At 70.6% G+C, this 230,686-nt stretch carries 166 protein-coding genes and 2 pseudogenes (2 of these 168 cut by a window edge); 77 read left to right on the forward strand and 91 right to left on the reverse strand.

What is annotated here, in order from left to right; all coding sequences use genetic code 11:
- The 3 genes from ACSRUE_RS20780 to ACSRUE_RS20790 form a co-directional block, all read right to left on the reverse strand.
- Nucleotides 1-251, reverse strand: the start of a protein-coding gene (locus ACSRUE_RS20780) for a CARDB domain-containing protein (RefSeq protein ID WP_441292497.1). 3,031 nt of this gene lie to the left of the window's left edge; only the first 251 of its 3,282 coding nucleotides appear in the window; it begins with the start codon at nt 249-251; its stop codon lies beyond the left edge, outside the window.
- Nucleotides 252-542: 291 nt separating this feature from the next.
- The gene (locus ACSRUE_RS20785; RefSeq protein ID WP_441292498.1) at nt 543-1,373 is read right to left on the reverse strand and encodes an ABC transporter ATP-binding protein; all 831 of its coding nucleotides are present in this window, start codon (nt 1,371-1,373) and stop codon (nt 543-545) included.
- A 109-nt stretch (nt 1,374-1,482) separates the two neighbouring features.
- Nucleotides 1,483-3,267, reverse strand: a complete 1,785-nt coding sequence (locus ACSRUE_RS20790; protein WP_441292499.1) for an SUMF1/EgtB/PvdO family nonheme iron enzyme — start codon at nt 3,265-3,267, stop codon at nt 1,483-1,485.
- A 102-nt stretch (nt 3,268-3,369) separates the two neighbouring features.
- Here ACSRUE_RS20790 and ACSRUE_RS20795 point away from each other — a divergent pair, with 102 nt between their 5' ends.
- The 18 genes and pseudogenes from ACSRUE_RS20795 to ACSRUE_RS20880 all read left to right on the forward strand — a co-directional run bounded on the left by ACSRUE_RS20795 (nt 3,370) and on the right by ACSRUE_RS20880 (nt 23,590).
- Nucleotides 3,370-4,155 carry an aldo/keto reductase gene (locus tag ACSRUE_RS20795; protein WP_441292500.1) on the forward strand — a complete coding sequence of 262 codons (786 nt, stop codon included), beginning with the start codon at nt 3,370-3,372 and terminating at the stop codon, nt 4,153-4,155.
- 13 nt (nt 4,156-4,168) lie between these two features.
- Entirely contained in the window at nt 4,169-5,143 is a 975-nt protein-coding gene (locus ACSRUE_RS20800) for a D-2-hydroxyacid dehydrogenase (RefSeq protein WP_441292501.1), read from the forward strand.
- A gap of 599 nt (nt 5,144-5,742) precedes the next feature.
- Nucleotides 5,743-6,150 (forward strand): hypothetical protein, encoded by a 408-nt coding sequence (locus ACSRUE_RS20805; protein ID WP_441292502.1) that lies wholly within the window; start codon nt 5,743-5,745, stop codon nt 6,148-6,150.
- A gap of 80 nt (nt 6,151-6,230) precedes the next feature.
- On the forward strand, nt 6,231-7,235 hold the full coding sequence (locus ACSRUE_RS20810) for a hypothetical protein (protein WP_441292503.1): 1,005 nt from the start codon (nt 6,231-6,233) through the stop codon (nt 7,233-7,235).
- Nucleotides 7,236-7,244: 9 nt separating this feature from the next.
- Nucleotides 7,245-9,227, forward strand: coding sequence for a tetratricopeptide repeat protein (locus ACSRUE_RS20815; protein ID WP_441292504.1), 1,983 nt, complete (start codon nt 7,245-7,247; stop codon nt 9,225-9,227).
- Nucleotides 9,224-10,255 (forward strand): sialate O-acetylesterase, encoded by a 1,032-nt coding sequence (locus ACSRUE_RS20820; protein WP_437765940.1) that lies wholly within the window; start codon nt 9,224-9,226, stop codon nt 10,253-10,255. Before ACSRUE_RS20815 ends, ACSRUE_RS20820 begins: the two co-directional genes overlap by 4 nt.
- Before the next feature lie 9 nt (nt 10,256-10,264).
- Nucleotides 10,265-11,722 carry an MBOAT family O-acyltransferase gene (locus ACSRUE_RS20825; RefSeq protein ID WP_441292505.1) on the forward strand — a complete coding sequence of 486 codons (1,458 nt, stop codon included), beginning with the start codon at nt 10,265-10,267 and terminating at the stop codon, nt 11,720-11,722.
- 9 nt (nt 11,723-11,731) lie between these two features.
- Nucleotides 11,732-13,039, forward strand: coding sequence for an alginate O-acetyltransferase AlgX-related protein (locus ACSRUE_RS20830; RefSeq protein ID WP_441292506.1), 1,308 nt, complete (start codon nt 11,732-11,734; stop codon nt 13,037-13,039).
- 1 nt (nt 13,040) lies between these two features.
- Nucleotides 13,041-14,000 (forward strand): NAD-dependent epimerase/dehydratase family protein, encoded by a 960-nt coding sequence (locus ACSRUE_RS20835; RefSeq protein ID WP_441292507.1) that lies wholly within the window; start codon nt 13,041-13,043, stop codon nt 13,998-14,000.
- Nucleotides 14,001-15,044: a TolB family protein gene (locus ACSRUE_RS20840; RefSeq protein WP_441292508.1), complete on the forward strand. Its 1,044-nt coding sequence runs from the start codon at nt 14,001-14,003 to the stop codon at nt 15,042-15,044.
- A complete protein-coding gene (locus ACSRUE_RS20845; RefSeq protein ID WP_441292509.1) occupies nt 15,041-16,120 on the forward strand; it encodes an NAD-dependent epimerase/dehydratase family protein in 1,080 nt (359 codons plus the stop codon). Before ACSRUE_RS20840 ends, ACSRUE_RS20845 begins: the two co-directional genes overlap by 4 nt.
- On the forward strand, nt 16,117-16,836 hold the full coding sequence (locus tag ACSRUE_RS20850; protein WP_441292510.1) for a glycosyltransferase family 2 protein: 720 nt from the start codon (nt 16,117-16,119) through the stop codon (nt 16,834-16,836). The genes ACSRUE_RS20845 and ACSRUE_RS20850 overlap by 4 nt, the downstream gene beginning before the upstream one ends.
- Nucleotides 16,823-18,868 carry an alginate O-acetyltransferase AlgX-related protein gene (locus ACSRUE_RS20855; protein ID WP_441292511.1) on the forward strand — a complete coding sequence of 682 codons (2,046 nt, stop codon included), beginning with the start codon at nt 16,823-16,825 and terminating at the stop codon, nt 18,866-18,868. The genes ACSRUE_RS20850 and ACSRUE_RS20855 overlap by 14 nt, the downstream gene beginning before the upstream one ends.
- Complete coding sequence (locus ACSRUE_RS20860) at nt 18,865-19,719, forward strand: transglutaminase family protein (RefSeq protein ID WP_441292512.1); 855 nt, start codon at nt 18,865-18,867, stop codon at nt 19,717-19,719. The genes ACSRUE_RS20855 and ACSRUE_RS20860 overlap by 4 nt, the downstream gene beginning before the upstream one ends.
- A gap of 237 nt (nt 19,720-19,956) precedes the next feature.
- Nucleotides 19,957-20,043: pseudogene (locus tag ACSRUE_RS20865) on the forward strand (EGF domain-containing protein); the annotation flags it as partial.
- A 6-nt stretch (nt 20,044-20,049) separates the two neighbouring features.
- Nucleotides 20,050-20,925, forward strand: a complete 876-nt coding sequence (locus tag ACSRUE_RS20870) for an FG-GAP-like repeat-containing protein (protein ID WP_441292513.1) — start codon at nt 20,050-20,052, stop codon at nt 20,923-20,925.
- Nucleotides 20,926-21,263: 338 nt separating this feature from the next.
- Nucleotides 21,264-23,102, forward strand: coding sequence for an FG-GAP-like repeat-containing protein (locus ACSRUE_RS20875; protein ID WP_441292514.1), 1,839 nt, complete (start codon nt 21,264-21,266; stop codon nt 23,100-23,102).
- Nucleotides 23,103-23,236: 134 nt separating this feature from the next.
- Entirely contained in the window at nt 23,237-23,590 is a 354-nt protein-coding gene (locus tag ACSRUE_RS20880; RefSeq protein WP_441292515.1) for a hypothetical protein, read from the forward strand.
- A 317-nt stretch (nt 23,591-23,907) separates the two neighbouring features.
- Here ACSRUE_RS20880 and ACSRUE_RS20885 read toward each other — a convergent pair whose 3' ends face one another.
- Together ACSRUE_RS20885 and ACSRUE_RS20890 are read right to left on the reverse strand one after the other, a co-directional pair.
- Nucleotides 23,908-24,630: a hypothetical protein gene (locus ACSRUE_RS20885; protein ID WP_441292516.1), complete on the reverse strand. Its 723-nt coding sequence runs from the start codon at nt 24,628-24,630 to the stop codon at nt 23,908-23,910.
- A 172-nt stretch (nt 24,631-24,802) separates the two neighbouring features.
- Nucleotides 24,803-26,011: a sigma-70 family RNA polymerase sigma factor gene (locus ACSRUE_RS20890; RefSeq protein ID WP_441292517.1), complete on the reverse strand. Its 1,209-nt coding sequence runs from the start codon at nt 26,009-26,011 to the stop codon at nt 24,803-24,805.
- A 397-nt stretch (nt 26,012-26,408) separates the two neighbouring features.
- Between ACSRUE_RS20890 and ACSRUE_RS20895 the strand changes: the two genes are divergently transcribed.
- The 4 genes from ACSRUE_RS20895 to ACSRUE_RS20910 all read left to right on the forward strand — a co-directional run bounded on the left by ACSRUE_RS20895 (nt 26,409) and on the right by ACSRUE_RS20910 (nt 31,395).
- Nucleotides 26,409-27,359 carry a hypothetical protein gene (locus tag ACSRUE_RS20895; protein WP_441292518.1) on the forward strand — a complete coding sequence of 317 codons (951 nt, stop codon included), beginning with the start codon at nt 26,409-26,411 and terminating at the stop codon, nt 27,357-27,359.
- 31 nt (nt 27,360-27,390) lie between these two features.
- Nucleotides 27,391-28,512: a hypothetical protein gene (locus ACSRUE_RS20900; protein WP_441292519.1), complete on the forward strand. Its 1,122-nt coding sequence runs from the start codon at nt 27,391-27,393 to the stop codon at nt 28,510-28,512.
- A 511-nt stretch (nt 28,513-29,023) separates the two neighbouring features.
- On the forward strand, nt 29,024-29,743 hold the full coding sequence (locus ACSRUE_RS20905; protein ID WP_437765954.1) for a hypothetical protein: 720 nt from the start codon (nt 29,024-29,026) through the stop codon (nt 29,741-29,743).
- Between the two features lie 530 nt (nt 29,744-30,273).
- Nucleotides 30,274-31,395: a DUF6544 family protein gene (locus tag ACSRUE_RS20910; RefSeq protein WP_441292520.1), complete on the forward strand. Its 1,122-nt coding sequence runs from the start codon at nt 30,274-30,276 to the stop codon at nt 31,393-31,395.
- A gap of 38 nt (nt 31,396-31,433) precedes the next feature.
- On the opposite strand, the gene ACSRUE_RS20915 is transcribed toward ACSRUE_RS20910, so the two are convergent.
- From ACSRUE_RS20915 to ACSRUE_RS20935, 5 genes are all read right to left on the reverse strand, one after another.
- Nucleotides 31,434-32,474, reverse strand: a complete 1,041-nt coding sequence (locus ACSRUE_RS20915) for a hypothetical protein (RefSeq protein WP_441292521.1) — start codon at nt 32,472-32,474, stop codon at nt 31,434-31,436.
- A gap of 277 nt (nt 32,475-32,751) precedes the next feature.
- Nucleotides 32,752-34,713, reverse strand: coding sequence for a hypothetical protein (locus ACSRUE_RS20920; protein ID WP_441292522.1), 1,962 nt, complete (start codon nt 34,711-34,713; stop codon nt 32,752-32,754).
- Between the two features lie 167 nt (nt 34,714-34,880).
- Nucleotides 34,881-37,694, reverse strand: a complete 2,814-nt coding sequence (locus ACSRUE_RS20925) for a cation-translocating P-type ATPase (protein ID WP_441292523.1) — start codon at nt 37,692-37,694, stop codon at nt 34,881-34,883.
- A gap of 13 nt (nt 37,695-37,707) precedes the next feature.
- Complete coding sequence (locus ACSRUE_RS20930) at nt 37,708-38,544, reverse strand: PspA/IM30 family protein (protein WP_441292524.1); 837 nt, start codon at nt 38,542-38,544, stop codon at nt 37,708-37,710.
- Nucleotides 38,545-38,597: 53 nt separating this feature from the next.
- Nucleotides 38,598-38,987 carry a hypothetical protein gene (locus ACSRUE_RS20935; RefSeq protein WP_437765960.1) on the reverse strand — a complete coding sequence of 130 codons (390 nt, stop codon included), beginning with the start codon at nt 38,985-38,987 and terminating at the stop codon, nt 38,598-38,600.
- Between the two features lie 340 nt (nt 38,988-39,327).
- Here ACSRUE_RS20935 and ACSRUE_RS20940 point away from each other — a divergent pair, with 340 nt between their 5' ends.
- Entirely contained in the window at nt 39,328-40,872 is a 1,545-nt protein-coding gene (locus ACSRUE_RS20940) for a serine/threonine-protein kinase (RefSeq protein WP_441292525.1), read from the forward strand.
- 1 nt (nt 40,873) lies between these two features.
- Entirely contained in the window at nt 40,874-42,259 is a 1,386-nt protein-coding gene (locus ACSRUE_RS20945) for a sigma 54-interacting transcriptional regulator (protein WP_441292526.1), read from the forward strand.
- Nucleotides 42,260-42,289: 30 nt separating this feature from the next.
- Here ACSRUE_RS20945 and ACSRUE_RS20950 read toward each other — a convergent pair whose 3' ends face one another.
- Nucleotides 42,290-44,092, reverse strand: coding sequence for a monovalent cation:proton antiporter-2 (CPA2) family protein (locus tag ACSRUE_RS20950; protein ID WP_441292527.1), 1,803 nt, complete (start codon nt 44,090-44,092; stop codon nt 42,290-42,292).
- 44 nt (nt 44,093-44,136) lie between these two features.
- On the opposite strand from ACSRUE_RS20950, the gene ACSRUE_RS20955 reads away from it, so the two are divergent.
- The 3 genes from ACSRUE_RS20955 (at nt 44,137) to ACSRUE_RS20965 (ending at nt 49,355) form a co-directional block, all read left to right on the forward strand.
- A complete protein-coding gene (locus tag ACSRUE_RS20955; protein ID WP_441292528.1) occupies nt 44,137-45,540 on the forward strand; it encodes a B12-binding domain-containing radical SAM protein in 1,404 nt (467 codons plus the stop codon).
- 265 nt (nt 45,541-45,805) lie between these two features.
- On the forward strand, nt 45,806-47,311 hold the full coding sequence (locus ACSRUE_RS20960) for a hypothetical protein (protein ID WP_441292529.1): 1,506 nt from the start codon (nt 45,806-45,808) through the stop codon (nt 47,309-47,311).
- Nucleotides 47,312-47,792: 481 nt separating this feature from the next.
- Complete coding sequence (locus ACSRUE_RS20965; RefSeq protein ID WP_441292530.1) at nt 47,793-49,355, forward strand: hypothetical protein; 1,563 nt, start codon at nt 47,793-47,795, stop codon at nt 49,353-49,355.
- Between the two features lie 33 nt (nt 49,356-49,388).
- On the opposite strand, the gene ACSRUE_RS20970 is transcribed toward ACSRUE_RS20965, so the two are convergent.
- Nucleotides 49,389-49,910 (reverse strand): hypothetical protein, encoded by a 522-nt coding sequence (locus ACSRUE_RS20970; RefSeq protein ID WP_441292531.1) that lies wholly within the window; start codon nt 49,908-49,910, stop codon nt 49,389-49,391.
- A 472-nt stretch (nt 49,911-50,382) separates the two neighbouring features.
- Between ACSRUE_RS20970 and ACSRUE_RS20975 the strand changes: the two genes are divergently transcribed.
- Together ACSRUE_RS20975 and ACSRUE_RS20980 are read left to right on the forward strand one after the other, a co-directional pair.
- Nucleotides 50,383-55,236, forward strand: a complete 4,854-nt coding sequence (locus ACSRUE_RS20975; RefSeq protein ID WP_441292532.1) for a hypothetical protein — start codon at nt 50,383-50,385, stop codon at nt 55,234-55,236.
- Between the two features lie 448 nt (nt 55,237-55,684).
- Entirely contained in the window at nt 55,685-56,839 is a 1,155-nt protein-coding gene (locus ACSRUE_RS20980) for a protein kinase domain-containing protein (protein ID WP_441292533.1), read from the forward strand.
- A 150-nt stretch (nt 56,840-56,989) separates the two neighbouring features.
- Here the strand turns inward: ACSRUE_RS20980 and ACSRUE_RS20985 are convergent, their stop codons facing one another.
- Entirely contained in the window at nt 56,990-58,207 is a 1,218-nt protein-coding gene (locus ACSRUE_RS20985) for a glycosyltransferase (protein WP_441292534.1), read from the reverse strand.
- An 832-nt stretch (nt 58,208-59,039) separates the two neighbouring features.
- Complete coding sequence (locus tag ACSRUE_RS20990) at nt 59,040-61,205, reverse strand: collagen-like protein (protein WP_441292535.1); 2,166 nt, start codon at nt 61,203-61,205, stop codon at nt 59,040-59,042.
- A gap of 1,055 nt (nt 61,206-62,260) precedes the next feature.
- On the opposite strand from ACSRUE_RS20990, the gene ACSRUE_RS20995 reads away from it, so the two are divergent.
- A complete protein-coding gene (locus ACSRUE_RS20995; protein ID WP_441292536.1) occupies nt 62,261-62,791 on the forward strand; it encodes a GNAT family N-acetyltransferase in 531 nt (176 codons plus the stop codon).
- 537 nt (nt 62,792-63,328) lie between these two features.
- Here the strand turns inward: ACSRUE_RS20995 and ACSRUE_RS21000 are convergent.
- The 7 genes from ACSRUE_RS21000 to ACSRUE_RS21030 form a co-directional block, all read right to left on the reverse strand.
- Nucleotides 63,329-64,063 carry a DUF7873 family protein gene (locus ACSRUE_RS21000; protein WP_437765973.1) on the reverse strand — a complete coding sequence of 245 codons (735 nt, stop codon included), beginning with the start codon at nt 64,061-64,063 and terminating at the stop codon, nt 63,329-63,331.
- A 107-nt stretch (nt 64,064-64,170) separates the two neighbouring features.
- On the reverse strand, nt 64,171-70,227 hold the full coding sequence (locus tag ACSRUE_RS21005) for an AAA family ATPase (RefSeq protein ID WP_441292537.1): 6,057 nt from the start codon (nt 70,225-70,227) through the stop codon (nt 64,171-64,173).
- 166 nt (nt 70,228-70,393) lie between these two features.
- Entirely contained in the window at nt 70,394-76,420 is a 6,027-nt protein-coding gene (locus ACSRUE_RS21010) for an AAA family ATPase (RefSeq protein ID WP_441292538.1), read from the reverse strand.
- A gap of 232 nt (nt 76,421-76,652) precedes the next feature.
- Nucleotides 76,653-77,255 carry a hypothetical protein gene (locus tag ACSRUE_RS21015; RefSeq protein WP_441292539.1) on the reverse strand — a complete coding sequence of 201 codons (603 nt, stop codon included), beginning with the start codon at nt 77,253-77,255 and terminating at the stop codon, nt 76,653-76,655.
- 70 nt (nt 77,256-77,325) lie between these two features.
- On the reverse strand, nt 77,326-78,402 hold the full coding sequence (locus tag ACSRUE_RS21020; protein WP_441292540.1) for a hypothetical protein: 1,077 nt from the start codon (nt 78,400-78,402) through the stop codon (nt 77,326-77,328).
- The gene (locus tag ACSRUE_RS21025; protein WP_441292541.1) at nt 78,399-80,006 is read right to left on the reverse strand and encodes a FecR domain-containing protein; all 1,608 of its coding nucleotides are present in this window, start codon (nt 80,004-80,006) and stop codon (nt 78,399-78,401) included. Before ACSRUE_RS21025 ends, ACSRUE_RS21020 begins: the two co-directional genes overlap by 4 nt.
- Nucleotides 79,982-80,629: an RNA polymerase sigma factor gene (locus ACSRUE_RS21030; protein WP_012238084.1), complete on the reverse strand. Its 648-nt coding sequence runs from the start codon at nt 80,627-80,629 to the stop codon at nt 79,982-79,984. The genes ACSRUE_RS21025 and ACSRUE_RS21030 overlap by 25 nt, the downstream gene beginning before the upstream one ends.
- A 239-nt stretch (nt 80,630-80,868) precedes the next feature.
- Between ACSRUE_RS21030 and ACSRUE_RS21035 the strand changes: the two genes are divergently transcribed.
- Complete coding sequence (locus ACSRUE_RS21035) at nt 80,869-83,112, forward strand: DUF3160 domain-containing protein (RefSeq protein ID WP_441292542.1); 2,244 nt, start codon at nt 80,869-80,871, stop codon at nt 83,110-83,112.
- 192 nt (nt 83,113-83,304) lie between these two features.
- Here the strand turns inward: ACSRUE_RS21035 and ACSRUE_RS21040 are convergent, their stop codons facing one another.
- From ACSRUE_RS21040 to ACSRUE_RS21095, 12 genes are all read right to left on the reverse strand, one after another.
- Nucleotides 83,305-83,661: a hypothetical protein gene (locus ACSRUE_RS21040; RefSeq protein ID WP_437765980.1), complete on the reverse strand. Its 357-nt coding sequence runs from the start codon at nt 83,659-83,661 to the stop codon at nt 83,305-83,307.
- A gap of 316 nt (nt 83,662-83,977) precedes the next feature.
- Nucleotides 83,978-84,904, reverse strand: coding sequence for a hypothetical protein (locus tag ACSRUE_RS21045; RefSeq protein WP_441292543.1), 927 nt, complete (start codon nt 84,902-84,904; stop codon nt 83,978-83,980).
- A gap of 156 nt (nt 84,905-85,060) precedes the next feature.
- A complete protein-coding gene (locus ACSRUE_RS21050; protein WP_441292544.1) occupies nt 85,061-85,873 on the reverse strand; it encodes a hypothetical protein in 813 nt (270 codons plus the stop codon).
- On the reverse strand, nt 85,870-86,442 hold the full coding sequence (locus ACSRUE_RS21055) for an RNA polymerase sigma factor (protein ID WP_441292545.1): 573 nt from the start codon (nt 86,440-86,442) through the stop codon (nt 85,870-85,872). The genes ACSRUE_RS21050 and ACSRUE_RS21055 overlap by 4 nt, the downstream gene beginning before the upstream one ends.
- 100 nt (nt 86,443-86,542) lie before the next feature.
- Complete coding sequence (locus tag ACSRUE_RS21060) at nt 86,543-87,592, reverse strand: hypothetical protein (protein WP_441292546.1); 1,050 nt, start codon at nt 87,590-87,592, stop codon at nt 86,543-86,545.
- Between the two features lie 138 nt (nt 87,593-87,730).
- The gene (locus ACSRUE_RS21065) at nt 87,731-93,769 is read right to left on the reverse strand and encodes an AAA family ATPase (protein WP_441292547.1); all 6,039 of its coding nucleotides are present in this window, start codon (nt 93,767-93,769) and stop codon (nt 87,731-87,733) included.
- A gap of 128 nt (nt 93,770-93,897) precedes the next feature.
- Nucleotides 93,898-99,930 (reverse strand): AAA family ATPase, encoded by a 6,033-nt coding sequence (locus ACSRUE_RS21070; RefSeq protein WP_441292548.1) that lies wholly within the window; start codon nt 99,928-99,930, stop codon nt 93,898-93,900.
- Between the two features lie 127 nt (nt 99,931-100,057).
- Entirely contained in the window at nt 100,058-106,102 is a 6,045-nt protein-coding gene (locus ACSRUE_RS21075) for an AAA family ATPase (RefSeq protein WP_441292549.1), read from the reverse strand.
- 133 nt (nt 106,103-106,235) lie between these two features.
- Nucleotides 106,236-107,321, reverse strand: a complete 1,086-nt coding sequence (locus ACSRUE_RS21080; protein ID WP_441293110.1) for a DmpA family aminopeptidase — start codon at nt 107,319-107,321, stop codon at nt 106,236-106,238.
- A gap of 341 nt (nt 107,322-107,662) precedes the next feature.
- Entirely contained in the window at nt 107,663-108,649 is a 987-nt protein-coding gene (locus tag ACSRUE_RS21085; protein ID WP_437765989.1) for an HTTM domain-containing protein, read from the reverse strand.
- A gap of 4 nt (nt 108,650-108,653) precedes the next feature.
- Nucleotides 108,654-109,442, reverse strand: a complete 789-nt coding sequence (locus tag ACSRUE_RS21090) for a DUF5819 family protein (protein WP_441292550.1) — start codon at nt 109,440-109,442, stop codon at nt 108,654-108,656.
- A 235-nt stretch (nt 109,443-109,677) separates the two neighbouring features.
- On the reverse strand, nt 109,678-110,076 hold the full coding sequence (locus tag ACSRUE_RS21095) for a hypothetical protein (RefSeq protein WP_441292551.1): 399 nt from the start codon (nt 110,074-110,076) through the stop codon (nt 109,678-109,680).
- Nucleotides 110,077-110,652: 576 nt separating this feature from the next.
- Here ACSRUE_RS21095 and ACSRUE_RS21100 point away from each other — a divergent pair.
- Nucleotides 110,653-110,946, forward strand: coding sequence for a hypothetical protein (locus ACSRUE_RS21100; protein WP_441292552.1), 294 nt, complete (start codon nt 110,653-110,655; stop codon nt 110,944-110,946).
- Between the two features lie 177 nt (nt 110,947-111,123).
- Here the strand turns inward: ACSRUE_RS21100 and ACSRUE_RS21105 are convergent, their stop codons facing one another.
- Both ACSRUE_RS21105 and ACSRUE_RS21110 read right to left on the reverse strand, forming a co-directional pair.
- A complete protein-coding gene (locus tag ACSRUE_RS21105; protein WP_441292553.1) occupies nt 111,124-111,603 on the reverse strand; it encodes a YbhB/YbcL family Raf kinase inhibitor-like protein in 480 nt (159 codons plus the stop codon).
- A 50-nt stretch (nt 111,604-111,653) separates the two neighbouring features.
- Nucleotides 111,654-112,997 (reverse strand): erythromycin esterase family protein, encoded by a 1,344-nt coding sequence (locus tag ACSRUE_RS21110; protein WP_441292554.1) that lies wholly within the window; start codon nt 112,995-112,997, stop codon nt 111,654-111,656.
- A 1,520-nt stretch (nt 112,998-114,517) separates the two neighbouring features.
- Here ACSRUE_RS21110 and ACSRUE_RS21115 point away from each other — a divergent pair.
- Nucleotides 114,518-115,606: a glucuronyl esterase domain-containing protein gene (locus ACSRUE_RS21115; RefSeq protein WP_441292555.1), complete on the forward strand. Its 1,089-nt coding sequence runs from the start codon at nt 114,518-114,520 to the stop codon at nt 115,604-115,606.
- 143 nt (nt 115,607-115,749) lie between these two features.
- Here the strand turns inward: ACSRUE_RS21115 and ACSRUE_RS21120 are convergent, their stop codons facing one another.
- The 5 genes from ACSRUE_RS21120 to ACSRUE_RS21140 form a co-directional block, all read right to left on the reverse strand.
- Nucleotides 115,750-116,127: a hypothetical protein gene (locus tag ACSRUE_RS21120; protein WP_441292556.1), complete on the reverse strand. Its 378-nt coding sequence runs from the start codon at nt 116,125-116,127 to the stop codon at nt 115,750-115,752.
- A 165-nt stretch (nt 116,128-116,292) separates the two neighbouring features.
- Complete coding sequence (locus tag ACSRUE_RS21125; protein WP_441292557.1) at nt 116,293-117,375, reverse strand: FG-GAP repeat domain-containing protein; 1,083 nt, start codon at nt 117,373-117,375, stop codon at nt 116,293-116,295.
- A 124-nt stretch (nt 117,376-117,499) separates the two neighbouring features.
- Complete coding sequence (locus ACSRUE_RS21130; RefSeq protein ID WP_441292558.1) at nt 117,500-117,889, reverse strand: hypothetical protein; 390 nt, start codon at nt 117,887-117,889, stop codon at nt 117,500-117,502.
- 41 nt (nt 117,890-117,930) lie between these two features.
- On the reverse strand, nt 117,931-118,149 hold the full coding sequence (locus ACSRUE_RS21135; protein WP_441292559.1) for a hypothetical protein: 219 nt from the start codon (nt 118,147-118,149) through the stop codon (nt 117,931-117,933).
- Nucleotides 118,150-118,386: 237 nt separating this feature from the next.
- Nucleotides 118,387-118,650, reverse strand: a complete 264-nt coding sequence (locus ACSRUE_RS21140; protein ID WP_441292560.1) for a hypothetical protein — start codon at nt 118,648-118,650, stop codon at nt 118,387-118,389.
- A 188-nt stretch (nt 118,651-118,838) separates the two neighbouring features.
- Between ACSRUE_RS21140 and ACSRUE_RS21145 the strand changes: the two genes are divergently transcribed.
- From ACSRUE_RS21145 to ACSRUE_RS21160, 4 genes are all read left to right on the forward strand, one after another.
- The gene (locus tag ACSRUE_RS21145; RefSeq protein WP_441292561.1) at nt 118,839-119,654 is read left to right on the forward strand and encodes a hypothetical protein; all 816 of its coding nucleotides are present in this window, start codon (nt 118,839-118,841) and stop codon (nt 119,652-119,654) included.
- Nucleotides 119,655-119,697: 43 nt separating this feature from the next.
- Complete coding sequence (locus ACSRUE_RS21150) at nt 119,698-120,855, forward strand: sensor histidine kinase (RefSeq protein ID WP_441292562.1); 1,158 nt, start codon at nt 119,698-119,700, stop codon at nt 120,853-120,855.
- Nucleotides 120,852-121,508, forward strand: coding sequence for a response regulator (locus tag ACSRUE_RS21155; RefSeq protein ID WP_441292563.1), 657 nt, complete (start codon nt 120,852-120,854; stop codon nt 121,506-121,508). The genes ACSRUE_RS21150 and ACSRUE_RS21155 overlap by 4 nt, the downstream gene beginning before the upstream one ends.
- 130 nt (nt 121,509-121,638) lie before the next feature.
- Nucleotides 121,639-122,367: a DUF2306 domain-containing protein gene (locus ACSRUE_RS21160; RefSeq protein ID WP_441292564.1), complete on the forward strand. Its 729-nt coding sequence runs from the start codon at nt 121,639-121,641 to the stop codon at nt 122,365-122,367.
- Here ACSRUE_RS21160 and xylA read toward each other — a convergent pair.
- On the reverse strand, nt 122,348-123,679 hold the full coding sequence (gene xylA / locus ACSRUE_RS21165; protein WP_441292565.1) for a xylose isomerase: 1,332 nt from the start codon (nt 123,677-123,679) through the stop codon (nt 122,348-122,350). The genes ACSRUE_RS21160 and xylA overlap by 20 nt on opposite strands.
- 1,004 nt (nt 123,680-124,683) lie before the next feature.
- Here xylA and ACSRUE_RS21170 point away from each other — a divergent pair.
- Nucleotides 124,684-126,285: a hypothetical protein gene (locus ACSRUE_RS21170; protein WP_441292566.1), complete on the forward strand. Its 1,602-nt coding sequence runs from the start codon at nt 124,684-124,686 to the stop codon at nt 126,283-126,285.
- Between the two features lie 187 nt (nt 126,286-126,472).
- The gene (locus ACSRUE_RS21175; RefSeq protein WP_441292567.1) at nt 126,473-128,893 is read left to right on the forward strand and encodes a substrate-binding domain-containing protein; all 2,421 of its coding nucleotides are present in this window, start codon (nt 126,473-126,475) and stop codon (nt 128,891-128,893) included.
- Nucleotides 128,894-128,932: 39 nt separating this feature from the next.
- Here the strand turns inward: ACSRUE_RS21175 and ACSRUE_RS21180 are convergent, their stop codons facing one another.
- Nucleotides 128,933-129,376 carry a DoxX family protein gene (locus tag ACSRUE_RS21180; RefSeq protein ID WP_441292568.1) on the reverse strand — a complete coding sequence of 148 codons (444 nt, stop codon included), beginning with the start codon at nt 129,374-129,376 and terminating at the stop codon, nt 128,933-128,935.
- Between the two features lie 171 nt (nt 129,377-129,547).
- Here ACSRUE_RS21180 and ACSRUE_RS21185 point away from each other — a divergent pair, with 171 nt between their 5' ends.
- From ACSRUE_RS21185 to ACSRUE_RS21210, 6 genes are all read left to right on the forward strand, one after another.
- Entirely contained in the window at nt 129,548-130,486 is a 939-nt protein-coding gene (locus tag ACSRUE_RS21185; protein WP_441292569.1) for a LysR family transcriptional regulator, read from the forward strand.
- A gap of 312 nt (nt 130,487-130,798) precedes the next feature.
- On the forward strand, nt 130,799-131,047 hold the full coding sequence (locus ACSRUE_RS21190; protein ID WP_441292570.1) for a hypothetical protein: 249 nt from the start codon (nt 130,799-130,801) through the stop codon (nt 131,045-131,047).
- 707 nt (nt 131,048-131,754) lie between these two features.
- Complete coding sequence (locus ACSRUE_RS21195; protein ID WP_441292571.1) at nt 131,755-132,531, forward strand: hypothetical protein; 777 nt, start codon at nt 131,755-131,757, stop codon at nt 132,529-132,531.
- A gap of 83 nt (nt 132,532-132,614) precedes the next feature.
- Nucleotides 132,615-134,309, forward strand: a complete 1,695-nt coding sequence (locus ACSRUE_RS21200) for a DUF1592 domain-containing protein (RefSeq protein ID WP_441292572.1) — start codon at nt 132,615-132,617, stop codon at nt 134,307-134,309.
- 148 nt (nt 134,310-134,457) lie between these two features.
- Nucleotides 134,458-135,930, forward strand: a complete 1,473-nt coding sequence (locus ACSRUE_RS21205; protein WP_441292573.1) for a protein adenylyltransferase SelO — start codon at nt 134,458-134,460, stop codon at nt 135,928-135,930.
- Between the two features lie 210 nt (nt 135,931-136,140).
- On the forward strand, nt 136,141-137,070 hold the full coding sequence (locus ACSRUE_RS21210) for a YkgJ family cysteine cluster protein (protein ID WP_441292574.1): 930 nt from the start codon (nt 136,141-136,143) through the stop codon (nt 137,068-137,070).
- Nucleotides 137,071-137,475: 405 nt separating this feature from the next.
- On the opposite strand, the gene ACSRUE_RS21215 is transcribed toward ACSRUE_RS21210, so the two are convergent.
- Entirely contained in the window at nt 137,476-138,684 is a 1,209-nt protein-coding gene (locus ACSRUE_RS21215) for a hypothetical protein (RefSeq protein WP_441292575.1), read from the reverse strand.
- Nucleotides 138,685-139,168: 484 nt separating this feature from the next.
- Here ACSRUE_RS21215 and ACSRUE_RS21220 point away from each other — a divergent pair, with 484 nt between their 5' ends.
- Together ACSRUE_RS21220 and ACSRUE_RS21225 are read left to right on the forward strand one after the other, a co-directional pair.
- Complete coding sequence (locus tag ACSRUE_RS21220; protein WP_441292576.1) at nt 139,169-139,975, forward strand: helix-turn-helix domain-containing protein; 807 nt, start codon at nt 139,169-139,171, stop codon at nt 139,973-139,975.
- 211 nt (nt 139,976-140,186) lie between these two features.
- Nucleotides 140,187-140,540 carry a DUF1428 domain-containing protein gene (locus ACSRUE_RS21225; protein WP_441292577.1) on the forward strand — a complete coding sequence of 118 codons (354 nt, stop codon included), beginning with the start codon at nt 140,187-140,189 and terminating at the stop codon, nt 140,538-140,540.
- A 54-nt stretch (nt 140,541-140,594) separates the two neighbouring features.
- Here ACSRUE_RS21225 and ACSRUE_RS21230 read toward each other — a convergent pair whose 3' ends face one another.
- Nucleotides 140,595-141,131 carry a hypothetical protein gene (locus tag ACSRUE_RS21230; RefSeq protein WP_441292578.1) on the reverse strand — a complete coding sequence of 179 codons (537 nt, stop codon included), beginning with the start codon at nt 141,129-141,131 and terminating at the stop codon, nt 140,595-140,597.
- A complete protein-coding gene (locus ACSRUE_RS21235; protein ID WP_441292579.1) occupies nt 141,128-141,559 on the reverse strand; it encodes a hypothetical protein in 432 nt (143 codons plus the stop codon). The genes ACSRUE_RS21230 and ACSRUE_RS21235 overlap by 4 nt, the downstream gene beginning before the upstream one ends.
- A gap of 19 nt (nt 141,560-141,578) precedes the next feature.
- Here ACSRUE_RS21235 and ACSRUE_RS21240 point away from each other — a divergent pair, with 19 nt between their 5' ends.
- On the forward strand, nt 141,579-141,941 hold the full coding sequence (locus tag ACSRUE_RS21240; RefSeq protein WP_437943070.1) for a hypothetical protein: 363 nt from the start codon (nt 141,579-141,581) through the stop codon (nt 141,939-141,941).
- 18 nt (nt 141,942-141,959) lie between these two features.
- Here ACSRUE_RS21240 and ACSRUE_RS21245 read toward each other — a convergent pair whose 3' ends face one another.
- The 4 genes from ACSRUE_RS21245 to ACSRUE_RS21260 all read right to left on the reverse strand — a co-directional run bounded on the left by ACSRUE_RS21245 (nt 141,960) and on the right by ACSRUE_RS21260 (nt 148,148).
- Entirely contained in the window at nt 141,960-142,358 is a 399-nt protein-coding gene (locus tag ACSRUE_RS21245; protein ID WP_437766015.1) for a hypothetical protein, read from the reverse strand.
- A gap of 170 nt (nt 142,359-142,528) precedes the next feature.
- The gene (locus ACSRUE_RS21250) at nt 142,529-145,090 is read right to left on the reverse strand and encodes a helicase HerA-like domain-containing protein (protein WP_441292580.1); all 2,562 of its coding nucleotides are present in this window, start codon (nt 145,088-145,090) and stop codon (nt 142,529-142,531) included.
- Entirely contained in the window at nt 145,087-147,282 is a 2,196-nt protein-coding gene (locus tag ACSRUE_RS21255) for a hypothetical protein (protein ID WP_441292581.1), read from the reverse strand. Before ACSRUE_RS21255 ends, ACSRUE_RS21250 begins: the two co-directional genes overlap by 4 nt.
- Nucleotides 147,279-148,148, reverse strand: coding sequence for a hypothetical protein (locus ACSRUE_RS21260; RefSeq protein WP_441292582.1), 870 nt, complete (start codon nt 148,146-148,148; stop codon nt 147,279-147,281). Before ACSRUE_RS21260 ends, ACSRUE_RS21255 begins: the two co-directional genes overlap by 4 nt.
- Nucleotides 148,149-148,170: 22 nt before the next feature.
- Between ACSRUE_RS21260 and ACSRUE_RS21265 the strand changes: the two genes are divergently transcribed.
- Both ACSRUE_RS21265 and ACSRUE_RS21270 read left to right on the forward strand, forming a co-directional pair.
- Complete coding sequence (locus ACSRUE_RS21265) at nt 148,171-148,440, forward strand: hypothetical protein (protein ID WP_437766019.1); 270 nt, start codon at nt 148,171-148,173, stop codon at nt 148,438-148,440.
- 91 nt (nt 148,441-148,531) lie between these two features.
- On the forward strand, nt 148,532-150,082 hold the full coding sequence (locus ACSRUE_RS21270) for an outer membrane protein assembly factor BamB family protein (RefSeq protein WP_441292583.1): 1,551 nt from the start codon (nt 148,532-148,534) through the stop codon (nt 150,080-150,082).
- Nucleotides 150,083-150,094: 12 nt separating this feature from the next.
- Here ACSRUE_RS21270 and ACSRUE_RS21275 read toward each other — a convergent pair whose 3' ends face one another.
- From ACSRUE_RS21275 to ACSRUE_RS21305, 7 genes are all read right to left on the reverse strand, one after another.
- Nucleotides 150,095-151,183, reverse strand: coding sequence for an oxidoreductase (locus ACSRUE_RS21275; protein ID WP_441292584.1), 1,089 nt, complete (start codon nt 151,181-151,183; stop codon nt 150,095-150,097).
- A 195-nt stretch (nt 151,184-151,378) separates the two neighbouring features.
- Nucleotides 151,379-151,930 (reverse strand): tyrosine-protein phosphatase, encoded by a 552-nt coding sequence (locus ACSRUE_RS21280; protein ID WP_441292585.1) that lies wholly within the window; start codon nt 151,928-151,930, stop codon nt 151,379-151,381.
- Between the two features lie 18 nt (nt 151,931-151,948).
- The gene (gene xseB, locus ACSRUE_RS21285; RefSeq protein WP_441292586.1) at nt 151,949-152,260 is read right to left on the reverse strand and encodes an exodeoxyribonuclease VII small subunit; all 312 of its coding nucleotides are present in this window, start codon (nt 152,258-152,260) and stop codon (nt 151,949-151,951) included.
- A 4-nt stretch (nt 152,261-152,264) separates the two neighbouring features.
- On the reverse strand, nt 152,265-153,908 hold the full coding sequence (gene xseA, locus ACSRUE_RS21290) for an exodeoxyribonuclease VII large subunit (RefSeq protein ID WP_441292587.1): 1,644 nt from the start codon (nt 153,906-153,908) through the stop codon (nt 152,265-152,267).
- A 213-nt stretch (nt 153,909-154,121) separates the two neighbouring features.
- Complete coding sequence (locus ACSRUE_RS21295) at nt 154,122-154,745, reverse strand: glutathione S-transferase family protein (RefSeq protein ID WP_441292588.1); 624 nt, start codon at nt 154,743-154,745, stop codon at nt 154,122-154,124.
- Nucleotides 154,746-154,951: 206 nt separating this feature from the next.
- On the reverse strand, nt 154,952-156,316 hold the full coding sequence (locus ACSRUE_RS21300) for an MATE family efflux transporter (protein WP_441292589.1): 1,365 nt from the start codon (nt 156,314-156,316) through the stop codon (nt 154,952-154,954).
- A gap of 6 nt (nt 156,317-156,322) precedes the next feature.
- Nucleotides 156,323-157,300 carry a phosphotransferase family protein gene (locus ACSRUE_RS21305; RefSeq protein ID WP_441292590.1) on the reverse strand — a complete coding sequence of 326 codons (978 nt, stop codon included), beginning with the start codon at nt 157,298-157,300 and terminating at the stop codon, nt 156,323-156,325.
- Between the two features lie 206 nt (nt 157,301-157,506).
- Here ACSRUE_RS21305 and lepB point away from each other — a divergent pair, with 206 nt between their 5' ends.
- Nucleotides 157,507-157,941: a signal peptidase I gene (gene lepB / locus ACSRUE_RS21310; protein WP_441292591.1), complete on the forward strand. Its 435-nt coding sequence runs from the start codon at nt 157,507-157,509 to the stop codon at nt 157,939-157,941.
- A 106-nt stretch (nt 157,942-158,047) separates the two neighbouring features.
- On the opposite strand, the gene ACSRUE_RS21315 is transcribed toward lepB, so the two are convergent.
- Both ACSRUE_RS21315 and ACSRUE_RS21320 read right to left on the reverse strand, forming a co-directional pair.
- Nucleotides 158,048-158,629 (reverse strand): hypothetical protein, encoded by a 582-nt coding sequence (locus ACSRUE_RS21315; protein WP_441292592.1) that lies wholly within the window; start codon nt 158,627-158,629, stop codon nt 158,048-158,050.
- Nucleotides 158,630-158,656: 27 nt separating this feature from the next.
- Nucleotides 158,657-160,585 (reverse strand): DUF4041 domain-containing protein, encoded by a 1,929-nt coding sequence (locus ACSRUE_RS21320; RefSeq protein ID WP_441292593.1) that lies wholly within the window; start codon nt 160,583-160,585, stop codon nt 158,657-158,659.
- Nucleotides 160,586-160,678: 93 nt separating this feature from the next.
- On the opposite strand from ACSRUE_RS21320, the gene ACSRUE_RS21325 reads away from it, so the two are divergent.
- On the forward strand, nt 160,679-160,876 hold the full coding sequence (locus ACSRUE_RS21325) for a hypothetical protein (RefSeq protein WP_441292594.1): 198 nt from the start codon (nt 160,679-160,681) through the stop codon (nt 160,874-160,876).
- A 493-nt stretch (nt 160,877-161,369) separates the two neighbouring features.
- Nucleotides 161,370-161,684, forward strand: a complete 315-nt coding sequence (locus ACSRUE_RS21330; RefSeq protein WP_441292595.1) for a hypothetical protein — start codon at nt 161,370-161,372, stop codon at nt 161,682-161,684.
- A 1,130-nt stretch (nt 161,685-162,814) separates the two neighbouring features.
- Here ACSRUE_RS21330 and ACSRUE_RS21335 read toward each other — a convergent pair.
- Together ACSRUE_RS21335 and ACSRUE_RS21340 are read right to left on the reverse strand one after the other, a co-directional pair.
- A complete protein-coding gene (locus ACSRUE_RS21335) occupies nt 162,815-163,408 on the reverse strand; it encodes a hypothetical protein (protein WP_441292596.1) in 594 nt (197 codons plus the stop codon).
- 176 nt (nt 163,409-163,584) lie between these two features.
- Nucleotides 163,585-163,965 carry a hypothetical protein gene (locus ACSRUE_RS21340; protein ID WP_441292597.1) on the reverse strand — a complete coding sequence of 127 codons (381 nt, stop codon included), beginning with the start codon at nt 163,963-163,965 and terminating at the stop codon, nt 163,585-163,587.
- On the opposite strand from ACSRUE_RS21340, the gene ACSRUE_RS21345 reads away from it, so the two are divergent.
- The gene (locus ACSRUE_RS21345) at nt 163,955-164,101 is read left to right on the forward strand and encodes a hypothetical protein (RefSeq protein WP_441292598.1); all 147 of its coding nucleotides are present in this window, start codon (nt 163,955-163,957) and stop codon (nt 164,099-164,101) included. The two genes, ACSRUE_RS21340 and ACSRUE_RS21345, sit on opposite strands and share 11 nt — an antisense overlap.
- Before the next feature lie 203 nt (nt 164,102-164,304).
- On the opposite strand, the gene ACSRUE_RS21350 is transcribed toward ACSRUE_RS21345, so the two are convergent.
- Both ACSRUE_RS21350 and ACSRUE_RS21355 read right to left on the reverse strand, forming a co-directional pair.
- A complete protein-coding gene (locus tag ACSRUE_RS21350; protein ID WP_441292599.1) occupies nt 164,305-165,354 on the reverse strand; it encodes an iron-containing alcohol dehydrogenase family protein in 1,050 nt (349 codons plus the stop codon).
- A gap of 325 nt (nt 165,355-165,679) precedes the next feature.
- Entirely contained in the window at nt 165,680-166,225 is a 546-nt protein-coding gene (locus ACSRUE_RS21355) for a hypothetical protein (protein ID WP_441292600.1), read from the reverse strand.
- A 143-nt stretch (nt 166,226-166,368) separates the two neighbouring features.
- On the opposite strand from ACSRUE_RS21355, the gene ACSRUE_RS21360 reads away from it, so the two are divergent.
- Nucleotides 166,369-166,596, forward strand: coding sequence for a hypothetical protein (locus ACSRUE_RS21360; RefSeq protein WP_441292601.1), 228 nt, complete (start codon nt 166,369-166,371; stop codon nt 166,594-166,596).
- Between the two features lie 168 nt (nt 166,597-166,764).
- Here the strand turns inward: ACSRUE_RS21360 and msrB are convergent, their stop codons facing one another.
- Nucleotides 166,765-167,163 (reverse strand): peptide-methionine (R)-S-oxide reductase MsrB, encoded by a 399-nt coding sequence (gene msrB / locus ACSRUE_RS21365; RefSeq protein ID WP_441293111.1) that lies wholly within the window; start codon nt 167,161-167,163, stop codon nt 166,765-166,767.
- Nucleotides 167,164-167,450: 287 nt separating this feature from the next.
- Nucleotides 167,451-168,236, reverse strand: coding sequence for a hypothetical protein (locus tag ACSRUE_RS21370; protein WP_441292602.1), 786 nt, complete (start codon nt 168,234-168,236; stop codon nt 167,451-167,453).
- Between the two features lie 622 nt (nt 168,237-168,858).
- Here ACSRUE_RS21370 and ACSRUE_RS21375 point away from each other — a divergent pair.
- A complete protein-coding gene (locus ACSRUE_RS21375) occupies nt 168,859-169,386 on the forward strand; it encodes a hypothetical protein (RefSeq protein WP_441292603.1) in 528 nt (175 codons plus the stop codon).
- 50 nt (nt 169,387-169,436) lie between these two features.
- Here the strand turns inward: ACSRUE_RS21375 and ACSRUE_RS21380 are convergent, their stop codons facing one another.
- From ACSRUE_RS21380 to ACSRUE_RS21430, 11 genes are all read right to left on the reverse strand, one after another.
- Nucleotides 169,437-169,775, reverse strand: coding sequence for a hypothetical protein (locus tag ACSRUE_RS21380; RefSeq protein WP_441292604.1), 339 nt, complete (start codon nt 169,773-169,775; stop codon nt 169,437-169,439).
- Between the two features lie 266 nt (nt 169,776-170,041).
- Nucleotides 170,042-170,263 carry a hypothetical protein gene (locus ACSRUE_RS21385; protein ID WP_441292605.1) on the reverse strand — a complete coding sequence of 74 codons (222 nt, stop codon included), beginning with the start codon at nt 170,261-170,263 and terminating at the stop codon, nt 170,042-170,044.
- 36 nt (nt 170,264-170,299) lie between these two features.
- On the reverse strand, nt 170,300-170,983 hold the full coding sequence (locus ACSRUE_RS21390; protein ID WP_441292606.1) for a hypothetical protein: 684 nt from the start codon (nt 170,981-170,983) through the stop codon (nt 170,300-170,302).
- A gap of 183 nt (nt 170,984-171,166) precedes the next feature.
- A complete protein-coding gene (locus tag ACSRUE_RS21395; RefSeq protein ID WP_441292607.1) occupies nt 171,167-171,574 on the reverse strand; it encodes a VOC family protein in 408 nt (135 codons plus the stop codon).
- Between the two features lie 167 nt (nt 171,575-171,741).
- Nucleotides 171,742-172,158, reverse strand: a complete 417-nt coding sequence (locus ACSRUE_RS21400) for a DUF6210 family protein (RefSeq protein WP_441292608.1) — start codon at nt 172,156-172,158, stop codon at nt 171,742-171,744.
- Between the two features lie 283 nt (nt 172,159-172,441).
- Nucleotides 172,442-173,872, reverse strand: coding sequence for an SPFH domain-containing protein (locus tag ACSRUE_RS21405; RefSeq protein ID WP_441292609.1), 1,431 nt, complete (start codon nt 173,870-173,872; stop codon nt 172,442-172,444).
- Nucleotides 173,873-174,315: 443 nt separating this feature from the next.
- A complete protein-coding gene (locus ACSRUE_RS21410) occupies nt 174,316-174,855 on the reverse strand; it encodes a carboxymuconolactone decarboxylase family protein (RefSeq protein WP_441292610.1) in 540 nt (179 codons plus the stop codon).
- A gap of 75 nt (nt 174,856-174,930) precedes the next feature.
- Complete coding sequence (locus ACSRUE_RS21415) at nt 174,931-175,395, reverse strand: MarR family winged helix-turn-helix transcriptional regulator (RefSeq protein ID WP_441292611.1); 465 nt, start codon at nt 175,393-175,395, stop codon at nt 174,931-174,933.
- A gap of 87 nt (nt 175,396-175,482) precedes the next feature.
- Complete coding sequence (locus ACSRUE_RS21420; RefSeq protein ID WP_441292612.1) at nt 175,483-176,811, reverse strand: hypothetical protein; 1,329 nt, start codon at nt 176,809-176,811, stop codon at nt 175,483-175,485.
- 55 nt (nt 176,812-176,866) lie between these two features.
- Entirely contained in the window at nt 176,867-177,607 is a 741-nt protein-coding gene (locus ACSRUE_RS21425) for a HEAT repeat domain-containing protein (protein ID WP_441292613.1), read from the reverse strand.
- A gap of 82 nt (nt 177,608-177,689) precedes the next feature.
- Nucleotides 177,690-178,091, reverse strand: a complete 402-nt coding sequence (locus ACSRUE_RS21430) for a type II toxin-antitoxin system PemK/MazF family toxin (protein ID WP_441292614.1) — start codon at nt 178,089-178,091, stop codon at nt 177,690-177,692.
- Between the two features lie 297 nt (nt 178,092-178,388).
- Between ACSRUE_RS21430 and ACSRUE_RS21435 the strand changes: the two genes are divergently transcribed.
- The 3 genes from ACSRUE_RS21435 to ACSRUE_RS21445 all read left to right on the forward strand — a co-directional run bounded on the left by ACSRUE_RS21435 (nt 178,389) and on the right by ACSRUE_RS21445 (nt 182,580).
- Nucleotides 178,389-179,804 carry a serpin family protein gene (locus tag ACSRUE_RS21435; RefSeq protein WP_441292615.1) on the forward strand — a complete coding sequence of 472 codons (1,416 nt, stop codon included), beginning with the start codon at nt 178,389-178,391 and terminating at the stop codon, nt 179,802-179,804.
- A gap of 291 nt (nt 179,805-180,095) precedes the next feature.
- Nucleotides 180,096-181,454, forward strand: coding sequence for a serpin family protein (locus ACSRUE_RS21440; protein ID WP_441292616.1), 1,359 nt, complete (start codon nt 180,096-180,098; stop codon nt 181,452-181,454).
- Nucleotides 181,455-181,665: 211 nt separating this feature from the next.
- Nucleotides 181,666-182,580 (forward strand): hypothetical protein, encoded by a 915-nt coding sequence (locus ACSRUE_RS21445; RefSeq protein ID WP_437766042.1) that lies wholly within the window; start codon nt 181,666-181,668, stop codon nt 182,578-182,580.
- Between the two features lie 107 nt (nt 182,581-182,687).
- Here ACSRUE_RS21445 and ACSRUE_RS21450 read toward each other — a convergent pair whose 3' ends face one another.
- Nucleotides 182,688-184,205: a xylulokinase gene (locus ACSRUE_RS21450; RefSeq protein WP_441292617.1), complete on the reverse strand. Its 1,518-nt coding sequence runs from the start codon at nt 184,203-184,205 to the stop codon at nt 182,688-182,690.
- A gap of 136 nt (nt 184,206-184,341) precedes the next feature.
- Here ACSRUE_RS21450 and ACSRUE_RS21455 point away from each other — a divergent pair, with 136 nt between their 5' ends.
- On the forward strand, nt 184,342-185,376 hold the full coding sequence (locus ACSRUE_RS21455; RefSeq protein ID WP_441292618.1) for a zinc-dependent alcohol dehydrogenase: 1,035 nt from the start codon (nt 184,342-184,344) through the stop codon (nt 185,374-185,376).
- A 162-nt stretch (nt 185,377-185,538) separates the two neighbouring features.
- The gene (locus ACSRUE_RS21460; protein WP_441292619.1) at nt 185,539-186,297 is read left to right on the forward strand and encodes an SDR family oxidoreductase; all 759 of its coding nucleotides are present in this window, start codon (nt 185,539-185,541) and stop codon (nt 186,295-186,297) included.
- Nucleotides 186,298-186,352: 55 nt separating this feature from the next.
- On the opposite strand, the gene ACSRUE_RS21465 is transcribed toward ACSRUE_RS21460, so the two are convergent.
- Both ACSRUE_RS21465 and ACSRUE_RS21470 read right to left on the reverse strand, forming a co-directional pair.
- Nucleotides 186,353-186,622 carry a hypothetical protein gene (locus ACSRUE_RS21465; RefSeq protein ID WP_437766046.1) on the reverse strand — a complete coding sequence of 90 codons (270 nt, stop codon included), beginning with the start codon at nt 186,620-186,622 and terminating at the stop codon, nt 186,353-186,355.
- A 542-nt stretch (nt 186,623-187,164) separates the two neighbouring features.
- Nucleotides 187,165-192,195 (reverse strand): CARDB domain-containing protein, encoded by a 5,031-nt coding sequence (locus ACSRUE_RS21470; protein WP_441292620.1) that lies wholly within the window; start codon nt 192,193-192,195, stop codon nt 187,165-187,167.
- Between the two features lie 217 nt (nt 192,196-192,412).
- Here ACSRUE_RS21470 and ACSRUE_RS21475 point away from each other — a divergent pair, with 217 nt between their 5' ends.
- The gene (locus tag ACSRUE_RS21475) at nt 192,413-193,240 is read left to right on the forward strand and encodes an SDR family oxidoreductase (RefSeq protein WP_441292621.1); all 828 of its coding nucleotides are present in this window, start codon (nt 192,413-192,415) and stop codon (nt 193,238-193,240) included.
- 56 nt (nt 193,241-193,296) lie between these two features.
- On the forward strand, nt 193,297-194,517 hold the full coding sequence (locus ACSRUE_RS21480) for a lanthionine synthetase C family protein (RefSeq protein WP_441292622.1): 1,221 nt from the start codon (nt 193,297-193,299) through the stop codon (nt 194,515-194,517).
- Between the two features lie 225 nt (nt 194,518-194,742).
- On the opposite strand, the gene ACSRUE_RS21485 is transcribed toward ACSRUE_RS21480, so the two are convergent.
- The gene (locus tag ACSRUE_RS21485; RefSeq protein WP_441292623.1) at nt 194,743-195,060 is read right to left on the reverse strand and encodes a hypothetical protein; all 318 of its coding nucleotides are present in this window, start codon (nt 195,058-195,060) and stop codon (nt 194,743-194,745) included.
- A 674-nt stretch (nt 195,061-195,734) separates the two neighbouring features.
- Between ACSRUE_RS21485 and ACSRUE_RS21490 the strand changes: the two genes are divergently transcribed.
- Nucleotides 195,735-198,740, forward strand: a complete 3,006-nt coding sequence (locus ACSRUE_RS21490) for a PEP/pyruvate-binding domain-containing protein (RefSeq protein ID WP_441292624.1) — start codon at nt 195,735-195,737, stop codon at nt 198,738-198,740.
- Between the two features lie 169 nt (nt 198,741-198,909).
- Here ACSRUE_RS21490 and ACSRUE_RS21495 read toward each other — a convergent pair whose 3' ends face one another.
- Entirely contained in the window at nt 198,910-199,680 is a 771-nt protein-coding gene (locus tag ACSRUE_RS21495; RefSeq protein ID WP_441292625.1) for a hypothetical protein, read from the reverse strand.
- Between the two features lie 404 nt (nt 199,681-200,084).
- Between ACSRUE_RS21495 and ACSRUE_RS21500 the strand changes: the two genes are divergently transcribed.
- Nucleotides 200,085-201,125, forward strand: coding sequence for a Gfo/Idh/MocA family protein (locus ACSRUE_RS21500; protein WP_441292626.1), 1,041 nt, complete (start codon nt 200,085-200,087; stop codon nt 201,123-201,125).
- A 7-nt stretch (nt 201,126-201,132) separates the two neighbouring features.
- On the opposite strand, the gene ACSRUE_RS21505 is transcribed toward ACSRUE_RS21500, so the two are convergent.
- The 3 genes from ACSRUE_RS21505 to ACSRUE_RS21515 form a co-directional block, all read right to left on the reverse strand.
- A complete protein-coding gene (locus ACSRUE_RS21505; protein ID WP_441292627.1) occupies nt 201,133-204,666 on the reverse strand; it encodes an AgmX/PglI C-terminal domain-containing protein in 3,534 nt (1,177 codons plus the stop codon).
- 110 nt (nt 204,667-204,776) lie between these two features.
- On the reverse strand, nt 204,777-206,372 hold the full coding sequence (locus ACSRUE_RS21510; protein WP_441292628.1) for a carboxypeptidase regulatory-like domain-containing protein: 1,596 nt from the start codon (nt 206,370-206,372) through the stop codon (nt 204,777-204,779).
- A 232-nt stretch (nt 206,373-206,604) separates the two neighbouring features.
- A complete protein-coding gene (locus tag ACSRUE_RS21515; protein ID WP_437791504.1) occupies nt 206,605-207,111 on the reverse strand; it encodes a hypothetical protein in 507 nt (168 codons plus the stop codon).
- 1,271 nt (nt 207,112-208,382) lie between these two features.
- Here ACSRUE_RS21515 and ACSRUE_RS21520 point away from each other — a divergent pair.
- From ACSRUE_RS21520 to ACSRUE_RS21530, 3 genes are all read left to right on the forward strand, one after another.
- Nucleotides 208,383-208,667 carry a hypothetical protein gene (locus ACSRUE_RS21520; RefSeq protein ID WP_441292629.1) on the forward strand — a complete coding sequence of 95 codons (285 nt, stop codon included), beginning with the start codon at nt 208,383-208,385 and terminating at the stop codon, nt 208,665-208,667.
- Between the two features lie 146 nt (nt 208,668-208,813).
- Nucleotides 208,814-209,050 carry a hypothetical protein gene (locus ACSRUE_RS21525; protein ID WP_441292630.1) on the forward strand — a complete coding sequence of 79 codons (237 nt, stop codon included), beginning with the start codon at nt 208,814-208,816 and terminating at the stop codon, nt 209,048-209,050.
- 51 nt (nt 209,051-209,101) lie between these two features.
- A complete protein-coding gene (locus ACSRUE_RS21530) occupies nt 209,102-210,190 on the forward strand; it encodes a Kelch repeat-containing protein (protein ID WP_441292631.1) in 1,089 nt (362 codons plus the stop codon).
- A 207-nt stretch (nt 210,191-210,397) separates the two neighbouring features.
- Here the strand turns inward: ACSRUE_RS21530 and ACSRUE_RS21535 are convergent.
- Nucleotides 210,398-210,550: pseudogene (locus ACSRUE_RS21535) on the reverse strand (hypothetical protein); the annotation flags it as partial.
- Between the two features lie 292 nt (nt 210,551-210,842).
- Here ACSRUE_RS21535 and ACSRUE_RS21540 point away from each other — a divergent pair.
- The gene (locus tag ACSRUE_RS21540) at nt 210,843-211,622 is read left to right on the forward strand and encodes a hypothetical protein (RefSeq protein ID WP_441292632.1); all 780 of its coding nucleotides are present in this window, start codon (nt 210,843-210,845) and stop codon (nt 211,620-211,622) included.
- Nucleotides 211,623-211,703: 81 nt separating this feature from the next.
- Here ACSRUE_RS21540 and ACSRUE_RS21545 read toward each other — a convergent pair whose 3' ends face one another.
- Entirely contained in the window at nt 211,704-213,614 is a 1,911-nt protein-coding gene (locus ACSRUE_RS21545; RefSeq protein ID WP_441292633.1) for a DUF4215 domain-containing protein, read from the reverse strand.
- A 269-nt stretch (nt 213,615-213,883) separates the two neighbouring features.
- Here ACSRUE_RS21545 and ACSRUE_RS21550 point away from each other — a divergent pair, with 269 nt between their 5' ends.
- The 3 genes from ACSRUE_RS21550 (at nt 213,884) to ACSRUE_RS21560 (ending at nt 218,291) form a co-directional block, all read left to right on the forward strand.
- Nucleotides 213,884-214,678, forward strand: a complete 795-nt coding sequence (locus ACSRUE_RS21550; RefSeq protein ID WP_441292634.1) for a TVP38/TMEM64 family protein — start codon at nt 213,884-213,886, stop codon at nt 214,676-214,678.
- Between the two features lie 584 nt (nt 214,679-215,262).
- Nucleotides 215,263-216,996 (forward strand): glycoside hydrolase family 5 protein, encoded by a 1,734-nt coding sequence (locus ACSRUE_RS21555; protein ID WP_441292635.1) that lies wholly within the window; start codon nt 215,263-215,265, stop codon nt 216,994-216,996.
- A 287-nt stretch (nt 216,997-217,283) separates the two neighbouring features.
- Nucleotides 217,284-218,291, forward strand: a complete 1,008-nt coding sequence (locus ACSRUE_RS21560) for a hypothetical protein (protein ID WP_441292636.1) — start codon at nt 217,284-217,286, stop codon at nt 218,289-218,291.
- A gap of 156 nt (nt 218,292-218,447) precedes the next feature.
- On the opposite strand, the gene ACSRUE_RS21565 is transcribed toward ACSRUE_RS21560, so the two are convergent.
- From ACSRUE_RS21565 to ACSRUE_RS21585, 5 genes are all read right to left on the reverse strand, one after another.
- Nucleotides 218,448-219,482, reverse strand: coding sequence for an aspartate-semialdehyde dehydrogenase (locus ACSRUE_RS21565; RefSeq protein WP_441292637.1), 1,035 nt, complete (start codon nt 219,480-219,482; stop codon nt 218,448-218,450).
- A gap of 155 nt (nt 219,483-219,637) precedes the next feature.
- Complete coding sequence (gene glgC, locus ACSRUE_RS21570) at nt 219,638-220,900, reverse strand: glucose-1-phosphate adenylyltransferase (protein WP_441292638.1); 1,263 nt, start codon at nt 220,898-220,900, stop codon at nt 219,638-219,640.
- Nucleotides 220,901-220,996: 96 nt separating this feature from the next.
- Complete coding sequence (locus ACSRUE_RS21575) at nt 220,997-222,679, reverse strand: serine hydrolase domain-containing protein (protein WP_441292639.1); 1,683 nt, start codon at nt 222,677-222,679, stop codon at nt 220,997-220,999.
- A 202-nt stretch (nt 222,680-222,881) separates the two neighbouring features.
- Entirely contained in the window at nt 222,882-223,709 is an 828-nt protein-coding gene (locus tag ACSRUE_RS21580) for a TIGR02452 family protein (protein WP_441292640.1), read from the reverse strand.
- Between the two features lie 122 nt (nt 223,710-223,831).
- A complete protein-coding gene (locus ACSRUE_RS21585; RefSeq protein WP_441292641.1) occupies nt 223,832-223,990 on the reverse strand; it encodes a hypothetical protein in 159 nt (52 codons plus the stop codon).
- 261 nt (nt 223,991-224,251) lie between these two features.
- Here ACSRUE_RS21585 and ACSRUE_RS21590 point away from each other — a divergent pair, with 261 nt between their 5' ends.
- The 3 genes from ACSRUE_RS21590 (at nt 224,252) to yddG (ending at nt 227,096) form a co-directional block, all read left to right on the forward strand.
- The gene (locus tag ACSRUE_RS21590; protein WP_441292642.1) at nt 224,252-225,103 is read left to right on the forward strand and encodes a matrixin family metalloprotease; all 852 of its coding nucleotides are present in this window, start codon (nt 224,252-224,254) and stop codon (nt 225,101-225,103) included.
- Between the two features lie 132 nt (nt 225,104-225,235).
- Complete coding sequence (locus ACSRUE_RS21595) at nt 225,236-226,027, forward strand: helix-turn-helix domain-containing protein (protein ID WP_441292643.1); 792 nt, start codon at nt 225,236-225,238, stop codon at nt 226,025-226,027.
- A gap of 181 nt (nt 226,028-226,208) precedes the next feature.
- Nucleotides 226,209-227,096 (forward strand): aromatic amino acid exporter YddG, encoded by an 888-nt coding sequence (gene yddG / locus ACSRUE_RS21600; protein ID WP_441293112.1) that lies wholly within the window; start codon nt 226,209-226,211, stop codon nt 227,094-227,096.
- Between the two features lie 44 nt (nt 227,097-227,140).
- Here yddG and ACSRUE_RS21605 read toward each other — a convergent pair whose 3' ends face one another.
- Complete coding sequence (locus tag ACSRUE_RS21605) at nt 227,141-228,547, reverse strand: serine/threonine protein kinase (RefSeq protein WP_441292644.1); 1,407 nt, start codon at nt 228,545-228,547, stop codon at nt 227,141-227,143.
- Nucleotides 228,548-228,716: 169 nt separating this feature from the next.
- Between ACSRUE_RS21605 and ACSRUE_RS21610 the strand changes: the two genes are divergently transcribed.
- Nucleotides 228,717-229,613: a hypothetical protein gene (locus ACSRUE_RS21610; RefSeq protein ID WP_441292645.1), complete on the forward strand. Its 897-nt coding sequence runs from the start codon at nt 228,717-228,719 to the stop codon at nt 229,611-229,613.
- 8 nt (nt 229,614-229,621) lie between these two features.
- Nucleotides 229,622-230,686: the beginning of a protein kinase domain-containing protein gene (locus ACSRUE_RS21615; RefSeq protein ID WP_441292646.1), read on the forward strand. It continues 2,952 nt past the right edge of the window; 1,065 of the gene's 4,017 nt are visible here — the first part of the coding sequence; the start codon lies at nt 229,622-229,624; its stop codon lies off the right edge, out of view.

Consider the following 230,686-nt stretch of genomic DNA (forward strand, 5'->3'; position numbering starts at 1 on the left):
TCCTCCTCCTCGCAGTGCTGGTCCTCCCGGCAGTTCACGTCCTCACAGCCGCTCTCGCCGCCTGCGCCGCCCGACGCGGCCATCGACCCGACGAACCCGCCGCCATCGCCCGAGCTGCTGCTCGTGCCGCCGTTGCCCCCGCCGCCATCGCCGGGTGGCAGGGCGACATCCGGATCACCGCCGCAGGCCGCTGCAGCGAGCAAGAACCAAGGAAGGGCGCGGGGAAGCAACCGCCGGGGGCACGTGGGCATGAGGCGATTGTACGAGCGCGCTGTCAGCATGGAAGCGCGTTCGCGCGCAGGATCGTGCGGCGAGTGGGAGCTCTGCCCACGATGGGCGTCGCGCGCGGCGGCGAGCAGCGGCAAGCGGGGAGAGGAGGAGCGGGCCACGCGAGCCGTGGGGACGGCCGCGGTGAGGGCCGAGAGCTCCGGCGCACGGAGGGTAGCGGAGGTGACCTGGGTGCGCGTGCCGATCGCGCGGCGACAGCGCGAGTGCCGTGCAGCGCAGGAGTCCAACAGCGCGCTCGTTCCGCCCGCGGAGCCTCACGCCCCGCCGCGCTCCAGCGCCTCTTGCAGCGCGCGAACCTCGCGCGCGAACGCGGGCTCGGTGCGCAGCGCGGCCGTCCGCTGATCCGGCAGCGAAAGCGTGCGGTCGGCGACGACGCGCGCCGGCCGCGGGGACAGGACGACGGCGCGCTCGGCGAGGTAGGCGGCCTCGGTGATCGAGTGGGTCACGAAGAGCACCGTCATGCCGAGCTCGGCCCAGAGCGCGCGGAGCTCGTCGTCGAGCCGGCTCCTCGTGAGCTCGTCGAGCGCGGCGAACGGCTCGTCGAGCAGGAGCAGCCGCGGGCGCGTGACCAGCGCGCGGGCGAGCGATACGCGCATGCGCATGCCGCCGGAGAGCTCGGCCGGGTACCGCGCGCCCGCGTCGGCGAGGCCGACCTGGACGAGCGCCGCCCGCGCCGCCGCGCGGCGCTCGTCGAGCGGCGCGCCGGCGAGCTCGAGCGGCAGGGCGGCGTTCTCGAGGACGCTCCGCCAGGGCAGGAGGTGGGCGTCCTGGAAGACGTACGCGAGGGGGGCGCGCGCGCCGCTTGCGCCCGGCGCCTCCTCGGCCTCCACGACGGCCGCGCCGGCGTCGGCGCGGTCCAGCCCGGCGACGAGCCGCAGCAGGGTGGATTTGCCGCACCCGGAGGGCCCGAGCAGCGCGACGAACGCGCCAGGCGCGATGTCGAGATCGATGCCGTCGATCGCGATCACGCCGGGGGCGCCGTCCCGCGGCGCGCGGCCCGCGCCGTCCAGCACCGGGAAGACGCGCCGGACGCCGGTCAGCCGCACGCGGACGCCGCCGCTCGCTCTGGCCCTGTTCGTCTGCATCTGCGCCCGGCGTTCTATCCGCGCCGCCGCCGGTTGACCAGGCGCTCGTGCGCCGCGCGCCCGCGCCGAGCAGCCGCACGCGCGCCGAGCGGCCGCCGCGCCCGGACCCTCAGCTCGACGACGCCGTTCGCACGCAGCGGAAGCCGCCGCCGGCGAAGCGGTAGTGCGCCTCGAAGCTCGTGCGCGCCCAGGTGCGCAGCGACTGCGCGCCGTACATCCACGAGCCGCCGCGCATCACGAGCAGCGGCCGATCCGAGGGCCGCGTGTTGCGCGGGTTGTGGGAGGGGCCGTCCGCGTAGAAGTGCGGATCGTCGTAGTCCTCGCACCACTCCCACACGTTGCCGGCGAGGTCGAGGATGCCATACGGCGAGGCGCCCCCCGGCAGCGAGCCGACGGGCACCGTCCCGCCCTCGCGGTTGTCGTAGTTCGCGCGCGTGGGCCCGGGCTCGGCGCGCCCCCACGGGTATTTGCGGCCGTCGGCGCCGCGCGCGGCCTTCTCCCACTCGGCCTCGGTCGGCAGGCGCTTGCCGGCCCAGTTGGCGTAGGCCCGCGCGTCGTCCCACGACACGTACACCACGGGGTGCTCCTCGAGGCCCGCGGGGATCTCGCCGCGCCTGAAATGGGCGAGGAGCCGGCTCGCGTCGTCGTCGTCGGGGCGGTACCCGGTCACGTCGAGGAACGCCTTGAACTGGCGGTTCGTGACCGGCGTGCGATCCATGTAGAACGCGTCGACATGGACCTTCCTGCGCTGCTGCCCGCTCAGGAACGGCCCGCCGGGGACGAGGATCATCTGCTCGCCGGTCTTCTCGCGGACCGTCGGCGCGAGCTCGCGCCCGTCGGACGAGGGCCGCGACGGGGCGGGCGAGAACTCCGAGAGCGCCTCGTCGAGCCGCGCCCGGAACTCCGCGCACGACGCCGGCCTCCCCGCCGGGTCCTTCGAGAGCGCGTCGAGCACGAGCCGGTCGAGGGCCGGCGGGAGGTCGGGGCGCAGCGACGAGGGGGGCGCCGGCGCGTCGGCGACGTGGGCCATCATCACGGCGAAATGGTTGGGGCTGTCGAACGGCACCTGCCCTGTCGTCAGCTTGTAGAGCGTCACGCCGAGCGAGTAGATGTCCGAGCGCCGATCCGCCGCGTGGGGGCTCTTCACCTGCTCGGGCGACATGTAACAGCACGTCCCGAGGAACGCGCCGCTCAGCGTGTACGTCGTCCCCTCCAGGATCTTGGCGATGCCGAAGTCGACGATCTTGGGGGAGAGGCCGTCTTTCCCGGTCGTGACGAGGATGTTGTCGGGCTTGAGATCGCGGTGGATGATGCCCATGCGGTGCCCCTCGTCCATCGCGTCGAGGACGCCGCCGAACAGCGCGCGGATCTCCTGGAACGGGATGCGCCCGCGCCACCGCTCGAGGTGCCGCACCAGCGTCGACCCGTCGACGTACTCCATGACGATCGCGAGCAGGTGATCGCGCTCGACGAAATCGTAGACGGCGACCACGTTCTCGTGGCTCCAGGAGCGGAGCACCCGCGCTTCCCGCGCGAACCGCCGCCGGATCTCCGGGTTGCCGCAGAGGTTCGAGTGCAGGCATTTGACGGCCACGACGCGCTCGCGCGCCCGGTCGTAAGCGCGGTAGACGACGCCCATGCCGCCCTCGCCGAGCGTCGACTCGATGCGATAGACGCTGATCTCCGTCCCGGGCAGGAGCCGCACCGGCGGCAGCGGCAGGGAGGCCGGCGGCAGCCCGACGGCGCCGGGCTGCGTCGCGGGGAACGCCGTCGCGGCGAGGGCGGGGCTCGGATCCGGCGCGGTGACGAGCCGGCCGCACGAGGGGCAGAAGCGGGCGTTCTCCGGGAGCGGAGCGCTGCAGCCGGCGCACCGGGGAGGGGAGTCCTGGCCCATCGGTGGCCCAGGAGTCTCGCACACGTCGGGGCGATCGTGGGCGGCGAATGTGGGGCGCGCGGGAGCCGGTGACATCGACAGAGGTGAGGTAAGATCCGCCCCATGGACGACTGGCTCCACCGCGCGCCGACCGCCTTTCGCGGCAAGCGCATCTTCCGGCTCGGCCTCGCGGCGACCTACGGCATCGACGAGGGCGGGGTGCGCGCGGCGATGGACCGGGGGGTCAATCTCTTCCTCTGGACGATGCGCTCGGGCGGGCTCGGCAACCCGCTGCGCGAGGCGCTGCGGGGGCGCCGCGACAGCGTGGCGGTGGTCGGCTTCGCGCAGCCCGGCTGGTTCGGCTGGGGCGTGCGCAGGGGCGCCGAGAAGCTGCTCCGGGAGCTCGGGACCGACCACCTCGATGTCTACCTGCTCGGCTGGCTCGGCGTCGGGTCTGCCTGGACGAGCGCGACCGAGCGCGAGCTCGTTCACCTGCGCGAGAGCGGCAAGGTGCGGGCGCTCGGGGTGAGCATCCACGACCGCCCGCGGGCAGGCGGCCTGGCCGGGTCGTCGCCGCTCGACCTGCTCATGATCCGCTACAACGCCGCGCATCCCGGCGCGGAGCGTGACATCTTCCCGCACGTGCGCGACGCGAAGCCGAGCATCCTCGCCTACACGGCGACGGCGTGGCGCCGGCTGCTGAAGCGGCCGAAGGGCTGGGATCGCCCGGCGATGACGGCGGGCGACTGCTACCGATTTCAGCTCTCCAGCCCGCACGTGGATCTCGCGCTGACGGGGCCGAAGAGCCGGGCCGAGGTGGAGGCGAACCTCGACGCGCTCGCGAAGGGTCCGCTCACCGCCGACGAGGAGGCGTGGATGCGGGAGTTCGGGCGCGCCGTGCACGGGTGAGGGGGAGGTGTCGGTGGATCGGCTGATCATCGCGAGCACCGTTGTTCTACCGGCGGAGGCGGCGCGCTCGCTCTCGGAGGGCGTCGCTCCGCACGCGCTCGAGCTGGCCGCGACGCGCTCCGCGAAGAACCTCGCCGTCGTCGGGTCGGATCCGCTCGTCCTGGGCGCCGAGGTCGTCTTTGGCCAGCCGCACCCGGACGACGTGTGCGCGGCCCCGCGGCTCCGCTGGGTGCACCTCAGCACCGCGGGGTACGCCCGCTACGACGTGGCGGCCGTGCGCGCCGCGCTCGCCGCCCGCGGCGCCGCCCTGACGACGAGCAGCGGCGTTTACGCCGATCCCTGCGCGGAGCACGCGCTCGCGTTCCTGCTCTCGGCCTCGCGGCGGCTGCCGGAGTGCCTCGAGAACCAGCTCGGCCCGCGCGGCTGGCCCGACGCCTCCGTGCGGTCGAGGAGCGCGCTCCTGCGCGGCCGGCGGGTGCTCCTCCTCGGCTTCGGCGCCATCGGCCGCCGCCTCGCCGCGCTGCTCGCGCCGTTCGAGGTGGAGCTCTGCGTCCTGCGCGCCCGCCCCCGCGGCGACGAGCCTTTCCGCGTGGTCGCGCGGGAGGAGCTGGGCGACGCCTTCGCCTGGGCGGATCACGTGGTCTCGAGCCTGCCCGAGGCCGAGGGCACGCGGCGGCTGGTCTCGGCCGCGCTGCTCGCGCGGATGCGGCCGGACGCGTGGTTCTTCAACGTTGGCCGGGGCGCCACGGTGGACCAGGCCGCGCTGCTCGAGGCGCTCGAGGCGCGCCGCATCGCGGGCGCGTACCTCGACGTGACGGATCCCGAGCCGCTGCCGCCGGATCACCCGCTCTGGCGCGCTCCGGGCTGCGTCATCACGCCGCACACGGCCGGCGGGCGGCGCGAGGAGCCGATGGCGCAGGTGGAGCATTTCCTGGCGAACCTGCGTCGGTTCGAGCGGGGGGAGCCGCTCGTGGACAGGGTGATCTGAGGTGGCGGCGCGCGCCGGGCAGTGGGCGGCGCGTCACTCCAGCTGGATCTGAAGCCGAGGCAACGGGTCTCTGCTCGTCCCGCGTGAGTCGGATGTTCGCCGCTTGCTCTCCTCTGATGAACAGCTCGGCGAGATTAACATCCTTCTGGCGATCCATCTGGATGATCCGGAATCGACCGGAGAGGTCGGGAAGCGCCTTGGTGAACGAGCTGCAGAGCGGGTTGATCAGCCCGGGATGTTGTCGCGATGCGCCACGCGGCGTCGCCGAGAGCCTTATGCCGCAGGACTGTGCTCTTCCAGTACGGCGGTCCCCGGTCGGGTGAGCGACCAGCAACGTCGGTCGGCTCGCCGAGCGCGGAGAGGAGGCGGGCGATGCTGATTGGCTCGGTCACCATGGCGGCTCTCGCGCACCCCGCCGTGAATCACCAGCGGTAGTGCTGCCCTCACGGTGGAAAGATGCCGACAGCCTGGAGCGATCTCCGGCGTGGGTCGCTTGATTTCGAGGAACGGCCTTTGCCTTGTTGCAGGACCGACGTTTCTCGCCCTACTCTGCGACGATGATTCGTACAAGCCGACGCCACTTTGGTCGCCAAGCGTTCATGAGCATGCTGCTGCTCGCAATAGCCGGTGTCGAGCGGAGCGCCCGGGCGGACGCGGTAGAACCCCTGGAATTGACGGCAAAGCTCGTTGAAATTCCCTCCAAGATGCCCCCCGATGACCTGTACGATTACGCCTACGTGATGCGCTACCAGGTCCAGGGCGGGGCGCTCGACAAGCAGTTCATCCTTGTCGCGCACTACAAGCCGCTCGTGCCGCGCTCCAAGATCAAGGACAAAATGAAGGAGCAGGTCGGCGGAAAGCTGCGCAGCTTCAATCAGGGCGATGTCCACAAGATGAAAGTGAGGGCTGATCTGAAAGCCATCTGGAAAGGTGCACTCGTAGACGAATATGCCGCCACGGATCGCGGGAGCGTTCGCTACTGGTGCCTCCAAGTCGACCCGGCTTGACCTTGCGCTCGGGAGAGACTCGATTGAACTTCAGACGACTACGTGCCCCGAGCGCCTGGCTGGTAACATGTGGTTTGGCCGTGGTCGCCAGCTTTCCGTTCGTTGCGGCCGAGCGCGCGGCTCGGCAAAACGATGTGCGAGTGGCCCGCCTGGAGGCGACCCTCGGCGAGCGAGGCGACGCGCTCGCCGAGCTCGGACCAGCGCTGTCTTTACGAGTTTCACGGCTGGAAGGCCTGCTCTCGAGCTGGGAGACGATCGGCGGTTGCGGAGCCGGTAGCTCCACGGGTGCGGGGGGCGGCATCAAGTGGATCGGCCACAGCGTGACCGGGGGGCTATTTGAGCTGCAGACACTCGGCACGTACACGCATCTGCCCGACGGCTACAACCTCAGCCTCAGTCCTCAAGTCTCGCGTAATCTGAGCGAGAAATGGAATGTGGGGCTCGTGGTTCCGCTGCTCTACAAGTACTACCGCGACTACTACGGCCTGCCCGTGGACGTCTCGAACTCCGGCGTGGGTGACGTCGCGGGGTTCGTCACGCGGCGCTTCGGCGAGATCAACTCCACCAGCCTGACGTTGCAGCTCGGTGTCCCGACCGGCGTGCACGACGCCCAGTACAAGAAAGACTATCTCACGCAGGAAAAGCAGCTTGGCCTCGGCAAGGTGAGCGGCAGCATGACGCTCGACCATACGATCGACAAGACGTGGGGGCTGATCGTGCTGGGCGGCTCGTTCGGCTACCGCGGCGGGGAGAACGAGCTGGGCAACTACCGCGCACCGGCGGCCGCGCTCTACGGCTACTCGGGCTATTTCTGGGGGCCGTTGGTGCCGTCGCTCGGCCTGTCGCTGTCGCATTTCTTCGGTGCGGATCGCGACCGTGGGCTCGACCAGGAGGTGCAGCTGTGGGCAGTCACCGGCACGCTGGCCGTGGAGTGGTCGAACGCCTGGCTGGCGATCCTGGGGGGCGTGTCGCTGCCGCTCGGCTGGGACAAGCGCGGAGTCGTCGACGGCGCCGAGAGCAGCAGCCAGGGCGTGGGCCTGCAGCCGTGGACGGCAGGCATCGGCTTCACCGTCTCACCGTTCTGAGACGTGGTCATGTTGCCCGTCGCCGCCCTGCTCCGCCATCGCACGCCGCTGGTCGCGGCGTTGCTCGGCCTGGGTGCGGCCTCGACGGGGCTCGCGCCTTCGGCCGACGGTGACATCTGGTGGCACCTCGCGGCAGGTCGCGAAATGGTCGCTCGGCGTGGGCTCCTGTTCACCGATCCCTTCTCGGTCAGCGCGCAAGGGCGTGACTGGGTCGACGTGCACTGGCTCTTTCAGCTCGCGGTGTACGCGGTGCACCAGGCGGTCGGCCTCGTCGGGCTTGTCCTGGTCAAGTGCGCGCTGATCGGCCTGGGCGCGGGCTTCCTCTACTTCGCGCTCGAGGCGCGGCGCGGCTCCTGGGCGAGGGGGCTCCTCGTGCCGTCGCTGGTCGGCGCGCTTCTGGCGGCTCGCTCGCTCTTGCTCGTCCGGCCCGTGATAGGCACGCTCGTCCTGCTCGCGTTCTTCTTGTTCGCGCTCGAGCGCTATCGGCGCGACGGCCGGGTCCGGCACCTGCTGCTATTGCCCCTGGCGCAGCTGGTCTGGGCGAATTTCCAGGGCCTTTCGGCGCTTGGCCCCGCGGTGATCGCGGCGTACGCGGTGGCGGCGCTCGGCTGGGCGAGCTTTGGCCAGACGCGCGCGTGGCCATTTGCGCGCGAACACGCCGGTGCGCCGGCGCCGTGGGCGCGGGTACAGCGGCTGTTCGCGACGCTGGCGGGGTGTCTGCTGGCGACGTGTCTCACGCCGTTTGGCTTGCGCGGCGCAGCGTTACCGGCGCTGCTGCTCGGGCGCTTGTTGCCCGGCGAGCACCAGGTCTTCGCCCACGACGTGGCGGAGAACCTGCCGCCCTTCGAGCTCGAACGCCTGTCCGACGGCGAGTTCTGGCACTTCAAATGGTGTTTGGCCCTGCTCGCTCTGTCCGTGCTCCTGGCCGGGCGCCGCTTGAGGCTGAGCCATGCGCTGCTGCTGCTCGGCTTCGCGGGGCTGGCCTTGATGAGCAACCGCAACGTGCTCCTGCTGTACTGGGTCGGGGCGCCGATCTTCGCGGTCAACCTGGCCCCGGCGCTCCGGCGGCTTTGCGTCTCGAGCTTTCGCCGCGCGGGCGTGCGCGTGGCGGTGGGCCTCAACGCGGCGCTCCTGGGCGCGCTGCTGCTCGTCTCGGCGTCGGCGGCGGCGCGCGAGCCGCCGCTGGCGGAGCCGAGCCCGTTCCGGGTGCCGGCCGAAAGCGCTGTGCGCCTCGACGCGCTGCCCGGGGGCGACGTCTTCGCGGCCGATCATTACGGAGGCTACCTGATCTGGCGGCTCTATCCGCGGTTTCGGCCCTACATTGACACTCGGCTCGTGTTGCGCACCGCCGACGAGTTCGCCGAGTACCTGAGGCTGGCGGACGAGCCAGAGCGCTTCGAAGCTTTTCAGGCGCGTCACTCCTTCGCCTACGTGGTCTTGCCGGTGATGTTCCCCGAGCGCTACCAGCGCTTGATTGGCCACCTGTACGCGAGCGCCGATTGGAAGCTGCTCTACACGGACGGCTCGGAGGTGCTGTTTGCTCGCCGCGACCTCACGCCCGGCGTCGCGGAGCAGCCGTTCCGTGAAGCCAGCGAGACGGACCGCACCTTGGTCCAGCTGGGGCAGCGCTTCGCGGACTCCCCGAAGGTGCACGCCGCGGCACGCCTGAGCCTGGCCACGTTGCACGGCGTGCTCGGTCAGCTCGAGCAAGCGCAGCGTACGCTCGCGAGCCTCGACACGCCGCAGGCCCGAGCCCTCGAGGCGCGTCTTCGCTTTGCAGCGGGTGAGCTCGATGCCGCCGAGCGGCTCGCCCGGCAGAGCCTGGTTTCCCAGCACGACGACGTCGGGAGCCTGAATCTCATGGCGTTGATCGCCCTGCGAAGGGGCGAATCGGCGCAAGGCCTGGGCTTTCTACGGCGTGCCTTGCGCGTCCGGCCCTTCGACCCCGAAGCGACGCGGATTCTGGTGAACTTGGAGGAGAGTCGACGATGAAAACACTTCTCAACGTGGGCCTGTCCAGGTCTCGGTGGGCGCTCGTTTCCTTGTTCGCGCTGGTCGGCGGGCTCGCCTGCGGGGTCGTCGAGCACCCGCACGACACGCAGGCCGTCGGGACGGGTGACGACTTCGGGCCTCCGAGCGGCGCTGGAGGGGCGACCACCACGGGTGGAGCTTCGGTTGGCGGTGCCATGACCGCGGCGAGCGGGAGCGGTGGCGGCGGGAGCAGCGACGCGGGGTCCGGCGGTGGGCCGGCGCCTTCGGGCGTGACCATCAACCTCGGAGGCGTTGACGTCCCGAGGGAGCGCGCGATCGCCTTCATTCACATCGGCCACTCCAACATGGCCGGTCGCGCCACGAGGCCCCAGAGCTCACGCCCGTTCCATTTCACGGAGACCCATCCGCACGCCTTCATGTACCACCCCGGCTCGGCGCCGGAGCTCGCGATCGAGCCGAAGACCGCGGGTGACACCGCCGCCGGCGGGCCGGGTACGGCGCTGGTCAAGGAAGCCGCGATGCTCGCGCCCGACAACTATTTCATCTCGCTCGGGTTCGGGTGGCCCTCGGCCTACTGCTCCCAGTTCGTTCCGGGCGGCCTCTACTACGACCAGCTGATCGCCGCGCCGAAGGCCATCAAAGGGCGGGTGACCTTTGGCGGTATCTTCATCTACCTCGGGATCACCGAGCGACACGGCTCTGCCGCCGATCGCTCCGGCTTCCCCGAATGCATCAATACTCTCGTGACCGCCATTCGCAACGACGTCGGCGAGCCCACGCTGCCTGCGTTGATGAACGACTACGAGGTGGAGAGCTCGGGCGAGTTCGTGGTCGGCGGCGCCGTGGCGAACGCCATCCGTCCCGAGATCGAAAGGTGCCCGAGCGTGGTGTCGAACTTCGCGCTCGTCTCGGCCGAGGGCGTGGGCATGCAAGACGACCATCACTTCAATCTGGACGGCCATCGCACGTGGGTGCAACGAGCGCTCGCGACGATGAAGGACAAGGGCTGGCGCCCGTGGGCCCCGTGAGCCGCTGAGATGGTCTTTTCCAGCCATATCTTCCTGTTCTACTTCTTGCCGCTGGTACTGGCCGCGTACTACGCCCTGCCGGGCCGGGGCCGCACGGCCCTCATCGCCGTGTCGAGCTACGTATTTTACGGCTGGGCGAACCCGAGCTGGGCCGTGATCATGTTCTTCGGCTCGAGCGTCGACTACGTGTGCGGCCTCTTGCTCCTGAAGATGTCACGGCTGCCCGACGTCGACGGCTTACCGCCCGTGATTGGTCCCGAGGTCGTGCGGACCCGCCAGATGAAGCTGGTGCTGGCGACGTCCATCGTCACCAACCTCGGGCTGCTCGCGGCGTTCAAATACACGGGCTTCGTCGCCGAGAACATCAACGCGCTCGGCGCGCTCTTCGGCAGCTCGACGCAGATCGTGCCAGTCTTGCACGTCGTCTTGCCGGTGGGCATCTCCTTTTACACGTTCAAGGCGATGAGCTACGCCATCGACGTGTACCGCGGTGACGCCCGACCGATGCGGCGCTTCACCGACTACATGTGTTTCGAGGCGTTCTTCCCCGACTTGGTGGCGGGCCCCATCATCCGTTATGCGGCGATCGAGGAACAGATGCGCGTGCGCCAGCACACGCTCGAGAAGTTCGCGCGCGGCGTCGCGTTCTTCTCGCTGGGGATGGGCAAGAAGATCCTGCTGGCCAACCCGATGGGGCACATCGCCGACACGGCGTTCGCCGGTGGCGCCAAGCACTTCTACGACGCGTGGTTCGGGCTGGTCGCTTACGCGTTCCAGATTTACTTCGATTTCTCCGGCTACTCGGACATGGCCGTGGGCCTGGCGCTGATGCTCGGCTTCGTGCTGATCCAGAACTTCGACTCACCCTACAAGTCGCGCAGCATCACGGAGTTCTGGCGGCGCTGGCATATCAGCCTGTCCACGTGGCTGCGCGACTATCTGTACATCCCGCTCGGTGGCAACCGCAAAGGCCCCCTGCGCACGTACGCCAACTTGATGGTTGTCATGTTGCTCGGCGGGCTCTGGCACGGCGCCAGCTGGAACTTCGTGATCTGGGGCGGCATTCACGGCGGCATGCTCGCGGTCGAGCGCAGGCTCGGTAATGCTCATCCGCTGCGCCGCCTGCCGCCTGCTGTCGGCGTCGCCTTCACCTTCCTGATCGTGTGCTTGTCGTGGGTGTTCTTCCGCGCCAAGACGCTCGAGCAGGCGGTGACCTACCTGGGCTTGCTGTTCGGGCTCGCCGCCGTTTCGCCGGCGGCGGACGTCGTGGCGGGCGCGCTCCACCCGCGGTACTACGTGGGGCTATTCGCTCTGGCCGCGGTCGTGATCTTCGGCATGCCCAACAGCTGGGAGCTCACGAGGCGCCTGTCCTTGCCCCGTACCGCCTTCGTGGCGGCCACGATGGTGCTCGCGACGTTGATGATGTGGACTCAGACCATCAACCCGTTTCTGTACTTTCAGTTCTGAGGCCGCGCGATGCAAAGTACCCTGCCTCCCTCGTCCTCCGCCGTCGAACACCGTGGCGGTCCGACCGACCCCACAGGCGACGAGCAGCTGCGCCGCGGTATCATCGCGACCGACGTGAGTCGCGGCGCGGCCTGGCTGCTCACGCTGCTGTTTCTGGGGGCGATCTACGCTGTTCCGCTCGCGCAGGCTTACCTCGAGAAGCGCGAGGATGAGGAATCGCCTCTCGCGGATCTGGTGCGCCGCCCACCGACGGCCGAGAACCTGCGTCAGATCGAGAAGGGCATCGAGGATGCTTCGTACGCCAAGTCCTGGGTCCAGCCCCGCGTGCAGCTGCTGCTCACCCGTCTAGCTCGTGTGGGCAACAAGCTCGCGGTCGTCGGACACGGCGGCTGGCTCTATTACACGCCCGGTGTGCAGCACGTCGGCGGGCCCGGGTTCTTGGAGCCCGGGGTGCTGCGGGGCCGCGCCAGGGAAGCCCTCGACGCAGGCCAGGAGCCCATCCACCCGGATCCGCGACCCGCCATCTTCGCGTTCCAGCAAGCGCTCGCGCAACGCGGGATTCGCCTCGTGCTCCTGCCGATGCCGGACAAGGCTGGGATCGAGCCGGGTCCACTTCTCGGGCGTGATGGGCGCGTCGAAATGGCGCAGAACGTCGACTACGACCGCTTCCTGAGCGAGCTTCGAGCCGCCGGCGTGGCCGTGCTCGACGCGCGCCGCAGCGTGCCTGAGCCCCGTACCGAGCCGCTCTTCCTGGCTCAAGATACGCATTTTACGCCCGGCTACATGGAGCGCATCGCCGGCGACCTCGGCCAGCTCGTGATCGGGCTTGGGGTATTGCCAGAGCTGGCAGAGAAGCCCGTGCTGCGCGGTGTTCCGCAGCCGGCTTCGCGCGTCGGTGATCTGGTCGACATGCTCAAGCTGCCCGACGATCAGAGCCTGTTCGAAGCGGAGAGCGTGGTCGTGCGCCAGGTGCAGGACGCGGCCGGCACGCCCTGGGAGCCTGACGAGAGCGCCGACGTGCTCCTGCTCGGCGACAGCTTCACCAACATCTTCACGCTCGAGGGAATGGGCTGGGGCAACGCGTCCGGCCTGGCCCCGCACCTGGCCCTGGCGCTTGGTCGCCCCATCGACGTGATCGCGCAGAACGACGCCGGTGCCTTCGCCACGCGCCAAGCGCTCGCGCGCGAGCTGAACGCCGGCCAGGATCGCCTGGCGGGCAAGCGCGTGGTGGTCTGGGAGTTCGCTGCGCGCGAGCTGTCGGTCGGAGATTGGATTCCGCTGGATTTCCCGACTCCCAAGCCTGCGGGGGCTCCGTAGGATGCCGACAGCCCTGGTTACCGGCGCCGCCGGCGTGATGGGCGCCCGCTTGACGGCGCGGCTGCGCAAGGCGGGCTGGCAAGTGCGAGCGCTCGTGCTGCCCGGTGATCCGTTGCGAGCCCGCATGGATGCGCTGGGCTGCGACGTGCGCGAAGGCGAACTCAGGGATCCGAACACATTGGCCGGCGTGTGTCGCGGCGTCGACCTCGTCTACCACTTGGCAGCCATCATCATTACCCACGACCCCACGATGTTTCAGCGCGTCAACCGCGACGGCACGGCGCACCTCGTTGCGGAGGCGCGAAGAGCGGGGGTGCCGCACTTCGTGTACGTCTCGTCGGCCTCCGTCGTTTACCCCCGTCGCACGCGCTATGCCGAGTCCAAGCTCGAGGCCGAGCGTCTCGTCCAGGGCTCAGGGCTCACCTACACGATCGTGCGGCCCACGCTGGTTTACGAGCAGGGCGGCGGTCAGGAGCTCCTGATGTTCCTCGACTACTTGCGGCGGTTTCCGGTGGTGCCGTTCATCGGCGCCGGGGGCGCGCTCAAGAGGCCCGTTTGGGCCGAGGATGTCGTCGACGGCCTCGTGCGGCTCGCCAATGCGCCGATCGCGCACGGCAAGACCTACAACTTCAGCGGCGCGGAGGTGATCTCGATGCGCGAACTCGCGGAGCTGCTGCTGCTTCATCACGATCGGCCTCGGCCGTTCTTGCACCTGCCGGTGTGGGCGTGCCGGGCGCTGGCGGCCGTGCTCCCCGTGTTCATGAAGCGGCCCCCGCTCACCTCGAGCGCGATAGCCGGCATCGTCAACGACGCCGATCTCGACCCGACCGAAGCCATGAACGACCTCGGCTACGCGCCGCTCGGCGTGCGCGCCGGGTTGCGTCGCTGTTTCCCTTCACCCGCCGTCGAGGCGGCCACCCTCGCACCCCGCGCGAGTGAAGCTCGAGAAAGGACAAATTAGATGAGCCTGCGTTTCCCACTGCGGCAAATTGGTACTCTGTGCTGCTCGGCTGTGCTCGGATGCTCGGCCTTTTCGGGCGAGCCCCCGAAGGGCGCCGACGAAGCCCCGCCCGCGGAGGACGTCGCGCTGATGCGCGAGGTCGGCGAGAAGGCCAGCGGCACCATCGTCTGGTCGAGCTCCCGCGTGGGCAATCACGACCTGTTCACGATGAAGACCGACGGCTCGGACGTCAAGCAGATCACCAAGGGCGACGAGGTCGACTGGTTCCCGAGGTTCTCTCCGAGCGGCGAGCAGATCCTGTTCTGCCGCAGCAAACAAGGCTGGGTGAGCGAACGCGACGCCAACACCAGCGACAAATGGGACATCTACACGGTCAAGCCGGACGGCTCCGAGCCGAAGAAGGTCGTCGAGAGCGCGAGCTGGGGTAGCTGGATTTCGGAGGATGAGATCCTGTTCGTGCGCGGCACGAAGGTCTTTCGCAGCAAGGTCGGCAGCGGCGAAGAGACGCAGTTGATGGACAGCGAGGGCGTATCCGATCTGGACGGCGCCTTGCTGCAGCAGCCGGAGCTCTCGAGTGACGGCAAGTACCTCGCCATCACGCTGCGCGGCTCGAAGCGCGAAACCGGCATCTGGAACATCGCCAAGAAGGCCTGGACCCAGACCGGGCTGGGCTGCCAGGTGAACTGGACGCCGGATCAGACGGCCATCTACTGGGTTCACCCGACCGGGAACGGCGATAGCCGGGTGCTGCGCATGCCGATCGATGACGGCGCGCCGCCGAAGGACGTCGACCTCGACAAGCTCCAGTTCATGGACTTGCCGGGTCGCCGCTCGCACGAGTACTTCCCGCAGCTGTCGCGCGACGGCAAATGGATGGTCTGGGGCATCACCCAGCGCGGTCACGACCACGACACCGCCGACTACGAGATTTACCTGTGGGAGGTGGGAACGCCGCCCGAGAAGGCCGCGCGCCTCACCTTCAACTCGGCCAATGATCGCTGGCCCGACGTCTTCATTCCGTCCGCCGGGAGCGGCTCACCGTGAGGGAAACGCGCATCGCCGTGGTCGGCGCGGGCGGCTTCATCGGCTCGCACCTGGTGCCGGCTTTGCTTGAACGCTTTGCCTGCCAGGTCGACGCCGTCGACGTGGATTTGACCAAGCTCGAGTGCTGGGACCCGCGCGTACGGCGCATCGAGGCGCGCGTCGAGGCGCCGGGCCTCGTCGAGGACGTGACCGAGCGCTGTCAGGTCGTGATCTCGCTCACGGCGCTTTGCAACCCAGCCCAGTACTCGACCATCCCGCTGGAGGTCATCGACGCCAGCTTCACGCACCTGTTGCCGCTCGTGAAGCGCTGCGCGGAGCGCGCCGTGCGCTTGATTCATTTCTCGACCGCCGAGGTTTACGGGCGCACCGCGCTGGACGCGCAGGGGCTGCCGACCGCGCGCATGCACGAGGACGACTCGTGCTTCTTGCTCGGCCCGGTGGGGCGCGAGCGCTGGACGTACTCGTGCGCCAAGCAGCTGCTCGAGCGGGTGATCTGGGCGCACGGTCAGCACGGCGCGTTGCCGTTCACGATCATTCGGCCCTTCAACACCATCGGCGCGCGCATGGACTTCCTGCCCGGCATCGACGGGGAGGGGACACCCCGCGTGCTGGCCTGCTTCATGAGCGCGCTGCTGCGAGGGGAGCCTTTGCCGCTCGTGGGCGGCGGCGCGCAACGGCGGGCGTTCATGGACGTGAGCGACATGGTCGAAGCCGTGTGCCGCGTGCTCGAGCGGCCGAAGCAAAGTAGAGGTCAGATCTTCAACATCGGTAACCCGGACAATGACGTCAGTATCGCGGAGCTCGCTCGGCTGCTAGCGGACGCTTTCGCTGAGCGGTTGCCCGAGCGCGCGCCTGCCCAGTTTCGCGCGGTGTCGGCCGCCGAGTTCTATGGCCCCGGCTACGACGACACGCAGGAACGCATCCCCGACGTTCAGAAGGCGCAGCGACTGCTCGGTTGGAAGCCCCAGCGACGCCTGGCCACCTCCTTGCCGCCGATCGTGCACGACTACGTCGAGCGCTACGGCGTTCGCGTCGCGGCGGCATCCTCGCTCTCCCAGCTCGCGAGCTCCGCATGAAGGTGACGGTCGTCATCCCTGCGTACAACGCTGCCCGGCACATCGAGTCGGTGCTGGAGCGCGTCGGCGGCCTGGCCTCGTCGGGGCCCACCCACGTGGTGGTCGTCGACGATGGCAGTCGCGACGACACGGCCCGTCGGGTCGAGCGCTACAGCTCGTCGGCGTTTCGCCTCAGCTTGCTCCGGCGGCGCAGCAACGGCGGTTACGGTGCGGCGATGAAAGACGGTCTGGCCAAGGCTCGCGCCGATGCGCCGGAGCTGGTCGCCTGTATCCACGCCGACGGTCAGTATGCGCCCGAGGCCTTGCCTGGGCTGATCGGGGAGCTTTCGCGTCGCGGGCTCGATCTGCTGCAGGGCTCGCGCATCGCTGCGGGCACGGCCTTGCAGGGGGGTATGCCCCTCTACAAGTACATCGGCAATGCGCTGCTGAACCGCATCGAGAACCGGACGCTGTCGCTCTCGATGACTGACTACCACAGCGGCTACCTTCTCTATGGGCCGCGCGCGCTGGCGCTGCCGTTTCACGACTTGTCTGACAGCTTCGATTTCGATCTGGAGGTCATCGCCTCGGCGCGGGCACGTGGGCTTTCGGTCGGCGAGGCGCCGGTGCCCACGCACTACGGGGACGAGGTCTCGCACCTGAACCCGCTGACGTACGGGCTCCGGGTGCTTCGAGTGATGTGGAACTATCGTCGAGGTCGCTATGACGCAGCGTAAGCGCGCACTCGGGGTTTGGGGCTTGCTCGCCGCCGCATCGGCGGTTGGCATCGTCGCTTGTCACGCCGGGTCTACGAAATTTCCCTGGGGTGATGCGAGGGCGGGCACGCGCGTCGAACACGCTCACGTCCATACGCTGAACGAAGGCTATGCGCGAACGCGCTCGCAGGTCTGGGTGCGTGAGGTGGCACGCCCGACGCGCGCCGCGCTGGACTACGCCGCGTATCACAGCAACTTCATGATCGCCGACCCGGAGCCAGAGACGCCCATGTCGGCGGCGGGCACGCCCGATACCTCGCACGCGTTCGCGGGGCAGCTCGACCAGGGAAGCCTGACGAGCGATCTCGCGAAGACGCCGCTCTCGCCGGTCGAGCAGCGGCAAGCGCTGGCCTTCGCGCCGCTGTCGGAGTTCTTGCAAGCGCGCAAGGTCGCGGGGGCCGAAGCGCTGGCCGAGGTTGGCTCAGCCGTGCGCAGCGAGCGGTGGGGCCTGCAGTTGCCGCCCGGCACCTCCGGCCAGCTCCTGAGCGAGGTGTTCGTTCATCAGGCCGCGTCGGGCGCGATGGAGCTGTGGGCCAAGGTGGAGTTTCAGCCTTGGTTCAAGCCTTTTGCGGGCTCCGCCGATCAGGACGGGGACGGCTTTCCCGAGCTCTATGGCCGAGTGGCGCCTGGCGTCGTCACTCCCGCGCTTGTGGCTGCGATTCAGAAGGACTACGTGGATCCAGTGCTGTCGCCGAGCGAGGTGAAGGCCTGGGCGAACCAGCTCTCGTCGTACTGGTACCCGTCCTTCAACACCGATCTCATGCCGGTGGGACCGAGCTTTCCGGACGCGCAGACCGAGCCCTACATCAAGCAAGAGCTGGGCGGGCGCGCCTTTCCGGCGCCGACCATCGTGCTGCGCGGCAAGCCGCAAGGCAAAGCCACGTACAACGTCTTTCTGGTGCGTGGCGAAGGCGCGGAGCCCGCGGCCGCTGCGCCCGCGAAGCCGGCGCTTCGGCTGAGCAAGACACGTCCGTCGCCGAATCCCGCGCCGGGGCTCGAGACGGTGCAGCGCGAGCTGGCCCAGGCGGGCGGCTCATGGCCGACGTGGATGGCCAAGCTCAGGCCGACCCATGACGCCCTGAAGAAGCGGCTGAAAGGCATGCCGCCGAAGGTCAAGGCGCTGGCTGGGCGAGATGGCTTTCTGTTCTACCGCAACGACCTCGAATACGTCAGCGGTGGTGATCTCGAGCAGCAACGCAAGGGAAAGAACCCGCTACCGGTGATCCTCGAGTTCAAGAAGCTGCTCGACGAGCAAGGGGTCGACTTCTTGTTCGTGCCGGTCCCGACGAAGCTCGAGGTGTATCCGGAGAAGCTGGACCCCGCTTTCACGGCGCTCTCGGGTCAGGTCATCAATCCGGCTTTCCGCAAGCTGATCGAAAGGCTCAGCAAGGAAGGCGTGGAGATCGTCGACCTGCTGCCGGCATTCCTGCAGGCAAAGGGCACGAGCGCAGCGGAGCCGTTTCTGTTCCAGCGCCAGGACACGCACTGGACGGACCGTGGGCTGCGCTTGGCCGCAGACCTCTTGGCCGCCCGCGTGAAGAAGTACCCCTGGTACGCCGAGCTCGCCAAGCAGAAGCGCGCTTACGACCTGCGCGAAACCAGCTTCACCCGTTTCGGCGATCTGCATTCGCGACTGCCGGAAGCTGAGCAGAAAAAATACGCGCCCGAGACGCTCGTGGCGCACCGGGTCGTCGCCGACGGCAAGCCGTACGACGACGACCCGGATAGCCCGGTCGTGCTCCTGGGCGACAGTTTCACCGCCGTCTATGAGCTGACGGACGCCGAGCACGCCGGCGTCTCGGCGCACCTCGCGCGTGGCATCGCGTATCCGCTCGACTTGGTCATGAGCTACGGCGGCGGCCCCAACGTCCGGCAAAAGTTACTGCGCCGCAGCGTCGAGGCGCTCGGCACGAAGAAGCTGGTCATCTGGATGATGACGGCGCGTGATCTCTACAACTACTGGGAAGACTGGGAGCCGCTGAAGAAGCCATGAAGCGCCGCTCGCTCCTGCTCTTGCTCGTGGGCAGCGGCTGCTCACGCGTTCCGCGTCGAGAGCTTGCGTTCGGCCGCGCCCTGATCGGCCTGGCCCGTGACGCCGCGTTTGTCGACGAGGGCCAGGTGACCTGGAGCCTGACGGAGCTTTCGCGTCTCGTCGACGAGGCGGAGAGCGCGCTCGCTTCGTCGCCCCAGCGCTCACCTGCTACGGTGTTGAGTGAGCTCTTGTTCGGTCGTTGGAGCTTCGTGCGCGAGGTGGCCGACACGAATCTGGCCTTCGTGTGCCTGCCCGGCGTGCTGGAGCGCCGCCGCGGAAGCTGCGTTGGCCTTGGTACCTTGTTTCTCGCGCTGGCTGACGCGCTCGGCTGTTCGGCGTCCGGGGTGATGATGCCTGGGCACTTCTACGTGCGGGTGCAGGAGCAGGGCGGCGCGCGCAACGTGGAGCTACTGCGCGCCGGTGAGGCGATGCCGGACGCGTGGTACGGCCAGCGTTTTCCGGTACCGGGCGGCTCGGCGCGCGAATACGCGCGTCCACTCAGCCAATCCGAGGTGCTGGGCGTCGTCGAATACAACGTCGGCAACGAACGGCGCCGGCAGCTACGGCTGACCGAAGCGCGAGCAGCCTTCATCCGCGCCACCGGCTTCTTTCCGGAGCTGTCCGAGGCCCACGCCAGCCTTGGCGCCGTCGAACAGCTGCTCGGTAATCTCGAGAGCGCGGAGGCAAGCTACCGTCGCGCTTGCAACGCCAATCCGCACTTGCCAGGCATCGAGCAGAACCTTTCGCTCTTGGCAGCGGAGCGCACGACCGCGACGACTCCGCGGGCGTGCCCGCTGCCGCCGAGCTACTGATTGGCGAGGGAATCTCGCCAGGGCGTGTCGGCAAAGCTGCTCGCGCCCCGAATCGTCGCTCGCCCTCCCTCGAGCTCCTCAAGGGTAGCCGCTCCGCAGACCACGTCTTTTCGCTGGCCAGATTCGGTTGCACGCTACATGACGTCAGATGAGAGCTGTGCCCTAGCGTATTCCGGGCCGACGTGACGGCCGATTCCGAGCGCACGTGACGGCTCGTTCCGAAGGGACGAGTGCGCCCTGGGCACCGACAGCTGCGGCGCGAACGCCGCGTGCACCAACACGGCGGGCTCGTTCACCTGCGCCTGCGACGCGGGCTACTCAGGCGACGGCGTGACGTGCACGGACGTCGACGAGTGCGCCGCCGCTACGGCCAACTGCGACGTGAACGCGACGTGCACCAACACGGCGGGCTCGTTCACCTGCGCCTGCAACGTGGGCTACTCCGGCGACGGCGCCACGTGCACGGAGATCGACGAGTGCGCGTCCAACCCGTGCCAGAACGACGGGACCTGCACCGACGGCCTTAACAGCTACACCTGTGAGTGCTTGCCCACCTACGAGGGGACCCCCCCCGGCGGCGGCAGCTTCGGCGCGCCCACGCTCATCTCCATCGCGGGCACCGGGGGCGTGCAGTCGAGCATCGCCTGCCGCGATCTGAACGGCGACGGCTCGTCCGATCTCGTGGTGACGAGCTCCGGCTCCGCACGCCTGTCGATCCTCCTCAACCAGGGCAACGGCTCGTTCGCCGCGCCGGTCGCCTACACCAACGCCGTCAATGGCCAGACGGCGGGCATCGCCTTCGGTGACGCCGACGGCGACGGCAAGCTCGACATCCTCTCGAACGGCGCGGCCGGCCGGTACCTCTTCTTCTTCAGAGGGAACGGCGACGGCACGTTCGCGAGCGGCGTTCAGTCCACCGCCGCGCCGACCACGAGCGCCAACTCGGCGCTGGGGGTCGTGGCCAGTGATTTCAACGGCGATGGCAAGCTCGACGCCTACATCCTGGTCACCACGTCATCGGGCGGCGTCCGCCCGATGACCGGCAACGGCAACGGGACCTTCGTCGCTGGCCCGGTCGTCCCGACCGGCACCTCGCCCGGGCCCAACGCCATCGCCGCCGCGGACCTGGATGCCGATGGATACGACGATCTCATCCTGACCAACAGGGGATCCGGCACCCTCACCGTGATCCCCAACGGACTCTGACCCGCCTTTTCGCCCTTTTTGGGTTTACGTGGCTCGCCTGGTTGGAGCATCCTACGTGAGCTGAAAACTCTCCATCGACGGAGGATCGTACGCAGTCGTTTCGCACGATGAGGGGCGCGCTCTGCAGCTGAGGCATTCAGGCAGCAGCAGTAGCAGGAGCAGCGGAGCGCGCCTGGACCCGGGGGGCTGCTCGTGCTTGATGCCGTGATGTGCGCGGTACCGGGCAAACGGGCCCGATGAGGTGGTGTACGCTGATTTTCGCGCGAGCTCAGCGCGGGATCCGGTGGCTCGCGCGGCACCCCCCCCCCGGGGCTTCAACAACAAACAGAGGACAAACCATGAGCTATCGCAAGAGCTCTCTTTTCAGCTGTCTGGCGATCCCGGCATTCTCCAGCCTGCTGTTCGCGAGCTGCACCAGCGCCGGCCCCTCCGTGGCCGACGGCGATGACAACGAGGACGCGGGCGGCCAGGGCTGCCTGGCCGTGAACGCGCCATGCGACCCCACGGTGCCGTGCTGCGACGGCCTCACCTGCCAGAGCGGCACATGCACCGATGTGAACGAGTGCGCCCTGGGCACCGACAGCTGCGACGCGAACGCTACATGCATCGATGCGTCGGGCTCCTTCACCTGCGCTTGCGACGCAGGGTACTCCGGCGACGGCGTGACCTGCACCAACATCGACGAGTGCGCCGAGAGCCCATGCCAGAACGGCGGGACCTGCATCGACGGCATCAACAGCTACACCTGCGCGTGCTTGCCCGGCTTCACCGGCGACAACTGCGAGACCGCCATCGACGAGTGCGCCGAAAGCCCGTGCCAGAACGGCGGGACCTGCGTCGACGGCCTTAACAGCTACACCTGTGAGTGCTTGCCCACCTACGAGGGGACCCGCTGCGAGGTGTGCGAAGGCAGCCTCGCGGACTGCAACGGGCTCACGTCCGACGGCTGCGAGGTGAACCTCCAGAGCGACGCCTCCCACTGCAACGCCTGCAACAGCGCGTGCACGGCGGGTCAAATCTGCTCGAACGGTGGCTGCCAGGATCCGCCCTCCGCCCAGGTCCCCGGCACACCGATCGACGTTTCCGCGCCCCACAACCCGCTGGCTCCCGCGGTCGCCGATGTGAATAACGACGGTGAGCTCGACATCCTGGTGGCCAACGCCGAATCCGGGTCGTCGACGACCCCCTCCGGGTCGCTCTCCGTGTTTCACGGCAACGGCGACGCGACCGTCCAGCCGGAGCTCTACGCCACGGGCGCCCCGCTCTCCAGCAACGCGGTCGTGGCGGTGGACGTGGACGGCGACGGGTGGCTCGACGCCGTCACCGTCGACGGCCAGACCAACCTGCCCACCAGCAACGGGAGCATCAGCGTCTACCGAAACCGTGGCCCGAGCGCGCCCGGAACCTTCGGCGCGCCGACGAGCTTCACCACCGGAACCCCGGGCTCCGTCCACCTCTGCGCCGCGGACTTCGATCTCGACGGGGTGGCCGACATCGCCACCACCAGCGTGGCCCTGAGTCAGGTGAGCGTGATCATGGGCACCGGCGGGGGCAGCTTCGGCGCGCCCACGCTCATCTCCATCGCGAGCACCGGGGGCGTGCAGTCGAGCATCGCCTGCCGCGATCTGAACGGCGACGGCTCCTCCGATCTCGTGGTGACGAGCCCCGGCTCCGCGCGCCTGTCGATCCTCCTCAACCAGGGCAACGGCTCGTTCGCCGCGCCGGTCGCCTACACCAACGCCGTCAACGGCCAGACGGCGGGCATCGCCTTCGGTGACGCCGACGGCGACGGCAAGCTCGACATCCTCTCGAACGGCGCGGCCGGCCGGTACCTCTTCTTCTTCAGAGGGAACGGCGACGGCACTGTCGCGAGCGGCGTTGCGTCCACCGCGTCGTCCAGCGCGATCGCCAACTCGGCGCTGGGGGTCGTGGCCAGTGATTTCAACGGTGACGGCAAGCTCGACGCCTACATCCTGGTCACCACGTCCTCGGGCGGCGTCCGCCCGATGACCGGCAACGGCAACGGGACCTTCACCGCGGGCCCGGTCGTCCCGACCGGCACCTCGCCCGGCCCCAACGCCATCGCCGTCGCGGACCTGGATGCCGATGGGTACGACGATCTCATCCTGACCAACACGGGATCCGGCACCCTCACCGTGATCCCCAACGGACTCTGACCCGCCTTCTCGCCCTCACGCTGCGTGCCGTCCGGGAAGTCTACTGACGAGACCGGCCGGACTGGCACGCAGCGCTCCCCGAAGCTCGACGGAGCGACTCACTGTCTCCCCCCTCCCGCAGGCACGTGATCGGGGTGGCGCCGGGATCGAGCGGGTCGACGCCCGCGGCGGAGATCTTGCCCTGGCAGCTCGCCGTGAACGTCTCCCTGTCAGGAGCGAACACAAGGACATCGTCGACGGCGGCGATCCCGGAGAACGCGGGCGCTGCGCCGGTCAGATCGAAGTTGATAGCCTGGAGCGCGCTCGACCGCGCCGTCGACCTGGTCCGCCTCGGCCGCTTCGTCGACGCCCGCGTCGCCGCCTGCGAGCTCGCCGCCATCCTGCCCGCAGCCGGGCGGGATCCCCGGGCCGTTGTCAGCCGACTGACAGCGGACCAGAGCCTGGTCGACGACCTCGTGGAGGCGCTCGCGCTCGCAGGGCTCGGTTGAGGGGGAGACGGCGGCGGAGGAGCGCTGCGACCGCATGCGCCGGTGCGGCGCGCCCTTGCCGAGGCCTTCGCTTGCCTCGAGATCGCGTTCCCTGGCGCGCAGTCACTTGCTTCAAGGCTTGAAACGCCCGACTCGGTCGTCGAGCTGGCGATTTCAAGCCTTGAAACGGCTCACTCGGCCGCGGAGTCGGCCGTCTCAAGCCTTGAAGCGGCCCGCTGGGCCCGCCGAGTCGACCGTCTCAAGCCTTGAAACGGCCAACTCGGCGACCGAGTCGCCCGCTGCAAGGCTTGCATCAAGCCTTGCAGCGGGCCGCGGGCTCACGCGTCCGGCGAGGCCCCCGGCTGGGCGGACGGCGCGGCCGGCTGGCCGGGGGGAATGGCGTCGCTGACGCCGGTCGTGCGGTGGACCTCGGCGAGATCGTCGAAGATGAGCGGCAGGAGCTCGGGCTTGCCCAGGTGGGCGAGCAGCCCGCGCACGAGGCTCTTGTTCGCGTTGTAGACACCCAGCCAGGCCTCGCGCGCGGTCGACACCTCGGGGCCGAGCTCGACGCGCTCGACGCGCATGGCGCGCTGCTGCCGCTCGAGGATCCCGAGCTTCTCGTGCACCTCCCTGAGCTCGGTCAGCCATACGTCCGCGCCCCGGACCTTCTCGCGCTGCCTCTCGAGCTCGTCGGCGATGTGCCCGACGGCGGCGGTGAGCTTGGTGATCCGCCGGCGCGCGAGGACGCTCGGCATCTCGCCGCGGAAGAACAGCCTTGGATCGACCGGCCTCCCCTTGAGCGAGTCGAGGTACGAACCGAACCGCACGATCACGTCGCGCGCCTCGTCGAGCACCTCGGCGCTGTCGAGCTCCGGCGCCGGCTTGGGCTGGCGATCGAGGAGCTCGGACATCGCCTGATCGGCGAGGAGCTGCTTGCCCATCGCGAACTCGACCATGCCGTCGAGGGCAGCGACCTTGCCCATCAGGACCGCGGCCATCTGCTCGCGCGCGAACTTGCCGTAAATCTTCGTCTCGAAAGGATCGATATAGGGGTCTGCCACAGGCGCCTCCTTGGGTTGAGCGAAACGCGCTGATGCTGGCAGGCGGCGAGGGGGCATGGCAATGGCTCATGGCCTCATCGGGGCGGAATGGCACGAATCGGACGCTCTGCGGGGCCGACTGCGCCGGGGCGCGGGCTGCTGCTCCCTGTCTCCCTGTCTCCCTGTCTCCCTGTCAATTGCGGCGCGGCTTTGCCTGCAGCCGTCGCATGAGCTCCTCGCGGTCTCTCGCGTAAGCGCCTCGCGGGAAGTCGCGCCGGTGTCGCTCGAGCAGGAGCCGCACGGCGTCGTGGCGACCGGCGGCGAGCGCCGCGAAGGCCTGCCGGATCAGCCGGGCCTCGGACGAGGGCAACTGGATGCCTTCGCCCCGGCGAGGGCCGGGCGGGTATCGCGGCCTCGGCGGGTCGCGGCGCGCGGTCGTGAGGGCGCCGCTCACCTCGCCTTGGGCCCGCTCCTCCGAGGGCACCTCCGGGCCCGCGGGGACGGCGCTGTCGCGCTGAGCGGGCCATGCGGCCTGCGGGGAGCGAAGCGCGACCGCATGGGCGCTCGGCTGAGCGGGCCATGCGGCCTGCGGGGAGCGAAGCGCGACCGCATGGGCGCTCGGCGGCGGGATCTCGCCGCGCCCGCCGGGGGCCAGCAGGGCGAGCGCGCCCGCCACGACGCCGGCCGCGGTGCTGGCCGTCGATCGGCGGACGGCATGTGTGGGTGCCAGCGACGTGTTCCACGAGCTCGCCGCGGGGCGGGCCACGCCGTGAGACGGCGCGCGCCGGAAGGCGCGGCGAGCCCGGTCGAGCAGCCGCCGCAGCCGGCCTCCCTGGAGCGGCCCCGAGGAGGCGCGCGCTTCGGTCGCGCCGAACGCGAAGGCGAGCGGCGCAATCAGGGCGCCGCGGCCGCGCCTCCGCGCTTGCCAGCGCCGCGCGGCGGCGTCGAGGCTCAGCCGCGCGAGCCGGAGGTCGTTCCACACGGTATTGCGCGGCATCGCGAGCTCCTCGGCGATGTCCTGGACCGCCTCCTCCTGGAGGTCGTGCGCGACGAGGATCGCGCGGCGCCGCGGGGGGACCTCCTGGAGCAGATCCGCGAGGATGTCGCTCTGTTCCGCCTCGATGAGCCGTGTCTCGGAATCCGGCGCTCGGCTGGAGAGGCCTTCCAGCGCCTCCTCCGGCCACAGCTCTTCGTGCCGGCGATGGGCGCGATTGCGCTCGTTGGAAGTCAGGTTGAACGCGATCCGCAGGAGCCAGGTGCGCACGGTGGCGATGCGGGGATCGTACCGGGGCAGCGACCGCGAGGCGCCGTGGAAGATCTCCTGGACCAGGTCGTCCCGATCCGCGCCGTGGAAGCCCTGGCGCTCCACGTAGCGTCGGACCGTCTCCAGATGCTCGGCCATGATCGCCTCGATGGTGAGCGGTGCTTCCTTGGCGGTGCTGTCGGTTTTGCGAGATGATTTCCCCATGCCTGCGTAGTTACCTGGCGAGCTCGTTCGACATTTGAAAATCGGCATGTCGGGCTGAGCCGAGGCAGGCCTGTGGCGTGAGCGCTCGGCGCGCCGCGCAGCAGGGCGAGCATTCTCGCGGCGCGACCCGAATTGCCTGACGGTCGAGTCGATTCCGTCACTTTCTCCGGACCAAGGCGGCTTGACCGAAAAGAGAGTCGACGCGTAGTATGCCGCGGAGATGGCGTCCACAGGACGGTTGCTTCTCGCGGTGGTCGCCGCAGCTGTCGTGTGGAGTCGCGCGGCGGTGGCCGCCGGGGAGGAGCCTTCTGCTGGACCGTCCGGAGCGGCCATGATGCGCTCCGAGGCCGAGGAGGCGTTCGCGCGGGGCGAGAAGGCGCGGCGCGCGGGGCGGTGGCAGGACGCGGAGGCGGCGTACCGCGCGGCGTGGAAGGCGGATCCGCGGCCGGAGTTCGCGGGGGAGCTCGGGCTTTCGGAGCTCGCGCTGGGGCGGCCCCGGGACGCGGCGGAGCACCTGCGGGAGTCGCTGGTGTATCCGGAGACGCTCCAGCCGGCGGCGCAGCGGCGCTTCCGGGCGGGGCTCGAGAAGGCGGAGCGCGAGGTCTCGTTCGCGACCGTCGCGGTGAGCCGGCCCGAGGCCGAGGTGTTCATCGACGGCCAGTCGATCGGCCGTGGACAGGGGATGTACTTCGTCTATCTCGATCCGGGGCGGCACGAGGCGCGTGGCACGCTCGAGGGGTATGTCGATGACGTCTATCCGTTCGAGGCGGAGCGGGGGAGGGAGTCGATGGTCGGCCTTCACCTGGAGCCCAAGCCCCCGCCGCCGGCTGCGCCCCCGCCGGTTGCATCTGCGTCGATTGTGGCGCCGGTCGCGCCTGCGCCGGCCGCGACGCCCGGGGGGCCGTCGGCGGGAACGGTGTTCCGCGTCGGCGGGATCGCGCTCGCGTCGGCCGGGATTGCGCTGGGCACGGGCTTCGTCGTGGCAGCGGCGGTGCGCGACGGGGACGCGGAGGCGCAGGCCGCCCAGATCCGCGAGCGCAACGGGGCGGCGGCGTGCTTGTCCAAGGCATACGCCGAGCCGTGCGGTGTGCTGCGCGAGATGATCGACGCGCGCGACACCCTGAAGGCCGCCGCATGGGGGAGCTTCATCGGCGCCGGCGTCGCCGGCGCGGTCGCGCTCTCGTCGCTCCTGTGGGCGCCGGAGCCGGGAAAGCGCGCCGTGCGCGCGGCGCCGTTCGCGGCTGCGCATGGCGGGGGCGTGATCTTCTCCGGCAGCTGGTGAGGCTGCGCCGGAGCCGGAAGGAGCGGTGCTGATGCGGAGCGTGCGGCAGAGAGGGCTGGCAGGGCTTTGGCTCCTCTGCTTCGGAGGGGTGGCGGTGGTCAGCGGGTGCGGCGGCGCCGGGGCGTACGACTGCGCGGAGGCGGTCGCGTGCGAGATCCGGAACGACGACGGCACCAGCAACGGGTACTGCTGGGGGCAGTGCGTCCACGCGCCGCCGGACTCCTTCGGCGCGCCGGAGCTCGTCTGGACGGGGCCCGAGGTGCTCGCGCCGGCGTCGTGCGCCGAGCTCGTGCGGATCGTCCCGGGGACCGGCGAGCGGATCCCGCTCACCGACGCCACGCGGACGCTCTTCGCGCGGGCCATGCCGGAGCCGGCGCACGGCTGCCCCGCCTGCGCGTGCACGGCGCCGGCGTGCGCGCTCCCGCAGACCGTGACGGCGAGGTCGATCGAGGCGTGCGGCGACGGCAGCATGGGGACGCAGACGTCGTTCCTTCTGCCGGCAGGCTGGGACGGATCGTGCATGTCGCCCGGCACGGTGACGGCGGAGCAGCTCGGCTCGCTCTCGATCGGCCCGGCGATCTGGGAGCCGTGCACGCCGATCGTGGCCGACGAGCCTCCGCAGCCTCTCGCGGGAGGCGTGGCCGAGGTCGTCGTCGGGTGCAGCGGTGTGGTGGAGGACGAGCTGTGTCCGGGAAAGGGGGAGCTCTGCATGCTCGAGCAGCAGCCGGCCCATCTGCCCGACGGCTGGCGTCACTGCATCGTCGGGGATGGGGATCTGGGCTGCCATCAGCCCGAGGGAGGAGCGGACCCTCGGAAGATCTTCTCGGACAGGGTGGGGGTGTTCTATGTGAACCTGGTGACCGCGCCCGCGTGCTCGCCGTGCACCTGCGAGGCGCCGGCGACGAGCCGGTGCGAGGCGCTCGTGGTCGCCTGGGAGGATGCCGCTTGCAGCGACATCCTCCTCGGCGTCGATGTGAACGAGCGTGGGATCTGCCTGGTTCCTGAGCCGACCTCCAGCTTGGCCAGCGTGAGCGCAACGTGGCTCTCGAACGAGCCCGGGACGTGCACGCCGACGCGCGGTAAACCCGACGACAAGATGGACGGCAGGGCCAAGACGGTCTGCTGTCTGCCGAAGGCGCTGGAGGCGCCGTGACGGCCTGGTCGAGAACACCGGCGAGCGGCGGGCGCACCGCCCGCGGCAGGAGCCAACCGAAGGTTCAGGGGGTAGGGGCTCCTCGGGAGCGCGTGGGGAAGGCGGTGAGGTCGTGATGAGGTGGAACAGAAGGTGGTGGCTCCTGCGCGCGTTGATCACGCTGCCGCTGGGGGGCCTGGGCGGCGCGCTGGTCGCGGGCGGCTGCGGCAGCGCGGAGCCGCCGTGCGGCTTGCCGTGGAATCCCTGCCTCATCACCAACGAGGACGGCACGAGCAACGGCGTCTGCGCCGGGAAGTGCGTGATACAACCGATGGACAGCTTTCACAAGCCGATGCTCCTGTGGATCGGAGACGCTGACGACCCCGAGCCGGCGTGCGAGGACCTCACCGGCCTCGACCTCCAGAGCCGCGATACGGTGCAAATCGCCTCGAGGACGTCCTTCCGGTTCCGGACGGTGCTGCCGGGCGACGAGCCCTGTCCCAAGTGCATTTGTAGCGTTCCGTACTGCTCCATGCCGGAGATCGTTGCGGCGCACTCGGATGCGTCGTGCGAGAACACCCCTGCGGAGACGCTCAGGCCGTTCAATCCGCCGTGGAACTGGCAAGGCGAATGCACGTCTCCGGGGACCGTGCCGGCAGAGGCGTTCAGCGCGATCTGGATCGCGCCGGGGCCGGATGGCTCGTGCACGCCCTCCACCGTGGGCGAGCCCTCTCCACCGAAGAGCCCTGCGAAGATCGCGGTCGCGTGCAGTGGCGTCGTGACGAGCAACCGGTGTCCGGAGATCGGCGACGTGTGCATGGTCGACCAGCAAGAGACCAACGTGCCCCCCGGGTGGCGGTACTGCATGATCTCGCAGTACGAGGGGCCTCACGAATGCTATCCGCCCGCCGGTCCCGGGGAGCGGCCCAGGTTCTCGGACAAGCTCACCTTCTATGATCGAGACCTTGAGCAGAGCTGCGAGCCGTGCGTCTGCGTGCCCAGCCGCACGCCGAGGAAGTGCGTCGCGCGGGTGAGCGCCTACTCGGATCGCGCGTGCAGCGAGGGCGCGCTCCTCGGGACGACGCCGGTGACGGCCGGCGGGGCGGATCGCTGCCTGCGTCCCGAGGTGGAGGGTGCGGCCCTCGGCAGCATCCGCGCCGAATGGGAGGTCAACGAGCTGGGGCTCTGCGAGCCAGCCGGCGGCGAGCCGTACCCGACCACCGTCTGCTGCCTGCCGGAGCCCGCCGGATGACGTAGCCGTGAACGGCGACGGCCACGCGGACGCGGTCCTCTTCAATCCCACCAGGCTGAACGCCTAACTCTACTGCGGGAAGTTACTCCGGATCAGCAGAAAAACCGCCAAGCCGCCAAGGACGCCAAGGGGAGAGGGGGAAGGGGGCCGTCCCGGCATCTCCCCCTATTCCCCGGTTTTCTTGGCGCCCTTGGCGGCTTGGCGGTTCGCTTCCCCGGCCGACTTCCCGCAGTAGAGCTGACGCCTCGATTGGGAGCTTCGTCAGCAGCGTCCGCAACACCTCGTCGAAGTCGAGCCCAACAGGTGCAGCAGCGACGGCGGACGGGGCGCGCAAGATCTGCGTGGACGACGGCCGGGCTGCGCTTCTCGGCGCTCGGTTCCGCGCGAATCGACCGCGCCCTCGGCGTAGCTCCCGGTTTGGCACGCGGGCTGCAAATGCAAATGAAAAAGAGCACGTGAGAGACGGAGTCGGCTGCAGGCGACCAATCGACGGCTGGGCGCAGCAGGCGACTCCGAGAAAGAGACACGTCATGCGGCTCGGATTGGCCCTCCTGATCGCGCTCCACGGCGCGATTCACCTCATCGGATACCGCGAGTGGTCGAAGCTCGCTGCCGCCGGTCAGCCGAGCGATCACACGCTCGTGCCCCTCTCTCCCACGGGCGCTCGGATCTTCGCCCTGCTCTGGCTCGTGGCGCTTCTCGTGCTGCTCGCGGCGGCAGCGCTCTGCGTCCTGCGGCGCGACGCGTGGTGGGCGCTGGCGCTCTTCGGCGTGCTCCTGTCCCAGGGCCTCATCATCCTCGCGTGGCCCCAGGCGAAGTTCGGGACCCTCGTCAACGTGCTCGTCCTCTTGCCTATCGTGTCCGCAGCCGCACACGCACGCTTCCGCCATGAGGTCGATTCGGAGGTCCAGGCGCTGCTCGCGCGTCCCGCGGAGCCGTACGCTTCCAGCGTCGACCCCTCCGAGATCGAGCGCCTGCCCACGCCGGTGCGCACGTGGCTCGAGGCCTCGGGCGTCGTCGGCCGGGAAAGGGCTCAGACGGTCCGGCTGAAACAGCGCGGCGAGCTCCGCACCAGCCCTGACGCCGCCTGGATGTCCGTGGAGGCCGAGCAGTACTTCTCCGTCGACGAACCAGCGTTCGTCTGGAAGGTCACGACGAAGATGATGGGCATTCTCCCGATCGAGGGCCGCGACAAGTACGCCTCCGGCAAGGGCCAGATGCTCATCAAGGCGGCGTCGCTCGTCAACATCGTCGACGCGGCCGACGAGAAGATCGACCAGGGCGCCATGCTGCGCTTTCTGGGCGAGATCGTCTGGTTCCCGTCAGCGGCGCTGAGCCCCTACATCGCGTGGGAGTCGATCGACGCGACGAGCGCGAAGGCGACGATGCGCCACGCGGGGAAGGTGGCATCGGCGGTGTTCACGTTCGATCAGCAGGGGCGCATGATTGGGCTGCAAGCGGAGCGCTATCTCGGCGGCGGCGCCGACGCGAAGCTCACGCCTTGGTCCGTTTCGTGCTCGGAGTGGGGCACGTTCCGGGGCATCCGGATCCCGAGCCGAGGGGAGGTCCTGTGGAAGCTCGAGAGCGGGAATTTCAGCTACTACCGCTGGGAGATCCTCGACGTGGAACACAACCCCGCAGGGCCGTACTGACGGGGAGAGCGGCTCCCGCACGGAGCCCCTGCGCCTCGCTAGAGCGGGCGGCCGATCCGGGCGCGGATCTGCGCCCGGACATCCTCTGGAAGCGAACGCAGGTAGTCGTCGGGCAGCAGCCGCAACGTCTCGTCAGGCACGAGGAGGAGCCGCTCCTCGGGGGTGAGCCCTGCGACGCGTTGCTCGGGCGGAAGGCCGGCGAGCCGCTGCTCGGGCGGCATCCCGGCGAGCCGCTGCTCGGGCGGCATCCCGGCGAGCCGCTGCTCGGGCGGCATCCCGGCGAGCCGCTGCTCGGGCGGCATCCCGGCAAGCCGCTGCTCGGGGGTCAGCCCCGCGGCCCGCTGCTCGGGGGTCAGCCCCGCGGCCCGCTGCTCGGGCGGCAGCGCCGCCAGCAGCTCGTCCACCGGCAGCGCCGGCAGAAGCGTCTCGATCGGCAGCTTCTTCAGCAGCGTCCGCAGCACCTCGTCAAAGCCTTCCAGCTCGCGCATCGCCATCGCGATCTCCTCCGCACCGACCTGCTCGGCCAGCCAACGGCGCGCCTCGACCGTCCGCGCCGTGCCGTGACCGAGCAAGTGTAGCAGATCGTCGCCCTCGGCCTCGGCCACCGTGGCGAGCTCGACCACGTACAGCGCGAACGCCGCTCCCTGGAGCTGCCAGTAGCCGCCGGCGAGGTCGAGCCAGACCAGCCCGAGCGCCGCGACATCGGCGTCGAGCGAGCGCGTACGCGACGGCAGCAGCAACACGCCGGCCAGGTCGCGGCGCGGTCCGAGCCGCTTCCCAGCGCCCGCGTAGTGCAGCGACAGGTAGCCCCAGAGCCGGTCGAGGTCACGGCTGCGGTAGGTGCGCCGGACGCTCTTGAACTCGACGATCGTCTCCCTGGGCAAGAGCGACCAGAGCCTCCGCAACGTGCCCGCCGGCTCGCGGACCTCGCCCGGCGCGTCGTTGCGCAGCAGGAGGTAATCGGCCCGGGGCGGCTCCGTCGACAAGGGCACCTCGCTTTGGATCTGAAAATGGCGCGGGCGGCGCTGGCGCAGCAGCGCGGCGAGCAGCACGTGCCACGCGGTCCGGGTCGAGCCCATAGCGCCCTGTACTGGCAACTCCGGTGCAGGACAAGAGAACATGAGCACGAGGCGTCTCAAGGTCCTTGTCTCATCGCTTTACGAGGACAGGTACCCTTTCATCACGCTTTCTTCCGGAGCAGGCGAATCGCGGCGAAATCGAGGCAGCACGCCGCCCCGCATACAGCGGGCTCGGCGTGTGCGCCCGTCCCTCGCCGAGCGGCGTCATTCCGGGGTGACCACCTCCAGCAGGTGCCCCAGCCCCTGCGCGCGGAGCGTCTCGGCCTGGAGCCGCTGCCTACTTGGCGAAAGTCGACCCGTTCCAGACGTACCGCGCCGGCTGCGCGCCCCCCCACGGCAGCAGCAGCGGCTCGAAGCCGCCGACAGGCGCCTTGTCCTGGTTGAAGGGGTACGTCTGCTCCGTCCACTCGACGGCCCGCCCCGGGGCGAGCTCGATCCCCATCTTGTCGCCCACGCGCACGAACTTGAGCTCGCCGGCGATCTTCTTGTCGCCGATGCTGCGCGCCACCTCGGCCGCGAAGATCCGCTGGATGCTCTCGCCCTCGACCCGGAAAATCTGCACGACGTCGCGGTCCACTGTCCCGCCGCCCGCCTCCTTGGGCGCCGCCGCACGGACGGTGCCGTGGACGATGATCTCCGCCTTGCCGTCGCCGGTGAGATCGAGCGCGCGCACCGAGCGGATGTCGGCCGGAGACGCGAACTGCGCGAGCGTCATGAACGCGTACCCCGCGCCGCCCCGGAACCCCTTGCCGAACACCACGATGTCGCGGTCGTGCAGGAGCACCCGCTCGGGCTCCTTGCCGCCGGCCACGTCGGCGCCGAGGTCGAACCGCGGCTTGCTCGACGAGGCGCTCCGGTCGCGCCGGTAGAGGGCGTACACCTTGTCGAGCATCTCGGCAGGCGAGAGGCCGGCCGGCTTCGGCGCAGCCCGCGCCTCCTCGGCCCTCGCCGGCGCCGGGCGCGGCCCCACGGCGCCCGCCTGCCGCTGCTCGCTCGCCTTGGTGAACACCCCGCCGGTCAGCTTGTAGAGCTGCGACTTGATCGACCCCCACGGCAACAGCAGCGGGTCGTACGTCGTCTCGACGCCCTCCGCGTAGTTGCTCGCGTCGTACCGGGTCGCCTTGCCCGGCTCCACGCGGATCGCCATCTTGTCGCCGTCCGCCACGAAGTCGACGTCGTTGACGACCGAGCCCTTGTCCGTCGCGATCGCGATCTCGTGCTGGAAGATCGGCCGCGGCGTGTCGCCGGCGCCGAACTGGAGCACGTGGATCACCTCGCGGTACTTCGTGCTGCTGCCGGAGCGCTTCCGCAGGATGAGCTCGGCCTGGCCGTCGCCCGTCAGGTCGCGCGCCGTGAGCGACGGCACCATCCCGTCCTTGGCGTCGACCCCGAGGTCCTCGAAGTAATACTGCGCGCCCTTCCGGAACCCGGGGCCGAGGACGATCAGGAACCGCTCGTGGACGAGCACCCGCTCCCGCATCCCGTCGCCGGCCACGTCGGCGACGAGGTCGTAGCTCGCGCGGCCGTGGATGCCCTTGCTCCGGAGGAGGCCGTCGGTGAGCGCGAGCTCCGGCTCGGTCGCGAGCGGCGACAGCGACCCGTACGCCTCCGAGGCGGCGCTGCCGACGACGGCGTCGACCCCTCCGCCGTCGTCGTCGTGGACGAAGAGCCCCGCCCGCAGCCCGACCCGGGTCGTCGCCGCCTCCGGGAACGCCGTCCAGGGGATGCTCGCCTCCAGGGTGTACCCGCCGCTCCGGGGGGCCTCGATGACCCTCGCCCCGGCCACCGCCTTGCCGCCCGGGACCTTGACGCTGCCCGCGGTCTTGCCTGGCTGTCCCGGGTAGAGCGCGACCGCCTGGACCTTTCCGCCCGGGAACCCGATCACGACCTTCACGTGATCGGCGCCGCCTCGCAGCGCGTCGTCGGTCACGTCGGCCGCCACGTAGATCCGCGCGTCGTCGTAGGCGATGGCCACCTGCGCGGCCAGATCGGCCTTGCTGGGCTTGCCCTTGATCTTGAGGCCGAGGGAGGTGAACGCCACCGGCCACTCCTTCGGGATCCCGTCGAGCTTGAGCCATTTCGACTCGACGAGCGGCGCCGCGATCGGCGTGCCGGCGGCGAGGGCAGGGGAGGGGGCGGCGGCGGTCAGCGCCGCCAGCGCGACCGGCGCGAGCGCGGCGAGGCGGGAGCCGGAGGCATGAGCCCCCGGCGCACGGAGGTGATGTGATTTACGTCTCATAAGCTCGGGTTTGGACGCCTCTCCGCGCCCGCTTGTTCTTACCACGAGCACTTTCTTTCCGGATCGGTCCGCGTCGCCGACCCGAGGCGGCTCCCTGGACGCCGCGAGGTGGCCGTCCGACGTGGCAGGCGAGGGGGCTCGGCGGTGCCGAGGCCCTCACCCGGCGGTCATGCGTGGGGCTTGGGGGCGGGCGTGAGGCCGGCGCCTTCGGGGCGGATCCGGCGGTACACGAGCTTTGCGATCTCGACGGCCGGGACGATGAGCGCCGAGAGGACGAGCAGGAGCATCCACTCGTTCGACGACATCGCGTACGTGCGGAAGACCGGGCGCAGCGCGGGCACGAGCAGCGCGATCAGGTGGATCGCCGCGCTCGCCGCGACCGCCAGGAGGAGCGGGAGGCTGATGAGCGGCTTCGACGCGAAGAGCGAGATGACCGGGCTACGGCAGCTCCAGGCGTGGAAGAGCGGCGACAGCGCCAGCAGCGAGAAGGCGACGGCGCGCGTGCGCAGCAGCGCCTCCTCGGTCTGGTCCGACGTCGCGTAGAGGGCGACGGCGGCGAGCCCCATGATCGCGCCGACGTACAGGATCCCGAGGTAGTCGCGCTTGATGAGCAGGCCCTCGTCGCGCGGCCGCGGCGCCTCCGACATGAGCTGCGGATCCGGCGGATCGATGCCCAGCGCGAGCGCGGGCAGGCCGTTCGTGACGAGGTTGATCCAGAGGATCATGAGCGGCGTCAGCGGCGGCCACTTGCCGAAGAACGAGACGACGAACACGGCCACGAGCAGGCCCATGTTCGACGAGAGGAGGAAGAAGATGAACTTCTGGATGTTGCGGTAGATGGCGCGCCCCTCGCGCACCGCCTCGACGATGGTCGCGAAGTTGTCGTCCGCCAGCACGAGGTCCGCCGCCTGCCGCGCCACGTCGGTGCCCCCGCGCCCCATCGCCACGCCGATGTGCGCCTCCCGGAGCGCGGGCGCGTCGTTCACGCCGTCGCCCGTCATCGCCACGATGTGGCCGTGCGCCTTGAACGCCCGCACGAGCCGGAGCTTCTGCTCCGCCGTCGTCCGGGCGAAGACGCGCAGGTGCATGATCCGCCGCCCGAGCTCCTCGTCGCTCATCGCCGCGAGCTCCGCGCCGCTGAGCGCCTCGTCGCCCTCGTCCCAGAGCCCGATCTCCTTGGCGATCGCCGTCGCGGTGAGCCGGTGGTCGCCGGTGATCATGACGGCGCGGATGCCGGCGCGACGGCACTCGGCCACCGCCTCCTTCACCCCCTGCCGCGGCGGGTCCATCATCCCGACCAGGCCGAGGAACGTGAGCTCGCGCTCGATGTCGTCCCCGTCGCGGCTGACCCGCACCCGGCGGCAGATCGCGAGCACGCGCAGCGCGGCAGCGCTCATGCGATCGGCCTCGGCGACGATCGCAGCGCGGTCGTCCTCGGACAGCGCGCGCACGCCCTTGTCGTCGGCGAACTTCACGCAGAGCGGCAGGAGCACGTCGACGCTCCCCTTCACGTGCGCGATCTCGCGGCCGCGCTCGTCCCGCGTGATCACCGTCATCCGCTTGCGGTCGCTGTCGAACGGCAGCTCGTGCACGAACGCGTGCGAAGGCGCCACCGACTCGCGCGAGTAGTTGCCCTTCGCGGCCAGCGTCAGCAGCGCCCCCTCGGTCGGATCGCCGACGATGTTCCAGCGGCCCGTCGCGCGATCCTCGTCGAGCGACGCGTTGTTGCAGAGCGCGACCGTCGCGAACAGGTACGTGAGGGGCGCCGAGTGCTCCACGACCTCCGCGCCGCCCTCGTCCCGCAGCGCGCCCGCCGGGTTGTACCCCTCGCCGGTCACCGTGTAGCGGCGGCCGCCCGCGTACACGTTGCGCACCGTCATCTCGTTCTGGGTGAGCGTGCCCGTCTTGTCCGACGCGATGATCGTCGCGGCGCCGAGCGTCTCGACCGCGGGCAGCTTGCGCACGATCGCCCCGCGCCGCGCCATGCGCTGCATCCCCAGCGCGAGCGTGATCGTCGTGATCGCGGGCAGCCCCTCGGGGATGGCGGCCACGGCGAGGCTCACGCCCTCGAGCAGGAGCTCGTGCCACGGCCGTCCGCCCCGGATGAACCCCCAGCCGAGCAGCACCGCGGAGAGCGCGAGGCACACCCGCAGGATCACCGAGCCGAAGCGATCGAGCCGCTCCTCGAGGGGCGTCTTCTGCTCGCCGACCGAGCGGATCATCTCGCCGATCCGGCCGAGCTCGGTGCTCACGCCGGTCGCGGTCACCACCGCGCGCCCCTTGCCGCGCACGACGCTCGTGCCCGTGAAGACCATCGTGACGCGGTCGCCGAGCGGCGCGTCGCGCGCGACCGGGGCGAGCGCGTCCTTGACCGCGGCCGCGCTCTCGCCCGTCAGCGCCGCCTCCTCGGTCGCGAAGCTGATCGTCTGCACGAGCCGCGCGTCGGCCGGGATCGAGTCGCCCGCCTCGAGCTCGAGGATGTCGCCGGGCGCGACGTCCTCGGCCGCGATGATCACGGTCTTGCCGCCGCGGCGCACGCGCGCGTTCGGCGCGCTGAGCTTCTGGAGGGCCTCCAGGGCCGCCTCCGCGCGCCGCTCCTGGTAGTAGCCGAGGAAGGCGTTCAGGATCACGATGAGCAGGATCGCGATCGCGTCGCCGAACCGGTGGAGGAAGCTCTCGTCCTGGTCGGCCGTGAAGCCGACGACCACGGCGATCGTCGCCGCGGCGAGGAGCGTGAGCACGAGCGGGTTCGCGAACTGCTCGAGGATGCGGACGAGCGCGCTCTTCTTCTTCGTCTCGGGCAGGCGGTTCTTGCCGTGCTCCGCGAGGCGCTGCTGCGCCTCGGCGTCGGAGAGCCCGCCGGACGAGCTGACCCCGACGCGATCGAGGAAGGCGCCGACCTCTTCGGCGTGGACTGGGAGGGGAGCGGCGGGAGAGGCGTTCGGTCCTGCCGGGCGGAGCGCCGTGGCGGCTTGGCTCATGGGCAGGCGTGCTCTAGCGCTTCATCCTGGCTTGTTCACGTTGTTCTTCGGCCTCGAGCTCCGCGAGCGCCGCCGCGAGCTCGTCCTGCTCGGCCTGGGGCGCGGCGGCCGGCGCGCCGCCCGCGCCGGCCACGCGCACCTGCGGCGGCGGCGCCGCGGCGGGCGGCGGCTCGGGCGGGAGCACGCCCATCTTCCGCTTGAGCGCGAGCAGCTCGTCGTCCGCGCCCGCCGTCGCCTCGAGCTGCCCGAACTTGTGCGCCAGCGTGTCGCCCGTGTACTGCTCGGCGATCTCCCCGGCGGCCTCGGCCTCGGCCTCGATCTGGTCGATCTTGTTCGACATCCGGTCGAACGTCTCGAAGGCGGAGGCGTTGTTCAGGCCGCTCATCGTCTCCTGGATGGCCTTCTGCGCCTCGGCCCGCTTCTTCCGGGCGATGAGCACGTTCTTCTTGCGCTTCGCCTCCTCGATCTTGTTGTTCAGGAGGCGCAGCGCCGTCTTCAGCTGGTCGACGGCCTGCTTCTGCTTCTGCCACTGGTCCTTGTAGGAGGTGGCGAGCTGGTCGTGCTCCTTCTTGCGGTTCAGCGCCTCCTTGGCCAGCGCGTCGTCGCCCGCCTTGATCGCGAGCATCGCCCTGCGCTCCCACTCCGCGGCGTGGGCGGCCTCCTGCTCGGCTTGCTTGGCCAGCCGCTTCTCGTCGGCGATCGAGACGGCGACCTGCTTCTTCGCCTCGATCAGCTGGTTTGCCATGTCGATGACGACCTGGTTCAGCATCTTCTCGGGGTCCTCCGAGCGGCTGATGAGGTCGTTCAGGTTCGACTTGATGAGGGTCGCAAGGCGCGCGAAAATTCCCATAGATCAGCTCCAACTCTCGGGGTGCGCAGGGTCGAAAGGCGCGGCGGGTCTGCTCAGCTGAGCGCGAGATCGTGCAGCACGGAGATGTGGCGGGCGAGCGCGAGATCAATGTCGCTCAGGATCGCCTCGAGCTCGTTCATGTCGAGGTTCTCGAGCTCCAGCGCCGCCGACAGGACGACGGTGCCCGCCTCGATCCCGTACGAAGCGTGCATCAGATCCGTCGCGTTGTACTCGAGCAGGCGGCGGAAGAGCCTGGTCTGGTGTGCGTCGTCCCCGGGGACAGGGCCGATCGTGACCCGCACCGCCACGATCGGCGGGTCGATGCGGATCGCGATCGGCGGCGCGTCCGGGCCCCCCGAGACGAGGTAGGTTCCGGCGTCGTTCTCGAACCGGCGATCGAGCTGCAGGAGGTAGGTTTCGACATCCTCGGCGGTACGCGGCATGGCGCGGCGAGCCTACAGAATCATGTCGCGTCGGGCTAGTGCTGCGTCCCTCGGATTCTTCCCGGGATTCCGCGCGCCGTGGGCTGCGGCCCACGGCCACGACCATCGAGGGCGCGCGGCTCGCCGTGGTCCACCGAACCAGGGCGCGCCCTCCGTTGGGTTCGTGCTCCGAGCGCGCCGGCGCGCTGTCGCGCTGTCGCGCTGTGAGCCCGCAGCACGCGCCGCGAGCGGCGCTCCGTGATCGGTTCCGGTCGCTCCGGGAATCACGCGGTTTCCCCGGACGCTCGCATTTTTCTCACCCGTTCGAGAGGCGCGGTGGTACGGTCCCGATCCAGGTTACGTGGCGATCCACCCGGGCGACGTCGTTGCTGGCTACCGTGTCTCCCGCCTGCTCGGGCGGGGCGGCATGGGCGAAGTCTGGGCAGCGACACGGGAATCGGACAATCACCAGGTCGCCATCAAGGTCCTGCTCGCGCGCGCCGCGATGAAGCCCGATCTCGTGCGGCGCTTCGACCGCGAGGCGAAGATCGCCTCGGCCATCCAGAGCCCGTACGTCTGCCAGCTGCTCGAGGTCGGCCAGACGGACGAGGGCGAGCACCTGCTCGTGTTCGAGCAGCTCGACGGCGAGTCGCTGGCGGATCGGCTGAAGCGCGAGCAGTACCTGCCGTTCAGCGAGGTCGGCCCGATCATCGATGACGTGCTCCAGGGGCTCGTGGCGGCGCACGCCGCGGGCGTCATCCACCGCGATCTGAAGCCGGGCAACATCTACCTCGAGCACCTCGGCCTGCCGGACCGGCGCGAGCGCGCGAAGATCCTCGATTTCGGCATCTCGAAGCTCGCGCGGCGCGAGAAGGAAGAGCCGACGCTCACCGCCTTCGACGCGACGCTGGGATCGTTCGCGTACATGGCGCCGGAGCAGGTGCGGGGCGCCGCGCGGGCCGACGAGCGGGCCGACATCTACGCGGTCGGCGCGGTGGCCTTCCGGTCCCTGTCCGGGCGGCTGCCGTTCGAGGGGGCGAACGCCGCGGTGCTCGTCGCGATGAAGCTCGACCGCCCGGCGCCTTCGCTCGCCGAGGCGACCGGCGAGAAATGGCCGGTGGGCATCGAGCGCTTCCTCGAGCGGGCGCTCGACCGCCGGCGCGAGGGGCGCTTCGGCTCCGCGGCAGAGGCGCTGTCGAGCTGGCGGGCCATCCAGCCGGCGAACATCACGCGCGCGACGCGCCGCACGCAGCGGAGCAGGTATCCCTCCGAGCTGCCCGACCCGTTCCTGGAAGACAACCCGACGGTCGTCGACGGCCCGCCGACGATGACGGAGAACGGCGGCTTCAGCGACGGCGGCCACAGCTCGCCGCCCCCTGCTTCGCTCGCCCCTCCCAGGGCCAGCACCGTGCCCCCGCCGCCGCCGAGCCGGGCCGGGAGCACCGTGCCGCCGCCGCCGCCGAGCCGGGCCGCTGCGCCGCCGGCGCCGCCGAGCAGGACGGGCGTGGGCGCGCCGCCGGCGCCGCCGAGCAGGGCGGGCGCGGGCGCGCCGCCGGCGCCGCCGAGCAGGGCGGGCGCGGGCGCGCCGCCACCACCGCCGAGCAGGGCGGGCGCGGGTGCGCCGCCGGCGCCGCCGAGCAGGGCGGGCGCGGGCGCGCCGCCACCACCGCCGAGCAGAGCGGGCGCGCCGCCGGCGCCGCCGAGCAGGGCCGCTGCGCCGCCGCCACCGCCGAGCAGAGCGGGCGCGCCGCCGGCGCCGCCGAGCAGGGCGGGCGCGGGCGCGCCGCCACCACCGCCGAGCAGGGCGGGCGCGGGCGCGCCGCCGGCGCCGCCGAGCAGGGGCGGGGGCCCAGAGATTCCCCGGCCGGAGGGTCCGCCTTCGCGCCGCAAGACAGAGAGGCACTGAGTTGCTCGACGCGACGGTAGGCACGAAGAACCGGGTCGAGGTGCGCGGCGGGCGCATCCGCCTCACGAAATCATCGGCCGCGCGCGGCGGCGGATGGATCGAGATCGGCACCGATCCCGTCATCGTGGGCCGCAACGCGGCCTGCCAGCTGGTGCTCGACGACGCCAAGGTCAGCGCGGTGCACGCCGAGTTCGTCGCCACGGAGCAGGGCGTCCGCGTGCGCGATCTCGACAGCCGGAACGGGACCTTCGTCGGCGGCGTGCGGGTCGGCGACATCTACCTGCTCACGAGCACGAAGCTGCGGCTCGGCGAGACCGAGATCCAGTTCGAGCCCCTGCGGCCCGAGCGCATCACGGTCTCGGCGATCCCGTCGTTCGGCCCGCTCGTGGCGAGCAGCCCCGGGATGCGGGCCATCTTCGAGCGCCTCTCCAAGATGGCGCCGACCGACCTCACGGTGCTCATCACGGGCGAGACCGGCACGGGCAAGGAGCTCGTCGCGCAGGCGCTGCACCTGGCGAGCGCCCGCTCGAAGAAGCCGTTCGTGGTCGTGGACTGCGGCTCGATCCCGCCGACCCTGGCCGAGGCGACGCTGTTCGGCCACGAGCGCGGCGCGTTCACGGGCGCGGTCGACAAGCGCCTCTCGCCGTTCATCGAGGCGGACGGCGGCACGATCTTCCTCGACGAGCTCGGCGAGCTGCCGCTCGAGGTGCAGCCGAAGCTCCTCCGCGCGCTCGCCGAGCGCCGCATCAAGAGCGTCGGCGGGTCGAGCTACCGCGAGGTCGACGTGCGCGTGCTCGCGGCGACGCGCCGCGACCTCGTGCGGGCCGTGAACGGCGGCAACTTCCGGAGCGACCTCTACTTCCGCGTCGCGCAGATCAAGATCGAGCTGCCGGCGCTCCGGCAGCGCGTGGAGGACATCCCCGTGCTCGTCCGCCGGATGCTGAAGGATCTCGGCGACGAGAGCGCCTACGAGCGCGTCTCGAACATGACGCTCGAGCGGCTGATGCGGCACGACTGGCCGGGAAACGTCCGCGAGCTGCGGAACGCGGTCGCCGTCGCGTTCGCGCTCGCCGCCGAGGGCGAGGAGATCGACATCGCGGCGCACCTCGGCGCCCTCACCGAGACGCCGATGCACCCGAGCTCCTCGCCGTCGATCCCCCCGGGCGGCGGCGCGGCCAGCAGCTCGTTCGCGTCGATGAAGGGCCGCCAGTTCCAGGAGGCGAAGCGCGACGTCCTCGCGCGGTTCGAGCGCGACTACTTCGCCGCCCTGTCCGAGGACGCGAAGGGCAACGTGAGCGAGATGGCGCGGCGCGCGGGCATGGAGCGGGCGCACGTGCGGGCTTACCTCCGCCGCCACGGCATCGGCGCGAAGCAAGAGCAGGAGTGAGCGAGCCGGCGGCGACTCGCGCGCTCCGCGTCACACCGCCGCGGCCTCGTCGTCCCTGCCGGGCGGCGCGATCTCGTCGGACTCGAACAGCCCTTCGAGCTCCTGCGCCGCCTGCTTCGCCGCCTCGATGAGCTTGACCTCGTCGTTGTGCACCGCGTGCCCGCGGAGGAGCACCCTCTCGTCGTGGGCCCTGAACCGCTCGATGGTCGCGCGGGCGTCCCGCTCCCGCATCCCGAGGCCCTCGAGCACGCGCGCCGCCACCTCGAGCGACGACAGGAACGTCTCCCGCGCCAGCACCGTCACGCCGATATCCATCAGCTGATACGCGTGCTGGCGGTTCCTGGCGCGCGCGTAGATGAGGAGGTCCGGGAAGTGCCGCTTCACCACCTCCGCCGTCTTCACCGACGACGCGACGTCGTCGATCGCCAGCACGAAGATCTTCGCCTTGTCGGCGCGCGCCGCGCGGAGCAGCTCGAGCCGGGAGGCGTCCCCGTAATAGATCTTGTTGCCGTACCTGCGGACGAAGTCGACCTGCGTCGGGCTCGCGTCGAGCGCGGTGAAGGGGATCTTCCTCGTGCGGAGGACGCGAGAGACGATCTGGCCGAAGCGGCCGTATCCGGCGATGATGACCCTCGGGTCGTCGTCGTCGATCGCGTCGAACTCGCGCTCTGGCCGGCCCCCCTGCCATCGCTTGACGAGCGCGTCGCCGAGCGCGATGACGAGCGGCGTGAGCGCCATGGACAGGGTGACCACGACGACCAGGAGGTCGGCGAGGAGCCTGTCCATGAGGCCCTGTCCCGCGGCCAGCCCGAAGAGGACGAAGGCGAACTCGCCCCCCTGCGGGAGCGTGAGCGCGAGGTCGCGCGCGGAGCCCTTCGCGTGCCCGGTCGCCCTGCCCAGGACGAGCAGGACGGCGGCCTTGAGCGTCATCACGCCGAGGACGAGCCCGAGGACGAGCAGCGGCCGCTCGATGACGAGGCCGATGTTCGCCGACATCCCGACGGCGATGAAGAAGAGCCCCATGAGCAGGCCCTTGAACGGCTCGATGTCCGCCTCGAGCTCGTGGCGGTACTCCGAGTCGGCGAGCAGCACGCCCGCCAGGAAGGCGCCGAGCGACATGGAGAGGCCGACCTGCACCATGAGGAGCGCCGTGCCGAGCACGACGAGCAGGGCCGCCGCGGTGAAGACCTCGTGGGCGTGGGTGGCGGCGATGGCCCGGAAGACGGGGCGCACGAGGTAGCGGCCGCCGACGACGACCGCGAGCAGCACGGCCACGACCTTGAGCGACGAGGCGACGGCGCTCCCCTCGGCGGGGGCCGCGCCGGCGGGGCCGAGCAGGTGGAGCCCCGCGAGCAGCGGGATGACGGCGAGGTCCTGGAAGAGCAGGATGGCGAACGCGGAGCGGCCGTGCTGCGACTGCATCTGGCCCTTCTCGGCCAGGATCTGCAGGACGAACGCCGTCGACGAGAGCGAGAGCCCGACGCCCGCGATGGCCGCCGTGTCGGCGCGCAGGCCGAGCGCGGCGCCGATGAGCGCGATGAGCGCGCCCGTGACGGCGACCTGCGCGCCGCCGAGGCCGAACACGGCGCGGCGGAGCACCCAGAGCCGCGACGGCTTGAGCTCGAGGCCGATGAGGAAGAGGAGCAGCACCACGCCGAGCTCCGAGAAGTGGAGGGTGTCCTCGACGTTGGCGATGATCCGCAGCCCCGACGGGCCGAGCAGCGCGCCCGCGACGAGGTAGCCGAGCACCGCGCCGAGGCCGATCCGCTTGAACAGCGGCACGGCGATCACGGCCGCGCCGAGAAAGACTGCGGCGTCCGAGAGCAAGCTCATTCGTCGTGGGTCTCCTTGGGGCTCCGTGATAAGCACGATCCGCCATGCAGATCGAGCTCATCGCCACGGCAAGCGAGGATTCCGCGTACCTGCCCCGGGTGGGGCTCGGCACGCTCGCGGCGCTCACGCCCCCCGAAGATGAGATCATCTATACCGATGACGTCGTGCAGCCCTTCGATCTCCAGCGCGACGTCAAGGACGTCGACCTCGTCGGGATCAGCGTCGACAGCAAGACCGCCCGCCGCAGCTACGATATCGCCGCCGCTTACCGCAGGCGCGGCGTGAAGGTGGTGCTCGGTGGCATCCACCCGACGGCCTGCCCCGACGAGGCCCTGCAGCACGCGGACGCCGTCGTGGTCGGCGAGGCGGAGGACGCCTGGCCCGCCCTGCTCGCGGACGTGAAGCGCGGCGAGCTCAAGCCGTTCTACCGCCCGGAGCTGCCGAGCCTCGCGGGCAGGCCCCCGCCGCGGCGCGACCTGTTCACCTCCAAGAAGTACATCCCGTTCCAGGTCGTCCAGACGATGCGCGGCTGCCCGTATCCGTGCGAGTTCTGCAGCGTGTCGACGGCGAACGGCACCACGATGCGGTTCCGCCCGACCGACGAGGTGCTGAGCGAGCTCCGGTCGCTCGGCAAGCTCATCATGTTCGCGGACGACAACGTGATGATCCACCGGGCGTACTCGAAGGAGCTCTTCACCCGGATGATCCCGCTGAAGAAGCACTGGATAGGCCAGTGCTCGCTCGCCGCGGTCAAGCGCCTCGAGAACGTGAAGCTCATGGCCGAGAGCGGGTGCAAGGCGCTCTTCATCGGCTTCGAGAGCATCGACGACGAGACGGTGAAGTTCACCGGAAAGCGGCAGAACCGTCCCTCCCAGTACAAGGAGACGATGGCGATGCTCCACGATCACGGCATCTCGGTCTGGGGGAGCTTCGTCTTCGGGTTCGATACGGACGATCCCGAGGTGTTCGATCGCACCGTGGAGTTCGGCGTCGACATGAAGCTGACGATGGCGCTGTATGCCATCCTCACCCCGTACCCCGCGACGCAGCTGTACCGCCGCCTCAAGGCGGAGGGGCGCCTCACGGACGAGCGCTGGTGGCTGCGCCGCGACCACGACGCCGGCTCGCCCTATTTCGTCCCCAAGCAGATGTCGCGGGAGCGGCTCCGGGAGGGGTGGGTGTCCGCGTGGACGAAATTCTACTCGCCGTCCTCGATATGGCGCAGGTTCACCCTCACGCGGCAGTCGAGCTGGATCCAGCTGGCGGGCTTCTTTCCGCTGAATTTCATGCAGCACACGCTGGCGCACCGCAAGATCGCGGGCGGCGAGCAGCGCTTCCGCTCCGGCGTGCACATCGAGGAGGCGGCCGCTTCGTCCGTGGTGCAGCCGCAGCCGGAGCCGCAGCCTGCGAGGGCCAAGGGCGCTCGGCAGCTCCCGATCATCGGATAGGCGATCCCCTGGCGCCAGCTTCACGCCCTGTGCGTGCGTGGGCGCCGTCCTGCACCCGCAGCGCATCGGTGGATGTGGACAATCGACCGCTCGCGGATGGACGGCGGCGCGCGGTGAGAGAGCGACGTTCTTCATGTCGCGCTTGCAGTGCGATTGTCGCTTGCTGATTTTGCTACACTCGCGTGAGCTCCTGGAATGCCGGGGTGTCGAGCGGGGCGTGAGCCCGCTTTGTCGCGGCATCGAGGGTCCCTCAAGCGGAGGTGTCATGGGTCGATGTCGGTTCTCCTTCTCGCTCCTCATCGTGGTTGGCGCCGCCGTGTCCAGCGCTGGCTTCGCGGCCAGCTGCAGCGCGACGGGCTCGTCCAACGTGCTCGACTCGAGCGGAGCTGACGAACCAGGCGTGGGGGCGGGCGGCACGACCGGCGGAGTCGACGGGCAGGGTGGGTTCCTCGACATCGATGGAGGGCAGGAGCCGTACAGCGATGTGCCGGTGAACGCTTGTGGGAGCGCGTGCGGCGACAGGGAGCTATGTACCGGCGCGACCCTCGGCCTGGACGACGACTGCGATGGTTCGATCGACGAGACGTGCGCCTGCATCCCCGGTCAGGCGCACTCCTGCTTCCGCGGCGATCCGTCGTTCCGGAACAGCGAGGGCTGCTTTCCTGGCACCCAGCTCTGCGACGAGACTGGCACCTGGGGCCCGTGCGTCGGCGGCGTGCACGCCGACGAGAACTGCCACATGGGTGGCGGCGCTCCGTGCCGCCCGATGCAGGCGTCGCCCTTCGCCGATGTCAACCTCAAGGCGGGCACCAGCGCCTTCAGCGCGGATGCGGTCGCGGGCTCCGAGGTGTGGACGGTGGACTGCCCCGATGGCGTCGACCCGTGCCCCGGAGTGAGCGGCTCGGACCCAGCGGACGATTTCAAGCCGCTGCAGTCGGGGGAGTACACTGTCACGTACACGAAGCGCGTCCCGAGCGGCGATACCCGGAGCTGCCAGTACCCGCTCTTCGTCAGCGCGGGCGGGCTGCGCGTCGAGCTCGAGTGGGAGCACGACGTCGGCGACGTCGATCTCGATCTCCACCTCCACAAGCCGAGCAACACGCAACCCTGGAGCATGTCGGGCTCGGCGGTGGACTGCGGCTTTTACAACTGCACCATCGAGCACTTCTCGTCAAAGGCCTCGGATATCCGCTGGTTCTTGAACAGCGCGAGGCTGCCGGACCCCGTGAACTGGTACCTCGATCCGGTGCCGGGCAACAACGGCTGCTTCAACGCCCCTCGGGGCGTGGGGAAACTATGGGAGGCGAACGGTCTTGGCTGCCACAACCCGCGGCTCGACCTCGACAACTGGAGGTGCGACCCCATCGTGACGGACCCCAACGACCCAGACTTCTGCGCGCCGGAGAACATCAACCTCGACTATCCGCCGAAGGGTCAGTGGATGCGCATCGGCGTGTATTACTTCGGTCAGGGGAGCGTGAAGCACGATATCCACCCCCGGATCAAGATCTTCTGCGACAGCGCGCTCGGGGCCGATCTGGGGCACACGGGGTTCTACAGCCCAGAGCGGCGTGTCGCGTTCAAGCCCACGGACGGACACACCTTGTTCTGGCTCGTCGCCGACGTGCTCTTCCCCGAGCCGGACGAGTGCGGCCAGGCGGCCTGCGTCGTGCGGCCGCTCTATGAGAGCGCCAGCGCGAAGACGCCGCTGCTCACCACGCGGGACGACGTCGAGGCGAGCTTCGGTCCCGCCTACCCGACGCTGCCGTGACCCCGAAGGGCGCGCGCCGGCGCGAGCGCGCGAGCTCTGCCGGCGCCGTCTCGCCCCGTGCGCAGAGGTCGTGAGGCGCAACGCCACACCGGCCAGCACGGCGAGCATCGTGGTGATCTGTCTGAGGATGATTTCTCTGGCTCCTCGGGTGAGTTGGTGGTTCGCCTGACGACGCATCCGGCGAGAGCGCGTCTCGCCGGCTGAAGGCGGCTCATTGTGGCCATCGCCGGCCGGCGTCCGTGCTAGGGAGTCCTCCTCCAGCGACTCACCCTGCTGAGTCTGCATGGCAGGTGTCCTTGTTACTCGATGAGGGTCGAGGCTTCGTGATCCGCCGTCCCGAGCCGCGCTTTCGCGCGCGCTGGGGAAACCGGTATCCGCTTTGCATCACGCCGTAGTGCCTGGTGCGCGGCGCGCTTCGCCGTCGCGCGGAGCGGGCGCAGGCCGCCGCGACACCGCGTCTAGGTCTCCAAGTGGAGGTATCATGTCTCGTCTTCGTGTCTCCTCCGTGCTCCCCGTCGTGATCGCGATCGCGGCGTCGGGCGCCGGTTTCGCGGCCGGCTGCAGCGCCGAGGGCAAGCGGCTCACGTTCGATCCGACGACGGGCGGCGGCGCGCACGCCGACGAGGCGGGCAGCGCCGCCGGGGCGGGCGGCGCCGGCGCGGCGACCGCCCAGCCCGGCGGCTCGGAAGGTTACGGCGGCTTCCTTGGCGACCCCGGCGAAGGGACGCACGAGGGCTTGCCGGTGACGGTCAACCCGTGCGGGAGCGCCTGCGGTCCGACGGAGCTGTGCGGCGTGGATGAGCTCGGCGTGGATCACGCCGGGCTGGATGACGACTGCAACGGGATGATCGACGAGAATTGCGGGTGCATCGCCGGGCAGGCGCACTCCTGCTTTCGCGGCGATCCGTCGTTCCGGCGCAGCCCGGGGTGCTTCCCCGGGACCCAGATCTGCGACGAGACGGGCACGTGGGGCCCCTGCGTCGGCGGCGTGCACGCGGACCAGGACTGCCACCGGAACGACGTGGCGGGCTGCCACCCGCTCCAGGCGGCGCCGTTCGCCACCGTCGATCTGAAGGAGGGCACCGGCTCGTTCAGCGAGGACGCGCGTCCGGGCTCCGAGGTGTGGACGGTGACGTGCCCGCCGGGCGTGAGCCCGTGCCCCGCGGTGGGCGGGCAGGGGCCGGCGGACGATTTCAAGCCGCTCCAGTCGGGCGAGTACACGGTCACGTACACGAAGAGCCTGGCGAGCGGAGAGACCGCGACCTGCGTTTACCCGCTGTTCGTCGGCGCCCGCGGCCTCCGCGTCGAGCTCGAGTGGGAGCACGAGCCGGCCAGCGTGGACATGGACCTCTACCTCCACAAGCCGGACAGCATGCAGCCCTGGACGGTCGGCGGCTCCAGCGCCGTGTGTGGCTACGGAAATTGTACGCTCGACAGCCTCTCTGGCGGCTCGGCCATCACGTGGTTCAGCGACACGGCGACGCCCCCCGAGCCGGTGAACTGGTACCTGGATCCGGAGGAGACCAACAACAGCTGCTTCTACGCGCCTCGCGGGGTGGGGGACGACTGGCGCGACCACGGCCGGGGGTGCCATAGCCCGCGGCTCGATCTCGACAACATCTCCTGCGCCCACCGCACCACGGACCCGGACGACCCGACCTTCTGCGCGCCCGAGAACATCAACGTCGATTTCCCGCCCAAGGCCAGCTGGATGCGCATCGCCGTGCACTACTTCGGCGGCAGCGTGTCGTTCGACGTGCACCCGCGGATCAAGATCTACTGCAACGGCGAGCTCGGGGCCGACCTCGGGCCCACCGGTTTCTACGACCCCGAGGTGCCCGTCGCCTTCGTTCCGGAGGACTCAGGCGACAGGTTCTGGCTCGTCGCCGACGTGATCTTCCCCGAAGCGGGGGAGTGCGGAGGCGATACGTGCGTCGTCAGGCCGCTCTACCGGGACGAGACCGTGAAGACGCCGTACCTCTCGACGGTCCGCGACGTCCGCAACGACTTCGGTCCGGCCTACCCCAGCCTGCCGAGCCCCTGACGGCGCGGCGCTGGCCGGCGGCGGGCGCGCCCCTCACGCCTCGACGCCGGCCCGCCGGAGGAAGGCGAGCGCGGGGCCGAGCGCGTAGGCGGGCGCCTTGCCCAGGCGCAGCTGCTCCCCGGTCGACAGGTGGAGGAGCAGCCAGCGCGGCGCGAGGCCCGGCTCGTCGACGTCCGCGTCCGAGGCGGGCGGGGTCGAGACGCCGACGATCGCCTGGATCGGCAGGATCCGCCGGAAGCCACGGCCGTCCTGGATGAGCTCGTCCCGCTCGAAGTCGAGGCGGAACAGCCCGTGGAGCCGGCGGCGCCGGCGGACGGCGAGCAGCGCGGCGGCGGCTCCGGCGGTCCACATCCCCGCGATGAAGAGGATGGGAAAGGGGGCCGCGCGCGCCGCCACGATGCCCGCCACGACGAGCGAGGCGACGAGCGCGAACGCGGCGACGCGACGGACGGCGAGGTCGAGGCCGTCGCCACGGCACTCGCAGACGAGCACGGCGGGGCCTTGCGCCAGGATGGTGCCGTCGGTGTTCGAGAGCAGGACGTCTCCGTCAGGCACGGTGTTCCTCCCGATCGGGTGAGGTGGTCGAATACCGCAGCCTCGCGAGCGAGGCGAGGGGGCGGCGGGAGAGAAGCGCGCGCCGAGCCTCCGGGGCCCACGGCGGACGACTGGAACAGCCGAGCCGCTGGCCGCTTGGAACAGGCCATTTCCGTCCCAGCCCGGAGAGGCTCGGCGAACGGGGGCAGCGGCCGTCAATCGGCCGTCAATCGCCTAACGCCCGGCGGTGCAGCGCGGCCGCGCGGTGAGCGGGGCGCGAGGCGGAAAAGGCATTGAATGCCCGTGGATTGGCCAGGAATGGCGAGGGTGTGGCGCGCGTGGTACGTGGTATGCCGCGGTGCCGGCGAGGGCGAGCAGGCGCGCCCCTCGCGCGACCGGGGCGGTCGTCGCGGCGACTCGGGCCGAGGTTCTCATGGGGGCATGCGCGCTCGGGACCGAGCTGCCAGAGGAGGACTCTGCGATGAGGTGGATTGTGAGACAGGCATTGCTCGCGGCAGCGGTGTGCTCGATCGCGGGCTGCGCCGAGGAGCGGCCGGCCATCAGCCAGGTTCAGGCGAACGCGCTGGCCAAATCGTTCTTCGTCGGCGCCGATCTGCAGAGCAGGGAGGACGATCCCGAGTTCTGGGCGCGGACCACGGTGGTCGACGTGGGCTACGGCGCCTCGCAGGACGGGCTCTTCTCCTCCTCGTACGCTCAGGCCGACGTCGCGCGCATCAAGTGGATCATCCAGGAAGACCTCCTGCTCGGGCGCCTCACCTACGAGCGCGTGAACGACAGCGACGGCAAGGGCGCCGGCGCCGCCACGGACGATGGCGTCGTGGTCGTCGCCTACAAGATCCTCTCGCACTTCGACGTCCAGCGCGATTACAACCGGGCGACGGGCGAAGAGAGCAACGTCGTCGTCGAAAACACGACCGATCGTCCGTGGTATGAGCGCGAGTACATGCGGGTCGACTGGTCGAAGAACCTGAACGTCGACTCCTACGACTTCGACACGCTGTCGCTCATCGGCGTCTACGGCGGCGTGCAGTACGAGCCGCTCTCCTACTACGTCAGCGACCCGAGCCACCCCGACGCGCCCCATTTCGAGCCCGAGGAGGGGTATTTCGACGTCACCAACAAGGCCTTCGCGGTGCCTCAGCTCGTCGATCTCAGCCACCTCGGCTGGGGCATCGACAGCTTCCCGGCCTGCATGCTCGACACGGACTTCGCGGGCGGCACCGCGCCGGTCGGATCGTGCAACCCCGTCGAGATCACCCTCCGGCAGTCATTCCGGCGCGTCGTCGATCGGGACTACGAGCCGGCCGAGTGGGACGGCTACCGGTTCCGGGCGTTCGGCGCCTTCGTGCGAGAGCGCTTCGGCTACGCCCGCAACTACGGCATGAGCGACGCCAAGTGGCACCGCCTGATCTCCCGTTACAACATCTGGGAACGCAGCCACTACTACGACGATCCGGAGCGCATGACGGGCGAGATCCCGTGCTTCACGCCCGAGACCACCCCCGCCGGCGCAGATCCGCACCGCGACCAGGACCGGAACGGGACCGAGGACGAGTGCGAGGCCGTCACCGGGGCGTTGATGGCCCGGGATGGAGGGATGGAGGCGGTGGGGCCCGGCTCGCGGTGCGATACCTTCAAGCAACGGTGCACCCTGCCCTACCAGCGGCGCGAGGCCGTGCCGCAGGCGTGGTACGTGACCTCGGACAGCAACCCCGACTATTTCGTCGCCACGGACATGGCGGCCCACGAGTGGGACGTCGCCCTGCGCAGCGCCGTCGTCACCGCCAAGTACGCCGAGTGCGTCCGCACGCAAGGGGACGCGGCGCGCTGCGGCGAGGCGTTCCCTGTCTACGACGGGCAGATGGACGATGACGCCGACGCCATCGCGCTCTCGCGCGAGGTCGACGCGTGCCGGCGCGGCGCGGCGCGCGACGGGCAGCCCTGCGAGGCCCTCGCCGACGAGATCGGCGCGCGGCGCGGGACCTCGAGGGGCGTCATCGCGCTCGCGAAGATGCCCGAGATGATCGTGCTCTGTCACAGCCCCGTCGAGGCGGCCGACCCCGAGGCGTGCGGCGGTCCGCGGCTCCCGGCGGGCGTGACCGCCCGGATGTGCAGCGACGAGCGCCGCAAGCAAGCAGGGCGGGACCCGGCGCTGATGAAGGCGTGCCGCGAGGCGCTGAACGCGCGGATCGGCGACCTGCGCTATCACCAGATCAACAACTTCGAGGCGCCGCAATCGCCCTCCGCCTGGGGCATCTACAGCGACTCGGAGGACCCGCTCACCGGCGAGAAGGTCGCGGCGAGCATCAATGTCTGGACGCACGTCAGCGACATCTGGAGCCAGGGCGTCGTGGACACGGCCCGCTACATCAAGGGAGAGCTCAAGACCGAAGACGTGACCGACGGCGATTACGTCCGGGACTGGGCGCAGGCGAGCGAGGGCGCCTCGAGGGGCGGCGCGCTGCCGCGGCTGACGCGGGAGGAGCTGGCGCGGCGGATCGCCCGGTCCGCCGGGGTGGACGAGGCGGCCGTCTCCGAGGGCACCGGCCAGATGGCGCAGAACCCAGCGCTGCGCGAGAGCCTCCGGCGGCTCTCGAAGGAGGTGCGCGGCATCGCGGCCGACGCCACGGCGCCCGACAGCATGCGCGGCGTCTACGAGGCGCGCCGCAGGGCCGCGGCGGGCTCGGAGCTCGAGGCCGAGCTCACGACGAAGGCGATCCAGCAGCTCACCGGCGTCGAGGGGCTGCCGCTCACGGACGAGGTGATGCGCCTCGCGTCGCCGCTCCGAGGGGCGAACCCGAGCGTGCGGCGCGAGCTCGCGAACCTGAAGGAGATCGCGCTCGCCGAGCGCGGCGCGTGCGTGATGCACGAGGCGCCGGCGCCGCTCGCGACCGCCGACCTGGCGGACCTCCTCGAGGAGAAATTCGCGAGCAAGCACGGGCGGTTCGGCGAGGGGGACGCCGCGCAGAAGGCCCGGCGCGCCGAGGCGATGCGGCGCTACCTCGCGCAGCGGGCGCACACCTCGGTGATCCTCCACGAGATGGGCCACTCCGTCGGGCTGCGGCACAATTTCGTGAGCTCCTCCGACGCCTGGGGCTACCGGCCGCAGTACTGGCAGCTCCGCACGAGCAATGGACGGGTGAAGACGCGGTGCGAGACGCTCTCGGAGGACGGCGAGGCCTGCGTCGGGCCGAGGTATTACGACCCCGTCACCGAGAACGAGCGGAAGAACCTGATCTGGATGTTCATGCAGTCGTCGACGATGGATTATGCCGGCGAGCCCACGCAGGACCTCATCGGGCTCGGCGCCTACGATTTCGCCGCGGCCCGCCTGTTCTACGGCGATGCGGTCGCCGTGCACGCCGACCCGAGCTACAAGGCGACCACCCCGCGCGGCAAGGGCGTGCTCGCGAAGATCGACGATTTCGGCGGCATCCTCGGCATCCAGCCCGAGTACGACGACGAGGACATCCATTACTCCGAGCTGCAGAGCAAGTACGAGCTGATCGCGCCGCGCAGCTGCGTCGAGGTCGACCCGAGCGCGTACGTGCCCTCGGACTGGGACGAGGAGCTGGACGGCGTCTGGCACCCCTTGCTCGACGGCCAGCTCGTGTCGATCGGCGGCAAGACCACGCGGTGCCGGCAGCAGAAGGTCGATTATGTCCCCTGGCGCGCGCTGGAGACGCCGAAGGACGTGAAGGGACCGTCGGTGGACCCGGCGGGGCGGACCCGCCTGCCGTACGGCTTCGCGACCGACCGGTGGGCCGACCTCGGCAACCTGAGCGTGTACCGGCACGACAACGGCGCGGACGCCTACGAGCTCTTCAATTTCTTCGTCACGCAGCAGGAGGTGAACCACATCTTCGACAACTACCGCCGCGGCCGGCAGGCCTTCAGCGTGCGCGCGGCGTCGGAGCGGACCCTGAACCGCTACAACGCGAAGATGCGCGACGGCGCGAAGGGCCTCGGGCTCATCATGAACATCTACCGCGAGTTCGCGCTGGACCGCGGCTACGATTTCGACACGTTCTGGGTCCAGGCCGCGAACAGCCTCTTCAAGGAGAACACCCTCGCGGCCGGGATCGCGTTCGATCACTTCTCGCTCCAGATGGCGCGCCCGCAGCCGGGGGAGCACTTCCTGCCGGACGGGGACAACGTCCTCCGGTCATCGAGCGACGTGTTCGGCGATCCCGGGGAACCGCTGGTGGTCGTCCCGAACGGCGCGACAGGCTATTTCGGTGACATCGCCGTCGGGGGCAAGCCGCTCGAGAACGCGCTCGCGGCGGACAAGGGCGAGTACGACTCGTCGTACACGATGAACGCCGGGGCCTATTACGACAAGGCGTGGGTGTCGATGCTGATGACCGAGTCGGTCGACAACTTCATCAGCGACTCGCGGCACGACTTCCTCGACGCGCGCTACCGGGCGGTCTCGCTCGCCGACGTCTTCCCGGAAGGGTACCGCCGCTGGCTCGCCAACAACCTCACGGGCGACGACGCCCTCAAGGGCGTGCGCGTCGAGGCGGACCAGCGCGGCCGGCCGGTCCGGGACGCGAGCGGGTATCCGGCCGGCGCGCTCGGCTGGACCTCGTGGTGGGCCGAGAGCGGGCCGGAGAGCTGCTTCCCCGCGGCCGGGAGCATCGTCTGCAGCTCCTATGGCGCGCCCGACAGCGCGCCGTGGAACCCGCGGGCCCCGGCCAAGGTCGCCATCCTCGATCCGCAGATCGGATGGGAGCAGCAGAAGTTCCTCATCGCGTGGACCCTGCTCTACCTGCCCGAGAACCAGAAGCAGAAGTGGCTGGACATGATGCACGTCTGGGAGGCCGGGGCAGACACCGATCCCGGCTTCCCGGACCGGATCGAGCTCCACCACCCGTCCGGGAAGGTGTTCGTGGCGAAGGCCTACGGGACCGAGACCGTCTTTGGCAAGGTCGTGCAGAAGGGCATCGGCGCGCGCGTCCTGGAGTACGGCAATGAGCTCCTGGCGAAGGCGTATGTCACCGAGCCGGGGCCCGACCTCGACGGCGACGGCAAGGCGGACTGGCACAAGGTGAAGCCGAACCCGGAGACCGGGCAGCCGATCGTGCGGTGGGATCCGACGATCGCCGCCATCGCGGACGACGGCGAGGTCCTGCGGGAAGGCGTGGACGGCTGCAAGGCGGACGCCGACGCGGACGACGACGATTTCAGCGATTTCTACGAGTGCACGTGCTCCTCGAACCGCGCTTGCGGCGCGCTCGAGAGCTACCTGTCGGTGCCCGCCTTCATCCGGCAAGCGCTGGCGGCGTTCAAGCTGGGCGATCCGACGATGAAGGGCCTCCACTGAGCCCACGCCCCCGCGCGCGGGCCCCCTGTTCGCCGGTCTTCTTGGCGCCCCTGTCGGCTTGGCGGTTCGCTTCCCCGGCCGACTTCCCGCAGTGGAGCCAGCGACGCCACGAGGGTCGGGGCATCTTGCCGCATGGGGCGATTCGCCCCACGTGGTCGCGCGTTCACCGCGGCGCTCCAGGTGCGCCGGCGTGGCTCGGGTTTTGCTGAACTTTTCCATGAAATGACGTGCTGCTGGATACCGCCCGCCCCATGCGGCTCCTGTGTCGGTGACGCAGGACCGCCGGGCGGGTCGCGGTGTCGACGAGCTGCAACCCGGGCCTGCCGTCGTGGCGCGCGGATTCGATCGTAGCGCCGCCGCCGGGACACGGGAAACGCAGAGCAGAGTGGCTCTCCTGCGCCGCGAGCGCCGGGAGAGCCGCTGGCTCGAGGTACGGAGAGGACCAGCGATGGAGTTCGAGAATGTCACGCACGCCCGGAGCGCGCAGGCGCGGGTGGGAACGTCGCTCAACGGCGTGTGGCGGCTGGACGCGCTGATCGGCCTCGGCGGGACGGCGGCCGTCTATGCCGCGACGCACCGGAGGGGCCAGCGGGTCGCGATCAAGCTGCTGCACCCCGAGCGGGCGAGCGATCGGGGCGATCGCGCGCGGTTCCTCCGCGAGAAGGCCATCGCGCAGACCCTCGATCACCCGGGGGTCGCCGCGGTGATCGCGGACGACGTGACCCAGGATGGAGCGCCGTTCCTCGTGATGGAGCTCCTCGAGGGGGAGAGCCTCCTCCAGCGCTGGAAGGCGCAGAGGGGCCCGCTCCCGCCGGCCGAGGTCCTCTCCGTGAGCGAGCAGATCCTGGAGGTGATCGAGGCCGCGCACGCGAGGGGCGTCGTTCACCGGGATCTGAAGCCTGACAACATCTTCCTCACGCGAGAGCGCGGGGTGAAGATCCTCGATTTCGGCATCGCGCGCCTGCGGGCCCCCTCGGGGCAAACCTCCCTCGTGGGGCTCCGCGCGATGGGCACGCCGGCGTACATGCCGCCCGAGCAGGCCCGCGCGCGCTGGGATCTCGTCGATGCGCGGACGGACCTCTGGGCGCTGGGCGCGACGATGTTCTCGCTGCTGACGGACCGATACGTCCAGGAGGCGCCGACCGTCAACGAGCTCTTCTTCCTGAGGATGACCTGCCCGATTCCGTCGCTCGCGCGGATCGCGCCGTCGATGCTTCCGGCCGTGGTGCGGGTGGTGGACCGCGCGCTCGAGTTCGCGCAGGCGGATCGCTGGCCGGATGCGCGCTCGATGCTCGCCGCTGTGCGCGAGGCGCACGCCGCGCTCGCGCTCGCGCCGCCCCGTAGCACGCTGGTGCCGCCGCCCCGTAGCACGCTGGTGCCGCCGCCCCGTAGCACGCTGGTGCCGCCGCCCCGTAGCACGCTGGTGCCGCCGCCCCGTAGCACGCTCGCGCCGGCGGCGGGCCTGCGCGACCTCGGCGCGCTGGACGAGCGGCCGCCTTCGGGTCGTCCCCAGGCGCGGCTTTCCCGGGCGGCGGCGCTCTCGTCGCCGCCGTCGCTCGCGACGAACGCGCGCGCGCGCTCGACGATCCCTCGCGTGCCGTGAAGCGCGCCGGAGGCAGCGACGGCCTGCCCCCGGCGGCGGGCGACGCGCTTGCCGCGTCGTTTGCGTTTCGCCCCGGGTGTGTGGATCGTGGGGCGAGCCTGCGAGCGGCTCGCCGGGTGATGCGGGCGAGCCTGCGAGCGGCTCGCCGGGTTATGCGTTCAGGCCCGCGAGCAGCTCGCTCGGCCGAAGCACGCCTCGCCGCTCCGACTCGCGCCGGGCGAGGAGGGTCTCGTAGATATCCATGTAGCTCGCCATCATGCGTTCGGCCGAGTAGCGCCGCAGCGCGAGCTTCCTTCCGCGCTTGCCCATCGCCGCGGACAGCATGGGATCCCCCTTGAGCGCGGCGAGCTTGGCGGCGAGCGCGCCCTCGTCGTCCGACGGCACGAGGAAGCCCGTCTCCCCGTCGGCGATCAGGGCAGGGATGCCGCCCACGGCGGTCGAGACCACCGGCAACCCCGTCGCCATGGCCTCCACCATGGAGAGCGGCAGGCCCTCGGACTTCGACGACAGGACGAAGACGTCGCTCGCGGCGAGCAGCCCGGGCACGTCGTGCCGTTCGCCTGCGAAGACGACGCGGTCGCTGATGCCGAGCTCTTCGGCGAGGGCGCGCAGCGAGGCGGCTTCCGGCCCGTCTCCGACCAGGAGGAGGCGCGCGCTGTCCGAGTCGCCCGACAGGATCCCGGCGGCCGCACGGAGCAGGAGCGCGTGGTTCTTGACCTGCGACAGGCGGCCGACCGCCCCGGCGACCCACGCGTCCCGGGGGATCCCGAGCTCGGCCCGGATGCGGTGCCGGGCCGCGGCGTCCGGCCTGAAGCGGGAGAGGTCGATTCCGTTCAAGATCACATGAAGCTTCGAGCTCGGCACCTCTTTGTGCTTCAGCATGAAGTCGGCCGTGGACTGCGACACGGCCACGTGCGCGTCGGCGAGCCTGGCGGCCATGTGCCGCAGCCACGCCCTGCGCCCCTGATCGAACATGGCGCCGTGCAGCGTGTGGCACACAGGCACACGGTGCAGCCGGCCAGCGGCCGTGGCGTAGATGAGCGGCAGCTGATTGTGCGAGTGCACGATCGAGACACCGTGCTTGGCGAAGAACGCCGCGAGCTTCCCGGGGAGCTTGAGGTCGAAGCCGGAGCGCTTCGGCATCATGTGCACCGCGACGTCGCGCTCCCGGAGCTGCGCCGCGCGCGGCCCGTCGGGGTTCGTCTCGATGCCCACGACCATCACCTCATGCCCCGCGGCGCGCTGCAGCCCGGCCAGATCCACCACGACCTGCTCGGCGCCGCCCACCTGGAAGGAGTTCAGTACGTGTGCGATCACGAGACGGTTGTGGCGTGCTCCGGTCATCGTCGCATGCTCGGTGGTCTTCATATCGTAATCTATGCTCATGGTTCCCCTCTGGGGTGCGCTTCGGGCACATGTGGTCCGACCTGAGAGAAACCCCTCCTTCGTGTCCGCGTCCCCGGGGGGGCAAATTACCACAGCATCTACGAAGCGAGGAGATTTCTCTGTGTGTCTCCTCGATATGCCGGGTACCGCTGGATTGACGTGAGGGGATGTCTTCATCGGCCCGTCCGCTGACTACGTGGAATCGCGCCTGTGGCAGATGGCAACAGCTGTGACAAAGAGCGTCGCGGCTTCACGTGCGTGCCAGGGCGGCTCTCCCTGATCCAGGACAGCAGCGATGCCACGCCGACATTCCGGCAGAAATGCCGGAAAACGCGCATTTTTTTCGGAACGTGGAAGAGTCCGATGTTCACGCAGGCCACGGGCGAGGAATTCATGCGAAAAGCGTGCAAGCCGCCTCACGCATGCCGGCGGGGCATCAGCACCCCCGATGCCGCGATGCGGATGGATGTGATCTTCTGTGGGTGAGTGTGCTGGCGATGGTGTCCCTGGTGAACGCGGGCCGCTGATCCGGCGGTGTAAGGGGTTCAGGGGAGGGCTGCGACTGGGCCCGGCGGCGTCGCGGGTCGTGCTCCGGGGGGGAGCACGGGCGGACCGCGGTGGTCTGTGCAGGCGGGGCGACAGGTGGGGGGCTGTGCGGCGATGGCACGGTGTGCCGCGGTGCGGCGTGTGGGGAGCACCGTGAGGTGCGGAGCCAGCTGTCCCCCGCCCTCGCGGTCACGGTGGACGGGCGGGGGACAGCTGCTCGAGAGATGGGCTCGTGCTCATGCGAGCATGGCCCGCCGGTCTTTCGGGATCAGCGCTCGGACAGCTCGGCGCACACGGCGAAGGTGGTCAGCGACACCGTCTGCGCCTTCTTGCCGAAGCCGCTCTCGAAGACGGCGGTCGATGTCCAGCCCGCGCGGCCTTCGGTGGGGTCGAACGGCGAGTTCTCGACCACCCTGCTCGTCGCCTGGGCGCCGCCGGAGATCGAGAATCCGCCGCTGATCACGACCTCACCCGCGTTGCAGAGCGCCTTGACGTTGACGAACGCGCTCGTGGGCGACGCCTCGCGCGTCACGGAGACCACGTGGATCTTCACGAGTCCAGGCGCTCCGGTCGGCCCCTGGGGGCCACGGTCGCCCCTGGGTCCAGCGGGGCCCTGAAGACCGCGCGCGCCGTCGATGCCCTTGAGGCCCTGGAGACCGACGATCCCCGCGGGGCCCGCGGGGCCGCGCTCGCCGCGCTCGCCCTTGGGCCCGGCCGGCCCCTGGGGACCCGCCTCGCCCTTGGGTCCAGCGGGGCCCTGCGGGCCGCGCGCGCCGTCGGCGCCCTTGAGGCCGTGAGAGCCGTCGACGCCCTTGAGGCCCTGGAGGCCCTGGAGGCCCTGAGGACCGACGAGCCCTGCGGGGCCGCGCTCGCCGCGCTCGCCCTTGGGCCCGGCCGGCCCCTGGGGACCCGCCTCGCCCTTGGGTCCAGCGGGGCCCTGCGGGCCGCGCGCGCCGTCAGCGCCCTTGAGGCCGTGAGTGCCGTCAACGCCCTTGAGGCCCTGGAGGCCCTGGAGGCCCTGGAGGCCCTGAGGACCGACGAGCCCTGCGGGGCCGCGCTCGCCGCGCTCGCCCTTGGGCCCGGCCGGCCCCTGGGGACCCGCCTCGCCCTTGGGTCCAGCGGGGCCCTGCGGGCCGCGCGCGCCGTCAGCGCCCTTGAGGCCGTGAGAGCCGTCGACGCCCTTGAGGCCCTGGAGGCCCTGGAGGCCCTGAGGACCGACGAGCCCTGCGGGGCCGCGCTCGCCCTTGGGCCCGGCCGGCCCCTGGGGACCCGCCTCGCCCTTGGGTCCAGCGGGGCCCTGCGGGCCGCGCGCGCCGTCAGCGCCCTTGAGGCCGTGAGCGCCGTCGGCGCCCTTGAGGCCCTGGAGGCCCTGAGGACCGACATGCCCTGCGATGCCCTGGGGGCCGGGCTCGCCACGCTCGCCCTTGGGCCCCGCCGGCCCCTGCGGACCGCGCGCGCCGTCAGCGCCCTTGAGGCCCTGAGGACCCATCTCGCCCTTGGGCCCTACCGGCCCCTGCGGGCCGCGCGCGCCGTCAGCGCCCTTGAGGCCCTGAGGACCCATCTCGCCCTTGGGCCCTACCGGCCCCTGAGGACCCATCTCGCCCTTGGGTCCTACCGACCCCTGCGGACCACGCGCGCCGTCAGCGCCCTTGAGGCCCTGAGGACCGATGAGCCCCACGGGTCCCTGAGGACCCATCTCGCCCTTGGGCCCCTGCGGACCACGCGCGCCATCGATGCCCTTGAGGCCCTGAGGACCGATGAGCCCCACGGGTCCCTGAGGACCCATCTCGCCCTTGGGCCCCTGCGGACCACGCGCGCCATCGATGCCCTTGAGGCCCTGAGGACCGATGAGCCCCACGGATCCCTGAGGACCCATCTCGCCCTTGGGCCCCGCCGGCCCCTGCGGACCACGCGCGCCATCGATGCCCTTGAGGCCCTGAGGACCGATGAGCCCCACGGATCCCTGAGGACCCATCTCGCCCTTGGGACCCATGGGCCCCGCGGGTCCCTGAGGACCCCGCGCGCCGTCGGCGCCCTTGAGGCCCTGGAGGCCCTGGGGACCCTGCGGACCCCGCGCGCCGTCGACGCCCTTGAAGCCCTGGAGGCCCTGGGGACCGATGAGCCCCGCGGTGCCTGCCGGCCCCTGCGCTCCGGGCTCGCCGCGCTCGCCCTTGGGCCCCTGAAGACCCTGAGGGCCGCGCTCGCCCTTGGGCCCCTGAAGACCCTGAGGGCCGCGCTCGCCCTGCGGCCCAGCGGGCCCCCGCTGCCCCATGGGCCCCTGGGGACCGCGCTCCCCCTTCTGATACTGCTGATACTGCTGTCCGACGAACCCCTTGTGCTTGCCGGGCATGTGGTGCCCGACCTCGTCGGACGCCCCGGCCTCCGCCTTGACGTCTCGAGAATCGCCGGCCCAGCTCGCGCCTGCGCTGGCCATCAATCCGGCAAACCCGGCGAGGATTCCAGCAGAAACCGCACTCGCTCGATACTTTCGCATGTGACTCCGCCTTTCTATCGATTCCGAGCTTCAACGCGCTCGATCCCGCAGACAGCCGCGTTCAGATGAGGTGGAGCCCAGCAGGCGAATGAATCGGGCGAAGGCCGACTCCGGGGCGGATCTCCGCCCGTGCCCCGCACCGACTTCTCGATGAGAGTCCCACCAATTGCCGGCACGAAAAGTCAGGGCGATTCGTCGATGCGGCACCCGACAGGCCACGCCACGGCGCGGGCGCGGCCAGGTGCAGCCAGCGCTCGAAGGCTCCAGTCGCCAACCCGCTGTGTCTGGAGCGATCCTAAGTTAATGGGGGCGGTTCACCAAGCCCCCGAGGAGGGGTTGACAGCCGCGACCCCTGTCGAGCAATCGGCGTTCATTCGCGCTCGCGCCGGGGGAGCGCCGCGCCCGCATGCGAAGCCGGCGTATTTGCAGGCATCGAGCGCTGAGCAGGGCGAACGCGTGGAAAGACAGCAGCTCGCGCATGGGAGCACGCAATGGCGCGAAGGGAGCACCAACGCGAGAATCAGGAGACGGCCGCGGACGGGACAGGAAATGGCGAACACGGCGCGCTGCGAGTCGGCGCTCGGCGCGCCTCCGGTGGGCCGGCGCGGCGAGCACGCGGCGCGCTCGTCAAGCCGCGGCAGCACGGCTTCGCTGGAACATCCGGTGCCGATTCAAAAGCGTCCGACATGGCCTCAGGAGCGCCCGACATGGCCTCAGGAGCGTCCGACATGGCCTCAGGAGCGTCCGACATGGCCTCAGGAGCGTCCGACATGGCCTCAGGAGCGCACGATACGCTGTCGAGCGCGATCCTCTCCAGCGACCGGACAGGCTCCACCGGCGGCCGGCGGCCACCGTGACGCGCCGACACGCGCCGCATCACCCGAGGGTGGCGCACGCACCTCGGCTCGCCGCCGGTGCGCGCCAGAACGATGCGCGCCGGCGCCCCGTGACGCGCGAACGCTGCGCCGCCGCGGCGGACCGGGTAGAATCGCCGGGTGCCCGGCCTCGACACCGACGACGACGCTCTCCTCCTGACGGAGCGCCTGCGCCTCCGCCCCCACCGGCGGTCGGACGTCCCGTTCATGATGGAGCTGAACTCGGATCCCGAAGTGGTCCGCTACACCGGCGATACCGCGTTCGCGTGCGAGGACGAAGCGCGCGCGGTCGTCGCGCGGCTCGCGCGCCAGTTCGAGGACTTCCGCATGGGCCGGTTCATCGTCTCGGACCGGAAGACGGGGGAAAAGCTAGGCTGGTGCGGCCTCAGGTGGCACGACGACCTCGGGGTCGCGGACCTCGGGTACCGCTTCTTCCGCGAGCACTGGGGCAGAGGCTACGCCACGGAGGCGGCCGCCGCGTGCATCCGGTACGCGGTCGAGGAGCTCCGGCTCTCACACCTCGTCGCGCACGCGATGCTCGAGAACGTCGCGTCGGTCAGGGTGCTGGAGAAGCTAGGATTCCGCCGGACGGGGCCGACCGTGTTCAAGGGGCTCGTGGCCGAAGAGTTCGAGCTCCTCTTGAAGGCCTGAGCCGCCGGCGCTCTCCCCCGACCCGAAGGCCCCTGAAATAGGTGAGACCCGGGACTGTGGCCTAGTCCCGGGCCTCGGTTTGCCGCCATCTGCGCACACCCACACGTTTAAGGTCGAAGGTCAGTCCTTACACCGCCGTGTTCTGCCATTGAACTACCGGCCATCATGGACCGCGCGCCGGGGCGGGAGCGCCCCGGCGCCGCGCGAGGAGAGGCGACGCCTCACCGCGGCGCGGGCTGGCCAGGCTGGAATTGAACCAGCATCCGACGATTCAAGCCTCCTCCCGTTCGATTGGGTGATCGGCGGCGAATGCTCGAGCCTGGAGTGAGAGCTTGAGACCATTGAACGGGCCGGCGCTGCCTCTTCCGAGCTGGGCTACCCCGCCGCGAGAGAAAATGAGGTGGCGGGGGCAGGATTCGAACCTGCGCTTGGGCGCCGAGCCCATCAAGCTGAGCTTGAGCTTCAACTTGCACTCCGCGGCCACGATATCGCTCCGGCGGCCTCGGCGCAAGCGCGGCCGGGGCAGGGCGGCGCGCGTCAGGCGCCGAACAGGAAACCGAGGACGGCGGCGCCGACCTTCTGCTCCTCGACCGTCTGGTTGTTCGCCTCCTCGCGGGCGAACTTGACCGCCTTTTGCAGCTTCTCCACGCGATCGAGCAGCTCGTTGATGCGCCGCGCCGGCAGCGCGCCCGAGAACTTGACCGTCTTCCAGTAACCGACGACCACGTCCTCGTGATAGACCTCCACCTGCGCCGGGTGTTTGTCCGTCGCCTCGGCCTTGACGTGGTTGCGCGGGATCTTCTTGGTCCGCGCCGTCTGGACCGGCTCCGTCGCCCAGGAGTCCGCGGAGGGATCGAACGTCCAGCTCTCCGACGCGTCGAGCACCGGCAGCTTCTTGATGAAGGTGTTCATGTCGACGAGCTGCTTCTCCAGGAAGAGCAGGTAAGTCACGGGCGCCCCCGTGAGGAGCACCTTGCCGTCGACGACCACGTCCGCGCGGGCCTTGCAGTTCGCATAGTCCTTGGTGGCCGTGACGTCGAAGAGCTCGCCCAGGATGTCGGCGGTGCTCCGGATGATGTCCTCGGCCTTCGCCTGCACCCTCGTCGCCTCGGGCGGGAGCTGCTCGCCCTCCTCGTCCTTCGACCGGTAGGTGCGCGAGATCCCGGAGAGCAACGCCGGCTTCTGCAGCGCGTGGTGCGCCTCGGTGAGGCGCTGGTGGGAGCGGGCCTTGACGCCCTTCTCGATGGCGATGATCTGGTTCAAGCGAGGCATGGCGGTCTCCTAGGAGGACCACCCTATCAGAGGAGCAAAGCACCTGTCAGCGCCGTCGCGTGAGCCCGCAATGGGCCCGGGGAGCGCTGTCGTGAGCGCGTGAGCGCCTAGGCCGACGGGAGCAGGGCCCCTTCTCCTTGGCCTGCGCCCTCGGCCGCCGTCTCCGCCTCGGCCGGGCGCAGGGGGAGCTCGACGATGAACGCGGCGCCCGCGCCCGGCGCGCTCTCGACGCGGATGGTGCCGCCGTGGGAGGTGACGATCCACCGGACGATGTAGAGGCCGAGGCCGAGGCCGCCGAAGCTGCGGGCGGAGACGGCGCGCTCGAAGCGCTCGAAGATCCTGGCCTGGTCGGTCTCCGTGATGCCGATGCCGTGGTCGCGGACGACGAGCAACGCGCGGCCTTCCAGGCCGCGCACGACGACGTGAACGGGGGCCCCCGCGCCGTACTTGATCGCGTTGGACAGGAGGTTGATGAGGACCTGCTCCACGCGAGAAGCGTCCCAGTTGCCCACCACGGGCCCTTCCAGCTCGAGCCGGGTGCGGCAGCAGGCGTCGTCGAGCTGCTGGTGCATCCGCTCGACGACCTCGCGCGTCAGGGCCGCCAGATCGACGGGCGCGCGCGCGAGGGTGAGCCGGCCGGCGTTGAGGCGGGTGGCGTCGAGCAGCTCGTTGACCAGGTGGGCGAGGCGCGCGATCTGGCGGCTCAGGACCTGGAGCGCGGCGTCGATGCGCTCGGGAGCGACCTCGGCGCGCTGGAAGCGGGGCAGGAGCCGGGCGAGGAGGTGGGCCTGCATCTTGAGCGAGGTGAGCGGGGTCTTGAGCTCGTGCGAGGCGACGAGGAGGAACTCGTTCCGGCGCTCGATCGCCTCCTGGGCCTCGGCGAACAGGCGGCTGTTGTCGAGGGCGAGCGCGGCGCGGCTCGCCAGCTCCTGGGCCAGCCCCAGGTCGGCGGGGCCGTAGCGGCGCCGGGGAGCGGTCGCCAGCAGGGTCATGACGCCGAAGCACCGGTCGCGCGCGAGGAGCGGAGCCCGGAGGAAGGAGTGAACGCCGAGCGGCTCGAGGAGGGGCGCGGCGCGGACGTCGCCCACCTCGGGGCGTTGCAGCGACGCCGCCGAGAGCGGCTGCAGCGCGTCGAGCACCGCCCCCGCGAGCTCGGCGGGCACACCCGCGGCGATCGTGTGTCCCGGGGCGCCGCGCGCGAGGTCCACGTCGATGACGCACCGGTCGGCCAGCTCGGGCACGGCGAGCTGCGCGACGCTGTCGAGGGTGGCGCCGTAGCCGAGGGCCATGAGCTTGCGGCTCGCGTCGGCGAGGAAGCGCTCGGCGAGCTCGGCCCGCCTGCGCTGGGTGATGTCGGTGGAGATGCCGCAGAGCACGCCGGGCATGACCCGCTCGCCGAGCGGGAACTTGACCGACAGGAACGTGTGCGGCCCGTCGTCCAGCAAGAGCTCCTCCTCGCACTGCAGCGGCTCGCCCGCGTCGAGCACCTTCCTGTCGTTGTCACGGAGCAGCTCGGAGGTCGAAGCAGGAAAGATCTCGGCGTCGGTCTTTCCGCGGATCCCATGGAGCGACAGCCCGACGGCGCTCTCCGCGTGGCAGTTGGCGAGCAGATACCGGCCGTCGCGATCCTTGAGGTAGATGGCTGCAGCGGAGTTGTCGACGATGGCCTGGAGCGTCTTCTGGTTGGCCTGGAGCTCGCGCTCCGCCCGGCGCCGCTCGGCGTTCTCCTGCTCGATATCGGTATAGAGCATGGCGTTCTCGAGCGAGATGGCCGATTGCGAGGCGAGCAGCTCGAGCACGGTGAGCCGCCCGGGCGTGAACGCCCCGGTGATGAGCCTGTTCTCCAGGTAGAGCAGGCCGAGCAGCCGCGTTTGCCGCACGATCGGCAGGCACAGCACCGAGCCCGCCCCCCTCTGCCGGAAATAGTCGTCCTCCGAGAACGGGTGTCGCCCGGCGGCGTCGTCGAGCAGCACGCGCTCGTGGCTCCGGCGAACGTAGTTGAGGACCGACCGCGGCAGCGCGGTCGCCGCCGCTTCGCCCGCGTCGAGCAGCCGCGCCGCGCTGCCGGACGTCGAGCGCGACGTCGAGATCGCCGCCGCGATCGACAGGCGATCCTCCCGGACCAGGAGCACGGCGCCCTCTCCGGCGCCCGCGTGCTCGACCACGACGCGCAGCAGCATCTCCAGAAGGCGCGGGAGCTTGAGCTCGCCGGAGATGCTCTGAGAGGCGGTGACGACCGACAGGACGTCGAACTGCTCGGCCCGGACGGCGAAGGTGACGGTGGGCGCGATCGGCTTGCGCGGGGCGAGGTACGGGTAGCGCTGGTCGAGCTGCTCGACCTTGGCGTGGGCGCCCCAGCGGAAGTAGGCGGCGCGGGCGTTCTGGAGGTGGGCGTCGGCGGCGGTGGCGAGGCCGCACGCGCGGTAGAACCCCGCGGCGAGCTCGCAGGCGATGGCCTCGTGCTGGACGAAGCCGTTCTCGCGCGCCGAGGAGATGGCTTGCTCGTAGAGCCGCATCGCCTCCGGTTCCTGCCCGCGGAGCCGGGCGAGCTCGGCGCGGACCAGGGCGTGCTTGTGGAGGAAGTTCTCGGGGCAGCTCCTGGCCCACGCGCCGAGCTGCCGCTCGCACTCGAGCAGCTCCTCGCTGGGTTCCCCCCGCGGGGCGGGCCGCGCCTCATGCGCCTCGCCGGAGAGGGCCGCGAGCGAGAGCGCGAGGTAATAAAAGCTCTCGGCGATGATGACGTTCGACTCGACCTTGTAGGGGTGCTCGGCGCGCCCGCGGGTCACCGCGGCGAACGCCGCTCCGGGAGGGCCGATCAGGAAGCGCGCCTGCGCCTTCAAGTTGTAATGGATGGCGCGGACGAGCGGAGGATTCCCTTCCTCGATCGACGCCTCGAAGGCCGGCAGATCCAGCTCCGAGCCGTCCACCGCCGAGAGGCGCGCCGGCCTCCCGCGCAGCGCCTGGATCATGGCGTAGATGCTGAAGAGGACGCAGTAGGGTAACGCGTAACCGGCCCTGCGCACGAAGCCGAGGCGCTCTTCGACCGCGCGGAGCACGTCCTCCAGCGGCTCCCCGGAGAGCAGCGGGAACATCTCGGCCCACATGCAGTTGTAGCAGGCGTCGTTCAGGTTGCCGGACTCGACCGCGGCGCTGAAGCCGGCGCGTATGTACGGATACGTCTCTCGGTAATGGCGCGTCCAGAAGACGATGTGCTGTCCAAACATGGTGAGCACCACCGATTTCGTGGTGAGGAGGCCGCTCCTCTGCGCCAGGTCGTGGCCGAGCTTGCCGAACAGATATCCTTCCTGATATCGCCCGTACCTCGGGCCGATCACCCTCGCGAAGAAGGTGTACGCGTTGGAGGAGCTGTCGGCGTTGCCGTGGCGCAGGCTGAGCTGGACCATGCGCAGGACGATGAGGTAGTGCAGGTTCGCGTCCATGAAGAACGCGGGGAGGGACACCCCGTTCAGCACGCCCATCGCGCTCTGGATCTCCGGATGCGTCATGGGGGGCAGGTGGATCATGTCCGCGATCGCGCGATCGCCCAGGTCCCGCCAGACGTGCTCGGTCTCCTCGTCGACCTGTGCGTCGCTGGGGCAGCGCGGAAGCGCGATGTCGCAGGCGCGGAGCCACCCGAGCCCGATCTCCACCGCGCGAGCGTGTCGCCCGCGGGTGACGTTCAGCGCGACGGCGAGCTCGACGGCGGCGGCCGTCTCGGCCCTGGTCCTCGCGCGCTCCATGAGCTCTTCGAGGAGCCGCTCGGCCTCGTCGAAGCCGCCGGTGATGTACGCGACGTGCGCGCGCTCGAAGGTCAGCTCGTAGGTCAGCTCGTGCCGCGTCTCCCAGCGGCTCGGCGCGAGCAGGGAGAGGCCCGCGGCGAGGAGCGCGGCGGCGGACTGGAAGGCCGCGGCGGCCTTGGCCTTCCTGCCGGCGCGGAGGTTGAGCGCGGCGAGCTCGTCGCGCTCCACCTCGGAGCGGAGGAGCGCGGCGCCGCGGTTGAGGTGGCCGACGACGTCGAAGAGCGACTCCTCGCGCTCGCCCGGGCGCCGGCCCTTCAGGAGCAGCTGGCCGATCCGGAGGTGCACCTCGGCGAGCTGCTCGGCCGGGATGAGCGAATACGCGGCCTGCTGCACCCGGTCATGGAGGAAGCGGTAGCCAGCGTCCCGCCGGAGGAGCAGCCCCTCCCGCACGGCCTCCTCGAGCGCGCCGCGGAGCGCTTCCGCCGACCTCCGCGCGACGATCGCGAGGGTGTCGAGGTCCAGGCCGCTGCCGAGGCAGGCGGCGAGCTTGAGCGCGTCCCGCGCCGGGATGGAGAGCCGCTTGAGCTTGCCCACCATCAGCTCGACGACGTTGTCGGTGAACCCCTTGTCGTGGATGGCGGCGATGTCCCAGCGCCATACGCGCTGCTCGGCGTCGAACGTGATGAGGCCTTCCTGGTGCAGCTCGAAGAGGAACTGGAGGACGAAGAACGGGTTGCCGCCGGTCTTCTCGTAGACGAGCCGCGAGAGCGGCTCGACCTCCTCGGCTGGGGCGTGGACCGCCTCGGCGACGAGCGCCTCGACGTGGGCGGCGGAGAGCGGCGCGAGGACGAGCTCGGAGACGGCGGCGCCGCGCTTCCGCACCTCGGCCAGGGTGAGCCGGAGCGGGTGCGCGGGGCCGACCTCGTTGTCGCGGTAGGCGCCGATCAGCAGGAGGTGCTCGGACCCGGCGTAGGTGGCGAGCTGCTCGAGCAAGAGGAGGCTGGCCGCGTCGGCCCATTGCAGGTCGTCGAGGAAGAGGGCGACGGGGTGCTCGTTCCGGGCGCACGCCGCGACGAGGCGCTGGAGCGCCGCGTGCATCCGGCCCTGCGCCTCGGTGGGCGGGAGCTCGGGCACGGGCGGCTGGGGGCCGAGGAGGAGCGTGAGCTCGGGGAGCACGCCGGCGAGCAGACCGCCATCCTGGCCGAGGGCCTCGCGGAGGCGCTCCCGCCAGCGCTCGAGCTGCTCCTCGCTCGCGCTCAGGATCTCCTGCAAGAGCGCCCGGAACGCTTGAAGGAGAGGGAGATACGGGACGCCGCGCTTCAGCTGCTCGAACTTGCCGGAGAGGAAGAAGCCGCGCTCGCGCACGACGGGCCTGTGCAGCTCGGCGACGAGCGAGGACTTGCCGATGCCCGAGTAACCCGACACGAGCGCGAGCTCGGGCCGGCCCTTCGCGACGACGCGCTCGAACGCGGCGAGCAGCGCCTCGATCTCGCGCTCGCGGCCGTAGAGCCGCTGCGGGACCCGGAACCGGTCGGAGAGGTCGCGCTGGCCGAGCGGGAACGGCTCGATGGCGCCGGTCGCCCGCAGCTGGGAAAAGCACCGATCGAGGTCGTGGCGCAGGCCGAGCGCGCTCTGGTAGCGCTCCTCGGCGGCCTTGGAGAGCAGCTTGAGCACGACCGCCGACAGGAGCGGGGGAATCGAGGGGACGAGCGCCTGCGGCGGCTGCGGCGCCTGGGCGATGTGGCAATGCACCCACGCGACGGGATCGCTGGCCTGGAACGGCAGGGCGCCCGTCAGCATCTGGTAAAACGTGACGCCGAGGGAGTAGAGGTCGGTCCGCTCGTCGATCCAGCGGTTCATCCGGCCTGTCTGCTCCGGCGCCATGTAGGCGAGCGTGCCCTCGATGAGCCTGTCGCGGGCGAAATCCTGGGACTCCCGGGGCAGCAGGCAGGCGATGCCGAGGTCGGTGATCTTCACCTCGCCGGTGTCGGGGTTGCAGAGCAGGTTCTGGGGCTTGATGTCCTTGTGGATGATGCGGTGGCGGTGCAGCTCGGCCAGCGCGTCGGTCAGGCGGAGGGCGAGGGGGAAGAAGCGCTCGATCGACATCCCGCGCATCGGGCGCATGGGCCCGTCGCCATCGAGCAGCTGGTCGAGCGAGCGGCCGCCGAAGTCCTCCAGGACCAGCGCCACCTGATCGCCGAACACCTCAATCGCGCGGGCCTTGACCACGGCCGTCGTGTCGAGCGCACTGGCGAGCTCGTGCTCGTGGTGCAGCCGGCCGAGGGCGCGCGGGCTCGCGTGGTCGCGCCGCAGGACCTTGAGCACCACCGGCCGGCCGTCCTCCGCGCGCCGCGCTCGGTAGAGGATCGTCTCTGCACCTTGGTGCAAGACGCCCACCACGAGGTAACGCGGACTTTCTGGCATAGGCAAGATCGTCGGCAGCCGGAGCGGCCTCCGAGGCGTCGGCGTCTGGCCTGATGGTGCCAAAAGCGCCGTGCTTCGTCACGGGAAATGGCGGCATGCCCTCGCGCCGGCTCGCCTGCAGTGCGCATGCGCCGGCCGCCCCGGGAGCCGCCGGTGAACGTCGATTCTATGTCGGTGAGAGGAAGGTGCCCTGGCCATCTGTCTCGTCCTCCGCCGCACGCAAAGGGAGCTCGACGATGAACGTGGCGCCCGCGCCCGGCGCGCTCTCGACGCGGATGGTGCCGCCGTGGGAGGTGACGATCCACCGGACGATGTAGAGGCCGAGGCCGAGGCCGCCGAAGTTGCGGACGGAAACGGCGCGCTCGAAGCGCTCGAAGATCCTGGCCTGGTCGGCCTGCGCGACGCCGATGCCGTGGTCGCGGACGACGAGCAGCGCGCGGCCTTCCAGGCCGCGCACGACGACGTGAATGGGGGCCCCCGCGCCGTACTTGATCGCGTTGGACAGGAGGTTGATGAGGACCTGCTCCATGCGAGAAGCATCCCAGTCCCCGATCACGGGCCCTTCCAGCGCGAGCTGGGTGCGGCAGCGGGCGTCGGTGAGCTGCTGGTGCATCCGCTCGACGACCTCGCGCGTCAGGGCCGCCAGGTCGAGGGGGGCGCGCGCGAGGGTGAGCCGGCCGGCGTTGAGGCGGGTGACGTCGAGCAGCTCGTTGACCAGGTGGGCGAGGCGCGCGATCTGGCGGTCGAGGACCTGGAGCGCGGCGTCGATGCGCTCGGGAGCGACCTCGGCGCGCTGGAGGCGGGGCAGGAGCCGGGCGAGGAGGTGGGCCTGCATCTTGAGCGAGGTGAGCGGGGTCTTGAGCTCGTGCGAGGCGACGAGGAGGAACTCGTCGCGGCGCTCGATGGCCTCCTGCGCCTCGGCGAACAGGCGGCTGTTGTCGAGGGCGAGCGCGGCGCGGCTCGCCAGCTCCTGGGCCAGCCCCAGGTCGGCGGGGCCGTAGCGGCGCCGTGGCGCGGTCGCCAGCAGGGTCATGACGCCGAAGCACCGGTCGCGCGCGAGGAGCGGGGCCCGGAGGAAGGAGTGAACGCCGAGCCGCTCGAGAAGCGGCGCGGCGCGGACGTCGCCCACCTCGGGGCGTTGCAGCGACGCCGCCGAGAGCGGCTGCAGCGCGTCGAGCACCGCCCCCGCGAGCTCGGCGGGCACTCCTGCGGTGGCCGTGCGCTCCGGAGCGTCCGGATCGAGGCGCACGTCGACAACGCACTGGTCAGCCAGCTCGGGCACGGCGAGCTGCGCGACGCTGTCGAGGGTGGCGCCGTAGCCGAGGGCCATGAGCTTGCGGCTCGCGTCGGCGAGGAAGCGCTCGGCGAGCTCGGCCCGCTTGCGCTGGGTGATGTCGGTGGAGACGCCGCAGATCACGCCGGGCATCACGTCCTCGCCGAGCAGGAACTTGACCGACAGGTAGGTGTGCGGCCCGTCCTCCAGGAACAGCTCTTCCTCGAACTCGAGCGGCTCGCCCCTGTCGAGCACCTGCCGGTCGTGCGCGTCCAGCGCCACGGCGCGCGCGGCAGGCAGGAGCTCGGCGCTGGTCTTTCCGATGATCTGATCGAGCGGCCTGCCGAGGGCGCGGCTCACCCCGCGGTTGGCGAGCAGGTGCCGGCCGTCGCGATCCTTCAGGTAGATGGCCGCGGCGGAGTTGTCGATGATGGCCTGCAGCGTGGCCTGGCTCTCGCGGAGCGCGCGCTCCGCCCGGCGCCGCTCGGCGTTCTCCTGCTCGATATCGGCGTAGAGCATGGCGTTCTCGAGCGAGATGGCCGACTGCGACGCGAGCAGCTCGAGCACGGTGAGCCGCCCCGGGGTGAACGCCCCCGCCACGAGCCGGTTCTCCAGGTAGAGCACGCCGAGCAGCCGCGCCTGGCGCACGATGGGCAGGCACAGCACCGATCGCGGCTTCTTCCGCGTGAAGTACTCCTCTTCGAGGAAAGGGTGCCTCCCGGCGGCGTCGTCGAGCAGCACGCGCTCGTGGCTGCGGCGAACGTAGTTGAGGATGGATTGCGGCAGCGCGGCCGCCGCGGCCTCGCCCGCGTCGAGCAGCCGCGCGGCGCCGCCGGACGCGGCGATCGCCGCCGCGGTCGACAGGCGATCTTCTCGGGCCAGGAGCACGTAGCCTTCCTCGGCGCCCGCGTGCTCGACCATGGTGCGCAGGAGCATCTCGAGCAGGCGCGGGAGCTTGAGCTCACCGGAGATGCCCTGAGAGGCCTTGACGACGGAGAGGACGTCGAACTGCTCGGCGCGTACGGCGAAGGTGACGGTGGGGGCGATCGGCTTTCGCTCGACGAGGGAGGGATACCGCTGGTCGAGCTGCTCGACCTTGGCGTGGGCGCCCCAGCGGAAATAGGCGGCGCGGGCCTTCTGGAGGTGGGCGTCGGCGGCGGTGGTGAGGCCGCGCGCGCGGTAAAACGCCGCGGCGAGCTCGCAGGCGATGGCCTCGTGCTGGACGAAGCCGCCCTCCCGCGCGGCCGACGCGGCCTGCTCGTAGAGCCGGGCCGCCTCCGGTTCCTGCCCGCGGAGCCGGGCGATCTCGGCGCGGACCAGGGCGTGCTTGTGGAGGAAGTTGTCGGGGCCGCTCGCGGCCCACTCGCCGAGCTGCCGCTCGCAGTCGAGCAGCCCGTCCGGCAGCTCCCGCTCCGGCGACGGCGGCGCCTCGCGCGGGCTGCGCGCCTCGCGCGCATCGTCGTCGCCGGCGAGCGCCGCGAGCGCGAGCGCGTGATAATAGAAGCTCTCGGCCACGAGCGCGTGCGGTTCGCTCCTCCAGGGCCTGTCGACGATCACCCGGCGCGTCGCCTCGCACGCCTCCCCCGGGGAGCCGAGCAAGAACAGCTCCTGGGCCTTCAGGCTGCACGAGAAGCCGAGCACGCCGCCCGTGTCCCCGGGACGCAGCCGCGCCTCGAACGCGCCGGGATCCAGCTCGGAGCCATCCATCATCGGGAGCCGGGCCGGCCTGCCTCGCAGCGCCTGGACCAGCGCGCAGGCGCTCAGGAGGATGTTGTAGACGAGCTCGTATCCGGTCTTGCGCACGAAGCGGAGGCGCTCCTCGACCTCGCGGAGGACGTCCCCCAGCGGCTCGCCGGCGAGCAGCGGGAACAGCGGGGCCCAGATGCAGAGGAAGCACGCGTCGTTCAGGTTGCCGGTCTCGACCGCGGCGTTGAAGCCGGCGCGCGTGTACGGAGTCGTCTCTCGGTAATGGCGCTTCCAGAAGAGGATCAGATTGCCGAACAAGAAAAAGACCATGGCCTTCATGGCGAGGAGGTTGTCCCTCTCCACCAGGTCATGACCGAGCTTGCCGAACAGATATCCCTCCTGGTATCGCCCGTATTTCGGGCCGATCACCTTCGCGAACGCCGCATACGCGTGAGGGGAGCTCGCGGCGTTGCCGTGCTGCAGGCTGAGCTTCACCATGCGCACGACGACGAGGTAGTTCAGGTCCGGGTGCACGAAGTACGCGGGGACAGCCACGCTCGCCAGGACGCTCATCGCGATCTTGCACGTCGGGTGCGTCATGGGGGGCAGGTGGATCAGGCCCTCGATCGCCCGGTCGCCCAGGGCCTGCCAGACGCCCTCGGTCTCCTCCGCGAGCCGCGCTCCGGTGAGCGGGATCGACAGGTCGACGTGGCAGGAGCGGAGGAACGTGAGCCCGATCTCCGCCGCGCGGGCGGCCTGCCCGCGGGTCACGCTCAGGGCGATGGCGAGCTCGACGGCCGCGGCTCGCTCGGCCTCGGTGCTCGCGTGAGCCATGAGCTCTTGCAGCAGCAGCTCGGCCTCGTCGAAGCCGCCGGTGATGTACGCGGCGTGCGCGCGCTCGAAGGTCAGATCGTAGGTCAGCTCGCGCCGCGCCTCCCAGCTGCCTGGCGCGAGCAGCGAGAGGCCCGCGGCGAAGAGCGCGGCGGCCGACTGGAAGGCCGCGGCGGCCTTGGCCTTCCTGCCGGCGCGGAGGTTCAGCGCGGCGAGCTGGTCCCGCTCCTCCTGGGAACGGAGGAGCGCGGCGCCGCGGTTCAGGTGCCCCACGACGTCGAAGAGCGCCTCCTCGCGCTCGTCCGCGCGCCGGCCCCTCAGGAGCAGCCGGCCGATGTGGAGGTGCACCTCGGCGAGCTGTCCGGCGGGGATGAGCGCGCGGGCGGCCTGCTGCACCCGGTCATGGAGGAAGCGGTAGCCAGCGTCGCGGCGGAGCAGCAGCCCCTCGCGCACGGCCTCGGCGAGCGACTCGCCGAGCTCGGCTGCAGGGCGGCTCGCGACCAGCGCGAGGGTGTCGAGGTCCAGGCTGGCGCCGAGGCACGCGGCGAGCTTGAGCGCGTCCTGCGCCGGGACGGGGAGCCGCTTGAGCTTGCCCACCATCAGCTCGACGACGTTGTCGGTGAAGCCCTTGCCGCGGATCGCGGCGATGTCCCAGCGAAAGGCGCCCGCCTTCGCGTCGAAGGCGATGAGGCCTTCCTGGTGCAGCTCGAGGAGGAACTGGATCGCGAAGAAGGGGTTGCCGCCGGTCTTCTCGTGGACGAGCCGCGCGAGCGGCTCGGCGCGCTCGGCCGCGGCGTGGACCGCCCCCGCGACGAGCGCCCCGACGTCGGAGGCGGAGAGCGGCGCGAGGACGAGGTCGCTGAAGATCGCGCCGCGCTTCCGCGCGTCGGCCAGCATGAGCGGCAGCGGGTGCGCCGGGCCGACCTCGTTGTCGCGATAAGCGCCGAGGAGCAGGAGGTGCTCGGTCTCGGTGTAGGTGATGAGCTGCTCGAGCAGCTGGAGGCTGCCGGCGTCGGCCCACTGGAGATCGTCGAGGAAGAGCACCATGGGGTGCTCCTTCTGGACGCACGCCGCCACGAAGCGCTGGAGCGCCGCGTGGAACCGGTGCCGGGCCTCGGCGCCCGGGAGCTCCGGCGCGGGCGGCTGCGGGCCGAGGAGCAGCGCGAGCTCGGGGAGCACGCCGGCGAGCAGCGCGCCGGTCGCGCCGACGGCCTCCCGGAGGCGCTCTCGCCAGCGCTCGAGCTCCTCGTCGCTCACGCTCAGGATCTCCCGCAAGAGCGCCCGGAACGCCTGGAGGAAGGCGTGGTAAGGGACGTCGCGCCTCGGCTGCTCGAACTTGCCCGAGAGGAAGAAGCCCCGCGCGCGCACCACCGGCCCGCGCAGCTCGGCCACGAGCGACGACTTGCCGACACCCGAGTAGCCCGAGACGAGCACGAGCTCGGGGCGGCCGCTCGCGACCACGCGCTCGAACGCGGCGAGCAGGGCCCCCAGCTCGCGCTCGCGGCCGTAGAGCCGCTGCGGGATCTGGAACCGATCGGAGAGATCGCGCTCGCCGAGCGGGAAGGGCGGAATCGCCCCGCTCGCTTGCCACCTGGCGAAGCACTCGTCGAGGTCGCGCTGCAGGCCGAGCGCGCTCTGGTAGCGATCCTCGGCGGACTTGGAGAGCAGCTTGAGGACGACCGCCGACAGCTGCGGGGGAATCGAGGGGACGAGCGCGTGGGGCGGGGATGGGTGGAGGGCGACGTGGCAATACACCCATTCCACGGGATCGCTCGCCTGGAAGGGCAAGGCGCCGGTCAGCAGCTCGTAGAAGGTGACGCCGAGGGAGTACAGGTCGGTCCGCTCGTCGGTGGAGCGGTTCATCCGGCCCGTCTGCTCGGGCGCCATGTACGCCAGCGTCCCCGCGATGAGCCCGTCGCGGGAGGCGTCGTGGCATTCGCGGGGCGAGAGGCAGGCGATCCCGAGATCGGTGATCTTCACCTCCCCGGTGTCGGAGTTGTAGAGCAGGTTCTGGGGCTTGATGTCCCTGTGGATGACGTGGTGTCGATGCAGCTCGGCGAGCGCGCCGGAGAGGCGGAGAGCGAGGGGGAAGAAGCGCTCGAGCGGCGTCGGCCCCTGGATGAGCCGGTCGAGCGAGCGGCCGCCGAAGTCCTCCAGGACCAGCGTCATCTGGTCCCGGAACGCCTCGATCCCGTGGGCCTTGACGATGACCGTCGAGTCGAGCGCCCTGGCGATGTCGTGCTCGTGGCGCAGCCGCCCGAGGGCGCGCGGGCTCGCGTGGTCGCCCCGCAGGACCTTGAGCACCACCGGCCGGCCGTCCTCCTCGCGCCGGGCCCGGTAGAGGATCGTCTCGGGCCCGTCGTGCAGGACCTCGATCACGAGGTAGCGTGGACTATCGGCCATAGGCGGATCTTCGAAGGCCAGTGCGGCGGCCTCCGAGGCGTCGAGCGTCGGTGCATGTTGCCAAAACCGCCGCGCTCCGCCATGGAAAATGGCGGGGCGCCCTCGCGCCGGCTCGCCTGCGATGACGAGGGGAAGAACGGGAGTTCGCCGAGAATCCCTCGACGCCTGCCGCACTGGCACGCTGTGCCGTTTCTACCGGAGCCTGGCGGCCGGCCGTCGTGCGACCGCAGAGCTATGTGCCGCAGCGCTGGACCGTGTGATCGCCGTCGACCGGCCAATGCTGGTCGCCCGCGCCGCGCACCTTCACGAACAGCGAGGTCTCGTCGCTGCTGACGATCTCGAGCGTGCCCCAATGGCCGGGGCCCGAGCCGCCCCCTCCGCCGCAATCGGAGAGGATCACCGATTTGGAGAAGGGGATGTGCATGGCGGAGAGATCGATGAGGCCTGGCTTGTTGAGCTCGGGCGGGATCGTCAGGATGAATTGCCAGGTACCTGCCTTGTCACAGTCGACGCCGATCCTGAGATCGATCACGGGCTGGGCGCACTGCTCGACAGCGTTGCTGAAGTACAGGACGAGCGCGTCCGGGGTCTCCCAGGGCGGCGGACTGCCCGTGAAGGGGAGGGAGCCGGGGACCACATCGCTGCCTCGCAGCGCGATGACGTGGACGGCCGAGGCGCCGTCGTCCACGTCGTCCACCTCATCGTCGTCCACCTCATCGCCGTCGTCGGGCACCACGGGGGCCGGGGGGCTCTCCCAACCCCCATTCTGAATTGGATTGAAGACGAACTCCTCACATCCGCTGTTCATCACCGCCATCGCTCCGAGGACCATCATCCATCGTTTCATTCGAACGACCTCCAGGCCAGGCTCCAGAGGTGAAGTCCCTCCGGCGCGTGACGGCGGCTCATAAAAACAGATCGATCTCGATGCCGGCTGAAGAGAGGATGAACGGTTTGCCCCAGGTCGCTGTCTCTCGCTCGACGAACCGGACGGAGACGCCCTCGACGAGGACGCTGGCGAGGGCGTCGGCGCGCAGGCGGAACGTGGGGGTCAGGGCGAAGGAGAGGCCGACGCCCGCGAAGGGGCTGGCGGTCACCGCGGCGGATGCGCTCGAGCGGAAGCCCTTGCTGGCCACCCCCGTGCTCCAGAGCAACACGGCCGAGAAGCCGAGATCCGCCGAGGCCGTCCACGGGCTGTCGCGCGGGGCCAGCTGGAAGCGCGCGCCCCCGCCGGCGAGCAGGACGGAGAGCTCGGCGGTGCCTTGCGATCGCTCGACCTGGTGGGCGCTGACCGGAATCGCGGCGAACGCGATCGCGCCGGCGTGCTCGCTCGGCAGCCAGGAGAGGCCGACGTCGATGCTGACCGCCGCGCCGAAGCCGCCTGGGCTCAGCAGCGCGCCGGGAGCGAGCGAGAGGCGGAGCGCCGGCGACGGCCTCTGGGCCGGCGCGGGCGGCGTGTCCGGCGCGCGGACCCGCAACTTCTCGCGGATCTCGCGCGTCGCGGGCACCTCTCCGGGCGGGGGCGCGGGCAGGCCGGCCTCGAGGAGGCTGGCGCGCAGGAGCTCGACGGCGCGGAGCGCGAGCGCCGCGTCGCTGTCGGGCGTGCCGCCGCCGTCCGCCATCTCGCGGAGGACGGTCTTGCCGGTCACCCGGTCGGCGATCCAGATCTCGACGCCGCGCTCGGAGGGGACGGCGCGGATCGCGGCGATGGCGCCCACCTCGCGCGCCGAGGCCTCGAGGGACGCGCGCGACGCCGGCTCGGCCGCGGGGTCGAGGCGCTCCGCCCGGAAGCCCAGCGACTCGATCTCGGCCACGATCCGCAGGCCGAAGCGATCGCCGGGGGCGCAGAGGACGGCGATGGTCGACGGGGCCTCGGTCCGGGTCTCGCCGGCGCGCGCGCCCTCGGCGAGCGCTGCCCCTGCCGCGAGCGTGGCCCCGGCGAGGAAGGCGAGGAAGAGGAGCGTCGCGGCGCGGCGTCTCACGGCGAGGGAGGCTCGGCGGCAGGGCCCGGCTCGCCGAGCGAGCCTCCGGAGGGGACGGGCCTGGCAGGCGAGCCTCCGGGGGGGACGGCCTTCGATCCGCGCGCGAGCACGTGCTTCGCGTACCCCGCGTGCGAGCCGCTCGGATGAGCGGCGAGGTACTGCTCGGCCGCCCTTCGGGCGCCCGCCTCGTTGCCCCGCCTGTCCTCGGCTTCGACGAGGCGCCCCGCGGCATCGGCGGCGAACGCGCCCGCCGGCTGCTCGCTCAGGTACCGGGCGAACCAGCGCGCGGCGGCCGCGTGGTCCTTGCTCTGGTCCTGGGCGATCCTCCCCAGGATGAACGCCGTCGACGTGGCCTCGGGCGAGCTGGGGAACCGGGCGCGGAGGGACGCGAAGGCCTGGGTGGCGCGCGCCGGGCTCCCGCCGAGCCGGGCCGCATCGCCGAGCGCGTGCAGATCGCTCGCGCTCGCGGCGTCGCAGAGCGCATCGAAGCCCTCGCCCTCCGCGGCGGCCAGGGCGTCCCTGTACCTGGCCTCGAGGACCAGGGCGCGCCACGACGGCGTCTCTCGGTGCGCGGGCAGAGGAGCGACCGAGCCCTCGCCGCCCGCTTGCCCTTGCAGCGCGGCCGCCCCGGCGCCCGGGGCGCGGGCGCTCGCCAACGGTCCGCTCGTCGAGGGCGCAGCCGCGCCCGGAGCGGCCTCGCTCGGGGCAGGCGCGTCTGGAGCGGCCGCGCTCGGAGCGCCTGCATCCAGATCGGCCGCGCTCGGGGCCGTCGCGCCGGGCTCGGCCGCGCTCGGGGCCGTCGCGCCGGGCTCGGCCGCGCTCGGGGCCGTCGCGCCGGGCTCGGCCGCCGTCGATGTGGGGCCGGAGGCGGCGTCGATCGAGCCGACCTCGAGGGTGTTCGTCGCGGGCGAGATGGTGAGCCGCTCGCCGGCGCGGACGGCGCGCGAATCGCCCACGACCGGCCCGGAGACCGTGATCGCCCCCTCGTGCAGCGCGACAACGAGCTGCTCGGTCACCGGGTCCCATCGGGTCTCGAAGCGCGTCCCGATCACGCGGACCTGGAACGGCCCGACCCGCACCGTCCAGCGCGCGCCCTCGCGGTGGACGATCGAGAGATCGAGGGCGCCTCGCTCGAGGGAGAGCTCCGCGCCGTCGGCGCCCACCGAGGCGACGCGGGCGCGCCCCCCCGGCGCGAGGCGGAGCAGCGAGCCGTCGGAGAACCGGATCGGCAGCTCCGCCGTGGCCGGCGCGGCGATCCACGCGCCGACGACCCCTGGCTCGGCCGCCCCGAGCGCGAAGCGCATCGGAGCGCGGGGGCGCGCCACGAGCGCGACCACGAGCGCGGCGGCGAGCAGGGCCACCGCCGCCAGCGAGGCGGCGAGCCGCACCGCGAACGGCCTTCCAGGCCACGTCCGCCGCCGCGCCCAGGAAGACTCGCGGCGGGGCCGCTCTTCGCGCCCGGCCGTCTCCGCACCGGGCGCCGGCGCCGCCGCGAGCAGCCGCGCTCGCCCGCGCTCGCGATCGAGCCGCGCCGCCGGCATCCGGTCCTGAAGCTCGGCCACGTGCCGCCCCAGGAGGGTCAGCGGGCGCTCGGATTGCCCCACCGGGTACCTCCATCGAGCCACGCCTCGAGCGCGGGTTGCTTGCGGGCTTCGGCCTCGAAGCGGGCGCTGGCGCGGGCGAGCCGCCGCTTGATCGTCGCGAGCGAGGTCTCGCACGCCGCGGCGACCTCGGTGAGCTCCATGCCGTCGATGAACCGGAGAGCGAAGGCGATCCGCTCGTCCACCGGGAGCGCGTCGAGGACCGCGTAGGTCGCGCGCAGGGCGTCCAGCACGTCGCCCGACGCCGCGCCGGACTCGACCTCGGGCAGCTCCTCGCTCGGCAGGAACCAGAGCCAGCTGCGCCGCTTCCTGCGGGTGATCGACGATCGCGCCACGTGCACCGCGATCATCGTGAGCCAGCCCTTGAGGGCGCTCGGGTCCTCCAGGCCCGGCAGCGAGCCGAGCGCGCGGACGAAGACGTCGTGGTGCAGGTCGGCCAGGTCGTGGCTGAAGCCGAGGAGCCGGTAGAGCACCCGGTGGACGTGATCCGCGAACCGGTCGTAGAGGGCGGCGCGCGCCCCGGGGTCGCCCCGCCGGAACGCGTGCACGAGGGTCGCGTCGTCGCCGGCGAAGGCCCGCTTCGGGGCGGGCGGCGGCGGTCGGACGAGCTTCAAGGGGCGGGTCAAACGGGGCTCCTCTGCTGAAGTCCCGCGAGGGGAGGCGCACGGCTCAGGGGGTCGCACGATCGTCCCCCGAGGCTCAAGGAGCGCCTGAAGAACCGTGGCTTCACACGAGAGCCCTGACCCTGCGCTCCGTCGCAGAAGCGCTCTTCGCGCCGCGGTTGCGCGGCCACGGCACCACCTTTGCTTGTGGAGTGGAGCCGTCGCGCCCCGGGCTCGGGGGCACGCTTCGAAAGGGGAGCACGATGCGCAACCTGCTTCTTCGCCTTCACGTCGTCCCGATCCTCGTCGCCCTCGCCGCCGGGTGTTCGGGCGAGGGGAGCCAGCCCCCGCCCGGCACCGACGGCACCCAGCTGCCGTCCACGGAGCTCGGGCCCGAGCAGCAGGCGGAGCTCACCGCGCTGCTCGCCGAGCGGGATGCCTCGGCGAGCATGAGCGCCGAGGATTTCGCCGCGCGGTACCCCGTGCCCTTCGCGTCGGGCCTGCCCTATGCGCCGGCGGACGCCGAGGGCCTCTCGCTCCTCCAGGGCACCGCGCTCGCCCTCGACGAGGACGAGCTCGCGAAGCTCTCCGCGAACGGCTTCGTCATTTCGAGCAAGAAGTCCTTCCCGACCTTCGTCTACGGCTACGAGAGCATCTACTCGCTCGACCTGCCGCTCTACGTGTCCGCGGACTCGGTCCTGTTCGCGGTCCACCGCTCGTACGACGCGATCCTGAAGGCGGTGGAGCTCGCCTCGCTCGCGCCCGAGCTCGGGAAGATGCTGACGCAGATGCGCGCGCGGCTCGCCTCGGGCGCCGGAGCGGAGCTCGGCGCCGAGGCGCGCGCGGACGCGGATCTCTTCACGGCCGTCGCGCTCGCGTTGCTCGACGGCGCGCCCGTCGCCCCCGTCGCGGGCGCCAGCGCCGCGGCGATCGACGAGCTCGTCGCGGGCGCCGAGGCCCACCAGGGCATGGGGGAGGTCCGCCTCTTCGGCACGGACCGGCTCATGGACTTCTCGCAGTTCGAGCCCCGCGGCCACTACCTCGACGAGGAGCGCCCCGAGCTCGCGCGCTACTTCCGCAGCATGATGTGGCTCGGCCGCGTGGATTTCCGCTTCCTCGAGACGCAGCAGGACGGCACCCAGCGCTTCCAGCGGCGGCACCTCGAGGGCGCGTACGTGCTGCGCGCCCTGGCCGACGCGGAGACCCTCGCCCGCTACAAGCGGATCGACGACGCGGTCCAGGCCTTCGTCGGCGAGAGCGACACCATGACCCTGCCGGAGCTCGACGACCTGCTCGCCGACCTCGGCCTCAGCGACGCCGCCGGCCTCGCCGGCGTCCCGGACGCGCGGATCGCCGAGGTCATCGTGAAGGAGGGCCACGGGACGCAGCGGATCTCGAGCCACATCATGATCAACGGGCTCGGCAAGGGCACGCTGCCGCTCTCGTCGAGCTTCGCGCTGCTCGGCCAGCGGTACGTCGTCGACTCCCACGTCTTCTCGAACGTGGTCTTCGACCGGGTGAAGGGCGGTTCCGTCAAGCGCATGATGCCGGACCCGCTCGACGTGGGCTTCGCCGCGCTCGGCAACGATCAGGCGGGCCAGCTGCTCGCCCCGGAGCTCGGGCAGTTCGACTACGCGCCCGACCTGCACATGATGCGCGTGCTCGTCGACGCGCACCCCGGGGACTTCTGGGGAAAGAACCTTTACAATCGCTGGCTCGGCGCGCTGCGGGAGCTGTCGCCGGCGCGGGCGATCGGCGACGGCGAGGGGCTGCCCGGCGTGGCGAAGACCGAGGCGTGGGGCCGGCGCCTGCTGAGCACCCAGCTCGCCTCCTGGGCCGAGCTCCGCCACGACACCCTGCTCTACGCCAAGCAGTCGTACACGGGCGGGGACACGTGCGAGTTCCCGGACGCGTACGTCGACCCGTACCCGGCGTTCTTCGCGCGCATCGCCGAGCTGGCCGAGCACGGCGCCGGGATCGTCGGCGCGCTCGATCTGTCGAGCGATCCGTCGCTCGAGAAGGCGGTGCCGGCGTACTTCTCGCAGCTCCACGACGTCGCGCGGACGCTCGGCGAGATGGCCGCGAACGAGCGCGCCGGCCTGCCCCTCACCCAGGAGCACCTCGATTTCATCAACCAGGCCGTGCAGATCGAGTGGGAGGGGTGCGGTGGGCCCACGGGCGTCCACGGCTGGTACAGGCAGCTCTTCTTCGACGAGCTGAAGAGCCTCGAGCAGGACCCGACGATCGCCGACGTGCACACCCAGCCGACCGACGAGGGCGGCGCGCCGGTCGGCCGCGTGCTGCACGTGGGCACCGGCCTGCCGCGGCTCATGGTCGTGACGGCCGATCCCTGCGGCGGCGCGCCGCGCGCGTTCGTGGGGCTCGCCTCGTCGTACTTCGAGGCCGTCACCGAGAACTTCGAGCGCATGGACGACCGGCAGTGGGCCGGCTCGGTCCTGGGAACGACCCCCGACGTGCCCTGGATGACGGACCTCGTCGCCCGCTGATCCGGCGATGCAGCGCTCGGCGCTGGCGACGGCGCTCCCCTGAATCCGTGCCGATCTGTGTCGATTTGTGCCAACCTGACGCTGCTGCGCGCCAGCGGGATCATGGTGCTCGATCGAGCCCGTCAGCCCCCGGAACGTACCGCCCGCCTGAGGCCGCTCCGGGACCGCGGCGACACGCACCGGGGCAGCGCGTCAGCGCGGCGTCCAGGTGCCATTCGTTGCTTCGCAGAGCGGCTTGACGATATCCGCCGTGAGGAGCTCTGTTTCATAATGGTACGTCGTCATGGTCTCGCCGTCGCCGGTGAGGACGCAGGTGCCGAGCACGCCGTCGGTAGAGCATCGATCGACGAGCTTGGCTTCGAGGTTGGACCTGTCCGTGCACTGGCTTTCGTGCTTGTCCGGGTCGTCGGTCTCGAGCTCGGCGCAGCTATTGACCGTCACCCCGCCAGGGGTGCTGCCGGTGAACTCGCAGGCCACCCAGCGCGCGGCCGGAGCCTCCCCGCCACATCCCACGATGAGCACGAACACGACGATGAGAACGTTGCGCATGGCCAATCCTCCTTGATGAGCGCTCGAAGGAGCGCGAAACGATGACAATCACTGCTGTGTCCCCGAGCTCCTCCGGAGGCCGACCCAGGAGACACGAGCGCGATGGCGGGCACGACAGGGCCTGCCGGAGCGCTGGTCCCGGAGCGAACTCCCCTGGAGGCGCTCGGGGGATGACCCGCCAGAGCACCGAGCCGCTTGGAAACCGGAGAAATGAACCGCCAAGCGCGCCAAGGACGCCAAGAGAAATACAAGAATTATGGCGCCTCGGCGGTTCGACTCCTCGCTGTTCGCATGTGGCTTCAGCCCGTCTGTCGCTCTAGAACTTGCCCGAGACCGTGAGACCTACGTCGCCGTCGGGTCCTGAAGGCGCGACCCGCAGGCCGGCCCTGCGCAGGTCCCGCTGGTAGGACTGCGCCGGATGTTCGGGATCGAACATGGCGCCGAGCGACCACACGGAGGCGAGGAGACCGGACGTCAAGCTCAACATCCGCCTCTCCGCTGGCAGATCGCCGTCCCACGCGGGCGCGGTGGCGGCGACCCCGCCGAGCGCGACCGGGAGGTAGATGGCCCAGCTCGGGATCGCGGGCGCGGTGGCCAGCAGATCCCGTTCGACGCTCGCGAGCTGTGCGCCTGACAGCCGCGCGCGCCATTCGGGCGCCGCCACCAGCGCATGGTCGGCGCGGAGGCGGGAAGCAGGCGTGTAGTCGGACAGCGCCAGGTTCAGCCCGGAGAGCAAGCCGGACACGTAATATCCCGACGACAGCGCGATCGGCGTCGCCCTCGCGAGGCCGCTGTCCGTGAAGAGCGCGAGCCCGAGCCAGAAGCTGCCTTGGGAGAGCTGCGCGGCGGCCCCCAGCGTGTCGCGCCGGTACGCCTCCGGCACGGCGAGCGCGGCGATGCCTCCCGCGAGCAACGCTGCGGAGCCAGCGGTCCAGGCGAGGAAGGGAGGCTCGGCCGGGGCCACGGTCAAGGTCAAGGCGAGGCTCGTCCCGCCGATACCGCTGACGAGGACGGGCACCGCTTTCCCGGCGGAGCGCTGCCTGATCGCGTCGTGGAGGTGCGTCGCAAGGAGCGCGGCGCGCTCGCGCCGCTGGGCGATGTCTTCCCGACTCTCGGTCTCGTCCCGCGCCGGGGCGATCGCCCCCTGCGCCGCGGCGCTCGCCGGCAGCGAGAGGCGCGCCATCGCCGCTCCCACCAGGACCGCCTTCCGCGCGTGGCGCTTGCGCCATGTCGACCAGACCATACGAAACCTCTCTGTTAAACCATCTCACGCTGACAGCGCTCGAACCGTTCGACGAACCGAACACGATAGGCACGCTCTCCGGCGCCCTCGAAAGCACGTTGACGCAGTGACGCAGGCGGGCGAGCAGGTCACGCGAGGCGCGCGCGCGCCGCTCGATCAAGGCTCGTTCGCCGCGCCGAGGAGAGCGCGCACGCCCGAGGCATGCGCGCTCGTCGGGCGCGAGGCGAGGAAGCGCTGGCCCAGCTCGGCGGCGCGGGCCCGATCGCCGAGGCGGATCAGCGCCTCGACGCGGAGCACGGTGGCCTCCTCTCCCATCGCGCTCCGAGGAAACTTGCTGTCGTGGGCGTCGAGCGCCGCGAGGCACCCCGCCGCGTCGCCGGCGGCGAGCGCGTCGCGCGCGCGATCGATCATGGCGACCTGCTCGCCGAGCGCGTCGCTCGGCGCGCCGGGAGCGGATCCCGCGCGCGGCGCGGCGCTCTTCGGGCGCGGCGGGCTCGCGGCGGCGGGCGCCGGGATCGGCGGGGCGCTCGCCTGGAGCGGGAGCGGCGCGCGCGTCGCGGGCCCGGAGGGAGCCGGCGCGGGCGCGATCGGCGGCGCGGTCGCCGCCGGCGGATCGCCGGCGGTGGGCGGCGTGAGCGTGGCCTGCGGCTCGCTCGACGGTGCCGCCGCGGAGGGAGGCGCCGACGGCCGGAGGAGCGCGACGCCCGCGCCGATGAGGCCGACGCCGATCGCCGCCCCGAGGCCCCACTTCGCGAGCGCCAGCAGCTTGCCGGCGCCCGCCTTCGACGCGGGCGCGGCGGACGGGGAGGGCGCAGCGGTTGTCCCCCCTGCGACCCCGCCCGCGGCGAGCCCGGCGATGGCGAGCGCGCGCGCGCGCGCCGACGAGGACGGAGACTCCTGCTTCCACGAGCGGAGCAGCGCGCGCTCGAACTCGGTCGCCTCCTCGTCAAGCGGCTTCGGATCGGTCATCGCTCGCCTCCTCGGTGCAGCGCCCTCGCCTGGACGCGCCTCGCGATCGCGCGAAAGTCCTCTCGCGCGCGGCGGAGGCGGGAAGCGACGGTGCCCCTCGCGAGGCCGAGCATCGCGGCGATCTCCTCGGTCGGGACGCCCTCGAGCTCGAAGAGGACGAAGACGACGCGGAGGTCCTCTTCCATCGCGTCGAGCACGTCGTCGAGCAGCGCGCGCGCCTGCTTCATCTCGATGAGCTGCTCCGGGTTCGGCGCGTCGTCGGCCGCGGCCGCCATCGCGCCGTCGTCGCAGCGCTCGCGCCGCCGCGCGCTGGCGCGGCGCGCGTTCGCCGCGACCCCCAGCGCCGTCCCGAAGAGGAAGGAGCGCTCGCGATCGGGCGCGATCTCGGCGAGCTTCTGGTAGGCGATCAGGAAGACGTGCTGCGCGGCGTCGTCGGCCGAGCCGGCGGGCACGCCGAGCCCGCGCAACGAGCGCCAGATGAAGTCGAAATGCGCGTCGACCAGCGCGCGGTAGCGCTCCGCGGAGGGCGACGGCGCGCGCTGCTCGGCGCGCTCCGCAAGCGCCGTCATGGCGGCGTCGCGCACCACCTCTGCGCGCGCAGGGGGTCGGGATCGAGTCGCGCTGATCATCGTCTCCTGCCGCTGCTATGTTCGGAGGTGAGCGCCGGGATCACGGAATCGTCAACCCGAGCCCGAGCGCCGCGACGCTCTCGAGCGGCGGCAGGCGGGCGGCGGCGTCGGCGCCGTCGGGGAAGAAGCCGTCGCGCAGCAGCGGCAGGCGTACCCCGGCGTCGGCGTCGAGCACGAGCGGGCCCCAGAGCGGCAGCCGCGCGCGCACCGGCAGGCCGAGCGCCAGCCATCCGCGCGTCACGCTGCGCGCGGGGGCGATGCCTCGGCGGCTCGCCGAGACGAGGCCGCCCTCGACGCGCGCGCAGGGGGAAAGGCGCAGGACGCCGAGCGATGCGCCGAGCGGGCACGCGTCGGCGCCGAGGGCCGCGCGCAGAAACGATGCAGAGCCACCCGCCACGGGGACGTCGGAGGACACCTCGAGGTCCGCGTCGAAGCGCGCCGGGCCGACGCCGCGGGTCGTGACGGCGAGGGGAGGCTCCGCGGAGATGCGCGCGCCGAAGGAGGGGACGCCGATCATCTGGCCGACGAGGAGCTGCGCGCCGAGCACCAGGTGCGTCGTTGCGTCGGGCTCCGGCGCCGGCGGCCGCGTCCGCGCGTTACCGGCCGGCGGGGCGCCCGCAGGCGGGGCGCTGGCAGGCGGCGCACCGACCGGCGGGGGCGGCGCGGCGACGGCGCTCGGGGACGCGGAGACCGCGGGTGTGGCGGCCGCTACGGGGGCGTCCCCGGCCTGGGTATCGACGGCGAGCGCGGTCACGACCGCGAGCGCGGCGACGACATCGTCGCAGGTATCACCCGCGACATCGCGGTCGGCCGCCGTCCCGTCGGCCGCGCGGACGCTGAGGCGCCCGATGAAGCGGCGATCGCGCTGCTCGATGATCACGACGTACGCGCTCGCTGCGTCCGTCTCCGCGATGTTCCGCCGGAGCCGCGCGCCGACGCGCGCACGAAACTCCGCCTCTGTCGGGCATCCAGCCTCCGCGCGGTACTCGAACCGCAAGGGCGCCGCGGAAGGCTGGGCGTGCGCGACCGCGCTGCCGCCGAGCGCCGCGGAGATCACGAAGAGCGGCGCTGTCGAGGCGCGTGACCTCACCGTGGGGCCAATGTGGCGTCCCAGAGCCCGGAGCGCCACTCCACATCGTCGCGCTCGCTCTCGCCCGGAAATGTCGGCGCTGCGCCCCTGGCCGCCCCACCTCCCGCGCGACGAGGGAAGAACCCGGGCGACGCGGAGCTAGGCCTGTGGGAGCAGGTCCCCTCCCTCGGCCGCCGTCTCCGCCTCCGCCGGGTGCAGAGGCAGCTCGACGATGAACGTGGCACCCGCGCCCGGCGCGCTCTCGACGCGGATGGTGCCGCCGTGGGAGGTGACGATCCACCGGACGATGTAGAGGCCGAGTCCCAGGCCGCCGAAGTTGCGGACGGAGACGGCGCGCTCGAAGCGCTCGAAGATCCTGGCCTGATCGGCCTCGGCGATCCCGATGCCGTGATCGCGGACGACGAGCAGCGCGCGGCCTTCCAGGCCGCGCACGACGACGTGAATGGGGCCTCCCGCGCCGTACTTGAGCGCGTTGGACAGGAGGTTGATGAGGACCTGCTCCATGCGAGAAGCATCCCAGTTGCCCACCACGGGCTCGTCCAGATCGAGCTCGGTGCGGCAGCGGGCGTCGGTGAGCTGCTGGTGCATCCGCTCGACGACCTCGCGCGTCAGGGCCGCCAGATCGACGGGCGCGCACGCGAGGGTGAGCCGGCCGGCGTTCAGACGGGTGACGTCGAGCAGCTCGTTGACCAGGTGGGCGAGGCGCGCGATCTGGCGGTCGAGGACCTGGAGCGCGGCGTCGATGCGCTCGGGAGCGACCTCGGCGCGCTGGAGGCGGGGCAGGAGCCGGGCGAGGAGGTGAGCCTGCATCGTGAGCGAGGTGAGCGGGGTCTTGAGCTCGTGCGAGGCGACGAGGAGGAACTCGTCGCGGCGCTCGATCGCCACCTGGGCCTCGGCGAACAGGCGGCTGTTGTCGAGGGCGAGCGCGGCGCGGCTCGCCAGCTCCTGGGCCAGCCAGAGGTCCGCGGGGCGGTAATGGCGTCGCGGCGCGGCCGCCAGCAGGGTCATGACGCCGAAGCGCCGGTCGCGCGCGAGGAGCGGGACGCGGAGGAAGGAGTGAACGCCGAGCGGCTCGAGGAGGGGCGCGGCGCGGACGTCGCCCACCTCGGGGCGGTCCGGCGAGGTCGCTGCGAGGGGCCGCAGCGCGTCCATCACTGCGCCCGCGAGCTCGGCCGGCACGCCCGCGGTGACCGCGGTGACCGTCCGCCCCGGGGCGTCCTGGGCGAGGTCGACGTCGATGACGCACCGGTCGGCCAGCTCGGGCACGGCGAGCTGCGCGACGCTCTCGAGGGTGGCGCCGTAGCCGAGGGCCATGAGCTTGCGGCTCGCGTCGGCGAGGAAGCGCTCGGCGAGCTCGGCGCGCTTGCGCTCGGTGATGTCGGTGGAGATGCCGCAGAGCACGCCGGGCATGACGTTCTCGCCGAGCGGGAACTTGACGGACAGGCCGGTGCGCAGCTCGCCGTCTATCAGCACCTCCTCCTCGAACTCCATCGGCTCGCCCGAGTCGAGCACCTTCCGGTCGTGGTCGTCGATGGCGTCGGCGACCGCGGCAGGCAGGAGCTCGGCGGTCGTCTTTCCGACGATCTGCTCGGCCGGCCTGCCGAGGGCGCGGCTCACCTCCCGGTTGACGAGCAGGTGCCGGCCGTCGCGATCCTTGAGGTAGATGGCTGCAGCGGAGTTGTCGACGATGGCCTGGAGCGTCTTCTGGTTGGCCTGGAGCTCGCGCTCCGCCCGGCGCCGCTCGGCGTTCTCCTGCTCGATATCGGTGTAGAGCATGGCGTTCTCGAGCGAGATGGCCGATTGCGAGGCGAGCAGCTCGAGCACGGTGAGCCGCCCTGGGGTGAACGCGCCGGCCACCAGCTTGTTCTCCAGGTAGAGCAGGCCGAGCAGCCGCGCTTGCCGCACGATCGGGAGGCACAGCACCGATCTCGGCCGCTTCCGCGTGAAATACTCGTCCTCCGAGAACGGGTGCCGCCCGGCGGCGTCGTCGAGCAGCACGCGCTCGTGGCTCCGGCGAACATAGTTGAGGATGGATTGCGGCAGCGCGTCCGCCGCTGCCTCGCCCGCGTCGAGCAGCCGCGCGGCGCCGCCGGACGCGGCGATCGACGCCGCGGTCGACAGGCGATCTTCCCGGAGCAGGAGCACGTGCCCCTCTCCGGCGCCCGCGTGCTCGACCACGATGCGGAGGAGCATCTCGAGCAGGCGCGGGAGCTTGAGCTCACCGGAGATGCCCTGAGAGGCCTTGACGACGGAGAGGACGTCGAACTGCTCGGCGCGGACGGCGAAGGTGACGGTGGGGGCGATCGGCTTTCGCTCGATGAGAGAGGGATACCGCTGGTCGAGCTGCTCGACCTTGGCGTGGGCGCCCCAGCGGAAGTAGGCGGCGCGGGCCTTCTGGAGGTAGGCGTCGGCGGGCGTGGACAGGCCGCGATCGCGGTAGAGCCGGGCGGCGAGCTCGCAGGCGATGGCCTCGTGCTGGACGAAGCCGCCCTCGCGCGCCGACGAGACGGCCTGCTCGTAGAGCCCGATGGCCTCCAGGTCCTGCCCGCGGAGCCGGGCGATCTCGGCGCGGACCAGGGCGTGCTTGTGGAGGAAGTTGTCGGGGCCGCTCGCGGCCCACTCGCCGAGCTGCCGCTCGCAGTCGAGCAGCCCGTCCGGCAGCTCCGGCCGGGGCGACGGCGCCGCCGCGCGGTCCTCGTCGTCGTCGACGAGCGCGGCCAGCGCGAGCGCGCGATAATAGAAGCACTCGGCGTACAGCGCGTTCGTGTCCATCTTCCAGTCGTAATCGACGACCACACGGGTCGTCGCCGCGAGCGCCTCCCGGTGAGCGCCGAGGACGAACGTCGCCTGCGCCTTCATGCTGAAGTGGAAGCAGCGGGGGACGACCGCCCCCTCCCGGTCGAGACGCGCCTCGAAGGCCGCCTGATCCAGCTCGGCGCCGTCGAGCATCGAATAATGGACCGGCCGCCCGCGCAGCGTCTGGATGAGGTGCCGTGCGCCGAGGAGGACGTCATACACGAACGCGTAACCGGCCTTGCGCACGAAGCCGAGGCGGTCTTCGGTCAGGTGGAGGGCGTCCTCCAGCGGCTCGCCGGACAGCAGCGGGAACATCGCTGCCCAGATGCAGTTGTAACATGCGTTGTTCCAGTCGCCGCCCTCCATCGCGGCGTTGAAGCCCCGGCGAGCGTAGAAGCCGGTCTCCCGGTAGTGGCGCGTCCAGAAGACGACCTGCTGCCCGAACAGGGTGAACACCGCGCCCTTCGTGGCGAGGGCGTGGCCCCTGTCCGCGAGATCGTAGCCGAGCTTTCCGAACAGGTAAGCCTCACGGTACCGCCCGAACAGCGGGCCGACCATCCGCGCGAAGGCGGTATACGCCTGGGCGGAGCTCTCCGCGTTGCCGTGGCGCAAGCTGAGCTTGACCATGCGCACGAGGAGCAGATAGTGCAGCTTCAAATCCACGAAATAGGCGGAGATCATCACGCCGAGCAGGACGCGCATCGCGACCTTGATCTCCGGGTGATCCATGGCCGGCAGGTCGGCCAAGGCTTCGATCTGCCGGTCGCCCAGCGCTTGCCAGACGCCCTCGGTCTCTTCTTTGACCTGCGCGTCGGTGACGGGGAGCGACAGCTCGATGTCCCAGGCGCGGAGGCACGAGAGCCCGAGCTCCACGGCGCGGGCGCACTGGCCGCGGGTGACGTTCTGCGTGACGGCGAGCTCGACGACCGCAGCGCGCTCGATCTTGGTCCTCGCGCGCTCCATGAGCTCCCCGAGCAGCTGCTCGGCCTCCTCGAAGCTGCCGGTGGCGTAGGCGGCGTGCGCGCGCTCGAGGCTCAGATCGTAGGTCAGCTCGTACCGAGTCTCCCAGCGCTCGCGGGGATCCTGCGCGAGGAGGGCCTGTCCTGCGGCGAAGAGGACAGCGGCGGACTGGAAGGCGGCGGCGGCCTTGGCCTTCCTGCCGGCGCGGAGGTTGAGGGCGGCGAGCTCGTCGCGCTCGGCCTGGGAACGGAGGAGCGCGGCGCCGTGGTTGAGGTGGCCGACGATATCGAAGAGCGCGTCCTCGCGCTCTTCGGCGCGCCGTGCCTTCAAGAGCTGCTGACCGATCCGGAGGTGCATCTCGGCCAGCTGTCCGGCCGGGATGAGCGAGGTTGCGGCCTGCTGCACCCGGTCGTGGAGGAAGCGATAGGCGCTGTCCCGGCGGAGCAGCAGCCCCTCCCGCACGGCCTCCTCGAGCGCCTCGCGGAGCTCCTCCGCCGGCCTTCGCGCGACGATCGCGAGGGTGTCGAGGGTCAGGCTGCTGCCGAGGCAGGCGGCGAGCTTGAGGGCGTCGCGCGTGGCGCCGGGGAGCCGCTCCAGCTTGCCGACCATCAGCTCGACGACGTTGTCGGTGAAGCCCTTGTCGCGGATGGCGGCGATGTCCCATCGCCATGCGCCCTCGTCGGCGTCGAAGGTGATGAGCCCCTCGTCGTGCAGGGCGATGAGGAACTGGAGAACGAAGAAGGGGTTGCCGCCGGTCTTCTCGTAGACGAGCTGCGAGAGCGGCTCGACCTGCGCTTCGGACGCATGGACCGCCTCGGCGACGAGCGTCCCGACGTGGGCGGCGGAGAGCGGCTCGAGGACGATGTCGCCGACGGCGGCGCCGCGCTTCTGCACCTCGGCGAGGGTGAGCCGGAGCGGGTGCGCGGGGCCGACCTCGTTGTCGCGATAAGCGCCGATCAGCAGGAGGTGCGCGTCGCCGGCGAGGGTGGCGAGCTGCTCGAGGAGCAGGAGGCTACCGGGGTCGGCCCATTGCAGGTCGTCGAGGAAGAGGGCGACGGGGTGCTCCTTCCGGGCGCAGGCGGCGACGAAGCGCTGGAGCGTGGCGAGCAGCCGGCTCTGGGCCTCGGCGGGCGGGAGCTCGGGCACGGGCGGCTGCGGGCCGAGGAGCAGGGCGAGCTCGGGGAGCATGTCGGTGAGCAGCCTGCCGTTCTGGCCGACGGCTTCGCGGAGGCGCTCTTTCCAGCGCTCGACCTGCTGCTCGCTCGCGCCGAGGATCTCCTGCACGAGGCCCCGGAAGGCGTGAAGGAGGGGGCGGTAGGGGACGTCGCGCTTGAGCTGATCGAACTTGCCGCAGAGGAAGAAGCCGCGCTCGCGCACGACGGGCCCGCGCAGCTCGGCGACGAGCGAGGACTTGCCGATGCCCGAGTAGCCCGAGACGAGCACGAGCTCTGGCCGGCCGCCCGCGACGACGCGCGCGAACGCGGCGCGCAGCGCCTCGATCTCGCGCTCGCGGCCGTAGAGGCGCTGAGGGACCTGGAACCGGTCGGAGACGTCGCGCAGTCCGAGCGGGAAGGCGTCGATGGCGCCGCCCTGGCGCAGCCGGGAAAAGCACGAGTCGAGGTCGTGGCGCAGGCCGAGGGCGCTCTGGTAACGCTCCTCGGCGGCCTTGGAGAGCAGCTTGAGGACGACGGCGGAGAGCTGGAGTGGAATGGAGGGGACGAGCGCGTGGGGCGGCCGCGGCGCCTGGGCGATGTGGCAATAGACCCACGCGACGGGGTCGCTGGCGTGGAAGGGCAGGGTGCCAGTCAGCATCTCGTAGAAGGTGACGCCGAGGGAGTACAGGTCGGTCCGCTCGTCGACGCGGCGGTTCATGCGGCCGGTCTGCTCCGGGGCCATGTAGGCGAGCGTGCCCTCGATGAGCCCGTCGTGCGCGAGCACCTGGGCGCCGCGGGGGGAGAGGGAGGCGATGCCGAGATCGGTGATCTTCACCTCGCCGGTGTCGGGGTTGTAGAGGAGATTCTGGGGCTTGATGTCCTTGTGGATGACGTGGTGCCGGTGGAGCTCGGCGAGCGCGGCGGCGAGGCGGAGGGCGAGCGGGAAGAAGCGTTCGAGCGACATCCCGCGCATCGGCCCATCGATGAACCGGTCGAGCGAGCGGCCGCCGAAGTCCTCGAGCACCAGCGTCACCTGGTCGCGGAACGGCTCGATCCCGTAGGCCTTGACGACCGCGGGCGACTTCAGTGCCCTGGCGACCTCGAGCTCGTGCTGGAGCCTGCCGAGGGCGCGGGGGCTCGCGTGATCGCGCCGCAGGGCCTTGAGCACCACCGGCCGGCCGTCCTCCTCGCGCCGCGCGCGGTAGAGGATCGTGTCCGCACCCTGGTGCAGCACCTCCAGCACGCGGTAACGTGGACTATCGAGCATAGGAGAATCTTTGACAACCGGGGCGCCGGCGGCGTGTTGCGATTCAGCCCGGTACACTGCCAAAAGCGCCGCGCCTCGTCACGAGCAAACGGCGCGGAGCTGCGCCGGCTTCGGCCCCCGGTGAACGCTCACGCCGGCGGGAGAAAGGTGCCGTGGCCTTCCGTCTCTGCCTCCGCCGCATGCAAAGGCAGCTCGACGATGAAGGCAGCGCCCGCGCCCGGCGCGCTCTCGACGCGGATGGTGCCGCCGTGGGAGGTGACGATCCACCGGACGATGTAGAGGCCGAGTCCCAGGCCGCCGAAGTTGCGGACGGAGACGGCGCGCTCGAAGCGCTCGAAGATCCTGGCCTGATCGGCCTCGGCGATCCCGATGCCGTGATCGCGGACGACGAGCAGCGCGCGGCCTTCCAGGCCGCGCACGACGACGTGAATGGGGGCGCCTGCGCCGTACTTGAGCGCGTTGGACAGGAGGTTGATGACGACTTGCTCCACGCGAGAAGCATCCCAGTTGCCCACCACGGGGTCGTCCAGATCGAGCTGGATGCGGCAGCGGGCGTTCGCGAACTGCTGCCTCATTCGCTCGACGGCCTCACGCGTCAGGGCGGCCAGATCGACGGGCGCGCGCGCGAGGGTCAGCTGGCCGGCGTTGAGGCGGGTGACGTCGAGCAGCTCGTTGACCAGGTGGGCGAGGCGCGCGATCTGGCGATCGAGGACCTGGAGCGCGGCGTCGATGCGCTCGGGAGCGACCTCGGCGCGCTGGAAGCGAGGCAGGAGCCGGGCGAGCAGGTGAGCCTGCATCGTGAGCGAGGTGAGCGGGGTCTTGAGCTCGTGCGAGGCGACGAGGAGGAACTCGTCGCGGCGCTCGATCGCCACCTGGGCCTCGGCGAACAGGCGGCTGTTGTCGAGGGCGAGCGCCGCACGGAGCCCGAGCTCCTCGGCGACCCACAGGTCGGCGGGGCCGTAGCGGCGCCGTGGCGCGGTCGCCAGCAGGGTCATGACGCCGAAGCGCCGGTCGCGCGCGAGGAGCGGGACGCGGAGGAAGGAGTGAACGCCGAGCGGCTCGAGGAGGGGCGCGGCGCGGACGTCGCCCACCTCGGGGCGGTCCGGCGAGGTCGCTGCGAGGGGCCGCAGCGCGTCCATCACTGCGCCCGCGAGCTCGGCCGGCACGCCCGCGGTGACCGTCCGCCCCGGGGCGTCCTGGGCGAGGTCGACGTCGATGACGCACCGGTCGGCCAGCTCGGGCACGGCGAGCTGCGCCACGCTGTCGAGGGTGGCGCCGTAGCCGAGGGCCATGAGCTTGCGGCTCGCGTCGGCGAGGAAGCGCTCGGCGAGCTCGGCGCGCTTGCGCTCGGTGATGTCGGTGGAGATGCCGCACAGCACGCCGGGCATGACCTCCTCGCCGAGCGGGAACTTGACCGAGAGGAAGGTGCGCGGCCCGTCCTCCATCATCACCTCTTCCTCGAACTCGAGCGGCTCGCCCGAGTCGAGCACTCGCCGATCGTGATCGCCGATGATCTCGGCGAGCGCAGCAGGCAAGAGCTCGGCGTCGGTCTTTCCGAGGAGCTCATGGCTCGGCAGGGCGGCGACGTCGCTCGCCTGGCGGTTGACGCGCAGATACCGACCTTCGCGATCCTTGAGGAAGATGGCTGCGGCGGAGTTGTCGACGATGGCCTGCAGCGTGGCCTGGCTCTCGCGGAGCTCGCGCTCCGCCCGGCGCCGCTCGGCGTTCTCCTGCTCGATATCGGTGTAGAGCATGGCGTTCTCGAGCGAGATGGCCGACTGCGAGGCGAGCAGCTCGAGCACGGTGAGCCGCCCTGGGGTGAACGCGCCGGTGACGAGGTTGTTCTCGAGGTAGAGCAGGCCGAGCAGCCGCGTTTGCCGCACGATCGGGAGGCACAGCACCGACCTCGGCCTCTTGCGGCCGAAATGCTCGTCTTCCGAGAACGGGTGCCGCCCGGAGGCGTCGTCGAGCAGCACGCGCTCGTGGCTGCGAAGGACATAGTTGAGGATGGATTGCGGCAGCGCCGCCAGGGCCTCGCCCGCGTCGAGCAGCCGCGCGGCGCCGCCGGACGCGGTGATCGCCGCCGCGGTCGACACGCGATCTTCCCGGACCAGGAGCGCAACCCCCTCTGCGGCGCCCGCGTGCTCGACCACGATGCGCAGGAGCGTCTCGAGCAGGCGGGGGAGCTTGAGCTCACCGGAGATGCCCTGAGAGGCCTTGACGACGGAGAGGACGTCGAACTGCTCGGCGCGGACGGCGAAGGTGACGGTGGGGGCGATCGGCTTTCGCTCGACGAGGGAGGGATACCGCTGGTCGAGCTGCTCGACCTTGGCGTGGGCGCCCCAGCGGAAGTAGGCGGCCCGCGCCCGCTGCAGGTGGGCGACGGCGGGCGTGGACAGGCCGCGGTCGAGGTAGAAGCGGGCGGCGAGCTCGCAGGCGATGGCCTCGTGCTGGACGAAGCCGCCCTCTTGCGCCGACGAGATGGCTTGCTCGTAGAGCCGGATGGCCTCGGGCTCTCGCCCGAGGAGCCGGGCGATCTCGGCGCGGACCAGCGTGTGTTTGTGGAGGTAGTTGTCGGGGCAGCTCGCGGCCCACACGCCGAGTTGCCGCTCGCACGCGAGGAGCCCTTCGGGGAGCTCCCGCTCTGGCGAGGTCGCCGCGTCGCGCGCGTCGTCGAACGCCGCGGCGAGCGCGAGCGCGTGAACATAGAAGGTCTCGGGGATCTCGGCGCACGCGTCCATCCTCCAGTCGTAATCGACGACGACACGGGTCGACGCCGCGAGCGCCTCCTCGGGAGAGCCGAGGAGGAACAGCGCCTGCGCCTTCAGGCTGTAATACAAGCTATGAGCTCCGTACGAGGATCCCGGAGGCAGCCGCGCCTCGAAGGCCTCCTGATCCAGCTCGGAGCCATCCAGCATCGCGTAATGGACCGGCCTCCCGCGCAGCGTCTGGATGAGGTGCCGGACGCTGAGGAGGATGCCATGGATGAACGCGTAGCCGGCCTTGCGCACGAAGCCGAGGCGCTCCTCGGTCAGGTGGAGGACGTCCTCCAGCGCCTCCCCGCAGAGCAGGGGGAACACCGACGCCCAGACGCAATGGTAACATGCGTTGTTCAAATCGCCGCACTCCACGGCGGCGTTGAAGCCGAGGCGATTGTAGGGGTAGGTCTCTCTGTAATGGCGCGTCCAGAAGACGGTCAGCTGCCCGAACAGGAAGAACACGGTGGGCTTCGTGGTGAGGTGCTCGCTCCTCTCCGCGAGGTCGTAGCCGAGCTTGCCGAACAGGTAAGCCTCCTTGTATCTCCCGAACCGCGGGCCGAGCACCCGCCCGAAGGCGGTGTACGCATGGGCGGAGCTCTCGGCGTTGCCATGGAGGAGGCTGAGCGTGACCATGCGCTCGAGGACCAGGTGATGCAGGTTCTGGTCCACGAAATACGCAGCGACGGACACGCTCTTCAAGATGCTCATCGCGATCTTGATCTCCGGGTGCGTCATGGGGGGCAGGTGGATGAGGCCCTCGATCGCCCGGTCGCCCAGGGCCTTCCATACGCTCTCGGTCTCTTCGTCGATCCGCGCGTCGGTGAGGTGGGTTGGCAGATGGATGTCGTAAGAGCGCAGGAAGGAGAGACCAAGCTCCACGGCGCGGGCGCTCTGCCCGCGGGTCACGTGAAAGGCGACGGCGAGCTCGACGACGGCGGCCCTCTCGATCTTGGTCATCGAGCGATCCGTGAGCTCCTCGAGCAGCCGCTCGGCCTCATCGAAGCTGCCGAGGATGTACGCGCAGCGCGCTCGCTCGAAGCTCAGGGCGTGGGTCAGCGCGTACTGCGTCTCCCAGCGTTCCTGGGGCTCGTCCGCGAGGAGGGCCATGCCGGCGGCGAAGAGTGCGGCGGCGGACTGGTAGGCGGCGGCGGCCTTGGCCTTCCTGCCGGCGCGGAGGTTGAGGGCGGCGAGCTCGTCGCGCTCGGCCTGGGAGCAGAGGAGCGCGGCGCCGCGGTTGAGGTGGCCCACGATCTCGAACAGCGTGTCCTCGCGGTCATCGGCGCGCCGTGCCTTCAAGAGCAGCTGACCGATCCGGAGGTGCACCTCGGCGAGCTGCCCGGGCGGGATGAGCGAATAGGCGGCCTGCTGCACCCGGTCGTGGAGGAAGCGATAGGCGCTGTCCCGTCGGAGCAGCAGCCCCTCCCGCACGGCCTCCTCGAGCGCCGTGCGCAGGGCCTCGGCCGGCCGCCTTGCGACCACCGCGAGGGTGTCGAGGGTCAGGCTGCCGCCGAGGCAGGCGGCGAGCTTGAGCGCGTCGCGCGTCGGGACCGAGAGCCGATTGAGCTTGCCGACCATCAGCTCGACGACGTTGTCGGTGAAGCCCTTGTCGCGGATGGCGGCGATGTCCCACCGCCATGCGCCCTCGTCGGCGTCGAAGGTGATGAGCCCCTCGTCGTGCAGGGCGATGAGGAACTGGAGAACGAAGAAGGGGTTGCCGCCGGTCTTCTCGTAAACCAGCCGTGAGAGCGGCTCGACCTGCGCTTCCGGTGTGCGGACCGTCTCGGCGACGAGGGCCCCGACGTGGGCGAGGGAGAGCGGCTCGAGGACGATGTCGCCGACGGCGGCGCCGCGCTTCTGCACCTCGGCGAGGGTGAGCCGGAGCGGGTGCGCGGGGCCGACCTCGTTGTCGCGATAAGCGCCGATCAGCAGGAGGTGCGCGTCGCCGGCGAGGGTGGCGAGCTGTTCGAGCAAGAGGAGGCTGCCGGGGTCGGCCCATTGCAGGTCGTCGAGGAAGAGGGCGACGGGGTGCTCCTTCCGGGCGCAGGCGGCGATGAAGCGCTGGAGCGTGGCGAGCAGCCGGCTCTGGGCTTCGGCGGGCGGGAGCTCGGGCACGGGCGGCTGCGGGCCGAGGAGGCGCTCGATCTCCGGCAGCATGTCGGTGAGCAGCCTGCCGTTCTGGCCGAGAGCCTCGCGGAGGCGCTCTCTCCAGCGCTCGACGTGCTGCTCGCTCGCGCCGAGGATCTCCTGCACGAGGTCCCGGAAGGCGTGAAGGAGGGGGCGGTAGGGGACGTCGCGCTTGAGCTGATCGAACTTGCCGCAGAGGAAGGAGCCGCGCTCGCGCAGGACGGGCCCGCGCAGCTCGGCGACGAGCGAGGACTTGCCGATGCCCGAGTAGCCCGAGACGAGCACGAGCTCTGGCCGGCCGCCCGCGACGACGCGCGCGAACGCGGCGCGCAGCGCCTCGATCTCGCGCTCGCGGCCGTAGAGGCGCTGAGGGACCTGGAACCGGTCGGAGACGTCGCGCAGTCCGAGCGGGAAGGCGTCGATGGCGCCGCCCTGGCGCAGCCGGGAAAAGCACGAGTCGAGGTCGTGGCGCAGGCCGAGGGCGCTCTGGTAACGCTCCTCGGCGGCCTTGGAGAGCAGCTTGAGGACGACGGCGGAGAGCTGGAGTGGAATGGAGGGGACGAGCGCGTGGGGCGGCCGCGGCGCCTGGGCGATGTGGCAATAGACCCACGCGACGGGGTCGCTGGCGTGGAAGGGCAGGGTGCCAGTCAGCATCTCGTAGAAGGTGACGCCGAGGGAGTACAGGTCGGTCCGCTCGTCGACGCGGCGGTTCATGCGGCCGGTCTGCTCCGGGGCCATGTAGGCGAGCGTGCCCTCGATGAGCCCGTCGTGCGCGAGCACCTGGGCGCCGCGGGGGGAGAGGGAGGCGATGCCGAGATCGGTGATCTTCACCTCGCCGGTGTCGGGGTTGTAGAGGAGATTCTGGGGCTTGATGTCCTTGTGGATGACGTGGTGCCGGTGGAGCTCGGCGAGCGCGTCGGCGAGGCGGAGGGCGAGCGGGAAGAAGCGCTCGATCGACATTCCGCGCATCGGGCGCATCGGCCCGTCACCATCGAGCAGCCGGTCGAGCGAGCGGCCGCCGAAGTCCTCGAGGACCAGCGTCACCTGGTCGCGGAACGGCTCGATCCCGTAGGCCCTGGCGACGACCGGCGAAGCGAGCGCCGTCGCGACCTCGAGCTCGTGCTGGAGCCTGCCGAGGGCGCGGGGGCTCGCGTGGTCGCGCCGCAGGGCCTTGAGCACCACCGGCCGGCCGTCCTCCTCGCGCCGCGCGCGGTAGAGGATCGTGTCCGCACCCTGGTGCAGCACCTCCAGCACGCGATAACGTGGACTATGGGGCATAGGAGAATCTTTGAATCCGGGACGTCAGCGCCTTGCTGCGGTTCAACTTGGTACATTGCCAAAGGCGCTGCGACCCGTCACGAGCAAACGGCGCGGAGCTGCGCCGGCTTCGGCCCCCGGTGAACGCTCACGCCGGCGGGAGAAAGGTGCCGTGGCCTTCCGTCTCGGCCTCCGGCGGGCGCAAAGGCAGCTCGACGATGAACGCGGCGCCCGCGCCCGGCCTGCTCTCGACGCGGATGGTGCCGCCGTGGGAGGTGACGATCCACCGAACGATGTAGAGGCCGAGGCCGAGGCCGCCGAAGTTGCGGACGGAGACGGCGCGCTCGAAGCGCTCGAAGATCCTGGCCTGGTCGGTCTCCGCGATGCCCATGCCATGATCGCGGACGACGAGCACAGCACGAGCGCCCTCGCGGCGCACGATGACGTGAATGAGGCCTCCCGCGCCGTACTTGATCGCGTTGGACAGGAGGTTGATGAGGACCTGTTCCATGCGAGACGGATCCCAGTGTCCCATCACGGGCTCGTCCAGATCGAGCTGGGTGCGGCAGCGGGCGTCGGTGAGCTGCTGGCGCATCCGCTCGACGACCTCGCGCGCCAGGGCCGCCAGATCGACGAGCGCGCGCGCGAGGGTCAGCTGGCCGGCGTTGAGGCGGGTGACGTCGAGCAGCTCGTTGACCAGGTGGGCGAGGCGCGCGATCTGGCGGTTGAGGAGCTGGATCGCGGCGTCGATGCGCTCCGGAGCGACCTCCCCGCGCTGGAGGCGGGGCAGGAGCCGGGCGAGGAGGTGAGCCTGCATCGTGAGCGAGGTGAGCGGGGTCTTGAGCTCGTGCGAGGCGACGAGGAGGAACTCGTCGCGGCGCTCGATCGCCACCTGGGCCTCGGCGAACAGGCGGCTGTTGTCGAGGGCGAGCGCGGCGCGGCTCGCCAGCTCCTGGGCCAACCACAGGTCGGCAGGGCCGTAACGGTGCCGTGGCGCGGCCGCCAGCAGGGTCATGACGCCGAAGCGCCGGTCGCGCGCGAGGAGCGGGACGCGGAGGAAGGAGTGAACGCCGAGCGGCTCTAGGAGAGGTGCGGCGCGGACGTCGCCTATCTCGGGCCGGTCCGGCGACGTCGCTGCCAGAGGCCGCAGCGCGTCCGTCACCGCGCCTGCGAGCTCGGCCGGCATCCCCGCGGTGACCACCCGCCCCGGGGCGTCCTGGGCGAGGTCGACGTCGATGACGCACCGGTCGGCCATCGCCGGCAACGCGAGCTGCGCGACGCTGTCGAGGGTGGCGCCGTAGCCGAGGGCCATGAGCTTGCGGCTCGCGTCGGCGAGGAAGCGCTCGGCGAGCTCGGCGCGCTTGCGCTCGGTGATGTCGGTGCAGATGCCGCAGACCACGCCGGGCATGACGCTCTCGCCGAGCGGGAACTTGAGCGACAGGTAGGTGTGCGGCCCGTCCTCCATCATCACCTCCTCCTCGAACTCCAGCGCCTCGCCCGCCTCGAGCACCCGCCGGTCGTTGTCTCGGAGGACCTCGGCGTCCGCACCTCGATAGAGCTCGGCGTCGGTCTTTCCGAGGAGCTCATGGCTCGGCACGCCGGCGACGCTCCCTGCGTGGCGGTTGGCGAGCAAATACCGGCCGTCGCGATCCTTGAGGAAGATGGCCGCGGCGGAGTTGTCGACGATGGCCTGGAGCGTCACCTGGTTGGCCTTCAGCGCCTGCTCCGCCCGGCGCCGCTCGGCGTTCTCCTGCTCGATATCGGCATAGAGCATGGCGTTCTCGAGCGAGATGGCCGACTGCGAGGTGAGCAGCTCGAGCACGGTGAGCCGCCCGGGGGTGAACGCCCCGGTCACGAGCCCGTTCTCCAGGTAGAGCACGCCGACCAGCCGGGCCTGCCGCATGATCGGGAGGCACAGCACCGATCTCGGCCTCTTGCGGCCGAAATACTCGTCCTCCGAGAACGGGTGCCTGGCCGTCGCGTCGTCGAGCAGCACGCGCTCGTGGCTGCGGAGGACATAGTTGAGGATGGATTGCGGCAGCGCCGCCAGGGCCTCGCCCGCGTCGAGCAGCCGCGCCGCACCCCTGGACGTCGCGATCGCCGCCGCCGCCGACAGGCGCTCTTCCCGGACCAGGAGCACGACCCCCTCTCCGGCGCCCGCGTGCTCGACCACGATGCGCAGGAGCATCTCGAGCAGGCGCGGGAGCTTGAGCTCTCCGGAGATGCCCTGAGAGGCCTTGACGACGGAGAGGACGTCGAACTGCTCGGCGCGGACGGCGAAGGTGACGGTGGGTGCGATCGGCTTTCGCTCGACGAGGAAGGGATACCGCTGGTCGAGCTGCTCGACCTTGGCGTGGGCGCCCCAGCGGAAGTAGGCGGCGCGGGCGTCCCGCAGGTAGGCGTCGGCGGGCGTGGACAGGCCGCGATCGCGGTAGAACCGGGCGGCGAGCTCGCTGGCGATGGCCTCGTGCTGGACGAAGCCGTTCTCCCGCGCCGAGGAGATGGCCTGCTCGTAGAGCCGGATGGCCTCGGGCTCGTGCCCGAGGAGCCGGGCGATCTCGGCGCGGACCAGCGTGTGTTTGTGGAGGAAGTTGTCGGGGCCGCTCGCGGCCCACGCGCCGAGCTGCCGCTCGCTGTCGAGGAGGCCCTCGGGGAGCTCCTGCGCCGGCGACCGCCGCGCTTCGTGCGGCTTGGGCGGCTCGGGCGCGCCACCCTCGGCGTCGACGAGCGCCGCGAGCGAGAGCGCGTGAACATAGCAGTTCTCGGCGATGAGCGCGTAGGGCTCGCTCCTGAAGGGGTGGTCGACGATCACGCGCGTCGCCGCGGCGAGCGCCTCTCCGTAAGAGCCGAGGACGAAGAGCGCCTGGGCCTTCATGCTGAAATGGAGGCCGCGGACGCCCCGCATATCCCCCTCGTCGAGCCGCGCCTCGAAGGCCGGCGGATCCAGCTCGGAGCCGTCGAGCGTGGAGAAGCGGACCGGCCTCCCGCGCAGCGTCTGGATGACGGCGTGGGCGCTGGCCAGGACGCCGTAGGCGAACGCGTAACCGGCCTTGCGCACGAAGCGGCTGCGCTCCTCGACCTCGTGGAGGACGTCCTCCAGCGGCTCGCCGGCGAGCAGCGGGAACAGCGGAGCCCAGATGCAGTTGAAGCACGCCGTGCGCATATCGCCGGACTCGACCGCGGCGCTGAACCCGGCGCGCGTGTAGGGGTACGTCTCCCGGTAGTGGCGTGTCCAGAAGACGACTTGCTGTCCGAAGAGGGTGAATACCAGCGCCTTCACGGTGAGGAGATCGCTCCTGTCCGCGAGGTCGTAGCCGAGCTTTGCGAACTTGTAGGCCTCGCGGTATCGCCCGAACCGCGGGCCGAACATCCGCGCGAAGGCCGCGTACGCGTGGGCGGAGCTCTCCGCGTTGCCGTAGCGCAGGCCGAGCTTCACCTGGCGCAGGACGATGAGGTAATGCAGGTCCTGGTCCACGAAGATCGCGGGGCTGGCCACGCTTTGCAGCACGGCCATGACGACCTTGCACTCCGGATGCTCCATGGGGGGCAGGCGGATGAGGTCCTCGATCGCCCGATCGCCGAGGGCTTGCCAGAGGCTCTCGGTCTCCTCCCTGACCTGTGCGTCGGTGGGGTGGAGTGGAAGATCGATATCCCGGGCGCGGAGCCACGCGAGCGCGAGGTCGACGGCGTGGTCGGAGCGCCCTCGGGTCTGATAGAAGCTTACGGCGAGCTCGACGACCGCGGCGCGATCGAGCTCGTTCCTCGCGTGCTCCAGGAGCTCCTCGAGCAGGCGCTCGGCCTCCTCGACGCTGCCGGTGGCGTAGGCGGCGTGCGCGCGCTCGAGGCTCAGGGGATAGGCCAGATCGTACCGGGTCTCCCAGCGCTCGCGGGGATCTAGCGCGAGGAGGGCCATGCCGGCGGCGAAGAGTGCGGCGGCGGACTGGTAGGCGGCGGCGGCCTTGGCCTTCCTGCCGGCGCGGAGGTTGAGGGCGGCGAGCTCGTCGCGCTCGGCCTGGGAGCAGAGGAGCGCGGCGCCGCGGTTGAGGTGGCCCACGATCTCGAACAGCGTGTCCTCGCGCTCGTCCGGCCTCCGCCCCTTCAAGAGCAGCTGGCCGATCCGGAGGTGCACCTCGGCGAGCTGCCCGGGCGGGATGAGCGAATAGGCGGCCTGCTGCACCCGGTCGTGGAGGAAGCGATAGGCGCTGTCCCGTCGGAGCAGCAGCCCTTCCCGCGCGGCCTCCTCGAGCGCCTCGCGGAGCTCCTCCGCCGGCCGCCTTGCGACCACCGCGAGGGTGTCGAGGGTCAGGCTGCCGCCGAGGCAGGCGGCGAGCTTGAGCGCGTCGCGCGTCGGGACCGAGAGCCGATTGAGCTTGCCGACCATCAGCTCGACGACGTTGTCGGTGAAGCCCTTGTCGCGGATGGCGGCGATGTCCCACCGCCATGCGCCCTCGTCGGCGTCGAAGGTGATGAGCCCCTCGTCGTGCAGGGCGATGAGGAACTGGAGAACGAAGAAGGGGTTGCCGCCGGTCTTCTCGTAAACCAGCCGTGAGAGCGGCTCGACCTGCGCTTCCGGTGTGCGGACCGTCTCGGCGACGAGCGCCCCGACGTGGGAGACGGAGAGCGGCTCGAGGACGATGTCGCCGACGGCGGCGCCGCGCTTCTGCACCTCGGTGAGGGTGAGCCGGAGCGGGTGCGCGGGGCCGACCTCGTTGTCGCGATAAGCGCCGATCAGCAGGAGGTGCGCGTCGCCGGCGAGGGTGGCGAGCTGCTCGAGGAGCAGGAGGCTACCGGGGTCGGCCCATTGCAGGTCGTCGAGGAAGAGGGCGACGGGGTGCTCCTTCCGGGCGCAGGCGGCGACGAAGCGCTGGAGCGTGGCGAGCAGCCGGCTCTGGGCCTCGGCGGGCGGGAGCTCGGGCACGGGCGGCTGCGGGCCGAGGAGGCGCTCGATCTCCGGCAGCATGTCGGTGAGCAGCCTGCCGTTCTGGCCGAGAGCCTCGCGGAGGCGCTCTTTCCAGCGCTCGACGTGCTGCTCGCTCGCGCCGAGGATCTCCTGCACGAGGTCCCGGAAGGCGTGAAGGAGGGGGCGGTAGGGGACGTCGCGCTTGAGCTGATCGAACTTGCCGCAGAGGAAGGAGCCGCGCTCGCGCAGGACGGGCCCGCGCAGCTCGGCGACGAGCGAGGACTTGCCGATGCCCGAGTAGCCCGAGACGAGCACGAGCTCTGGCCGGCCGCCCGCGACGACGCGCACGAACGCGGCGCGCAGCGCCTCGATCTCGCGCTCGCGGCCGTAGAGGCGCTGAGGGACCTGGAACCGGTCGGAGACGTCGCGCAGTCCGAGCGGGAAGGCGTCGATGGCGCCGCCCTGGCGCAGCCGGGAAAAGCACGTGTCGAGGTCGTGGCGCAGGCCGAGGGCGCTCTGGTAACGCTCCTCGGCGGCCTTGGAGAGCAGCTTGAGGACGACGGCGGAGAGCTGGAGTGGAATGGAGGGGACGAGCGCGTGGGGCGGCCGCGGCGCCTGGGCGATGTGGCAATAGACCCACGCGACGGGGTCGCTGGCGTGGAAGGGCAGGGTGCCAGTCAGCATCTCGTAGAAGGTGACGCCGAGGGAGTACAGGTCGGTCCGCTCGTCGACGCGGCGGTTCATGCGGCCGGTCTGCTCCGGGGCCATGTAGGCGAGCGTGCCCTCGATGAGCCCGTCGTGCGCGAGCACCTGGGCGCCGCGGGGGGAGAGGGAGGCGATGCCGAGATCGGTGATCTTCACCTCGCCGGTGTCGGGGTTGTAGAGGAGATTCTGGGGCTTGATGTCCTTGTGGATGACGTGGTGCCGGTGGAGCTCGGCGAGCGCGCCGGCGAGGCGGAGGGCGAGCGGGAAGAAGCGCTCGATCGACATCCCGCGCATCGGCCCATCGATGAACCGGTCGAGCGAGCGGCCGCCGAAGTCCTCGAGGACCAGCGTCACCTGGTCGCGGAACGGCTCGATCCCGTAGGCCTTGACGACGACGGGCGACTTCAGCGCCCTGGCGACCTCGAGCTCATGCTGGAGCCTGCCGAGGGCGCGGGGGCTCGCGTGGTCGCGCCGCAGGGCCTTGAGCACCACCGGCCGGCCGTCCTCCTCGCGCCGCGCGCGGTAGAGGATCGTGTCCGCACCCTGGTGCAGCACCCCGAGCACGCGGTAACGTGGACTGTCGGTCATACAGGGAGGATGTCCAAAGCCGGATCGGCCTCCGAGGCACCCGGTCCATTCGTGATGTTGCCAAAAGCACCTCGCTGCGCCACGGGAAACGGCGGCGAGCTCTCGCGCCGGCCCGCCCGCGGCGGTCTCGTGCTTATGCAGGGCGGGAGCGGCCGGACGGCCGCTGGACGCCGTGCCTCGACAGCACCTCACGGACGCGATCCAGCGGAATGGCGTCCACGGTGCGGCCGCTCCCCGTGGTGGTCTCGGCCGTGAAGAGCGAGTTGTAGATGGCCTCCTCCGTCGCCTCGATCACGGCCTGAAAGAGGGCGGACGTCTCCTGGTTCGAGAGCTCCCTGATCGCGAGCCGCTTCGCGCCGGAGCGGCGCCGCACCGAGGCGCTCGTCGAGAAGGCGATCGCATAGTCCCCCGAGCCGTTCGCGCCGGAGGATCCGGTGCGCGCGAGGCCCAGGATCGCGCGGGCAGCGAGTCGCCCGAGGTTGCGATCCGACAGCGGCGCGTCCGTCGCGACGAGGATGAGGATGGAGCCGTCCCCCGCCGCCGCCTCGACCTGCGACCGGAAAGCGTACCGGCCGAGCTCCTCGCCGACGGGCGCCCCCATCACCTGCAGCACGCCGCCGAAGTTCGACTGGACGAGCACGCCGACGCAGGCCCCGCCGAGCGACGCCGGCAGCGCCCGCGAGGCGGTGCCGATCCCCCCCTTCCATCCGAACGCGACGGTGCCCGTGCCCGCGCCGACGCACCCCTCCGGCGTGGGCCCCTCCCGCGCCGAGCCGAGCGCCGCGCGCACGTGCTCGGCGGTGATCGGGCGGAGCCGGACCGCGTTGAGCACGCCGTCGTTGGTCTCGCCGACGACCGGGTTGAGCGAGCGCACCTCCTCCATGCCCGGCTGAGCCAGCATCCATTCGACGAGCGCGTCGGCGGCCCGGAACACGCAAAGCGTGGTCGTGAGGAGAATGGGAGTCTCCAGCTCACCCAGCTCGCGGACCTGGGTCGCGCCGACGAGCTTGCCAAACCCGTTGCCCACGTGGATCGCCCCGGGGACGCGGTCGAGGTAGAGGTTCCCCCCGTGGGGGAACACGGCGGTGACGCCGGTGCGGATCGCGTCTCCCTCGATCACCGTGGCGTGCCCGACGCGCACGCCGCCCACGTCGGTGATCGCGTTCAGCGGGCCCGGATCGAAGATGCCAGGCGCGACGCCGAGATCACGCGCGCGCACGGCGCCTCCCGCGCGCTCCGTGGATCCGGGCGCGAACGGCGCGCTGCCCGCCTCGTCCGGGCAGCGGGCGATCGGGCAGCGGCAGGGCGAGGCAGCCAGGCGCGACGTGCGGCCCGGTGGCGGGACACGGCCGAGAGAGGGTTTCGGCATCCATGGGGAGCGGCGGTATCAACCTCCGTGCCAGGCGCGCCGCATGCCGCCCGATCAGGGGCGCGCTCGGCGGCGCCCGGGCCGCACGGGATGGGCCGCGATCCGCGTGGCGGAAGGCTGGTGAGGCTGGGCGGGGAGCGCTGGGCGGCCGGGAGGAGATCGGGCGGGCGCTCGAGCGCGCCCGCGCCGCGCTACTTCGTCTGGATCCGGCGCGCGGGCAGGAGGCGCCGGAGCGAGGGCGCCTCGAAGGACACGAGCCGCCTGGCGAACGCGCCGATCGCCCGGTACTCCGCGTCCGCGATGAGCGCCAGCTCGACGCTGATCATGAATACTGCGAACGTTCCGAGCCCCATCATGACGGCGATGCCGGCGTGGAACAGGAACGCCGCGGCGAGCGAGAGCCTGCGTGTGTGCCGGTTCAGGGCGAACAGGAACGGGAAGCTGAGCTGGAACCCGACCGTCGCGTAGGTCAGCGCCGTCACCACCGCCACGCTGCGGGAGAGGCTGTCGCTGTGGCCGGGCCACGTGAACTCGCCGACGCGGGTGATATAATACAGGGCCGTCCCGTTCTGCCACAGCTCCCCCTGCACCTTGTAGAGCCCCGCGACCCCGTAGACCAGGCACACCTGGACGGCGCAGGCGAGGATCGCGGCGTTGTGGAGCATCCCCTTGATCCGCTGGAGCTCGCCGCCGCGCTCCCGCTGCGCGCGGAGGCGATCGGCGTCGAGCGAGAAGTACGCGCCGAGCTCGGCGAAGATGCCGTACAGCAGCGCGAGCCGGACGAGGTTGTCGCCGCCGTCGAGCAGGACGGGGTTCCGCTGATGCAACGACCAGAGCCCGACATAGGTGAGCAGCGACATGAGCCGCGTGCGGAAGCCGATCACCCACAGCGCCGTGAACAGCATGGCGAGGTGGAAGACGACCTCGAAGTAGAGCGGCGATCTGCTGAACAGGTAAATCGAGAACGCGCCGGTGCTGTGGGCCTCCTCGAGCGACCGCGCGAAGGGCCACACCCCCTCGGGGCCGTAGAGGTAATGGCGCTGGAAGTAGTTGGCCAGGTAGAGGTGGAGGATGGTCAACCCGGCGACGATCCGGAAGAGGCTGGCCCCGATGAGACAGCGCTCGCGGCTCGTGAGCTCCACGATGCGGTGCCAGCGTGCGTTCAGCTTGCTCAGCATGGCGTCACCTCTCCTCCGCGGCCGCCGCCCGGAGGGCCACGGGCGTCGGGCCCCTGTCCTCGGTCGTCGCGTCCAGCGGCGCCACCGGTCGATAAGGAGCCCAGTCGAAATCATAGTACGTCATTTCACCCTTCGAGTCGGGCAGGTCGCGCCGGGAGAAGCGCGGGAATTTCAGCACCGCCAGGCGGAGCCGCACCGCCGCGGTGCGGCTCGGGCCGTACAGGCTGTCACAGTGCGCGGAGCCGGCCCGCTCCAGGACGGTCTTGCCGAGCTGAATGCCGGCGTCCTGCTCCTTCTTCACCTCGTCCCTGAGCCTCTCGGCCACCTGCGCGTCGGGCGCCTCGGCGCCGCCTGCGCCCGCCTGCGCCCGCGTGCGCTGCTGATCGAGCTTCTTCGCCATCTGCAGCGACGTCGGATCGACGGTGTAGATCATGCGCGCCGCGCCCGTCACCGATCGTCCGAGGCGCGTCGCGGGGCCGAGCCGGTTCTCCAGGTGGGATTCCCAGTAGGGGGTCGTGATATCGGTCCACCCGGTCTCGGTCGTGCTCCCGTCCGGCTCGTGCAGGCGGCAGGCGACCATCACGAGGCGCGTGTCGGTGATGGGATCGGGGGCGAAGAGGTGCCAGTTCTGCTGGAAGAACGGGTTCATGTACCCGCTGATGAGCCGCGCGAAGCGGAGCTGGAGCGGGTTCTGCGGCGTCAGGTAGGCCAGCGTCATCGCGAAATGAAAGCAGAGCGCCGCGGTGAGCAGCGCGGGCGCGGACGTCGAGAGCACACGGAGTAAACGGCGCATGGTTTCGTCCATCCCGGGTTCGGGGTCGTCGGAGAGGAGGCCGCGCGCGGCCGGAGCGCCGCGCGCGGCCCGTGGAGGCTCCGGCCCCGGCGGGCCGGGCGGGGCCGCTTGTGGCCGCCGGGGTGCGGAGTGGGGCGGAGCCCCGAGGAGACCAGCCAGGTCTGCCCGCGCGAGGCCGCGGCGAAGCGGCGCAGAGGTCCGGCCATCCCCGGCCGGACCTCTGGCGGGCGGAACGCTAGTTGTCGAAAAGGATGTCGGCTTGACCGGACGCCGGCGCGTCGTTCAGCGCGATCCTCCTCCAGCCTCCGTAGCCGCCGCGGCCATGGAAGCCCCCTGCGTTGGCCGTCGCGACACCGACGTTCCCGTGCCCGCCGGCCTGGGCGACCGACGACTGGGCGACGGACCCCGAGGTCCCGATGGCGATGCCCGCGATGCCGATGTTCGTCGAGGTGGCCACGTTGGCCCCAGGGAACCCGCTGTAGTACGCCACCTTCTCGGGGATCCCGGCGCTCGCGTCGGCGTCGAGGACCGAGCGACCCTTCAGGCTCGATGTGGCGGGCGTCGCCGCCTGCGCCATCGCCACGCCGACGAACAACGACAACCCAGCGACCGCGGTGATGATCTTTCGTGTCATGTTCTTCCTCTTTCGTTCGATCTCGTGATGGTTGATGGTCAGAGAGGCCAGACATGCCAGCTGCGTTTGCCGACCGCGCGGAGCCCCTGCGTTCGAGCAGCTCCACCGGGCTCGGTGCATCAAGCCAGCTCGCGGGTCATGTGCCCCTGTGTGCTGCCTGCGGTCCGACGCAAGAGCACCCGTCGTGCCAGCCGCGTTCTCCGCTGGCCCAGCGCGCGCAGCGCCCTCTCGCCGCGCCGGCGTGAGGCCGCGGCCGCTCGGCGGCGCGCTCCGCCCGCGGCCGGCTTGCGTGTTCGAGCAAACCATCGCGCGCAACCCTTTGCTCGGATTGTCGCGTTCAAAGCGATGATGTCGCCGCGCGTGGTGATGATGCGGCAGGACAGGCGAGCTCAACCCGCGCAGCTGGGCTGGCTGCGCCGTCCGAACATCGCGGACACACGCGGGGCAGCGCTCCCGTACCCGCCGCGGCGCCGCGAGCTCGGCCGCCGGCCGCGCCATTCGGCACGCCGCGTGCCTCGGCCCCTGACAATCAATGATGCCCATTCATGGAAGCATCGCTGACCAGGAGGAGTGAAGATGCGCGGTACGCTGTTGTCGGTGTTCGTGTTGTCGATGCTGCCCGCTTCCACGGCGCTCTGGAGGAGCGCGGCCGCGGGGGCGGTGGACGGCAGAGCGGGGGCGCTGGTCGAGGCCAATGATCCTGAACCTTCGCAGCCCAGCGACGCCGAGGTCGCGGCGGGCGTCGAGGGGGACTCGATCGCCTCGTGCGTCGCCACCTGCCCGAAGGGCGATAAGGTCGTCACGTGTCCTGATGGAGTGTGTCAGTGCCACTGTGGCGATGACGGTCGCCCGGTCTGTAAATGCGAATGAGCGCGCGCCGAAGGCGCGTTCGTGGCGAGGTGTAGAGTCGTGATACGGACTCATCCGCCAGGCAGGCGAGCGAGGCGTACGGAGGTGCGCCGCCGCGAGTCGAACGACGCGGATGAGCCCGTAGCGCACGAGAGCGCACGAAGGCGAGCGCGAGCAGGGGCCGGCGGCGCTCGGCTCCTACGAGCCGCCCCTCTTCTGGTACGTGCCGACGAGCTCGACGCGCGCGAGGACGTGCCCTTCCATCGCCTTCTCGAGCTCCACCTTCGTGAGCCCGCCTCGCGGGGGCAGCACCGTGTCGAGCGCATACAGCTTGAAGAAATAGCGGTGCTTGCCGATCGGCGGGCACGGACCGCCGTAACCGGCGCGCTTCCAGTCGTTCCTCCCCTCGAGCGTGCCCGTCGGCAGATCGGCCTTGCGCGCGCCCTCGGGCAGGCCGCCGGCGTCGGGCGGGATGTTGTAGAGTACCCAGTGGACCCACGTCGTCTTGGGGGCGCGTGGATCGGGCGCGTCCGGGTCGTCGACGATGAGCGCAAGGCTCCTCGTGCCGCCGGGGACACCCGACCAGGAGAGCGCGGGCGGCACGTCCTTCCCCTCGCAGGTGTGCACGATCGGGATCACGTCGCCATGGTGGAAATCGGGAGATTGTAACGAGAGCATCGTTCACCTCGCCCAGCGCGCTTTGCACTGCGCGCGCCATGCCGCCGGCGTCACACGCCGGAAGGGTAGGTCTCCGGCGGCTCCTTCTCGGCCCGCGGCGCGAGGTGCAGCGGCCGGACGGCCTGTGACTCGTCCACGAAGACGAGCGCGTCGTAGCGGCGCGGCAGCACCGTCGGCACGTAGTTCCCGTACCCCTCGTACTCGGGGTGGTAGACGACGCCGACGGCGCGGTGGCCGCGCCAGGCCAGCGACTCCTCCGGCAGCCGCCCCGGCTCGAAGATCAGCAGCTGATCCCGGTCGCCCGCCTGGTGCAGCAGGTCCTCCCAGCTCCCGGGCCGCCCGCTCGGCAAGCGCATCACCTCCATCGGCGCGTCCCACGCCCGGGCGGCGATCACCGTGCCGCGGTGGGCGCCGAAGGCGACAAGCGCGACGCGCTCCTCCCCGTGGCGCTCGCGGGCAAGCTGGCCGAGGTTCACCTCGCCCCGCTCCGCCATGTCGGTGAAGCGCGCGTCGCCGATGTGCGTGTTGTGCGCCCAGACGATCGCGCGGCCGCGCGGGCCGTGCTGCTCGAGCAGCCGATCGAGCGTCTCGGCCATGTGCCGATCGCGGACGTTCCACGACGCCGCGTCGCTGCGCACCATCGCCCGGTAGTAGGCCTCGGCGTTCTTGACCACGAGCGCGTTCTGCTCGGCGACGAAGTGCCCGTCGCGCCCGTCGGCGCCGTGCTCCGGCGCTCTCTTGCGCACCTCGGAGAGCAGCTTGACGACCTCCGCCTGGCACGACTCCGGCACGAGCACCGTCGCCCGGGCGTACTCCTGGGCATCGTCGGCATACGGCTCGAAGCAGCGCAGCGCGCGCCGCGCGGCCGGCAGCGCGTCGGGGGCGGCCCCCTCCAGGTAGCGCATGACCTCGCGGAGCGAGTCCCAGAGGCTGTAGACGTCGAGCCCGTAGAAGCCGACCCGCTGCTCCTCGGGCCGACCCTCGTTGTGCCTGCGCAGCCACTCGACGAGGTCGGCGACCTCCTCGTTGGCCCACATCCAGGTCGGCCAGCGATCGAAGGCGTGCAGCACCGCGCGGGCGCTGCTCCACGCGTCCGCGTAGCCCTTCACATAGCGGTTGACGCGGTAGCAATCGGGCCAGTCGCCCTCGACGGCGATGAAGGACGCACCCGCTTCGACGACGAGCCGCCTGGAGAGCGCTGCGCGCCACGTGTAGAACTCGCGCGTCCCGTGCGTCGCCTCGCCCAGGAGCGCGCAGCGCGCGCCGCCGATGCGCTCGATCAAGGGGTCGAGATCGGCCGTGGAGCGCAGCGGCCGAGCCAGCGCGCGGAGCGCCGCCAGGAGGTCGGGCGTCGCGCGCGTCCCCGGCTCGAGGAGGCGTCGCAGTCGAGCCATGATGGGATCCTCCTGGGGCGCGGCGGCGGAACGGCAAGCTCGCGCGGGGTAAGGGCGAGCGAGCAGGCCGCCTGGCGGCGGACGAAGGGCCGCCCGGCGCCGTTGAGCCCGCGCCTCCGCCGGCACATCGCCGCCGGAGTCCGGTTCGCCCTCCGGCGAGGAGCAGACGACCAGACGCTACGTGAACGCGACGCGACGAACAAAGTCTCGCCAACAGGTGTCGCTTCCTCGGATGTCCCTCAGGTGCGAGCTTTCGCGAGGTGTTCCCGGAGACGATCCGAAGGGATCGCATCGACTACAAACTTGTTGAACATTTGCATCCTTGCCAAACGCTGCGCGCTCCGGTCGTACGATTCCCAGCGATAAGCGTGATCGAACTGCCCTCCGCTGGGAATGGGCATCTGGTGATGTCGTTCCGGCCAACCGTCTCCAGACCTCTCCCCCCAACGGACCTCCTCCCGTTGTTCGTCGCGTGCGGCCCCAGCGATGGCGGCATCACAGTTGATGAGGATGACACCCCCAGCACCGGCAGCCTGACCAGCGGCTCTTCGTCGGCTGGCACCACGTCGCCTGCGGCCGGCGCCGGCGGCGGTAGCACCCGTGGCGTGACCTGCACCACGAGCCCGGCCCGAAGCAGATCAAGGAGACCACCGTCAAGGGCAGCTTCGCCGCTGCGCCAGCTCCGAGACCGCCGGCTCAGAGGCTCTTCCCTCCGGACCCGGCTGGACCGGAGGCGTCGTCCGGGAAGAAGTTCTCCTCATCGAACGACGTCCGCCCGCCGCAGGCGACTGCAGAGAACCCAGGGAGGAAGCGAAGAGCTCGTGCTCGAGCGGAGCGCATGGCCGGATCCGGGACTTGCTCCCAGGCCCCGGGAGCGCCGCTGTCATAGCTCAGTTTACAGGTCCTCGGCTTGGCGGCGAACGAACCGCACCGCGCCCTGAAATCTCTCGTTTACGTCCCATTGGCATACTCACAGCGCAAATTCGCGCGCGTCGCGAAAACAGCGTCACCAACGCGAAAAACGCACAAGCTTCACTATCGTCTGCTATAAGTACGGCGGCTTTTCGCGTGTCGGGTACCACCTGTCATGTACCCGTGTCGCATGCCGCCACTGCCCTCGAAACATGGAGGCCTTCATGTCTGTCCGTTCTCGTGCCTCGCGCAAATTAACCGCTCTCGCGATTCCCGTCCTTGCCCTCTTGAACTTCCCTGGCTGCGCTTCAGAAGTCGGAACCGGCGGTGCCGGGGGAGATGCTTCAAGCTCCGGCGGCGGGACACCGAGCGGGAGCGGGGGAGTCACCTCGGGTGCAGGCCCGGCGAGCAGCGGTGCTTCCACGAGCAGCGGAGGCGCCGGTACGGGCGGCGGTGCTGCGACGAGCGGAGCCGGCACGGGCGGCTCCCCGACCGGCGGGACTAGCGCAACGAGCGGGACGGGCGGGGCCACCGCGACGAGCGGGACTGGAGGCGGCGAATTCACGTGCGTCCTGCCCACTCTGCCTGAGCCGAGCGGCCTGACCGAGGTGAACGAGAAGCTCCCGGATCCGTTCACGTTCTTCAACGGAACGAAGGTCACGACCAAGGAGCAGTGGGAGTGCCGCCGCAAGGAAATCCTGGCCATGGCAGCCAAGTACCTCTACGGTCCGGTCCCCGGCGAACCGGATGAGGTGACCGGAACCGTATCCGGAGGTAACGTTTCAATCACCGCCAAGGTGGGTGGAAAATCAGAGAGCTTCTCGGCGAGCATCAGCGGATCCGGCAGTGTGATCGCTCTCAAGTTGTCGGGTGGGATTTTCCCGTCAGGCAGTAAGACGCTGTCGTTTGGAAGCGGCTTTGAAGGCAAGATAAGAAATCTTTTCGGCTTGTCCGAGGTCAACACCAACATCGCCAACGGCTGGATGATTGACCGGGTGATGGACGTGCTGGAGAAGAACCCGGGCAGCGGACACGATCCCACGAAGGTGATGGTGTCGGGATGCTCCGGGTGTGGAAAAGGCGCTTACCTGGCGGGTGTCTTCAGTCGTGCACCGGTGGTTGTCATCGTGGAGTCGGGCGGCGGTGGTGTAGCCAATTTGCGCCAGGCGGAGTGGTTCAGGCACGGTGAAGGTGGTTCCGTTTGGCAGTGCTCGGATGCCAAGCCTCAGAGCATCGACAACCTCGAGGACAGCGGTATCTGCGGCCCCTGGGTGACCAGCGCGGCCCGTTGGCTCCGGAACGACCCCTCGAAGGTATACAACCTCCCCTTCGATACACACATGCTCCTGGCGACCATCGCTCCGCGGCATCTGGTGCACTTCACGAATGCCAATGGCAGGAACTCATGGTGTCACCTGGGTGGGACCTGTGAGGCGCTCTCCGCATGGGCGGCAAAGCCGGTGTGGAAGGCGCTCGGTGTTCCAGAGCGCATGGGTTTTACGATGTACAGCGCAAACCACTGCGGCGCCTCGGGCACTCAGACCGCCCTCGCAGGCGAGATGTTCAAGCGAGCGTTCGAAGGCAATACCAGCGCAAACACGGACGTGATGAACATCCTGGACAATGGCGTTCAGCAGCCGGTCAGCGAATGGAAGAGCATGTGGATTGACTGGGATATGGATACAGTACTGCAGTAGTGAGCCTGGTCACGAGAAGGCGCGGCCGGGCCGTTGTGCGAGGCCCTGCCGCGCCGGCGCGGCCGCCCCCGGTCCGTTGACCGGACCGGCGGGCTCCCGGTCCGGTCAACGGATCGGCGCGACAGCGCGGAGACGAAGCGCGTTCACTCCCAGCCGGAGCTGCTGGCCGCGCCCAGGATCGCGCTCACGCCGTAGACCTGGCCGCCGCGCATCTTGAACATGTGCATGTCGGTGTTCCCCATGAACATGGTGAACCCGACCCCGATGCCCCTCTCGACCTCGGCGAAGACGAGACGAGGGGGAAGCGCGGGTGACCCCGGAACGGGCTCCTCCCACTCGACGGTATCCCCGCTCGCGATGATGGCGCCGGTGTTCGAGGCGAAATTTTGCCCGGAGACCTTGTAGTCCCCTGGTCGAACGGCGATGGTCTCGATCTCGGTGATCTCCTGGCCCTGGAGCTTGAGGCGAAGGGCGAGCGGGATGTCCATGCTGCCGTCTGGCACCACGGCCCGCGCCGGCACGTCAAGGTTATCTTGATCATATTGCCCCGGCGCATCTTTCGAATGCTCATCCGGGAGACAGAAAAAATATCGCCACAGCGTGCCCGCCATCGCGGCGGGCCGCGCCCCTCCGCCAACGTGAGCAGGTGGGCGGGAGCCTTCCAGCGGTACGTCGCAACTCAAACGCTAGTTCTCGAATGGTCCCGGAATGTTCGGACCGGGCGTAAGCAGCTGGCTGCCGTCCATCAGCCACACCGCCATCAGGTTCTGTGCGGCATTGTTCCACAGCACGTCTGCCGTGCCATCGAAGTTGAAATCAGCAGCGCCCTGCGCGGGCACCCACCCAGCGCCGATGGGTCCGGGGATGTTCGGACCGGGCGCAAGCAGCTGGCCGCCGTCCATCAGCCACACCGCCATCAGGTTCTGTCCGGCGTTATGCCACAGCACGTCCGCCATACCGTCGACGTTGAAGTCGAACGCCGTGATGGTGACCCACCCGTCTCCGTTCGGTCCGGGGATGTTCGGCCCCGGCGCGAGCAGCTGCGTGCCGTTCATCAGCCATACGGCCATCAGGTTCCGTCCGGCATTGTTCCATAGCACGTCCGCCATACCGTCGGCGTTGAAGTCGGCCGTGGAAGAGGCGATCCATCCGTCTCCGATCGGTCCGGGGATGACCGGCCCCGGCGCAAGGAGCTGGCTGCCGTTCATCAGCCACACGGTCATCAGATTCTGGCGGGGATTGTTCAAGACCACGTCATTCATTCCGTCAGAGTTGAAGTCGGCAGCGCTCGTTACAGCCACCCACCCGTCTCCGATCGGTCCGGGGATGACCGGCCCCGGCGCAAGGAGCTGGCTGCCGTTCATCAGCCATATGGCAACCAGGTTCTGTGGGCTGTTGTACCAGAACACGTCCGCCATGTGGTCCTGGTTGAAATCACCAGCCGAAATCGCCGCCCACCCATCACCTATCGGTCCGGGGATGACCGGCCCCGGCGCAAGGAGCTGGCTGCCGTTCATCAGCCACACGGCCATCAGGTTGTGGCGGGTGCGCTGCCAGAGCACGTCCACCATGCCGTCGTTATTGAAGTCGGCTGGGTAGATGGTCTTCCACCCGTTGCCGTCCGACCGCGGTACCGCCACGCCGGGCGATGGGCTCTGGCCTTCGAAATGAGGACCACTTGCTTCGTGCTCGGCGCCAAACGCGCAGGCCCACATGGCACATAGTACAGGGATTGTACCCATGAGATTGGCCACCATGACGAGTCTCATGCCCCCGCCTTCCTTTTGCGTTCGTGCACTGGCTCCAAGCGGTCCATATTTGCCGGAATAGCCGACGCGCAAAGATGACGCCGTCGCTCCTGTGCGCGCACTGTGCGTCGCCGTGGCCACGCGATCATCTCTCACCTGCGACCACTCGCGCCGAGCGGTGCGTTGCATCGATATCAGAAAATATGGTGCAAGGCGGCCGGCAACGCCACCCGAGCCACGATCGCGGTGTGCAAGCAACATGGTGAAGAGCCACTTGCCCCTCGTCGTCGAGGAACATCTCCACGTAATCGATGGCGTCGATGTCGTTCGTCCCGGACCGGAACGTCTGCGCGACCTTGACCACCGCGTCATCGGGCACGTCGCCCGAATCGAGCAGCAGCGAGTTCTCGCGGACGAGGCCCTGCGTGGCGTTGGTCTCGAGGTCCATGGCGCTGTCGCGGAGCAGCTCGCCGCGCGCGTGGTTGGCCGGGACGTCCGCGACGCGCCTGCCCAGCACGTCGAGGAACGCGGCCACGATGTCGAACGACTTGCGGGTGAAGCCGTCGCCGCTCGCCTTCAGGAGCTTGCCACGGCAGACCTCGTCCTGCTCGAGCGACTCAGGGCTATGCTCAGTGCATAGTATTTCTGCTGGTTGTGGACGTTCGAATCGTCGAAGACGACCATCGGGATCGCATGCCCGTTGCGCCAGAAGTGCTCGTCGTAGAGGTGGATGGTCTCGCCCACGTCGCGCAACCGGTACGTGGGGATGACGAAGAGTGGTGGCCTGTTCTGCATGACAGCCCCAAAGCTAGGGCCGCCGGCTTCAGGAAAGCGTCAAGAGTCGCCCGGGCGGCGTCAAGAAACCGTCAAGCAGAGCGCGCTCGCGGGCTCGCCGACGAGCTCGGGGAGGCGAGAAGCGCGAGGGCGCGCGAGCGCCGGTTCCTCGCGGCGGCCGCAACGCCAGAGCGGCGTCATCGATGCGCTCTTTACGCGGGGAGATTGCGTCCTGAGAAGATTCTGACGCGGCGAGGGTTACTTTGTCGCCATCATCGCCGGCTGGCGGGCATCCACGGAGCGCAGCATGAAATCGCCGTTCGCCTCTCTCTCCACGCCCTTCAGGGTGCATGCTGAAGACGACCCGCCGACTTCGGGAGATGAACCCCGGACCGACGCGGACCTCGCCGCCGTGCTCGGGCTCGCGTGGCTCGCCTGCGCGCTGACGACGATCTGGACGATCACGCGGGGCGACACGTACGGGGACGGGAGCGCGCTGCCCGCGCTCGCCGTGCTCCTCATCCCGTACCTGCTCCGAGACTGGTTGGGGTCACGAGCCAGCCCGGAGGCTCTCTCCCGGGGCTTGACGTTCTCGAAGCGTTTGGATTTCCTTCTCTCCCATGAGCGTCATGAATTCAGCCGCCGGAACTTCCGGCCGAGGCGGGCGAGCCCGGGGGTCGGTCCGGTTGTGGCTCGGCCGGCTGACGTTGATGACCGCGGTCTCGTCGTTCGTCGCGTGCAGTTCGGGCGACGGGCACAGCGCCAGCGCGCGCGACACGGTCACGGTGGGCTCGGGCGGCCCAGCGAGCGGGACCTCCAGCGGCTCGTCGGGAGGTCTGAGCGGAGGCAGCGGTGGCGGCGGGGCGGGGGAGGGCGGCTCGGGCCGAGACACGGACCCTGGCGCGACGTCGGGGGCTTCCACCGGGGGCGCTGGGGGTTCCGGAGAAGGCGGCGCCGCAGATTGCGAGAGCGGCCCGGAGGCGCTCGAAGGCAGCGTCTATCAAGGCGATCTGCTCATCGCGTCGGACGCGGACGCCCTCGCGGCGCGCGCGTACTCTGCGATCAACGGCATGATCTCGGTCAGGTCCGACTTCGCCGGGACGCTCGACTTGCCCAGCTTGCTCGACGTGGGCGGTATCCGGGCCGAGGGCAGCGCCTCGAGCGGGGAGCTGGTCACGGCGCAGATCAAGGCGATCCGCATGCCGAACCTGGTGCGTGTTCGCGGTACGTTGTGGATCTACCTGGCGTTCGAGCTGCGGGAAGCCGACTTTCGCAAGCTCGAGGCCGTCGACGAGCGGCTCTGGATCCATCGAAACACGGAGCTCGCGACGCTGCGGCTCGATGCCTTGCGCAGCGTGGGCGAGGACGTACAGATCACCGACAACTTCAAGCTCCCGGCATGCGGCCTCGAGATGATCGAAGCCAGCCTGCGCGCGGTCGGCACCACCAGCATGAACATCTCCGGAGGCCTCCAGGAGACCGGCTGTGAATGCAGGCTCGTCTGCGGACAGGGGCTCTGCTTGTAACGCGCGTCGAGCCGTGGCCGAGCCGAGAATGTGAGCCATCGTCATGAGGCAGGTGCGCGAGTTCCTTCGATCCGTGTGGTCCGAGCCACGAGCGCCGCACCCCCCTCGACGCGTCCGGATGGACTGGGTGCTCCTGGCCGCGTTCGCCGCGCTCGGGTCGCTCGAGGTCGCGATCCGGCGCGACCTGCCGTGGCGGATCGCTTCGCTGGCCCTTTGCATCGGGCTCTTGCCGACGCTGCTCTGGCGGAGGACCAGGCCGCTGCGGATGGTCGTGATCGCGTTCGGCCTCCTCATCGCGAACCAGCTCGCCGTGATGGCGACCGGCAGCGCGTCGCCGGGGCTCTACGCGATGGTCTACATGGTGCTGCTGCCCTATTCGTTGTTCCGGTGGGGTACGGGGCGTGAAGCGATGATCGGGCTGCCGATCATGGTGACCTCGGCGGCGGTCGACATGATCCGTTCTCATGCCAGGACCGGCGATGTCATCGGGGGCTACGCCGTCCTGCTCTCCACGATGGCGCTCGGCGCGGCCGTGCGCTACCGGGATGGCGTGCGCCTGCGAGAGCTCGATGAAGCCAAGCTGGCCGAGCGAGAGCGGATCGCCCGCGACCTGCACGACACCGTCGCCCACCATGTATCGGCGATCGCGATCCGCGCGCAGGCTGGCCTGGTCGCCGCGTCGGCTCGCCCCGAGGCTCCCGTCGACGCGCTCCGCGTGATCGCGGACGAGGCGTCTCGCGCCCTCGGCGAGATGCGCGCGATGGTCCGGCTCCTGCGTCGCGGCGAGTCGGCCGAGCTCGCGCCGAGCCCGCGGGTCGCCGACCTCGGACGGCTCGCGGGCGCGTCCGCCACAGGGGCCTCCGTCGAGGTGAAGTTGACCGGGAGCTTCGATGACCTGCCATCGTCGGTCTCCGCCGCGATCTTTCGCCTCGCGCAGGAGGCGATCACCAACGCTCGCCGGCACGCTCGCCACGCGACCCGGATCGACGTGGAGGTCACGGCCGACGAGACGTCCGTGCGCTTGCGCGTCACCGACGACGGCCAGGGGGCCCACGCCGGCCATTCCACGTCGGCGGGATACGGGTTGGTCGGCATGATCGAACGAGCGACGCTGCTCGGCGGTACGTGCCACGCGGGCCCGGGCCCGCGGCGCGGCTGGACGGTGACGGCCGTGCTGCCTCGGAATGGACGGACAACATGAGCATTCGTGTCATCGTCGCCGACGATCAAGAGATCGTCCGCACCGGGCTCACCATCCTCCTCGACGCCCAGCCTGACATCGAGGTCGTGGGCGTCGCCGACGACGGACACAAGGCCGTCGAGCTGGCGCTCGCCCTCCGTCCCGACGTGTGCCTGTTCGACATCCGCATGCCCGGGATCGACGGCATCGAAGCTACCCGACGGCTCGCCGGCCCGACCGTCGACCGCCCTCTGGCGGTCGTGGTGATCACCACCTTCGATCATGACGACTACGTGGTCGGCGCCCTCAAGGCCGGCGCCCGCGGCTTCTTGCTGAAAGACGCCGGTCCCGAGCTGCTCGCGCAGGCCATCCGCGCCGCCGCGAGCGGCGACGCCTTGATCGCGCCGCGTGTCACCGCCCGCCTGCTCTCCTCGTTCGCGGCCTCTCGCCCCCAGCTGCCACGAGCGCAGCCCGGGGAGGCCCTCACCGCCCGCGAGGAGGAGGTCCTCCTCATCGTGGCCCGCGGTCGAACCAACGCCGAGATCGCCGACGAGCTCCACATCAGCCTGAGCACCGTCAAGGCGCACATCGCCAGCCTCATGACCAAGCTCGGCGCGCGCAACCGGGTCGAGATCGCCATCTGGGCCTACGAGACAGGTCGCGTCCGCGACTGACCCGTCGGCCCGGGGCCGCGTGGCGGTGCACCTGGCCGAAAGTACGATCGCCGCGTCGGGCAATCGACCGACCCGGATCCGCCATTTGCGCCAATTGCGAGGCGACGAGGGCCGTCCCTAGCTTGGCGGCATGACGAACGAGAGCACCACGACCCCCTCGGCGAAGCGAGACTGGCTCGTACCCGCGCTTCTGCTCGGCCTCAGCGCGGTCCCCGTGGTGGCCGGCGCCTTCCGCCTGGCCGAGCTGAGCGTCGGCGCCAGGGTCACCCCGGACAACGCCCGCTTCTTCGCTGCGCCCGTTTCCGTTGTGCTGCACATTTTCAGTGTCAGCGTGTTCTCGATCCTGGGTGCGTTCCAGTTCTCCTCGGGCTTTCGCCGCCGGAGGCCTCGCTGGCATCGCGCGGCGGGGTGGGCCGTGGCCCCATCAGGGCTCGTCGCTGCCGCCTCGGGTCTGTGGATGCAGGCGTCTTACGAGCTCCCCAAGGGGGACGGCGACGCCCTCGCCGTTCTCCGGGTGCTGTTCGGCTCTGCCATGTTCATGTCGCTCGTGCTCGGTCTCGTCGCCATCTGCCGGCGCGACTTCGTCCGTCACGGCGCGTGGATGCTGCGCGGCTACGCGATCGGCCTGGGCGCGGGGACTCAGGTGCTGACCCACGTGCCGTGGGTGCTGCTCTTCGGCGCGCCGGGCGAGGGCGCCAGAGCGGTCCTGATGGGCGCCGGCTGGGTGATCAACGTCGCCGTCGCGGAGTGGATCATCCGCAGGAGAGCTACATCTCCTCGGAAAGAAAAACAGCCGAGCGCGCAGCGGCGCCCGGCTGTCGTTCCCTCGATCGCTCGGCTTATCGGATCCAGCGATTGACGATGTTTTCGTACAGCTCTTGCTGACCGCTCGTGAGCTTGACCTCGCCGCCGGCGTTGCCGATCTCGGCCAGCTGCTCCAGCGTCAGCTTGCCCTGCTCGAACTCGGCGCCCTTGCCGCCGTCGAAGGACGCGTAACGCGCCTTGCGCATCGCCTCGAGCGGCGACTTGCGGATCAGGTCATCGGCGATGAGGAGCGAGCGGGCGAACACATCCATGCCGCCGATGTGCCCGTGGAAGGTGTCGATGAGATCGCTCGAGTTGCGGCGGCGCTTGGCGTCGAAGTTGACGCCGCCGCCCTGGAACCCACCGCTGCGGAGCAGGATGAGCATCATCTCGACCGTCTCGTTGATGTTGTAGGGGAACTGATCGGTGTCCCACGCGTTCTGGTAGTCGCCGCGGTTGGCGTCGATGCTGCCGAGCATGCCGTTGTCCGCGGCAACCTGCATCTCGTGGTCCATGGTGTGGCCGGCGAGCGTCGCGTGGTTCGTCTCGAGGTTGAGCTTGAAGTCCTTGTCCAGGCCGTGCTGGCGCAGGAACCCGATCACGGTCTCGGCGTCGAAGTCGTACTGGTGCTTGGAGGGCTCCATCGGCTTGGGCTCGATGAAGAAGACACCCTTGAAGCCGCGCGCGCGGGCGTAGTCGCGGGCGATGGTCAAGAAGCGAGCGAAGTGCGCCTTCTCGCGCTTCATGTCCGTGTTCAGCAGGCTCATGTACCCTTCGCGGCCGCCCCAGAACACGTAGTTCTCACCGTTCAGCGCGATGGTCGCGTCGAGCGCGTCCTTGAGCTGGGCGCCGGCGTAGGCCAGCACGGAGAAATCCGGGTTCGTGGAGGCGCCGTTCATGTAACGCGGGTTGGAGAACAGGTTCGCCGTGCCCCACAGCAGCTTGACGCCCGACTGCGCCTGCTTCTGCTTGGCGTACTCGACGATGCTCTGGAGGCGACGCGACGTCTCGGCGCGGTTCTCGCCTTCCTCCACGAGGTCGATGTCGTGGAAACAGTAGTGCGTCGCGCCCAGCTTGGTGATGAACTCGAAGTTCGCGTCCATCTTCATGTGAGCGCGTGCCAGCGCGTCCTTGCCCTCGTCCCAGGGGAAGTTGATCGTCCCCGGACCGAACGGATCGTGCCCGCGCCCGCAGAACGTGTGCCAGTAACACACGGCAAACTTGAAGTGATCCTTCATGGCCTTGCCGGCGACGACGCGGTTGGCGTCGTACCACTTGAAGGCGAGCGGGTTGTCGGACTCGGGCCCCTCGTAGGGGATCTTGCCAACACCCGGGAAGTACTCTCTGTCTCCAGTGACAACGGTCATAAACGGATCTCCAGCTCGTGGTTTGCGTGTGCCTTAGTTCAGAGGGCGCTTTCGACAACGGTGTCCGCGGGGTAAGCCCCAGGGCGCTGGTCTCCGGGCCAGGGTGGAGGCGGCGTCTCCACGCCCGCGCTGGGCTTCCAGGCCTGTTGCGTTTGTTGTGGCTCCGGCGCTCCTCAAGTCAGAACCACCGGCGCGCATCAATTGCGCGCGTGGCGGAATCGGCGGGCTAGCAATAACATGGTGCCGGGTCGGAGGCTAGGGTGGGCCTCCGGCGCCTCGCACCGTTGACTCTGGCTAGCTGTGCCGCGTCAACCTCCCCCGCACGGACGAGCCGCGAGACCTTACCGAGGTTGCCTGCGCTGCCCTCGCTGGATCCGTCGAGGCGCTCGTGCCGCCGCCCCCTGCGACGCCGGCCGTGTTGAGCGAGCCGGTCCACGGCGGCGGTGTCTTACAGCGACATGGCATTCAAGCGCCTGGCAGCGGAACTTCGACGTGGGCGGCGCCCGAGAGGGGCCAAGCCCTGCGCGTCCATCGCTTCGCGAGGCAAAGGACTCGCCCGCATCGGTTGCCGTCAGCCGCGGTCGCACGGGCGCTTCGCTCACCTACCAGGTCAGCGTGTGCGTGTCAACGCTCGTCAGGACCCGCGTGACGGAGGCGGTCGGTGGTCTGGAGCGGGCGAGACTGCGGCCATCGCGGCGGATCGCGAGCGACGGCCGGCGCTGCGACCGCGTTGTCCAGGGGCGCCTCGGGTGGCGCTGGAGGCCTTGCCGAGCCGCCCGGGCCCGGCCTGCGGGAGGAGCCTGGGACGCCTCGCGCGGCGGTGGGTGAGGGGATGTCCGCCATCGATGGCTGTTCTGGTCCAGGGTGCTGGCGTGGTGTCCTGGCCCGCGAGCTCTCCGCACAGGGCGCTGAGCGCCACGGCGCGTTGCTCGGGCGCCGAGCGGAGATTCTGCCCCATGAGCGGCCGGCTCGCGCGGTAGCGTGGCGAGATGTCGAGACGATGCATGCGAGTCATCTGGTCTTTGGTTCTTATCACCTTGCCTCCGGGCTGCGCTGGCGAGTCGGGCGATGAGGTGTCGAGCCGTGGCGGAGGCGCGTCGAGCGGGAGCGGGGGAGGGGCGTCGAGCGGGAGCGGCGGCGGAGCGTCGAGCGGGAGCGGCGGCGGAGCGTCGAGCGGGAATGGCGGCGGAGCGTCGAGCGGGAGCGGCGGCGGAGCGTCGAGCGGGAATGGCGGCGGAGCGTCGAGCGGGAATGGCGGCGGAGCGTCGAGCGGGAGCGGCGGTGGGGCGTCGAGCGGGAGCGGCGGTGGGGCGTCGAGCGGGAGCGGCGGAGGTGCCGGCGGGGATCCGGGCCCCGGCGCGTGCGGCGTCACCCGCGACCGTATTCGCATCACCCAGGTCGACGTCGGGGGCCGCGTGATCAACAACGAGGACGAGGCCGCGCTGAAGCCGCTCGTCATCTCGCCGATACCGTCCGGCGGGTCGCGCCTGGCATGGATGGGCGACGACGGGCAGGTCCACGTGCTCCAGCTCGACGCGGATGATAAAGCCGTGGGGCGCTCGTTCGGCTTGCCCGCGAACGACTTCGCCGACCTCCACGCCGACGAGAGCGGCGGCGTGCTGCTGCTCACCCGCGATGCCGAGGGCGGCGGGACGCTGAATTGCGGCACGCCCTCGAACCTGTGCGGAACGCCGCCGTCTCCTGCAATCGCCTGTCACGACATGTACATGGTCCGCTTCGACGGCGAGCGCGCGACCTGGGCGACGAAGCTCACGAGCTCGAGCGCCGCGCTGCCGCCCTACTCGACCGGACCCGACGGGCCCGAGGTGTACATGATCTGGTGGTACGCGCACCACGGCCGCATCGCCTTCGACGGCTCGCGCTATGCGGGCTATTTCGGCGCCGCGATCAGCGTCTCGCAGGGCGGGTGCATCAACATCCACCAGGGCGATCGCATGAAGGTCGTCGACGCGAGCGGCGCGCTGCAGAGGGACGGCTTCGACTGGGGCTGCAGCCACAGCGGTTACGAGCGCATCCTCTGGGACGACAGCGCCCGGAAGTTCGTGACGGTGTGCAAGACCGACAACGACAACCGCATCGCGTTCGCGCCGAATTACAAGACCATCTATCCGGTCGATCTCGCCTACTCGAACCTTGGAAACCTCGTCATGGCGGTCGGCGGCGGATACTGGCTCACGACGAGCAATATCCGCTCGGGCCAGCCGGCGGGCGCGAACGGGCTCGCGGAGGTCCGGCTGCTCCACTTCACCGACGGCGCCGCGGACAAGGACCTCACGATCGCCAGCGACGCGGGCATGAACCACCGCGCTCCGCACCTGGCCGCCTACGGCCGCTCCCGCATGCTCGCGGCCTGGGAGACCACGACGAGGGCCGGCGAGATCGCCCGCAACGACGCGGCGCGCGCGCTGTTCCTGCAGACGCGCGACCGCGCCACCGGCGATGCCGAGGGCGAGCCGCTGGAGGTCGACGTGCTCGGCAATCGTTACCAGGACTTCGTCGCGTTTCCCGACGGGAGCGTGGCCTTCGCCGCGCCCGGCAGCTCGAACACCACGATCCAGGTGCTGCGCATCCTGCCCTGCACGTAGCGCGCGCCGCGCGGGCGACTCGTCACCTCCCCGACGACCTCGGCCGTCGACGACGGGCCGCGAGCCGGCCCACACACCTGGGGAGATGGGCAAATCGACCTTGACAGAACTGTGGTTCATCGCGCCTTCTGGGCACCGCGTCGCGCGTCGTGACGGCGGATCGAGCGGGACCCGTATGCGGCATGGAGTGGATCTCTTCGCGACATTGCAGCTGATCGTGCGACGGGCCATGGCGATCGCGCCGCGGGCGCCGCGCGGCGGCCTGCTCCTCTGCGAAGGGCACCGCCTCGTCTACAGGGCGCTCGAAGGGTTCGACGCGTTCGCTCGGCAGGGGGTGAAGCTCCCGACCGACGCGGGCCTCGCCACCGAGAGCGGCCCGCGCGCCCCGCGCGCGGCGCCCGAGGCGGCGAGCGGGATGTGCGTTGTCGGTGCACATGCGTGGTATGAAGCGCACCTGCCCCTCGCGATCGCGGCAGAGGGCGCGGTGCCCGCCGGCGCGGGGGTGCTTGTCGCGCCTGTCGTCGTCCGGGGAGCGCCGGCAGGCTACCTCGCCTTGGAGCAGGCGACCCTCGAGCCTCCGCAGGGCGAGCGCCGCGCGATGCTCGAGGTGTTCCTGGACGCGGCCGGGGCCGCGCTGGAGCGGCACAGGCTCTATGACGAGAAGGCGAGGCTGGCACAGGAGATTTGCCTTCTCGAGCAGGTGCTGAACGCGGTGGGCACCACGGTGGAGCCGCACCACCTGCTGGACACGCTCGCTCACGGCATCAAGAGCGTGCAGATCGACCAGCAATGGGCCTCGGTGGAGCTGTGGCTCGTCGAGGACGCCGGCGGCGGAGAGGGCGCCGGGGCCGCGTCGGGCGAGCTTTCCGCCCGCGTGTTCCGGGCCGGGCGGTCGGCCCCCATGACGTACTTCCACACCCTGCGCGACGGCGCGGTCGACGCCGCGCGCGGCCTCGGCATCTCCGTGGATTTCCGCCTCGGGCCCCCCGGCGGCCCGGGGGGCCAGCGCGAGATCCTCGAGGACGGCATCCGGCGGGGTGTGGACGGCATCATCATCGCTCCGGGCGCCCCCGAGGAGGCGGAGGAGGGGTTCCGGCGCGCGGCGGAGGCGGGGATCCCGGTGATCGTCGTCGACACGCCGCCGGTGCCGGGCAGCCGGGCCCCGCTTTATATCGGCACGGACAACGTGGCGGCGGGCAGGCTGGCGGGCGAGGTGATGCGGCGGCTGCTGCCGGGCGGCGGGGTCGTGGCGCCGCAGCGGCCCACGAAGGACGCGATCAACACGCGTGAGCGCATCGAGGGGTTTTGCGCGGCGATGGAAGGGCCCGAGTTCACCGTGCTGCCCCCCCGCGAGGACAGCGAGCACGATCAGGAGCTCGGGACGGCGCTCGCGCGGGCGGCCCTCCAGCAGCGGCCGGACATCGCCGGCGCCTTCGGGGTGGCGGTCGGCGGCGGGCCGGCATGGGGCCGCGCCGCGAGGGAGATCGGCAGGGGCGGAGAGCTCAAGATCGTCGCGTTCGATCTCTTCTCCGCGACGGTCGCGCTGCTCCGCCGGGGCGCGATCCACGCGACGATCGTGCAGCGCGAGTACGACATGGGGTATCGCGCCGCCGAGATCGTCCACCGGATGATCACCCGGGGCGTCGAGCCGACGCTCGCGGAGCTGCCGGCCTCGCGCATCATCCACACCGGCGTCGATTGCGTCACCCTCGAGCACACGCCGTGGTCCACGACGCTCAGCGATCACCTCGCGCTCGACGCGGCCCGCCGCGTCGCGAGCCGGCGCGTCGAGGGCGACGCCGCCGACCGGCCGATCGAGGTGCTGTTGATCGGCGTGGCGGCGCGCAGGGAGCCCGTCGTCGAGGAGCGCGTGTCCTTCTCGCCGCGCTCGCTGGTCGGCCGGGTGCTCGACGCCGGCCGCCCGCTCGTGATCGATCCGGCCGGGCACGGCGGGCGCGAGGACGCCTCGCTCTTCCGCGGGCACGCCGGCGCGCGGACGCTCGTCGGGGTGCCGCTGCGGGCGCGGGGCAGCGTTGTCGGCGTCCTCGTCCTGAGCAGCGAGCGTGAGGACGCCTGCGGGAGCGACGACGTGCCGTTCCTCGAGCGCGTGGCCGGCACCGCGGCCGTGGCCATCGAGAACGCACGGCTGTTCAGCCGGATCTCCGAGCGGACCGCCGAGCTGGAGCGGGCCAACGAGCTCCAGGAGTCGATGCTCCGGACGATCCATGAGCTGTCGAGCCCCGTCGTGCCGATCGCCGATGGAATCCTGGTCATGCCCGTGGTGGGCACGATGGATGCCCAGCGCTCGAGCGGCTTCATCGCGTCGCTGCTGAAGGAGATCCACGAGCACGACGCGCAGGTCGTGCTGATCGACGTGACGGGGATGGCGGTGGTCGACGCCACGGCGGCGAACCAGCTCGTCCGGGCGGCGCAGGCGGCGGCGCTGCTCGGCGCGGAGGCGGTGCTCGTCGGCGTGACCGCGGGGGCGGCGCAGATGATGGTCGCCCAGGGCCTGGACGTCGGCGCGATGGTCACGCACGTCGACCTGGCGCGCGGCTTCCGGTACGCGCTGGCGAAGACCGGCGGCCGCATCCTGGTTCAGCGCTGACGGCGACGGCCGCCGATCAGGTCAGCGCGGACGGGCGGCTCACGCCGCGCTCTCGGCCGGCCGGAGCTTGCTCTGCTCCGCGCCGGCGCTCGCGTCGACGCGCGCGGCGAGCATCGGGCGGAACGCGGCGCGGTACGCGAAGGCGAGGTAGAGCTCGAGGGCGAGGATGAGCCCTGTGACCGGGTTCGCCGGCGCGAGGAACGTGTGGAAGGCGACGATGTTCACGACGATGGGCGCGAGGAGCGCGAGCGCGAGGGGCACGTAGCGGTTCGAGAGCAACAGCGCGCCTGCGACGACCTCGGTCCCCTTGACGAGCGGGAACATGTACCCCGTCGCCGCGAGCGCGCCCGCGAAGCTGGCCGCGGCCTCCGGGGCCGGGGGCTGCGGCAGGAACTGCAAGAAGCCGTTGAGCCCGAACACGAAGAACACGAGCCCTTGCAGGATGCGGGCGGCGGTGGGGGCGAAACGCTTGACGTTGTTCATGGTGAGCCTCGCTGAGGTGTGGCGGGCTCTCCCGATCGGAGCGCCCACGCCTTTCCTGATGCGCCCTCGCGACGCCCGGTGCTATCGTGCAACGGCTCAACTCAACGTTGCGCTGGCGCAACCTGGCGAGAGCCCCCGATCGGCGCCGTCCACCCCTCGTGAGGTCCTACCATGCCCAGCCCCCGCGCGGCAGCCCGAGCGCGCCCTGCCCGGGCGCCCCAGCTCGACGAGATCGCGGCGTTCGCCAGGGTGGCGGAGCTCGGGTCGTTCACCGCCGCGGCGGAGCAGCTCGGCGTCCCGAAGTCGACGGTGAGCCGCGCGGTGACGCGGCTCGAGGACGGCCTCCAGGTGCGTCTCCTCCAGCGGTCGCCGCGCGCCGTGGCGCTGACCGAGGCGGGCCGCCGCTTCTTCGGCGACGTGGCGCCGCACATCGCCGGTCTCCGCGACGCGGCGCAGGCGCTGGACGCCTATCAAGGGCAGCCCCAGGGCACGATACGGCTGAGCGCTCCCCCGGATGGTGGGGAGTCTTTCCTCGGAGAGATGCTCGTCGAGTTCGGGGCGCGTTACCCGCTGCTGTCGGTCGAGATCGACATGTCCACGCGCCGGGTGGACCTCTTGCGCGAGGGCTTCGACGTGGCGCTCCGGGCGACGCGCGAGCTCCCGGACTCCTCGCTGGTCGTGCGCAAGCTGCTCGACTCCTACGTGCAGCTCTTCGCTGCTCCGGCGTACCTCGCGCGCCGCGGCCTGCCCCGCGCGCTCGAGGAGCTCGCCGACCACGAGCGGGTGGTGTTCCTCCCGAGCGCCCGGCGCGGCCAGCAGCCCGTCGACGGCGCCCGCGCGGTGCGCGACGCGATGGCGACCGGGCGCCTCGCGACCGACGACTTCCAGCTCATCCGCTCGCTGCTCCGGGCGGGGGGCGGTATCGGGCAGCTCCCGCGCGTCCTCGCCGCGCCCGACCTGGCGAGCGGGCGCCTCGTCCACGTGCTGCCGGAGTGGTCGCAGCGCGCAGGGACGCTGTACCTCGTCTATCCGAGCGCGCGGCACGTGCCGCGGAACGTGGCGGTGTTTCGCGATTTCGTCCTTGCCTGGGTGAAGCGGCTCGCGTGCTAGGGCAGCACGCGCCTGGTCCGCTCGACCTGGGCCGCCTGGCTCAGGGCGCTCCGCTCGTCAGCTGGTGAGGCGGCCAACGGCCGCCAAGCGCTGCTGCGGACCCGCGCGGAGCGGGCGCTTGCGCCGCGCGCTACAATGGGCGCGGTGTTCATGAGGGAGGTCCTGCGCAACGCGCACTTCGTCGTTGGCATAGATCACGCAGCGAAGCTCGTGAGGATCACGCGGTCCGCGGAGCCATTCGATTCCATCGAGCAGATCGAGCAGAAGTGTCGGGAGGTCACCGCGGCGCTCGCCCCGGTGGATCGGACGGCGATGTCGCTGCTCCTCGACATCCGCGCGGCCCCGGGGCGAAACGATCCGAAGTTCGAAGAGGCGACGCTGCGGCTGCGGACGGCCTCGGTGCGCGGCTTCGAGCGCATTGCCGTCCTGGTGCAGACTCCCGCCGGGGCGCTGCAGGTCCGGCGCCATAACCGCGAGGACGGCGTCGACCGGTTGATCAGCGACGATGAAAGCGAGCTGCTCACCTACCTCGCCGAAGCGCTTCCGTCGCGCCGCCGCTGACCGCGGCCAGGGGGCGGCCGCGCGCCCCGCCTCGGCGGGGGCGCCGTCCCCCTCGCGGGTCGCGCCGCCGCCGCAGATCGCCGCCGGCGCCTCGCCCAGCTGGAGCGGCTCGCGCGGCGGCGATGAGGGTGCGCCGAGCGCCCTCACGGCTCTGGGCCGCGCGGAGGGGCCAAATGGCCCGGGATCGAGCCCGAGAAGCGCACGGCGATGACCGCAATGGCGCCGCGGACGATGGCTCGGTGTACCCTCCCGCGCCGTGCGTGCGTTCGAGAGTGCCGTGCTCCACCCGCGCTGGCTCGCAGCCGTCGTCGTGCTCGCCGGCGCCCTGACCGGGGGTGACGCCTCGGCGGAGGTCCAGCGCCTGCGCATCGCGTTCGAGGCGCACGACGGCTGTCCCGGCGCCGGGGCGTTCCTGCGCGAGGTGACCGCGCGCACGGAGCTCGCCCGCGCCGCCGCGGCGGACGAAGCGGCGCTCGACGTGCGCGTGCGCATCACCTCGAGCGCGGGCAGGAGCCGCGGCCGGATCACGCTCGGCAAGGGCGAGGAGGCGCGCGTCCGCGAGGTCGACGGCGCGACGTGCGGCGAGGTCGTCGCGGCCCTGGCGCTCATCACGGCCCTCCGGGTCGACCCCACCGCGTCGCTCGATCCGCAACCGCCGGCCGTCGGGCCGCGCTCGTCCGAGGCCCCGGAGGCTGGCGGGGCTCGGGATGCCGGCGGGGCGGAAGCGCCGGCCGTGGATCCCGTCGCGGCCGCGCCGCCCGCCGCGGAGCCCGCCGCTCCTGCGCAGCCGGCCGGGGCCGGCGGCGTCGCAGCGCCGGGCGCGGGGAGCTCGCCGCAGCTGCCCGCCACCTCGCCGGCCCCACCGGCACCGGCCGCGCGCCCCGCGACCGCGCCGATCCGCCCGCCGCCGCCGGTCGCGGGGGCCTCGCACCCTCCGCGGCCGCGACGGCCCGTGGAGCGCCCGTGGACGCTCGGGCCTCCAGGGAAGCGCGGCGTCCGGGGTCGCCCCCGAGGCGCTGCTCGGCGGGGGGCCCTTCGTCGAGCTGCGCGCCGATCTGGGCCTCGGCGCGGCGTTCCGCGTCGCCGCCGAGGTGGCCGCCACCGGCGCGGTCGACGCCGGGCCGGGCGGCGCTCGCTTCGTGCGCGGGATCGGCCGGGTCGACGCCTGCGCGGACCTCCTCCGCCCGGCACGCCGGCTCTCGCTCGGGCCCTGCGTGGGCGCGGAGGGCGGCTTCCTTCACGGCACCGGGCTGGCCGGCGAGGCGATCTCCGACGTGGAGGAGGGCACCGTCCCCTGGGCCAGCCTCGGGCTCCTCGCGCGCGTGAGCGCCTCGCTCGGGGCCCTCGTGCGGCTCGACGCGCAAGGTGGACCGGAATTTCCGCTGGTGCGGCGATCGTTCATGTTCGAGCACCCCGCGCAGCTCATCCACGAGGTGCCCGCGGTCACGTGGACGCTCCGCGTCGGCGCCGGCCTCTCGCTCTGATCGCCGGCCGCAGGGAGCGACGCGCGGCGAAATTGTGATCCCGGGGGAGAGCCTCGGAGATTGCTACGGCGGGAGGCTTTGTCATGAGGCTCTGGCGCGCCGTATCCTCGCTCTGCTGCTTCGCGGCGCTCTCGCTCGTCGCCCCCGGGTGCGGGATCACGATCCTGGGCAAGGGCACCGACCGCGACGATCAGAGCGGCGGCGGCAGCGGCGCCACCGCCGGCGTCGGGGGGGGATCGGGCGTCGGAGGGGGGGATTCCTGCGTGCCCGGCATCCCGGTGACGTCCCAGATCCCGCGCCTGCTCAACCGGCAGTACGACGCGGTGGTGCGGGATCTGCTCGGCGTGACGACGCTGGAGAGCGCCGGCAACCTCCCGCCGTCTGCGCTCCTCGTCCCCGACTTCGAGGGGGACATGACAGAGCCCGCATGGAACGGCTATCTCGCGGCCGCCGAACACCTCGCCGCCGAGGTGATGGGCGGGCCGAACAAGCCCAGGTTCGTCGCCTGCGATCCGGCGGCGCCCGCGTGCCTGGAAGAGACGATTACCGCCTTCGGTCGCAAGGCTTTCCGCCGTCCTCTGCTCGAAGAAGAGGTGCAGAGCTTCCTGCGGCTCACCGCGGTGGAGCCCCAGGGCTCGCCCGGCGAGATCGCCGAGGCCATCCTCTTCGCCTTCCTCGCTTCGCCCTCGTTCATCCTGCGCCCTGAGCTGGCGCAGGAGCCCGAAGGAAGCGCGATCAAGCTCTCCAGCCACGAGGTGGCGGCGAGGCTCTCGGTCCTGCTCTGGGATTCCATTCCAGATGACCTCCTGGACGCCGCGGCCGACGCTGGCCAGCTCGCCACCAAGGAGCAGATCCTGGCGCAGGCGCAGCGGATGATCCAGGACCGCGAAAAGACGGCGCCGGTCGTGACCCGGTTCCATCGCGCCTATGCGGACATTCGCCCGGGGTCGCGCTGGGGAGCGGTCGACCACGACACGACCCAGTTCCCCGACTACTCCCCGGACGTGGTGGCGCCGATGATGGCAGAGATGGACGCCCTCTTCGAGGAGGTGGCGTTCGAGGGGGGGTCGTTCAAGGACCTCTTCCTGAGCAACGTCGGTTACGTCAATCAGGACACCGCTCCGCTCTATGGGCTCGATGCGGCGGATTACGGCGCGGAGCTGACGCGGGTGGAGCTCGACCTGACCGAGCGGCCGGGGTTCTTGACCCGCGTCGGGTTCTTGAGCTCCTACGCGCGTCATGGCGCCACGAGCCCGATCCTTCGGGGCGCGTTCGTCGTCAACAGGCTGCTCGGGATCAACCTGGCGCCCGTGCCCGGCGCGAGCGAGGCGCCGCGGCCTCCGGGCCCGTTCTCCACGGAGCGTGAGGCCATCGAGGCGCTGACCTCCCCCGCGGGGTGCGCCGGATGCCACGGTACGTACATCAACCCGCCGGGCTTCGTGCTCGAGAGGTACGACGCCGTTGGCAAGGTGCAGACCACCGATCCGCTCGGCGGCGCCATCGACGGGACCGCTGACGTCACCTTTGGCGCCGACGACGTCAAGACGATCACGTCACCCATCGAGCTGATGAACGAGCTCGCCGCCGATCCGGCCGCCATGCGCCGTTATGCCGAGCGGTGGGTCGCCTTTGCCACGGGACGGGAGCCGAACGGGAGCGACAGGTGTGACGTTCACGGGCTCAGCGTCAACCTGCTTGTCGACGGCTATACCATCCTCGATCTGCTCGCCGATCTCACCCAGACGGACTCTTTCCGCCTGCGCGTCGCCGGGAACTGAGGAGGGAATGCGATACGACAAGGAGCCTGTTCGCTCGCCCTCGCGCGAACGGCTGAGCGTCGCTCGCGCCCGCGGCGCCGTGGCGCGTCCCGGCGGCGGGCTCTTCCGGCGGCTTGAGCGGCGGCAACTCCGCGCGTAAGGTTCGCCGATGAAGCTCCCGTTCGACAACACCTACGCCCGCCTTCCCGACCGCTTCCACGCGCGTGTCTCCCCCGCGCGGGTCCGCGCGCCGCGCGTCGTGAAGGTGAACCGCGCGCTCGCGGAGGTGCTCGGGCTCGACGCGGAGCAGCTCGCCTCGCCGGAGGGAGCGGAGGTGCTCGCGGGCAACACGCTGGCCGAGGGCGCGGAGCCGATCGCGCTCGCGTACGCGGGGCACCAGTTCGGCAGCTTCGTCAGCCAGCTCGGGGACGGGCGGGCCATCCTGCTCGGCGAGGTCGTGGGCAGGGACGGCAAGCGGCGCGACCTGCAGCTCAAGGGCGCGGGGCGGACGCCGTTCTCGCGGGGCGGCGACGGGCGAGCGGCGCTCGGGCCCGTGCTGCGCGAGTACGTCGTGAGCGAGGCCATGGCGGCGCTCGGCGTGCCGACGACGCGCGCGCTCGCCGCGGTGACGACGGGCGAGCCGGTCTATCGCGAGGAGGTGCTCCCCGGCGCGGTGCTCGCGCGCGTGGCCGCGAGCCACATCCGCGTGGGCACGTTCCAGTTCTTCGCCGCGCGGGACGACCGCGAGGCGCTGGCCACGCTCGCTTCCTATGCGCTCTCCCGGCATTACCCCGGCGCGATGGGCAGCGGCAACGACGCGCTGGCGCTGCTCGAGCGCGTCGTCGACGCGCAGGCGACCCTTGTCGCGCGCTGGCTCGGCGTCGGCTTCGTGCACGGCGTGATGAACACCGACAACACGTCGATCTCCGGGGAGACGATCGATTACGGGCCGTGCGCGTTCCTCGACGAGTACGATCCCGCGAAGAAGTTCAGCTCGATCGATCGGGGCGGCCGGTACGCCTTCGGGAACCAGCCGCGCATCGCGCAGTGGAACATGGCGCGGCTCGCCGAGGCGCTCCTGCCGCTCCTGGCCGAGGGCGAGCAGGAGGCCGTCCGCCTGGCGACCGAGCGCGTGGAGCGCTTCTCCGCGCTCTTCGCCGCGGCCCACGCGCGCGTCCTGCGGGCCAAGCTGGGGCTCGCGCGCGAGGAGGAGGGAGATCTCGCGCTCGCCGCGGATCTGCTGGAGCGGCTCGCGTCGAACGGCGTCGATTACACGGTCTTCTTTCGCCGGCTGTGCGCCTCAGCGGCCGATCCAGCGGCCGACGCGCAGGTGGCCGCCCTGTTCGCGGAGCCCGGCGCCTTCCGCGACTGGGCCGAGTCGTGGCGCCGGCGGCTCGCCCGGGAGGAGGTCACGTCCGAGGCGCGCGCGAGCGCGATGCGGCTCGTCAACCCGGCGTTCATCCCGCGCAATCACCGGATCGAGGCGCTCATCCAGGCGGCCGTCCTCCGTGACGACTTCGAGCCGTTCGAGACGCTGGTGCGGGTGCTCGAGCGACCGTACGACGATCAGCCGGAGAGCGCGCATCAGAGCGAGCCCCCGCAGCTGGACGAGCGCGTGCAATACACGTTCTGCGGGACCTGACCATTCTCGGACAGCGCGTCATCTCAGGGAGTCGGCCATAACGGTCGGTCACCAACGTGAACGTGAACGTGAACGTGAACGTTAGGATGTGGGAGAACGCGGCGCGAAGCTTGGTTGACGCCTGGGAGGCTGGCGGACGGTTCGGACGTGTGATAAACTACGGTTTCTTCGAGCGCTCGGGCGGCAATCACCCTCCAGGAACCGGCCCCCATGAGTCAGAGGAAAGGCAAGCCGCGCCCCGCGTCAGGAAAGAAGGCCCGGCGAGACGCCCGCAAGGACGGCGCGGGCCGCGTGCATCTCACGGTCCTCCGCGACCCCGCGAGCGGGCATGAGCGCGTGGCGCTCAGGACCCCGGTGTTCCGGGAGGCGTGGCAGAACGACATCGCGGCGGCCGCGGCGAACACGGCCTATTCCGCTCTGCGCGCGGAGCCGAGCGTGGAGGGCGCGGTCGAGCTGGCGCGGGACGCGATGGCGGCCACGTCGCGGCTCGCTGCGGGGCTCCTGGCGCGCGCGCCCGATGGCGCGGTGGCGTGCAGGGCGGGCTGCGATCACTGCTGCCATCAATCGGTCGGGGTCACGCCGCCGGAGGCGCTCGCGATCGCCGACCACCTGAGGTCGACCCTGTCCGACGCGGAGCTCGCGCGTGTGGCTCAGCACGTGTCCGGGTGCCACGACAGGACGCGGGGCCTGCCCTCGGCAGAGCGGTTTTCGCCGGACCACCCCTGCCCCTTCCTGCGGTCGGGGCGGTGCTCGATCTACGAGGTTCGACCGCTCTCCTGTCGAGGGATGAACTCGCTCGACGCGGGAGAGTGCGCGACCAGGCTGCGGGACCCCGAGGCGCGCGCCGCGTTCCTGGCGCGGGGCGTGGGGGGCCGCTCGTTCATGGAGCCCATTCGCGGCGTCCACGCCATCAGCGCCGGCCTGCAGCTCGGCCTCTCCGAGCTGTTCCGCCTCGACATGCGCCCCCTGGAGCTGACGGCGGCGATGCACCTGCTCCTGAACGGGCCCGACTCGCTCGCCGACGCGTGGATCCGCGGGGAGCGGCCGTTCGAGTCGGCGCGCAGCGCCGACAAGGCGACGGATCCCGGCCTGGGCGAGCTCATCGCAGCGGTGGGTCTCGCGCCCGGCCGGGAGCCCTGAACGGCTCAAAGCGGGGTGCAGGTTCGTGGGATACGGGCTCAGCCGCTAGGCAGGCGAGTGAGGCGTACGTAAATCTCAGGATTGATCCTATTTCCCCCACCTCCCTCGCGGCGCTCCAGCCCTGGACGAGGGTGAGGAGCTGCTCGTAGCCACGGCCCAGGGTCTGCCAGCCGGGCTCGCCGAACTCGAGGATCGTGTCGTGCAAACACGCGGCGCCGTCACCGCTGGGCATGCACTTCAGAAAATTCTTCTTGAGCGCGGGGTCCGCCATCACCTGCGCGGCGATCATCTCGGCCACGGCCCTGTAGGCGCTTCAGCCCAGATCCGTGAGGCTCCCTGCCTGGTCCGTCGCCAGCAGCGTCGAGGGCGCGACATTGCCGGAGGCCGTCATGTTCGCTTTTCCGCTCAGAGGAGCTTGAGATAGGCGACCATGTCCGCCTCTTCCTGGGCGGTCAGGGTCGTGCGTCCCCCGAGGATCGGGGCGGCCAGGATCGGGGCGGCCTCGAAGGCCAGCTTGTAGTGGTGAATGACGTCCTCCAGCGTAGGGGCCGAGTTGTCGTGGAAATAGGGCGCCGTCTCGTTGATGCCCCAGAGGGAGGTCGTCTTTCCGTCCCCCAGGACGTCCAGGGTGCCAAAGACGAGAGCGGCGCCCGGATCGGCGGCGAGCATCGAGAAGACGCCGTTCTCGAGCCTCGGCTGGTAGACGGCGATGAGCGGGAAGTACAGGTCCGGATCGGAGCAGAGGAGGCCGCTCCCGTCCGACGGGCAGGCCATGGCGTAGCGACGCATCGGGTTCGGCGTCGGCCGCACCTCCGAGGTGCCGAGGACCTCGCCCGAGAAGCCGGTCAGCACGCCGGTGATCCTGGTGAACGCCCCGAAGGGGAACTGCTCGCTGCTCGTGTTCAGCATGGGCCCGCTGTGGCACTGGCCGCAGACGCCGTTCGGGAGAAAGTGCTTGCGCCCGCGCTTCTCGGACGGCGTGTGGCCGCGAGGCAGCTTGGGCTCGGGCCCGCCGTGCGCGTAACGGCGCAGCTCTCGCGAGCTGAACAGCGTCCGCTCGTAATCGGCGATCTTCTCGAGCTGCCGCCGCGTGGGCGTGACCGTCGGCTCGAAGTGCGTCAGGATCGCGTTCGCGGCCTGCGTCTCGAGGTCGGGCTCACGGGCATCGAACGTGATGAGCGGATCGAGCGCGGGCGAGTTCTTCACGGAGGGGACGCCTCGGAAGAGGGTCACGCTCGTGGCCGCGGGGTCGTCGTAGAGCCAGACGTTCGGGGGCAGCGGGAACTCGAAGCGGATCGTGGCCTCGTTGAGGAGCCGCGTGTAGCTGTCGCCGACGCCGTCGTCGCTGTCGATCGGGCGGAAGAGGGGATCGTTCGGGTTGGCCGCGTACCGCGCCTGCACGTCCGCCGGGGAGATCGTGCCGGTCTCCTCGCTGTGGCAGGTCACGCAGCGGCGCCCGTTGCCGCCGAAGGTCGCTCTCTCGAAGAGCTGCTCGCCGCTCTGGGCCCGGTGCGCCTGGGCGGCGACCGCGACGAGCTCGCCGGAGTCCCACTCCTCCTCCCCCGCGCAACCCGCGGCCCCCAGCAGCGGGATGAGGAGGAAGAGACAGGCCATGAACACGCCTTGATGAGAATTGAATATGTGATTCATAAACCCTCCCTGATGATGAGTCTGACAGGGGAGCGTCGCCCGGAGCGAACACGGTGTCGTGATCGCGCCGGTCGAGGTACGCGCGCGTGAACCGCGCGCGCAGCCATCATGTTTGATCTAGATCACGGTGATTCGGGCGTCCGCGCGAGGTTGCGGCGCGCCGCGAAGAGGACCCCCGGGTGACCTCGCAAGTTTCAGAAAAAACGAATCGATCCCCGGCTGTCAAGGGAGCTCAGCCGTGCACGATCCGTTTGCCATGGTGTGCGTGTCCGTGGGGTTCAGGTCGCCGATGCGCGCCGGGTGCCGCCGCTGTGTGACGCCGCGTCGCCTGCCGGACCGAGGGAGCCTCGAGCGCCTGGTCAGTCCAGGAGCCTGTCCCATCAACGCGTGTTACCCTGCGACGGTGGCCATTGAGTCGCAGCTTACAGTCGACGCGCTCGAGGCGGGCGTGATCCACGTACATGCCTGTCGCGCGCCGGAGCTCCGCCCGGTGCAGCGCGCCGCCGTGCACACCTATTCGGTCCTCGCCTTTCACCTCGGCGGCCGGATGCGGGTGGAGCACCGCGGCGAGCTGGAGCTGACGGCTGGCCAGGTCCACCTCATCCCGGCCGGCGATGCCCACCGGTGGCTCACGGCGAGCAAGGTGGATCTGCGCGGCGTGGCCTTCTGTCGCTCGTGCCTCCCTCAGGATCGTTTTCAGGAGCTGCTCGCCCCGCTCGATCGCGTCCGGCGCGGGGCTTTCCCGGTCGTCGAGCTGCCGACCAGCAGGCAGCCCCACGTGCTCGGCCTGCTCGAGGAGCTCGAGCGCGAGCTGTCGCGGTCCTCGGGCATGCTGCCCGTCGTGGCCGAGAGCCTGCTCGGGCTCGTGCTCGCCGAGATCGTGCGCGCCGCCCCGCGCGACGCAGCTCCCCCCGAGGCCCCCTCGATCGTCGCCGAGGCGCTCGCCGTGATCGAGGCGCGCTGTCTGGGGCCGCTGACCCTCGGTGAGGTGGCCCGCGCGGTGCGCCGATCTCCCGCGTACGTCACGACCGCGGTGAAGCGGTCGACGGGCCGCTCCGTGGTGGCGTGGATCCTCGAAGGCCGCCTCGCCGAGGCGCGGCGTCGCCTGCGCGACACGGACGAGCTCGTCGAGATCATCGCCGAGCGGGTCGGTTATGCCGACGCCAGCCAGTTCAGCCGCCTCTTCCGACGCCGCCACGGCGTGGCCCCGGCCGCGTGGCGCGCCCGCGAGCGCGCGCTGCCTCGCCCTGGGTGATCCGTCCGGCAGGCCTGTCGCGCCGAGCGCGCCCTCTGGCCGGTTCGAGCGCCGTGAGCCGTCGGGCGCGGCCGCCGGGCGGCCTTGCAGCGAAGTTGCCTTCGTCGATCGCGTGGGGCATCACCCCCGGCCCCCGAGCAGGTCGGCGCGCCGCCGCGCGGGTCGCGGCGGTGGGCCGTTTGGAGCGGGGCCGAACGAGAGGAGAACAACGATGAGCTACGTCGACGGTTTCGTTGTGCCCGTGCCCGCGGGCAAGAAGCAGGCTTATCGCGATCTGGCCGAGAAGGCCGCAGCGGTGTTCAAGGAGCACGGGGCGATCCGCGTCGTCGAGTGCTGGGGCGACGACGTGCCCGACGGCAAGATCACCGACTTCAAGGGCGCGGTGAAGGCGGAGGAAGGCGAGGTCGTCGTCTTCTCGTGGATCGTCTGGCCCTCGAAGGCGGTGCGGGACGAGGGCAACAAGAAGGTGATGGAGGACCCGCGCATGCAGATGAACAACGAGGACTCGCCCTTCGATGGAAAGCGGATGATCTACGGCGGGTTCGACGTCCTCGTCGACGTCTGACCGGGAGGCGGCGGTCCGCGAGCCCGCCCCCCCGCTCAGGGGGCCCAGGGCCGGTTACGGCGAGGCGTCGATGGGGTAGGTATCGATGACCGCATCCCAGAGGTCAACGTGGTGGACGAGGCTCACGGCAAAGTGCGCCTCGTCCAGCTCCACGAGGATGGGGTCGGACTCGTCCCAGCTCGCACTGGCGAGGACGGCGGCCACGCAGCCGGCAGCGAGCTCCTTGCGGCCTGCATCGTTGAGCGCAGAGACGCTGGCGCGAGCCCAGCCGGTCCGAGCGTCGAGCAGCAGAGCGACAGTCGCGGACGGGAACGCGCGCTCGAGGTGGGGGAGCGCTCGAGAGGCGGCTGACGGATCACCGAAAGGGGTGGCGATCAGGACGAAGAACTCGGAGGCACGGGGGGCGCCCTGGAGCGCGGCGCTGTAGCGAAAGAACTGAGGGCTGTGCTCGACGCCAGGGACCGGAAGCATGACGAAGCGGCCCGCCGTGACCTCACCCGCCCCAGGATGTCCGGGCGGAACGAGGAACCCGTCCTCGATCGGCTTCACCTGGACCGACACGCCGTGCTGGCGCGCCGCGCGCGCCGTCACCCCGGGCCCCGCAGCGCCTCGGCCAGCGCCTCGACCAGCGCGCGCACGGGGAGCGAGGGCGACCGCTCGCCGAGCAGCTCGAGCACGTCCTCGTCGTCCTCGCCGCACGAGAGCTGCACGGCCGCGACCACGGCCCCATCGCGCTCGACCGCCAGGTCGAAGATCCCCTCCTCGTCGCTCACCGGCGCGCCGAGCAGCGCCGACAGCCGGCGGCCCAGGAGCTCGGCCAGGGGCTCGTCACCGTCGAGGCCCGCCTCGCCGGGGTCGATGGTGGCCTGGACCGCGCGCGTCGGCGCCCCGCTCACCTCGGCGCCCTCGCGATCGAGCCGGAAACGAAAGCCACGCGCCTCGAAGAACCCCGTCGTCACGCGCGCGATCAAGGCACGCCGCGGGGGCGCCGGCAAGCAGGGCGGGTAATCCACGCCCATTCAGCGCGCCGCGTACTTCATGACGAACGAGGGGTACCGATCGCCGACGATCGCGCCGCCGCGCCACGAAGTGCGCGCCAGGGCTCGGCGCCGTCGCGCCGCTGAGCAGCTCGTCGGCGAGCACGCGGTAGGCGACGATGCCGATACCGAGCTCGCGCGCGGACAGGCCGCCGGCCGCGTAGACGACACGTTGCCGGCGGCGGCCCTCGCGACGATGCTGCTCGCCGTGCTGGACGGCAGCAAGGCGATCCGGCTGCGCGATCCAGCCGTCGACGGCGGCCACGCGCGCGAGATGCTGCTCGCGCTCGTGTCGCGCGTCCTCAGCAACCGGGCCACGTCGCCGGCCACAAGCTCCGCGACGGCAGATGACAGACCGCGGTAAGGCGCCGGTACGGATGGGCTACGTCAGTCGTCGGATACCGACCATAGCCAGCGCGCCGCCAATCGCAATGGGGAGAAGCAGTTGCCATGTGAACTCGGGACGTGTCTCCCTCGTCGCGTTGATATAGAACGCTATGCCGGCAATCAAGGTGATGACACCCCCAAGGATCAGGCAGAAGTAGGCACCAAGCCTCTGCCAGATGGAGAGACTCGGCTTTGGCGCAGTGGCCGCCGGCGTGAGCTGGGGTAGTGCCAGACGCCGCAAGGCGACGAATGCGGTCGGAGCTCCGATCCACAGGAGACCGTACTCTCCCAAGAGCGGTATCCGAGCGAGCGCGCCAGCCACTGCGAGCCCGAGGAGCGCCGCTGGCACATCCCAGAAGTGTAGCGTCGGGTTCCTTGGGTTTCCGTTTGCCATGTCGATCTCCCTGCCAGATGTCATTCTGGTACGAAAAGTCGATCCGGAGCCGGAAGCCAGGGCGAGTGGCGCCGACTCCATCAACTCGCCCACGAAGCATGGGGCGATGCCGGAACCGAGCGCCTCGCGGCGCAGGTGAGAAGGCGTCGACCGAGCCCGCGCCCGGCGTCTCACCCGCCCGCACCACGGAGCCCCGCCTCGGTGACGGCCCGCTCCACGCGGTCGGGCGACCATGCGCCGGCGTGGCGCGTGAAGAGCGTTCGTCCCTTGAACGCGCGGCCCGCGAGCTCCGCGGGCATGTCGGGCCAGCGCGCGACGAAGCTCCCCTTCGGCGCCCCCTTGCGCGCGGCGACCCAGGGAGGCGCCCCGCCCTCGATCGTGAACCAGTCGATCACGCGCTCCACGTCCTGGGCCGCCTCGAGCCGCCCGATGAGCTTCGTGCTCGTGTTGCCGAACACGTTGTAATCCACCGATCGAGGGCTCTGGGTGCACAGCAAGCAGCCCACGCCGTACTTCCGGCCCTGGGTGAAGAGCCGGATGAGCGGCTGCTTGGCGGGCGGCTTGCTGCCGCCGGCCGGGATCCAGTCGCGCGCCTCGTCGATGTAGAAGAGCAGGTTCACGCCGCCGGAGGTCGCGTCCACGGTCGTGATCATCCAGCGGTACAGCTCGGTCGCGAGGGCGGCGAGGAAGAAGTGCTTCTCGTCGTCGTTGCTGAGCGCGTTCAGGTAAACGACGTTGAGCGGGACGCGCCCCGGCTTCGAGGGCCGGAGCAGCTCGGTGAAGTCGAGGCGCGTCCCTCCCGAGAAGAGCCGCGCGGACGGGCCCTGCACGAACGTGTTGAGCTTGCGCGCGAGCCGCTCGCGCTCGGACTTGCGGATCAGGCTGTCGACTTCGTCGATGCCCAGGTCCTCGGGTGCGGTGACGGCGGCCACGATGTCCCTCAGCCGGACCGGCGCCGCGCGCGGCAGGTGCCGCAGCACCTGGTAGAGGAACGTGCGCTGCGACTCCTCCTCGCCGCCGCACGCGCAGAGGCTGACGAGGTTGGCCGCCACCGCCACGAGCAACCCCTCCTCCTCCTCGGCGCGGAGCGCGGGGTTCGCGATGTGCGAGAGCTCGCCCGCGCTCGGGAGCCGCAGCGGGTCGAGGCAGAGCCGCTGGCCGTGCGACGACCCGGGCGTGAGGATGCGCGGTTCCATGCGCTCCCTCAGCTCCTCCCAGGCGCGGTGCAGCTCCGCCGGCACGTCGGACGGCGGGCGCGCTTCCATCATCTGGACGAGATCGCCCTGGGGGTCGATCGCGACGACGGGGACACCGGCGCGCAGCGCCTCCTCCGCGATGACCTTGGCCATCCACGTCTTGCCGCTCCCCGCCGCGCCGACGACCGAGACGTGCGTCCGGAGCACCGCAGGGTCCACGCAGACGGGCGAGCCGCCGTCGTCGAAGCCGAGGAGCATGCCGGTGACGCTCGCGGTGCGGGCCTCCGGCGGCCTCGCTCCCGGGTCGAGCGCAGCTGGGGTCGAGCGCTCACCGCCCGGCGGCGCGTCTGCCGGCCTGGCACCGCCTGGCGGCGCCTCCGCCGGCCTGGCGCTGGTACCGCCCGGCGGCGCCTCCGCGGGCGCCCTTCGCCCGCGGCCGCGCGCCGGCGCCGGCGCCGGCTTCGGGCGCTCGACGGCCGGCTTCACGACCGCCAGCGCCTCGTCGAGCTCGGGATCGTCCTCCACCATCGGCTCGTCCGCCGCCGGCTCGTCCGCCGCCGGCGCGCTGGCCGCGGCGGGCTCGCGCCCCTCCGGCACTCCGCCGCCGCGCGTGGCCTCGAGCGCCGTCCAGCGCCTGTCCCACGCGCCCACGTCCTTGTGGCCGAGCTGCGCGACGCACGCCCCGGAGCGCTCGTGCTTGCAGCCGCCGCAGTACGCGCGGTCGCCCGGCGGCGCGAGCCCGCCCGCGCCCACCGCGTGGTCGGACCAGGCCACCATGCTGGCGATGAGCTCGTAGACCTTGCCGCGCTTCGCCTCGATCTCCTCCCAGCGCGCCTCGCGGACGCTGCGCGTGGGGTGCAGGTAGAACACCGCCACGTCCGGCCGGGTGCCGTGCTGGTGGTGGTGCATCAGCGCGTACGTGAAGATCTGGAAGAGATCGCTGTTCGGGGAGGTCGCGGGCGTGAGCTTGTAGTCCACGATGCGGTGCTTCCCGAGCCGCGGATCGAAGTACACGTAGTCGATCGCCCCGGTCACGTGGACGTGGACGTCCTCCCCCACGTGGAACGTCACGTCGACCCGCTTGCGCGAGTCTCCGAAGAGCTGCGCCCGGAGCTCCGCCGCGGGCAGGCCCGCCGCCCTCGCGTGCGCCGCGAGCCGCGCGAGCTCCTCCATGTAGCGCTGGACCGCGGAGATGAAGCCCAGCCGCAGCGGCACCGGGCGCGCCGCGAGCGCGTCGAGGTTCAGGCAGGAGGCGTTGAACCAGCGCATCAGCGCCTGCTGGAGGCCCGGGGCGTCGCCGGCGGCCTCCAGCGCCGCCAGCACCTCGTCCGAGCTCGCGGCGGCGGCGTTGAAGCGCTCCACCGCGGTGTGGAACAGCGCGCCGCAGCCCGGCGCCTCCCCGCCCTTGCGCCAGATGCGGCTCACGACCGTCCGCCCGTCCTGCCGCTCGGCCGTGGCGCGCGCGTCGAACCAGTGGAGCCTCGGGCACGTCGCCGCGACGCGGAGCTGGGTCACGTTGACGTGAACGAGCCTCACTTCTTGCCCCGCAGCTGGACGAAGAGGTCGTCGTCGGTCGCGGTCGCGTGGACGTGGCCCTCGTCATGGAGCGCCTGCGCCGTCTTCTTGATGTGCGACCACACCTCCGGGAAGCGCCTCTCGTGCAGCTTCTTCCGGCTCGCGAAGATCTGCGCGAGCTCCTTCGCCATCAGGCCGAGGCGCCACGACAGCTCGGCCATGATGTGCTCCCGCGTCTGCTGCGGATCCCACGCCGGGGGCGGCGTCGAGTCCCCGCCGCCCTTCACGATCTCCTCGGTGAGCAGCTCGCGCAGCAGCGGGTGCGCGAGCAGGAGGCTCTGGCGCTCGAAGGACGCCATGACCTCGGCCTCGGTCACCTTGCGGTACTGCCCGCGCGGGTGCTCGATCTCGAGGTCGTGGCTCCTCGCGGCGCCGAGGAGCCCGACCAGCGAGTCGAGCTCCGCGTGCCCGGCGAAGTCGAGGTGGAGGTGGAGGAAGCGCTGGCGGCCCAGCTTGCAGAGCGCGTCGTACGCGGCCTTGCCGGCGCCGCCGAGCCGCAGCGGCCGGCGCTCCTCGTCGGTGACCAGGATGCGCTTGTCCGTGTGCTTCGTGTCCTCGACCATGCGCTGGAGCGGCAGCCGCGCGCCGTGCCCGCTCGGCGCGCAGAGGAACGTCACGCCGGTGGTCACGATGACCCCGTCCGCGCGCTTCTCCTTGGCCACGAGGTGGTGCGCCGGGGCGGCCTTGCCGCGCCTCTTCGCGGTCGCGTGCTCGACGCTCAGGAGCGTCGAGGCGCCCTTTCCGGCGCACCTGGCGAGCAGGTGGTGCGTCAGGCTCGCGAGGTTGTCCTCGTCGGGCGGCAGCGACGCCTGCTGCAGCCGGCGGCGGGTCGTGCCCTCGACGAGCTTCTTCTTCACCTCGGCGTCGATGGCGTCCTCGAGCCTCCCGTCCGGCTCCTTCGTCCCGACCTCGGGGCCGGGCCACTCCTTGAGCCAGCGCTTGCCGCCGACGGCCGCGAGCCGATCCTGCTGCGCCTCCCAGCGGTCGCGCGCCCAGAGGATCGCGTCCCGCGGCCGGAGCTCCTGCACGCCGTCGAGGCGCCGCTCGAGCCACCCGCTGCCGAGCGGGAAGAGCCGATCGCGCTTGCGCGCGGCGTTGAGCTCCTCGATCTCCTTCTCCTCGAAGCCGGAGAGCGCGGCGTCGAGCCGCCCCTCGAGGATGGCGCGGGCCTCCTCCGGCGAGACCATGTGCAGCTCGAGGATCCGCTCGGCGATGCGGTCCCACGCGGCCGCCGGGATCACCTCGCCGGTGCGCAGGGAGAGCATCGACTGCTTCACGCCCGAGACGATCACGACGAGGTGCTTCGCCCGGTCGAGCAGCGCGTGCGCGTACGACATCAGGGCGCGCACGGCCTCGGCGTCGAGGTTGTCGATCTGGTCGAGGCAGAGCACGAGCGGGAGCTCGGCGAGGGCGCACAGGTGCGCGAGGACGTGGAGGACGCGCTCCACCGCGGCGTCGTCCGCGAGGGCGAGGCCGTCCTCTCCGGCCGCCTGGTCGAGCAGGCGGGCCTCGTCGGGCCCGAGGGTCTCGCCGGAGAGCCAGAGCACCGCCGCCTGGGCGCGCTTCTCGGCGCCGGCGTCGCCGAGGCTCGCGTGCGACGTCCCGGTGAGGAACGCGTTGAGCACGGGGATGACGGCGTTCTGCGGGTCGATCTTGGCGCCAAGGCGGGCCAGCGCCTCCTTGCGCGCCTCGATTTCCTTCGGGCCCGTCATCATCCTGCGGCCCTTGAGCGCGCCCGTCCGGATGACGGCGCGGTTGAGGACGGTGTAAAGGCGCGACTGCGTGTAGTCGCTGCCGCGGTGCCCCGCGAGGTCGCTGACGGTCGCGTTGAGCACGTACCGGAGCATCCGCTCGGGCGAGGCGAGGATGTTGTGCAGGTAGACGACCGTCGCCCTGTCTTCCCCGGCCCACTGGAACAGCCGCGCGAGCAGGTGGCTCTTGCCGACGCCGGGCGCGCCGATGAGCAGCGCGCCGATGCTGATCGGCTCCTTCGCGGCGTCCTGCACGACGCGCACGAGCTTGGTGAAGGCGCTCTTGTGGATCGACTCGACCGTGGCTTCGCCGCCCCCGACGTCGGTGATGCGGTGGCTGCGGAACGGGTTGGTGCCCCGGACCGCGGCGAGGAAGCGCTCGAACGTCGGCTCCTCGCTCATGCGTCGTCCCTCCGCGCCACGTAGACGAGCAGGTTCCCGGCCTCCATGATGCCGGCGTCGCGCTCCGCCTCGGCCATCTGGTGGTGGCGCCCGTCGGACGGGTCGAGCGAGTAGCGCCGCTGCCGCCGGAGCGCGGCGAGCTCCTCGTCGAACGTGGCGCGCGGGATGTCCGGCAGCGCGGTGCGGAGCGCGTGGAGCGTGACGTAGTTGAGGCGGCCGGAGGCGCGGTCGAGCGAGGAGAAGGCGGCGTCGAAGCGATCGGCGAAGGAGATGGCCGGCGCGCCGGGGCCGCTCGGGGCCGAGGTGCCGGGGCCGTTGGAGATCGCGTTGCCGGCGCCGTCGGGGGCCGCGCGGCGGGCGGCGCCGTCGGTCGAGGCCGCGGCGGGTCGCGCCGGCGCGCCGGCGGCCGGGAGGACGGCGTCTTCGAGGAAGAAGAGCAGCGGCTTCTTCCCGGTCAAGGCGCCGATGGTGCGGGGGAGCCGGCGCTCGGCGAGGCGCTGAGCGAGCGCCGCCTTGAACGCGCGGCCCAGCGGAGACACGAGGCCCTTGGGGAGCTGCGCCAGGTCGACGGCGGGAGCGTCGGCCGTCCGCGCCGACTGGAGCTGCACCTCCAGGAGCCGATCGGACTGCGCGACCGCCTCCAGGTCCTCCGCGAGCAGCACCAGCGTGGCGCTGGGGGCTGGCTTCTTCTTGCCTCCCGCGGCGCGGGAGAGCAGCAAGCGCGCCTTCGCTTCCTTGGTGTTGAGCGCCTTGCTCGTCACCGCGAGCGTGTCACCGGCCAGCTCCGTCAGCCGCTCGAGCGTCGGCGGGTACGACGCGCCGCCGAGCTGCTTCTGGGACTCCAGGACGCCGAGGAGCTTCGGCACCGGCGAGGGCGGCGCCTCCTTCTTGCGCGCCGCGCCCTTCTGCCTCGCGGGAGCCTTCGGCGCGGCGGCCTTACGCGGCGCGGCGGCCTTCTTCGGCTCCTCGGCGCTGCTCTTCCTCGCAGCAGTGGTCTTCGTTGTCGTCGCCCGCGAGCGCGGACTCGATGTGCTGTTCCGGTTCGTGGCCCACCTCCCGAGGGGTCGAGATTACCCCGGTATCCAGCCATGGGAAGGGGCTCCGCGCCGCCGCGCCGCCTTTCTCTATCCGATTGACACGCAGCTCGATTCCGCGTGACGTAGACTCGGGGCCTCGTGCTGCAGAGGCGACGGAACTGGCGTGTCGGGTGGCCGATCGCCGCTCACCTCGATGCCCCGGGAGGAGCACCATGAAACGCATCTTCTGGGTCCGGTCCGCGATCGGGGCCGCCCTATGTCTTGCCTTGCTCACTGTCGTCCTGGGGAGCACGGCCATGGGCACGGGCGCCGGGCGCTGGACCGTCTATGGCTACGATCTGGCCAACACGCATTACGCGCGCGACGAGCACCACATCGGGCCATCGAACGTCGCATCGCTCGCCGTGAAGTGGGCCTTCACCACGACCGGCATCGTCCCCGCGACGCCGGCCGTCGACCACGGCGCTGTCTACTTTCCGGACGGGGGCGGCAAGCTGTACAAGCTCGACGCCAGGACCGGGCACCCGATCTGGACGCGCACGATCGCCGATCTCACGGGCACGGCCGGCGCCGTCTCGCGCACGACCCCCGCGCTCCACGGCCACACGCTGTTCCTCGGCACCCTGGCCGGCGCGCACATGATCGCCGTGGACACCCGCACCGGGGCGCTCCTGTGGAAGAGGCAGCTCGACACGCACCCCGCGGCGATCATCACGCAGTCTCCCGTCGTGCATGGTGGCCGCGTGTACGTGGGCGTCTCCTCGCGCGAGGAGCTCTTCGCGGCGGACAACGCCTATCCGTGTTGCAGCTTCCGCGGCAGCGTGGTCGCGCTCGACGCGGGGACCGGGGCGGTGCTCTGGAAGCGCTACACGGTGCCCGCCGGCTACACCGGCGGCGCCGTGTGGGGCGGCGCGCCCGCGATCGACCTCAAGCGCCGCACGCTGTACGTGACCACCGGCAACAACTACACCGTGCCGCCGTCCGTCTCCGCGTGTGTGGAGGCCGCCGGCGACGACGCCGTCGCCGCCGAGGCCTGCCTTGCGCCGGACGACTATATCGACGCCGTCCTCGCGCTCGACCTCCGCACCGGCGCGCTGAAGTGGGCGCGGCGGCTCCAGGGCTTCGACGCCTGGACGGGGGCCTGCTACTTCGGCGGCGACTGGTGCCCCGATCCGGCGGGCCCGGATTACGACTTCGGCACGGGCGCCACGCTCTTCACGGCCGGCCAGGGGGCGGAGCGCCGCGACCTGGTCGGCGCCGGCCAGAAGAGCGGTATCTTCTGGACGCTCGATCGGGACGACGGGAGCGTGGTGTGGAGCACGCTGGTCGGTCCCGGCGGGGAGCTGGGCGGCATCATGTGGGGAGTCGCCGTCGACGAGAGCAGGATTTACGTGCCGATCGGCAACAACGGCCAGGTCGAGTACACGCTGCAGCCCTCCGGGGAGGTCATCAACTGGGGTTCGTGGAGCGCGCTCGACGCCGCCACGGGCGACATCCTGTGGCAGACGCCCGATCCCACGCCGGGCGCGCAGACCAGGGGGCCGCTGACGGTCGCGAACGGCGTGCTCTACGGCGGCTCGATGAGCGGCGACGTCCACGCGCTCGACGCCGCGACGGGCGACGTCCTCTGGAGCCATCCGGCCGACGGCTCCGTCAACGCCGGGCCGGCGGTGGTGCGCGGTACGGTGTTCTGGGGGAGCGGCTACGAGAGCTTCGGCATCGGCACGCCGGGCAACACGCTCTTCGCGTTCGACTTGCCGTAGCGCTGCCCGCCGTCAGTCGGCCACGAAGCCTTTCCACCTCCGCAGGTACCCGGCGAACGTCTCCGAGACGCCGCGCTCGTACAGCTCGGCGCGCGTGAGCGGCGGTCTCCGGGGTTGCCAGGCGGGGTCGGCGATCCGCTGCGGCCAGTCGGGGTTGGTGATGGCGGCGCGCCCCAGCGCGACCCCGGTGGCGCCCTTGTCGAGGAGCGCCTCGGCCTCGGCGCGCGTCCAGACCCCGCCGGCGACCACGAGCGGCAGGCTCGCCCCCACCGCCGCGCGGAACAGCGGCAGCGGGTGCGTGTCGCCGCGCTTCTGCGAGGGCTTGCTCGAGTCCCACAGCGAGAGGTGCAGGAAGTCGGCGCCGTCCTCGGCCAGCCAGCGCGCGAGCGTCAGGTTCTCGTCGAGGTCGAGCCCCTTGGCCTGGCCCCAGTCCTCGGGCGACAGGCGCACGCCGACCACGAAGGACGCGGGCACCGCGGCGCGGACCGCCCGGAGGGTCTCGCGCAGGAGGCGAGCCCGGTTCTCCCACGCGCCGCCCCAGCGATCCGTGCGGAGGTTCTGCGTGGCGGACAGGAACTGGCCGAGGAGGTAGCCGTGGGCGCCGTGCAGCTCCACGCCCGCGAAGCCGGCGGCGTGCGCCCGTATCGCGGCGTCGCGGAAGCGGCCTATCACCGCGAGGAGGTCCTGCTCGGTGGCGGCGCGAGGGACGGGGAGGTCCGGCTCGGCGACGGCGCTGGCGCTCCACGTGGGCAGGCCGGAGACCTGGGGATTGGCGCGGAGGCCCCCGTGAAAGAGCTGGACGAGGCCGAGCGCGCCCTGGGCGGCGATCTCGGTCGCGAGCCGGCGGAGGCCGGGCAGCAGCCGGTCGGCGAAGACGCCGAGCTCGCCCTTCCAGCCCTGGCCGTCCTCGGCCACGTGGGCGGCGCAGGTCTCGACGACGCCGAAGCCGCCGCGGGCGCGGTAGGAGAGCCAGCGCAGCTCGTCGTCGCCCAGAGAGCCATCGTCATGGCTTTGCCCGTTCGTGAGCGGGGCGAGCCAGACGCGGTTCCTGGCGGTGAGGCCGTTCGGGAAAGAGAAAGGAGAGAGCAGCGGTGAGGTCACGGGGAGATGAGTAGCACTCGCCGGGCCACGCGGGCTGCGGGTTGCGTGCGGACGCGACCGTGCGCGCCGCTGCTGCGCGCCGGGCAGGGATCCCGCATCCTGCTGCGGCCGCAGCAACGCGCGCCTGCCGATCCGGCGCGACCTCGACCTGGGTCGCCTCGATGGTCCGAGCGGAGACCCCTGCGTGTCGGCGGCTCAGCCGCCTCCACCCGGGGTCAGCGCGCTCCGCAGCCTTGCCCTGTCGACCTCGGCGGACGGCAGCCACTCCAGGATACCCTCGATGGCCCGCTCGATGGCGATGCGGTCGGCTCCGTCGCTGAGCATGTACTCCTCCGCGACGACCTGCCGCGGCACGTCGATCGCGAGCAGGGCCGCCGCGATGACGACCCCGGTCCGGTCCCTCCCCGAGGTGCAGTGGACGTAGACGGGCCAGGGGAGGGCGGGGGCCGCGAGCGAGGAAAGAGCCTTTCCTATCCAGCTCCTCACCCGTCGCTGCCGCGTGTCGTAGTTCTCGATGTCGTCCTCCGCGGCGACGTGGACAACCTTGATTCCCGCGAGGTGACCAGGATCGGCGCCGCGCCGGAGGTTCAGTATCGTCCCGGGGAAACCGAGATCGCTCGCCGTCGTCATGAGGTCGAATCGCCCGCCGCGGAGCAGGCGGCCGGCAGGGATCGGCGAGACGTCGAGCCAGAGCCCGAGCATCTCGCCGACATCCCGGTAGTTGGCGGGCCGGAACGTCGCGCTCACAGGGGTCGCCGCGCCTGCCTACTCGTCGTCTTCGTCGTCTTCGTCGTCCGCGTCCGTGGTCACCGGCGCCTCGCGCTCGAGCTGCTCGGTGATGGTCTGCACCTGGATCTCCGCGGCATGGATCTTCTGCCGGCAGAGCGTCACCAGATCCGCGGCCTCCTTCACGAGCGCGGAGAGCGCGTCGATGTCGACCTGGCCTTCCTCGATGTTCTGCAAGATCTCCTCGAGGCGCGACGACGCCTCGCCATAGGAGACCTCTTTTGCGGCGCGCTGCGGGCTCGTCGTGTCCCCGTCGGACAGCTCCTTCGTCCCGCGCTTCGGCTTTGCCATGACCCTATGTCTCCTCCGATCCGTCCGAGCGAACCCGCAGCACGCCCCGCTTCAGCTCGGCGATGAGCGTCGTCCCCTGGGGCGCGCGCGCCGCGTCGGTGAGCACCGCCCCTTCCGTCGTGCGCAGGATCGCATATCCCCGCTCCACGACGCGCCGCGGATCGAGGAGGCGCAGGCGCCGTTCGCGCGACTCGAGGCGCTCGGATTCGAGCGCCAGCCGCCGGGACGAGCGCGGGCCGAGGAGCGAGGCCATCTCGTCGACCCGATGCGAGGCGGCGTCGAGATCGCGCCTCGCCCCCTGGCGAAGCTGGCGGACCGCCTCCTGGAGCTGGCCCGCGCGGCGCGCGATGAGCAGCGACGCGGAGCGCGGGACCCGGGCCGCCCGGCGGGTGAGATCCGACGAGGCCGACCGGAGGACCCGCCGGCCCTGGTCGAGGATGCTCAGGAGCGACGACTCGACCTCATCCCTCGCGTCCGAGACCCGCTTGACGAGCATCGCGGCCGCGGCGGTCGGGGTCTTCTCGCGAAAGCCCACGAAGTCGAGCGCGGAGATGTCGCGCTCGTGGCCGATGCCGACGACCACGGGGAGGGGGAACGTGGCGACGGCGCGGGCGATCGGCTCCGAGTCGAACCAGGCGAGGTCGGTGCGCGAGCCGCCGCCGCGGCAGATCAGCAGCACGTCGAGCTCCGCGGCGCGCGCCCGGAAGTAGTCGAGGGCGTTCAGGACCGATGGCTCCGTCTGCCGCCCCTGGACGCGGACCCCGTGCGCCACGACGCGGAACGCGAAGCCTGACTCCCTGAAGGTGCCGAGCACGTCGTTGTAGGCGTCCGAGCCCAGGCTGGTCACGAGGCCGACGCGGAGGGGCAGGGCGGGGAAGGGCAGGGAGCGGTTCCGATCGAGCAGCCCTTCCTCGGCGAGCCGGCGGCAGATCTCCTCTCTGCGCCGGGCGGCCTCGCCGAGCGTGTAGCCCACGTCGAGGTCCTCGATGAGGAACCGGTACGAGCCCCAGGGGACGTAGAGCTCCACGCGCCCGCGCACGCGGATCTGGATCTCGTCCTCGATCTGGAACGGGTCGCCCGCCGCGGCGAGGCGCCGCTCGATCTCGGCGCGCGCGCTCTCGAAGAGGGTCACCTTGACCTGGGCGATCTCCTTCCCGAGGGCGTCGCGCTCCACGAGCTCGAAGCCGACGATGCTCTTGTGGGCGGCCCGGTTGTACCCGCAGACCTCGCCCACCAGCCAGATCGAGGCCGGAAACGCCGCCTCGAGCGCGGCGCGGACCTGCCCGTTGAGCTTCGAGACCGTGAAGTCGGAGGCGGCCACCGCTGGCCTCGGCCGCGCGTCCCCGTTGCGCGGCTCATCGGCTCGGGCCGGCTCCTCGGTGGGGATCGGCGTGACGCCCCCTTCGTCGAGGGCGAGGGCCCCGCCGCGTTCCCGGTAGAGGCGCTGCGTCACCTCGCAGAAGCCGAACCCCTCGGCGTGCAGCACCTCCACCACCGCGACCACGTGCGTCTCCGGGACGCGCCAGGTCTTCTGTTCGGGATTCCAGCGGCGGGACGGGAGCGACTTCACGACGTCCACCAGCCTGCGATCGAAGGCGAAGTGGATCTGGAGGGTCCCGGTCCCGTCGCTGGTGACGCGGCGGCTCATCGCGCCACTCTATCACCGCGGGCGGGCATCGCGGGTCGCGCACGGGCATCGCGGGGGATCTCCCGGCCGACCTGTCGGGGCGCGCGGCTGCGCGGCGTGGTGGCCGAGCGTGCGCTGCGTGGCGGCCGAGCGCGCGCTGCGCGGGCCCGCGGCACGGCGGCGGTGAGCAGGCTCTCGGCCTGGAGGACGAGAGCTCCTCCAGCCACCTGCCCCTCACCCCTTGAGGTTGGCGAGCGCCTGGGCGATGCGCGGGGCCGCGTGCGGGCGGGCGTACATCCGATCCATGTAGGCCCGTAGCTGCGGGAAGTCGTCCAGGAGATGGGCCTCGTTGGCCCAGTCGAGGGTGTAGGCCATCACGAGATCGGCGACCGTCACGCGGTCGCCGACGACGAACTGCCGCTGCTCCATGTGTTTCTCCAGCACGCCTGCCATGGCCTTGAAGTCCTCGCAGGCGACGGGGATGTCGGCAGGCAGGCGCTTGTCCTCCGGATACAGAAACTTGTGACGCGCGATGCGCCACAGCGGCTGCTCCAGCTCGGTCGCCGCGAACAGCAGCCATTGGTTGACCTTGGCCCGCTCCCCGGGGTCTGCAGGGAGCAGGCCCTTGTCGGGGTACTTCTCGGCCAGGTAGAGCACGATGGCGACGGACTCGGTGAGCACGAGGTCGCCGTCGACGAGCACGGGGAGCTTGCCGGCCGGGTTGAGCTTGAGGAACTCGGGGCGGCGATTCTCGCCGGCCCGGAGGTTGACCTGGATGGACTCGAACTCCACGCCGAGCTCCTGGAGCACCCAGCGCACACGGATCGAGCGGGTAGGAGCGAATTCATAGAGCTTCATCGATGCCTCCCTCCTCAGCCGCGCGCTGCGGCTGGTATCGTTGCTTTTGTTTACTTACGTCCGGACCTGCTGTGTCTTGAGACGGACGGTGCCAACCAGCAGGCGAATGGCCGAGTGTATAGCCGCACCGCGCGACGAGTGTCAATGGGCACATTCGTGGTACGAAGACGGCCTCTGCGCCGTTTTTCCGCGGTCCGGAGGCAGGCTCAGCCCGCGTCAGGCGCTCTCGCCATGCCATGCCCAGAACCCGCGTGGGCGTTCTTCAGCAGGACGAAGGAGACGACGCAAAGGATCAGCTCCGAGATCGCCTCGGAGGCCCAGATGCCGGTCAGAGAGAACAGGCTGGAGGCCAGCAGCAGCACCGGCAGCTTGACCAGCAGGATGCCCCCGAGGGTGAGCAGCAGCGCCTCCCTGGCCCGGCCGATCGACTGAAACGAGGACGCCGTGACCATGGCCACGCCCGTCAGGGGATAGGAGAGCGCTAGCAACCGCAGCGCGGTCTGCCCTTCCGCGATGATCGCGCTCTCCCTGGAGAGCAGTGCGATCAGCGCGGCCGGCATCACCAGGCAGACGCCGCAGACGAGCGATCCATAGACGACCGCGGCGCCAAGGGAGAGCCGGATGGCCTCCCGCACCCGCTCGAGCTTCTTCTGGCCGAAGTTGTACCCCACCAGCGGCTGCATCCCCTGGACGATGCCGGTCAGCGGCGCGAGCAGCCCGGAGTAGAGCCGGCTCGCGATCGCGAACACGCTCAGCGCGCTGTCGCCGCCGATCCGCCGGAGCAGGTTGTTGGTGACGATGGCGATCAGGCTGACGCTGGCGCTCTTGATGAGCGAGGGGGACCCGATCTTCACCACCTCGATGATGATGGGCCAGTCCGGCCTGAAATAAGACGCCTTGATGCGATAGGAGCGGTTCTTCCTGAAAAAGAAGAAGTGGAGGCCCATGCCGGCCGAGGTGACCTGGCAGCAGACCGTCGCCAGGGCGGCGCCGGAGACGCCCATCTGCAAGACGAGGATGAAGAGCCAGCACAGGACGATGTTGACGCAGATCGGGATGATCCACATGGCGGTCGAGTACCTGGCGTTGCCATCCGCCCTGACGATGGCCGAGTAGCCGGTGCCGGCGACGGCGCCGAGGAAGATGATCCGCCCGTACTCGATGGCATAGGGGGCGACGCTGTCGGTGGCCCCGAGCAGGTAGACGAGCGGCTCGATGAACACCGAGCCCAGGACCGTGATGGCGAGCGCCGCCGTCCAGAAGATCAGGAAGGTGCTTGCCACCGTCCGGGAGGCCTTCTCCAGGTCCTGCTCGCCGAGCGCCCTGGAGACCACCGAGGCGCCGCCGGCCCCGACGGTCGTGGCGACGGCGCCGAGGGCGATCTGGACCGGCGAGATGATCGAGGCCGCGGCTGCGGCCAGCGCGTTGACGCCCACGGAGAGAAAGTAGATGTCCGTGAGGCTGTAGATGGTAAAGACCAGCAGCGAGAACGTGGTCTGGGAAGACATCTCCAGCAGCAGCTTCCCGACCCGCTCGGTCCCCAGCTTTTCAACCCTGGAGCTCTCGCCCATGAGCGTTCAGTTTGCGCTCAGCCAGGCCATGTGTTCGCCCATCCACTGCCTGGAGAGGTTGAGCACGGAATCGGTGTCGTAGTTGCGGTAATAACACTCCGTGTTCATGACCAGGGCGAGGTGCAGCGAGTACAGGCGGCATCTTCGCTCTTCTTCGACGGTGAAGGAGGTCTTGCCGTAGCCGCGCATGCTGCTGGTGATGCCGTCGGAAGCGAGCAGCCGGAACTGGGCCTCCATCAAGGGGTCGGCCCAGAGCGCCCTCTCGAAGTCGATGATGCCGGCGACCCTGCCTTCCTTGACGAAGACATTGGGGTTCCAGATGTCCCAGTGGACGAGGCAGGGCGTGGTGACCTCTTCCAGCGCGGGGGCGTGCCTGAGGACGGCGGCGCGGATCTCGTCGTAGCCCTGGTCGTACGCCACGCCTTTCCGGGCGCCGTCTTCCAGCACCGACTCCATGATTTTGGTGAACGCCTCTCTCCAGGTGCTCGCGCGCAGGTCCGGGTTCCCATCGTAACCAAAATAGGTGCCGGTGAAGCCGTTGATCGCCCGGACGATCTCGCCGACGTGCAGGTCGATGGACGCCTGCGTCTCGGGGGAGAGGCTCGATTTCACGTGCTCGAGGTTGTCCGCCGCGATCTTCTCCATGAAGAAGTAGTCCGAGTCGCACAGCTCGCGGGTGTCGTCGAAATGGTAGATCTGGGGCACCGGAATGGCCGGGTTTCGCCGGACCAGGCGCATGGCGGCGACCTCGGTGGCCATGATGTTCTTTTCGTAGAGCATGACCTCCGCGTCTCTCGGCGGCGCGATCTTGAGGATGACCTCCCGGCCATCGGCGAGCCGGACGCTGTAGGCCGCGTTGAACCAGCCGTCTTTCAGCTCGACCACGGCGTCGTCGCCGTCCGCGAGCGCCATGCCGCCAAAGGCCCTGGCGGCCATGGCCGCGATCTGCGGGCGTGTCTTCGTGTTCTTGGTCTTGCTCTCCACGGTCTTCCTTCGTCGATTGGCGGCCCTTGTGATGAGTGAAATAACGTTCATTGTGCTGGATCCTGGGAAGCTGTCAAGTCGCGACCTGGAGTCGCGCCGGGGCCCGGAGCGAGAGGGGGTAAAGTCGCCTGGCGACCGCGCGGCAGAGTGGGGCGGCGGGCCTGGAGGCGCTCGAGATCGCGGCCGCTCCTCCCGACGGCTTCGTCGTGAGGGTCAAGATCGCGACGGACGCCGCGCGCGCCGCGGGCACGGCGCTCGCCGTGCGGCGGCACGTGATCGAGTCCTTCAAGGTGCCTTCCGGGAGCATGAGCCCGACCGTGATTCCGGGCGACCACCTCTTCGTGCTGAAAGACAAGCGCGGCGAGCGGGCCGGCCGGGGCGATGTCGTCGTGTTCCGCTCCCCGGCGAACCCGAGCCAGCGCTTCATCAAGCGGATCATCGCCACCGGCGGAGATCGCGTTCAGATCGACGCGCAAGGGCGCGGCATTTCGGCCCCGTGCCCATCGAGGCCATCGAAGGGGTCGCCGCTGGGATCTACTTCTCCATCGACACGAACGGCCTGGGCCGCTGGGAGCGCACCGGGCTCGCGGTGCGGTAGGGGGCTGCCCTCGAGGCGCCTCGCCGATGCGACGCGCAGCTGATTCAGCGTCTGCGATAGGTCGATCCGCGGACGTCCTCGAGCAGACCGGGGCGCGTCAACGAATCGGCGCTCAGCAGCGCACGACCGAGGGACCGAAGAGAGCGATGTCAGGGGTCCGTTGCAGCGCCAGGGCAGCTCATCGCAGATCCGGTTCGTATTGCCCACCACGAACGAATCCTCGGCAGAGCAATGTCGAGAAAGTACGCATCTTCCTCGGCGTGCATGGCTTCGACGTCACGCTTCATTTGCGCGGCCTTTATCGGATCCGGCTCGCGCTCGTAACTGTAAATCCCCCCGAAGATCCGGATGATCTTGGGGTCGGGCCCTGCCAATGCCCACCCCATGAGGACCTGCAACAGCTCGTGCCGAAAGGTTTCGTCGAGCCGGTCGAGCACAGCGTCGATGCCCTTATCAACAGCCACATCGAGGTACGCGTCGAGCGCTTCCCCCATAGTAATGGATCCTTCGTCCCACCGTGCGCATACGGTGGCCACGCACACATCGACAGTCGCGTCTTGAAGGCTCCGCAAAATACCGTTGTAGATCAGCACTTGGACCTCACCATTACCTGGCGGGAGGTGGTACGGAGGCCCGCTCAACGCCGTTGCGATGTGCTGCCGACGTCCGACCGACGAAGGAGGGAGGTCGACGGTCAACACCATCGCATTGTCGTGCAACTGGGTGATCATGAGGCTTGATCGCGCGCACGGTGCCCTTCACGGCTCGCCCGCAAAGGAGCTCACCGCGGGAGCGAGCTCTGGTGGTGGAGCAGCAGCGAGCCCGGTGGGAGACGCGTCCGCAGCCGCCTGCGTCTTCCTGTACTCCTCGGCCGCTGGAACGAGCAGGAACGTCACGAGGCCGTGAAGGCTCTGGACGGCGTCGCGGATTTCCTCGAGCGTGACGCGGAAATACTCTTTGCGATGGTTCACCATATTGACCCGGCGAGCCGCGAAGGCACGATGGAGCTTGCCCTCCAGCGCAGGCGCGTCCTCCGAGTAAATGATCGCGTGCACATCGAACGGGAACGGCACCGATGCGTCGCCGAGCTCTTCGACACGCTCGAGCGGCTCCAGCCGGCGTGTCATGCCGATCTTGTAGATGCCGTCGCCGAACGAACCGATGTTCGACAGCACGTAGACGTGGCCGGACTTCGTCAGCTGCGCGCGCGCGATCGCCTTCGCTTTCCGATCGAGCGCGTCCTTGAGGTCAGTTTCGAGGCGGTTCACGAGGGCCTCGAGCTTCTCGTGCTGCTTCGCCGTCGCGGCGCGCGCGACTTCCGCGGAGGCCGCTTCGACTCCCGCTGCCTCGATCCTGGCTGCCTCGGCGGCCGCAGCTGCGTCTACGGCGGCGAGCTCCGCGCGCGCCCGAGCGAGCGCGGCTGCCGACTTGGCTTCCTCCTTCTCGGCATCGGCCTTGGCGCGATCGATCTCCTCCTGGGCCCTCTGCTCCTCGCGCATCTGCTCCTTGATGCGCTTCTGCTCGTCCTTCTCCTGCTGGACCTTCTCGCGGTGCTCGTGCACGAGGTGCAGCTCGGCGAGCTTCAGGTCGAAGTACCGACGCGAGATGAAGACGCGCTGGACCTCGCCGAGCTTGTTTATGTCGTCGTAGGCCTTCGTGATCCGCTGTTCCAGCGTCGTGACGTTGTCATACCGAACCTTCGCGATCGCAGCGTCGCATTCACCGTTGAAGGCGCGCAGCATCAGCTTCGACTGCTGGCGGATCATCTTCTTGCCCTCCGCTGCGCTACCGCCGACGGACCACTTGGTGTCGCACGGCGCCGCCTTGTCCTCCTTGATGAGCATCTGCTGCTCGTCGCGCGTTCCCTTGAGGCGGGCGGTGTATTGTGCGGACGACTCGAACCCATACTTGGGCGCGTAGAAGCCGAACGACTGGATGTCGAGAGCCTCCTCGATGGACCTAAGCGCACGATGCGCGGCCTCGAACTCCGCCTTGGCGCGCACGATGTCGCCTCGGATCCGCTCGAGCTCGTCGGGATCTCGCGTCGCCGCCTTGAGTGCCTCTTGGGCGGCCCGGAGCTCTCGATGCGCTGCGGTGGTTGCATCCTGCGCTGATTTCGCCTCGGCCTGCGTGCGGGCGATATCGCTTCGAGCAGCCCTCAACTCGGTGCGGAGCTGTTCCAGCTCCTGTGCGGCCAACGGCAGCGACTGCCCGGCACCGGCCGCCGTGAACGGCGGGGAGGGTACGCGCTGCGACGGCGTTGGTTGAGGCAATGGCAAGGCAGGGAGCCAGACCACCACGCCGAAGGACCCCTGATTCGAGTGGGACGGCGGGTCGAGTTGCGCCTGACAGGCCACGTGGGCTCCGTACCGGCCATATAAACTAGCGAAGATGGGCTTCCACTGAAAGGCCAGCTCGCGCGCTAAATAGCCAACCTTCCCACCGAGCACCCAGACGATGATGGCGTTCGGATCGTGCGGATTTTGCGGATCGGGTAGCAGCCATGCCTGGATGAGCGCCTCCGTTCGGCCGTGCACGGCCGAGACTACTCGCCGCATCTGGTCCGGGTTATATACCTCGCCGACGACTTCATGGCGCAGGCACTTCGGGCCGGCGATCCAGACGGCGCGTTGAGCGTCCACAATCTCAATCGAGTGCGGGATAGATAGGTCGTCGAAAGGCTGCATCCAGTGTGCTCCATCCGTGAGAGATCGGAGTCTCTACCCCTGTTTTAGAAGGCGAGATATGGCGTCATCAGCGTTGTCGGGAAGCAGGGACGAGTGGGGCAAGCTGCGACCCAGACAGAGCGCCCGTATGTCGGCCGGCGACGGCTTCCCGCTCGAGCGCGCGACGATCTGCACGCCCAGCTCGACGCCGTCGCGCGGCGGCACAAGAAGGTGCTCGCGCGGACCACGATGATCTCCACCCACATCATCGACCGTGGCCTTCTCGGCGTCATCAGCCCCCTTGATCGCTGACCGCCGCATCGGCGCGGAGCGCCTTGAGCTCCGACCCCTTCCCGTCGTGCCGCCCCCGCGCATCGTGGAAAGGCAGCGTACCTGACGCTTCCCCCGCCTTGTCAAGGAGACCTACGCGTGATCGTGCGGGCGCCACCGGACGACGGCGTGAATGGGCTCTCGATGCCCCACCCGCCGAGCCGAGAAAGTGGCCCTGTCGCGCGCGGTTTGCTTCGTGCCTTCTACCGTCACCGCCCTGAGCTGCGCGAGGTCCTGGCGTTCGCCGCCACCCGCCTGACGATGCACGTGATCGCCGCAGCGCTTGCGCTTCCAAGGCCGACAGTTGTCACGCGGGTCTGCCTCGCCGGCCGTCTCGTCGCCCGCTCTCTCACCCGCCGACGGAGGTGGCCGCGATGATTCGCGCCGCGCAGAGCGCCCCCGCGAAGGCGCTCCGCGGCGCTCCCCGCGCCGACGCCCCGCGCGGCGCCGCGGATCGCCCTGTCAAGGAGGTTCCATGCGCGAGGAGGCCGACCCGCGCCGCCGCCACGCTCATCGACCTGCCGAGCGCCCCGGAGGCGTCACCCGTAGATCTGGTGCTCCCCCCCTCCTCGGTGCGGCCTCGCGCGTGCTCGGCATGCGTGGCCTGCTGGACGTCGGGCGCCTGACGCTGTACGCGCTCGCGCAGCAGCTGACCGCGCTCCTGGTTCGTGGCAATGCGGTGCCGGACGTCGCGCGGGAGCGCATTCCCTCGTCGATGAGGACGCGGCCCGTGTCGTCCACGAGGCGATCGGTCGGCTTCCGGGCCTTCCGCCGGGACCGGAAGGCCTAACAGGCAGGCGCCGGTAGCAAGACTCACGGCCGCCGGGAGGTAGCCTTGGCGAACCCTCACCGCATGGCCGAGCAGCAGGCTCCGTCCCCTCACGGGCCCGTCAAGGCGCGTGAGCTTGCGATGGCCTCGAGTTCATCAGGGTCGATCATGCCCAAGGCGTCGACGGGCCGGGGACGCCGGTTGCGTGGCGTTGGGCGGGGGCAGGTTCCAGTCGCCGCCCCGCGGGTGCACGTCGCCCGGCTGGATCGACGCCGTCCTCCGCACGGCAAGGTCGCGGCATGCGGCCTCCCGAAACCGCTCTGGCTGATGGCGCCGACGCCGGCGAGCGCTCCGCCCGAAGCCGCACCCGTTCCCGGCGCTCCGCCGACCCGGTTGCGCGTCTCGCCGCCCCGCCGTGGAATAGCGATTCTTCAACATATGAAGAGAGTTGGTCCGACTTCCTGGCTTGCTCCAGAGGTGTCTGTTGCTTTTCGATTGATAGGTCAAACATTATCGGTTATAGACATGTTGAAACGCGGAATCCAAGTCTTGCTACACCATTCGTATCGCTGCTTGTTGTTCGAAACAGGTGCGATGTTCCCGTGCTCCGGACACCGGCGCAGCGCGTGCTCTGGTGGACTTACATCATTCCGCAAGTGCTCCAAAGAACGACGCAATTTGTCATGGGCGATCTGTCATTCGATCCAGAGCTCGTTGCGGCTCGGCCTCGGGCGGACCAGTGGGCACGTCCAGAGTACACTGCGTGCAGGTGGCAAGTTCTGTGCGGGTGTCCGGAGCTGCGAATCTTCGCAGCAGCATTTGCGGAACGAAGTGCTGATTCTTCGTGGGTTTTGCTTCGGCCATGAACGTGGTACGTGACGGGCAATGCGTTCATCGTAGCAAGTACTACGGCCATCTACAAGGATGTCGCCGCGCAGCCCATCACCGCCTGAACAGCCCGCCGTACGCAGGCACGAAGAGGTACCACGGCCGGTCGACCGTCCAACGCCCTGGGTCTCACCCACGGCGCGAAGCGCTGTCGGGAACAGGCCCTGGTTGGGCGCCCTCGAGTATCGCGTGGGACCACCGCGCAGCGCAGTACGAAGAGATTTGCTGACCATTCCTGCTTTTCGAGTAGTCCGCGCACCTGCCTAGACGTTGTCATCGTGGAGCGGGAAGACCGCGTATACGAGATGAAGGCGACCGCGTCGGTCAGGGTGCCAACCGTGGTTGCAAAGCGGCTTCGTGCGCCACCGAACCTGGTCCGGGAGTGCTTCAAGAAGTTCGCGTATCGCCACGCGTCCCCCGCGGACGTTCCGTTCACACAGCTGTTTGTGTCGGTCGTCCTCCTCGGAGAACGCTCCGACCAACCCGACGCGTGCCGCTCCTTCAGCAGCAGCTGCGGATCGGACGACAGGCTTGAACTCCCGCAGACGCTCGATGTCGGACTTCATCTCAGTGGCCTTCGTATCCTTCCAGAGGAGCTTGAACTCTGCGGCGACGAAGAGCGTACGATCCTGCGAGCATGCGAGTACATCATAGCGCTGTCTAGCTCGCCCCTCAGTGTGGCCCTCGCCAAAGACCGCAAACCCGGAGTTCATGAAGGCGCAGGCGACGTGTAAAGACAGGTTTCGCTCGTGCGCGCCCGTATTCCCGTAGGTCGGCCAATATATCGCAAAGGCTTCCTGCAACGACTTCGCTGCCTGGGCCATTACGCCATCAATGCGATCGACCACCTCTTGCATGCGTCGCAGCTTACCACAAGCCGCTCACAATGTATCGCTGCGCGCCTGCGTCACGTCGGTCTGAAGTTCGCCCGGCATCCACGCCCACCCGTGCGCCCAACTACCAGTCGATTGGTCAACCGAAGCCGCCGGACCAGTAGTGTACAGCTATACGGTAAGATGCCTTCCCTTTGGTGCTACGTCGCGGTAGTCGCAGGCGTTTCACGAGCGAAACCCCCCGGCTCGCGTTCCAGAGCGGCGAGCGCGAGGACTGGCATTACGTCCCGCGCCGTCGCGCCGGCCTCGCGATCGGCGACATGGACGGCGGCGAGCGCAGCGCGGCGCACGTGCTGCTCCGGGCCGGCCTTAGCCCGGAGGGCTACCGCAAGCTCGAGGGCGTCCTGCTGCTCGAGGGCATCCTCGGGGGCATCGAGGGCAACCCGGCGTTCCGCGACCCGGGCCGTTACCACCTCGCCCTCTTCGGCCAGCCCGGGCCCCAGGCCCGGTGGGGCTTTCGCTTCGAGGGGACACCACGTCTCGCTCAACTTCACCGCTGCAGGAGGCGGCGTGGCCACCACCCCGGCGTTCCTGGGCGTCAACCCGGCCGAGGTGCCCTCGGGTCCCCGGAGGGCCTGCGCGTGCTCGCGGTCGAGGAGGATCTCGGCCGCGCGTTCCTGGCCTCCCTCACCGCCGCGCAGCGTCAGCGCGCCGTGATCGCCCCCGCGGCGCCGCCCGACCTCGTGACCGAGGCCTCCCGTCGGGCCGCGCTGGCGAGCTTCGACGGCCTGCCCGCCGCCGAGATGCCCCCGGCCCAGCGCGCCGCGCTGCTGCGCCTCCTGGAGGTCTATGCCCGCAACTTCCCCGCCGCCCGTGGCGGCGCCCCTCCTCGCCGGCGCGGACTGAGCGCGGCTGGCGGGTCAGGCGAAGCACCCCTTCAGGCGCGGATCGGTCCGGAGGATCGCCTCGACCTCGGATACGCAGTCGCGGGAGGAGAGGACCGTGTAGTAGCCGGGCTTGATCTCCGGCGCGACGCGGACCGCCTCGATCCACTCGTCGAGCGAGAACGGGTCTGCCCGGATCGCATCCCAGAAGCCCGTCGCGTCGAGGACGGCGGCGATGAGGTCCGTGTCCCGCCCCTGGAGCTGGCTGACCACGTAGGCGGCCGTGCCGACCTGCAGGCCGTGGAGCCGCGGCCGGCCGGAGATCTGGTCGAGCGCGTGCGAGATGAGGTGCTCGCTGCCGCTCGCCGGCCGGGACGACCCGGCGATCTCCATGGCGATGCCGTTCAGCATGAGCGCCGTCGCGAGCAGGCGCATGCCCTCGAGGTCGCGCCGGGGGCGCGCCATGAACTGGAACACGGTCGCGTCCGAGAGCAGGGCGGCGAAGTCGTTGACCGGCTCGCCGCGCGCGTGGAACGCGAGCTTCCAGTCGTGGACCGCGGTGACCTTGGCCGCGAGATCACCCACGCCGGAGAGCCACAGGACCTCCGGCGCGCCCAGGCAGACCTCGGTGTCGACCACCACGCCGAACGGCACCGCGCACGGAAGCGAGCGGCGCCTGCCGCCCATCGTGAGGCTCGCCGAAGGGCTGCAGAAGCCGTCGTTCGAGAGCGAGGTGGGCACGGCGAGGAACGGCAGCCGGGCGAGGGACGCGAGGTATTTGGCCGTATCGAGGGCGCGGCCGCCGCCGAGCCCGACGATCGCGTCGCAGCGCGTGGGGAGCGCGGGCAGGAGCGCCGAGGCCTCCTCGACGCTGGCCGAGGCGACCTCGCGCCGGGCCACGACCTCGATCGCCTGCGCGTCCAGGCCCTCGCGCATCGCCGCCTCGATGGCGGCCGGCGTCCCCTCGCTCGCGAGCAGCAGGACGTGGCGGCGCGCCGCCCGCGCGAGGTAGAGCCCGCTGCGCGGGAGCGCCCCGGGCTTGATGCGCACCAGCGTGGGGATGCCGATCTGGGTGGCTGCGGGCATGCGCGGTCTCCTAGGCCCGCCGCCGCGGCGCGGCTAGTCGCCGCGGGCTGCTCTACTTCCGGCCGAGCCTAAGGGGCGCCGAGTCGTCCTGATCCAGGGAAAGTGCGATGCTTGACCCGTGTCCCGCGTCGCTCTCCTCTCCGACCTCAACCGTGCCTTCGACGCCCAGGCCGACCCCCGCAACGTGGCCATGATCCGGCGTCGCCATGCGTTCTGGGCCCAGCTCGCCCGCCTTCATGGCTGGGACCTCGCGGTCTGCGACGTCGCCCAGCTCGACGCGCCGCAGGGGGTCCGCGGCAGTGTGTCCTGGATCGATCTGCCGATGCTACCCCGCGCCGCATACCACTCCGTCTTCGCTCGAGCGGTCGCTGCCGGCGCCGCGTGCGTGCTCGACCTCCCCGAGCATGTGGAGCGGGTCCTCGGGCTCGATCGATTCTACTCGGTCCTCACGAACGCCGGCGTCCCCACGCCCCGCACCGCGCTGCTGCCCGTGGACGCCGCCGTCGCAGCCGCGATCGACTCTCCCGCGGCCGTGCGCCGTCTGTTGACCGAGGCGATCTACGGCGCCCTCTTCGATGCGGAGATCGATCCCCACGCCGGGGTCTTCGTCCGCGGCTTCTACTCGTCGGCCAAGTCCGCCAACCCCGAGCTCTACTACGGCAGCAACCAGGCGGACATCGAGGCCACGGTCTTCGAGGTGGTCCGCCGCCTGCGTGTCGCTCTCGATGTCGGCGGCCTCGCCCTGCGCGAGCACCTCGACCTCGAGCGCATCGAGCTCGCCACCCTGCCCGGCGACCGCAGCGCCATCCGGGTGCCCTTCGAGGTGCGACTGACGGTGCTGGGCGGCCGTCTCCTCATGGCCAGCTATCACGGCCCTTCGAGGTCCTCGTCGACGACGCGCGCCGGCTCCTCGCCGATGAGCTCACTGCCAGGAGCGAGGTGGTGCAGCGGGCGATTCGCGCCCTTGCCCCAGCTCTCCTCACGGCTGACCTCCCGGCGAACTACGTGGCTGACGTGGCCTTCGTTCGAGACGGCCAGCCGGTGGTTCTTGAGCTCAACCCACTCTATGCCGCGGGTTACAACGTGCCCTCGGCGCACGCCCTGCTCGTCGCCGCGCTCGGCGCCGACCTTGCCCTCCGCGCCGGGTACGCGGAGCTGCGGTGGACCGACATCCTCGACAGCGCTGCGACGCTCGCCGGTGAACGTGTCGAGCAGAGCCCGGCGGTATGGCTGCTCGGGTGATCGGATAGCTGGGCTGTCCAGCCGGCCGACCGGCCATGTAGCAGCTGGAGGGCATCGTGGCCGAGGGCATCCCGCCCCCCGGCGACTCCCCAGGCGCTCCGAGCGGCGCTCGGCAGGACCCCGCCGGTCACGGCCCAGCTGTCGACGTGACGTTCGCCGTCTCGCGAGTCATTCGCTCTCGAACTCGAGGCAGGCGGAATTGATGCAGAAGCGCTCGCCCGTCGGCGCCGGCCCGTCGTCGAAGACGTGCCCCAGATGTCCATCACAGCGCGCGCATACGACCTCCACCCGATCGAGGCCATGCTTCCGGTCGGCTCGGCGCTCAATCCGCTTCTCGTCGAGGACTGCGCTGAAGCTGGGCCAGCCGGTCCCAGAGTCGAATTTCGTCTGCGACGAAAAGAGCTGGGTGCCGCAGCCGGCGCATCGATAGACGCCCGTGCAGTGGTGGTTCCAGTACTGCCCCGTGTGCGGACGTTCGGTGTTCCCGTAGCGGAGCATTCGGTAGCGGTGCGGCCCGAGCAGCAAGAGCCACTCGGGTTCGGTCTTCGAGATCTTCTTGTCTGCCATCGCTGGATCCCGTCGTTGGGTCCTGGTGTCACGCGCGTTCGGTTCGGCGTCGACGGTCCACATGGATCTTAAGCTATTCGCCCCCGCATTGCCAGCGCAACGACCGTCGCGGATCTCGCAGGTGCAGCGGCGGCCATGGTGACCGAGAGCAGATCCCGCGCAGGCACACGCCTTCCGGCCCGGCCGCCCGTGGCACGAGCCCCCGCCCGCCCAACGACCACGAGCGTGCTGCAGGGCGCCGCGCCGAGCGCAGCGAGGCGCGACGCACCGTCAGCGCCAGGTGCTTGCTAGACCTTATCCTCGGGATCGCTTTCATAATCCAGAGGTCCCTCCCGAACATGCCGCAGCCATCGAGCGAGATCGGGCGCGTAGTGCATGTAGCCGAGAACGCCGCACACCACGCCTGCTACCGCTGCCGGCAACGTCTCCTCCAGCCACTTTTGGAGCGCGGCCACGGAAGGCATCCGCGGTGAGCGCGCGTGCTGGGTGTAGCCTTCGACGTCGCCATATAATGAGAAGTAGACATCGTGAAAGGCGTATTCGACGGCGCCGTCACCTCTCGCATGCCGCATCACACGGGGCTGACAGTACTTGCCGGAAGCCTCGATGCGCAGCTCAGTCGCACGGCTGCGCGCCACGGACGCGGCGGCGTGGTGTGCCGCCGCCGATCGCGCTTCGGCCAGCTGTTCATACCATGCGGCGCCCCGCTCCAACGTGCTTCGTGACGACTCGCGCCAGAGACTCAGCGCCTCTTCGAGCAGCTTCGCAGCAGACTCCAGAGCGCCGGCGCTCGACTCGATCTCGGCGTGGCGCGCGAGCCGCGCCGCAAGCTCATCCGGTGAGACGTGATTCTCTCGCAGCAGGTCGATCAGGCGACCGTAGAGCATGGACGCCTCTGCCCACCGCTCTCGGCCGTCGAGGTAATCGGCGATCGACTCGAAGGCGCGTACGCGCTCTCTTGCTTCGGTCTCCGCCTCCGCGCAACGAGTCGCCCGTTCAACGAGCTCGTCGGCGCGGGCCGGGTTGTCTCGGTGGTTCCATCGGGCATCATCCAGCAGAGTCTTCCACGCCATGGCTTCACCACGTCATCCGTGCCGGTCTGACGACCTCCTTCTGCCCAATGGAGGACATCCCGGACCGGCATCGTCGTGGTGCGATGCTACCACGTTCTGCCGCACACGGCAGCAGATGAGCCAGATCGAGGTGCCATCCGTAAGGTTCGGCTTCGTCCGACGGCCTCGTTCTGCGCCTGGCAACCACGCGTCGTGGTAGAGGCTCGTCGTGGCAGTGCCTGGGTAGGGTGGTGTCGGCCGCGCGCGAGCTGCGAAGGAAGCCTTCTGGTGGGCTCCGTATCGAGGATCTCCCCCTGACGTTCGGCCGATCGCGTCCGATCTGGAACCTGGCGCGCCTCGAGGTGTCGTTCACGAGGTGGAAGACGTGGTACCCCCTCGGGGGAGCGGTCCCTATCGGAGCCCCTCGCCTGTTCCTCCAAGCGCACCGCCTGCACCCCGAGCCGCCGGGCGCGGCCTCAAACCAGACGCGTGTGCGCTCGCCGTCGTTGTTTCGGCGCTCGTCCATGGAGCAATCCTCGTAACCTCCGCCGCGGCTGCTCCTGGAACGTTGATACCGGCAGATCCGGAGGAGCGCGAGCAGCTGTTCCGGGCGCGCGATCGGGCGGGGCCTCCCAGAACAGGGATGCCGGCGCGTCTGGAGCTGGTGCAGGAGCTCATCGGGGGTGACGGGGCGTTCTTCGTGCGCGCTGCCCCTTCCTGCACCATGCGCTCGTGCTTGGCGTGGGGACGGCCGTCGTCGGAGCTGGCGGCGTGTTATAGCCGCGAGCAGCTCTGCGACGCCGCCTACGACGTATCTCCTGCCGAGGCGTATGGATACTCCGCCGCGCTTGAGCGAAGCTGGCTCTCGGTCGCCACAGGAGAGAACACAGCTGGCGCGACGGATGTCTCGACGGAGTCGTACCGCGAGCTCATCCGTGGGTGCATCATCCAGGGAGGTAGACGCGGCGAGGTATTCCTCCGCATCGAGCGACGGCGCGACGGGACCGGGATCGCGCGGGCCGAGGCGCGTCACGGTCAGGTGGAACCGGAGCTGCTGTGCTGTCTACGCGAAGCCCAGACCACGCTCGTGCGGGCGCTGCGCCCCGGCACGGCCCGTGTGCTCCTCGCCCGCTTTGACGGTGAGGGCGGGTTTGAAATGAGATCCTTCTGACTGGCGCCGAGCCGAAGCGGCGGTCGGCTCGCGCAGCCGCAACGAGCTTGTCAGCCGGCGGTCACGGTCGTCGCTCGCTTCTGGACTGCGGCGGCGCCCAGGGCGCGGACGAGCGCCCGCGCGATCTTCAAGCCGCCGGCGCCGGACGGCTCGATGGCGTTCGCGAAGTCCCCCACCTCCGAGCAGACAAGGCGGAGGTCGACGACGTCGAGCGCGCGAGAGAAAGCTTGACGGAGGATGACGTCATTGAACGTCATCAAGGCGATGCGAGCCCGCTCCGCCTCACCGGGAGCGAGGTTGCCGTTGTAGATCGTGCAGACAGTCGTGGGTCGTCCGAGCGCGACGACGGCCTCGAGCGCCCACGAGTAGGATTGCTCGAACGCGTCCACGCGTTCGCGGAATATGTCCAGAGCCTCGGCCGTCGACCGGACAGGGCCGTCCGAGAATGTCGGCGTTCGAGAGCGCGTCGTTCCCGCCAAGCGAGAGGAGGACGTGGGTCGCGTCCTTCGGTATTCGGTCGAGCTGGGGGCCGATATCAGAGGTGGTCGTACCGTCGACCGCACACAGGGTGACTCGCCAGGAGGGTAAGAGAGCGCGGAGGTGCGAGGCGACATCGGGCTCGCCGTTGGTATACGAACCATTGTCGAAGATTGAATCACCCAAGAGAACGACAGACGACATGATTCTCTCCCGTGAAATGAGCGTCGTTGCGGCGCGTGGTGCCGGCGGTCCGCGTCGAGGCGCCCGCGCGGTACTCGGTGAGCTCCCCGGCGAGGTCGGGCCGCTCGCGGATCCGCGTCCAGTACTCGACCCTGGCGTCCTCGTCGATGTGGACGACGCCGCCGTAGAGCCCGCTGCGCTTGTTCTCTACGTACATGATCCGGCGCCTGGCGACCTCTCTCGTCCGTTTCTATCATGACTCGAGCTCGAACTCGTCCACGAGCTCGTACACCCGGCGCTCCGAGAGCCGCGGCGGCCGGATCGGCCACGATCCGGGCGGCGCCTCGATCGGCCTCGAGGCGCCGATCAAGCGAACGACGTAGCGGTGCAGGGTGCCAGGCTTCGCGGTTTCGGGCGGCGAGCATCCGTGGGCGCCGCTCGATCGGTGCATGCTGAGATACCCGGTCTCGCCCGGCCGGAGCGGCGGCGGCGCGGGTCCGACGTTGCCGCAGGCCCAGCAGTCCCAGCGTTCGTGGGTGCGCGACGTCTCGAGCCACATGTCGCCCAGGCTGATCGGCTCGTCGCTTCCGTTCGAGAGCTCATACCGTCCAAACTCGCCCAGCACCGGCGTCCACGATCGCCGCAGCTCGAGGCCGGGCGGCGGGGGGTGGTCGCGTCGAAGCGCCACCGTATCGAGGATCGGCTGCTCTCCCTCGGTCATGGCGAGCCAGACGTCGACCGCGACGCGCGTCTCTCTCCCGTCCAGCGGAACGACGAGGGGCCCCGCGAGCTCCGACGGGAGCGCAATCTCCAGCGCGGACAGGACGGCGGCCGTGCCGGATGCCTCGCACGCCGCCGACGAGGTCCCCGAGAGCCGGGGATTGCATGCGATCTCCGCCTCATCCCCTGCACGCAGGATGGCGCGGAGGCGATCCACGAGCGGCTCGTGCGCAAGCGACGTCCAGTGGAGGCTGAACCGCGGGGCGCCGTGCCGAGCGCAGCGAGGCTCGGCGCGCCATTCGCAGCAGCGGTTTGTTCGGCAGCCCCGCGCATGCGACCACACGTCGGGGGCGGCTGGCGGACGTCACCATGGCGATCGAGCCGGCCGATGGCCGCACCGTCAACGTTCGTGCAATACCGCCTCCAGCCGGTGGCCGTCGGGGTCGCGAACGAACGACGCGTAGTAGCCGGGATCGTAGTTCTCGCGAACGCCGGGCGGCCCCTCGTCGACACCGCCCTTGCTGAGGGCCTCCGCATGGAAGCGATCGACCGCCTCGCGGCTCGGGGCAACGAAGGCGAGGTGGAAGCCACGACCCGGTGCCTTCGCGTCAGGACCGGACGCGACGATGGCGAAGGGCGGCTCAGCTTCGTATCCCTCGGGCCCATACGCCACGTGACGGGCGTTTTGCGAGAGCCGGACAAGACCGAGCGGCGCCAGACAGGCGTCGTAGAACTCCGCAGCACGCTCGAGATTCTCGACACCGACCGAAACGTGATCGAACACGAAGACTCTGGCGTCCTTGGGCATGGGTGCGAGGTACCTCTTGCGGTTGTCCGTGGCAAGCGACAACGCGCGGGACGGCCTGCACGGACGCGCCGGAGAGAGCGGCGCTGAGCGGACAGCCGAAGACTACCGAGGACAAGAGTTGCCTGGCGCTCGCCGCCGAGCAGCTCGCGCTCGGCGAGCGCGCGGCCTCAATCGGAGTTGGGCCAGGTGAGAATCCCAGCGCGCGGGTACGGTCCGAACCCGGTGAAAGGGCTCCAGTCCGATTCGCCTTCTATCACAACGTGCACCCACGCCTCGTGCGAGTCTACGAGACGCGCCCGGTCGGTCACGATGCCAAGGATGCGACACTCGCGCAGGACGCGGTCAACGACATCCGCGTCCTCTTGGTCGAGTCCGAGCATCGCGCCGCTGCCCATGTACTTCGGTCCTTCGAAGTACGCCGCGAGGGAGCGCCACCCGTCTTCGGCGTCGAGCGGAACGAAGACGCCCTCGATCTCGGGTTGCATGCAAATGTTCCCGCAGGTCTGGTTCGAGTAGATGACCCCGCTCGGGCAGGGGATGAGCAGGCCGAGGCCTGCGTCGTATAGCCTGATGATCTTGTTCATCGTCCTCGCCTCCCGAACGCCTGCGCCTCAGCCGCGCCGCGCAGCGGCGTCGATCGCCGCCGCTCGTCGGTGCTGATTGCGACGGGCCGTGGAGTGTCGTCCTTGGTAGATCCTGCTGTCTTTCAGGCTGGCAATCACAGCAGCCCGATGCCGTACCTGTCCAGCGACTCGCTCAGGCGCGCGTGTGTCGCGCGTCGCTGGATCCGGCTCCTCCCAGGGGGGCTGCAGCCTTGTCCCGGCCCGCCTGGCTCCGCGCCAGGATCGCGCGACAACGGCGCCGGGCTCAACGCCGGCTGCTGTCCAGCCCGCTCTCCTCGGTCAGCTCCGCCTTCTGCGCGCGCGCCGGCGGCACCTCGAGCCCTGCCGCGCGAGCCAGCCCCATCACCCCCTCCACGGCCGCCGCGATGTAACCGAACGGGTTCGCCCCATCGACTGCCGTGACGTGCACCTCTCCCATCCGCTGCTGGAACGCGGCGGCGAGCGCCGGCATCTGCTGCGCGACCGTCAATCGGATGACCTCCGGCGACACGGTGTTCTCGATCTCCCGGAGCGCCCGCGCGCGGTCGAGCTCGATCTCCTGCGTGAGCCGCGCCTTCCTCGCCTCGATCTCGGCGATGGCGAGCTCGGCCTCGGCCACGAGCCGGCGCGCGCCCGCGATCGCCGCGCGCTGCCTGAGCAGGTCGATCTCATGGGCGCTCGCGGCCATCTTCGCCGCGTGGCGCGCCGCCGCCGCCTCCGCCTCGAGCGTCGTCTTCTCGATCTCGGCCTTCAGCGTGAGCGCCGCGATCTGCTGTTCGTGGGCCAGCCGCGTCTCCTTCAGCCGCGCCTCGGAGGCGAGCTCCTCGAGCCGGGCCTTCTCGCTGGTCTCCTGGCGTCGCGTGCGCAGCTCGACCTCGGCGGAGAGCCTGGTCAGCTCGATCGCGCGCTGCGCCTCGGCCTCGCCCTGCCGGACCGCGCGCTCGGTGAGCAGCGACGCCTCCCTGGCCTTCCGCTCCTGCTCCTGGCGATAGTGCGCCTGCAGGTTGCCGAACACCGCAGGAGACAGGATGCGCACGTCCTGGATCTCGATGGTATCGATGAGGACGCCCCACCCCTTGTCGGTGGCGTCCTCGGCGCTCCCGCGCCAGGAGACGACGGGCACGATCTCTCGTATCAGCTCGCTGGCGAGCCCTTCCTTCCGCCGCGTCAGGCACTCCTCGACGGAGAGGTTCGCGACCAGCCGGCGCACGGCGCCCGCAAACATGTCCACGAGGAGCGCCTCGAGCTTCTCCTGCGCGCGCTCCGGGAACGAGAAGTTCAGCATCCGGAACGCGATGAGCGGCTCCACGATGCGGTAGACGGCGAGCCCCGTGATCTCCACGCCGACCTTCTCGAGGGTGACCTGGTCGGCCGTGAACTGGAGCTTCTGGACCGTGGTCGGCACGATGGCGACGCTGTCGCCCGGGAGCTTGAAGCACGAGGCGCCCTGACCGGAGGTGGGCCGGAGGCTACCCCGCCGCATGTGAATCAGGTACTCGCTCGGCTTGGCGCTGACACGGCCCCATCTCTTGAGCTTCTCTGGATCTTCGGCCGGCTTGCCGGCGGGCCAGCCCTGATCGTACCGCCCGCGACCGGCCGCCCCGGTCCCGTGATCGTCCGCGTGGAGGACCGCCGCGGCGCCGCCCGGCACGCCGTTCTCGTGGATGATGACCCTGCGTTGCTCGATGTGCGTCATGACCTCTACCTCGCGAGAACGGCTTTCGCAGGAAGCGGGCCAGGCAGGAGACACGGTGAACGACGCGTTCCGGGGCCGCGCCGGGCACGGGCGACCCGCGATAGACGAGACGCCGATCCGGAATGGAGCGCAGCGCCGGTCCAGGATGGAGCGCTGTTACCTCATAACCAGGGAATCATCCGGCGGTGCTGTACGAGCTCACCATAAATTACGCGCGTCGACTCGGCGGGTTGCGTGCAGATCCAGAGCACGTTCTTTGCGGCATCCGCTGGCGACTGCGCCGACGACATGTCGTCGAACCACGGGCGCAGTCATACATCTGTTACCTCGAATCCTTCTGTCGTGGAGAGCTAGCGTACCTGACGCTTCCTCCGCCTTGTCGAGGAGGCCAACGTGAGATCACCGCAGCGCTTCCGCTCTCAAGCCCCGCGCTTCTGTCGCGATCAGCGCAGCGCGTGGGTGCGGGTCATCCGGTTCGCGAACGTCGACAGCGTGGTTGTGCCGATACCGACGATCACCTCCAGGGCCTGCTCGGCGGTGAAGCCCGCGCGGAGGAAGGCGTCGAGATCGGCGTCCGGCACCTGGCCCCGCTCGCGCAGCGTCGCCTCGGTGAACGCCGCGAGCGCCTGGAGGCGCGCGTCGGGCGCCGGCCTTCGCTCGAACAGCGCCGCGGCGACCTCGGGGGAAGCCCCGGCGCGGAGGAGCAGCCCGCGGTGCATCGTGCGGCAGAGATCACAGCCGTTCTCGCCGGCGACGACCATCACCACGACCTCACGCTCCACCGGCGAGAGCGTGGCCCCCTCGAAGACCGAGAGGAGCTCGTCGAAGGCGCGCACCAGGAGCGGCGAGGTCGCGAAGCGCGCGGAGGGCAGCGGCAGGAAGCCGAACTTCCGCGAGGTCCGCTCCAGCGCGGGGCGGGCCGCCGCGGGCGCGGTGTCGAGCGTGTGCGCAGGGAAGTGAGGGGAAGCAGCGGTCTGGCTCATGCGGGTGTCTCCTGAATTGGTTGTCTATGCAAGTAATTGGAGGTGAAGAAGGCCCCGCGGACGGCGGGGCACCTTTCAGGCCTCGGGCTCGAGGTTCGCGAGGATGCGCTGCAGCGTGCGCCGGGTCGTGAGGAGATCGTCCTCCGGGATGCCGGCGCGCAGCGTGTCCACGAGGGCCATGGCCTCACCCGACAGGGCCTTGCGCAGCGTTCGCCCGCGCGCGGTGAGGTAGACGAGCCGGGCGCGCCGGTCCGTCGGGTCGAGCCGGCGCTCGACCAGCCCGTCGCGCTCCATGAGCGCGAGGATCCGGCTCATCGTGGGCACGTCTCGGAAGGTGCGCTCGGCCAGGTGCGTCTGCGTGACGCCCTCCTGCTCCCACAGGCGGACGAGGACCATCCATTGCTCGGGCGTGATCTCGACGCCGTGCGCGCGGAAGCGCCGGTACATCGCGGCGCGGGAAGCGAGATAGACGCGCGCCACCCAGTAGCTGAGCGCGTTGTCGAGGACGATCCCCCCGTCGGCCGTGAACTGGTCGCGCATGATGGCCGATCCTACCGCAAAGGATTTGGTTGTCAATACAACCAATGCGGCCCGCTGCGGGTCGACCAGGCTCTCGAGCGACATGCCTCAGCGCGCCGCGAGGTGGGTCTCGAGCAGGTGCGCGAGCACGCCCCGCCGCTCGTACATCGACGCGTGCGACGGAAAGGATCTCCCCGACTGGGCCAGAGGACGGAGCTTCGCGTAGATGGCGTCCCTGGCGATCGGCTCGGCCTGGAACGCGGAGCTCGTGGCCGGCAACAGGTAGCGCGGCACAGCGGCCGGCCCGGCGTCCCTGGAGATGAGGAGATCACGCATCACATCGTCGCGGGTGATGAACTCCGCCCACGCGGCGGCCGCGGCGTTGCAGGCTGGGTCGCCGGAGCATCCCTTGCGCCGCACGAAGGCGTCGGTGAACAGGAGGGGCGTGGCGCTGGTACCGAGCGGGATCGTCGACACGCGCAGCCCCTCGACGGGCACGCCGTGCGCCTTCATGAGCGTGACCGTCCGATGCAGGTGCTCGCTGTATCCCCAGTAGCCGATCGCGTTGCCCTTCACGAACTCCTCGACCGGACCCTCCAGCGTCTCGTCGTACGTGCCGTCGATGCAAGGGTTCCTGTCACGCTGCCGACAGAGCTCGGCAAGCTGCTTGAGCGCCGCTGTGCTGCCGGCGTGAAGGGGCGGCTTCACGGCGTTGCTCAGGGCCAGCGGGTTCGTGGCATCGAGCCCGTTGTCGACACGTGCGTCCAGGTAGAGGGCGGGTAGATCCCAGCTGCTCGCGAAATTCCCGAGGAGGGGCTTCCCGCTCTCGCGCGCGGCCTTCACGAGGCCGGCGATGCTGGAAGCGGCGTCGAGCTTCTCGGATCTCGTGACCAGGAAGAACCCGCAGCTGAGATGGGGTACACCCCACCAGACGGACTTGCCACTTGGGTCGATCTCGGTGCTGGCCGACCTGGCTGCGGCAAGGTAGTCGCGCTCCGGCACGGAAGGCCACGGCTCGAGGACGTCGGCGTCGATCAGATCCCCCAGCACCACGGCGTCGATCTCGACGAGATCGTAGCGACCGGACGCGAGCCATCCTGCGAGGCGCGTCGGATTGTGGTAGCTGTCATCGGACTTGACGAGGCGCAGGTCGAGATCGATCGCCGCATGCTGCGATTCGAACCCGTTCTCGATCATCGTTCGCAGGGACGCGAAGTCATCGCCGGCGGCGTCTGGAATCCAGGGGACGAGGGCCACGCTGAGCTTCGTGCGGCCAGGCTTGCCGGCGGAATCGACCGACGAGGCCGCCTGAGGCGGCGTGGGGGGCGGGCAGGGCATGCTGGCGGCGGAGGTGCCCGCCACGCCTCCGCAACCGGCAGCGGAGAGCGCGAGCACGGCGGTCCACAGACAGGCGCTTGGTCGTCGGATCGTGGTCATGTCGTCCATGGACCGAGGCGCTGGCATGGCCTCGCGTGCCCGGGAATGAACTCGTTCAGGGGTTAGCCTGGTTCGCACGAAGCTCCCGTACGAGCCGCTCGATCGTGAAACTCGATTCGTGCCACGACGTGTCGCTCCGGCTGGGCCCGGAGGTTCGGTCCAGGAGCTCGTTCAGCTCGGGCAACAGCGCGGACGCATCCCGGCCAAGGGCGGCGACCGCGCGCAGCCAGCCATCGAGCCGATAGGCAGCGAGCCAGGCGTCGAGCCGTGGACGCGACGCCGCAAGGACGGGCGCCAGCGGGTGTTCGTCGCCGCTGCGCGCGAGCGCCTCCACCGCCAGCCAGCGCACGGTGAACAGCTCGTCGGAGAGGGCACGACGGAGCGCCGGAGCCTGCTCGGGACACGGCGCAGCGCGCGCGAGCACGCGGGCTGCGGCGAGCCGCACGACGGGCTCCTTGCTCGTCAGGGCATCGGCGACCGTACCCAGAACAGGCTGCGCAGCCGCCCCAGCCTTCTCGAGGGCAGAGAGGGCGGCTCGCTGGACGTTAGGATTGGACGCAGCCACCCAGCGCGCAGCGCTCTTCACGCCACGCTCGGTCGGGGCAACCGGCGGCAGCCACCTGCCGAAACAATTCCGATGGTGAACCGGGCGGCCCCACGCCTCGGCCAGCGCGATCAGGAACCGCTCAGGCTTCGGCTCTTCCCCCGAGAGCCGCTCGAGCGCCGCCTCGATGCGCGCCCGATCCTGGGCAAGCCTCGTCCTGAAAGCGTCCTCCGGACCACCGCGGTGAGCCATTCATCCTTCTCCCCAGAAGCCGCGCTCGCACAACGCCACAGCCGCGATGAAGTCGACCTGCCCCATGAGGTGCACCCCCTCGCTACCGCCTGAAGAACGACGCCTGCTGGAAGCGCAGGCCGGCCAGGATCTGATCCACCCGTGCGTCGGACAGCGACCCGATCCGCTCGCCCAGGCGGGCCTTCTCGACCGAGGAGATCTGCGACACGACCACGACGCTCTGCCTGGGAAGGTTCCCCTCGCCCACGTCGAGCAGGATGTTCCCAGGCTCGCTCGCCCGGTGCAAGTTCGACGTCAGCGCGCACACGACCACGGTCGTGATGCGCGAGTGGTTGAAGACGTCGTCCTGGACCACCACATGGGGATGGGAGTAGCTCGGGACAGGCCCCCGCGAGTCATCGGGCCCTATCCAGAACACGTCGCCGCGATCGATCCGCGCCGAGCGCGTGCCTGTCGGTTCTCCTGCGCCTGCGTCCGTCTTCATGTGCCTCGCGCGCCGGCACGAAGGATGGTCCGTGGCGCATCTCGGCGCAACCGCGCTCGTGCGGCACGATCTTCCCAGCACACCACGGGGTCTGGCAAGGCGGCACAGGCACATCGACCCCACCGATCCAGCGGTTGCGTCATCACCGGCTCGTCCCGGCTCACCCGTGAGCGCCGCGTTCGGCTCATCGTGGCACAGTCTGCTCCAGGTTTGCCGGCTGTGCGCGTCTCCCCGGGACAAACGTGCGATTTTCGGCGCAAAGGCGCTCTGGCACGCAGACTGCAATACCCTGGCATCATGAGAACATCAATTATCTTGGCGACCGTGCTCATGTCGGCTCTCGCGGGGTGCAGCTCGAACGAGGGTGGCGGCAGCGGCGGCGGTGGCCCGGACCAGGGAGAGGGCGGCTCGGGGCAGGGAGGGGGCGGCTCGGGGCAGGGAGAGGGCGGCTCGGGGCAGGGAGGGGGCGGCGGGGCCGTCGAGTGCTTCGAGAAGAAGGCTGGCTGCGTGCTGCCGTCGGACGCGGCGCGGATCGAGAGCCCGGTCGTCTCCGAGGAGGATCAGGTGTTGCTGGCGCGCAACAACGCGAGCTTCGCGCTCGACCTCGGCCGCGTGCTCCCCAGCGAGAACGGGAACCTCGTCTACTCGCCTTACAGCATCTCGACGGCGCTCGCCATGACGTACGCGGGCGCGCGGACCACCACGGAGCAGGCGATGGCCGCGGCGATGCGGTTCGAGCTCCCGCAGGAGCGGCTGCACCCGGCGTTCAACTACGTGGATCTCGAGCTCCACAAGCGCGCCGAGGGCTCGAGCAATGTCCAGGGAGGCGGCTTCCGGCTCCACACGGCCAACGCGATCTGGTCGCAGCTCGACCTCGCGCTCGAACAGCCGTTCTTGAAGGTGCTCGGCGAGAACTACGGGGCGCACGTGCGGCTCGCCGACTTCGATGCCCCGGACGAGGCCGAGAGCCTCATCAACGCGTGGGTGAAGGACCAGACGGAGGGCATGATTCCGGAGCTCCTCAAGAAGAACGTGACCCCGGAGACGCTCGTCGTGCTCACCAACGCCATCTACTTCGACGCCGCGTGGCACACGCCGTTCAACGAGGACGCGACGAAGGCCGGGGAGTTCCAGCGCGGCGACGGCACGAGCGTCACCGCCCAGATGATGCACGGCACACAGGAGACGCGCTACGGCGCCGGCGACGGCTGGGAAGCGGTGGAGATCCCTTATGCGGGCACCCCTGTCTCGATGTTCCTCGTCCTGCCTGCCGAGGGGAACGCGGACGCGCTGGCGGAGTCGCTCGACGGCGCGGCGCTCGAGACGATCATCGCCTCGACGCAGTCGCGGTCGGTCGACATCACGATGCCGAAGTTCTCGTTCGGCACCTCGGCCTCTCTCAAGAGCGCGCTGACGGAGCTCGGCATGGGGGCCGCCTTCGGCCCCGGCGCCGACTTCTCGGGGCTGCTCCCGGTCGAGCCGGGCGAAGATCTCTTCCTCCAGGACGTCATCCACAAGGCGGTCATCGACGTGGACGAGGCCGGGACCGAGGCCGCGGCGGCGACGGCGGTCCTCATCGGCGCCACGGGCTCGGGCTTCTTCCCCGAGCCCGCGGAGATCGTGCTGGACCGGCCGTTCTTCTTCTTCATCAGCGACCTGCCGACGGGGGCGCTCCTCTTCGCGGGGCGCGTCAACGATCCGACAGCACACTGAGGTGAAACGAAGCCCCTCGGGCGCCGGAAGAGCTCCTCGCCATGACACCCCGGTGTCTGGCAAGGAGTGGCACAGACTCATCGATCCCGCCGAGCCATGAATTCGCCGCCACCCGCATATCCCGGTTCTCTCTCGGGCTAGACATGCGGCTCATCGTGGCGCAATCTGTCTCTGATTCCCCCGCTGCGCTCAGTCCTTCAGGCCAAAGTCGCGTTTTTCCCGCGGGGAGGCGCTCTGGCATGCTGCCTGCAGTCCGCCTGCGCCATGCGAACAACGATTCTCTTGGCGACCATGCTTATGTCAGCTCTGGTGGGGTGCAGCTCGGCCCAGGTTGGGGGCACGGGAGGCGGCGGCCCAGGCCAGGGCGAAGGCGGCTCGGATCAGGGCGGGGGAGGGGGCGACTCGCCCGAGGCTCCCGTCGAGTGCTTCGAGAAGAAGGCGGGCTGCGTGCTGCCCTCGAACGCGGCGCGGATCGAGAGCCCGGTCGTCTCGGAGGAGGATCGGGTGTTGCTGGCGCGCAACAACGCGAGCTTCGCGTTCGACCTCGGCCGCGCGATCCCCAGCGCGAACGGGAACGTCGTCTACTCGCCTTACAGCATCTCGACGGCGCTCGCCATGACGTACGCGGGCGCGCGGACCACCACGGAGCAGGCGATGGCCGCGACGATGCGGTTCGAGCTCCCGCAGGAGCGGCTGCACCCGGCGTTCAACTACGTGGATCTCGAGCTCCACAAGCGCGCCGAGGGCTCCAGCAACGTCGAGGGAGGCGGCTTCCGGCTCCACACGGCCAACGCGATCTGGTCGCACGTCGATCTCGCGCTCGAGCAGCCGTTCTTGACGGTGCTCGGCGAGAGCTACGGGGCGCGCGTGCGGCTCGCCGACTTCGATGCCCCGGAGGAGGCCGAGGGCCTCATCAACGCGTGGGTGAAGGACCAGACGGAGGGCATGATTCCGGAGCTCCTCCACGGCAGCGTGACCCAGGATACGCGCGTCGTGCTCACCAATGCCATCTACTTCGACGCCGCGTGGCACACGCCGTTCAACGAGGACGCGACGAAGCCCGGCGCGTTCCAGCGCGGCGACGGCACGAGCGTCACCGCCCAGATGATGCACGGCACACAGGAGACGCGCTACGGCGCCGGCGACGGCTGGGAAGCGGTGGAGATCCCTTATGCGGGCACCCCTGTCTCGATGTTCCTCGTCCTGCCTGCCGAGGGGAACGCGGACGCGCTGGCGGAGTCGCTCGACGGCGAGGGGCTCGAGACGATCATCGCCTCGCTGCAGTCACGGTCGGTCGACATCACGATGCCGAAGTTCTCGTTCGGCACCTCGGCTCCTCTCAAGAAGGCGCTCATGGATCTCGGCATGGACGTCGCGTTTGGCGGCAGCGCCGACTTCTCGGGCATCATCAAGGGCGGAGGGCTCCAGATCCAGGACGTCATCCACAAGGCGGTCATCGGCGTGGACGAGGCCGGGACCGAGGCCGCGGCGGCGACGGCGGTCCTCGTCGCCGAGAATTCCGCGGGCGCGGGCATCTTCCTCGAGCCGGTGGCGATCGTCCTCGACCGTCCGTTCTTCTTCTTCATCAGCGACCTGCCGACGGGGGCGCTCCTCTTCGCGGGGCGCGTCAGCGATCCGACAGCGCGCTGAGGAGACGTGAGGCATACGCACTTCTGAGATCGCCCTCGCGCTGCAGGTTCTCACACGATTGGTTCGACGTATCGGTAAGTGCAGGTCGGTTCATGCGTCATTACGGGCGTCGCTCGAATATCGCGTCGAATCTGCCGATTCTTCGATTCGACTCTCTGGCTCCATAGATGGTGGCCCGCGCCGCGATCACGGGTTATAGGGTCGCGCGCCGATGCACAACCGCTCCGACCAGTTCTCCAAGAACTTGCTGCGCGATGGGCTGAGCCTCGTATCGGCGGTGCAAACCGAGGTCGAGGTGCTGGCGGCTACCCAGAAGATCGACGTCTACTGCGTGCCCGATCCTGCTCGGGAGGCTCAGCGCGTCAGGATGGGACTGCTCGGCGAGCTCTCGACGGGGCCGAGCCTGTTCGAGCCGTTCCACGGCACGCCGAGCCTGCGGCTGGTCCGGCGGTGCCTGCGCAAGCAGCTGACGTGGCACCACGAGCTCGAACGTCGCGCCCGCGCCGCAGCCGGCTCCGTCGTGCCGGACGACGATGCCGAGGCGCCGTTACAGCCGACGGTGGACTTTCCCGCGCTGGTCGTTGTCAGCCGGGGGCGTCCTGAGACGGTGCTCGACGCTGATGGGTTCAAGCCGGCGCAGGCAGGCGTCTACCAGGCTGTGCCGGGCCTGGCAATGCGCGTGGTGGTGCTCGCGGAGCTGCCCCGGACGCGTGCCACGCTGCTGCTGCGGCTGCTCGGGTCAGGCCGCCGCTTTCGCGAGGCGCTGGCGGATCTGGCGGCCCTGCCGCACGGTGCCTGGGAGAAGAGCGTCGCCACGCCGCTGCTGGTACACTTCCGGTTCACAAGCCATGAGCCGACGACGGACGAGGAGGACGATGTGAGCGCAGAGATCCGGGCGTGGTTCGAGGAATACGAGCGGAAGCTCCGGGCCGAGGAGCGGAAAGAAGGCCGCGCCGAGGAGGCGGCGCGTGCCGTGCTGACCGCGCTCAGGGTTCGTGGCATCGCCGTGCCGGACGTGGCGCGTGAGCGCATCCTGGCCGAGAAGGATCCGGAGACTCTGGAGCGATGGCATGAGCGGGCCATCGTCGCCGCGTCGCTGGCCGAGGTGCTCGACGGTCTGAGCTGAGCCATACCGGCCAACGACGGGCTGCCCAGGTCGCGGGCGTCGGCAGCGGCGCCTCCTTGGGCGCGGGTCTGCTGCCGCGGAATGCGCCCTGCGGCGAGGGGGCGCACTTACTCCCTCGTGAAGGCCGAGAGGCGGCGCAGCAGTCCCGAGAGCTGCGGGTACATGTCGCGGTAGATCCCCAGCAGCGCCGCGTAGCGCCCCCGGCGCGCGGCATCGGGATGGAACGTCGCCGTGGCGGTCCCGCGCATCGCCCGCGCGGCCGCCTCGATGCTCCCGACCAGCCCGGCGCCGGCGGCCGCGCACATGGCGGCGCCCAGGCACGCCGCCTCGACCGTCTCGGACCGCTCGATGGCGACGCCCGTCGCGTCGGCCATCACGGCGCACCAGAGGTCGCTCGCGGCCACGCCGCCGACCGCGGCGAACTCCGCGACCTCGATCCCGGCCGCGCCCCGCATCAGGTCCAGCACCAGGGCCTGCTCGAGCGCGACGCCCTCGATCAGGGCGCGGTAGACGTGGCCGCGCCCGTGCGCGTCCGTGAGGCCCAGGATCGCGCCGCGGGCGTCGGGATCCCAGTGGGGGTTCATGGCGCCCTCCCAGTAGGGCAAGAGCAGCAGGCCGCCGCTGCCGGGCGGCAGCGACGCGGCCTCGGCCTCGAACGCGGCCATCGCGGCCCCGTCGCGCGGATCGACGCCCAGCTGGCGGCGCAGGTACCAGTCCGAGAGCAGCGCCCCGCTGCGCAGGCTGCTCTCCAGCACGTAGCCGCGGCCGGAGGCGCTGGTCATGGTCCGCCACGCCGGGTCCTGCCGCGGCTCGGCGCAAAAGACGCCGAAGACCACCGCCGTGCCCAGGTTCAGGTAGGCGCGCCGCGGGTCCAGAGCGTCCACGCCGAGCCCCGCCATCTGGCCGTCGCCGCCGCCGGCCAGCACCGGCGTGCCCTCGCGCAGGCCGGTGGCCGCCGCGGCGGCCGCCGACACAGCGCCGAGCGGCGCGCCGGGAGGGAGCGCCTCCGGCAGCCGGTCGGGCGTGATGCCGGCCGCGGCGCAGAGCTCCTCGGACCAGCGGTGCGCGCCGATGTCGAAGAGCGCGAGCGGGTCGGCGCTCGCCCAGCTGGTGCGGGCGCGCCCGGTCAGCGCCTGCACGAGGTACGCCTGCACGTCGCAGAAGAGGGCCGTGCGGCGGTGGGTCTCCGGCTCCTCGCCGGCCAGCCAGGCGATCTTGGGCAGCGCCGGGCCGAAGTCCGCGGCCTTGCCGGACAGCGCCCGCAGGCGGTCCTGCCCGATGCGGTCGATCACGGCGCCGAGGTGCCCGCGCGCGCGGCCGTCCAGCCAGAGCATGGCGGGGCGGAGCGGCTCGCCGTCGGGACCGAGGCAGGCGAAGGTCTCGCGCTGGTGCGCGATCGCGAGGCCAGCGATGCGGCCCGGGTCCACCGCGGCGGTGACGCCGGCGACCGCCTGGCACAGGGCAGCCCACCAGTCCCGGGGATCCTGCTCGAATCGCTCAGGAGCCGGCCGGGCCAGCGAGAGCGGCGCCCGGCCGGCGGCGTGCAAGCGCCCCTGGACGTCGAAGGCCGCCGCCTTGGCCGCGGTGGTGCTCAGGTCGATGCCGAGAACGAGGTCGGCCGACATGGCGCCGTCAGCGCCCCGGAACGCAGGATTGACAAGCGATCACGGGCGCAGACTACAGTAGGGAATCGCGCCGGCACAATCGTCCAGCGCGGCCCTGCCGGGGAGCCGGCGGCGTCTTGAAAGGGAGACTGGAACGGTGCGCGCAACCTTCATTCACGGCATCCGCGATGTCCGGCTCGGCGAGGTGGAACCTCCGCGGCCGCGCGAGGGCATGGTGACGATCCAGGTCGCGGGCTGCGGGATCTGCGGCAGCGACCTGCACTATTACCTGGAGGGCGGGATCGGCGCGGCGCAGGTCCGGGCCCCCTTCGTGCCAGGGCACGAGTTCGCCGGCTGGGTCGTCGACGACCACCCGGCGCTGGGCCTGTCGAGGGGGCAGCTGGTCGCCGTCGACCCCGCGCACGCCTGCGGCCGCTGCGAGTGGTGCCACCGCGGCCACGTGAACCTGTGCCCGCACGTGGAGTTCCTGGGCGCGCCGCCGCTTCACGGCGGCATGGCGGAGCGGCTGGCGGTGCGCCCCGAGCAGCTGGTGCCGGTCCCCCGCAGCTTCTCGGTGCGAAAGGCCGTGATGCTGGAGCCGCTGGGCGTCGCGATCCACGCGATGGACCTGGCGCGGCCCCACCTGCAGGAGACGGTGGCGGTGCTGGGGTGCGGGCCGATCGCGCTGTGCCTGGTCCAGCTCGCGCGCCTGGCCGGCGTCGCGCGCGTCTTCGCGGTCGACCCTGTCGCGTACCGGGCCGAGGCCGCGCGCCGGCTGGGCGCGCACGACGCTGCGCCGACGTTCGCGGCCATCGCGGAGTGGACGGGCGGCCGCGGCGTCGATCTCGTGATCGAGGCGACGAACTCGCCCGAGGGCTTCCACCACGCGGCCGAGGCCGCGCGCATCGGCGGGCGGATCCTGCTGGCGGGCATCCCCGAGGGCGATCGCTATTCGCTGCCGGCGGCGCTGTGCCGCCGCAAGGGGCTGAAGATCAAGTTCTCCCGGCGCATGGGGCACGTGTACCCGCGGGCGATCCGCCTGGTCGCCGACGGGGCGGTGGACGTCGAGTCCATCGTCACCCACCGGTTCGATCTGTCCGAGGCCGAAATGGGCTTCCGCCTGCAGGCGGATTGCCAGGACGGGGCGCTGAAGTCGATCATCGTTCCGGGCGAAGGCGACACGCCGTTCTGATCGGGGGTCGCCGCGCGGGATCTCCAGGCGAGGCAGCGCGGATCTCCTTCTTCCCTTCGATCCCTGTCACACGAGCTAGACCCACTTCGTCATTGTGACGGCGAGCGCGGGGTCACAGGAGCAAGGCACCGGTCGCTCGCGTGATCGACAAGGGAGAAAGACATGAAGATCGTGGTTATCGGTGGAACCGGGCTGATCGGGACGAAGCTCGTGCGCAGGCTCCGCCAGCGGGGCCATGAGGTCGTCGCGGCGTCGCCGTCCACGGGCGTCAACAGCCTCACGGGCGAGGGGCTCGCCGGAGCGCTCGCAGGGGCCGAGGTCGTGGTCGACGTGGCGAACTCGCCGTCGTTCGAGGACAAGGCGGTCCTCGCCTTCTTCGAGACCTCGGGCCGCAACCTGCTCGCCGCCGAGGCCGCCGCGGGCGTCAGGCATCATGTGGCGCTCTCGGTGGTCGGCACCGATCGAATGCTCGGCAGCGGCTATTTTCGCGCGAAGATGGCGCAGGAGGCGCTGATCGAGGCCTCCGGGATCCCCTACACCCTCCTGCGGGCCACGCAGTTCTTCGAGTTCATGGACGGCATCGCGCGCTCCAGCGCCGACGCCGAGCGGGTCCGCCTCTCGTCGGCGCACCTGCAGCCGATCGCGTCCGAGGACGTCGCCGAGGCCCTGGCCGACGTCGCGCTCGGGGCGCCCGTGAATGGCATCCTCGAGGTGGCCGGCCCCGACAGGCGCCCGCTCGCCGAGTTCGTCGGCAAGTACCTGAGCGCGAAGAAGGACCGCCGCGAGGTGATCGCCGACGCGGAGGCGCCCTATTTCGGTCTCCGGATCGACGATCGATCGCTCACCCCGGGCGACGGCGCGCGCGTCATGCCGACGCGCTTCGACGACTGGCTCGCCCTGTCGCTGGCCGGCGCGGCGTGAGGCATCCGGTGGGACGCTCCAAGCGATCCATCGATCGTATCCCTGCGGGGCGTGGTCAGCGCCGTCCGAGCGGCTTCACGACGAGCGCCCCGGTCTTGACATAGCGCTCGTAGACGACACGCAGCTCCGCGTCGTCGAGCCCCTGCTCGTCGTCGATGAGGTAGACCCCGCGCTGCGGGTCGCGGTAAACGTTCGCCTGGAACTCCTCCCAGCTCATGATTTCGTCTCGGTCCGGCGTGGACTCGTCGGACTCGGACGAAGTGGAGGGCTCCGTGCCGCCGCAACCGGCGAGCGCGAGCGCCACCACGGGCACGCAGAGAAGCACAGACAGGGAGCTCGCGACGCGGCTCCTGGACAGACGCCTCGAAGACGATCCTCGATTCATTGAAACACCTTTCACGGCAAGGTCACACGTTGCTGGCAACCAGGAGATCCTGCCGGCGGCGATTCGACATCCAGCGCCGACAGCATCTGGCATATTTACACAGGAATCGAGGGACATGGAAGTCCCGTGCGGGAGTGGCAGAACACTTTAGTTGCCGCGTCGCCGCCGGCGGGGGGTGCGGTCTCGGCGGTGACTGCGCCTTGCGAGCCAGGAGGATGAAGAGAAGCGCGCACAGCGTCTGCCACAGGTCGTGTAAATCGAATGAATCCGGCGCGCCTGGGCTACCTCGGCCCCATCATGGCGCGCGTCGGAGGGGGTCGACTTGGCTCCGGGGTCCGCGGGGTGGTGACGAAGTGATTTTCCCCCGCTTCCTCTGTACCCTCTTCGTTCGCGGGGAGGTCTTGTCACGATGCTTTCCCCCTCGATGGTCGTCGCGAGCGCGAACGACCCGTGCTGCGCTCCGGAGCGAGCCGAGGCGATGATCAGAAGCTGACGACGAGCTCGCCGCCTGCCGTGGCGTTGTTGCCCTCGAGGAGCTCGGGGACCTCGCCGTAGGCGTCCACGATGGCCCCGAGGGTGTAGGTGTCCACCGGGAGGTAGGTGTCAGCGGGGACGACGAGGCTCTCGCACTGGCCTACGGCGAGGCCTGGCACCCAGGCGCCTCCGGCGAGGAAGTCGGCCGTCGTGATCGTCGCGCCGGCGGACAGCCGGACTTCCACCATGGTGCCGTAGCTCGGGGCCGTCCCCTGGTTGCAGACGGTGATCGAGGCGTCGAAGAGGCTGCCCTGCGTGACGCTCGGCGGGCCGCTCACCGCCGAGACGACGAGATCGGGGCCGTGGCCGATGGCCATCAGCTCGCCGGCGGCGGCGTTGTTGGTCTCGATGAGCTCCTGGACGGGGCCGTTCAGGTCCACGATCACGCCGAGGTGGTAGGCGCCGTCGGGAGCGTAGGCGCCGGCGGCCACGGTGACGCTCTCGCACTGGCCAGGGCTCAGCCCGGGGACCCAGCTGCTGCCGATATGGATATCGGAGGGCGTGACCGTCGCATCCGACGACAGCAGCACATCGACGCTCGTACCTCCGCTCGGGGTGGTGCCCTGGTTGCAGACGGCAACGACGATGTCGAAGCTGCTGCCTGGCAGGGCGCTGGACGGGCCCTCCACCGCGGAGACGATGAGGTCCGGCCGGTAGCCGACGCCGAACACGCCGCTTGCGTTGGTGTTGTTGGTCTCGATGAGCTCTTGAATCGAGCTGAAAGGGTCCACGACGGCGGCGAGGCGATAGGCGCCGTCGGGCGCCGCCAGGTAGGTGGGGACGGTCACGACCGTGCACTGGCCACGATCCAGGTACGGCACCGGCGCGCTTCCGGCGAAGAAACCGGTGCCAGCATCCTGGTCGCCGGCCGCCAGGCGCAGCTCCACGTCGCTGCCGTAGCTCGGCTGCGTGCCCTGGTTGCAGACGGTGACCTCGGCGTCGACGCTGCTGCCTGGCAAGGCGCTGGCCGGGCCCTCCACCGCGCTCACGATGAGGTCCGGTCGATGGCCGACGCCGATCACGCTGCCCGCCGCGGCGTTGTTGGTCTCGATGAGCTCGGGAGTCCAGCCGTACGGATCGACGAGCGCGCCCAGGTGGTAGGCGCCGTCAGGCGCGTAAGCGCTCGCCGGAAAGGTCACGGTGGCGCACTGGCCCGGCGCCAGGTACGGCACCGGCCCGCTTCCGGCCAGGAAGTCGGCCGTCGTGATGGTCGCGTCCAAGGAGAGGCGCAGCTCCACGTCGCCGCCGTAGCCCTCCAGCGTGCCCTGGTTGCAGACGGTGATTTCGGCGTTGAAGTTATCACCGGGGGCGAGGCTCGGCGGCCCGCTCATGGCGGAGACGATGAAATCCGGCCCGAAGCCGACGCCGATCACGCTGCCCGCCACGGCGTTGTTGGTCTCGATGAGCTCGACGAGCGATTCGCCCGGGTCCACGATCGCCCCGAGGTGGTGGACGCCGTCGGGCCCATAGGCGCTCGCAGCGACGAGCACGGAGGTGCACTGTCCAGGGCTCAGGCCGGGCACATAGCCGCTCCCGGCGTGGATGTCCGCGGGCGAGATCGCGCCGTCGCTCGACAGGAAGAGCTCGAGGTCGACCCCGTAGCTCGGCTGCGTGCCCTGGTTGCACACGGTGACGGAAGCGTCGAAGCCGCTGCCCGGCAGGACGCTGGGCGGGCCGCTGACCGAGGAGACGATGAGGTCGGGCCAGTTGCCGACGCCGATCACGGCGCCCACCTCGGCGTTGTTCGTCTCGATGAGCTCGGGAACCCAGTTGTCCCGGTCGACGAGCGCGCCCAGGTGATAGGCACCGTCGGGCACGTACGCGCTCGCCGGGAAGGTCACGGCGGCGCACTGGCCCGGATCCAGGTACGGCACCGGACCGCTGCCAGCAGGGGAATCCGCCATGGTGAGGGTCGCGTCCGCGGAGAGCAGCAGCTCCACCTGGGTGCCGTAGCTCGGCTGGGTGCCCTGGTTGCAGACCGTGACCGACGCGTCGAAGCTTCCGCCAGGGATGATGCTCGGCGGCCCGCTCACGGCGGAGACGACGAGATCCGGCGCGTGGCCGACGCCGATCAGATCGCCCGGCGCCGCGTTGTTGGTCTCGATCAACTCGGGCTGCCAGTCGTACGGATCGACGAGCGCGCCGAGGTGATAGGCGCCGTCGGCCACATACACGCTGGCGGGGATCGTCACGGCCGCGCACTGGCCGGGATCCAGGTAAGGCGTCGGCGCGCCGCCCGCGAGCGCGTCGGCCTCCGTGATCGTGGCGTCGGCGGACAGGCGCAGCTCCACCATGCTGGAGCCCGGGGTCATGCCCTGGTTGCAGACGGTGATCTCCGCGTCGAAGCCGCTGCCCGGCAGGACGCTGGGCGGGCCGCTCACGGAAGCGACGGTGAAGTCTGGCAAGTAGCCGATGCCGATCGGAGCGCCTGAGGCCGCGTTGTTGGTCTCGATGAGCTCGGGGACCCAGCCCTGCGGGTCGACGATCGCGCCGAGGTGGTAGGCGCCCTCGGTCACATAAGCGCTCGCCGGGAAGGTCACGGTGGCGCACTGGCCCGGATCCAGGTAGGGCACAGGACCGCCGCCGGCGAGGAAGTCGGCGGTCGTGACCGTCGCATCCGCGGAGACGCGCAGCTCGACGTGGGTGCCGTAGCTCGTCTGCGTGCCCTGGTTGCAGACGGTGACCGACGCGTCGAAACCGCCGCCGGGGAACACGCTCGGCGGCCCGCTCACGGCGGAGACGAGGAGGTCGGGGCCATGGCCGACGCCGATCAGGCTGCCCGCCGCCGCGTTGTTGGTCTCGATGAGCTCGAGGAGCGAGCCGCCCGGGTCCACGACGGCGCCGAGGTGATAGGCGCCGTCGGGCACGTAGGCGTTCGCGGGCACCGCGACGGAGGCGCACTGCCCGGGGCTCAGACCGGGCACATGGCCGCCCCCCGCGGGCGCGTCGAACGGCGTGATCGCCTGATCGGACGAGAGCACCACGGCGATGTCGCTGCCGTAGCTCTGCGTCGTGCCCTGGTTGCAGACGGTGACGGAGGCGCTGAATCCGCTGCCGGGCACGACGACCGGCGGCCCGCTCACCGCCGAGACGATGAGATCCGGCAGATAGCCCACGCCGAACAGCCCGCCCGACGCGGCGTTGTTGGCCTCGTTCAGCTCTTCTTGCCAGTCGTACAGATCGACGATCGCGCCGAGGTGATAGGCGCCGTCTGGCACGTAAGCGCTCGCAAGGACGGTCACGGCGGCGCATTGCCCCGGATCCAGGTACGGCGTCTGGGCGCCGCCGGCGGGCGGGTCGGTCCCCGTGATGTTGTCGTCGGCTGACAGGCGCAGCTCCAGGGCTGCGCTGTAGCTCGGGGTCGTGCCCTGGTTGCAGACGGTGACGGCGGCGTCGAAGCCGCTGCCCGGAACGGCGCTCGGCGGGGCGCTCACCGAGGTGACGATGAGATCTGGCCGATAGCCGATGCCGACCACCTCGCCAGCTGCGGCGTTGTTGTTCTCGATGAGCTCGGGGACGCTGCCGTACCGATCGACGATCGCGCCCAGGTGGTAGGCGCCCTCAGGCGCGTAAGCGCCCACGTGGAGCGTTCGCGTGGTGCACTGCCCCGGATCGAGGTACGGCACCGCATCGACGCCGATGGGCACGTCGTTCGCCGTGATGATCCCGTCCGAGGAGAGGTACAGCTCCACGTCGCTGCCATAGCTCGTCTGCGTGCCCTGGTTGCAGACGGTGACCGAGGCGTCGAGGATGCCGCCAGGCATCGCGCTCGGCGGCCCGCTCACCGAGGACACGATGAGGTCCGGCTGGTAGCCGACACCGATCACGCCGCCCGCCGCGGCGTTGTTCGCCTCGATGAGCTCGACGACCCAGTCCGGGGCGTCCACGATCGCGCCCAGCGTGTACGCGCCGTCGGGCACGTACGTGTTTGCGGGGATGGTCGTGGAGAAGCACTGTCCGGGGCTCAGGTAGGGCACATGGCCGGCTCCGATCGGGAAATCGGCGGGCGTGATCTCGCCATCGGGCGAGAGCAGGAGGTCGACGTCGGCGCCGTAGCTCGGCTGCGTACCCTGGTTGCAGACGGTGACCGACGCGTCGAACCAGGCGCCGGGCCCCTGGCTCGGCGGCCCGCTCACCGCCGAGACGACGAGGTCCGGCTGGTAGCCGACGCCGAGCAGCCCGCCCGCCAGCGCGTTGTTGGACGTGATGAGCTCCGCGTACCAGCCGTTCTCGTGCGCGATCGCGCCGAGATGATAGACGCCTTCGGGGACACTGGCGCTGGCGGGCATGATCACCGACTCGCACTGGCCAGGATCCAGCCATGGAACCGGAATGCCGCCGAGGAGGTGATCCGACGGCTCGATCGCGGCGTCCGGCGAGAGGAGCACATCCACGAGCGCGCTCTGGCTCGGCGTCGTGCCCTGGTTGCACACCGTGGCCTGGACCTCGAAGCCGCCGCCGGGGGGCGCGCTCGGGGGGCCGCTCACGGCCGAGACGATGAGATCCGGGCCGTAGCCGATGCCGATCTCGCCTGCGACCGCCGCGTTGTTGGTCTCCGACAGCTCGATCACCTGCTCGAACGAGTCCACCACGACGCCGAGCGTGTACGCGCCATCGGGCACGGCCGCGGCGGTCTGGACGCCGAGCTCGACGCATTGCCCCGCGTCGAGATACCCCAGCGGCGCATAGCCGGTGATGGGATCCGACGGTGTGATGATGTCGTCGTCCGACAGACTCACCTCGACCTGGGTGCTGTAGCTCGCCGAGTTGCCCTGGTTGCACACAGTGACCCACGTCGTGAAATAGCCGCCTGGCAGGACGCTGGGCGGCGCGCTCGCGCTCGAGATCACGAGGTCGGGCTCGTCGCCTGTGAGCGCCCCGGTCGCGGCCCCGATCGGCTCGGGATCGTCAGGGGGTCCGCTGCTCCCGCACCCCACGGTCATCGCCAGCATGCCGAACACGAAGCACGCCCGTCGCACCAGAGATACTGTTAGGCTGAGCATAGAGAATCAGGAGAAGCTGGGGGCGCGTCCACGTCAAGGGGGTCGCGATTCTCGCTGGAGTTTCGCGGGACAGGGGCGTTGCGCCGGCACGAGGCGAGGGGCGCCTCCGCTTCCCTGGCGTCTTCGGTGGCGAGGCGCGCGCGCGGTGACCTTGCGCCTTGCGCCCACCGCTGGAACCTGAGAGAGGAGCTCCATGAACGGGAAGGTCTGCATCGTCACCGGCGGCAACACGGGCATTGGCAAGGAGACGGCCCGCGGCCTCGCGCAGCGCGGCGCGAAGGTGGTGCTGGCGTGCCGCGACACGGGCAAAGCGGAGGCGGCGCGCGACGACATCGCGCGCTCCACCGGCCGCAAGGATGTGGAGGTGATCGCGCTGGATCTCGGGAGCAAGGCGAGCATCCGCGCCTTCGGCGAGCGCTTCCGCGCCGCGCACGAGCGCCTGGACGTCCTGGTGAACAACGCCGGGGTGTGGCGGAGCGCGCGCGGCACGACCGAGGACGGGCTCGAGGCGACGTTCGGGGTGAACCACGTGGGGACGTGGCTGCTCACGCAGGACCTCCTCCCGCTCCTGAAGAAGAGCGCGCCGTCGCGGGTCGTGGTCCTGTCCTCGAAGCTGCACTACCGCGGCCGGATGGACTGGGAGGACCTGCAGTTCGAGCGGCGAAAGTACGGCACGACCGCGGCGTACAGCCAGTCGAAGCTCGCGAACGTGCTCTTCACCAAGGCGCTGGCCCGGCGGCTCGAGGGCACCGGCGTCACGGTCAACGCCGTCCATCCGGGCGTGGTCAGCACGGACCTGATGCGCGATTATCCAAAGCTCCTGATGAAGCTCTTCAACCTGTTCCTGCTCACGCCCGAGCAAGGGGCCGAGTGCTCGCTGCATGCGGCCACGGCGCCGGAGCTGGCCGGGGTGACGGGCGAGTACTTCGAGAAGAGCCGCATCAAGCCGGCGGCCGAGGCGGCGCTCGACGAGGCCGCGCAGGAGCGGCTCTGGGCGCTGACCGAGGGGCTGGCAGTGTAGCGCCCCGCCGCGGCGCGCGGTCGAGCGCGACGCTCGCAGAGCAGGCAAAGGCACCGATGCTGCACGAACCCGAACGCCACGAGGCATTGAACTCCGTCGCATGGGACGAGGACGTCGCGCGCGACGCCATCCAGGGCATCGTTCGCGACACCGAGGCGCGCTCCTCGGAAGACGCGTACTGGCCGCTGCACCCGAAGGACATCGCGCCCGGCGACGACCCGAGCCAGCCGGCGCTGCCGCTCTACCACGGCGCTTCAGGCGTCATCTGGGCGCTGCGCTACCTGCATGCGGTGGGGGCGGCGCCGGGCGCGAGGCGCACTACAGAGCAGCTCGACGCGCTCTTGCCACGCAACCGCGCGTGGCTGGCCTCGATGCCGGGCGATGAGAGCGCCGCGTTCATGATGGGGGACACGCCCATCCTCCTGATGGCGCAGGGCGAGCGGCCCACCGAGGAACGAGCCGACCGGCTCGCGGCCCTCATCGAGCGCAACCTCGATCACCCGGCGCGCGAGCTGATGTGGGGGGCGCCCGGCACCATGCTGGCGGCGTCGTTCTTGCACGAGCGCTTCGGCGACGCGCGCTGGGCCGATCTCTTCCGCCGCACCGCCGCGCGCCTCTGGTCGCAGCTTCAGTGGTCCGACGAGCACGGTTGTCATTACTGGTCGCAAGACCTCTACGGCCGCCGAAGCACCTATCTCGACGCCGTCCACGGGTTCGTCGCGACCGCGCGTGCGCTCCTCCATGGCCGGCACCTCCTGGACGCCGGCGACTGGGCAGCCTGGGAGCAGGCCATCGCCACCACGATCGGGCGGACAGCCACGCGAGAAGGCAGATTGGCCAGCTGGCCAGCGCAGCTGGCTTTACAAGGCGATGCCCCGTACCCCCGGCTGATGCAGTTCTGCCACGGCGCGCCCGGCTTCGTCATCTGTCTTTCCGAACTCCCCAGCCCCACGCTCGACGAGCTCCTGTGGGCCGCCGGCGAGGCGACGTGGGCGGCCGGGCCTCTTTGCAAAGGCTCCAACCTTTGCCATGGCACAGGCGGAAACGGCTACGCCTTCCTCAAGCTCCACGAGCGCACGGGCGACGCGCTCTGGCTGGATCGCGCGCGCGCCTTCGCGATGCACGGCATCGTGCAGACGCAGGAGGACGCGCGCCGGTATGGACAGCTGCGCTACTCGCTCTGGACGGGCGATCTGGGGTTCGCGGTCTACCTCTGGGACTGCATCCGCGCCAAACCGGCTTTCCCGACGCTCGATGTCTTCTATCCGCCCGCGTAGCGAAGCCCTGGAGGCGCTGCGGTCACGCCTGGCTCAGCGGGTGTTGGAGCGGATCTCGCGAACGAAGAGAGAGTAACGCCAAGGCGCCAAGGCGCAAAGACGAAAAGATACACGAGATCTGTTCTTTTTTTTTTTTTTTTTGCGTCTTTGCGTCTTTGCGTCTTTGCGCCTTGGCGTTGAATTCTCTCTCTCCGGATTCATTGCCAGGACGCCTGGCGGACGGAATTAGGGGCAGCTCGGCCGCCACGCGTCGTCGGCGAAGTACCTGGCGATGAGGTCGTGGAGCGGGCGATCGTAGTCGCGCAGCTCGGCCCGGGTGTCGATGTCGTTGTGGATCCCGTTCGTGGGGATCGCCTCGGTGTTGGCGTCGAACCAGGACTGGACCCCCTCGGCCCAGTATTCGTCCTTGTTCGTCGCCGCGTAGGTGTTCTCCCATCTCCCCGCCTGGAGCGCGGCATCGAACACGTCCTCGAGCTCCCCGTTGAACGTCGGCTCGACGAAGGCGATGCCCATGATCGCGATGGCGTGCGAGAACTCGTGCACGCCGCGTCAGGCACCTTCTCGGAGCTGATGACGGGAATCCCCGAGGCGTCGACGTACTTCTCGTAGAAAGGGTCGAACCCCAGGTCGGGCGGCACCTCCGAGACGCTCCCGCACTCGCCCTCGGGCTCTCCTCCTCCTCCTCCGCCGGCCCCGGCGCCCGTCGCGGCGCTGGAGGTCGCGCCCTCCGCCGCGCTCGAGCTGGCCTCCGCGGCGCCGCCGGAGCCGCCGCTGCCGGCTGGACCCGCGCCGCCGCCGCCTGCGCCGTCCTCGCCGGCCGGCGGCTCAGAACAGGCGGCCAGGGCGCAGGTGAGGAGAGCGATCAAAGCAACTCGTCCATGCACGCTTTCACGCATGCGCGCGAGGCTACAAGAGCTGAAGCCAGCATCCAAGTCGCGCGCCGGCCGAATGGGCAGTTGATGGTGTCAGCCGGCGCGGCCCCCTGGCGGTGACGGCGCAGGAGCTGGCACAGCCCGGCGCACGGCGAGCCGCGCCGCGCGGCCGAAGCACTGGATTCCACGAGCTTTCTGCGTCGCGCCAGGCGCCGGTGCGCGCGGCACGCCGCGTGCTGGCGGAGCGGGCATGACGGTGCAGGAACGACGGGAGCACGCATGATGGAGCGCTCACCCAGCGATCACGTTCACCCTTTGTCCCAGCCGCGCATTGGTGCGGCCCTCTTGTCGCTCGCCCTTGGCGTCGGCTGCTCGGGCGAGACCCGGCTCCCGGCGGAGGAGCACCCACCGGAGACGAAGGTGTGCGACTTCGAGCTTCCTGTGGCCGCCTCGCCTGCGCTGAGCGGCGATCTTCGCATCAACGAGGTGATGACCGGCAACGACGGCGCCTGGGTCGACGAGGTCGGCGAGACGGACGATTTCATCGAGCTGATGAACATCGGCCAGCGCGCGCTCGATCTCGGGGAGTACGCGCTGAGCGACAAGTCCGGCAAGGCGACACGGCTGCCGAAGCTGACGCTCGGGCCGGGGCGAACGGCGCTGTTCTGGGCCGACGACACGCCGGAGCAGGGCCCGCTGCACCTGCCGTTCAAGCTCTCGAACTCGGGCGCGCGCGTGGCGCTGTGGTCGTCGTCGTGCCTGCTCGCCGACCTGGTGAATGTGCCGGAGCTGCCGCGGTCCGAGAGCTACGCGCGCTTGCCCGACGGCACGGGCGAGCTGTCGATCTGCCGCTATGCCACGCCCGAGCGAGAGAACGGCGAGACCTGCGGTCCGCCGGATCCGCCGAACCTCGACGACAGCATCCGCTTCGCGCCTTTCCAGTGGCCCGAGCCGTTCCCGGCCATCGCCGGGCCGCTGGTCATCTCCGAGCTCTCGCTGCGGCCCGCGGGGTTCGTCGAGGTGCTGAACGCGAGCGGCGCGCCCGTCGCGCTCGACGGCTTCGCGCTGCGCCTCGCGGCGCTCTCTCCGGGGCAGGCGCCGCCCGGCGCCGATGCGGGCGTGCTGCTCGCGTGGCCCGAGCCGTCCGCCACGCTCGCGCCCGGGGAGCGGTTGAGCGTCCCGGTGGGCGCGAGCGACACGGCCGAGCTCGAGGCCTCGCCCGATTTCGAGGGCGTGGCGACGCTGTGGCGCGAGGACAGCCCGGAGCCGAGCGATCGCGTCGACTTCATGGCCTGGCCCGAAGGCGCGTCGCTGGCCCGCGTGCCCGACGCCACCGGGGCGCCGCGCTTCTGCGGGGCGGCGAGCCCCGGCGCCGCGAACGAGGGCTGCGCCGAGCTCCCGGGGCGGGAGCTCGCGAGCGGGCGCGCGCACCGGCTGGAGACGGCCGCGGACTTCGCCGAGCTGGCCGAGGGCGGCACCGCGGTCGGTGAGCTCGGCGTCAAGTTCGTCGTCGACATGGCCGCGAACGACACGGTGCACCTCCTGAGCACGCGCCAGTGGGCGCTCCACTACACGTTCGTCCGCGAGCAGATCCGGAAGGAGCCCCACCTCGATCGCTGCGATCCCGAGCAAGCCGCGGAGTTCAACGTCGGCTGGGGCTTGTTCAGCCAGACCGAGTACTTCCGGTCCGAGGGCCGTCGCTACCTCCTCGGCACGCTGGTCGAGCACACCAACGGAGCCAAGACCGTCGAGTTCTCGCCCGGCGACCAGATCGTCGGCGAGCAGATGCGGCGCGCGTTCTTCGCGGCGATGAAGGCGGTGCCCGACCCGGAGGCGTGGGCGATACGGCCCACCGAAGGGCGCCAGATCATCGAGCTGCGGGCGATCGAAGGGACCGCGCCCATCGTGGGGCCGAACGCGCCGTACAAGGGGCTCACGTACCAGTCGCTCAACCCGGCCGAGGGCTTTGGCACGCTGACGTTCGTCCCGGCGCGCGATCTGGAGACGGCCGAGCTCGGGCCGAACGTGATCGTGGTGACCGACGACGTGCCGAACGAGACCGCGTTCATGGGCGGCCTCATCACCGAGGCGTTCCAGACGCCGCTCGCGCACGTGAACGTGCTGGCGCGCGGCCGGGGCACGCCGAACATGGCCCTGCGCGGCGCGCGCGGCGACGCGCGCCTCAAGGCCCTGTTCGGCAAGCTGGTGCGGCTCGAGGTGCGCGCGTCGGACTTCGACATCCGCGAGGCCACCGCGCAGGAGGCGGACGCTTACTGGGAGAAGCGCAAGCCGACCGGCGCGCGGCTCGCGCCGGCGCTCGACCGCTCCGTGCGCGGGATCGTGCCGCTCGACGCCGCGGGCTACGCCATGGGCGACAGCATCGGCGCCAAGGCGGCAGGCATGGCCGAGCTGTACCGCGTGAGCGGCGTGGGGCAGTATTGCCCGCTCGACCTGCTGCCGCTGTACGTGCCGCCCGCCGCGTTCGCGATCCCGTTCTCGCACTACATGGATCATTTCGAGGCGAGCGGCGCGGCGGAGCTCCTCGCCGAGCTCGAGCAGGATCCCGAGTTCCGCGCCGATCCGCACGCGCACGCCGAGGGCCTGGCCGAGGTGCGGGCGCGGATGCTGGCGCACCCGGTGGACCCTGCGATCCTGAGCGAGGTCACGGGCGCGATCGAGCAGCGCTTCGGCGGCGACCGCGTGCGCCTGCGCAGCAGCAGCAACACCGAGGATCTCGCGACCTTCAACGGCGCGGGCCTGCACACGTCGACGAGCGGCGACCTGGACGCCGAGTCGAGCTCCATCGAGGACGCGCTGCGCACCGTCTGGTCGAGCCTGTGGAACACGCGCGCTTACGACGAGCGCGAGTTCGGCCACGTCGAGCAGGCGCGCGCGGCCATGGCCGTGCTGGTGCACCAGGCCTGGCAATCGGAGCGCGCGCAGGGCGTGGCGATCAGCCGCAACGCGCTCGACGCCACCCGCGACAGCCAGTACTACATCAACGCGCAGATCGGCGAGGCCTCGGTCACCAACCCCGCGCCCGGCGTGACCAGCGACGAGATCGTGTACACGCCGCCGCCCCGCACGATCAAGGCGGAGTACCACACGCGCTCGAGCCTGTCGCGCGGGCGCGACGTGCTGTCGTTCCCGGAGGTCCAGCGGCTCGGGTGCGTGCTCGAGTCCGTCCACGCTCATTACCGGCCGCTGGTGGACCCGGAGGGGGAGAACCACCTCTACGCGATGCAGATCGAATGGAAGCTGATCGGCCCGGAGCGCCGGCTGCTGGTCAAGCAGGCGCGGCCCTACGGCTTCGGCGCGCTGGAGGCGCCCGGCGACTGCCGCGAATACTAGAGCGGCGGTCACCCGCTTCGGATACGGGCCCACCTCGACGTTTTCGGTGCTCAGCGCACCGGAGTGCGCTTGCGCGCCGAAAACGCCGATCTGGGCCCGTCTCCTGTGCGGGTGACCGCCGCTCTGCTCTGCATGGTGCTGAGGTGGGCGGAAACCGCTGTAGATCCTCTCATTCGAGGAAGACCGTGATCGGATGCAAGCTCCTGGTGGCCGGGCGGTTCGCCGGATCCGTGGAGCAGGAAGGGTGGTAGATGCCGTTCTTGGGGGCAATGGGGTCGCAATAGCTGCTACACGGGCCAAGGAGCTGGATCTCCCCGCACGGCTGGATGGCGCCAGTCGTCTCGTCGATGTGCCCGGCGGCGCAGTCGCGAAGCGCCGCGCGTGAGCTCGCATCGTTCTCTGGAACATGGCAGGCATAGAGCGCCGGCGAGCTCCCGTAGATGTTGCCCCAGAACGCGCCCTCCTCCCTCGTGAACGTGGACACCTCCGGCGAGTTTTGCTTGTTGATCGCCTTCGTGGGTCCACGCGAAGAGAGCGCGACGGAGACCCTGTAGTAGTTGGTGCGCGCCGCGAGGCACGCCGAGACCCAGCGCTGTCCGTCCCCATCCAGCGGGTCCCACGCCCAGCTCCTCGCGAGGCCGAGCACGCCTGTGTAGATCTCGTCGTGATAGACGCCAGAGGCGTCGATCCAGCCGAAGCGGAATGATTGCGAGCTTTCGAGGGCGCATTCGACGGCGTACCTCAGGTGCTCGCGTGAGATCGCGCCGTTCGGCCCGGGGTCCAGGATCGCGGTAAGCGCCTGCGAGCCAAGGGAGATGATGCTCAAGGCGCCGATGGCCAGCGCGTTGGGATTGAGCGCGTTGGGGTTCAGCGCGTTGGGATTGAGCGCGTTGGGATTGAGCGCATTGTCGCCCTCCAGCGCGCTCTGCGCTTCGCCCAAGGGCTCTTCCAGCCACTCTCCGTCCTCGGCGCATCCGGTTCCGGCCAGAACGATGAGCGGTATCAGACCTACCATGGTATTTCGAGCCATATCAGTCCCCCACTGAAAGGCTGCAATTCTGGTAATAATGGCAGAGTTTGCTGAGGGTGTCGAGTGAGCGGGTCGAAGTAATGGCGTGAGGTCTGACGGACAGACGTCTGGAGCGTGAGGGGGACTTCGATGGCGTCCTCTGTCTCGCCTGTTCCGCCCCTGGTCGATCTCGGGTACGTCGTTGGCGGCGAGGAGTTGGCGGCGAGGAGATCGACCGGCGCTCGGTGCGGGGGCGCCTCGGCGGTTCCGCCGGTGCTTGCTGAGCGTTTACAGGCGCGCCGTCGACCGTTAGTTTCGCGAGCAGCGAGGTGCCCATGTCCACATCTGCCGAAGGTCCGACGTCCGATAAATTCATCACCCCCGTGCGCTGGGGCGTCCTCGGGGCGAGCAACTTCGCGTTGACGGTCAGCCTGCCCGGCATGAAGCGGGGGCCGCTGACCCAGCTCGCCGCGCTGGCGTCGCGCGACATCGGCAAGGCGCGCGAGGCCGCGCGGTCGCTCGGGATCCCGAAGGCGTACGGCAGCTACGATGAGCTGCTCGAGGATCCGGAGATCGACGCCGTCTACAACCCGCTGCCCAACCACCTGCACGTGACGTGGACGGCGCGCGCCGCCCGCGCCGGCAAGCATGTCCTGTGCGAGAAGCCGATCGCGCTCAGCGCCAGGGACGCCGAGGCGCTCGTCGACGTCCAGCGCGAGACGGGCAAGCTGATCGCCGAAGCGTTCATGATCCGCAACCACCCGCAGTGGCAGCAGGCCAGGGACCGGGTGCGAGACGGCCAGATCGGCGATCTGGTCAGCGTCCAGGCGGCGTTCTCGTATTTCAACCGCGACGCGACCAACATCCGCAACAAGAAGGAAGTCGGGGGCGGCGCGCTCTACGACATCGGCTGCTACGCGGTGAACACGTCGCGCTTCCTGTTCGGACGCGAGCCCGTGCGGGCGATCGCGCTCGTCGAGCGCGATCCCGAGTTCGGCACCGATCGCGTGACCTCGGGCCTCGTCGACTACGGCGGCGCGCACCTGACGTTCACGTGCAGCACGCAGGCGGTGGCCTACCAGCGCGTGAACGCGCTCGGTACCAGGGGACGCCTCGAGATAGAGATCCCGTTCAACGCCCCCGCCGACCAGCCGTGCAAGATCTTCCTCGATGACGGCTCGACGCTGAACTGCAGCTCGGCCAGGGTCACCTCGTTCCCCGCCGTCGACCAGTACCACCTGCAGAGCGAGGCGTTCTCGCGCGCCATCCGCGCGGGCGGTCCGGTCGAGAATTCGATCGAGGTCGCGGTGGGCAACATGCGGGTCATCGACGCGCTCTTCCGTTCCGTCGAGAGCGGGCGCTGGGAGAGGGTCTAGCGGCGCGTCAGCGCGTGACGGCGCCGAGCTCCACGAAGGCTCCGTCGGTCATGACCACGAAGGGGCGCTCGTCGAAGGTCAGACCGCCCTTGCCGTCGTGGTCGACGATCTGCAGCTTGCCCATGCCGTAACCCATCGGGCCGCGCGCGTAGTAGTGCGCCTGCAGGGTGTACCGGCTCGCTCGCTGCTCCCGGGGCGCGCGGATGGTGAAGCACTCGGGCCCGTAGCCGGTGGTCACGTCGGCGTAGAGGCGCCCGCCGCCTGGCAGCGCCGGGTCGCCGTAATAGGCGTGGCCGCCGCGGTCGTCCCGGATGTGGAAGTCGACGTCGTTGGCGTCGGTCTCCCAGTTCAGCACGAAGCGGAGCGAGGGCGCGCTTTCGAGCGCGGCGCCGGCCTTCGCGAGCCGGGCCAGGATGGCCGCCCGGCGCGCGGGCTCCGCCTTGAGCCACGCCGCGGCGACCAGGCCGAGATCCTCGCGCAGGATGCTTTCCACGCCCACGAAGCGCCCCGGCGGGTAACGCCGCGCGACGCCCGCCGCGAGCGCGTCGAAGGCGGCGGCGTGCTCGCCCCGCTTGAGGCGGGCGAACGCGAGCAAGCGGTGGCTCGCGGGGTGGTCGGGACGCTGCTCGCGCGCCTTCTCGTAGGTGTCGACCGCCAGCTCGAGGCCGGCGCCGCCCGCGAGCCGCTCGAGGCGCGCGCCGGCGAAGCGGCGGAGGTCCGCGCGCGCCGGGAACAGATCGATCAGCGATCCGTACGCGCGGGCGGCGCCCGGCGTGTCGCTCGCCGCCTCGAGCGCCTCGCCGAGCGCGACGAGCGCGAGCACGTCGCCGGGGGCCTCGGCGTGCCAGGCCCGGGCGTCGCGCGCGGCGGCCGGCGCGTCGCCCCGGGCGAGGGTGTCGTGGATCTGCTTGAAGCGGCCGGCGTACGGCTCCGATCGAGGGGGCGCGGCGTCGTCGGCCGCGGCCGGCGCGGGCGCGGGCGCGCCGCTCGGGGGCGGCGAGAACAGGAGCGGGTACACCACGTCGACGCTGCCGCCCTCGGGCGCGGGGAAGGTGAGGTCGCGGAAGGCGCGGACCACGCAGGAGACCGCGGCGCTGTCGGGCAGATCGGAGCCGCCGTCGCGCGCGTTGACGAGCGCGCCGCGCGGGTCGATGGTGAAGCGCACGACGACGCGGCCTTGCAAGCCCGCGTCGCGCTGGAGCCCGTGCTCGTAGCAGAGGCGGAAGCGGCCGAAGCTCTGGCGGACGATGCGCTGGATCACCTCCGGCGGGAGGCGGCCGCTCACCTGGGTGGCGCCCGCGCGGACCTGCGGCGCCCTGGTCCGGTGGTCGCCGGCGAGGCGGCCGTGCCCGCTGCCGAAGCCCTGGCCGGTGCCCGTGGCCGACATGGCGCTCGGCGCGGGCGCCGCGGCCCCGGCCGCGGGCCCGCTGCCGTGGCCAAGGGTGCCGATCTCGCCGAGGCCGATGCCCTCGCCGCGGCCGCCGCCGCCCTCGCCGACGCCCGATAGCCCGAGCCCGCCGGCGACCCCGCTGGCGCCCGACGGCGCGAGCACGTCCGCGCCGAAGGTGTATTGGCTGTCCGCGCCCGCAGGGGGCGCCGGCGGCGCCGGGGGAGGGCGCAGGGCAGCGCTCTCGCCAGGGGAAACGCCGGCTCCCTGCTCGGAGAACACCTCGGCGCGCTTGCCAGGCGAAGCGCCGGCGACCGGGCTCTGGGCCGGCGCGGGGGCCGGCGGCTTCCCGGCTTGCGGCCGCGAGCGCCTCTGCACGGCGACGCGGCCGCCCTCCACGGTCAGGATGTCGGAGAGCCCTCGCCGGACGATGTCGAAGCGCGCGTAGTCGTGCTCGGTCTCCAGCACGAGCAGCGCGGTGTACGGGCTCAGCACCCGGTGCGCGATCGAGAGGTCGATGATCTGCTTGCGGATCGCGTCCTGGTCGCCCCCGGCGCCCTCTCGGGCGAGGAGGCCGTCGATCTTCGCCCGGGCCCAGGAGCGCTCGAGCAGCGGGCGCTCCACGCCGCGGAGGTCGGGCGTCGTGGTGCGGCCGTCGACCGTGAGCCGGACGGGCAGCTCGGCCGGCACCTCGGCGTAGACGAGCGCCTCGTCGCCGGGCTGCACGCCGTTCAGGGTGCGGGGCCAGACCCAGCGCGCGCCCTCGATGTTCACCGCGATCCCCGAGCGCGTGGCCGAGCCGAGGCGCCGCTCGATCTCGGCGGCGCCGCGCGCGCCGTCGACCACGGCGCCGTCGCGGGGCAGGCCCGCCGCGACGAGCTGCCGCAGCGCGGCCTCGTCGCGGAGGCCGCCGAGCGCGACCGCGTCGAGCCGCTCGACCCCCGCGCCTCGCAGCGCCGCCGCGGCGCCGCGCAGCGCGCCCGGCGCGACCTCGCCCGCCGTCGCGATGCCGTCGGAGAGCAGCACGACGCGCCGCTGGCCGCGGGCGCGCGCGCGTTCGCCGGCCCAGCGGAGCGCGCGCCCGAGATCCGAGGCGCCGAGCGCCTGCCGCTCGCGGATGCGCGCGATCTCGACCTCGCCGAACGCCGACGCCGCGCCGTCGAAGACGGGGGTGACGGCCTGGTCGTAGCAGGCGACGGTGAGCGGCGCGCCCGGGCCGCCCGCCTGGGCGACCGCCCGCGCGAGGGCCGCGAGCACGCCGAGCTGCTCCTCGAGCCCGAGCGCGCGTGAGGCGCTCGTGTCCACGAGGATCATCGCGGAGGCGAGCGGATCGGGCCGCGCGTCCACCGGCGCGTTCACGCGGGCGAGCACGAGCTCGCCGCTGCGCAGGCCGCCACGCGCCTCGATCGACGTGAGCCGCGCGGGATCCACCACGAAATCGGCCTCGGGCGCGGCGTCGTTCCGGCGCAGCGCGTGGACGGGCGCCGCGGCGCCGGCGACGGTGGCCTCGATGTCGAGGCGGCTCACCGTGGGCAGGCCGCGCAAGGGGACGGCGAAGGGCGCGTCCGGGCGGAGCTCCTGGGAGTACGACAGGACGATGTGCTTCACGCCGCGCGCCGGGATGGGGAAGACCCGCGCGCTCACCTCGTTGCCCGCCGCCTGCTCGAGCAGCGCAGGGTCCTGCTTGCGGTGGAGGAAATCCTCGTACGCCTCGCGCGCGCGCTGGCGCTCGACGACCTCGCCTTCCTGCCACCGGTCGTCGATCTTCATGGCGAGGCGCCCGACGCTCGCGCCGGGCGGCAGCGTCACGCTGAAGGTGCCCTCGAGCACGCGATCCTCGGGGTTCTCGAAGGTGAGGTGCAGCTCGGCGAGCGCGAGCGGCGCCTCGATCACCGCGCGGCCGGTGAGCGCGACGAGGCGCAGCCCGGTGCCGTCCGCGGCGGTGAGCCGGATGGGCGCGGCCTCGGCGCGGCGCGCCGCGACGGCGACCGCCGGCGCGGCGGGCAGGGGGCGCGGTGCGCCAGCCCCGGGCCCGCCCGAGAGCGTGGCGGGGGTGGCGGGCGGCGAGGGGCTGTCCGCGCAGCTGAAGAGGGCAGGGACGAGGGCGGCGATCGCGGCGAGCGCAGCGCGGCTGCGGAGGAGGGCTCTGGGCACGGGGGATCTCCGGTCGTTGCGCGGCGGGCCGCGCCTGAGCGCGGGCCCGCGAGCGGTGGGGCACGGCGATCGACAGCCCGGGCGGCCCGGAGGTTCCCGCCTCGCGCCGCTCAGTCGCCGGTGAAGTGCGCCGGAGCCACCGAGTCCTCCTCTGGCTGGGGCTGCCCGGCCACGTCCAGATCCGCCTGCGCGACGCCGCCGTCACGAACGACGGCCGAGGTGCCCTCGACCGCCGAGGAGACCATGACCATGTAAGCGCCATCCGGCAGCCCTGTCGCCCGATAGGTCCCGTCGTTGCCCGTCGTGACGTGGCGCATGTCGAGCCCGGGCTCGCCCTGGTTGCACGCGACCACGACCTGGACACCCCGGAGCGGCTTCCCGCCGCTGGTGATGCGCCCGCGGATCTCGCCCGCGCTGTCCGCGGGAAGAGAGATGTCCCGCTCGACGACCTGCCCCTCACTCACGTTGGCGTACACCACGGTACGCTGCGACTTCGCCACCAGCTCGAGGCGCATGACGGCCGCCGGGAGCTTCTCGAAGCGATAGCGCCCCTCGGCGTCGGTCACCGCGTTCACGAAGCCGATGCTCCGGTGAGACGCCATGATCTGCGCGCCGGCGACAGGCTTGCCGTCGCTCCCCCGCACGACGCCGGCGACGCTGCCTCCCCTGGACATCCTGAGCTGGATCGGGTCGAGCGCGTCACATTGCGCGACCTGGACCTGGGCCGTCGTCGCGGCATAGCCGCCGTCATACGCGCGGACCAGGATCTCGCCCGGAGGGACACGCTCTAGCCGAAAGCGCCCTTCGAGATCGCTCTGGGCCTGGCTCGCGGCATCCATGGACCCCTGGCTCGCCGAGCCCGTGATGAAGCGCGTCTCCGCATCGAGGAAGATGCCGGCGAGCGGCGCGCCATTCTCGTCATGAACCGTCCCCGTCAGCGTGCACCCGCGCGAGAGCGTCAGCTCGACGTTCTGGGTCTTGTCGGGCCCGACATGGACGGGCGCCGAGAAGACAGGAGCGTAATCGGCCGCCGTGACCCTGAGGAAGACCGGCCAGCCGGGGACCTGCTCCACACGGAAGGCCCCGTCCGCCGCGTCGAAGCGCTTCGACCAGAGGGGCGCGGGCGCTGCCGTGCTGTCGGGGGACAGCGCGACGATGTCCACGGTGAACTGCGTTATCGGCTCCTTGCGCTCGTTGTAAACATGCCCCTCGACGATCCCGCTCCTCGGGATCAGCAGGGCGACATCGTCACCGCTGTGCGCGACGACGAGCATGGGGCCGTATCCCTCTTTGTTGCTGACGAGGTTGTAGGTTCCGTTCGGGGCGCGGATCTCGAAGCGCCCGTGCTCATCGCTCTCGGCCGACGCGGCCGTCGTGGGGAAATTGCCGGCGACGTCGAACGTCGTCGCGGCGATCGTGACGCCGGCGACCGGGGCGCCGCTCAGGTCGTAGACGGTCCCGGAGATCGGCGGCACCTCCGGGGCAGCTTGGTCCGGGGGCGCGGCGGGGCGATCCCATCGCGCACGGTTGACGTAGCCCGACTTTTGCTGATGCATGGATGAGCGGAGGGCGGGCTCGGGCAGCGCGGCGCGCGGCGCGTCGAGCTTCGGGCGGAGGAGCAGGAAGGCGGCGAGCGCGAGCGCCGCCAGCGCGCACCAGAGCGGCCATCGGCGGGGAGTAGCGTGATGCAGGACAGGCGGTTGCATGAGAACGTCTCCATCCGATCAGGGTGAGGGGGTTGCGGCGCTCGCTGCGATGTCACGATGACGAGGAGCAGGGCCCTAGGGGGGCGACTCCCGCTCGCCCTCGGGCAAGGCAGCGGCTGACACGGGCGATGATCGCTGGGCGCAAGCGAGCAGATCTCCCGGCCGCGAGGCGCGGTCCGGGAGATCTGCGCACCCGACGTCCGCATGGCGGCGCGTCGGGCGGCGCTCGGTCTTAGTTGATCGTGATGCCTTGGATGAAGCCGAAGGAGAACGGATCCCGGAACGTCCCGCCGAAGCTCGGCGTGCCGAGTGCCGTCTCGCCCAGGACGATGGAGGCGCTGATGGTGGTAAAGCCTGCACCTTGGGGCCCGAATGCCATGCCGAACTGATTGAATCCACTGCAGTTGGTATTGAAGCCAGAGCCGGCATACATGGTGGTATTGATGTCCATGTTCGGACAGTTGGGGTTGGTGGTCGTCTTTACCTCGCGGACCGTGCAGGAGCGGGACTGTGCCGCGTTGTTGGGGTTGGTCCAGGTCATGCTGATGAGGCATGTCCCGTTCGGGGCCAGGAGGTTGTCACTCAGGCCGTTGGCATTGATGACGGCGTTGAAGGTCGCCGTGCCGGCCGACGCCCCTTCGATCAGGATGGCGCGCGCGGGACCACCCCGGGCAACTGCCATGGCGCTCCCCGAGATCGACATGGTGGCGAGCGCGGCGAGGATAACGAGCTTCTTCATAAGAACAACTCCTTGTGTTTCGTGCCCTGTGGAACGTACGCCTTGAGATGAACGCGCGGCGATAACCCCCCACGGAGAGCGACGGATACGCCTGCTCTCGTGGAGCCCTGCGCTGACCGAAGACCGCTGCACCGGTGATGTCTGGCGAGGAGCTCGCGCGAAGGTCACCCTAGGCCTCGCCCTTTGCCATCGACTTCACGGCGCGTGGCGTCAGCGGAGAGAGCACGCCACGACGGCCCACTCCGAAGTACGCCCCTATGGAACCGGATATCCTATCGGCTTGGACAGGAACTCCTCGAATCGGACGGGGCTGACGATACCCCTCATTTCCCAACGAGCAAGTCCTGGAGAAAGAATGAATACATTAAACAAGCGAAAAACGCGTGGACGGCGCGCCACAGCTCGGGCGATCACCGTGGTTGCACCCAAACTAAACAATCTTGGAACATCCCAAAGCGCGCCACGGGTCGTCCAGCCGAGAATGCGCCTGTTTGTCAGGAGCATTGTCAGACATGTCCAGCGTGTTTCATTGAGCGACGCTGAGCGCACAAAAGGCCCCGTCCAGCGTGGCCGGTTCCATGTGCGCTTGTGTCCTTCATTGTGCGCCGTGCCAGGGGCCCCGCGGTGCGAGGCCGCCCTCGGGCCTCGTAGACGTCGCGCCGGTGCTTGCCTGACGAGGGACGCATCACAAGGAGAGGAGGGGATCTGTCCGATACGGACCGGACGGTTCACGAGGAATGAGCTCGAGCCGCGAGGGGCGGGCAAGCGCGCTCGCAGGGAGCTTTGAGGCGGGGCGATGGCGAAAGCCGTCCAGCGGCAGCGGCCGAAGCACCGCGGTGCGGCCGCGCCCTGCTCCGCGTGATCCGGCCTCCGTGCATCTTGACAAGCTCAGTCGGCGATTGGGACGTCAGAACTCGGGGAACCTCTCGTGGGCCGTCCGCATGCGTACCTGGGGCGGTCATCTCGTGTCCATCGGTCGATGACGCGACCAGGCCGAAGGCATGATGGGGGCCCGTGGGCCAGAGAGCCCCGCTGCTCAGCAGTCTGCGTGCGGCGCACACGTTCCGGGCTTGCCCTCGCCCGAAAGCGCGGCCGTATGGCTGTATTGTGGTGGGAACATAATGAATGAGCCGTCGACTTGCGGTCGTCGTGCCATGTTAGATTCGGCGGCGTCCGGCTCGCCAGGATGGCCGCGCACCCGTCGCTTTGGCGTCTGCGGCGGCCGGCGCGCATGCGCTGCGGGGAGAGGAGACGCCAGGAAGTACAGAATCGTGTCAAGCAACACCGATCTTGTCTTTCTGGAGGGGGCATTCGCAAAGCTGGAAGGTGCGCTCATCGGCGTGGAGGCGAATGCGTGCGATTCGTGGGCCGTCAGCACCCCATTGACCAAGCGCGAGCTGCGCAAGCTCATCAAGGCCACGTGCCGCAGCTTGTTGATCTTCACGCTAGAGGAGGCGGACAGCGAGTCCTCGTCCGATTCCGATGGCGAGCCCGCGGGTGACGACAATGACGAGGGGACCACCAAGCAAAAGCACCAAAAGATGTTCGGTTCCTGACTGCCTGGCGCCCGCGCCCGCCCTCTCCGATCTCGACGCGAGGCGGGGGCCGAGCGTCGGCGCAGCGGCGGGCTCGGCGCCACGCCCGCAGATACGCGCTGCTATAGTGCGCAGCGGTGCGCTTGAACTAGATTGAGGCGCTACTCATGCAGCTCCTGAACCTCCCACCCACCGAGCGCAGCTCGCTGTGCGCGCCGGGCGCGCCGTCGATGCGCTGCCGGCTCATCCCCGTCTTGCACAAGATCGATGGAACGCTCGAATGCGAGCTCGTTTCGTGCGACGAGGGCTGTGGCCTCGCGATGCCGCCGACGCTGAAGCCGCTCTCGGCCGACGAGAAAGACACCGTCCGCCGCTGGATCGCTCATGGCGCCGCGATCGATTGAGGACGAGGCCGCCGGCGGTCGATGGTTTCACTGACAAGGAGATCCGTCACGATGTCTCACTGGAACGGTTCGCTGTGGTTCACACGGTGCCTGCTCGCCGCGGCGAGCGCTCTGACGGTCCTGGGTTGCAGCGACGACGAGGAGGTGCGGCCGGCCCCGACGCCCGCAGCGTTCCGCACGCTCCCCGCCGTCCCCACGGGGGAGGCCCGGGAGCTCGAGCTGCCGCGGGCTCAGCCCCCTCACCGCTATCCCGACCTGCCCGAGGCCGTCAGCTCCTTCGGCGCCGCCCTCGCCGACGACACGATCTATACGTACGGGGGGAACCTCGGAGGAGGCTTTGCGGCCGAGCACCAGTCGACCGGGTTCCGGCGGCTCTCCCGCGCGCAAGGCGGCGCCTGGGAGGACCTCGGGGCCGTCGAGCACCTGGAGAGCATCGCGCTCGTGGCGCACGGCGGCTTCATCTACCGTATCGGCGGCCTCCGCGTGGACAGCGCCATCGACGAGCCGGAGGTCCTCACCCCGGTGGCGACGGTCCAGCGCTACGATCCGCGCGAAGGGACATGGCAGGCCATGCCGGACTTGCCCGAGGGGCGCTCCGGGCACGGGGCCGTGGTGGTGGGGGACCGGCTGTACGTGGTCGGGGGCTGGACGCTCGGGGGCCCCGGCGAGCTGCTGACCCGGGGCGTCGTGCTCGACCTCTCGACGCCCGACGCGGCGTGGGTCCCGCTGCCCGAGGCGCCGTTCGCGCTCCGCTCGCTGGGCGTCGCGAGGCGCGGTGACACGATCTATGCGCTCGGCGGCGTCGGCGAGGGGATGGCATTCTCGGGCGAGGTCTACCGGTTCGACACCAAGACCGAGGCCTGGTCGCCGGGCCCGGCGCTCCCCTCGGAGATCCCGATTGCCGGCTTCGGCGCGACGGCGTGCAACGACGAGCAGGACCTCTACGTCAACTTCGCCGACGGCCTCTTCCGGCTCGACGAGGCGGGCGACGGCTGGGAGCCAGCGGGAGCCCTGGAGTTCACGCGGTATTTCAGCCCCCTGATCTGTCCTGGCGACGGCGAGGTGATCGTCCTCGGCGGGCGATCCGCGGCGGACAACGAGCTGACCGCATCCGTCGAATCCGTCGACGTGGCGCGGTAACGGCCGCGCGCCGAGCGCAGGAGCGTCGGCTCGTAAAGTGGACCCGGCTCCAGTTTGCTGGAGTCGTGCACCCGTCGGGCATGCGGCGAGGAGCGGGTTGGCCTCCCTGGCTTCAGCGTGTGACGGGGATCGCGCAGGAGAACGTCGTCCCCGCGCCGAGCTCGCTGTCGACCGAGATCTGCCCCCGTGCGCCTCGACGATGCCCTTGACGATGTGCAGCCCGAGCCCCGCGCCCGCGCAGCGCGCCGCCCGCCCTTGCCAGCAGCGATCGAACAGGCGCGGGATGTCTTCGGGCCGGATCCGTCGGCTGTCTGCGACGTCACGACCAGCATCCAGGAGCTCGAGCCCGTGGTGGTCCATGCGGACCACGACACCCTGGCGCGCGGGCTCTTTCGCGTGCTGGTGAGCGCCATCCGGGCTGCGCGCCGCGGCGCCGTGCACCTCGCGCTCCGGGCGAGGCCGACGGGCGGAGAGCTGTGCCTCACGCTCTCACCGTCGTCCTGGCGCCGCGGCAGCCGCTTACCGCAGGAGCGAGCCATCACCACCGCCGATCGAACGGCGTCGTCCCGGCGATCCGATCCTTGCTCCGCGCGCCGCGAGTGCATCGACGCGTGTTATGCTCGCCCGTCTTTTCGCTTGGAGGAGGTCCAGCATGAGTCGATCATCGCTTGTCAACGTCGGGTTCGCGGCAATGTTCCTTGCGGCGGCGCCGCTGCTCCCGGCGTGCGCCGTCGGTCCGGACGGCACGGAAGAAGCCGAGTCCACCGGCCGCGCGAGCATCGCCCTGGTGGCGCAGACCAACGGGCACGTGTACCGGCTGAGCAACGCGCTCTTCAGGATCGAGGGGCCGATCGTCACGTACCTCGGCACCTCGGATGATCCGGGCGAGACGGTGCTCAGCGCGGCATTGCCCACCGGCGATTACGCGAGCACCCTGGAGCAGGGCTGGGTCTTGCAGCGCGATGACGGGGGCACGTTTGTGCCCGTGCAGGCGACGCTGCTCACCCCTCCCACCGCCTCATTCACTATTTACGATGGGGCCGTCACGCAGCTGGTCTATCAATTCCAGACGGACGGCGCGATCATCACCATCGGGGATGGGCAGCTGGACATTTCCATCGAGGTGACCGAGGTCGGCGGTGGCGGCGCGTGCACGCCGTTCGGCGCGGGCTGTGGCGGCGGCGAGTGGTGTGTTCCAGGAGAGCTGATGGGAGGGGTTCCGGCCTGCCTCCCGGGAGGCACCATCCCCGTAGGAGGCACCTGTGGAGGCGTCGAGGGGTGTGTGTCCAACGCCGCGTGCGGCGACCTGACCGGGGAGGGCGTCACCTTCACCTGCATCGAGCTCTGCCCGGGGAGCAGCTTCGGCGCGCCGTGTGCCAGCGGCGGGAGCTGCGTCGACATCGGCTACCCGGAGTTCGGGATCTGCTTCTGAGCGGGGTTCGCGGCGATCGTCGCCGGGAGCGCGCGGGCGGCTTCCGGCGACGGTCGCCTCGGGCGGCGACCCTCCGTCGGGTCAGCGCGGAATGAGGTTGCGGCAGCCGCTGCCGCAGGCGTCCCCGTCGCGGTTGTTGCCGTCGTCGCACTCCTCCACGTCCTGGACGACGCCATCACCGCAGTACTCGCCGAGCTTGCAGTCCTGCGCGCACTCGCCGTAGCCGCCGTCGTTCACGCCGTCGTCGCACTCCTCGCCCAGGCTGACGACGCCGTCGCCGCAGATGGGCTTGCACTCGCTGCGCGCCGTCGCGAAGCCCTGCAGCGTGAGCTTGAACGTCGACGCCGCGGTCTGGCGCTCGGCGTGGAACACGGCGATCTGGTAGACGCCGCCGTCCGTCAGGCCGAGGTCGATGTTCCGCGACGGGATGTTGTCGTTTGCCTCCGTGGCGTAGGTGACCCTGCCGCCCCCGTTGGCGCCGATGACGAGGCGCCCGTTGACGGCGCTGTGGATGCCGCCGACGTCGACCGCGAGGCGATCGTTGATGAACACCCACACGTCGTCGTCGCCCGTGAAGTCGAGCTCGTACTGCTCGCCCGCGTTGTACTGGAACCAGTAGCGGATCTCGCTCGTGAAATGGAAGTTGTGCTTCGGGCTGCCCTGCTCCTTCAGCCAGTCGCCGCCGCCGTAGCTCGGGAAGATGTCGGCCGCGACGCGCTCGGCCGCCGGGGTGAACGGATCGTCGTCGATCGGGAAGAACAGCGGGTTCCCGTCGTAGGTCTCCTCGATGTACCTCGCCCAGTAGACCCCGCCGCGCACCTCGCAGCTGTGGAACGCCTCGCTGTGGATGTCGCCGCACTGCGGGGTGCCCTGCGCCGACGAGGTGCACTCTTCGCCGTTCACCTCGTTGCCCACGTTGCCGCAATAGTGCGCGCTCTCCTGGGACAGCAGGGTCCACTGCTCGCCGTCCTCGCCCCAGCGGTTCACGAAGCGGCCGTCGCCGGTGTCCCAGAGCGTGAGGGTGGTGACCGTGGTGCTGTTGGTGCCGGGCACGTCGTGGTACCACTGGGCGAAGCTGTCCGCGCTCGTCACCAGGCTATTGGCGGCGGCCATGTACGTCGGCTTCTTCTGGGCGTCGAGCCGGGGCCCGACCATGTTGAAGATCGGCCTGCTGTTGGCGGGCCCCTTCGGCTCGAAGTCGGGGTGGGCCGCCTTGAAGTCGCGGAAGACGACGGGCACGGCCATCGATCCCGAGGGCTGGGGAACGGCGCAGGTGTATCCCGGCTCCTTCGTGCACGCCGCGGAGCAGCCGTCGCCGTCGATGTTGTTGCCGTCGTCGCACTCCTCGCCGAGCACGAGGCCATCGCCGCAGCGGGACGTGCAGGAGCCCGCGGAGCAATCGGGCTCGGCCTGGCAGCTCGCGGAGCAGCCGTCGAAGGGCATCGTGTTGCCGTCTTCGCAGCTCTCCGCGCCCTCTTGCGTCTTGTCGCCGCAGATCGTCGGCGTGCAGGCGCTCGGGCTGCCGCTGCACTTGAAGCCGACCTCCACCTTGCAGGTCGGCGAGCAGCCGTCGGTCGCCTCGGTGTTGCCGTCGTCGCAGAGCTCCGGGAACACCACGGCGCCGTCACCGCAGCGGGCGATACGCGTGCAAGCGACCCCGGGCAGCGGGCACGACCAGCCGAGCTCGACCGAGCGGCAATCCGCCGCGCAGCCGTCATCCCCCACCGCATTTCCGTCGTCGCACGCCTCGTCGTTGGTCAGGCCCCCGTCGCCGCAACGGAACGCGCTGTCGCTGTCGCCGATGTCCGATCCGCTCCCCGTGGTGTTGCCGTCGCCGAAATCGCCGCCGGTGGTGGTGGTGGGGTTGTCGCCGCCGCCACCGGGGCCGCCGCCTCCGGGAGGGCGGTCGGCGCTCGCAGAGCAGCTCGCCACCAGGGCGGCGCAGCTCGTGATGAAAATGGTTGAACCAAGCCACGAAGATCGGGGACGCATGACCTGCTCCTTCCGGTTGCCCGGGACCTCTCGGGATGCGGGAATTCGCGACAGTCTCCCACGCGGGTGCCCTGAATTCGAGCCCTTCCTTCGCGCGCCGCGGCCTCCAGGGCGGTTGAACAAGGCGACTCCCCCTGTGCGTCGACAAATCCTGAACCAGCGTCTCTTTCCCCCGAGGGCGGACCGCCTGAGGGACGTATACTCGCGCGCCTGCCGGCCCCCTCGTCACTCGCAGGGTGGCCGGCCCGTCACCGGACCTGGAGCGCTGCATGGTGCGATCGTCTGACTCGACCCGTCCTCCGGGGAGCGCACGCCTCCCCGGCGTGACCGCGCGCTCCCGGCGCTCCTGGCCCGGGTGGGCCGGCTTCTCCGGCGTGCTCCTCCTGGTCATCCTCGTGCCGTTCTTCCTCTTCGCCGACAGCCTCGAGGCCGCGGCGCGAAGGCTGCTCGCGGCGCCGCCCTCGCCCATCGCGACGGCGCTCGTCCTCGGCGGATTGCTCGCCGGCGATATCGTCCTGCCGGTGCCGTCGAGCCTGGTGAGCACGGCGGCGGGCGGGCTGCTCGGCTTCTGGCGCGGGACGGCGGTCTCCTGGGCGGGCATGATGGCGGGCTCGGGGCTGGGTTATCTGGTCGGCGCGCGCGCGGGCGCGCCGGCCTTGCAGCGGATGGTGGGCGAGGCGGAGCTCGCGCGCCTGACGCGGGCCGCCGAGCGGCACGGCCGCTGGTTCCTGCTCCTCTTCCGCGGCGTGCCCGTGCTCGCGGAGGCGTCTCTCGTCTTCGCGGGCGCGGGCCGCATGCCCTGGCGCGCGTTCGTCACGGTGACGGCCCTGGCCAACCTGGGCATCTCGGCGACCTATGCCGCGGTGGGCGCCTCGGCCGCGCGGCTCACGTCATCCCTGCTGCTGCTCGCCGGGATGGTGCTCTTGCCGGGGCTCGCGCTGCTCCTCGTGCGCCTGCCGGAGCGCCGGCGGAGGCCGCGAGAGGAGGGCGAGGGCCGCGGGAGAAGAGGGGAGTCGTGTTATCCGCTCAGCCGCCGGCACGCCCGCCGCCGTCAGGATCGATGAAGGCCGGAGCAGCGCGTCGACGCGCCGACGCGTCGCGTGCCCCCGTGACAGGCATCGTGGCGAGTCGTGGTCTTTCAGCTTGCCTTTTCCATCGACGAGCTCTGCCGATGTCCCCTTTCATCGACTTTGACGCTGTGCGCAGGGGGGATGACGCTACGCACCTATCGAATGACGCTGCGCGCCCTTCGGGAGCGCAGGGCGTCCAGGTGGTTCGGCAATTCATGTGCAACTTGAAAGTCAAGCGCCTCGTGGCGGTCGCCCCTCGTGCAGCGCTCCTGAAGGATCCCGCTGAAGGAGAGCGCCTCCTGCGATCCACCGTCGTGGGAAAAACACCGCCTTATCGATAACTGGTCCGGGCATCGGGGGGGTGCGTCTCGTCTTGACCCTCTGTTTGGTGGCGGGTAACATGCGAGTCCGGTTGGCAACCCGTCGGTGTTGCTTGATTGCGAATTCTGCGCAGGGTCGACTGTAGAGCGCGACCGACCGTTGATCTGGCTGAGATTGTCTTACGGACGAGCCTTGGGGGTTGTCGCTCGAAGCAGTGCGCCGTGTTCTGAATTTGTGCTTAACGAAAGAACGAACCTATGAGAATCCGAAGAAGCCATATCTTCTTGTGTTCCTTCGCCGCCCTTGCTCTGATGGGCATCGCCTGCGGTGGTGATGGATCGACCGCGGCGACCGGGGGAGGGCTGACGGGCTCCGGTGGCGCGGGCAGCGGCAACGGCAGCGGCGCGGGCAGCACCGTCGGCAACGGCAGCGGCGCGGGCAGCACCGTCGGCAACGGCTCGGGTGCGGGCAGCAGCGTCAGCAACGGCGCGGGCGCGGGCAGCACCACCAGCAACGGCGCGGGCGCTGGCGTCCCGAGCGGCAGCGGCAGCGGCAACCCGGACGCGAAGCCCACGCCGGACACCGACGACTCGCCGAACGGCAGGTTCCGGGTCAACCTCGACAACGGCCGCCTGACGCAGGACGGCACGGAGATCCAGGTTCGCGGCGGCAACTGGTTCGGGCTCGAGGGACAGGACGATCTCGATCGTCCCGGCGCCATGGAGCTCTTCATTGGATCGATGTGGTGGGCGGAGAACAGCGCCCCGCGCACGATCGCGGACACGATGAAGGAGCTCACCAGCTCCAACCTCAAGTTCAACACGATCCGGCTCCCCATCGCGCCGCAGACCCTGGTCGCCAACCACCCGGACGGCAACTACAGCACCACCTCGCCCCGGATCAAGAACAACGACCCGGACGTCTACCCGTACGCCAACGCGTACGAGGCGCTCGAGGACTTCCTCAAGCAGGCCAGCGCGAACAATCTGAACGTCATCATCGGCATCCACTCCTGCTCGAACCACCTCGGGTGGCGCGCGGGCAGGCTCGACGACAACAAGCCCTACGTGGACAGCGATCGCGAGAACTACGATTACAAGGCGGACGACTACACCTGCCTTACGGGCGAGGACGCCTACAACTACGACAAGTGGCTCGCGGACATCCGGAAGATCGCGCAGCTGCCCAAGAAGCTCAACATCAAGAACATCATCGGCATCGATTGCTTCAACGAGCCGTGGAAGTACAGCTGGCCCGAGTGGGCGGACATGGCCAAGGCCTGCTACGACGTCATCGCCGAAGAGAACGACGACATGATCGCGGTGGTCCAGGGCGTGTCCGGCAGCCACCAGCCCGCGGGCGCCAGCGGCCTGACGCTTGAGCCGGAGCCCCACGGTGATGAGAACCTCAACCCGAACTGGGGTGAGAACTTCTACGGACAGACGGCCTACCCGATCCAGATCCCCCGGAATCGGCTCTGCTTCTCGCCCCACACCTACGGGCCTGCAGTGTTCGTTCAGAAGCAGCACGTCGATCAGTCGAAGCCCGAGTGCGTCGGGCTCGAGGACGAGGCGGCCGCCAAGGCCGGGTGCGGGCTGGTTCTGGAACGCAGCAACGCCGATACTGTCGCGAAGCTGACAAAGCAGTGGGACGAGCACTTCGGGTTCCTGCACGACCAGAAGTTCTGCGTGATCACCGGCGAGTTCGGCGGCGTGAAGGACTGGCCGAAGAACGAGATGGACCCGGCGCTGGCCCAGCAGTGGGCGCACCTGCCTGCCGGCAAGCGCTACGACTGGGAGTGGCAGAACATGTACGTGGATTACCTCATCAAGAAGAAGATGACGGACTTCACCTACTGGTCCATCAACCCCGAGTCGGGTGATACGGGTGGTATTTACAACCACAAGTACACCGATGCGGACAAGTCGGGCTGGGGCACCTGGACGGGGCTGGACACCGAGAAGGTCGAGATGCTGGCCCGCCTCAAGTAGGCCGAGCCGCTGACGAAGAAGACCGCCCGCGGGCCTGGACCTGCGGGCGGTTCTCTTTTGTGACTTCCGCCGTGTGACGCCAGCTTGCCACGGCGGCGTCGACCCGGGTCGTGGCCGAGCGCCGCGCGGTCGGGGCGGATCGGGCAGCGCGCTCGCCGATCGGCGGCAGCGGCGCGCAGCCGTGTTCCGCGGCGCTCCCGGCTTGGATACGCTACTTCACGAGCTCCCCCGTCTCGTGTGTGCATCCGGGGGCCGAGCGCGCTGCTCTTCGAAGCCCCGCACCCGCCATGTACCGTACCGCCGCTCCCCTGCCTCCCGAGCCGCCCCGCGAGTGGCAGCTCATCGTCGAGGCCTTCCTGTACGAGCACCTCTCCGTGCCCGAGGCATGGCTCGCGCGCGCCGGGGGCACCGTCGCGCTGCTCGTCGGCGCGCGGATGCTCGCGCCCGAGCACCACGGGGAGAACCGCGCCTGGCTGTTCGGCGATCTGCGGCGGATGGAGGGCCAGCGGCCGCCGCTCCTCGCCCCCGCCTCGTTCGGGCTGGAGCGCGTGTGCGCGCCGGGCGAGGCGGAGGCCCTCCCGCGGCACGTCGCCGTGTGCCCCTGGCCCGACGCGGCGGGGATGACGCTGGCGGGCATCGCGCGCCACCTTCCGGGCTCGCGCTTCGAGATCGGCGCGGCGGCGGAGGTCGCGGCGCAGCTCGCGCGCGTGCGGCTCGCGGTGCCGCACGCGCGCTTCACGTACGCGCGCGTCATCGTCTTCGAGAGCGGCGAGGTGCGGGTCGCGCCGCCCCTGCCCGAGACGGAGCGCTCGGCCGCGCTGAGCCCTACGGGGTTCGAGTACCTCGATGATCTGGGAATCAGGGTTTCCCAGACCGGCGACCCCCGCGAGGCGGAGCCAGGCTTCGGCGTCGCGTCGGCGCTCTTCGAGCTCGTCGCGGGCTTCGGCGAGGCGGGCGGCGTGGCGAAGCGCCAGTTCCTCCACGCCGCGGTCACGGCGCAGCCCGCGCACCCGCTGCCGTCGGACTTCGGTGTGCGCAGCCGCGAGGTCGACGCCCTCGTCGCGCGGGGCACGTCGGGCGACGCGTCGCTCCCCGAGCTGGCGCAGGCGCTCGCGGCGCTCAGCCAGGCGCTCGACGGCGCAGCCGCGCTCGGGCGCGCGGTGCGCGCGAGCGTCGCGGCGGCCGCGCCCTCGCCGCCCCACGGGCAGACGTGGAATGGAAAGCGTGTTTACATGCTCTTCCCCGACGTGCAGGCGCTCCCTGTCGGCGCTGGCTGGCCGGGGCCCGAGCCCTGAAGAGACCGCGCCGCCGCGGCGCCTCGCGTGCGTCTGTAGCGCCGGGCGCGGCTAGGCGCAGCCCGGCGCCTCGTCGAAGCGGAAGAAGACCTGCTTGCCCAGGGAGCGGGACAGCTCGAGGATCATGTGGGGCCGGGCGGGTCGCATCGTCTGCCGTCAGGGGGCCTGCAAGTCCCGATCGGCGCTCGGGAACCAGCGCGTCGCGGCGCGGACCGCGTTGGTGGCCGCGCCGAGCCGAAGGTTGTCCCCGACCACGGTCAGGCACACGCTCTTCCGGTCGCGGTCCCGGGGATCGGGGCGGATCCGCCCGACCAGCGCGAGGTCTCGGTCCTGCACGCAGTGGAGCGCGCTCAGGCCCTCGCCGGCGGCGCCGGGGAGGTGCTTCACGAAGGGCGACTTCGCCGGATCGCCCAGGATGCTCGCGACCCGCTCGAGATCCACCGGGCGATCGAACGTGACCCACGCGTTCTCGTAGTGGCCGACCGCGACGCCGACCCGGCAGCACTGCGCGGAGACGCCGAGCTCCGGCATGCTCAGGATCTTGCGGCTCTCGAAGATGAGCTTCCGCTCTTCCGAGGAGAAGCCGCTCTCGTCGGTGCCGCCGTTGTGCGGGACGGTGTTGCCGGCGTAGCCCGACGTCTTGAACGGCAGGCCCAGCCGATCGAGGGCCTGGAAGCCGTCGCGCGCGTCCGCGAGGAACGAGTCCAGGGCGGCGATGCCGGCGCCGCTGACCGCCTGGTACGTGCTCACCGTGACCGCGCTCAGCCCGAACTCCCGGCGCAGGGGCGAGAGCGCGAGCATCAGCGGGATGGTCGTGCAGTTGGGGTTGGCCACGAGCCGGACCGAGTCGTCGACGATGCTCGAGTTCACCCCGGCGACGACGAGCGGCACCTTCGGGTCGGCGCGGTACGTGTTGCTCTTGTCGATCACGCGGTACCCGAGCTCCACGAGCCGCGGGGCGTACCGCTTGCTGTGATCGTCATCCAGGGCCACGAACGCGAGGTCTCCGCGGGGGGCGTCCTGCGCCTCGAGGCGCGACGCGCCGAGCACCTCGTACGACTTGCCGTCGAGGGTGAGCTCCTGGTCCCGGCTCGCGAACAGGGCGAGCGTCGCGCCGGGCCAGGCCCGCGCGATGAGGGTGATGGTTTCGCGGCCGACAAGGCCCGTGGCGCCGAGGATGCAGATTCGCATAAGGGCGCTCTTTACCAGACCGGGGCCCAGCCGACGAGGGGCGAGTGGCCGGGCGCCGCGGCGGCGTTCTGCCTACCTAGCCTAGCCGCACGCCGCGTCCCTTCCGCCCGCGTGCCCAGCCGCCGTCCCGTCGGCGGCCGGGGCGCGGCCCGCGCTCAGATGACCGTGCCCGGCGGGACGACGGCGTTCTTCGGGACGACCACGATGCCCTCCCGGGCCGCGTAGTACGGGGCGTCGCTGTCCGGCCGGTCGGGGATGTTGCGGATCACCACCCCGTCGCCGATGCGCGCGTTCTTGTCGATGATCGCGCCGTCGATCGTGCACCCCCGGCCGATGCCGATGGGCGGCAGGCCCCTCGTGCTCTCGGGGCCGTGGGCCTGGAACAGCGACTCGTAGTCCGCGCCCATCATGACCGTGTTCGACATGGAGACGTGGGGCCCGATGGAGGAGAGCTGCCCGACGACCGACCGGGAGATCTTCGACTCGACGATCCGGCTCCCCTCGGCGAGGAGCACCTGGTCGAGGACCGAGCCGGCGGTGACGTGGGCCGGAGGGAAGAACTGCGGGCGCGTGTAGATCGGCCGCTGCGGGTCGTAGAACGAGAACGGAGGATCGGAGTCCGTGAGCGCGAGGCTGGCCTCGTAGTAGCTGCGGATCGTGCCGATGTCCTCCCAGTACCCGTCGAACGTGTAGGTCATCATCCGATGGGTGTCGAGCGCCCGGGGGAGGATGTGGCTGCCGAAGTCGGAGGCGTTGTCGTGCTCGAGCATCTCGTAGAGCGCCTTCGCGCTGAAGATGTAGACGCCCATCGAGGCGAGCCACGGGGTCGCCGGATCGGGCACCTGCCGCACGTTGTCGAGCAGCTTCATGTCCTTCGGCTTCTCGATGAACCTGACCACCCGCCCGGTGTCGTCGGTGTCCACGATGCCGAGGCGCGACACCTCGGCCGTCGGGACGGGGCGGACGGCGAGCGTGACGTCGGCCCGGGTCTCGCGGTGGTGCTCGAGGAAGGGCTCGTAGTCCATGCGGTAGAGGTGATCGCCCGAGAGGATCATGACGTCCCGCGGGTTCGGCGATTTCACCTCGACGAGCTGCTTGCGGACGGCGTCGGCGGTGCCCTGGTACCAGTCGCTGTGGGTCGGCGTCTGCTCGGCCGCGAGGATCTGCACCGCGCCGGCGGAGAAGACGTCGAATCGGTACGTCTGCGTGATGTGGTTGTGGAGCGAGACCGAGTTGAACTGCGTGAGGATGTGGATGCGGTTGAACCCCGAGTTGAGGCAGTTGCTGATCGGGATGTCGACCAGCCGGTACTTGCCGCCGGTCGGGACCGCTGGCTTCGAGCGCAGCTTGGTGAGCGGGTAGAGGCGGCTTCCTACGCCTCCGCCGAGGATCAAAACCACCACGTCGTTGTGCTTCAAGCGGGTCTCCGCGAGGTGAGGGGGACGGTTCGACGCCCGGGACGATGGGCGCGGTTACACTAGCAGGAGTGGCGAACCCGCCGGGCTGCAGATCGCTCAGCGGCAGCGGGCTGGGCGGTCGCTCGGGCCGGGGGCTTCCCGGGCGATCGCCCCTGTCTGCTCCTCCACGCTGAGCGACGTGATCCGCGCGTCCGGCGAGGTGTCCACGCGCACGGCCAGCGAGAGCGCGCCGCGCTCGCAGCGCAGGCCGAAGCGCGCCGCCGTGGCGCTCTCCACCACGGCGGAGCCGTCGAGCGCGCACGCCCCCACCCGCGCGCCGGCGTCGCGCAGCGCCTTTCGCAGGGAGGTGAGGTGAGCCTCCGGGAACCAGCCGGGCCTGAGCCTGCGATCGAGCGCCTCGGCGCGCGCGCGGCCGATGACCGAGGCGACGGCCTGAGCGGCGCGGCGCAGGGGCGGGGAGGGCGGGACGACGCGCGCCGCCATGGCGCCGGTCGCCGCGAGCTGGCCTAGCACGTCCGCGTTGAGCGACTCGAGATCGGCGCCGGCGACGTTGGCGAGCGCGACGACGCCGACGCCCCGCTGCGGGAGGAGCGTCACCGACGCGGAGAAGCCGTCGATCAGGCCGTTGTGGAAGACCATGTGGCCGAGGTCGCAGTCCTCGCGCACATGCCAGCCGAGCCCGGGGCCGTCGTCGCCGCCGGCGGCCGGGAACGCCGAGCCGTTGCGCGCCATCAGGTGCGACTCGCGCACCGTGCTCCGCCGCAGGGCCCCCGTCTCGGGCGCGTCGCGCGCGGGCCAGGCGGCGAGCTCGAACCCGACGAAGCGACCCATGTCGGCGAGGCTCGCGTAGAGCCCCGCGGTCGCCTCGGAGGCCCCGAGCCGCCAGGGCTGGATCGGCGCGACGACGCCGTCGTCGGCGCTCCGCGCGTGGGGCGAGGCGAGCGCGCCGGGCGGCACCTGCGACGGGTCCCAGGCGGCGTCGCGCATGCCGAGCGGCCCGAGCACCGCGTCGCTCATGTAGCGCCGGTACGGCACGCCGGCGGCGCGCGCGACGACCAGCCCGAGGAGCGAATAGCCGAGGTTCGAGTAGGAGGTCGCGGCGCCCGGCGCGCTCTCGAGCCCGAAGCCGTCGAGCGTGGCCAGGATCTCCCGCTCGGTGACGTCGCGCGACGTCGACGCCGGAGGGAACACCCCGAGCCGCGGCAGGCCGGAGCTGTGCGTGAGCAGGTCGCGGACGGTGATCTGCCGCGCGTCGCGCGTCGGGTAGACGACGCCGGTGAGCGCCGGCAGGTAGCGCGCCGCGGGGGCGTCGATCGACAGCCGCCCTTCGTCGCGGAGCCGCAGTATCGCCGCCGCGGTCAGCGGCTTGGTGACGGAGCCGATGCGGAAGCGCGTGTGCTCGTCGACCGCCCCGCCCGCCGCGGCGTCCCGCACGCCGAGCACCGCCTGGATCGCGAGCTCCTCGTCGATGACGACGCCGAGCGCGAGCGCCGGCAAGCGCTCCCTCTCCGCGGCGCGCCGCGCGAGCGCCTGCACGTCGGCCGCCGCCGCGCGGAGCTTCCGCCCGCGCGCTGGATCGGGGAAGCGCGGCGTCGGCGCGGGCTCGCTGGCGAAGCGCTGGTCGAGCGGCGCCGCGGCCACCTGTGCGGCGGCTCGCGGCGCGGGCGAGGCGGCTCGCGGCGCGGGCGCGGTCGGCGTGCACCCGCAGAGGAGCAGGGGTGACGCGGAGAAGACGGCCGCGGCGAGGAGCGCGGCGAGCCTGTCGTCGATCGTCCTCAAGTCGGAGCCATGACTCTCGCTCTTCGATCGCGACCCGACAATGCGAAACGGAGCCGGTAGAAGGGGGCAGCGCTCGATTTTGGCGGTGGAGGTAGGCAGAGCGCGCGACGTGCGCGCAGCTCTGGGGTGGGGATCCCACGGTGTGAGCCGCGCGGGGCCGTGACGGCGCGCGCCGGATCGGGGGCGCCGGCGGCGTACGCGCCTACGCCTGCGCGAACCGCTCCTGGAAGGCCCGGTAGTTCGGCCGAGCGTCGCCCCGGTCGTACACCGCGAACACCACGCGCGAGAACGCGCCGCGGAAGCGCGGGCGCTCGAGGCACCGGGCGAAGACGTCGGCGACCTCGCGCGGATCGTTGCGGAAGACGCCGCACCCCCACGCCCCGAGGACCAGGCACCGGTGCCCGTGCGCGCCCGCAGCGGCGAGCACCATGTCCGCGCGGCGCTCCAGGGCGGCTCGGATCTCCTGGTCCGTGGCGTCGTCGCGCTGGAACGCCTCGCCGGCGTTCGGCGCCGGCGCCGTGATGATCGACAGCGCGAACGGCCGGTCGAGGAGGGCGTGCCGCTCGTCGCGGAAGAACGGGACGTCCGGCGAGTAGATGATGTGGTCGGTATAGAGAAAGCTCCCGCAGGCGCGGTTCTGGTCGTAATACTCGCGCTGCTCGACCAGGGCCGCGTACAGCGCCGAGCACCTGGCGAGGTCCTCCTCCTGGGCCTTGGCCCCGCGCAGGAACCCGCCCCCGGGGTTCTTGGCGGACGCGAAGTTGAGGGCCATGACGCGGGCCTCGCTCTGCTGCTCGATGAGCCGCCGTCCGGCAGCCCCCGTGGTCTCGCCGGTGACCTCGATCACCGTCGGGCGCTCGAGGCGCTCCTTCGGCTCCCAGGCGTCGAGTGATCCGGGCCGGTAGAGCACGGTCCCCTTCACCGCGGCGAGCACGCGGTCGCGGATGCGAACGGTCGCGCCCGAGGGCGCGACGTACTCGCCACGACTCGCGATCTGCACGGTCTCTGCGGCGATGCTGGTCAGCTTCATGCGCTCAAGGATTGGCGAGCCGCGGCCGCTCGTCCAGCGAAACGCGCGGCGCGGGCGCGGCGGGGCGCGCAGCCCCCTCTGCCGGAGGCGCAGGCGGGCCGGCGATTTCCTCCAGCCAGCGTTCACCCCGCTGGGGCCGTCGAGTACACGCGCGTCGCGCCGACCGCGAGGCCGAACGGCTCGCTCTGCGCGGTGACGAGCCGCTTCGGCTCGCGATCGACCGCCTCGAGCCGGTCCCGGCGGCGCGCGCAGCTTCGATCTCGATACGCAAGTCCTTGCACAGGTGCGCAAGCACCCGCTCCACGAGTGTGGACTCCATCGCACCGCGCTTGAGCTCTGGACCGCAAAGTCACGCCATCGCGCATGCGGCACGTCGCTTGCCAATATCGGACGACGAAACCGGACGCCATCCGCGTCAGTACCAGCAGTCGAGTCGGCCCGACCCGCCGTGGGGGCCCGTGGCGCCGTCCGGCGGAGCTCACTGCGGCGCTGCGCGCCCTCGCCTGACCCGGGAGGGAAAGGCATGAACGAGAGGTACCTGTATGATGAGTCATCCGTCTACGAAGTCTCGCGGTCTCCTTCATGGCACTCTTGGTCTCCTCGTCCTGTCGCTCGCGCCGGTCGGGTGCGCCGCCGGCGCGCCCGGGGGAGAGGAGATCTCCGAGCAGGTCGGCGATACGGAGGTGAGCTTCGACGCGTTCGAGGCTCGCACCTATCGTGAGCCGGAGAGCGGCATCTACATCGTCGATGGCGACATCCCCGTCGAGGGCCTCGACGGGCTCGAGCGGTTCTATGAGCGCCACGTCCAGCGCGGGGCGCTCATCGTCGGTCGGAGCCATGGAAGGGACGTGCGGTGGAGCGACAGGGAGAAGCGGAGCCTCAGCTACTGCGTGAGCGAGGCGTTCGGTGGCGACCATGGCGCGGTGGTCTCCGCGATGGAGAGCGCCGCCGGGGCGTGGGAGGAGGTGGCGGACGTCCGCTTCGTTCACCTCGCGGACCAGGACGACGCGTGCGACGCGCGCAACAAGAGGGTCGTCTTCGACGTGCGCCCGGTCGAGGGGCAGCCGTACTACGCGCGCGCGTTCTTCCCTGACAGCTCGCGCCGCGCGCGCAATCTCCTCATCGACTCGACCGCCCTCGGCCCGCTGGATCTCTGGACGCTCACGGGCGTCCTGCGGCACGAGCTCGGCCACGCGCTCGGGTTCCGGCACGAGCACACGCGGCCCGAGGCGGGCGCCTGCTTCGAGGACGACGGCTGGCGCGCCCTGACGCCGTATGACGCCGGCTCGGTGATGCACTATCCGTGGTGCAACGGCACGAACTGGGGCGACCTCGACCTGACGAAGCGCGACGCGCGCGGCGCCGCGGCCCTGTACGGCCCGCCCTGCCGGTGAGCTCCGCCCCGCGGCGCGCGCTGCGTCCCGCGCGCGCTGCGTGGCGCGCGCCGCGCCCGCGGGAGCGCTGGCGCGGTGGGGAGCCCGAGGGACCATGGCGCGCGCGCGCCGCGCGTGAGATCATGGCGCGCCATGGATGAGGTCGAGCTCGGCGTCCGGCGATACTCGGCCGATGTGGTCGCGCACCGCCACGCGCACCACCAGCTGGTCCTGCCTCTGGAAGGCGCGATAGCGCTCTCGATGGACGGTCGAGAGCTCAGGGCATCCGGGCTCTCGGGCGCTCTCGTCCCGTGCGACACCCGCCACGCTTTCGCGGCGCCGGACCGGAATCGCTTCCTCGTCATCGATGTGCCGCCCGCCTCCGCGGAAGCCCTCGGCGCCGCGCTGTGGTTCGAGCGGATCGCCGGCGGGTCGATCGCCCTCGACGCCGCTGCTGCGCACCTGGTCCGGACCGCGGCGGACGAGCTCGACCGGGGCGGCTCGGTCGCGCTGCGGCGGCGGTGGGCGGGGCTGCTCGTGCTCACGCTGGCCGAGCGCGGGGCGCGCGGCGCGCTCGGCCCGATGCGCGCCCCGGAGAAGCTGCGCCGCGCGCTGCGCTTCCTCGAGGACCACGCGCACGAGCCGCTCACCGTCGCGGACGTGGCTGCCCGGGCGGAGCTCAGCCCGGGGCACCTCCATCATCTGTTCCGCGCGGTCCTCGGGACGACGGTGCAGGAGCGCATCGCGGATCTGCGCCTCGCGCGCGCGACCGACCTCCTGTCCCGCACCGAGCTCGGGATCGCGGAGATCGCGCTCCGTTGCGGCTACGCCGACCAGAGCTGCCTGACCCGCAGCCTGCGGCGCCGCCGCGGCGTGACCCCGGCGGCCCTGCGTCGCGCGGTCCGGGCCGAGAGTCGGGGCGAGCCGCGGCGCGGGCGAGCGTAGTCGGGCCGCGGGCGCGCAGCCCAGGCGCGGCGAGCCGGGGCGCGGGCGAATGTCGCTGGGGCGCGAGCCCGTCGTCCCGGCACAGGACGGCGGAGCCTGGGCCAAGACGGCGGCCGGCCGGCGCGCCATGCTCGGCGCCATGTCGGACACGACGCACGGCGCCGCCCTATCGGACGCAGCGATGGCAGCGACGCCGGCCGCGCGCCCCTCGCGGCGAGCCGCCACCCTGGCGGGCGTCGCGGCGATCGGGCTCTGGGGCAGCCTCGCCCTGCTCTCGACCTCGGTGCGCAGGTTGCCGCCCCTCCAGGTGCTCTCGTCGACCTTCGCGGTCGCGGCGCTCCTCGGCGCGGCGCGGCTCGCCCAGCGCGGCAGGGGCGGTCTCCGCGCGCTGCGCCAGCCGCTCGGCAGCTGGATCCTCGGCGTGGGCGGCCTGTTCGGTTATCACGCTCTCTATTTCTATGCGCTCTCCGCGGCGCCGCCCGTGCAGGTCAGCGTCATCTCGTACCTGTGGCCGCTGCTCGTCGTCCTGCTCTCGGCGGCGCTCCCCGGCGGGCGCCTGCGCCGCGGGCACGTGGTTGGGGCGCTGCTCGGGCTCGCGGGCGTCTGGACGCTCGTCGCCGGCGCGGGCGCCGTCCGCCTGAGCGCCACACACGCGCCCGGTTACCTGGCCGCGCTCGGCTGCGCGCTCCTCTGGTCGACGTACTCGGTCCTCCAGCGCCGCTTCGCCGAGGTCCCCGCCGACGCCATCGCGGGCTCCTGCGCGGCGACGGCCGCCCTGGGCCTGGCCGGGCACCTCGCGTTCGAGCGCACGGTCGTGCCGACGCCCGGAGAGGCGCTCGGCCTGCTCGCGCTCGGGCTCGGCCCCGTGGGGGTCGCGTTCTTCGCGTGGGATCACGCGACGAAGCACGGTGACGTGCCGCAGCTCGGGGCGCTGTCCTACGGCGCGCCGATCCTCTCGACGCTGCTGCTCTGCGCCGCCGGCCACGCCGAGGCGAGCGCCCAGCTGCTCGCCGCCTGCGCCCTCGTGACCGTCGGCGGCCTCGTGTCGACCGCGCCCGGGCGCTCGTGACGGCGTCGCTCTTCTGGCCTCGCATCTCGCTGGTCGTCAGCGGTTCAGGGGTTGCGCCACGTGGGCAGCTCGTCGTCCAGGATGCCGGCGGTCGCGCTCGGCGTCGCGAAGACCTCCTTTGCCTCGCCGGCCGGCGCCCACAGCCCCGCGCACGTCAGCGCGCCCCCCATGATCTCGGGCTGCGCCGTCTGGCGCACCTGCACGTCGTCGGCGTGAACGCACACGTTGACGTGGACGCGTGGGTCCGCTCCTGGGCGCCGGGCCACCGCCTCGTGCAGCGTCGTCGCGACCAGGAGCGCCGCGCGCCGCGCTTCGCGCTCCTCGCCCGGCTCCGCCGGCAGGACGCGCACGCCGAGCACCTCGTTGCCGGTCGTCGAGGCCAGGATGAACCCCGCGCTCGTGAGCTCCGACTCGGCCATGTCGAGCACCTGCCCGAGATCGGCCGCGAGCGCCTCGTCGAGATCGTCGGAGCCGCCCCGCGTCCGGATCTCCAGGTACACACCCACCGCCGGAAGCGTCGGGTCGAGCTTGCTCTGCGCCCCCGACGCGGGCTCGTCGATCGCCTCCCGGAGCGCCCACAAGAGCTCATCGACCGAACCGAACCGGCGCTCCCGGCGCTTTTCCATGCAGCGCAGCACCACGGCGTCGATCTCGAGAGGAAGCGGGACCCGCAGGCTCGGAGGCATCGGCGGCTCTTCGAGGTGCTTCCTCACCATCTCGTCCATGTCGTGGGTGTGGAAGGGCAATCTCCCAACCAACATGCGATGGAGGAGCACCCCGAGCGCATAGACATCCACCCGTGCATCGATGTGGCCCCCCAGGATCTGCTCAGGCGCCATGATGGATGGCGTCCCGGGCATACGTCCGGCGGTGGTGAGCCAGGTCGAGCCCTCCTCGGGCGCCATCATCTTCACGATGCCGAAGTCGAGCAGCTTCACGGTCCGCGGTCTGCCGCGGCAGATAAAGATGTTGCTCGCCTTCACGTCGCGGTGGATGATCCCGGCCGCGTGCGCGGCCCCGAGCGCTGCGCAGATGGGCTCGAACAGCTCGAGCACCTCCCGGGGCGCCAGCCGCGTCTCGGCCCTGATCAGCTCGTCGAGCGTCTGCCCCTCGAGACGCTCCATCACGTAGAACGGTCGATAGTCATACAGCTCACCTACTTCGTAAATTTCTACGATATTGGGGTGAGACATCCGCTGTAACGCCTCGATCTCACGGGCGAAGCGCTCGACCACGCGGCGGGAGTGGGCCACCGCCTCGCTCAGCACCTTGACCGCGGCGGGCCTCCCCGAGCGGGCGTGCCTGGCGGCATAGACGACGCCGCAGCCGCCGCGCGCGATGAACTGTTCGAGGAGGTATTCGCCGGCCAGGGTCCCCGGCGCGAGCTCGCCGCGCGCGCCGACCTTCTCCACATCCGAAAACGGCCTCGTCTCGTCCTCTGTCATTGTCATCGTCTCGTCTCACCGTGCGGCGCGTCATGGAGCCGCGGTGCGTGCTCCTGTCGTCGTTCGGGAAGATATTTGATAATGGGGATATACAGGAGCGTTTCCGAATGGTAACTTAAACTTGGCCGCGACTCGACCTCAAACGCCGGGACCCAACTCCGAAAGGGGGATCAACATGTTCCTTAGCTGTATGCGGACTGTTGCGCTGCTCGCAATACCTCTGGTTACTACCGCCTGCATCGGGGCGGAGCTCGACGAAGCGTCGATCGATGAAGCATCCGAAGAAGCAATCGGGGAGGCCGAGGCTGCGGTTGAAAGCAACAACGGCATCTTCCCTAATGCGATTGGCCGGAATGCCCTCACCTTGTCCTCGTTCTCGCCCAGGGATCTCAGCCTGAGCGCGCTCTCCTGGGGTGCGTTCAACCAGAACGTGCGCGCAGCTCTCCAGAATCCAGGACCGGACGGCGCCATGTCAAGGCAGCTCGTTCAGTACGTTGTGAGCTGTGCGCTGAGGCAGAATCAGTCGCTCTCGTTCACCTGGACCGACAGCGGCGGTGTGAGTCACCCGGAGACATACACTGGCTTCCTTGGGATGGCGGACTGGTGGGTGTACGGTCCACTCACAGATCCCTTCTACCAGCGCTACATCACCGCGTGTCTTGCAGCACGGACGAACTGGTACGGCGTCTCTGTGCAAATATCCTTGCGCGCCAGCCAGACGTCCATGGCCTCGTCGATTCCGGAGCGCTGGGCCTACCTGGTGAGGGAGGGCGCGTTCTGGGGGAATGTGTTCTCCACAACACCGTACGTGCGCGCCTGTTACTCGCCGCCCGGGGTCGCTCGTGCACGGGCTCTGCAGCGAGATTGTGCGGCAGGTCACCTCGGCGTTGACCCGGTGACCGGGGCGACGATCACGCAGCAGTGTGGTCCCATCGAGATCGTGGGCTCGTGCGATACTCTGTGCGGCTCGGTGAGCTCCGACGGCGGATTCTACTCCCAATGTCTCGAGAACCCCGCAATCTCGTCCACGGTACGCACGGATGTGGTGATCACGTCCTTCCTGCCGCAGTAGGATTGGGCATGGGCTCCGAGGCCCTGCGGGACAAGGATCTCGAGCAAGCGCCGGCAGAGTCTCGGCGGTGTCCGTCGTGCGGGCGGCGGAACCTGGGCCTGTGCCCCGAGTGTCCGCTGCCCGAGCCGCAGCCCTACGACGAGGCGACCCCGCCGGATATCACCGAGGTCGTCGCGGTCTCGTTCCCTCGCTTCCCCGGCTACCGGACACGCAAGGTGCTGGGGCAGGGCGGCTTCGGGACCGTGTTCGAGGCCGAGCCCGAGGGGGGCGGAGAGCCGGTGGCGATCAAGCTCGCGCGCGCCGAGCGTCACGGGGCGGGGTGGCGGCTCCGGCGCGAGGTCGAGGCGCTCCTGGCCGTGGGGGTGCCCCACGTGCCCGCCGTGCACGCGTGGGGCACGTTGGAGGACGGCCCCCCCTACGCCGTCCTCGCGCGCGTCGACGCGCCGACGCTGGCCGCGCGCCTCGCCGTGCGCCCCGCGCCAGGAATCGAGGAGGCCGCTCGGCTCGGCCTCGCGACGCTCGCCTCGCTCGAGGCCGTCCACGCGCGCGGCTACGTGCACTGCGACATCAAGCCCGAGAACATCTTCGTCGACGGTGCCGGGAAGGCGACCCTCATCGACCTCGGCATCGCCCGTGTCGTGGGGCGGCGCGACGGCGCGCAGGACGATGATCTGGCGCTCGGGACCGCGGAGTACATGGCCCCCGAGCAGTCCGCCGAGCGCGCCGATCTCGACGCGCGCACCGATATCTACGCGATGGGCGTCATCCTGTACGAGCTCTTCGCGGGCCGGCCGCCCTTCTGGGGGCCGCGGGCGGCGGTGCTGGAAGCCCACAGGAGCCGGAGGCCCCCGCGCCTCTCGGCGCGCGCGGCCGTGCCGCGGACGATCGAGGAGGTGGTGCACCGCTGCCTGGCCAAGGATCGGGGCGCGCGGTTCGCCAGCGCGACCGAGCTCCGCGCCGCGCTGGAGCGCGCGCTCAGGGACGAGCGCACCGCGTGCGAGCGCGACGGGCCGCGCACGGCGGGCGGCGCCCAGCGCCGCGCGGTGGGGCTCCTGTTTTTCGAGGGCGCGGCC

Origin of the sequence: Sorangium sp. KYC3313, assembly GCF_052075895.1 — a bacterium.
Classification (GTDB): Bacteria; Myxococcota_A; Polyangia; order Polyangiales; family Polyangiaceae; genus Sorangium; species Sorangium cellulosum_B.

What these genes read in the sequence shown, in the direction of transcription:
- ACSRUE_RS21215 (WP_441292575.1), bottom strand. Translation starts at nt 138,684, where the DNA reads ATGGCCTGTCTCTTCCTCCTCATCCCGCTGCTGGGGGCCGCGGGTTGC.
- ACSRUE_RS21140 (WP_441292560.1), bottom strand. Translation starts at nt 118,650, where the DNA reads ATGAGGAGCACGGCGAGCGCGGGCAGCGCGCTCCCGTCCCCGTACGTG.
- ACSRUE_RS20790 (WP_441292499.1), bottom strand. Translation starts at nt 3,267, where the DNA reads ATGGGCCAGGACTCCCCTCCCCGGTGCGCCGGCTGCAGCGCTCCGCTC.
- ACSRUE_RS21610 (WP_441292645.1), top strand. Translation starts at nt 228,717, where the DNA reads ATGTTCCTTAGCTGTATGCGGACTGTTGCGCTGCTCGCAATACCTCTG.
- ACSRUE_RS21400 (WP_441292608.1), bottom strand. Translation starts at nt 172,158, where the DNA reads ATGAACAAGATCATCAGGCTATACGACGCAGGCCTCGGCCTGCTCATC.
- ACSRUE_RS20785 (WP_441292498.1), bottom strand. Translation starts at nt 1,373, where the DNA reads ATGCAGACGAACAGGGCCAGAGCGAGCGGCGGCGTCCGCGTGCGGCTG.
- ACSRUE_RS21375 (WP_441292603.1), top strand. Translation starts at nt 168,859, where the DNA reads ATGCCGGCGCGTCTGGAGCTGGTGCAGGAGCTCATCGGGGGTGACGGG.
- ACSRUE_RS21085 (WP_437765989.1), bottom strand. Translation starts at nt 108,649, where the DNA reads ATGCTGAGCAAGCTGAACGCACGCTGGCACCGCATCGTGGAGCTCACG.
- ACSRUE_RS20820 (WP_437765940.1), top strand. Translation starts at nt 9,224, where the DNA reads ATGAAAACACTTCTCAACGTGGGCCTGTCCAGGTCTCGGTGGGCGCTC.
- ACSRUE_RS21525 (WP_441292630.1), top strand. Translation starts at nt 208,814, where the DNA reads ATGCAGCTCCTGAACCTCCCACCCACCGAGCGCAGCTCGCTGTGCGCG.
- ACSRUE_RS21370 (WP_441292602.1), bottom strand. Translation starts at nt 168,236, where the DNA reads ATGGCGTGGAAGACTCTGCTGGATGATGCCCGATGGAACCACCGAGAC.
- ACSRUE_RS21595 (WP_441292643.1), top strand. Translation starts at nt 225,236, where the DNA reads ATGGATGAGGTCGAGCTCGGCGTCCGGCGATACTCGGCCGATGTGGTC.
- ACSRUE_RS21300 (WP_441292589.1), bottom strand. Translation starts at nt 156,316, where the DNA reads ATGGGCGAGAGCTCCAGGGTTGAAAAGCTGGGGACCGAGCGGGTCGGG.
- ACSRUE_RS21450 (WP_441292617.1), bottom strand. Translation starts at nt 184,205, where the DNA reads ATGTCGGCCGACCTCGTTCTCGGCATCGACCTGAGCACCACCGCGGCC.
- ACSRUE_RS21515 (WP_437791504.1), bottom strand. Translation starts at nt 207,111, where the DNA reads ATGAAGAAGCTCGTTATCCTCGCCGCGCTCGCCACCATGTCGATCTCG.
- ACSRUE_RS20840 (WP_441292508.1), top strand. Translation starts at nt 14,001, where the DNA reads ATGAGCCTGCGTTTCCCACTGCGGCAAATTGGTACTCTGTGCTGCTCG.
- ACSRUE_RS20855 (WP_441292511.1), top strand. Translation starts at nt 16,823, where the DNA reads ATGACGCAGCGTAAGCGCGCACTCGGGGTTTGGGGCTTGCTCGCCGCC.
- yddG (WP_441293112.1), top strand. Translation starts at nt 226,209, where the DNA reads ATGGCAGCGACGCCGGCCGCGCGCCCCTCGCGGCGAGCCGCCACCCTG.
- ACSRUE_RS21460 (WP_441292619.1), top strand. Translation starts at nt 185,539, where the DNA reads ATGAAGATCGTGGTTATCGGTGGAACCGGGCTGATCGGGACGAAGCTC.
- ACSRUE_RS21040 (WP_437765980.1), bottom strand. Translation starts at nt 83,661, where the DNA reads ATGCGCAACGTTCTCATCGTCGTGTTCGTGCTCATCGTGGGATGTGGC.
- ACSRUE_RS21235 (WP_441292579.1), bottom strand. Translation starts at nt 141,559, where the DNA reads ATGGGCGTGGATTACCCGCCCTGCTTGCCGGCGCCCCCGCGGCGTGCC.
- ACSRUE_RS21000 (WP_437765973.1), bottom strand. Translation starts at nt 64,063, where the DNA reads ATGCCTCGCTTGAACCAGATCATCGCCATCGAGAAGGGCGTCAAGGCC.
- ACSRUE_RS20875 (WP_441292514.1), top strand. Translation starts at nt 21,264, where the DNA reads ATGAGCTATCGCAAGAGCTCTCTTTTCAGCTGTCTGGCGATCCCGGCA.
- ACSRUE_RS20920 (WP_441292522.1), bottom strand. Translation starts at nt 34,713, where the DNA reads ATGAGACGTAAATCACATCACCTCCGTGCGCCGGGGGCTCATGCCTCC.
- ACSRUE_RS21295 (WP_441292588.1), bottom strand. Translation starts at nt 154,745, where the DNA reads ATGAAGCTCTATGAATTCGCTCCTACCCGCTCGATCCGTGTGCGCTGG.
- ACSRUE_RS21385 (WP_441292605.1), bottom strand. Translation starts at nt 170,263, where the DNA reads ATGTACGTAGAGAACAAGCGCAGCGGGCTCTACGGCGGCGTCGTCCAC.
- ACSRUE_RS21480 (WP_441292622.1), top strand. Translation starts at nt 193,297, where the DNA reads ATGCTGCACGAACCCGAACGCCACGAGGCATTGAACTCCGTCGCATGG.
- ACSRUE_RS20910 (WP_441292520.1), top strand. Translation starts at nt 30,274, where the DNA reads ATGCGGCTCGGATTGGCCCTCCTGATCGCGCTCCACGGCGCGATTCAC.
- ACSRUE_RS20980 (WP_441292533.1), top strand. Translation starts at nt 55,685, where the DNA reads ATGGAGTTCGAGAATGTCACGCACGCCCGGAGCGCGCAGGCGCGGGTG.
- ACSRUE_RS21445 (WP_437766042.1), top strand. Translation starts at nt 181,666, where the DNA reads ATGCACAACCGCTCCGACCAGTTCTCCAAGAACTTGCTGCGCGATGGG.
- ACSRUE_RS21330 (WP_441292595.1), top strand. Translation starts at nt 161,370, where the DNA reads ATGCGCGAGGAGGCCGACCCGCGCCGCCGCCACGCTCATCGACCTGCC.
- ACSRUE_RS21090 (WP_441292550.1), bottom strand. Translation starts at nt 109,442, where the DNA reads ATGCGCCGTTTACTCCGTGTGCTCTCGACGTCCGCGCCCGCGCTGCTC.
- ACSRUE_RS21045 (WP_441292543.1), bottom strand. Translation starts at nt 84,904, where the DNA reads ATGGTCTGGTCGACATGGCGCAAGCGCCACGCGCGGAAGGCGGTCCTG.
- ACSRUE_RS21540 (WP_441292632.1), top strand. Translation starts at nt 210,843, where the DNA reads ATGAGTCGATCATCGCTTGTCAACGTCGGGTTCGCGGCAATGTTCCTT.
- ACSRUE_RS21100 (WP_441292552.1), top strand. Translation starts at nt 110,653, where the DNA reads ATGCGCGGTACGCTGTTGTCGGTGTTCGTGTTGTCGATGCTGCCCGCT.
- ACSRUE_RS21245 (WP_437766015.1), bottom strand. Translation starts at nt 142,358, where the DNA reads ATGGCAAACGGAAACCCAAGGAACCCGACGCTACACTTCTGGGATGTG.
- ACSRUE_RS20895 (WP_441292518.1), top strand. Translation starts at nt 26,409, where the DNA reads ATGATGCGCTCCGAGGCCGAGGAGGCGTTCGCGCGGGGCGAGAAGGCG.
- ACSRUE_RS20835 (WP_441292507.1), top strand. Translation starts at nt 13,041, where the DNA reads ATGCCGACAGCCCTGGTTACCGGCGCCGCCGGCGTGATGGGCGCCCGC.
- ACSRUE_RS21565 (WP_441292637.1), bottom strand. Translation starts at nt 219,482, where the DNA reads ATGCGAATCTGCATCCTCGGCGCCACGGGCCTTGTCGGCCGCGAAACC.
- ACSRUE_RS21050 (WP_441292544.1), bottom strand. Translation starts at nt 85,873, where the DNA reads ATGACCGATCCGAAGCCGCTTGACGAGGAGGCGACCGAGTTCGAGCGC.
- ACSRUE_RS21560 (WP_441292636.1), top strand. Translation starts at nt 217,284, where the DNA reads ATGTACCGTACCGCCGCTCCCCTGCCTCCCGAGCCGCCCCGCGAGTGG.
- ACSRUE_RS20805 (WP_441292502.1), top strand. Translation starts at nt 5,743, where the DNA reads ATGAGCATGCTGCTGCTCGCAATAGCCGGTGTCGAGCGGAGCGCCCGG.
- ACSRUE_RS21435 (WP_441292615.1), top strand. Translation starts at nt 178,389, where the DNA reads ATGAGAACATCAATTATCTTGGCGACCGTGCTCATGTCGGCTCTCGCG.
- xseA (WP_441292587.1), bottom strand. Translation starts at nt 153,908, where the DNA reads ATGAGCCGCCGCGTCACCAGCGACGGGACCGGGACCCTCCAGATCCAC.
- ACSRUE_RS21605 (WP_441292644.1), bottom strand. Translation starts at nt 228,547, where the DNA reads ATGACAATGACAGAGGACGAGACGAGGCCGTTTTCGGATGTGGAGAAG.
- ACSRUE_RS21105 (WP_441292553.1), bottom strand. Translation starts at nt 111,603, where the DNA reads ATGCTCTCGTTACAATCTCCCGATTTCCACCATGGCGACGTGATCCCG.
- ACSRUE_RS20965 (WP_441292530.1), top strand. Translation starts at nt 47,793, where the DNA reads ATGTCTCGTCTTCGTGTCTCCTCCGTGCTCCCCGTCGTGATCGCGATC.
- ACSRUE_RS20795 (WP_441292500.1), top strand. Translation starts at nt 3,370, where the DNA reads ATGGACGACTGGCTCCACCGCGCGCCGACCGCCTTTCGCGGCAAGCGC.
- ACSRUE_RS21095 (WP_441292551.1), bottom strand. Translation starts at nt 110,076, where the DNA reads ATGACACGAAAGATCATCACCGCGGTCGCTGGGTTGTCGTTGTTCGTC.
- ACSRUE_RS21055 (WP_441292545.1), bottom strand. Translation starts at nt 86,442, where the DNA reads ATGACGGCGCTTGCGGAGCGCGCCGAGCAGCGCGCGCCGTCGCCCTCC.
- ACSRUE_RS21145 (WP_441292561.1), top strand. Translation starts at nt 118,839, where the DNA reads ATGACCGCGGTCTCGTCGTTCGTCGCGTGCAGTTCGGGCGACGGGCAC.
- ACSRUE_RS20930 (WP_441292524.1), bottom strand. Translation starts at nt 38,544, where the DNA reads ATGGGAATTTTCGCGCGCCTTGCGACCCTCATCAAGTCGAACCTGAAC.
- ACSRUE_RS21185 (WP_441292569.1), top strand. Translation starts at nt 129,548, where the DNA reads ATGCCCAGCCCCCGCGCGGCAGCCCGAGCGCGCCCTGCCCGGGCGCCC.
- ACSRUE_RS21315 (WP_441292592.1), bottom strand. Translation starts at nt 158,629, where the DNA reads ATGATCACCCAGTTGCACGACAATGCGATGGTGTTGACCGTCGACCTC.
- ACSRUE_RS20935 (WP_437765960.1), bottom strand. Translation starts at nt 38,987, where the DNA reads ATGCCGCGTACCGCCGAGGATGTCGAAACCTACCTCCTGCAGCTCGAT.
- ACSRUE_RS21475 (WP_441292621.1), top strand. Translation starts at nt 192,413, where the DNA reads ATGAACGGGAAGGTCTGCATCGTCACCGGCGGCAACACGGGCATTGGC.
- ACSRUE_RS21155 (WP_441292563.1), top strand. Translation starts at nt 120,852, where the DNA reads ATGAGCATTCGTGTCATCGTCGCCGACGATCAAGAGATCGTCCGCACC.
- ACSRUE_RS20860 (WP_441292512.1), top strand. Translation starts at nt 18,865, where the DNA reads ATGAAGCGCCGCTCGCTCCTGCTCTTGCTCGTGGGCAGCGGCTGCTCA.
- msrB (WP_441293111.1), bottom strand. Translation starts at nt 167,163, where the DNA reads ATGGCAGACAAGAAGATCTCGAAGACCGAACCCGAGTGGCTCTTGCTG.
- ACSRUE_RS21015 (WP_441292539.1), bottom strand. Translation starts at nt 77,255, where the DNA reads ATGATGGTCCTCGGAGCGATGGCGGTGATGAACAGCGGATGTGAGGAG.
- ACSRUE_RS21170 (WP_441292566.1), top strand. Translation starts at nt 124,684, where the DNA reads ATGCGAGTCATCTGGTCTTTGGTTCTTATCACCTTGCCTCCGGGCTGC.
- ACSRUE_RS20900 (WP_441292519.1), top strand. Translation starts at nt 27,391, where the DNA reads ATGCGGAGCGTGCGGCAGAGAGGGCTGGCAGGGCTTTGGCTCCTCTGC.
- ACSRUE_RS20815 (WP_441292504.1), top strand. Translation starts at nt 7,245, where the DNA reads ATGTTGCCCGTCGCCGCCCTGCTCCGCCATCGCACGCCGCTGGTCGCG.
- ACSRUE_RS21190 (WP_441292570.1), top strand. Translation starts at nt 130,799, where the DNA reads ATGTCGCTGCTCCTCGACATCCGCGCGGCCCCGGGGCGAAACGATCCG.
- ACSRUE_RS21125 (WP_441292557.1), bottom strand. Translation starts at nt 117,375, where the DNA reads ATGAGACTCGTCATGGTGGCCAATCTCATGGGTACAATCCCTGTACTA.
- ACSRUE_RS21210 (WP_441292574.1), top strand. Translation starts at nt 136,141, where the DNA reads ATGAGTCAGAGGAAAGGCAAGCCGCGCCCCGCGTCAGGAAAGAAGGCC.
- ACSRUE_RS20950 (WP_441292527.1), bottom strand. Translation starts at nt 44,092, where the DNA reads ATGAGCTTGCTCTCGGACGCCGCAGTCTTTCTCGGCGCGGCCGTGATC.
- ACSRUE_RS21415 (WP_441292611.1), bottom strand. Translation starts at nt 175,395, where the DNA reads ATGCGCGACCAGTTCACGGCCGACGGGGGGATCGTCCTCGACAACGCG.
- ACSRUE_RS21195 (WP_441292571.1), top strand. Translation starts at nt 131,755, where the DNA reads ATGCCGGCGGGGCGGAAGCGCCGGCCGTGGATCCCGTCGCGGCCGCGC.
- ACSRUE_RS21270 (WP_441292583.1), top strand. Translation starts at nt 148,532, where the DNA reads ATGAAACGCATCTTCTGGGTCCGGTCCGCGATCGGGGCCGCCCTATGT.
- ACSRUE_RS21320 (WP_441292593.1), bottom strand. Translation starts at nt 160,585, where the DNA reads ATGCAGCCTTTCGACGACCTATCTATCCCGCACTCGATTGAGATTGTG.
- ACSRUE_RS21065 (WP_441292547.1), bottom strand. Translation starts at nt 93,769, where the DNA reads ATGCTCGATAGTCCACGTTACCGCGTGCTGGAGGTGCTGCACCAGGGT.
- ACSRUE_RS21035 (WP_441292542.1), top strand. Translation starts at nt 80,869, where the DNA reads ATGCGCAACCTGCTTCTTCGCCTTCACGTCGTCCCGATCCTCGTCGCC.
- ACSRUE_RS20830 (WP_441292506.1), top strand. Translation starts at nt 11,732, where the DNA reads ATGCAAAGTACCCTGCCTCCCTCGTCCTCCGCCGTCGAACACCGTGGC.
- ACSRUE_RS21200 (WP_441292572.1), top strand. Translation starts at nt 132,615, where the DNA reads ATGAGGCTCTGGCGCGCCGTATCCTCGCTCTGCTGCTTCGCGGCGCTC.
- ACSRUE_RS21010 (WP_441292538.1), bottom strand. Translation starts at nt 76,420, where the DNA reads ATGGCCGATAGTCCACGCTACCTCGTGATCGAGGTCCTGCACGACGGG.
- ACSRUE_RS21430 (WP_441292614.1), bottom strand. Translation starts at nt 178,091, where the DNA reads ATGAAGACGGACGCAGGCGCAGGAGAACCGACAGGCACGCGCTCGGCG.
- ACSRUE_RS21350 (WP_441292599.1), bottom strand. Translation starts at nt 165,354, where the DNA reads ATGCCCGCAGCCACCCAGATCGGCATCCCCACGCTGGTGCGCATCAAG.
- ACSRUE_RS21150 (WP_441292562.1), top strand. Translation starts at nt 119,698, where the DNA reads ATGAGGCAGGTGCGCGAGTTCCTTCGATCCGTGTGGTCCGAGCCACGA.
- ACSRUE_RS21410 (WP_441292610.1), bottom strand. Translation starts at nt 174,855, where the DNA reads ATGAGCCAGACCGCTGCTTCCCCTCACTTCCCTGCGCACACGCTCGAC.
- ACSRUE_RS21395 (WP_441292607.1), bottom strand. Translation starts at nt 171,574, where the DNA reads ATGCCCAAGGACGCCAGAGTCTTCGTGTTCGATCACGTTTCGGTCGGT.
- ACSRUE_RS21590 (WP_441292642.1), top strand. Translation starts at nt 224,252, where the DNA reads ATGATGAGTCATCCGTCTACGAAGTCTCGCGGTCTCCTTCATGGCACT.
- ACSRUE_RS20890 (WP_441292517.1), bottom strand. Translation starts at nt 26,011, where the DNA reads ATGGCCGAGCATCTGGAGACGGTCCGACGCTACGTGGAGCGCCAGGGC.
- xylA (WP_441292565.1), bottom strand. Translation starts at nt 123,679, where the DNA reads ATGACCGTTGTCACTGGAGACAGAGAGTACTTCCCGGGTGTTGGCAAG.
- ACSRUE_RS21205 (WP_441292573.1), top strand. Translation starts at nt 134,458, where the DNA reads ATGAAGCTCCCGTTCGACAACACCTACGCCCGCCTTCCCGACCGCTTC.
- ACSRUE_RS21070 (WP_441292548.1), bottom strand. Translation starts at nt 99,930, where the DNA reads ATGCCCCATAGTCCACGTTATCGCGTGCTGGAGGTGCTGCACCAGGGT.
- ACSRUE_RS21335 (WP_441292596.1), bottom strand. Translation starts at nt 163,408, where the DNA reads ATGCAAGAGGTGGTCGATCGCATTGATGGCGTAATGGCCCAGGCAGCG.
- ACSRUE_RS20850 (WP_441292510.1), top strand. Translation starts at nt 16,117, where the DNA reads ATGAAGGTGACGGTCGTCATCCCTGCGTACAACGCTGCCCGGCACATC.
- ACSRUE_RS21545 (WP_441292633.1), bottom strand. Translation starts at nt 213,614, where the DNA reads ATGCGTCCCCGATCTTCGTGGCTTGGTTCAACCATTTTCATCACGAGC.
- ACSRUE_RS21530 (WP_441292631.1), top strand. Translation starts at nt 209,102, where the DNA reads ATGTCTCACTGGAACGGTTCGCTGTGGTTCACACGGTGCCTGCTCGCC.
- ACSRUE_RS21160 (WP_441292564.1), top strand. Translation starts at nt 121,639, where the DNA reads ATGACGAACGAGAGCACCACGACCCCCTCGGCGAAGCGAGACTGGCTC.
- xseB (WP_441292586.1), bottom strand. Translation starts at nt 152,260, where the DNA reads ATGGCAAAGCCGAAGCGCGGGACGAAGGAGCTGTCCGACGGGGACACG.
- ACSRUE_RS21405 (WP_441292609.1), bottom strand. Translation starts at nt 173,872, where the DNA reads ATGACGCACATCGAGCAACGCAGGGTCATCATCCACGAGAACGGCGTG.
- ACSRUE_RS21240 (WP_437943070.1), top strand. Translation starts at nt 141,579, where the DNA reads ATGACGAACGAGGGGTACCGATCGCCGACGATCGCGCCGCCGCGCCAC.
- ACSRUE_RS21005 (WP_441292537.1), bottom strand. Translation starts at nt 70,227, where the DNA reads ATGCCAGAAAGTCCGCGTTACCTCGTGGTGGGCGTCTTGCACCAAGGT.
- ACSRUE_RS20925 (WP_441292523.1), bottom strand. Translation starts at nt 37,694, where the DNA reads ATGAGCCAAGCCGCCACGGCGCTCCGCCCGGCAGGACCGAACGCCTCT.
- ACSRUE_RS21180 (WP_441292568.1), bottom strand. Translation starts at nt 129,376, where the DNA reads ATGAACAACGTCAAGCGTTTCGCCCCCACCGCCGCCCGCATCCTGCAA.
- ACSRUE_RS21580 (WP_441292640.1), bottom strand. Translation starts at nt 223,709, where the DNA reads ATGAAGCTGACCAGCATCGCCGCAGAGACCGTGCAGATCGCGAGTCGT.
- ACSRUE_RS21500 (WP_441292626.1), top strand. Translation starts at nt 200,085, where the DNA reads ATGTCCACATCTGCCGAAGGTCCGACGTCCGATAAATTCATCACCCCC.
- ACSRUE_RS21440 (WP_441292616.1), top strand. Translation starts at nt 180,096, where the DNA reads ATGCTTATGTCAGCTCTGGTGGGGTGCAGCTCGGCCCAGGTTGGGGGC.
- ACSRUE_RS21225 (WP_441292577.1), top strand. Translation starts at nt 140,187, where the DNA reads ATGAGCTACGTCGACGGTTTCGTTGTGCCCGTGCCCGCGGGCAAGAAG.
- ACSRUE_RS21255 (WP_441292581.1), bottom strand. Translation starts at nt 147,282, where the DNA reads ATGAGCGAGGAGCCGACGTTCGAGCGCTTCCTCGCCGCGGTCCGGGGC.
- ACSRUE_RS20825 (WP_441292505.1), top strand. Translation starts at nt 10,265, where the DNA reads ATGGTCTTTTCCAGCCATATCTTCCTGTTCTACTTCTTGCCGCTGGTA.
- ACSRUE_RS20905 (WP_437765954.1), top strand. Translation starts at nt 29,024, where the DNA reads ATGCCGGAGATCGTTGCGGCGCACTCGGATGCGTCGTGCGAGAACACC.
- ACSRUE_RS20990 (WP_441292535.1), bottom strand. Translation starts at nt 61,205, where the DNA reads ATGGCCAGCGCAGGCGCGAGCTGGGCCGGCGATTCTCGAGACGTCAAG.
- ACSRUE_RS21420 (WP_441292612.1), bottom strand. Translation starts at nt 176,811, where the DNA reads ATGACCACGATCCGACGACCAAGCGCCTGTCTGTGGACCGCCGTGCTC.
- ACSRUE_RS20985 (WP_441292534.1), bottom strand. Translation starts at nt 58,207, where the DNA reads ATGAAGACCACCGAGCATGCGACGATGACCGGAGCACGCCACAACCGT.
- ACSRUE_RS20960 (WP_441292529.1), top strand. Translation starts at nt 45,806, where the DNA reads ATGGGTCGATGTCGGTTCTCCTTCTCGCTCCTCATCGTGGTTGGCGCC.
- ACSRUE_RS20915 (WP_441292521.1), bottom strand. Translation starts at nt 32,474, where the DNA reads ATGGGCTCGACCCGGACCGCGTGGCACGTGCTGCTCGCCGCGCTGCTG.
- ACSRUE_RS20955 (WP_441292528.1), top strand. Translation starts at nt 44,137, where the DNA reads ATGCAGATCGAGCTCATCGCCACGGCAAGCGAGGATTCCGCGTACCTG.
- ACSRUE_RS21075 (WP_441292549.1), bottom strand. Translation starts at nt 106,102, where the DNA reads ATGACCGACAGTCCACGTTACCGCGTGCTCGGGGTGCTGCACCAGGGT.
- ACSRUE_RS21550 (WP_441292634.1), top strand. Translation starts at nt 213,884, where the DNA reads ATGGTGCGATCGTCTGACTCGACCCGTCCTCCGGGGAGCGCACGCCTC.
- ACSRUE_RS21110 (WP_441292554.1), bottom strand. Translation starts at nt 112,997, where the DNA reads ATGGCTCGACTGCGACGCCTCCTCGAGCCGGGGACGCGCGCGACGCCC.
- ACSRUE_RS21510 (WP_441292628.1), bottom strand. Translation starts at nt 206,372, where the DNA reads ATGCAACCGCCTGTCCTGCATCACGCTACTCCCCGCCGATGGCCGCTC.
- ACSRUE_RS21135 (WP_441292559.1), bottom strand. Translation starts at nt 118,149, where the DNA reads ATGCAGAACAGGCCACCACTCTTCGTCATCCCCACGTACCGGTTGCGC.
- ACSRUE_RS21555 (WP_441292635.1), top strand. Translation starts at nt 215,263, where the DNA reads ATGAGAATCCGAAGAAGCCATATCTTCTTGTGTTCCTTCGCCGCCCTT.
- ACSRUE_RS21425 (WP_441292613.1), bottom strand. Translation starts at nt 177,607, where the DNA reads ATGGCTCACCGCGGTGGTCCGGAGGACGCTTTCAGGACGAGGCTTGCC.